This is a genomic window from Muriicola marianensis (genome assembly GCF_014638095.1).
GTDB classification, from domain to species: domain Bacteria; phylum Bacteroidota; class Bacteroidia; order Flavobacteriales; family Flavobacteriaceae; genus Muriicola; species Muriicola marianensis.
The window spans coordinates 1-230,686 of the sequence record NZ_BMFH01000002.1 but is presented as its reverse complement, the minus strand read 5'-3'; the positions used below and the strand labels follow the sequence as shown (position 1 = coordinate 230,686).

208 protein-coding genes, 4 tRNA genes, 1 rRNA gene and 1 other RNA gene (1 of these 214 cut by a window edge) are annotated in these 230,686 nt (G+C 48.1%); 77 read left to right on the top strand and 137 right to left on the bottom strand.

Annotated features, from left to right (window positions below):
* The 14 genes from IEV19_RS13910 to IEV19_RS11915 form a co-directional block, all read right to left on the bottom strand.
* On the bottom strand, window positions 1-324 hold the 5' end (the start) of the coding sequence (locus IEV19_RS13910) for a PKD domain-containing protein (protein ID WP_188370975.1). Its footprint begins 3,090 nt before the window's first position; 324 of the gene's 3,414 nt are visible here — the first part of the coding sequence; its start codon is at window positions 322-324; the stop codon falls past the left edge of the window.
* Between the two features lie 14 nt (window positions 325-338).
* On the bottom strand, window positions 339-1,217 hold the full coding sequence (locus tag IEV19_RS11975) for a glycoside hydrolase family 16 protein (protein ID WP_188370974.1): 879 nt from the start codon (window positions 1,215-1,217) through the stop codon (window positions 339-341).
* A gap of 45 nt (window positions 1,218-1,262) precedes the next feature.
* Window positions 1,263-2,699, bottom strand: a complete 1,437-nt coding sequence (locus IEV19_RS11970) for an Ig-like domain-containing protein (RefSeq protein ID WP_188370973.1) — start codon at window positions 2,697-2,699, stop codon at window positions 1,263-1,265.
* An 11-nt stretch (window positions 2,700-2,710) separates the two neighbouring features.
* Complete coding sequence (locus IEV19_RS11965; protein ID WP_188370972.1) at window positions 2,711-5,887, bottom strand: glycoside hydrolase family 2 TIM barrel-domain containing protein; 3,177 nt, start codon at window positions 5,885-5,887, stop codon at window positions 2,711-2,713.
* A gap of 138 nt (window positions 5,888-6,025) precedes the next feature.
* Window positions 6,026-7,654, bottom strand: a complete 1,629-nt coding sequence (locus IEV19_RS11960) for a glycoside hydrolase family 16 protein (RefSeq protein ID WP_188370971.1) — start codon at window positions 7,652-7,654, stop codon at window positions 6,026-6,028.
* A 24-nt stretch (window positions 7,655-7,678) separates the two neighbouring features.
* On the bottom strand, window positions 7,679-11,323 hold the full coding sequence (locus IEV19_RS11955) for a PKD domain-containing protein (protein ID WP_188370970.1): 3,645 nt from the start codon (window positions 11,321-11,323) through the stop codon (window positions 7,679-7,681).
* Between the two features lie 21 nt (window positions 11,324-11,344).
* Window positions 11,345-12,817: a RagB/SusD family nutrient uptake outer membrane protein gene (locus tag IEV19_RS11950; protein WP_188370969.1), complete on the bottom strand. Its 1,473-nt coding sequence runs from the start codon at window positions 12,815-12,817 to the stop codon at window positions 11,345-11,347.
* A 9-nt stretch (window positions 12,818-12,826) separates the two neighbouring features.
* Window positions 12,827-15,856, bottom strand: a complete 3,030-nt coding sequence (locus IEV19_RS11945) for a SusC/RagA family TonB-linked outer membrane protein (protein WP_188370968.1) — start codon at window positions 15,854-15,856, stop codon at window positions 12,827-12,829.
* 242 nt (window positions 15,857-16,098) lie between these two features.
* A complete protein-coding gene (locus IEV19_RS11940; RefSeq protein ID WP_188370967.1) occupies window positions 16,099-18,993 on the bottom strand; it encodes a helix-turn-helix and ligand-binding sensor domain-containing protein in 2,895 nt (964 codons plus the stop codon).
* On the bottom strand, window positions 18,977-19,252 hold the full coding sequence (locus IEV19_RS11935; protein ID WP_188370966.1) for an ATP-dependent Clp protease adaptor ClpS: 276 nt from the start codon (window positions 19,250-19,252) through the stop codon (window positions 18,977-18,979). Before IEV19_RS11935 ends, IEV19_RS11940 begins: the two co-directional genes overlap by 17 nt.
* A gap of 103 nt (window positions 19,253-19,355) precedes the next feature.
* Window positions 19,356-20,192 (bottom strand): 50S ribosomal protein L11 methyltransferase, encoded by an 837-nt coding sequence (gene prmA, locus IEV19_RS11930; RefSeq protein ID WP_188370965.1) that lies wholly within the window; start codon window positions 20,190-20,192, stop codon window positions 19,356-19,358.
* Between the two features lie 2 nt (window positions 20,193-20,194).
* A complete protein-coding gene (gene tpiA / locus IEV19_RS11925) occupies window positions 20,195-20,947 on the bottom strand; it encodes a triose-phosphate isomerase (RefSeq protein ID WP_188370964.1) in 753 nt (250 codons plus the stop codon).
* Window positions 20,948-20,964: 17 nt separating this feature from the next.
* Window positions 20,965-22,062, bottom strand: a complete 1,098-nt coding sequence (locus tag IEV19_RS11920; protein ID WP_188370963.1) for a BT_3928 family protein — start codon at window positions 22,060-22,062, stop codon at window positions 20,965-20,967.
* A 13-nt stretch (window positions 22,063-22,075) separates the two neighbouring features.
* Window positions 22,076-22,621: a DUF1599 domain-containing protein gene (locus IEV19_RS11915; RefSeq protein WP_188370962.1), complete on the bottom strand. Its 546-nt coding sequence runs from the start codon at window positions 22,619-22,621 to the stop codon at window positions 22,076-22,078.
* A gap of 110 nt (window positions 22,622-22,731) precedes the next feature.
* Here IEV19_RS11915 and folP point away from each other — a divergent pair, with 110 nt between their 5' ends.
* From folP to IEV19_RS11900, 3 genes are read left to right on the top strand one after another with little or no spacing between them, the layout of a single operon-like run.
* Window positions 22,732-23,565: a dihydropteroate synthase gene (gene folP / locus IEV19_RS11910; protein ID WP_188371320.1), complete on the top strand. Its 834-nt coding sequence runs from the start codon at window positions 22,732-22,734 to the stop codon at window positions 23,563-23,565.
* Between the two features lie 43 nt (window positions 23,566-23,608).
* Window positions 23,609-24,394, top strand: coding sequence for a diadenylate cyclase CdaA (cdaA, locus tag IEV19_RS11905; protein WP_188370961.1), 786 nt, complete (start codon window positions 23,609-23,611; stop codon window positions 24,392-24,394).
* A 1-nt stretch (window position 24,395) separates the two neighbouring features.
* Complete coding sequence (locus IEV19_RS11900; RefSeq protein ID WP_188370960.1) at window positions 24,396-25,172, top strand: DUF3667 domain-containing protein; 777 nt, start codon at window positions 24,396-24,398, stop codon at window positions 25,170-25,172.
* A gap of 4 nt (window positions 25,173-25,176) precedes the next feature.
* On the opposite strand, the gene IEV19_RS11895 is transcribed toward IEV19_RS11900, so the two are convergent.
* Together IEV19_RS11895 and truA are read right to left on the bottom strand one after the other, a co-directional pair.
* Window positions 25,177-26,949, bottom strand: a complete 1,773-nt coding sequence (locus IEV19_RS11895; RefSeq protein ID WP_188370959.1) for an ABC transporter ATP-binding protein — start codon at window positions 26,947-26,949, stop codon at window positions 25,177-25,179.
* The gene (truA, locus tag IEV19_RS11890) at window positions 26,942-27,694 is read right to left on the bottom strand and encodes a tRNA pseudouridine(38-40) synthase TruA (protein WP_188370958.1); all 753 of its coding nucleotides are present in this window, start codon (window positions 27,692-27,694) and stop codon (window positions 26,942-26,944) included. Before truA ends, IEV19_RS11895 begins: the two co-directional genes overlap by 8 nt.
* 41 nt (window positions 27,695-27,735) lie before the next feature.
* Here truA and IEV19_RS11885 point away from each other — a divergent pair, with 41 nt between their 5' ends.
* The gene (locus IEV19_RS11885; RefSeq protein ID WP_188370957.1) at window positions 27,736-28,230 is read left to right on the top strand and encodes a metallophosphoesterase family protein; all 495 of its coding nucleotides are present in this window, start codon (window positions 27,736-27,738) and stop codon (window positions 28,228-28,230) included.
* 85 nt (window positions 28,231-28,315) lie between these two features.
* Here the strand turns inward: IEV19_RS11885 and IEV19_RS11880 are convergent, their stop codons facing one another.
* On the bottom strand, window positions 28,316-28,726 hold the full coding sequence (locus IEV19_RS11880) for a DUF4293 domain-containing protein (RefSeq protein ID WP_188370956.1): 411 nt from the start codon (window positions 28,724-28,726) through the stop codon (window positions 28,316-28,318).
* A 189-nt stretch (window positions 28,727-28,915) separates the two neighbouring features.
* Between IEV19_RS11880 and rho the strand changes: the two genes are divergently transcribed.
* The gene (gene rho, locus IEV19_RS11875) at window positions 28,916-30,529 is read left to right on the top strand and encodes a transcription termination factor Rho (protein WP_188370955.1); all 1,614 of its coding nucleotides are present in this window, start codon (window positions 28,916-28,918) and stop codon (window positions 30,527-30,529) included.
* Window positions 30,530-30,657: 128 nt separating this feature from the next.
* Here the strand turns inward: rho and rpsT are convergent, their stop codons facing one another.
* The 4 genes from rpsT to proS form a co-directional block, all read right to left on the bottom strand.
* Window positions 30,658-30,909 carry a 30S ribosomal protein S20 gene (gene rpsT, locus IEV19_RS11870; protein WP_188370954.1) on the bottom strand — a complete coding sequence of 84 codons (252 nt, stop codon included), beginning with the start codon at window positions 30,907-30,909 and terminating at the stop codon, window positions 30,658-30,660.
* Between the two features lie 46 nt (window positions 30,910-30,955).
* A tRNA-Glu gene (locus IEV19_RS11865) sits at window positions 30,956-31,027 on the bottom strand.
* A 43-nt stretch (window positions 31,028-31,070) separates the two neighbouring features.
* A tRNA-Glu gene (locus IEV19_RS11860) sits at window positions 31,071-31,142 on the bottom strand.
* A gap of 81 nt (window positions 31,143-31,223) precedes the next feature.
* Window positions 31,224-32,699 carry a proline--tRNA ligase gene (proS, locus tag IEV19_RS11855; protein ID WP_188370953.1) on the bottom strand — a complete coding sequence of 492 codons (1,476 nt, stop codon included), beginning with the start codon at window positions 32,697-32,699 and terminating at the stop codon, window positions 31,224-31,226.
* A gap of 95 nt (window positions 32,700-32,794) precedes the next feature.
* Between proS and IEV19_RS11850 the strand changes: the two genes are divergently transcribed.
* Together IEV19_RS11850 and IEV19_RS11845 are read left to right on the top strand one after the other, a co-directional pair.
* Entirely contained in the window at window positions 32,795-34,168 is a 1,374-nt protein-coding gene (locus IEV19_RS11850) for a hypothetical protein (RefSeq protein ID WP_188370952.1), read from the top strand.
* Window positions 34,169-34,205: 37 nt separating this feature from the next.
* Complete coding sequence (locus IEV19_RS11845; RefSeq protein ID WP_188370951.1) at window positions 34,206-35,714, top strand: OmpP1/FadL family transporter; 1,509 nt, start codon at window positions 34,206-34,208, stop codon at window positions 35,712-35,714.
* A gap of 44 nt (window positions 35,715-35,758) precedes the next feature.
* Here the strand turns inward: IEV19_RS11845 and IEV19_RS11840 are convergent, their stop codons facing one another.
* Together IEV19_RS11840 and IEV19_RS11835 are read right to left on the bottom strand one after the other, a co-directional pair.
* The gene (locus IEV19_RS11840) at window positions 35,759-37,171 is read right to left on the bottom strand and encodes a T9SS type B sorting domain-containing protein (protein WP_188370950.1); all 1,413 of its coding nucleotides are present in this window, start codon (window positions 37,169-37,171) and stop codon (window positions 35,759-35,761) included.
* A gap of 126 nt (window positions 37,172-37,297) precedes the next feature.
* A complete protein-coding gene (locus tag IEV19_RS11835; protein WP_188370949.1) occupies window positions 37,298-39,103 on the bottom strand; it encodes a T9SS type B sorting domain-containing protein in 1,806 nt (601 codons plus the stop codon).
* A 140-nt stretch (window positions 39,104-39,243) separates the two neighbouring features.
* On the opposite strand from IEV19_RS11835, the gene folE reads away from it, so the two are divergent.
* From folE to IEV19_RS11810, 5 genes are all read left to right on the top strand, one after another.
* The gene (folE, locus tag IEV19_RS11830) at window positions 39,244-39,924 is read left to right on the top strand and encodes a GTP cyclohydrolase I FolE (RefSeq protein WP_188370948.1); all 681 of its coding nucleotides are present in this window, start codon (window positions 39,244-39,246) and stop codon (window positions 39,922-39,924) included.
* Between the two features lie 15 nt (window positions 39,925-39,939).
* Window positions 39,940-41,424 carry a cysteine--tRNA ligase gene (cysS, locus tag IEV19_RS11825; protein WP_188370947.1) on the top strand — a complete coding sequence of 495 codons (1,485 nt, stop codon included), beginning with the start codon at window positions 39,940-39,942 and terminating at the stop codon, window positions 41,422-41,424.
* Complete coding sequence (gene yidD, locus IEV19_RS11820; RefSeq protein WP_188370946.1) at window positions 41,421-41,642, top strand: membrane protein insertion efficiency factor YidD; 222 nt, start codon at window positions 41,421-41,423, stop codon at window positions 41,640-41,642. The genes cysS and yidD overlap by 4 nt, the downstream gene beginning before the upstream one ends.
* Window positions 41,643-41,740: 98 nt before the next feature.
* Window positions 41,741-42,697, top strand: a complete 957-nt coding sequence (lgt, locus tag IEV19_RS11815) for a prolipoprotein diacylglyceryl transferase (protein ID WP_188370945.1) — start codon at window positions 41,741-41,743, stop codon at window positions 42,695-42,697.
* A 12-nt stretch (window positions 42,698-42,709) separates the two neighbouring features.
* Window positions 42,710-43,201 carry a DUF192 domain-containing protein gene (locus IEV19_RS11810; RefSeq protein WP_229732595.1) on the top strand — a complete coding sequence of 164 codons (492 nt, stop codon included), beginning with the start codon at window positions 42,710-42,712 and terminating at the stop codon, window positions 43,199-43,201.
* 104 nt (window positions 43,202-43,305) lie between these two features.
* Here the strand turns inward: IEV19_RS11810 and IEV19_RS11805 are convergent, their stop codons facing one another.
* Window positions 43,306-43,782, bottom strand: a complete 477-nt coding sequence (locus tag IEV19_RS11805; RefSeq protein ID WP_188370943.1) for a hypothetical protein — start codon at window positions 43,780-43,782, stop codon at window positions 43,306-43,308.
* 102 nt (window positions 43,783-43,884) lie between these two features.
* Entirely contained in the window at window positions 43,885-44,961 is a 1,077-nt protein-coding gene (locus IEV19_RS11800) for a lipocalin/fatty acid-binding family protein (RefSeq protein WP_188370942.1), read from the bottom strand.
* A gap of 118 nt (window positions 44,962-45,079) precedes the next feature.
* Here IEV19_RS11800 and IEV19_RS11795 point away from each other — a divergent pair, with 118 nt between their 5' ends.
* The 5 genes from IEV19_RS11795 to IEV19_RS11775 all read left to right on the top strand — a co-directional run bounded on the left by IEV19_RS11795 (window position 45,080) and on the right by IEV19_RS11775 (window position 50,811).
* Window positions 45,080-45,604, top strand: a complete 525-nt coding sequence (locus IEV19_RS11795) for an RNA polymerase sigma factor (RefSeq protein WP_188370941.1) — start codon at window positions 45,080-45,082, stop codon at window positions 45,602-45,604.
* A 47-nt stretch (window positions 45,605-45,651) separates the two neighbouring features.
* Window positions 45,652-46,563 (top strand): FecR family protein, encoded by a 912-nt coding sequence (locus tag IEV19_RS11790; protein WP_188370940.1) that lies wholly within the window; start codon window positions 45,652-45,654, stop codon window positions 46,561-46,563.
* Window positions 46,553-49,060, top strand: a complete 2,508-nt coding sequence (locus tag IEV19_RS11785) for a TonB-dependent receptor (RefSeq protein ID WP_188370939.1) — start codon at window positions 46,553-46,555, stop codon at window positions 49,058-49,060. Before IEV19_RS11790 ends, IEV19_RS11785 begins: the two co-directional genes overlap by 11 nt.
* 91 nt (window positions 49,061-49,151) lie before the next feature.
* Entirely contained in the window at window positions 49,152-50,390 is a 1,239-nt protein-coding gene (locus IEV19_RS11780) for an ATP-binding cassette domain-containing protein (protein WP_188370938.1), read from the top strand.
* Window positions 50,391-50,427: 37 nt separating this feature from the next.
* Window positions 50,428-50,811, top strand: coding sequence for a hypothetical protein (locus tag IEV19_RS11775; RefSeq protein WP_188370937.1), 384 nt, complete (start codon window positions 50,428-50,430; stop codon window positions 50,809-50,811).
* Window positions 50,812-50,840: 29 nt separating this feature from the next.
* Here the strand turns inward: IEV19_RS11775 and secDF are convergent, their stop codons facing one another.
* Window positions 50,841-53,795 carry a protein translocase subunit SecDF gene (secDF, locus tag IEV19_RS11770; protein ID WP_188370936.1) on the bottom strand — a complete coding sequence of 985 codons (2,955 nt, stop codon included), beginning with the start codon at window positions 53,793-53,795 and terminating at the stop codon, window positions 50,841-50,843.
* Between the two features lie 190 nt (window positions 53,796-53,985).
* A complete protein-coding gene (mdh, locus tag IEV19_RS11765; RefSeq protein WP_188370935.1) occupies window positions 53,986-54,912 on the bottom strand; it encodes a malate dehydrogenase in 927 nt (308 codons plus the stop codon).
* Between the two features lie 323 nt (window positions 54,913-55,235).
* Here mdh and IEV19_RS11760 point away from each other — a divergent pair, with 323 nt between their 5' ends.
* Entirely contained in the window at window positions 55,236-55,607 is a 372-nt protein-coding gene (locus IEV19_RS11760) for a hypothetical protein (protein WP_229732594.1), read from the top strand.
* Window positions 55,608-55,689: 82 nt separating this feature from the next.
* Here IEV19_RS11760 and IEV19_RS11755 read toward each other — a convergent pair whose 3' ends face one another.
* Window positions 55,690-56,703 carry a DUF6588 family protein gene (locus IEV19_RS11755; RefSeq protein ID WP_188370934.1) on the bottom strand — a complete coding sequence of 338 codons (1,014 nt, stop codon included), beginning with the start codon at window positions 56,701-56,703 and terminating at the stop codon, window positions 55,690-55,692.
* Window positions 56,704-56,775: 72 nt separating this feature from the next.
* Window positions 56,776-58,713 carry a DNA topoisomerase (ATP-hydrolyzing) subunit B gene (gene gyrB / locus IEV19_RS11750; protein ID WP_188370933.1) on the bottom strand — a complete coding sequence of 646 codons (1,938 nt, stop codon included), beginning with the start codon at window positions 58,711-58,713 and terminating at the stop codon, window positions 56,776-56,778.
* 334 nt (window positions 58,714-59,047) lie between these two features.
* Between gyrB and IEV19_RS11745 the strand changes: the two genes are divergently transcribed.
* Window positions 59,048-60,493 (top strand): SLC13 family permease, encoded by a 1,446-nt coding sequence (locus IEV19_RS11745; RefSeq protein ID WP_188370932.1) that lies wholly within the window; start codon window positions 59,048-59,050, stop codon window positions 60,491-60,493.
* A 77-nt stretch (window positions 60,494-60,570) separates the two neighbouring features.
* Here the strand turns inward: IEV19_RS11745 and asnB are convergent, their stop codons facing one another.
* Entirely contained in the window at window positions 60,571-62,241 is a 1,671-nt protein-coding gene (asnB, locus tag IEV19_RS11740) for an asparagine synthase B (protein ID WP_188370931.1), read from the bottom strand.
* Between the two features lie 239 nt (window positions 62,242-62,480).
* Between asnB and IEV19_RS11735 the strand changes: the two genes are divergently transcribed.
* Window positions 62,481-63,026 carry a DUF2911 domain-containing protein gene (locus IEV19_RS11735; protein ID WP_188370930.1) on the top strand — a complete coding sequence of 182 codons (546 nt, stop codon included), beginning with the start codon at window positions 62,481-62,483 and terminating at the stop codon, window positions 63,024-63,026.
* 54 nt (window positions 63,027-63,080) lie between these two features.
* Here the strand turns inward: IEV19_RS11735 and IEV19_RS11730 are convergent, their stop codons facing one another.
* The 5 genes from IEV19_RS11730 to IEV19_RS11710 all read right to left on the bottom strand — a co-directional run bounded on the left by IEV19_RS11730 (window position 63,081) and on the right by IEV19_RS11710 (window position 71,679).
* Complete coding sequence (locus IEV19_RS11730; protein ID WP_188370929.1) at window positions 63,081-64,703, bottom strand: amidohydrolase; 1,623 nt, start codon at window positions 64,701-64,703, stop codon at window positions 63,081-63,083.
* A 96-nt stretch (window positions 64,704-64,799) separates the two neighbouring features.
* Window positions 64,800-65,561, bottom strand: coding sequence for an NYN domain-containing protein (locus IEV19_RS11725; protein ID WP_188370928.1), 762 nt, complete (start codon window positions 65,559-65,561; stop codon window positions 64,800-64,802).
* Between the two features lie 98 nt (window positions 65,562-65,659).
* The gene (locus tag IEV19_RS11720) at window positions 65,660-66,757 is read right to left on the bottom strand and encodes an OmpA family protein (protein WP_188370927.1); all 1,098 of its coding nucleotides are present in this window, start codon (window positions 66,755-66,757) and stop codon (window positions 65,660-65,662) included.
* 145 nt (window positions 66,758-66,902) lie between these two features.
* Window positions 66,903-68,675: a TonB-dependent receptor domain-containing protein gene (locus IEV19_RS11715; RefSeq protein WP_229732592.1), complete on the bottom strand. Its 1,773-nt coding sequence runs from the start codon at window positions 68,673-68,675 to the stop codon at window positions 66,903-66,905.
* Window positions 68,665-71,679, bottom strand: a complete 3,015-nt coding sequence (locus IEV19_RS11710; RefSeq protein WP_308418538.1) for a tetratricopeptide repeat protein — start codon at window positions 71,677-71,679, stop codon at window positions 68,665-68,667. The genes IEV19_RS11715 and IEV19_RS11710 overlap by 11 nt, the downstream gene beginning before the upstream one ends.
* A gap of 157 nt (window positions 71,680-71,836) precedes the next feature.
* Between IEV19_RS11710 and IEV19_RS11705 the strand changes: the two genes are divergently transcribed.
* The 6 genes from IEV19_RS11705 (at window position 71,837) to ppgK (ending at window position 77,846) form a co-directional block, all read left to right on the top strand.
* Window positions 71,837-72,520 carry a cell division ATP-binding protein FtsE gene (locus IEV19_RS11705; RefSeq protein WP_188370924.1) on the top strand — a complete coding sequence of 228 codons (684 nt, stop codon included), beginning with the start codon at window positions 71,837-71,839 and terminating at the stop codon, window positions 72,518-72,520.
* A 78-nt stretch (window positions 72,521-72,598) separates the two neighbouring features.
* Window positions 72,599-74,260, top strand: coding sequence for an aryl-sulfate sulfotransferase (locus tag IEV19_RS11700; RefSeq protein WP_188370923.1), 1,662 nt, complete (start codon window positions 72,599-72,601; stop codon window positions 74,258-74,260).
* 25 nt (window positions 74,261-74,285) lie between these two features.
* On the top strand, window positions 74,286-74,966 hold the full coding sequence (locus IEV19_RS11695) for a sulfotransferase family protein (protein WP_188370922.1): 681 nt from the start codon (window positions 74,286-74,288) through the stop codon (window positions 74,964-74,966).
* A 37-nt stretch (window positions 74,967-75,003) separates the two neighbouring features.
* Window positions 75,004-76,182 (top strand): MFS transporter, encoded by a 1,179-nt coding sequence (locus IEV19_RS11690; protein WP_188370921.1) that lies wholly within the window; start codon window positions 75,004-75,006, stop codon window positions 76,180-76,182.
* A gap of 15 nt (window positions 76,183-76,197) precedes the next feature.
* Window positions 76,198-77,010: an NUDIX hydrolase gene (locus IEV19_RS11685; RefSeq protein ID WP_229732590.1), complete on the top strand. Its 813-nt coding sequence runs from the start codon at window positions 76,198-76,200 to the stop codon at window positions 77,008-77,010.
* 83 nt (window positions 77,011-77,093) lie between these two features.
* Window positions 77,094-77,846: a polyphosphate--glucose phosphotransferase gene (gene ppgK / locus IEV19_RS11680; RefSeq protein WP_188370920.1), complete on the top strand. Its 753-nt coding sequence runs from the start codon at window positions 77,094-77,096 to the stop codon at window positions 77,844-77,846.
* A 45-nt stretch (window positions 77,847-77,891) separates the two neighbouring features.
* On the opposite strand, the gene typA is transcribed toward ppgK, so the two are convergent.
* A complete protein-coding gene (gene typA / locus IEV19_RS11675) occupies window positions 77,892-79,685 on the bottom strand; it encodes a translational GTPase TypA (RefSeq protein ID WP_188370919.1) in 1,794 nt (597 codons plus the stop codon).
* A 153-nt stretch (window positions 79,686-79,838) separates the two neighbouring features.
* Here typA and kdsA point away from each other — a divergent pair, with 153 nt between their 5' ends.
* Window positions 79,839-80,660, top strand: a complete 822-nt coding sequence (gene kdsA / locus IEV19_RS11670; protein WP_188371317.1) for a 3-deoxy-8-phosphooctulonate synthase — start codon at window positions 79,839-79,841, stop codon at window positions 80,658-80,660.
* Between the two features lie 9 nt (window positions 80,661-80,669).
* Here kdsA and IEV19_RS11665 read toward each other — a convergent pair whose 3' ends face one another.
* Window positions 80,670-81,029 carry a DUF1801 domain-containing protein gene (locus IEV19_RS11665; protein WP_188370918.1) on the bottom strand — a complete coding sequence of 120 codons (360 nt, stop codon included), beginning with the start codon at window positions 81,027-81,029 and terminating at the stop codon, window positions 80,670-80,672.
* Between the two features lie 6 nt (window positions 81,030-81,035).
* Window positions 81,036-81,302, bottom strand: coding sequence for a hypothetical protein (locus IEV19_RS11660; protein ID WP_188370917.1), 267 nt, complete (start codon window positions 81,300-81,302; stop codon window positions 81,036-81,038).
* A 72-nt stretch (window positions 81,303-81,374) separates the two neighbouring features.
* Here IEV19_RS11660 and IEV19_RS11655 point away from each other — a divergent pair, with 72 nt between their 5' ends.
* Window positions 81,375-82,493 carry an Sb-PDE family phosphodiesterase gene (locus IEV19_RS11655; RefSeq protein WP_188370916.1) on the top strand — a complete coding sequence of 373 codons (1,119 nt, stop codon included), beginning with the start codon at window positions 81,375-81,377 and terminating at the stop codon, window positions 82,491-82,493.
* 3 nt (window positions 82,494-82,496) lie between these two features.
* Here the strand turns inward: IEV19_RS11655 and IEV19_RS11650 are convergent, their stop codons facing one another.
* Window positions 82,497-83,702, bottom strand: coding sequence for an NAD(P)-dependent oxidoreductase (locus IEV19_RS11650; RefSeq protein ID WP_188371316.1), 1,206 nt, complete (start codon window positions 83,700-83,702; stop codon window positions 82,497-82,499).
* 109 nt (window positions 83,703-83,811) lie between these two features.
* On the opposite strand from IEV19_RS11650, the gene ssrA reads away from it, so the two are divergent.
* The 5 genes from ssrA to IEV19_RS11625 all read left to right on the top strand — a co-directional run bounded on the left by ssrA (window position 83,812) and on the right by IEV19_RS11625 (window position 87,882).
* Window positions 83,812-84,208, top strand: a transfer-messenger RNA (tmRNA) gene (ssrA, locus tag IEV19_RS11645).
* A gap of 944 nt (window positions 84,209-85,152) precedes the next feature.
* Complete coding sequence (locus IEV19_RS11640; protein ID WP_188370915.1) at window positions 85,153-85,539, top strand: PKD domain-containing protein; 387 nt, start codon at window positions 85,153-85,155, stop codon at window positions 85,537-85,539.
* A 162-nt stretch (window positions 85,540-85,701) separates the two neighbouring features.
* Window positions 85,702-85,923 (top strand): hypothetical protein, encoded by a 222-nt coding sequence (locus IEV19_RS11635; protein WP_188370914.1) that lies wholly within the window; start codon window positions 85,702-85,704, stop codon window positions 85,921-85,923.
* 147 nt (window positions 85,924-86,070) lie between these two features.
* Window positions 86,071-86,400 (top strand): YegP family protein, encoded by a 330-nt coding sequence (locus IEV19_RS11630; RefSeq protein WP_188370913.1) that lies wholly within the window; start codon window positions 86,071-86,073, stop codon window positions 86,398-86,400.
* An 87-nt stretch (window positions 86,401-86,487) separates the two neighbouring features.
* Window positions 86,488-87,882, top strand: a complete 1,395-nt coding sequence (locus IEV19_RS11625) for an exonuclease domain-containing protein (protein ID WP_229732589.1) — start codon at window positions 86,488-86,490, stop codon at window positions 87,880-87,882.
* A 110-nt stretch (window positions 87,883-87,992) separates the two neighbouring features.
* Here IEV19_RS11625 and IEV19_RS11620 read toward each other — a convergent pair whose 3' ends face one another.
* From IEV19_RS11620 to IEV19_RS11580, 9 genes are all read right to left on the bottom strand, one after another.
* On the bottom strand, window positions 87,993-88,175 hold the full coding sequence (locus IEV19_RS11620) for a hypothetical protein (RefSeq protein ID WP_188370912.1): 183 nt from the start codon (window positions 88,173-88,175) through the stop codon (window positions 87,993-87,995).
* 168 nt (window positions 88,176-88,343) lie between these two features.
* Window positions 88,344-88,556, bottom strand: a complete 213-nt coding sequence (locus IEV19_RS11615) for a YgaP family membrane protein (RefSeq protein WP_188370911.1) — start codon at window positions 88,554-88,556, stop codon at window positions 88,344-88,346.
* 152 nt (window positions 88,557-88,708) lie between these two features.
* Entirely contained in the window at window positions 88,709-90,118 is a 1,410-nt protein-coding gene (locus IEV19_RS11610; RefSeq protein WP_188370910.1) for an MBL fold metallo-hydrolase, read from the bottom strand.
* A gap of 48 nt (window positions 90,119-90,166) precedes the next feature.
* Window positions 90,167-91,906: a SulP family inorganic anion transporter gene (locus tag IEV19_RS11605; protein ID WP_188370909.1), complete on the bottom strand. Its 1,740-nt coding sequence runs from the start codon at window positions 91,904-91,906 to the stop codon at window positions 90,167-90,169.
* Between the two features lie 34 nt (window positions 91,907-91,940).
* Window positions 91,941-92,600: a Crp/Fnr family transcriptional regulator gene (locus IEV19_RS11600; RefSeq protein ID WP_188370908.1), complete on the bottom strand. Its 660-nt coding sequence runs from the start codon at window positions 92,598-92,600 to the stop codon at window positions 91,941-91,943.
* The gene (locus IEV19_RS11595; RefSeq protein WP_188370907.1) at window positions 92,597-93,382 is read right to left on the bottom strand and encodes an aldose 1-epimerase; all 786 of its coding nucleotides are present in this window, start codon (window positions 93,380-93,382) and stop codon (window positions 92,597-92,599) included. Before IEV19_RS11595 ends, IEV19_RS11600 begins: the two co-directional genes overlap by 4 nt.
* Window positions 93,383-93,385: 3 nt before the next feature.
* On the bottom strand, window positions 93,386-94,684 hold the full coding sequence (locus IEV19_RS11590; RefSeq protein ID WP_188370906.1) for a M20/M25/M40 family metallo-hydrolase: 1,299 nt from the start codon (window positions 94,682-94,684) through the stop codon (window positions 93,386-93,388).
* A 31-nt stretch (window positions 94,685-94,715) separates the two neighbouring features.
* On the bottom strand, window positions 94,716-95,696 hold the full coding sequence (locus IEV19_RS11585) for a PLP-dependent cysteine synthase family protein (protein ID WP_188370905.1): 981 nt from the start codon (window positions 95,694-95,696) through the stop codon (window positions 94,716-94,718).
* A gap of 78 nt (window positions 95,697-95,774) precedes the next feature.
* Window positions 95,775-97,016 (bottom strand): ABC transporter permease, encoded by a 1,242-nt coding sequence (locus IEV19_RS11580; protein ID WP_188370904.1) that lies wholly within the window; start codon window positions 97,014-97,016, stop codon window positions 95,775-95,777.
* Window positions 97,017-97,124: 108 nt separating this feature from the next.
* Between IEV19_RS11580 and IEV19_RS11575 the strand changes: the two genes are divergently transcribed.
* Window positions 97,125-98,366 carry an exo-beta-N-acetylmuramidase NamZ family protein gene (locus IEV19_RS11575; protein ID WP_188371314.1) on the top strand — a complete coding sequence of 414 codons (1,242 nt, stop codon included), beginning with the start codon at window positions 97,125-97,127 and terminating at the stop codon, window positions 98,364-98,366.
* Here IEV19_RS11575 and IEV19_RS11570 read toward each other — a convergent pair.
* On the bottom strand, window positions 98,357-99,202 hold the full coding sequence (locus tag IEV19_RS11570) for a sterol desaturase family protein (protein WP_188370903.1): 846 nt from the start codon (window positions 99,200-99,202) through the stop codon (window positions 98,357-98,359). The two genes, IEV19_RS11575 and IEV19_RS11570, sit on opposite strands and share 10 nt — an antisense overlap.
* 41 nt (window positions 99,203-99,243) lie before the next feature.
* Window positions 99,244-99,753 carry a YkgJ family cysteine cluster protein gene (locus IEV19_RS11565; RefSeq protein WP_188370902.1) on the bottom strand — a complete coding sequence of 170 codons (510 nt, stop codon included), beginning with the start codon at window positions 99,751-99,753 and terminating at the stop codon, window positions 99,244-99,246.
* Window positions 99,754-99,808: 55 nt separating this feature from the next.
* Here IEV19_RS11565 and IEV19_RS11560 point away from each other — a divergent pair, with 55 nt between their 5' ends.
* Together IEV19_RS11560 and IEV19_RS11555 are read left to right on the top strand one after the other, a co-directional pair.
* Window positions 99,809-100,528, top strand: coding sequence for a class I SAM-dependent methyltransferase (locus tag IEV19_RS11560; protein ID WP_188370901.1), 720 nt, complete (start codon window positions 99,809-99,811; stop codon window positions 100,526-100,528).
* A gap of 82 nt (window positions 100,529-100,610) precedes the next feature.
* Complete coding sequence (locus IEV19_RS11555) at window positions 100,611-101,402, top strand: zinc metalloprotease (protein ID WP_188370900.1); 792 nt, start codon at window positions 100,611-100,613, stop codon at window positions 101,400-101,402.
* Window positions 101,403-101,413: 11 nt separating this feature from the next.
* On the opposite strand, the gene IEV19_RS11550 is transcribed toward IEV19_RS11555, so the two are convergent.
* Complete coding sequence (locus tag IEV19_RS11550; protein ID WP_188370899.1) at window positions 101,414-102,046, bottom strand: 7-carboxy-7-deazaguanine synthase QueE; 633 nt, start codon at window positions 102,044-102,046, stop codon at window positions 101,414-101,416.
* A gap of 57 nt (window positions 102,047-102,103) precedes the next feature.
* On the bottom strand, window positions 102,104-102,556 hold the full coding sequence (locus IEV19_RS11545; RefSeq protein ID WP_188370898.1) for a Rid family detoxifying hydrolase: 453 nt from the start codon (window positions 102,554-102,556) through the stop codon (window positions 102,104-102,106).
* A gap of 58 nt (window positions 102,557-102,614) precedes the next feature.
* Between IEV19_RS11545 and IEV19_RS11540 the strand changes: the two genes are divergently transcribed.
* The 5 genes from IEV19_RS11540 to IEV19_RS11520 all read left to right on the top strand — a co-directional run bounded on the left by IEV19_RS11540 (window position 102,615) and on the right by IEV19_RS11520 (window position 107,180).
* Complete coding sequence (locus IEV19_RS11540; protein ID WP_188370897.1) at window positions 102,615-104,135, top strand: helicase HerA-like domain-containing protein; 1,521 nt, start codon at window positions 102,615-102,617, stop codon at window positions 104,133-104,135.
* Window positions 104,136-104,183: 48 nt separating this feature from the next.
* Complete coding sequence (locus IEV19_RS11535) at window positions 104,184-104,729, top strand: hypothetical protein (protein ID WP_188370896.1); 546 nt, start codon at window positions 104,184-104,186, stop codon at window positions 104,727-104,729.
* Between the two features lie 49 nt (window positions 104,730-104,778).
* Entirely contained in the window at window positions 104,779-105,618 is an 840-nt protein-coding gene (locus IEV19_RS11530) for an alpha/beta fold hydrolase (RefSeq protein ID WP_188370895.1), read from the top strand.
* Window positions 105,619-105,682: 64 nt separating this feature from the next.
* On the top strand, window positions 105,683-106,105 hold the full coding sequence (locus IEV19_RS11525) for a VOC family protein (RefSeq protein WP_188370894.1): 423 nt from the start codon (window positions 105,683-105,685) through the stop codon (window positions 106,103-106,105).
* 112 nt (window positions 106,106-106,217) lie between these two features.
* The gene (locus tag IEV19_RS11520; protein WP_188370893.1) at window positions 106,218-107,180 is read left to right on the top strand and encodes an NmrA/HSCARG family protein; all 963 of its coding nucleotides are present in this window, start codon (window positions 106,218-106,220) and stop codon (window positions 107,178-107,180) included.
* Window positions 107,181-107,184: 4 nt separating this feature from the next.
* On the opposite strand, the gene IEV19_RS11515 is transcribed toward IEV19_RS11520, so the two are convergent.
* From IEV19_RS11515 to IEV19_RS11505, 3 genes are read right to left on the bottom strand one after another with little or no spacing between them, the layout of a single operon-like run.
* Complete coding sequence (locus tag IEV19_RS11515; protein WP_188370892.1) at window positions 107,185-107,397, bottom strand: hypothetical protein; 213 nt, start codon at window positions 107,395-107,397, stop codon at window positions 107,185-107,187.
* Window positions 107,398-107,409: 12 nt separating this feature from the next.
* Window positions 107,410-108,381, bottom strand: coding sequence for an aldo/keto reductase (locus IEV19_RS11510; RefSeq protein WP_188370891.1), 972 nt, complete (start codon window positions 108,379-108,381; stop codon window positions 107,410-107,412).
* A gap of 19 nt (window positions 108,382-108,400) precedes the next feature.
* Window positions 108,401-110,137: an alpha/beta hydrolase-fold protein gene (locus tag IEV19_RS11505; protein WP_188370890.1), complete on the bottom strand. Its 1,737-nt coding sequence runs from the start codon at window positions 110,135-110,137 to the stop codon at window positions 108,401-108,403.
* Window positions 110,138-110,260: 123 nt separating this feature from the next.
* On the opposite strand from IEV19_RS11505, the gene IEV19_RS11500 reads away from it, so the two are divergent.
* Complete coding sequence (locus IEV19_RS11500; protein WP_188370889.1) at window positions 110,261-110,416, top strand: hypothetical protein; 156 nt, start codon at window positions 110,261-110,263, stop codon at window positions 110,414-110,416.
* 47 nt (window positions 110,417-110,463) lie between these two features.
* On the opposite strand, the gene IEV19_RS11495 is transcribed toward IEV19_RS11500, so the two are convergent.
* The 4 genes from IEV19_RS11495 to IEV19_RS11480 form a co-directional block, all read right to left on the bottom strand.
* On the bottom strand, window positions 110,464-112,497 hold the full coding sequence (locus tag IEV19_RS11495) for a M13 family metallopeptidase (protein ID WP_188370888.1): 2,034 nt from the start codon (window positions 112,495-112,497) through the stop codon (window positions 110,464-110,466).
* Window positions 112,498-112,590: 93 nt separating this feature from the next.
* Window positions 112,591-113,475: a bifunctional methylenetetrahydrofolate dehydrogenase/methenyltetrahydrofolate cyclohydrolase FolD gene (folD, locus tag IEV19_RS11490; protein WP_188370887.1), complete on the bottom strand. Its 885-nt coding sequence runs from the start codon at window positions 113,473-113,475 to the stop codon at window positions 112,591-112,593.
* 64 nt (window positions 113,476-113,539) lie between these two features.
* Window positions 113,540-114,871, bottom strand: a complete 1,332-nt coding sequence (ffh, locus tag IEV19_RS11485) for a signal recognition particle protein (protein ID WP_188370886.1) — start codon at window positions 114,869-114,871, stop codon at window positions 113,540-113,542.
* A gap of 140 nt (window positions 114,872-115,011) precedes the next feature.
* Window positions 115,012-116,781 carry a hypothetical protein gene (locus IEV19_RS11480; RefSeq protein ID WP_188370885.1) on the bottom strand — a complete coding sequence of 590 codons (1,770 nt, stop codon included), beginning with the start codon at window positions 116,779-116,781 and terminating at the stop codon, window positions 115,012-115,014.
* A gap of 126 nt (window positions 116,782-116,907) precedes the next feature.
* On the opposite strand from IEV19_RS11480, the gene IEV19_RS11475 reads away from it, so the two are divergent.
* The 3 genes from IEV19_RS11475 (at window position 116,908) to IEV19_RS11465 (ending at window position 120,954) form a co-directional block, all read left to right on the top strand.
* A complete protein-coding gene (locus IEV19_RS11475; RefSeq protein ID WP_188370884.1) occupies window positions 116,908-117,408 on the top strand; it encodes an RNA polymerase sigma factor in 501 nt (166 codons plus the stop codon).
* A gap of 110 nt (window positions 117,409-117,518) precedes the next feature.
* Window positions 117,519-118,427 carry a FecR family protein gene (locus IEV19_RS11470; protein ID WP_188370883.1) on the top strand — a complete coding sequence of 303 codons (909 nt, stop codon included), beginning with the start codon at window positions 117,519-117,521 and terminating at the stop codon, window positions 118,425-118,427.
* Window positions 118,408-120,954: a TonB-dependent receptor gene (locus IEV19_RS11465; RefSeq protein ID WP_188370882.1), complete on the top strand. Its 2,547-nt coding sequence runs from the start codon at window positions 118,408-118,410 to the stop codon at window positions 120,952-120,954. Before IEV19_RS11470 ends, IEV19_RS11465 begins: the two co-directional genes overlap by 20 nt.
* Here IEV19_RS11465 and IEV19_RS11460 read toward each other — a convergent pair.
* Window positions 120,951-121,805, bottom strand: coding sequence for a Brp/Blh family beta-carotene 15,15'-dioxygenase (locus IEV19_RS11460; protein ID WP_188370881.1), 855 nt, complete (start codon window positions 121,803-121,805; stop codon window positions 120,951-120,953). The two genes, IEV19_RS11465 and IEV19_RS11460, sit on opposite strands and share 4 nt — an antisense overlap.
* A 128-nt stretch (window positions 121,806-121,933) precedes the next feature.
* Here IEV19_RS11460 and IEV19_RS11455 point away from each other — a divergent pair, with 128 nt between their 5' ends.
* Window positions 121,934-122,662, top strand: a complete 729-nt coding sequence (locus IEV19_RS11455; RefSeq protein WP_188370880.1) for a bacteriorhodopsin-like — start codon at window positions 121,934-121,936, stop codon at window positions 122,660-122,662.
* Window positions 122,663-122,711: 49 nt separating this feature from the next.
* On the opposite strand, the gene argS is transcribed toward IEV19_RS11455, so the two are convergent.
* Window positions 122,712-124,496, bottom strand: a complete 1,785-nt coding sequence (gene argS, locus IEV19_RS11450) for an arginine--tRNA ligase (protein WP_188370879.1) — start codon at window positions 124,494-124,496, stop codon at window positions 122,712-122,714.
* Between the two features lie 122 nt (window positions 124,497-124,618).
* On the opposite strand from argS, the gene IEV19_RS11445 reads away from it, so the two are divergent.
* Window positions 124,619-125,044 carry a hypothetical protein gene (locus IEV19_RS11445; protein WP_188370878.1) on the top strand — a complete coding sequence of 142 codons (426 nt, stop codon included), beginning with the start codon at window positions 124,619-124,621 and terminating at the stop codon, window positions 125,042-125,044.
* A 3-nt stretch (window positions 125,045-125,047) separates the two neighbouring features.
* Window positions 125,048-126,478, top strand: coding sequence for an SDR family oxidoreductase (locus IEV19_RS11440; RefSeq protein ID WP_188370877.1), 1,431 nt, complete (start codon window positions 125,048-125,050; stop codon window positions 126,476-126,478).
* Between the two features lie 7 nt (window positions 126,479-126,485).
* Here the strand turns inward: IEV19_RS11440 and ctlX are convergent, their stop codons facing one another.
* The 37 genes from ctlX to rpsL form a co-directional block, all read right to left on the bottom strand.
* Window positions 126,486-127,427, bottom strand: a complete 942-nt coding sequence (gene ctlX, locus IEV19_RS11435; RefSeq protein WP_188370876.1) for a citrulline utilization hydrolase CtlX — start codon at window positions 127,425-127,427, stop codon at window positions 126,486-126,488.
* A gap of 87 nt (window positions 127,428-127,514) precedes the next feature.
* Window positions 127,515-128,429: a dimethylarginine dimethylaminohydrolase family protein gene (locus IEV19_RS11430; RefSeq protein WP_188370875.1), complete on the bottom strand. Its 915-nt coding sequence runs from the start codon at window positions 128,427-128,429 to the stop codon at window positions 127,515-127,517.
* Window positions 128,430-128,441: 12 nt separating this feature from the next.
* The gene (locus IEV19_RS11425) at window positions 128,442-129,725 is read right to left on the bottom strand and encodes a citrate synthase (protein WP_188370874.1); all 1,284 of its coding nucleotides are present in this window, start codon (window positions 129,723-129,725) and stop codon (window positions 128,442-128,444) included.
* Window positions 129,726-129,944: 219 nt separating this feature from the next.
* Window positions 129,945-131,237 carry a phosphopyruvate hydratase gene (gene eno / locus IEV19_RS11420; protein WP_188370873.1) on the bottom strand — a complete coding sequence of 431 codons (1,293 nt, stop codon included), beginning with the start codon at window positions 131,235-131,237 and terminating at the stop codon, window positions 129,945-129,947.
* Window positions 131,238-131,338: 101 nt separating this feature from the next.
* Complete coding sequence (carA, locus tag IEV19_RS11415; protein WP_188370872.1) at window positions 131,339-132,466, bottom strand: glutamine-hydrolyzing carbamoyl-phosphate synthase small subunit; 1,128 nt, start codon at window positions 132,464-132,466, stop codon at window positions 131,339-131,341.
* A 90-nt stretch (window positions 132,467-132,556) separates the two neighbouring features.
* Entirely contained in the window at window positions 132,557-133,207 is a 651-nt protein-coding gene (gene rplQ / locus IEV19_RS11410; protein WP_188370871.1) for a 50S ribosomal protein L17, read from the bottom strand.
* A 62-nt stretch (window positions 133,208-133,269) separates the two neighbouring features.
* The gene (locus tag IEV19_RS11405; RefSeq protein WP_188370870.1) at window positions 133,270-134,262 is read right to left on the bottom strand and encodes a DNA-directed RNA polymerase subunit alpha; all 993 of its coding nucleotides are present in this window, start codon (window positions 134,260-134,262) and stop codon (window positions 133,270-133,272) included.
* A 15-nt stretch (window positions 134,263-134,277) separates the two neighbouring features.
* Window positions 134,278-134,883 (bottom strand): 30S ribosomal protein S4, encoded by a 606-nt coding sequence (gene rpsD, locus IEV19_RS11400; RefSeq protein WP_188370869.1) that lies wholly within the window; start codon window positions 134,881-134,883, stop codon window positions 134,278-134,280.
* A 94-nt stretch (window positions 134,884-134,977) separates the two neighbouring features.
* The gene (gene rpsK, locus IEV19_RS11395; RefSeq protein WP_188370868.1) at window positions 134,978-135,382 is read right to left on the bottom strand and encodes a 30S ribosomal protein S11; all 405 of its coding nucleotides are present in this window, start codon (window positions 135,380-135,382) and stop codon (window positions 134,978-134,980) included.
* Window positions 135,383-135,397: 15 nt separating this feature from the next.
* Entirely contained in the window at window positions 135,398-135,772 is a 375-nt protein-coding gene (rpsM, locus tag IEV19_RS11390) for a 30S ribosomal protein S13 (RefSeq protein WP_188370867.1), read from the bottom strand.
* Between the two features lie 2 nt (window positions 135,773-135,774).
* On the bottom strand, window positions 135,775-135,891 hold the full coding sequence (gene ykgO, locus IEV19_RS11385) for a type B 50S ribosomal protein L36 (RefSeq protein WP_010519235.1): 117 nt from the start codon (window positions 135,889-135,891) through the stop codon (window positions 135,775-135,777).
* A gap of 12 nt (window positions 135,892-135,903) precedes the next feature.
* Window positions 135,904-136,119, bottom strand: coding sequence for a translation initiation factor IF-1 (gene infA, locus IEV19_RS11380; protein ID WP_013305172.1), 216 nt, complete (start codon window positions 136,117-136,119; stop codon window positions 135,904-135,906).
* A gap of 3 nt (window positions 136,120-136,122) precedes the next feature.
* Window positions 136,123-137,463, bottom strand: a complete 1,341-nt coding sequence (gene secY, locus IEV19_RS11375; protein WP_188370866.1) for a preprotein translocase subunit SecY — start codon at window positions 137,461-137,463, stop codon at window positions 136,123-136,125.
* A 13-nt stretch (window positions 137,464-137,476) separates the two neighbouring features.
* Window positions 137,477-137,929, bottom strand: a complete 453-nt coding sequence (gene rplO / locus IEV19_RS11370; RefSeq protein ID WP_188370865.1) for a 50S ribosomal protein L15 — start codon at window positions 137,927-137,929, stop codon at window positions 137,477-137,479.
* A gap of 15 nt (window positions 137,930-137,944) precedes the next feature.
* On the bottom strand, window positions 137,945-138,124 hold the full coding sequence (rpmD, locus tag IEV19_RS11365) for a 50S ribosomal protein L30 (protein ID WP_188370864.1): 180 nt from the start codon (window positions 138,122-138,124) through the stop codon (window positions 137,945-137,947).
* Between the two features lie 6 nt (window positions 138,125-138,130).
* Window positions 138,131-138,655, bottom strand: coding sequence for a 30S ribosomal protein S5 (rpsE, locus tag IEV19_RS11360; RefSeq protein ID WP_163692697.1), 525 nt, complete (start codon window positions 138,653-138,655; stop codon window positions 138,131-138,133).
* A gap of 9 nt (window positions 138,656-138,664) precedes the next feature.
* Window positions 138,665-139,021 carry a 50S ribosomal protein L18 gene (gene rplR, locus IEV19_RS11355; RefSeq protein WP_188370863.1) on the bottom strand — a complete coding sequence of 119 codons (357 nt, stop codon included), beginning with the start codon at window positions 139,019-139,021 and terminating at the stop codon, window positions 138,665-138,667.
* Between the two features lie 9 nt (window positions 139,022-139,030).
* The gene (rplF, locus tag IEV19_RS11350; protein ID WP_188370862.1) at window positions 139,031-139,573 is read right to left on the bottom strand and encodes a 50S ribosomal protein L6; all 543 of its coding nucleotides are present in this window, start codon (window positions 139,571-139,573) and stop codon (window positions 139,031-139,033) included.
* Between the two features lie 18 nt (window positions 139,574-139,591).
* Entirely contained in the window at window positions 139,592-139,990 is a 399-nt protein-coding gene (gene rpsH / locus IEV19_RS11345; protein ID WP_188370861.1) for a 30S ribosomal protein S8, read from the bottom strand.
* Between the two features lie 21 nt (window positions 139,991-140,011).
* Window positions 140,012-140,281 carry a 30S ribosomal protein S14 gene (gene rpsN / locus IEV19_RS11340; protein ID WP_188370860.1) on the bottom strand — a complete coding sequence of 90 codons (270 nt, stop codon included), beginning with the start codon at window positions 140,279-140,281 and terminating at the stop codon, window positions 140,012-140,014.
* A 1-nt stretch (window position 140,282) separates the two neighbouring features.
* On the bottom strand, window positions 140,283-140,834 hold the full coding sequence (rplE, locus tag IEV19_RS11335; protein WP_188370859.1) for a 50S ribosomal protein L5: 552 nt from the start codon (window positions 140,832-140,834) through the stop codon (window positions 140,283-140,285).
* Between the two features lie 2 nt (window positions 140,835-140,836).
* Entirely contained in the window at window positions 140,837-141,148 is a 312-nt protein-coding gene (gene rplX / locus IEV19_RS11330; RefSeq protein ID WP_188370858.1) for a 50S ribosomal protein L24, read from the bottom strand.
* Between the two features lie 12 nt (window positions 141,149-141,160).
* On the bottom strand, window positions 141,161-141,529 hold the full coding sequence (gene rplN / locus IEV19_RS11325; RefSeq protein WP_129605547.1) for a 50S ribosomal protein L14: 369 nt from the start codon (window positions 141,527-141,529) through the stop codon (window positions 141,161-141,163).
* 2 nt (window positions 141,530-141,531) lie between these two features.
* Window positions 141,532-141,789: a 30S ribosomal protein S17 gene (gene rpsQ / locus IEV19_RS11320; RefSeq protein ID WP_066424976.1), complete on the bottom strand. Its 258-nt coding sequence runs from the start codon at window positions 141,787-141,789 to the stop codon at window positions 141,532-141,534.
* Between the two features lie 13 nt (window positions 141,790-141,802).
* Window positions 141,803-141,994: a 50S ribosomal protein L29 gene (gene rpmC / locus IEV19_RS11315; protein WP_188370857.1), complete on the bottom strand. Its 192-nt coding sequence runs from the start codon at window positions 141,992-141,994 to the stop codon at window positions 141,803-141,805.
* An 18-nt stretch (window positions 141,995-142,012) separates the two neighbouring features.
* Entirely contained in the window at window positions 142,013-142,435 is a 423-nt protein-coding gene (rplP, locus tag IEV19_RS11310; protein ID WP_188370856.1) for a 50S ribosomal protein L16, read from the bottom strand.
* A gap of 18 nt (window positions 142,436-142,453) precedes the next feature.
* Window positions 142,454-143,164, bottom strand: a complete 711-nt coding sequence (gene rpsC / locus IEV19_RS11305) for a 30S ribosomal protein S3 (RefSeq protein ID WP_188370855.1) — start codon at window positions 143,162-143,164, stop codon at window positions 142,454-142,456.
* Window position 143,165: 1 nt separating this feature from the next.
* Window positions 143,166-143,573, bottom strand: a complete 408-nt coding sequence (gene rplV, locus IEV19_RS11300; protein ID WP_188370854.1) for a 50S ribosomal protein L22 — start codon at window positions 143,571-143,573, stop codon at window positions 143,166-143,168.
* Between the two features lie 7 nt (window positions 143,574-143,580).
* On the bottom strand, window positions 143,581-143,859 hold the full coding sequence (rpsS, locus tag IEV19_RS11295) for a 30S ribosomal protein S19 (protein WP_163692676.1): 279 nt from the start codon (window positions 143,857-143,859) through the stop codon (window positions 143,581-143,583).
* 13 nt (window positions 143,860-143,872) lie between these two features.
* The gene (gene rplB / locus IEV19_RS11290; protein ID WP_188370853.1) at window positions 143,873-144,697 is read right to left on the bottom strand and encodes a 50S ribosomal protein L2; all 825 of its coding nucleotides are present in this window, start codon (window positions 144,695-144,697) and stop codon (window positions 143,873-143,875) included.
* Between the two features lie 9 nt (window positions 144,698-144,706).
* The gene (rplW, locus tag IEV19_RS11285) at window positions 144,707-144,997 is read right to left on the bottom strand and encodes a 50S ribosomal protein L23 (protein ID WP_188370852.1); all 291 of its coding nucleotides are present in this window, start codon (window positions 144,995-144,997) and stop codon (window positions 144,707-144,709) included.
* 6 nt (window positions 144,998-145,003) lie between these two features.
* A complete protein-coding gene (gene rplD / locus IEV19_RS11280) occupies window positions 145,004-145,633 on the bottom strand; it encodes a 50S ribosomal protein L4 (RefSeq protein WP_188370851.1) in 630 nt (209 codons plus the stop codon).
* Entirely contained in the window at window positions 145,633-146,250 is a 618-nt protein-coding gene (gene rplC, locus IEV19_RS11275) for a 50S ribosomal protein L3 (RefSeq protein ID WP_188370850.1), read from the bottom strand. Before rplC ends, rplD begins: the two co-directional genes overlap by 1 nt.
* Window positions 146,251-146,405: 155 nt before the next feature.
* Window positions 146,406-146,711: a 30S ribosomal protein S10 gene (gene rpsJ, locus IEV19_RS11270; protein ID WP_008613600.1), complete on the bottom strand. Its 306-nt coding sequence runs from the start codon at window positions 146,709-146,711 to the stop codon at window positions 146,406-146,408.
* A gap of 10 nt (window positions 146,712-146,721) precedes the next feature.
* Window positions 146,722-148,848 (bottom strand): elongation factor G, encoded by a 2,127-nt coding sequence (fusA, locus tag IEV19_RS11265; protein WP_188370849.1) that lies wholly within the window; start codon window positions 148,846-148,848, stop codon window positions 146,722-146,724.
* Window positions 148,849-148,856: 8 nt separating this feature from the next.
* A complete protein-coding gene (gene rpsG, locus IEV19_RS11260; protein WP_188370848.1) occupies window positions 148,857-149,333 on the bottom strand; it encodes a 30S ribosomal protein S7 in 477 nt (158 codons plus the stop codon).
* A 22-nt stretch (window positions 149,334-149,355) separates the two neighbouring features.
* Window positions 149,356-149,730 (bottom strand): 30S ribosomal protein S12, encoded by a 375-nt coding sequence (rpsL, locus tag IEV19_RS11255; protein WP_013305196.1) that lies wholly within the window; start codon window positions 149,728-149,730, stop codon window positions 149,356-149,358.
* A gap of 518 nt (window positions 149,731-150,248) precedes the next feature.
* Between rpsL and IEV19_RS11250 the strand changes: the two genes are divergently transcribed.
* From IEV19_RS11250 to rlmB, 6 genes are all read left to right on the top strand, one after another.
* On the top strand, window positions 150,249-153,485 hold the full coding sequence (locus IEV19_RS11250) for a SusC/RagA family TonB-linked outer membrane protein (protein ID WP_188370847.1): 3,237 nt from the start codon (window positions 150,249-150,251) through the stop codon (window positions 153,483-153,485).
* A gap of 18 nt (window positions 153,486-153,503) precedes the next feature.
* Entirely contained in the window at window positions 153,504-155,159 is a 1,656-nt protein-coding gene (locus IEV19_RS11245) for a SusD/RagB family nutrient-binding outer membrane lipoprotein (protein ID WP_188370846.1), read from the top strand.
* Between the two features lie 17 nt (window positions 155,160-155,176).
* A complete protein-coding gene (locus IEV19_RS11240) occupies window positions 155,177-156,046 on the top strand; it encodes a hypothetical protein (protein WP_188370845.1) in 870 nt (289 codons plus the stop codon).
* 148 nt (window positions 156,047-156,194) lie between these two features.
* Window positions 156,195-156,950 carry a hypothetical protein gene (locus tag IEV19_RS11235; RefSeq protein WP_188370844.1) on the top strand — a complete coding sequence of 252 codons (756 nt, stop codon included), beginning with the start codon at window positions 156,195-156,197 and terminating at the stop codon, window positions 156,948-156,950.
* Window positions 156,947-157,720, top strand: a complete 774-nt coding sequence (locus IEV19_RS11230) for a hypothetical protein (protein WP_188370843.1) — start codon at window positions 156,947-156,949, stop codon at window positions 157,718-157,720. The genes IEV19_RS11235 and IEV19_RS11230 overlap by 4 nt, the downstream gene beginning before the upstream one ends.
* 68 nt (window positions 157,721-157,788) lie before the next feature.
* On the top strand, window positions 157,789-158,526 hold the full coding sequence (gene rlmB / locus IEV19_RS11225) for a 23S rRNA (guanosine(2251)-2'-O)-methyltransferase RlmB (protein ID WP_188370842.1): 738 nt from the start codon (window positions 157,789-157,791) through the stop codon (window positions 158,524-158,526).
* Here the strand turns inward: rlmB and IEV19_RS11220 are convergent.
* A complete protein-coding gene (locus IEV19_RS11220) occupies window positions 158,523-159,284 on the bottom strand; it encodes a rhomboid family intramembrane serine protease (protein WP_229732585.1) in 762 nt (253 codons plus the stop codon). The genes rlmB and IEV19_RS11220 overlap by 4 nt on opposite strands.
* Before the next feature lie 75 nt (window positions 159,285-159,359).
* Between IEV19_RS11220 and IEV19_RS11215 the strand changes: the two genes are divergently transcribed.
* The gene (locus tag IEV19_RS11215) at window positions 159,360-160,637 is read left to right on the top strand and encodes a replication-associated recombination protein A (protein WP_188370841.1); all 1,278 of its coding nucleotides are present in this window, start codon (window positions 159,360-159,362) and stop codon (window positions 160,635-160,637) included.
* On the opposite strand, the gene IEV19_RS11210 is transcribed toward IEV19_RS11215, so the two are convergent.
* The 6 genes from IEV19_RS11210 to radC form a co-directional block, all read right to left on the bottom strand.
* Window positions 160,634-161,509 (bottom strand): hypothetical protein, encoded by an 876-nt coding sequence (locus IEV19_RS11210; protein ID WP_188370840.1) that lies wholly within the window; start codon window positions 161,507-161,509, stop codon window positions 160,634-160,636. The two genes, IEV19_RS11215 and IEV19_RS11210, sit on opposite strands and share 4 nt — an antisense overlap.
* A 9-nt stretch (window positions 161,510-161,518) precedes the next feature.
* Window positions 161,519-162,964 carry a DUF5723 family protein gene (locus IEV19_RS11205; protein ID WP_188370839.1) on the bottom strand — a complete coding sequence of 482 codons (1,446 nt, stop codon included), beginning with the start codon at window positions 162,962-162,964 and terminating at the stop codon, window positions 161,519-161,521.
* Window positions 162,961-163,506 carry a hypothetical protein gene (locus IEV19_RS11200; RefSeq protein WP_188370838.1) on the bottom strand — a complete coding sequence of 182 codons (546 nt, stop codon included), beginning with the start codon at window positions 163,504-163,506 and terminating at the stop codon, window positions 162,961-162,963. The genes IEV19_RS11205 and IEV19_RS11200 overlap by 4 nt, the downstream gene beginning before the upstream one ends.
* Before the next feature lie 70 nt (window positions 163,507-163,576).
* Complete coding sequence (locus IEV19_RS11195; RefSeq protein ID WP_188370837.1) at window positions 163,577-164,266, bottom strand: YjjG family noncanonical pyrimidine nucleotidase; 690 nt, start codon at window positions 164,264-164,266, stop codon at window positions 163,577-163,579.
* Complete coding sequence (locus IEV19_RS11190; protein ID WP_188370836.1) at window positions 164,259-165,554, bottom strand: polysaccharide deacetylase family protein; 1,296 nt, start codon at window positions 165,552-165,554, stop codon at window positions 164,259-164,261. The genes IEV19_RS11195 and IEV19_RS11190 overlap by 8 nt, the downstream gene beginning before the upstream one ends.
* A 1-nt stretch (window position 165,555) precedes the next feature.
* A complete protein-coding gene (gene radC / locus IEV19_RS11185) occupies window positions 165,556-166,254 on the bottom strand; it encodes a RadC family protein (protein WP_188370835.1) in 699 nt (232 codons plus the stop codon).
* Window positions 166,255-166,316: 62 nt separating this feature from the next.
* Here radC and IEV19_RS11180 point away from each other — a divergent pair, with 62 nt between their 5' ends.
* Complete coding sequence (locus IEV19_RS11180) at window positions 166,317-166,760, top strand: DUF1569 domain-containing protein (protein WP_188370834.1); 444 nt, start codon at window positions 166,317-166,319, stop codon at window positions 166,758-166,760.
* Window positions 166,761-166,785: 25 nt separating this feature from the next.
* Here IEV19_RS11180 and IEV19_RS11175 read toward each other — a convergent pair whose 3' ends face one another.
* Complete coding sequence (locus IEV19_RS11175) at window positions 166,786-168,141, bottom strand: UDP-N-acetylmuramate--L-alanine ligase (protein ID WP_188370833.1); 1,356 nt, start codon at window positions 168,139-168,141, stop codon at window positions 166,786-166,788.
* 102 nt (window positions 168,142-168,243) lie between these two features.
* On the opposite strand from IEV19_RS11175, the gene IEV19_RS11170 reads away from it, so the two are divergent.
* The 3 genes from IEV19_RS11170 to IEV19_RS11160 are packed head-to-tail and all read left to right on the top strand — an operon-like array spanning window position 168,244 to window position 170,198.
* Window positions 168,244-169,077 (top strand): class I SAM-dependent methyltransferase, encoded by an 834-nt coding sequence (locus IEV19_RS11170; RefSeq protein WP_188370832.1) that lies wholly within the window; start codon window positions 168,244-168,246, stop codon window positions 169,075-169,077.
* Between the two features lie 7 nt (window positions 169,078-169,084).
* Window positions 169,085-169,402 (top strand): cupin domain-containing protein, encoded by a 318-nt coding sequence (locus tag IEV19_RS11165; RefSeq protein ID WP_188370831.1) that lies wholly within the window; start codon window positions 169,085-169,087, stop codon window positions 169,400-169,402.
* A 7-nt stretch (window positions 169,403-169,409) separates the two neighbouring features.
* Window positions 169,410-170,198: an SDR family oxidoreductase gene (locus tag IEV19_RS11160; protein WP_188370830.1), complete on the top strand. Its 789-nt coding sequence runs from the start codon at window positions 169,410-169,412 to the stop codon at window positions 170,196-170,198.
* Between the two features lie 21 nt (window positions 170,199-170,219).
* On the opposite strand, the gene IEV19_RS11155 is transcribed toward IEV19_RS11160, so the two are convergent.
* The 3 genes from IEV19_RS11155 to IEV19_RS11145 all read right to left on the bottom strand — a co-directional run bounded on the left by IEV19_RS11155 (window position 170,220) and on the right by IEV19_RS11145 (window position 173,021).
* Window positions 170,220-170,738: a DUF4136 domain-containing protein gene (locus tag IEV19_RS11155; protein WP_188370829.1), complete on the bottom strand. Its 519-nt coding sequence runs from the start codon at window positions 170,736-170,738 to the stop codon at window positions 170,220-170,222.
* A 106-nt stretch (window positions 170,739-170,844) separates the two neighbouring features.
* Window positions 170,845-171,846: a GTPase ObgE gene (gene obgE, locus IEV19_RS11150; protein WP_188370828.1), complete on the bottom strand. Its 1,002-nt coding sequence runs from the start codon at window positions 171,844-171,846 to the stop codon at window positions 170,845-170,847.
* Window positions 171,847-171,911: 65 nt separating this feature from the next.
* A complete protein-coding gene (locus IEV19_RS11145) occupies window positions 171,912-173,021 on the bottom strand; it encodes an adenylate kinase (protein ID WP_188370827.1) in 1,110 nt (369 codons plus the stop codon).
* 115 nt (window positions 173,022-173,136) lie between these two features.
* Here IEV19_RS11145 and IEV19_RS11140 point away from each other — a divergent pair, with 115 nt between their 5' ends.
* The 3 genes from IEV19_RS11140 to IEV19_RS11130 are packed head-to-tail and all read left to right on the top strand — an operon-like array spanning window position 173,137 to window position 176,892.
* Window positions 173,137-174,318: a 5-(carboxyamino)imidazole ribonucleotide synthase gene (locus IEV19_RS11140; RefSeq protein ID WP_188370826.1), complete on the top strand. Its 1,182-nt coding sequence runs from the start codon at window positions 173,137-173,139 to the stop codon at window positions 174,316-174,318.
* Entirely contained in the window at window positions 174,315-174,812 is a 498-nt protein-coding gene (purE, locus tag IEV19_RS11135; protein ID WP_188370825.1) for a 5-(carboxyamino)imidazole ribonucleotide mutase, read from the top strand. Before IEV19_RS11140 ends, purE begins: the two co-directional genes overlap by 4 nt.
* Before the next feature lie 49 nt (window positions 174,813-174,861).
* A complete protein-coding gene (locus tag IEV19_RS11130; RefSeq protein ID WP_188370824.1) occupies window positions 174,862-176,892 on the top strand; it encodes a M3 family metallopeptidase in 2,031 nt (676 codons plus the stop codon).
* Here the strand turns inward: IEV19_RS11130 and IEV19_RS11125 are convergent.
* Window positions 176,889-177,242 carry a rhodanese-like domain-containing protein gene (locus IEV19_RS11125; protein ID WP_188370823.1) on the bottom strand — a complete coding sequence of 118 codons (354 nt, stop codon included), beginning with the start codon at window positions 177,240-177,242 and terminating at the stop codon, window positions 176,889-176,891. The two genes, IEV19_RS11130 and IEV19_RS11125, sit on opposite strands and share 4 nt — an antisense overlap.
* Before the next feature lie 71 nt (window positions 177,243-177,313).
* Here IEV19_RS11125 and IEV19_RS11120 point away from each other — a divergent pair, with 71 nt between their 5' ends.
* Together IEV19_RS11120 and IEV19_RS11115 are read left to right on the top strand one after the other, a co-directional pair.
* Window positions 177,314-177,874, top strand: a complete 561-nt coding sequence (locus IEV19_RS11120; protein WP_188370822.1) for a sigma-70 family RNA polymerase sigma factor — start codon at window positions 177,314-177,316, stop codon at window positions 177,872-177,874.
* Window positions 177,871-178,098, top strand: a complete 228-nt coding sequence (locus IEV19_RS11115) for a hypothetical protein (protein WP_188370821.1) — start codon at window positions 177,871-177,873, stop codon at window positions 178,096-178,098. Before IEV19_RS11120 ends, IEV19_RS11115 begins: the two co-directional genes overlap by 4 nt.
* On the opposite strand, the gene IEV19_RS11110 is transcribed toward IEV19_RS11115, so the two are convergent.
* Entirely contained in the window at window positions 178,095-178,613 is a 519-nt protein-coding gene (locus IEV19_RS11110) for a UbiA prenyltransferase family protein (RefSeq protein ID WP_188370820.1), read from the bottom strand. The genes IEV19_RS11115 and IEV19_RS11110 overlap by 4 nt on opposite strands.
* 445 nt (window positions 178,614-179,058) lie before the next feature.
* Between IEV19_RS11110 and gcvP the strand changes: the two genes are divergently transcribed.
* From gcvP to IEV19_RS11090, 4 genes are all read left to right on the top strand, one after another.
* The gene (gene gcvP / locus IEV19_RS11105; RefSeq protein ID WP_188370819.1) at window positions 179,059-181,911 is read left to right on the top strand and encodes an aminomethyl-transferring glycine dehydrogenase; all 2,853 of its coding nucleotides are present in this window, start codon (window positions 179,059-179,061) and stop codon (window positions 181,909-181,911) included.
* A gap of 154 nt (window positions 181,912-182,065) precedes the next feature.
* Window positions 182,066-183,124, top strand: a complete 1,059-nt coding sequence (locus IEV19_RS11100; protein WP_188370818.1) for a 3-oxoacyl-ACP synthase III family protein — start codon at window positions 182,066-182,068, stop codon at window positions 183,122-183,124.
* Between the two features lie 3 nt (window positions 183,125-183,127).
* A complete protein-coding gene (locus IEV19_RS11095; RefSeq protein WP_188370817.1) occupies window positions 183,128-183,655 on the top strand; it encodes a class I SAM-dependent methyltransferase in 528 nt (175 codons plus the stop codon).
* A 17-nt stretch (window positions 183,656-183,672) separates the two neighbouring features.
* Window positions 183,673-184,542 (top strand): glycosyltransferase family 2 protein, encoded by an 870-nt coding sequence (locus tag IEV19_RS11090; RefSeq protein ID WP_188370816.1) that lies wholly within the window; start codon window positions 183,673-183,675, stop codon window positions 184,540-184,542.
* On the opposite strand, the gene pafA is transcribed toward IEV19_RS11090, so the two are convergent.
* Window positions 184,534-186,192, bottom strand: coding sequence for an alkaline phosphatase PafA (gene pafA, locus IEV19_RS11085; protein WP_188370815.1), 1,659 nt, complete (start codon window positions 186,190-186,192; stop codon window positions 184,534-184,536). The genes IEV19_RS11090 and pafA overlap by 9 nt on opposite strands.
* 109 nt (window positions 186,193-186,301) lie before the next feature.
* Here pafA and IEV19_RS11080 point away from each other — a divergent pair, with 109 nt between their 5' ends.
* Entirely contained in the window at window positions 186,302-187,039 is a 738-nt protein-coding gene (locus IEV19_RS11080; RefSeq protein WP_188370814.1) for an MlaE family ABC transporter permease, read from the top strand.
* Window positions 187,039-187,806, top strand: coding sequence for an ABC transporter ATP-binding protein (locus tag IEV19_RS11075; RefSeq protein WP_188370813.1), 768 nt, complete (start codon window positions 187,039-187,041; stop codon window positions 187,804-187,806). The genes IEV19_RS11080 and IEV19_RS11075 overlap by 1 nt, the downstream gene beginning before the upstream one ends.
* Here IEV19_RS11075 and IEV19_RS11070 read toward each other — a convergent pair.
* The 9 genes from IEV19_RS11070 to porV all read right to left on the bottom strand — a co-directional run bounded on the left by IEV19_RS11070 (window position 187,803) and on the right by porV (window position 197,279).
* On the bottom strand, window positions 187,803-189,257 hold the full coding sequence (locus IEV19_RS11070; protein ID WP_188370812.1) for a DUF389 domain-containing protein: 1,455 nt from the start codon (window positions 189,255-189,257) through the stop codon (window positions 187,803-187,805). The two genes, IEV19_RS11075 and IEV19_RS11070, sit on opposite strands and share 4 nt — an antisense overlap.
* Before the next feature lie 14 nt (window positions 189,258-189,271).
* Window positions 189,272-190,354 carry a mannose-1-phosphate guanylyltransferase gene (locus tag IEV19_RS11065; protein ID WP_188370811.1) on the bottom strand — a complete coding sequence of 361 codons (1,083 nt, stop codon included), beginning with the start codon at window positions 190,352-190,354 and terminating at the stop codon, window positions 189,272-189,274.
* Window positions 190,355-190,361: 7 nt separating this feature from the next.
* On the bottom strand, window positions 190,362-190,958 hold the full coding sequence (locus IEV19_RS11060) for a SprT-like domain-containing protein (RefSeq protein WP_188370810.1): 597 nt from the start codon (window positions 190,956-190,958) through the stop codon (window positions 190,362-190,364).
* A gap of 62 nt (window positions 190,959-191,020) precedes the next feature.
* Window positions 191,021-191,701, bottom strand: coding sequence for an SDR family NAD(P)-dependent oxidoreductase (locus IEV19_RS11055; RefSeq protein ID WP_188370809.1), 681 nt, complete (start codon window positions 191,699-191,701; stop codon window positions 191,021-191,023).
* Window positions 191,701-192,651: a M28 family metallopeptidase gene (locus IEV19_RS11050; protein ID WP_188370808.1), complete on the bottom strand. Its 951-nt coding sequence runs from the start codon at window positions 192,649-192,651 to the stop codon at window positions 191,701-191,703. Before IEV19_RS11050 ends, IEV19_RS11055 begins: the two co-directional genes overlap by 1 nt.
* A gap of 89 nt (window positions 192,652-192,740) precedes the next feature.
* Window positions 192,741-194,390 carry a pyruvate dehydrogenase complex dihydrolipoamide acetyltransferase gene (locus IEV19_RS11045; protein ID WP_188370807.1) on the bottom strand — a complete coding sequence of 550 codons (1,650 nt, stop codon included), beginning with the start codon at window positions 194,388-194,390 and terminating at the stop codon, window positions 192,741-192,743.
* Window positions 194,391-194,396: 6 nt separating this feature from the next.
* A complete protein-coding gene (gene pdhA / locus IEV19_RS11040) occupies window positions 194,397-195,395 on the bottom strand; it encodes a pyruvate dehydrogenase (acetyl-transferring) E1 component subunit alpha (RefSeq protein ID WP_188370806.1) in 999 nt (332 codons plus the stop codon).
* Window positions 195,396-195,570: 175 nt separating this feature from the next.
* Complete coding sequence (cdd, locus tag IEV19_RS11035) at window positions 195,571-196,053, bottom strand: cytidine deaminase (protein WP_188370805.1); 483 nt, start codon at window positions 196,051-196,053, stop codon at window positions 195,571-195,573.
* 80 nt (window positions 196,054-196,133) lie between these two features.
* On the bottom strand, window positions 196,134-197,279 hold the full coding sequence (gene porV / locus IEV19_RS11030; protein ID WP_188370804.1) for a type IX secretion system outer membrane channel protein PorV: 1,146 nt from the start codon (window positions 197,277-197,279) through the stop codon (window positions 196,134-196,136).
* A gap of 574 nt (window positions 197,280-197,853) precedes the next feature.
* Here porV and gldJ point away from each other — a divergent pair.
* The 3 genes from gldJ to IEV19_RS11020 all read left to right on the top strand — a co-directional run bounded on the left by gldJ (window position 197,854) and on the right by IEV19_RS11020 (window position 201,732).
* Window positions 197,854-199,521 (top strand): gliding motility lipoprotein GldJ, encoded by a 1,668-nt coding sequence (gene gldJ / locus IEV19_RS11025; RefSeq protein WP_188370803.1) that lies wholly within the window; start codon window positions 197,854-197,856, stop codon window positions 199,519-199,521.
* A gap of 583 nt (window positions 199,522-200,104) precedes the next feature.
* Window positions 200,105-200,275 (top strand): DUF6747 family protein, encoded by a 171-nt coding sequence (locus IEV19_RS13905; RefSeq protein WP_308418537.1) that lies wholly within the window; start codon window positions 200,105-200,107, stop codon window positions 200,273-200,275.
* Window positions 200,276-200,457: 182 nt separating this feature from the next.
* On the top strand, window positions 200,458-201,732 hold the full coding sequence (locus tag IEV19_RS11020) for a UDP-N-acetylmuramoyl-tripeptide--D-alanyl-D-alanine ligase (RefSeq protein WP_188370802.1): 1,275 nt from the start codon (window positions 200,458-200,460) through the stop codon (window positions 201,730-201,732).
* A gap of 192 nt (window positions 201,733-201,924) precedes the next feature.
* Here the strand turns inward: IEV19_RS11020 and trxA are convergent, their stop codons facing one another.
* From trxA to IEV19_RS10960, 12 genes are all read right to left on the bottom strand, one after another.
* The gene (gene trxA, locus IEV19_RS11015; protein ID WP_188370801.1) at window positions 201,925-202,287 is read right to left on the bottom strand and encodes a thioredoxin; all 363 of its coding nucleotides are present in this window, start codon (window positions 202,285-202,287) and stop codon (window positions 201,925-201,927) included.
* Between the two features lie 588 nt (window positions 202,288-202,875).
* Window positions 202,876-202,950: transfer RNA gene (locus IEV19_RS11010), tRNA-Val, on the bottom strand.
* A 122-nt stretch (window positions 202,951-203,072) separates the two neighbouring features.
* Window positions 203,073-205,235, bottom strand: coding sequence for an outer membrane protein assembly factor BamB family protein (locus IEV19_RS11005; RefSeq protein ID WP_229732583.1), 2,163 nt, complete (start codon window positions 205,233-205,235; stop codon window positions 203,073-203,075).
* A gap of 237 nt (window positions 205,236-205,472) precedes the next feature.
* Window positions 205,473-208,301, bottom strand: a complete 2,829-nt coding sequence (locus IEV19_RS11000; protein WP_188370799.1) for a M16 family metallopeptidase — start codon at window positions 208,299-208,301, stop codon at window positions 205,473-205,475.
* Between the two features lie 319 nt (window positions 208,302-208,620).
* Window positions 208,621-210,456 (bottom strand): pyruvate kinase, encoded by a 1,836-nt coding sequence (locus IEV19_RS10995; protein ID WP_188370798.1) that lies wholly within the window; start codon window positions 210,454-210,456, stop codon window positions 208,621-208,623.
* Window positions 210,457-211,166: 710 nt separating this feature from the next.
* Window positions 211,167-211,241: transfer RNA gene (locus IEV19_RS10990), tRNA-Val, on the bottom strand.
* Between the two features lie 58 nt (window positions 211,242-211,299).
* Window positions 211,300-212,511: a bifunctional folylpolyglutamate synthase/dihydrofolate synthase gene (locus IEV19_RS10985; RefSeq protein ID WP_188370797.1), complete on the bottom strand. Its 1,212-nt coding sequence runs from the start codon at window positions 212,509-212,511 to the stop codon at window positions 211,300-211,302.
* 3 nt (window positions 212,512-212,514) lie between these two features.
* Window positions 212,515-213,411 (bottom strand): energy transducer TonB, encoded by an 897-nt coding sequence (locus IEV19_RS10980; RefSeq protein ID WP_188370796.1) that lies wholly within the window; start codon window positions 213,409-213,411, stop codon window positions 212,515-212,517.
* Window positions 213,411-213,797 (bottom strand): ExbD/TolR family protein, encoded by a 387-nt coding sequence (locus IEV19_RS10975; protein ID WP_188370795.1) that lies wholly within the window; start codon window positions 213,795-213,797, stop codon window positions 213,411-213,413. Before IEV19_RS10975 ends, IEV19_RS10980 begins: the two co-directional genes overlap by 1 nt.
* Before the next feature lie 9 nt (window positions 213,798-213,806).
* Window positions 213,807-214,499 (bottom strand): MotA/TolQ/ExbB proton channel family protein, encoded by a 693-nt coding sequence (locus tag IEV19_RS10970; RefSeq protein WP_188370794.1) that lies wholly within the window; start codon window positions 214,497-214,499, stop codon window positions 213,807-213,809.
* A gap of 50 nt (window positions 214,500-214,549) precedes the next feature.
* Window positions 214,550-215,914 (bottom strand): sodium:proton antiporter NhaD, encoded by a 1,365-nt coding sequence (gene nhaD, locus IEV19_RS10965; RefSeq protein WP_188370793.1) that lies wholly within the window; start codon window positions 215,912-215,914, stop codon window positions 214,550-214,552.
* 12 nt (window positions 215,915-215,926) lie between these two features.
* Window positions 215,927-217,159 carry a Glu/Leu/Phe/Val dehydrogenase dimerization domain-containing protein gene (locus IEV19_RS10960; RefSeq protein WP_188370792.1) on the bottom strand — a complete coding sequence of 411 codons (1,233 nt, stop codon included), beginning with the start codon at window positions 217,157-217,159 and terminating at the stop codon, window positions 215,927-215,929.
* Between the two features lie 291 nt (window positions 217,160-217,450).
* On the opposite strand from IEV19_RS10960, the gene IEV19_RS10955 reads away from it, so the two are divergent.
* From IEV19_RS10955 to IEV19_RS10945, 3 genes are all read left to right on the top strand, one after another.
* Window positions 217,451-218,593 (top strand): acyl-CoA dehydrogenase, encoded by a 1,143-nt coding sequence (locus IEV19_RS10955; protein WP_188370791.1) that lies wholly within the window; start codon window positions 217,451-217,453, stop codon window positions 218,591-218,593.
* 223 nt (window positions 218,594-218,816) lie between these two features.
* Window positions 218,817-223,322: a glutamate synthase large subunit gene (gene gltB / locus IEV19_RS10950; protein ID WP_188370790.1), complete on the top strand. Its 4,506-nt coding sequence runs from the start codon at window positions 218,817-218,819 to the stop codon at window positions 223,320-223,322.
* 9 nt (window positions 223,323-223,331) lie between these two features.
* Entirely contained in the window at window positions 223,332-224,798 is a 1,467-nt protein-coding gene (locus IEV19_RS10945) for a glutamate synthase subunit beta (protein ID WP_188370789.1), read from the top strand.
* 4 nt (window positions 224,799-224,802) lie between these two features.
* Here the strand turns inward: IEV19_RS10945 and IEV19_RS10940 are convergent, their stop codons facing one another.
* The 3 genes from IEV19_RS10940 to IEV19_RS10930 form a co-directional block, all read right to left on the bottom strand.
* Entirely contained in the window at window positions 224,803-226,989 is a 2,187-nt protein-coding gene (locus IEV19_RS10940) for a coiled-coil domain-containing protein (protein ID WP_188370788.1), read from the bottom strand.
* Between the two features lie 77 nt (window positions 226,990-227,066).
* Window positions 227,067-227,693 (bottom strand): response regulator, encoded by a 627-nt coding sequence (locus tag IEV19_RS10935; RefSeq protein WP_188370787.1) that lies wholly within the window; start codon window positions 227,691-227,693, stop codon window positions 227,067-227,069.
* On the bottom strand, window positions 227,690-228,655 hold the full coding sequence (locus IEV19_RS10930) for a sensor histidine kinase (protein ID WP_188370786.1): 966 nt from the start codon (window positions 228,653-228,655) through the stop codon (window positions 227,690-227,692). Before IEV19_RS10930 ends, IEV19_RS10935 begins: the two co-directional genes overlap by 4 nt.
* Window positions 228,656-228,798: 143 nt before the next feature.
* On the opposite strand from IEV19_RS10930, the gene IEV19_RS10925 reads away from it, so the two are divergent.
* The gene (locus tag IEV19_RS10925; RefSeq protein ID WP_188370785.1) at window positions 228,799-230,097 is read left to right on the top strand and encodes an OmpA family protein; all 1,299 of its coding nucleotides are present in this window, start codon (window positions 228,799-228,801) and stop codon (window positions 230,095-230,097) included.
* A gap of 344 nt (window positions 230,098-230,441) precedes the next feature.
* Here IEV19_RS10925 and rrf read toward each other — a convergent pair.
* Window positions 230,442-230,553: ribosomal RNA gene (rrf, locus tag IEV19_RS10920) — 5S ribosomal RNA — on the bottom strand.
* Window positions 230,554-230,686: the final 133 nt, after the last annotated feature.

Below are 230,686 nucleotides of genomic sequence, written 5' to 3'. Positions count from 1 at the left end.
ATTGATGGTGACCGCATCTTCGGAGGTGTCCGAAGCTCCCGCCACATTGGTGGCTTTAAGGGTCACCGTATACGTTCCTGAAGCAGTATAGGCCTTTACAGGGTTGATTTCTGTAGAACTGTCCCCGTCCCCAAAGGTCCATAAATAGGTGTCCGCTTCCTCCGAAATATTGATAAAGGTAACGACGCCGGTTTCTGAATCTATGGTATAGGTAAATGCCGATACCACATCCGGAAAGAGGTTGGTGACATCCTCGCATCCCAAATAAGCTATAGCCATAAAGAATACGGCAATGGCTTTAGCTTTTTTCATTACTTGTTTCATAGTTCTTCTTTTAGTTAGTTTAGTCCGTTATATTCATATACTCTCACATAGTCGACCAGCATGGACTGAGGAAAGACGGTTTCCGAATTCGGAGAACCCACAAAATTCCCTCCTACTGCCAGGTTGATCAGGATATAGAAATCGTTGTCGAACACCCATTCGGAACCTTCAGGAAGGTCTTCAGGGGTGATCTGGTTGTACAATACGTCATCCACGTAATGATTTACGTAGTCTGGTCCCCATTCTATCCCATAGACGTGGAAACCTGTATCCATTCGGTCGTTTTGAAAGACATACTCTTTTGAGATTGCATTCCCGGCAGAATATCCCGGTCCGTGTACACTGCCGATCAGGGTGGTTGGATTTTGCCCACGCATCTCCATGATATCGATCTCTCCTAAACTGGGCCAGATCTCACCCGGGCTGTCCGGAACACCAAGCATCCAGAAGGCTGGCCACATTCCCTGGCCGTAAGGCACGCGGATCCGGGCTTCGAACCGGCCGTAGGTCTGTGAGAATTTACCTTGTGTAATAAGCCTTGCAGAGGTATAGCCGGAGCCCTGGAAGTCCTCTTTCCTCGCCGTGATGATCAACACTCCGTTATTGACAGTTACGTTCTCAGGGCGATCTGTATAGTACTGCAGTTCCTGGTTTCCCCAGCCGTTCATACCAGTACCAATATCGTATCCCCAAATGGAAGAGTCCGGAGCACCGTCTGTATCGAATTCATCCTGCATGGTCAGGGTGGTGAAATTCACCACTGTCTGGGTATCGTCCACTGCGCAGCCCGTATTGAGCAGGAAGAGAGCGATAAGCAGGAAGCCGCTGGAGAGAGCAGGGAAAGTCTCTTTTCTCAAGGTCAGGGTTTCTTTTAATCCTGAATTCTTTTTCATATTAAACTGTTTATTGCTATTCATATTTGCTTGCTTTTTCCCGGTTTATTCGGCGTAGAAATACATATTGTCCACCAGGAGTGTCGAGATGGTCCCATCGGAGATAAAGAAGATCTGCGCCAGGTTATTCCTGCTAGCCAGTCCGGTAAAATCAGAAAGCGGAATATCCAGGCTGATCCACTGCCCGCTTACCAGGGTGCTGCTATCGAAGGTGATCCTTGAACTGGAGTCGTCTCCTCCTCCAAATGCAGCGTTTGCCCCGAAATCACCCAGTTCGACAGCGATGAAGTCTGCCGGATCTATATTTTCATCTATGCGGATATCCACATGGAAGTGGGTCATAGCCGAAGCATTGACCGTAGGATTCTTGAATTCGGTAGCTACGAAATTGAGCTCTGTGTATTCAATTATGTTATCCCCGTTTATATTAATGGCGCCACCCAGCGTAGTTTGGAAGGGTGCAAAGAATCCGTTGTAAAAATCAACAGGCACATTGGTATAGGCGTCACTGAAGATGGAGATCACGGTTGCCGGATCCCTTGTTGGCACTGGGGCAAAATCAAATGATCCTCCTACATCCACCGTCAGGGAGCCCGCAGCTCTAACACCACCGAGAGTAGCTGTGATTTCTGCAGTTCCCGTGCCTACCATGGTGACAACACCCATGCCGTTTACGATAGCTACACCTGTATCCGAAGATTCAAAGGTAAAATAGGACGGAGCGGCCGCAACGGTCTGGTTCTCCCCGGTCTCAAGATTATACGTCTGGGTAAGGCCCGTCAGGTTGATCTGAAAATCCAGAAAGGACCTTTCCATCCTGTCTTCCCCATTGAGTATAGCCGGCCTTGGTTGTGCTACCGTACCGAGCTTTTCAAACTTTAATTCATCGATCCAAAAGGAATAACCATCACCATTGGCATCAGGCCCTTCGGCATACCAAAACATCCCAGTTTCATTGATCAACTTTCCGGGATCAGGAAGGGGTATGACATATTTTTGCCAGCCCGTGCTTACTCTCAGGTTTTCCTTTGTCACCAGGAATTTATCCTGCATATCCCGATACGGACTGTTTCCAAAATCACTTCCGAAGCCTATCTGACTGATCGTCTCCGCTCTTGAAGCTTTTGCCCAGAAAGTCAGGGCATCAAAGTCCGAAAGATCGCGTCCTCCGTAATCCGGGAATATAGCTCCGGCAAAACCCAGGCTGGTTGACGGGTCTCCGAAATTAGGGACGTCGAAACGCATGGAGGCCTCCCCCAGGTATTTTACATCCGTATCCACTGAGAATGCATCGAGCTTGGAACCCCCAAAAGGAAGGTATTCCAGACCTCCGCTGAATCCGTCAATAAAGATCTCTGCTCGTTGCGGAAAGCTGGCGAATTCCACTTCGTCCGAAACTTCCCTTTCACATCCTACTGACCATGACAGAACAAGGCCTGAAAGTATAAGGATACCTATATTTTTAACTCTGATATTTTTCATTGTGCTATTTTTTATCTACCGATGTTGATGTGTACATACGTTCTGATCTCCCATTCGTTTCCTAAGCCAAATCCGACCGGACTGATAATGGGCTCCGCAGCGAACTCCTCAGCCGCATTGGGTGCATACCTGTTGGAGAATTCATTAAGCGACCTCCAGGTGCCGCGAATCCCCACCTGAGTATTCGGAAGGATAAACCAATCTGGTTTTCCGAGGGTAGTTGAGATATCGAGCATCAGCTGTACGGGATAGGTAAGGTTGAAATCCCTGTGGTAATCAAAAGGTCCCCAGTCGTTGATCTTGAACATATGCTGAACCTTAATATTCTTATAGAGCAGACGGATATCCCCACCAACCCGTTCAATCAAACGTTCACTGTCACCATTGGCCTGGGCATTTCCAAAATAGATATTGGCTATCATCCCCAGTTCGGGATTGATCTTGGATACGATCCTCGCATGAGTCTCCCAGAGGTCCTGTGCCGGTACCGAATTCGGGAAGGCAAAGAGGGTCCTGTTGCCAAGGAATCCGATGTGTGCATCCATGGTAGTAGGCAGGTGTTTAAAGACGAAGCCTGCGCTCACGGCGAGCTTGGCGTCCTCAGCCCGGTCGTTGTCCCACTCGTACATCCAAGTGCCCGGAGTCGGGTCCCAGGTGAGGAGGATCTCTCCTGCAACCGTTTCCCGGTTCCAGCGCACTGAGAAGGGGTCGTCCAGGATATTTCTCAGTCTGCCCGGTCCTTGGACGTCGTTGGGCATAGGTCCCACGATGGGTTTTTGCCATAAGAAGTTAGGCGCTATCTGTACATTGCCCACCGTATAGGTGAAACCAGAAAGGAAATTGGTCTGGTTCCCACTTCCCGTATCCTTTAGTTTCCAGCCGGTAAATGTCCTCGTCAGATCGGCACCTCCATTAGCCACCAGGCCCTGAATGGCACCCTGGGCATACCAGTTGAATTTGCCCCCTGTATAAGTGATCTTGGCTTTGCCACCCCAGTTATCCTTGTCGTTTACCTTGTCCGTATATACGATATACTTTGAAGTGGCATCGGGGTTGTTGGGATCGTAGTTGGGGTTGTCTTCTGCAATCTGGAATTCCCTGCCGTTCAAAGGCTGTCCTCCCCAGATTCCTCCAACTTCAAGTTTTACATCTCCGAATTCCCTTCCTATATAGAGCGTAGCCCTTCTGGTTCTGGGCATAGGTACAGCCAGGGAGGAAACAATATTCCCAAACGTATCAATGTCTTCATGGAAGACCCCGGCCACGTCAAATTTGCCGATATGTCTTTCGTATTTCACGAGTACAGCCGGGTTGGCACCCCACCACAATTGAGGTCCGAATGCGGCCTTCAGCCCCTTGATGGCACGCTTCCCGTCAAGTTCAAAACCGCTTATCTCCCCATTATAGATATCGAGGTTGGGCCCGTAGTTCGCCTCGGGATAAAGACCAAAGAAGTCGCCTTCATAGCCCCAGTGATAGTGCCCGGTACGATAAAATCCCCTCAGGTCGAAATTCTTCGCATTCCAGTCGAATGAGGCGTTGTATACGGCCACCCTGTTGACGTCGGACAGGACTACATCACCTTCATCGGTATTTACCTCCACCGGTCTGGCCCTGTTCTCGTAAAAGATTTCGTCTATGGGATTGGTCGCTACCTTTCCGATCACGTTAAAATTAACGTTGGCCCTCATATTGGGGGCAGGTTCTCCCTCGAAGCCTACAAAATAGGACTGCATATGATCAAAACCTGTCTGATCTGGATACGTAGTCGGTTCGTTAGGGTCCGGATTGCTGGGTGTGGTTAGCAGATTCCCTCCTGTATTGAACGTAGTAAAACGGGCTTCGAGCCTGCTTACCCTGAGCATACTGCTCTCCTCTCCTACCAAAGCAGCCTTATCACCCCTGGCCTTGAGTACGGCGTCCATCAGGTCTACGTTCTTGAAATAATTCTGTACAAAATCGAGGGTAACTCCTTCCTCATAAGGGTTGAGCTTATGTACTTCCTTTAGGGCGTAGTAGGCTGCTCTCGGGTACAGGTCGTAAAGGCCACGGGGGTTGGTCTGTCCTTTGGCACAGATCCCGAACCATTCTTCATTCATGTTGTTTTCGCCTTCCTTGTAATCCCTGTCGTATCCGCCATTCGCCCAGGAAGCGTTATTGTCGTGTACATCAGCATTCTTACGGTCATCGAAACCGAATTTCCACCAGCCATCGCTGAATTGGAAGGTAAATCCTCCGATAGAGTTTTCAGCCTTGCCGAGTCCGGCTGCATTTTCATATATATCCTTCCAGTTCCCTACCATATAATATGCCTGGGATTTCTGATCCTCCTGGTTTTCGATGGCGTTAAAGGCATCTGCCCCGAATTCTGTGAACATGATGGGCATGTTTAGTTTCTCTTTTACCACCTGAAAGGCATCCCCGAAAGATATCCCCCTGTACATATTGGTACCATAGATATCCACGTCTTTACACTCCTCGGCGATGATGTCGATAAAAAGTACATCTCCGTTACAAATAGCCACGGGATGAGAGGCGTCCATGGACTTCATCATCTTTGATGCTTCATTCATCAGCCTGTACATGGGCCTGCCACGATTCTCCCCTATAAAGGCGATTCTTCCTTCATCATCTGGAAAGTCCTCAGTCTCAGCCCCCTGCCAGAACAAGCCGTAGTTATTTTCATTTCCCAGAAGATACATAAGGAGTCCGGGGGTATTTTTATAATCCCGAACCAGGGCTTCCACTTCAGACAAAAGGAATTCCTGTGTCTTTGGATCTGCGTAATCTGTAATGGGCGTCCATACCCCATCCAGGGTGAGGCCATACCTTCCGAAGGAGTGGTTGAGCATGGTATAGATACCGTACTTTTCATATATGTATCGGATCCACCGGGCCGGAACACCTGTATATTGGCGAATTACATTTACGTTCATATTCCTAAGGAGAGACATCTCTGTGTCGAGCCCCGCTTTGATCAAGTCATCGGATTGCTCCCAGAAACCTGCGTTAACAGTGTTCGTACCTATAGGAATATAGTCCCAGTTCATCCCATTGATCATGAAATCTTCCCCATTCACGACCAATTTCATTCCGTTTTCATCCTGAACCACGGAGACCTGGTCAGCCTGGGCAAAGAGGCCTGTGGTGAACAAGACCAATAAAACTTTTAGAAAATAATTTTTCATAGTGGTGTTTAGTTTTTGGTAGAATATCTTCCTACTCAGATAATTCATTGATCGTTTATAGCTCTTGCTTTTAGCCCAGAAAAGGGTTAACTCGGTAAGCCAACCCTTTTCTAAGCTTTCCGCTTTACTCAACACTCATTATTGATATACACGGATATAATCTATCTCCATGGTATCAGCGGTGAATGACGGATCTACGGTCCCGCCCAGGGTTCCCCCCATAGCGACATTCATGATAAAGAAGAAATCGTCATTGAAAGGTCTTGAGGGGTCGTTGGTGACCGTGTGATGAACAGGTTCTTCATCGATCCAGAATTTCAGCTCATCGGCCGTCCATTCCACCGTATAAACATGGAATTCCGTGGTTGAAGTGGGAAGGGGGGTTGAATCTGTGATCCCACCTCCTCCGGAATTACCGGGAAAGTGAACGGTGCTCAGTACCGTATTCTTTTCTGCACCAGTCTGTTCCATAATATCTATTTCGCCGCAAGTTGGCCATCCTACGGTCTCAAAATTGGCACCTAGTGCCCAAATGGCTGGCCAGGTACCTGTGGCAGACGGCAATTTCGCCCTTACCTCAACACGGCCGTAGGTGAACTCCCTCAGGTTTTCCGTTTTCACGCGGGCAGAGGTATATCCCCCGGCCCCGTCGTCCCTGGCCGTGATCTTGAGAACACCGTTCTCCACAACTACGTTTTCCGGATCACTGGTGTAGGATTGCAACTCTCCATTACCCCACCCGTTATTTCCGGTCCCTAAGTCATAGGTCCAGTTGGTGGGATCAGGCGCCCCGTCCACGTCGAACTCATCGGCCCAAACCAGGGTCTCGAATTGGGTCCCACTGGCATTGGGATCGTAATCCTCCGGCCTGAACTGGTGATAATAGGCAATCTCTATTGTTTCCAGCAATGGCAGGTGATCCCCTCTGACAAAGAGGAAATCCTCTGTCAATTCAAGGATTTTATATCGCGTAGCTCCCGACCAAAAGGAAAGGGTGCTGTTCTCAACTTCCAGGTACAGGTCCCCGTCCTCCTCGTAGATCAAAAAGCTGGTATCCGTATCCAGAGTCTTAACCGCTGTACTGTTGGGTGAGGTGATATCCCGGCATTCATCGACAAATTGGGAAGGCGTGGCATTAGGGAAGAATACATTCACATCGGCCCAACCCACCAGCGTCTCATCACCTGCTCCCGTCTCCAGCTGATAGCCGTAATTGTCATTGGCGTCATAGGAGAAAGTGAGTACGTCGTCATAGGCACAGGGATTGATACTATTGGGAGGCGCCTGAAAGCCGTTATTCGTTTCGTTAAAGGCGGCATCTGCACCCCAGTGTCCTGTTTCCTCCTTGTTCCAGACCCACCTTTTTGTTCCGTCACCGGCAATCTTCTGAAGGATGTCCTGATCGATCAGGAGTTTGACATCCAAATCTATGGTAATACTCCTAGAGCTGGCCGTACCCCCGGCTCCGAAGGCAACTACGGTAATAAGCTGGGAATACTGTCCGGACTGCGTGTACCTGAAGCTGGCCGGCTCACCGGGGCTCACTACCACGGGCGCTGCATTTTGCTTGAAGATCACATGGATATTCAGGGCATCATCGGCCGTAGCTGTTACCGTTACGTTCCCGGACTGGTCACTGGCCACGTTTGTGGTAATGGTTAAGTTTGAAGGCACAACCACGGCACTCAGGCTGGGTATGTCCTCCTGGCAACCCACCAGAAACGCGAGCAGTAGGAAATAACGCATAATCATTTGCAAAGTCTTCATAATCACTAGATGTGTTTGTTATTCCTAGTTGTGAAAATATACGTTGTCTATATAAAAGTCAAAGGTGCCTGTTGGCAAACCTGAAAAGATCAGTTGCTGGATGGAGTTGGTCGCACTCATACCCCCACTGATAAAGTCGGCCATGGGGATGTCAAGCGAGACCCACTGCCCCTGGGCAATCCCGTCAAAGGCGATCTCTGCTTCTATGGGACTTCCTGTACCCAAATCCACAAGTTTTACCCTGAAGGTAGTGGCATTGGGAGTCCATACGTCTACGTGGAAGAAAGCCATACCGGAGGCATCAACTGCGTCTGGTGCATAGAATTCAACTCCTACGAAGTCTGCATCGATGTACTCCTTGGTGTCATTCCCCTCAACCTGAATATCGGTCAGGGTACTGGTACTCCAGTCCGACCTCCACGAGCTTACGTTCACATCCTGTGTATACACATTGCTGTACAGGTTGATCACATCGGCTTGGGCTTCTGTTGGGTCAGGAGCTGCCGTGGTCGGTGATGTCGGTGGAATTTTATAGAAATACACATTGTCTATGTAAAAGTCGAATGTCCCGGTTGGCAAGCCGGAGAAGATGAGTTGCTGAATGGAATTTGTCGCACTCATTCCCCCACTGATAAAGTCGGCCATGGGTATATCGAGGGAGACCCACTGCCCTTGGGCGATACCGTCAAAGGCAATCTCGGCTTCTATGGGGCTTCCTGTACCCAGATCCACGAGCTTCACCCTGAAGGTGGTCGCGTTCGGGGTCCATACATCTACGTGGAAGAAATCCATGGTAGAAGCATCCACCTGATCGGGGGCATAGAATTCCACTCCCACAAAATCGGCATCGATGTACTCCTTGGTATCGTTACCGGAGATCTGGATATCGGTCAGGGTACTGGTACTCCAGTCAGACCTCCATGAGCTTACGTTCACATCCTGCGTATAGGCGTTACTGTACATGTTGATCACGTCGGCCTGTGCCTGGGTCGGATCAGGTGCAGGTACAGTCGGCGCTGTGGGTGCAGCCACTTCTTTATAGAAATAGACATTATCTATGTAGAAATCAAATTCTCCCGTTGGCAATCCTGAGAAGATGAGCTGCTGAATAGAATTCGTCGAGCTCATTCCTCCACTTATAAAGTCGGCCATTGGGATGTCCAGGGATACCCATTGCCCCTGGGTGATACCATCGAAAGCGATCTCAGCCTCGATGGGACTTCCCGTACCCAGATCCACCAGTTTAACCCTGAAGGTAGTCGCATTGGGCGTCCATACATCCACGTGGAAGAAATCCATTCCGGAGGCATCCACCTGGTCGGGGGCGTAGAATTCCACTCCTACAAAGTCCGCATCGATGTACTCCTTGGTATTGTTTCCAGAGATCTGGATATCGGTCAGCGTACTGGTGCTCCAGTCAGACCTCCAGGAGCTTACGTTCACATCCTGGGTGTAGGAGTCACTGTACATGTTGATCACGTCGGCCTGTGCCTGTGTGGGATCAGGGGCAGGTACAGTCGGCGCTGTGGGTGCAGCAGCCTCCTTGTAGAAATACACATTGTCGATATAGAAATCAAACTCTCCCGTTGGCAATCCGGAGAAGATGAGTTGCTGAATGGAATTTGTCGCACTCATTCCCCCGCTTATAAAGTCCGCCATCGGGATATCCAGTGAGACCCACTGCCCCTGGGCGATGCCGTCAAAGGCGATCTCAGCCTCTATGGGGCTTCCTGTACCCAGGTCCACTAGCTTCACCCTGAAGGTAGTCGCATTGGGCGTCCAAACATCCACGTGGAAGAAATCCATACCGGAAGCATCCACCTGGTCAGGAGCGTAGAATTCAACTCCCACAAAATCCGCATCGATGTACTCCTTGGTATCGTTACCTGAGATCTGGATATCGGTCAGGGTACTGGTACTCCAGTCAGACCTCCAGGAGCTCACGTTCACATCCTGAGTATAAGCGTTGCTGTACATATTGATCACGTCAGCCTGGGCCTGGGTGGGTGTCGGAGCCGGAACGGAAGGAGAAGTTCCCCCGCTTCCACCGGCATCGGCTACCTGCTTGATGTCATCAAAGTAGTATACCGCACCATCACAAGGCTGATCCCTGTCGAAGTATACGATAATACTCTTGAATGTCTTATCGCTATGGGCAGAGAAATCGAACACCAGTTCCTCCCACACACCTACCTGTGAAATGGTCTGTACCACATCCACAGCAGGATCAACGTTAGGGAACGGCTCAAATTCGAGTCTCAGCGTCACTTCGGTCACCTGGGTCTCTGCCAGCACCTTCATGGTAAACACCTTATTGGGAGAGGTGGTCAGGTCAATGGCATTCGCAAGGCCTTTTCCAACCCCGGACCATGTTTGACAGCCGGGTGTTTTGATATAACTCTGTACGTTGCAGCTAGTGTTGATCCCACTTGGGTTCGGGTTGCTGACGATGGAAGAATTGATATCACCAAAAGGTTCAAAGGAATGGGCAAAGTCATTGGTTTGGAAAGTCCAGTTGATATCTCCCATTGCAGGATCGATGTTCTCTTCGGTTTCCGCAGTACAGCTGCCCGTTAGGTCAATATCATCAAGGTAATAGATCGACCCATCGCCTGCCGGTTGGCCTATATCGTCGAAATCAGGGAAGATCACGAATTTGTCATAGGCGTCAGATCCGTTGACGATCCCTGTGAAATCGTAGCTCAGGGTAACCCATTCATTGGCTGTATCCACGGTTTGATCCACAAAGAGTGTGGCTCCGCCTCCGCCTCCTTCTTTTTCGATCTGGAAGCGAATGTTGACACCGGCTTTGGGCGACCACACCTTGAGTGAGAAGCGCTGATTAGAGCTCAGGTCCATATCCTGTGAGAAGATGTGGAATATACCTGAGTACCAGGGAGCTCCGTCAGCCTTGTTGAATTCATAAACCGTTTCTGAGCTGTTTCCGTTGGAGTCCGGATTGGCAATTGGTGCTCCAGTAACACCTCCTGATTCTTCGAAAACGCCTGTCAGGGTCTCGTTAGATTCAAAAGTGATAGGAAAGGCCTCTGCATTCTGCAGATCGACCACGGTGAATACCTGAGAAACCTCTGCAGTAGCAGCCCCTGCTCCACGGGCGACCACACGAATGGTGTAATCTCCGGGCTGGGCGTATACATGAACGGCAGACTCCCCATTCATGATCGTTGTTGGTTCTTCGTTCTCCACGTCCCCAAAATAAATGTCGTAAACAGTAGCATTCTCTGCTGAAGGAGTAACGGTTACCTCTAGCGGGTTAGACTGAACAATATCTACCTGCAGATTGGTTGGAGCAGAAAATGATATGGTCACTATCCTGGACAACTCACTCTTGAGTCCCGTCATACCGACGGCTACGATCCGGAGAGTAAATTCCCCTTCCCCGTAGACATGAGTTACGGTTTCACCTGGGGCTACCTCGGTGGGAGATTCATTCTCCTGGTCTCCGAAATAAATGCGGAACAGGGCAGCTCCGTTAGCCGTAGGGGTTACACTTACCTCCCCGGAGTCGTCATTGGCAATATCGAATACTGCATTGACCTCCGTAGGAGCTGACATCCCTTCAAATACATAGCTGGTTTCCTCTTCCGTACAGGAATGGAAGCCGCTTATCACTAAAAAGAGTACGAGTAGTCTGGATAGAATTTTCATTTGTTCAAAGTTTATTTTTTATTAATAGCCGGGATTCTGATTCCAGCGGTTTCCTGCCAATTCAATTTCTATAGATGGGATGGGAAACAATTCGTGTTTCCCAACTGTAAAGCCGTTGATCGCCTGTGCGGCCCTTCCGGTACGAACCAGGTCAAAGAAATGGTGGCCTTCCCCCACGAGTTCGAGTCGTCTTTCGTCGTAGATCGCATTTCTCAGGGTTGTGCCAGTATCATTGATATCTCCCAGACCGGCTCTGTTTCGGACCCGGTTCAGGTATTGCTGAGCCTGGGTATCATTGCCGGTCCTGTTATGGGCTTCGGCTGCCATCAGCAAGACATCGGCAAAGCGTATGGCCCTGTAGTTATTAGGGTTGGTCAGGTTGGCATCAGGTGTGTTGAGATCGCCCTGGCGAGCAATGTACTTTCGGTTGTAGAATCCGGTATGTTCAAATCCCTCCACGTAGGAAACCTCGGGGTTGGCCGCAGCCCATGCCTCAATATCAAGGATGGCCACATCTCGCCGTGCATCGTTTGCAGTAAAGGCATCATAGACCTCCTGAGTCGGTACGTTGAAACTGAAGCCCGATTCGAAGACAGGACCTGTGTAATTTCGTATTCCGTTAAACCCAACGGCAACGTTTCCTTCGCTACACTGTAAACATCCAAATCCAGCTCCTTCCACATCAGTGTATTGCACTTCAAACACAGATTCTATATTGTTTTCGTTGAAGTTTTCGAACATCGTGCTGTAGTCCGGCAGCAGGTCATAAGGGCCGGTATTGATCACTTCATCCAAAATAGCTGCGGCATCGGTGAACTTTTCCTGATAGAGATATGCCTTGCCCAACAGCGCCTGAGCAGCACCTTTGGTAGCCCTTCCGGTCTCTGCCTGTACAGCCGGTAAATTGGCTGCTGCAAAGATCAGGTCTGATTCAATCAGGCCGTAGATGACTTCCTCCGGCTGGCGCTCCAGTACGTCCTGGTCCCCGAAAAGGATCCTTCTGTCCGGTTCCTGCACGTTAAAAGGCAGGGGGCCAAACCATTTAACCAGTTCAAAATAGTAATAGGCCCTCAGGAACCTCGTTTCAGCAAGGACCACGTCCTTACCAGGGAAATCCGTCTTGTCCTGGAATTCCAGGATGTAGTTCGCGCGGTTCACTCCGGCAAACATCCAGCTCCAGATATCCCTGAGTTGCTGGTTTACAGGGGTATGGGTCATGTCGTCTATTTCCTGTATGCCGGGCACGTCCGTAGCGCTTTCTCCCCCGGCCAGGGTGTTGTTGCTCGCGATCTCTCCTACCATCACGTTGAGGTAGGTCGACTGCAACATATCATAGGCCGCAATAAGGGCTTCCTGATAGTCAGATTCGGAATTGAAAAAGTTCTCAGAGTCCTCATCAAAAGATGGCACGTCGACAAAGTCGTCCCCACAGGAAAGAGCAAGCAATCCTGAAGCCAGCATTATAAGTCCTACTTTTATATATCTCGTTTTCATACCGCTTGATTAAAATTTTAGATTAACCCCTAATAAGTACGTCCTGGGTACCGGATAAAATCCCTGGTCTATCCCGGCTCCAATGGGCGCGCCGGAAGAAGCACTGGGATCATAGCCCCTATATTCCGTCAGGGTAAACAGGTTGTTCCCTGAAATATAGACCCGAAGCTGATCAATACCTACATTATCCACAATCCTGCGTGGGAGGGTGTATCCAATCTGCGCATTTTGCAGACGGACAAATGAGCCGTCCTCCACGAAATAATCGGAGAACAGGATATTGGATGTGGCTCCCGTGGTCACCCTGGGGAATTCGTTGGTGGTTCCCTCCCCGGTCCATCGGTTCAGTGTATAGACAGATCGGTTCACCAGGGGTTGGTTACGTTCGTAATTACGGACGATATCGTTTCCTATAGAGGCGAAGGCGTAGGCTGTGAAATCCCAGTCCTTGTAGTTCAGGGAAATGTTCAGACCCATGGTCACATCGGGTATAGGGTTTCCGATATCGGTACGGTCGTCGTTATCTATGACCCCGTCCCCATTGATATCGACAAACCTCAGGTCGCCGGGGGCGGCATTGGCTTGGGTCGCATGAGCGTCAACCTCAGCCTGGTTCTGGAAGATCCCATCGGTCTGAAGACCAAAGAAATACCCCAGGGGTTTTCCGTTTTCCATACGGGCTGGTGGGTCCTGGCCGACTCCAAATGAGCCACCGGGTATAAATCCAACTCCGTTGTTCACGGAGATAACTTCGTTCTCAAGGAAGGTGGCATTGTAGTTGACCCCGAAAGAAAAGTCCTTGGTAGGATCACTGCCATAGCCAATAACAAATTCGAATCCTTTGTTTTCCACGGTCCCGGCGTTTACGACCGGTGAACCGGAACCGGGAGCTGCTGCCCCAAGTATACCTGAAACAGGAGGTGAAACCAGCAGGTCTTCCGTACGTTTGTTGAAGTAGTCCAGGGTGATATCCACCTTACTATCAAAGAGTCTGAGGTCTGCACCTATATCCAGGGTCTTTTGTTCCTCCCATGCGATCTCAGGGTTGGAGATTCCTCCGGCTGCACGGCCGAAGAGCAACTGTCCGCCCAGTACATAGGCTCCTTCCCCGTTGAGGATGGAACGGAAGCGGTTGCCCCCGATCCGGTCGTTTCCTACAATCCCGTAGCTTCCCCTTAGTTTCACAAAGGAGAAGAGCTTGCTGTCTTGAAGAAAACCTTCCTCTGAGACGATCCAGCCCACAGACCCGGAAGGGAAGTAGCCAAATCGGTTACGCGGCCCGAAATTGGTCGATCCATCCCTTCGGATGATCCCGGAGAGCAGATACTTTCCTTTTATATTGTATTGAAGCCTTGTAAAATAAGAGAGCAACCTGGAATCGAACTTGCCCACTGTGTTGTTCTGTTCATTAAAGTTGATCACATCCGAGGATTGCTCGATAAAGGCATTGCTGAAACTATTGTCAGGTATGTCAAACCCCTGGCTTCCCCCGAACTGGCCTGTGGTCTGGAAAAGGGACATCCCGAGTGTAGCTGTCAGACTATGGTCTTCCCAGAATTCGGCATTGTAATTAATAAAGGTATCCCAGGTGTAATCCCTGAAAATATTCTTTGTATCCACCACAAAATTCCGGTCTACGTTAAACACCTTCCCGGATCCATAAAAAACGGTTGGAGAAAAGAAGCGGCCTGTCACCTCGGCGTAGTTGAATTGCAAACTGCTCTCCAGGGTGAAATTATCGAGGAATGCGTAATTCCCTCCAATCTTTCCACTCAACCGGTGTACATCATTTTCGTTAAAGGTATTTGCGATCTGCGCGAGGGGGTTGATCACCTCGTTTCCGAGTCCCTCTGATAAAGTGAAAACCCCGTTGTCATCCTTGACGGAGAATGTAGGAGCATTGTTCAGGGCATTAAAGAGGACCGATCCCAGGGCATTCTCAGGCAAGGTCTTTCTATTCGTACCCGTATATAAAAGGTTAGCGGTTAATTTAAAATTCTTAAAGAGGTCTGAATTGAAGTTGATCCGACTTGTGAGTCGTCGGAAATTAGCTTTAGGTCCGCCTACGATACCGTTTTGTGTCAGGTAGGAAGATCCAAAGGAGAAGGTAGACTTCTCGCCTCCCCCACTCACGGTAAGGTTGTGGTTAATGATGGGAGCCGTTTCAAAGACCTCGTCCTGCCAGTCAGTCCCTTCGCCCAATCCGAATAGATTGGGATAAGGCGGCACACCTCCACCGGCGGTAAAGGCTTCGTTCACAATAATAGCATATTCAGTGGCGTTCAGGACAGGAATCTTCCTAGATGTTTCCTGGAATCCGCCATAAGCATCATAACTGAACTTCAGGTCTGTGTTCTTTTTCCCTGTCTTTGTGGTGATCAGGATGACCCCGTTTGCAGCCCGCACTCCGTAGATCCCTGCGGTCGCGTCTTTCAGAATGTTGATACTTTCAATATCCCCCGGATTGATCACACTTAGGTCCTCAATCACGTTACCGTCTACAAGGATAAGCGGACGGTTATCCCCGTTCGTAGAGATACCCCGGATCCTGATATTGGATCCACTACCCGGAGAACCTGATTCAGAAGTAATCTGCACTCCTGCCACCTGCCCCTGCAGGGCCTGTTCTATCCGTTGGGGATTTAAATCTTCTATCGTCTCGGCTCCTACTACAGAAACCGCACCGGTGATCTCTTTCTTGGTGGAAGTTCCATAACCCACGACCACTACCTCGTCCAGGGCATTTACGTCTTCCTGCAAGGTGACATTAAGGGGATTGGCATCCCTGACCACAACCTCGGTTGTGATATATCCAAGGTAGGAAAAGACCAGTACGTCACCCACCTGTCGGTTGGTTAGGACAAAGTTTCCATCAAAATCCGTTACAGTTCCAATTGTGGTGTTCTTTACCACCACATTCACCCCTGGAAGTGGACCCCTTTGTGCCGCTTCGTAGACGGTTCCGCTTACGGTGATCCCCTGAGCCAGTACTCCAGAGATGGTGAACAGGGCGAGAACAATTGTTAAAACGTATTTCATCGGTTGAGAATTTTGATCTCGTAAGGTAAGACAAGGCTATTAGTAATTCCTTATAACCTTCCTCAACAAAAAATATACAAGCAGCAATTTTATTACTGTATTTTTCACAATTATTCAGGAAACACCCCTGAAAATAACGACTTTGGCAATGAACTGAGTATTAATATTTCTTTAACAAAAAGGAGTGAAAATACAGATTGTATAGGTAATGTTGAGGTGAAAAATCGGGCTTGTATAGCTGTTTAGAGGGCGATGATGTACTCTGTCAGGTTCGAATCATGTTCGAGATTCATTTTTTTCCGCAATCGGTACCGCTTAATTTCCACACTTCGGGTTGAGATATTCAATAATGGGGCGATCTCCTTAGAGGATAGATTGAGGCGAAGATACGCGCACAATTTGATGTCATTAGGGGAGAGATTCGGGTGTTTGTTCTTGAGTTTCTTAAGGAATTTGTGATCGGCATTGTTAAACGCTTCCAGGAACATTTCCCAGTCATCGTTCTGATCGATACTTTTATCGATGATCTTGACGATTTGATTCACTGATGCGCTCCCCTGTTTTTCTGAGGCAAGCAATTGTTCTTTCACCCTGGTCAAGAGCTCATTTTTCTTTATCAGGCTCATGGTGGAGGCGGCGAGTTCATTGCTCTTGTTCCTGAATTCTTCTTCCAACTGCCGGTTCTTCAGGTTAGCGATCTCTTTTTCATTGCGCATCCGTTGCAGTTCCATCTCCTTTTTATTGACGTCAATGATCTCCTGCTGCCGATTCCTGTAATAGCGCCTGTAAGTCCTATGGATAACAATAGCACCGAACAAAGCGATCAGCAAGTAGCTTACCATAGCCAATCCGGTTGCATACCAGGGCCTGTCGATCACAAAGGAATAAGTTGCCGTATTCGTAGAGATATCATTCCCAACTTTGGCTCGTACCTCGAAAAGGTAAGTCCCGTGAGGCAGGTTGTTAAAAGAAACCTTCTTCTCTTCTGTCCATTCACTCCATTCTTCATACAGTCCTGAAAGCCTGTACTGAAACCTAGGCTTTATCAAGGCCGAATATACCGGGGCGTAAAAATATATCTCCAAGTTGTTCTCCCTGTCGGAATATCTGCCTTCCGTCCCGGGTTCCGAAAGGAAATCAATCCAAGTTCCTCTGGCATATGCCGATACCGCAACTTTTTGAATTCCCACCTCGAATTTACGCTTGGGAAGTCGGTCTGTGTCGAAGGAGATAAATCCATTATTGGACCCGGCGATGTACCTTCCCTCAGCATCCGGACCATAAATATTTTCGTATCCATTGATGTTTCCCCTGTCAGCTGCCATCAAAGGGACAGAACGAATCACCGGACTGGAATTCAAATTGCCGGGAGAGACTTTGCTGATATCCTTTTGTGTGAAGATCCAGAGTTCTTTTCCTTCACGGTCCGAATCCAGTTTCCCGGATACATACCCCCCTTCTTCGAGCACACTGCTCAGGACCGTATCCTTTTTAAATCCCCTGCTTGCGCCGTCTAAACTAAAAACTCCGTCCCTGAAGGCAAAAAGCAACTGATCACGATAGCTGATCAAACCCGAATTTGCTCCCCTGTGAAGGGTATCGGCCTCAAGGTTAGAAACTTCCCGGTAATCGTCGTCTACCTTCATTCTAAACAATCCCTTATACTCGTGATTGACAAAGATCTCCCCTTTGTAAACCTCAAAGAATCGGGATGAATTAGAAAAATTGTCGATCCTGTTCCTCAACTCCCAGGTCCCGTTATTTCCTTCCAGGACATACAGCCCTGTATAATTACCCTGCAAAAGAAGGTCTGTCCTGCCGGGAAGGGCTTTCACCCCCCAGGTCCCTCCTATTCCTACCACCTTTTTCGCCCGGCCTGCCTCGATAGTGTATGTACCGGTGTGATGACCACAAAAAAGTGTATCCCCTATCAGATCCAGGGACCATACCTGGCCTTCAGTTCCAGGCACCAATCGAAAATCCCGGTCTTTTTCGTATTCCAGATAATACAGGCCCTGGTTTGTGCCCATGTAGAGGTATCCGTCCTTTTCGCTGACGGCGTAGACACTGCCAATAAACCCGCTGTTATCCTGGTAGACCCGGTAAGCCGACCTTAGGTTGAGCACACTAAGACCGTTATCGAGACCGAGCCAGAGATTGCCTTCCTGATCTTCGTATAGCGAGAGTACGGTGTTGTTCTGCAATCCCTTCGACTGATCTACCTGATATTGGAACCGCCCTTCCCTGTCGAGCAGAATCAACCCCTCGGAAATAGTACCCAAAGCGAACCCACCACCCCTCAGGGCAATGGCTGAATAGATACTCATTCCGGACAGTTCCCTGTCCATATCCAAACCCCAGGGCTCGATGACCTCTCCCCTTATAGCATAGAATCCATTTTGTCGTGTCAATACCAGGACGTCCCCGTCGAGTTCGAACATGTTTACCACCTCATCTTCCCTGAACACCGGAGTGTTGAATTTAAGAGTGGCTATTCCATTCTCAATACTGAATAGGCCCTCTCCGGGTCTCTGGAAATATACAGTCTGTCCTATAGTAAAGATTCCCGGAAGGGATGAATCCGTTTCTACCCAGTTCAAGGTTTGTTCATCCAGATCGAAGGTATATATGCGGTTGAGCGAATGAAAAACCAATAAGCGGTCGAGCTTCAGAATATTCCAGAATTCTTCATCGGGAAGTATTTTTTCCCTGATGCTGTTGGAGAGGGAGGTATATTCGAGGTGGCCGATTGCATTTCGTTCCCAAAATCCAAACTCTCTGAACCCTCCTGTATAGATCTTCTCATCGAAAACGCGGACAGACCTTACTATGCTTTCATTGGGCAGGGGATAAAGACTCCAGTGTGCGCCATTGAATTCGAGCAGTCCCTGGCTATTGGCAATATACAGGATCTTACCGGCGTCCTGGGCGACATCCCAGTTCTGGTTCTCTCCCCCGTATTGGGCAGGGGTGAAATTCTGCAAAGGCGGGATACCCTGTGCGGTGCAGGTAATACCAAAAGAGATCAATATGATAAGGAGAGTAAGCCTCAACTGGAAAGCTTTAAATACAGCTGTCTGTATAGATCCCTGAGGAATAGAGATCACCGGAATATTCTGTTCAGACCAGTTCTGCACTCAGACCGGCCTGTAGTAATTTAGTGCACCTCGGTTTCAGATCGTCGTATTCTCCTGTCTTGACGGTGCATTTGCCATTGTAGTGAACGATGAGAGAACACTGTTCTGCCTGTTCGGGGGTGTGATCGCAGACACTGATTAGCGTCTCAATAACGTGATCAAAGGTGTTCACATCATCGTTGAAGAGGACGATCTCATGTTGTTTAACCGTTACTTCTTCGAGCAATACCTCTTCTGAGAATTTTTCTTTTTGACCCATAGCCGAGAATTTTTACTAATATAATAATTTTTCGGACTTGCGAATTCGGGGCTAATCGATTGAATCGTCCCGTAGAATCTAGGAGTATTTGAATACGCACAGGTTAACCCAAGAGAAACTTCACGGCTACCCAGGAATTCCTTTCCTTTTTGTTGTCGAGCTTTAATCCGTGTGCATTACAGTGGGCAGTAATACTTTTCAGATCGTTGTCGTAAAATCCACTCAGCAGCAAACACCCTCCAGCTTCCAGGTGATCCACATATACAGGGATATCATCGATCAATACATTCCTGTTGATATTCGCCAGTATCAGGTCGTATTTCTTTTGCGGAATGGCAGAGGAGTCACCCTGATAGACCCTGATCCTTTCCTGCCCGTTTTTCTCAGCATTCTCCAAAGCATTCTCATAACTCCAGGGATCAATGTCAACAGCATCGATCTCTGAGGCCCCCTTCATGGATGCAAGAATAGCCAGCACTGCGGTTCCACACCCCATATCCAGCACGGTTTTTCCTGCCAGGTCCATATCCAGGAGGAATTCCAGCATCATATGCGTGGTTGCATGGTGTCCGGTACCAAAGCTCATCTTGGGTTCGATCAGGATGTCGAACTGCACATCTTTTTGTATGTGGAATGGGGCCCGAACCCGGCACCTTTCATCTATCTCGATGGGCTCGAAGTGGGTCTCCCATCGTTCATTCCAGTTTTCGGGAGGGATTTCCTGCCATCGGTAGGAAACCTCGAAAGCAGGATTTTCAAGCAGGTGCACCTCCTTTAAAAGTTCCTCCCGCCAGTCGGTCTTACGCACGTAGGCTTTTAATCCGTTTTCTGTCTCCTCAAAACTCTCAAAAGGGAGGGCAGACAATTCGGCCAGCAGAATGTCTCTGCCGGGATCGGCAGGATTGACTTTAAAAGTGTATTCAAGATAGGGATAGCTCATTTCTATCGGGCTGCAGCCACAATGGCTGCGAAATCGGCAGCGACCAGAGACGCTCCTCCGATGAGTCCGCCATCCACATCGACTTTGGAAAAGATCTCTTCGGCATTCCCGGGTTTGACGCTCCCTCCGTACAGGATGGTCACCCCCTGGGCAATATCATCGCTATAAGTACGGGCGATCGTCTTGCGGATAAAGGCGTGCATTTCCTGGGCCTGTTCGGGAGAAGCGGTCTCACCGGTACCGATGGCCCATACGGGTTCATAGGCAAGGACGATGTGTTTCCAGGAAGCAGCCTTCAAATGGAAGAGCGCATTCTTCAATTGGCTCTCCACCACCTTAAAATGCTCTCCGCTTTTGCGTTGTTCGAGTTCTTCCCCAAAACAAAAGATGATCCGCATCCCTGCCTTTAAAGCGGCGTCCACTTTTTTTGCCAGGAGGCTGTCGTCCTCACCAAAATAGGCACGTCTCTCGGAATGACCCAGTATGACCGTACTCACCCCTATTGATTTGAGCATGTCTGCCGAGATCTCCCCTGTATAGGCCCCGCTCTCTGCGAAGTGCATATTCTGTGCTGCGACCTGTATAAAAGAGCCCTTGAGTTTACCTGCAGATTCGGCCAGATTCACAAAGGTAGGAGCGATGATCACCTCCGCATCCGATTTTTTTATGGCAGTTTTCAATTCCGAAATAAGTTGGGCTGTCTCCTCCCTGTTCTTATTCATTTTCCAGTTGCCGGCTACTATTTTTCTTCTCATGGTGCTGTTGATTTCATTTAGTTGAAAGTGAGTTCGTCCAGGTCGTTAAAATGGACTTTCTCCCTGATGGTTCCTTTTTCCAGGACCAGGACTCCCGGGTTCGACCTGATTATGGTCTTCAGGGCGGTCTCATCGGTAAAGTAAAATTGGAAGTTCAGTTGAAACTCGTCTATATATCTTTTGCTCAAGGCCTCGTTGGATGCAGATACTCCTATCACCTTGTAGCCCTTATCCAGGGCCCTGTCGGTTATCTCTTTTATGCTGTCGAATGCACCGACGTCACTCTTGGCCAGATCGTATGCCACAACCATGACCAGCCTGGGTACTGCCATGAATTCGGCCGCCCTGTCTTCTCCGTCTTCTTCTATAGTGAAGTCGTGGATAGGAGGCTCATATCCTTTTTGGATCTCTTTCGTCTCCACCCCGATGAATTCTCCATCAACGGTGGGATACTCCCCATTAGTCACTATGGTTTTCTCCGTTCCATTCACGTCGAAGGTCCAGGCGTATTCGAAGATCGCTTTAGGGGCATCAGGAGGAACCACCATGCCATCAGGTATATTGGCTCCAATTTTATAGGGCCTGAAATCCAATGCAGGTAAGTGGTTGATCACCTGGTTCACAAAAAGGCTACAAGCTATTATGGATGCAAGAACCACCGCGAGGGAGATCCTGGTACTGAAGATCGGGACTATGTGTTTTTGACCATAGAGCAGGAGCAGGATAAGGAACAGCAGGACCACATCCTTGCTAAACGATTCCCAGGGGGTTAGCTTAATCGCATCCCCAAAACACCCGCAATCCGTGACCTTGTTAAAATAGGCCGAATAGAAGGTCAGGAAGGTAAAAAATACGATCATCCCCAGTAAACTCCACAGAGTGATGCGCTTCTGATACCCTAGCAGCAGGAGTACACCCAGCACTACTTCCAGAATAACCAGAAAAATGGCCATGGCGAGTGCATATGGAGTAAAAAACGGCAGATCGAGTACGGCCGGACTAAAATACTCTTCGAGTTTAAAGGAGAACCCCACAGGGTCGTTTAGCTTGATCAATCCTGAAAGAATGAACAGGACTCCGACAAAAATTCTTGATAGGGTGATTACGATCTTCACAATATATGCTATATCATGCGGTTTCTTCCTCCAGGTGGATCATGGCAAAGACCGCGTAGTTGATAATATCCTGGTAATTGGCAGCGATGCCTTCACTGACAAGGGTGACCCCCTGATTGTCTTCTATTTGTTTTACCCGGAGCAGTTTTTGCAGGATAAGGTCGGTGAGTGAACTCACCCTCATATCCCTCCAGGCCTCCCCGTAGTCATGGTTCTTGTCTTCCATCAGGCTCTTGGTCTCTTTGGCAAACCGGTCGTACAGTCCGGATGCCTCTGAAGGGGAGAGGTCCGGCTGTTCCACCACCCCTTTTTCAATCTGAATAAGGGCCATGATGGAGTAATTGATGATCCCGATAAACTCTGAACGCTCATCCTCATCAACCTTACGAACCTCCTTCTCCTGCAGGCTGCGTATCCGCTGAGCCTTGATAAAGATCTGATCTGTGAGGGAGGGAAGCCGCAAAATACGCCAGGCACTCCCGTAGTCCTTCATTTTCTTATCGAACAACTCCTTACACCGGGTAATTACCGAGTCGTATTGTTCAGAAGTATGCTGCATATCCTGCTATTTTGCGTACATTTCGATCCCAAAAGCATCGGCTTCAAAGGTCGGTGTTTAATCTAAATCGGCAAAATGAATTCTCGCAGAACACTGCGCGCTTACCTATGATGACCCTGAACTGCAAAGGACAACTGATCGATCTTAACACTCCCAAGGTCATGGGGATCTTAAACCTGACTCCCGATTCATTCTACGACGGCGGGAAGTACAAGGACGAAAAGAGCATTCTCTCACAAACGGAAAAGATGCTTGAGGAGGGTGCAACCTTCGTAGATGCCGGTGCTTACAGCTCGAGGCCGGGGGCAGAGGATATTCCAGTAGAAGAGGAATTACGTCGTATTGTCCCGGTGTTAGAACTCCTGCTGAAGCATTTTCCGGACATCCTGGTCAGCATAGATACCTTCAGGAGCAGGGTTGCGAAAGAAACCCTGAATACGGGTGCGGCTCTGATCAACGACATTTCGGCCGGCCATCTGGATCCGGAAATGATGGAGACGGTCGCAAAGGCACGGGTCCCCTATATCATGATGCACATGAAGGGAAATCCCCGTACGATGAAGGATTTAAATACGTACACTGATCTGATCGAGGATATCCGTTTCTATTTTTCGGAACGATTGGCTGCAGCCAGGGCTCTCGGGATACACGACCTGGTGATCGATCCCGGTTTCGGATTTGCCAAAAATATCGCTCAGAATTACGAATTGCTGAGGCAGCTGTCACTGTTCAATACCTTTGGGATACCTGTCCTGGCCGGCCTGAGCCGCAAGTCCATGATCTACAAGGTGCTCGGAGGAACACCGGCGGAAGCTCTGAATGGCACCACTGCCCTGAATATGGTGGCCCTTCAGGGAGGGGCAAATATCCTCAGGGTTCACGATGTAAAGGAAGCTGAGGAATGTGTGTCCCTGTATCGCAAACTAAGTGATGCCAGCCTGTAGGCTGGAATCCACTATTTTTTCTAATTTTACAAAAACGACCGGATTGGACTTTCTGAATTTTCTGGATTTCAAGATTACAGACTTCCTGGATATCCTTCTTGTCGCCATACTCCTCTACTACATCTATAAGCTGGTTCGCGGCACTGCCGCTGTCAATATTTTCCTTGGGATCGTATTTATCTGGGCTTTCTGGAAGCTCACCCAGTTACTGGGCATGAAGATGATCAGCAGTGTGGTGGGTGGTTTTATGCAGGTTGGATTGATCGCTCTGATCGTGGTCTTCCAGCAGGAGATCCGCAAATTCCTCCTGATGATCGGTTCTACAAATCTCGCCAATAAACGCAATTTTGGGAAGCGCTTCAGTTTTTTAAAACAGGATGGGATCGACCCGGACCTGAGGGTGGGAGTAGTGATTGAAGCCTGTGAGAAAATGTCGAAAAGTCGAACCGGGGCCATCCTGGTCATCGAGCGAAACAATTCCCTGGATTTCATAAAATCCTCGGGCGACAGGATGAATGCGGAGGTCAACCTGCCTATCCTGGAGAGTATCTTTTTCAAGAACAGTCCCCTGCACGACGGCGCTGCCATCATCCGTGGTAACCGCATCATCGCCACCCGGGTGATCCTCCCCCTGTCGCAGGAACGCAATATCCCTCTGAGATTTGGCCTCAGGCACAGAGCGGCTATCGGGATCACTGAAAAGACAGATGCCCTGGCCCTGGTGATCAGTGAAGAGACCGGCAGCATTTCCTACATTAAGAACGGGGAATTTATCATCTATAAAGACTTGCGGGAATTGGAGACCCTTATCAAAAAAGACTTGCTCTAGTATGATTTGCAAAAATTGCGAGAAGCCCCTGACCTCTGAATCCAATTTTTGTTCGTTTTGCGGAGCCAAAGTGATCTTGAATCGCCTGACCTTCAGAAACCTGACCTATGAGATCTCCCAACGCGTTTTTGACTTGGACAACTCATTTTTCCGGACTTTTGCTCAGTTAATTGTCCGGCCAGAGATGGTGATCGATTCTTATATTCAGGGGGTTCGAAGAAGGTTCCTCAACCCCATTAGCCATCTCGGGATCGCTCTGACATTGTCCGGGATCATCATCTTTGTGATGCAGAAGGTCATGACCCCGGAGATGTTCTTTGCCTACGGGCGACAGCTCCCTGAAGAGGTGGCCGGAAAACTTTACAATTCAATTTACGATTACTCTTCCCTGTTTTTTATCCTCTACATCCCGGTATTTGCGGTCGCGGGCTACCTGACCTTCAACCGCAAGGACTATCTGCTTTCGGAATATATCATCGCCTACATCTACATCCTTTCTCAGTGGAGTATCTTCCTTTTTCCGATTTCCCTGATGGTCCTGATTTTTGCGCCTACATCTTATATCGACCTGAGCTTCCCGACTCTTTTCATTATGATCGGGTACAGTGTCTTCGCCATGCAGAGGATTCATCGGTACGCAGCCGCGGCTGCCACACTAAGGGCGATCTTGTTTTTTATCCTGACTGCGATAGGGTATATCGGCATCATCATCCTTTTCTACATCGTCATGTTTATGACGGGTACACTGGAACTACAGGATTTTGCGCCTCAGCAATAGGGGATCAGGCTACGTTTTCCTCCTCTGCAAGGAACTGGGCTTCATAAAGCTTGGAATAGTATCCGTCTGTCTTGAGCAGTTCTTTGTGGGTTCCTATCTCCACGATCCTTCCGGCATCCATGACGATGATCTTGTCTGCTTTTTTAACTGTGGCCAGGCGGTGTGCTATGATGATTGAAGTACGTCCTTCCGTGATCTTGTCCGTGGCTTTCTGGATCAGTTGCTCGGTGTAGGTATCCACGGAAGAGGTGGCTTCGTCCAGCACCAGGATACTGGGGTTGGTGACATAGGCCCTGAGGAAGGCGATCAGTTGGCGCTGACCGCTGGAGAGCATGGTACCCCGTTCTTTCACATTGTACTGGTAGCCCCCCGGCAGGGTGGTAATGAAGTCGTGTACCCCGATGCGCTTTGCGGCCTCCTCAATGGTCTCCGTGGTGATGGAATCATCCTTCAGGGTGATGTTGTTGGCAATGGTATCCGCAAAGAGGAAGACATCTTGCAAGACGATAGCGATGTTCTTTCTCAGGGAGGAGAGGGTGTATGTTCGTATATCGACTCCATCCACACAGATGCTCCCGCTGTTGATCTCGTAAAATCGGTTGAGGAGGTTGATGATGGTCGATTTACCCGCTCCTGTAGACCCAACTATGGCGACGGTCTCCCCTGCTTTTGCCTCAAATGAGATTCCGTGAAGCACTTCTTCGTCTTCCAGGTATCCGAAGCGCACATCTTTAAAACTGATGTCACCGGAAACGGGTTTCTTTTCATAAGTACCGTCATCCTGAATTCTGCTGTCCGTGTCTAGGATCTTGAATACCCTGTTGGCTGCCACCATCCCCATTTGGAGGGTGTTGAACTTATCTGCGATCTGCCGGAGCGGGCGAAAGAGCATTTCAATGTAGAGAATGAAAGCAAAAATAGTTCCGGCAAGGTCGACCTCGATATTGGCGATATTCCGCAGTCCCCCGTACCATACTACCAGTCCGATCGCAATTGAGGTCACGATCTCCGCAACGGGAAAGAAGAAGGAGTTGTACCAGACCGTCTTGAGCCAGGCATCCTGGTGTTTTTTGTTGATCTCCCTGAACTTTTCGCTTTCGATCTTCTCACGGTTGAACAGTTGTACGATCTTCATACCGGTTATGCGTTCCTGCACAAAGGAATTCAGGTTGGAGACCTGGGCCCTCACCTCGATAAAGGCCACTTTCATGGCTTTCTGGAAGAGTCGGGTTGCGTAGAGGATAACCGGCAGGATGGCGAAGACCATAAGGGCCAGCCTCCAGTTCATATAGACCATCATACTGGCCGCTGCCAGCATTTTCAGGAGGTCCGAAACAATGGTAAAAAAACCCTGACTAAAGATCTCCCCTATGCGCTGCATATCGGCTACCGCCCTTGTGACCAGCACCCCTATGGATGAATTGTCAAAATATTTCATCTTGAAACCCAGCATCCTCTTGAAAAGCAGGACGCGGATATCACGGATGACGGATTCTCCCAGCCAGTTGGCGTAGTAGTTGAAAAGCAGCTGGAAGATCACCTGGCCCAGGAGGACGCCCAGCATGGCAAGGGAAAGCCACAGGAGCAGGTCCATATCCTTTAGGCTGATCGCATCATCGATGATGTTCCGAAGGATATAGGGCGTAAGTACGGCAAAGAAGGTCAGCAGTATACCTGCCAGTGCAACCCCGTAAAAGGTGACCCTGTACGGCCTGGTCTGGGCGATCAGGCGTTTAAAGAGACGGTAATCAAAGGCTTTGCCGGTTTCTTTATCCATGAATTTGAAATAGGGATTCCGGGTATGAAATCCTCGTCAAATATAGCCCTTTTGCGGGCACGGAAACCCCGGCTTCACTCCTGTTCCTGCTTTTTATAATATGATTAACATCTTCTACTGCCGATTTACCCAAACCTACATCCAGCAGCGTACCGACGATAGCGCGGACCATATTCCTAAGGAACCTGTCTGCGGTGATCCTGAAAACCAGCCTGTCTTCCTGTTCACTCCAGCTTGCTTCCTTGAGGTGGCAGACATAGGTCTTTACGTCTGTATTCGACTTGGAGAAGCATTCAAAGTCGGTGTGTTTGAGCAATTCGGCACAGGCGAGATTCATTGCCTGTACATCCAGGGGAAGATGGACATAATGTGCCCAGTTGAACAAAAAAGGGTCTTTGCGCTGCACCACCACGTATTCATAGGTGCGCTCCAGGGCATCGAAGCGGGCATGAGCATTGGGAATTACGGGCAGGATTCGCTTTACGGAAATGTCCTCAGGAAGAAAGGAGTTCAGCCTGTGGACCAAGTCTGCGTAATCCGGAGCTTCATCCAGATCGAAATGTGCAAAGAGCTGGCGAGCATGTACCCCGGCATCTGTTCTTCCCGCACCCACGAGCTTTACCTCAGATCTCAACAGGGTAGACATGGCTTCCTCCATGGTCTGCTGGATGCTGATGGCCTTGGGCTGGCGTTGCCATCCATGGTAGGCACTGCCGTCATAGGAAAACTCAATAAAATATCTCAAAGTGAAATTCTATTTTTGTAACGCACAAATATACCCCTAAAATGACCAAAATCTTATTGCTCTCAGACACGCACGGATATTTGGACGAGGCGATCTGCAAGTACGCCCGCCAGGCCGATGAGATCTGGCATGCAGGGGACATAGGCACCATAGAGGTAACAGACCGGCTATCAGCAATCAAGCCCCTGAGGGCCGTTTACGGGAATATAGACAATGCGGTCCTGCAAAGGGAATTTCCTCTCGATGCGCGTTTTACCTGTGAAGGTGTCGACGTGTGGATGACCCATATTGGAGGGTATCCCAACCGGTACAGCCCCAGGATAAAACGCGAAATTGCCGAAAATCCTCCTAAGCTGTTTATCAGCGGCCATTCTCATATCCTGAAGGTGATGTGGGACAAAAAACTGGAATTGCTGCATATGAATCCCGGAGCCTGCGGGAAACAGGGCTTTCACCAGGTTCGGACCATGCTTCGGTTTGTGATTGATGGCAGTGAAATCAAAGATCTCGAGGTAATAGAACTCGGCAAGAGATAAGGGGAGCTGACCAAATTCTTAAAATGCAAAAAACCCCGGTTTGGACACCGGGGTTTCACGCACTAATACTACTAAGATGTTAGGTTTAACGTAAGCGGTCAACAGATTTTACAAGATCCTCATCCTTTTTGATGGCCCTGTTGGCCAGGACCAGTAAAACGATAGAAAAAACAGGAATCAGCATCCCAATACCCTTCTCCGAGACCTGAGCCCCTCCGGATAAGTTTAGCGACCGGTAAACGAAAAATCCCAGTAAAAAAAGATTCACTATCATGTTGAAGCGGTTCAGTACGAACTGGCTTTTTCTGTCCTTGTACTTAAAAATGGCAAGGGCAGCCAAAACTGCTGTCCCGTAAAAGGCCAGCGAAACCGCGATTTCATTCTTTGCAAATACAACCCCGTTATCAGTATCTGTCCACAGCGAAACCCAGAAGGGCAGTACGGCCCCGAGGAGGATGACTCCTATTAAGTAGAGAGTCTGTATGCGCTGGATCATGTACTAAAGGGTTTTTAGCCCTGCAAAAATAAAGGTCTTTTTAAATATTAACCACCAAATATTCAAAATATTTTGTAATTTTGAAGCGTTATCTCAGATAGCACTTACCCACTGGGAATCCATTCCCATGTTAATCCAAGTATCAATACTTCGAATTTTTAGATCTACGTATAACTTATTCAAAACTCAATGTTTGAGATTTCCGATTTAAAGGCAATGAAGCTACCTGAGCTTCAGAGTATTGCCGAAAACCTCAAAGTTCCCAAGTTCAAAACCCTCAAAAAATTAGATCTGGTCTATCAGATCCTCGACCTCCAGGCCAGCAATCCCAAAATGGTGAAAGAAAACGCCGAGATTGTTGAGAGTGCTGCTCCCCAGGAGCGCAAAAGGGAACGCAAACCAAGGCCCAGAAAGACCCGCAATGAAGGCGGTGGTGAGGCACAAGATTCCGGTACGCAACCCCAGAGCAGAGAAAGCAAGGCTCCAGAAAGCTCCGATGAAGCCGGAAAGAAAGACCACCAAAAAAAGGAACATTCTAAAAGAGACCATAAAAAGAAAGAATCTTCCTCCCATTCAGGCAAGTCACAGAATACCAACAAATCACACCACCAGAATAACGGGCAGGATAAGAAGTCCCAGAACTACGACAAGGACCTCAAGAACAAATACAAACAACCTGAATACGAATTCGACAGCATCATCGAGAGTGAAGGCGTCCTGGATATCATGTCAGACGGATATGGTTTCCTGAGATCATCGGACTACAACTACCTCTCTTCACCGGATGATATTTATGTCTCCCAGTCTCAGATCCGCCTGTTCGGACTGAAGACAGGGGATACCGTCCTCGGGAATGTAAGACCTCCAAAAGAAGGTGAGAAATATTTCCCGTTGATCAAGGTTTCCAAGATCAACGGACAGGACCCCCAGGTGGTTAGGGATAGGGTGGCTTTTGAGCACCTCACGCCCCTCTTCCCCAGGGAGAAATTCAAGCTAGCAGAAAGGCAGAGCAATATTTCAACCCGTATTATCGATCTCTTTTCTCCTATCGGAAAGGGACAGAGGGGTATGATCGTTTCCCAGCCCAAGACTGGTAAGACCATGTTGCTGAAGGATATCGCCAACGCCATTGCGGCTAACCATCCCGAGGTATACCAGATCATCCTTCTGATCGATGAGCGACCAGAAGAGGTAACCGATATGCAGCGAAATGTAAGAGGTGAGGTAGTTGCCTCTACTTTCGACAAGGAAGCCACGGAACACGTAAGGGTAGCCAACATCGTCCTGGAGAAGGCCAAGCGCCTGGTAGAATGCGGACACGATGTGGTCATCCTGCTCGATTCCATCACCAGGCTCGCAAGGGCTTACAATACCGTTCAGCCTGCCTCCGGAAAAGTACTCAGTGGGGGTGTGGATGCCAATGCACTGCACAAACCCAAGCGTTTCTTCGGTGCCGCCAGGAATATTGAGAACGGGGGATCATTGACGATCATCGCTACGGCCCTGACTGAGACGGGCTCTAAGATGGACGAGGTGATCTTCGAGGAATTCAAGGGAACCGGTAATATGGAGCTGCAGTTAGACCGCAGGATCAGCAACCGAAGGATCTTCCCTGCCATCGACCTCATCTCTTCTTCTACCAGAAGGGACGATCTGTTGCTGGAAGACAACGTGATCCAGCGTATGTGGATCATGAGGAAGTACCTGGCCGATATGAATCCCATAGAAGCTATGGAATTCATGGAACAGCGTATTAAGCAGACCAAGAACAACGAAGAATTCCTGATGACGATGAGTCAGTAGGTTTTCCTTATAAAATCAAGATCCCGGTGCAGCAATGTCCCGGGATTTTTTTGTTAAATAGAATCTGAAAATAAAGGGAATAAAAAACCCGGCTGCAGGGCCGGGTTTTTACCATTGAGGATATTTTATTAGAGGGTATTCACCATTCTGGTGAGCTTGCTCTTCAGGTTGGCGGCTTTGTTATCGTGGATGATATTTCTCTTCGCCAGTTTATCGATCATACTGACCACAGAAGGCAAAAGGGCATTGGCCTTTTTCTTGTCAGACTCGTTGCGCAATTTCTTGATCGCGTTACGCGTGGTCTTGTGCTGGTACCTGTTGCGCAGGCGCACTGCTTCATTCCTTCTGATTCTCTTTAATGCCGACTTGTGATTTGCCATCTTGTTATAATTAATGTTTTCAGCCGCCTTCCCGGCGGATTCCCAGTAGCCCGTAGGGGAATCGAACCCCTGTTACCAGGATGAAAACCTGGCGTCCTAACCCCTAGACGAACGGGCCAAAATTCAATATATCAACGGCGTGATCCTAATGATCTGCCTTGTAGCCCGTAGGGGAATCGAACCCCTGTTACCAGGATGAAAACCTGGCGTCCTAACCCCTAGACGAACGGGCCATAGGTTTGCGCAATTGCGGATGCAAAAATACAATTATTTTTTACTACCACAACACCCACCGATTATTTTTTGAAGGGCACTTAGTAGGCCTTGGCGAATATCACCCTTTGGGAGGAAGGCTTTCCGGTAACCATACATTTCCCTTCTTCCTTTCCGTCACTAAGCGGGATACAGCGTATGGTGGCCTTGGTCTCCTCCTTGATCCTTTCCTCAGTCTCGGCTGTCCCGTCCCAGTGGGCCAGGAAAAAGCCGCCTTTAGACTCGAGCAGGGTTTTGAATTCATCGTATGAATCCACCCTTGTAATGTGCTCATCCCTGTAATCCAATGCCCTGTTATAGATATTCTCCTGTATCTTTTCCAGTAATTCCTCTATGTGAGTGATCACCTCAGAGGCTTTAACCGTTTCCTTTTCCAGGGTGTCTCTCCGAGCCACTTCAAAGGTTTCATTCTGCAGGTCGCGTTGTCCTATGGCCAGCCTCACCGGCACCCCTTTCAGTTCGTATTCATTAAACTTGAAGCCGGGCTTATGCGTATCCCTGTCATCGTATTTAACGGAGATTCCTTTCGACCTCAATTCTTTTACCAGAGGATCCACTTTTTCCGAAATAGCCTCCAATTGATCCATTCCCTTGTAGATGGGTACGATCACCACCTGAATGGGAGCTAGTTTTGGGGGAAGCACCAGACCATTGTCATCACTGTGGGTCATGATCAGCGCACCCATGAGTCGGGTTGAAACCCCCCATGAGGTCGCCCAAACATAATCCTGCTGTCCTTCCTTGTTGGCAAATTTGACGTCGAATGCTTTGGCGAAATTCTGGCCAAGAAAGTGGGAAGTACCCGCCTGCAGCGCCTTTCCGTCCTGCATGAGGGCCTCGATGCAATACGTTTCAACAGCCCCGGCAAATCGTTCCACTTCGGTCTTGGTCCCTTTGATTACAGGAACCGCCATATGGTTCTCGGCAAAATCGGCATAGATGTCCAATATTTTTTCAGCCTCTTCAATGGCCTCCTGTTCCGTGGCATGGGCCGTATGCCCTTCCTGCCAGAGGAATTCCGCAGTCCTCAAAAAGAGTCGGGTCCGCATTTCCCATCTGACCACATTGGCCCACTGGTTGATCAGCAGGGGCAGGTCTCGGTACGACTGTATCCAGCGCCTGTAGGTATCCCAGATGATCGTTTCTGAAGTAGGCCTTACGATCAGTTCCTCTTCAAGTTTGGCCTCGGGGTCTACTATTATTCCGCTGCCGTCTTCGGCATTCTTTAGCCTGTAATGGGTAACCACGGCACATTCCTTGGCGAAACCTTCCACATGGCTGGCTTCTTTGCTCAGGTAGGATTTCGGTATGAAAATGGGGAAATAGGCATTCTCATGCCCGGTCTCCTTGAACATCTTGTCCAACCCAGCCTGCATTTTTTCCCAGATAGCATACCCGTAGGGTTTGATCACCATACACCCCCTCACACCCGAATTCTCGGCCAGGTCAGCCTTGATCACGAGCTCATTATACCATTTGGAATAATCTTCCTTTCGCGTCGTTAAATTTTTACCCATTTAGTATACTTTGGCACAAAACTTGCAACTTATTTCAAGAATAGTTGGGCAAAACTAACTATTTTTAAAATGTTCAACAATATAAATTTACACCCATGATAGTTTCCTTACCCCTCCTAAAAAACCTGAAAAAAGCCGTCCTGGGCCTACTGGGCATCGGGCTGGTTTCCTGTGGTTCCTATCAGCAGGCATCGTACTACGACAATGACGGAATTTACGGTTCAGGAGTAGAGCAGCGCACCGTGTACAATACGCCGAGAACGGTTGAAAGACCGGCGAGACAGGCGGACGATGGAATTTACGGAGACTACTTCGGCAGGAGAGCAGAGGAAATAGACCAGTATATGGACAGTGAGATCTTCACTGACGTGGATTCTTACTACAGCGGGGTTGAGGAAGACAGCCTTGCCATCATGAGAGACTCAGACTATTTTAATTCTGACGAAACCTATGCCGGTAATCCCGGCTGGGGAGATAACCCTACCAATGTGGTCATCAATATCAATGACAATTGGGGATGGAATCCCATCTGGGCCGATCCTTTCTGGGGATACAGCGGCTGGTACTGGGGTGGCCTTTACAGTCCATGGAGATGGAACAACTGGGGCTGGGGCTGGAACAACTGGGGCTGGAACAACTGGGGTTGGGGCTGGAATCGCTGGAACTGGGGCTGGAATCGCTGGAACTGGGGTTGGGGCTGGAACAACTGGGGTTGGGGCGGTGCCTGGGCCTGGAACGGCTGGGGCTGGAATAACTGGGGCTGGGGCGGATATTACGGATATCCCTATAACAGCCGCTTTGGATACAACAGGTCTCGCAGAGGTTTCTACAATAACAATTCCCTGGCAGCCAATTCCTTCAGGGGCAGGTCTAATCTGAATACACCCCGTGGAAATACCCGATTGAGGGATAGCGGAAGGTCTAACCTGAGTTCCAGGAATGGGGTGAGGAGTTCTTCTACCTACAGAGGAGGTACCACTGCCAGGCGATCGGTCAGTGCCGACGCGATCAGCAGGAACAGGAGTTACCGCACCAGCAGAAGCTCGCGTGTGTCTCCTAATTACAACAGAAGTTCTGCGCAAGGCAGGTACAACGGATATTCTTCATCCAGGAACAATATATACAGAAGAAGCAGCGGGACTACCGCAAGGCCATCTTCTAACAGAAGTTACCGTTCGTCCGGGACCCCCAGATCGTCGGGTTACTCAAGATCCTCATCCGGGATCAGGAGTTCACGCAGCAGCGGTGCTTACAGAAGCTCGAGAAGTTCCGGCAGCAGAAGCTCCGGCAGTTTCAGGAGTTCGGGAAGCAGCAGTCGAAGCTCGGGTAGTTTCAGGAGTTCAGGCGGTAGCAGCCGAAGCTCAGGAAGCATGAGAAGCTCCGGTGGCGGCCGATCTTCCAGCGGTATGCGAAGCGGAGGAGGCAGGTCTTCAGGAGGAAGATCTTCTGGCCGAGGCGGCAGGATGTAAAAATCCCATTTATTTTTCACTCTTAAAATCAGGTACAATGAAAAGATTTCTAACGTTCATTATGGGTTTGTCATGCCTGGCCATATCGGCTCAGAACATCGATGACGTATTGAGATACAGCACAGAAAACCTCCAGGGAACGGCCCGCTTCCAGGGAATGGCCGGTGCATTCGGGGCCCTGGGAGGAGATATGTCTGCCCTTAATATCAATCCCGCAGGTTCCGCTGTTTTCGCCAACAGCCTTTTTACCATAACCGGGGCCAATTACCATCAGAATAACGAATCCACCTACTTTGGTTCACCTGCCACCGAGGTCCGGAATTCGGTCGATATCAGTCAGCTCGGAGGCGTATTCGTCTTTAAGAGCCGTAATCCCAATACCCCCTGGCAAAAGATCTCCCTGGCCCTCAACTACGATATGGCGAGGAATTTTGACAATGAGGTCTTCGTCAATGGAAACGGCAATCAGGGAATCGACAATTACTTTCTGAATTTTGCCCAGGGAGTCCCTTTCGGATCTCTCCTGATACAGGACGGTGAATTTATCGAAGAGGCATATCTCGACATAGGTGCCAACCTCGGATTCAGGGAGCAGCAGGCTTTCCTGGGGTATTACGGTGGAGTGATCGACCCGGTGGATGAAACCGACAACAACAATACTGCATATGTATCCAATGCCGTTTACAATAATGTCGACCAGCAATACTTTAAGCGGACCAACGGGTACAACAGCAAACTCACTGTGAATTTAGCCGGTCAGTACCAACAGAATCTCTTTCTCGGAGCTTCCCTGAACTTCCACGATGTGCTATTCGACCAGTATACAGAATTCACCGAGACGGGATACGATGCCAGCTCCCCTGTCAGCTTTGTCAACTTCGACAACTACCTGCGTACAGAGGGATCAGGTTTTTCCTTCAGCCTGGGGGCCATCGCGGTGATGAACGAAAACGTACGAATAGGTGGTAGTTACCAGTCGCCTACCTGGTACAGACTCCTGGACGATACCTCACAGAGAATCAATTCGGACCTGGCCGACTCAGAGATCGGTTTTATCGATTTCAACGTGGTCAACCTCTTTGACGAGTACAGGATCAAAACTCCGGCCAAGCTTACAGGAAGCCTGGCGATCGTCTTCGGACCCCAGGGCCTGATCAGTTTCGATTACGGATACCAGGATATGGCTGAGGCCGAATTACGCCCTGTATCCGACCCTGCTTTCAGTGATGAGAATACATTTATCGCTTCCCAGCTTGGACAGGTTAACACCTACCGTATCGGAGGGGAATACAGGATCGAGAACCTGAGCCTGCGAGGGGGGTATCGTTTTGAGAGCAGCCCTTATGAAGACGGTGTTACAGTGGGCGATCTTACGGCATTTTCCTTCGGACTCGGATTTAACTTCGGGGGCAGCAGACTCGACCTCGCCTTCAGCCGAGCAGAACAGAGCCGTCAGAACACCCTCTTTGTCACGGGATTCCCTTCCCCTGCCAATGTGACCAATATCAACACCAACGTTCTGGTAGGTTATACGCTTAATTTATGATAGAAGATTTTGAAAAGATAAAGCCGGCAAATGCCGGCTTTTTTTTATCGTACCAGGGAAAAATGTGTCCTCACGGAATTAGCGACAATGATACCCCCTTCATCACGGGAATAATCCAGCCTGAACCAGTAATCGGAGGAAGGCATGGGCCTCCCGTTAAAGGTGCCGTCCCATCCAATGGTTGTCTCATCTAACTGCTTGAGCAGTTTCCCATAGCGGTCGAAGATAAATACCACCGGGTCTGTAAGCGTCTCTATCCCGAGTATGTTCCAGGCGTCGTGTATCCCGTCTCCGTTCGGGGTAAAGAACTTGGGATATCCCACCACCAGAAAAGGAATGGGATCCGTAAAGCCACAGCCGTTCTTGTCATTGATGATCACCGTATTCTCTCCCGGGGGTACATCGAAGAAGATGGCAGAATCCTGGAATTCACCCCCGTTGATGGCGTATTCGTAGCTTCCGTCACCGTCTACCACGATCTCTATGTTGTTGCTGTCAGAGAGATCGTCCAGAATGATAACTTCCTGGAGGACAGGGGTTCCGTAAAAGGTGATCAGTATATCATCCGTAATGGTCGTTGCGAGGTTCGTGATGATCTCCACAAAATAACGACCGGAATTGGGACTGGTGACCGTGTAAGTCGTCTCTGCAGGTCCGGAAGCAAGTACCTGGTCGATCACTCCGTCATCCTCATAGTCTACACTCCAGGTCACATTGGCAATATCAGGACCAGCAGGAGAATTCAGGGCAGACAGCACGATATCGGGGTCTCCTTCACAGGCTACGATGTCTAGGCCGAGGAACTCGTCCCTCAGGGTACAGTCCAGGGCTGTGTTCTGGTCCTGGTCCACTGAGTACCCCGTAAAGGTTAGCTGGAAAGGTTCGGGGTCTCCATCGAAATTTGTGTTGAAATTATTGATGAGCAGGTAATAGATCTCCCCTTCTTCCACGATAAGCCATTCGTCATAAGTATTCTGGCTTCCCGTGAGGGGTGGGGCACCTTCCTGTCCATTTTCAGGGTTCACTCCCACACCTGTGAAATTGGTGTCATTCACCTCGTAATTACAGCGGATGGGTTGAGCAGTACCGTTGCTAATACTGGCACAGTCCACATCCGGGCCGTAAAGGGCAAAGTCCCATTCTGCGGTGACCGTGCCGCTGGTTCCCGGCAACGCTTCTATGTCGAATCCGATCTGACCCCGGGTCCCGGCTCTGAACACGTACCAGGAAGTATTGTTTTCAATATTGGCCGAACTGACACTGCCTTTCTCCAGGCATCCGCTTTGCCTGATCACATCGGGATCGAAATCATCGATGTCCCCTGCCCCATCGGCAAAAGAGTTGATGGGCGCATCGGCACAGACCGGGATAGCACTGCGACAATCAGGGGAATTCTGGGCGAACAAGCCAACAGACCAAAAACAAAGCAGAAATACACCACAAACTAACGTACGCATAGAATTGAGGGCTAGGGAACAATGTTCGAACAGTATGTATAACTAGATGGGGGTGGATTTAGTATACTTTCAACCCACTTTTTGGCGGTAAATCGATGAACGGTTTACCCAGATAAAAAGGCAGGGTCAACGCCTCAGGGAGAAGTGATTGTTCACGTATTTGGCCTCTACCCGCTGCTCGTTCTCATCGAGGAAGGAGACCTTGAACCAGTAGTCTGAAGAGGGAACGGGTATCCCGTTATAGGTTCCATCCCACCCGAGGTAATCCTCCTCCATCACAAACAACAACTTCCCGAACCTGTCGAAGATCTGTACTACGGGTTCCCGTAGGGTCTCAATACCTACGATCTGCCAGTAGTCATTTGCCCCATCCCCATTCGGGGTGAAGAAAGTGGAAAAGCCCACCACAATGATGGTTTCCGTTACGGTCCCACACCCATTGAGGTCATTGATTGTTACGGTGTGCATCCCCGGGCTCACTTCCCGGAATACAGGCGACGCCTGGAAAGGTCCTTCGTCTAGCCTATACTCAAAATCGCCCTCCACCCCGTTGACGATCTCAACGGTGTTAGCCGTCTGCAAGTCATCAATTAATACCTCGGAGATCAGCGGCGGATCGGAAACGGTTACTGTCACAGTTCTACTCGCAGCACAGGCGAGTCCGCCCGTTGTATTCGTGACGGTAAGGGTATAATCCCCTGGCTGGGTTACGCTGATACTGGGCGTGGTCTCCCCACTGTCCCATTGATAGGTATACTGGGCATTGGGATAGAGTTCTCCAATGAGCTCACCTGATGTATCCTCGCAAATAAAAACCTGATCATCGAAGTTCAGGTCAGGCGTCACCAAACCTTCCAGTGTAAATTGCTCAGTGGCGTCATAACACCTCGGATTGTCAAGGCTGGATACCCTGACATAAATCGTTTCTGTCCCTGATGTGATGGTATAATTCTTAGGCAGGACATTGGTCCCGCTGTCAGCATCGGCCTGGGAGGAGTGATAGCTGACGGAATGTGTAGCCGGGTCCTGGGCACCCAGGGCTTCGGAGTCTTTCTGTTCCAGGTCGAAAGTTCCGTTCTCAACGCATACCGTCTCATCTGCCAAAGGATTTGTCACCGGGGCTATTGAAAAGGCGACCTGTACCTCACTGATGATGTTGGGTGGTGCGGGCATTTCTACCTGTACCCGGTACATGGCCGATGAATTTACAGTTAGCGTAGGAGCGGTTTCCCCTGGGATCACCTGATATCCCATCCCTGTGTCGGTATACCAGGTATACGAAAGGGCATTGGTAGTGGTGGCGTCCAGGATGATCGTTTCATTGTCACAGGCAGCTATGGGTGCACCCAGGAGATTATCGATGATAGAGCAATCCAGAGCATCGTTGGGGTTGGTCTCGAAGATCTGACCTGAGAATTGTATGGAGAAGCCGGAGTTGTTGTTGCTGAAATTATTGATCAGCAGGTAGTAATCCTCTCCCGGTTCTACCTGTATCCACTCCTCGTATTGTACGTTAGCCGTGTTTCCTGTCGGGTCTTCACCCACTCCCATGTAGGCATCCTCATCACTGTTGTCAAAGAAATTACAGCGGACGGGATCGCCCAGTGAATCGCAATCAGAAGCCCGGTACAGGGCAAAATCCCAGTCCTCTGAAGTATCAAAACCGATATTGAATCCCAGCTGGCCGGAAGCCCCGGTCCTGAATCGGTACCAGGCCGAATTAGACTCGATATACCCCGTGATCGTGGGTTCCAGGCAACCGCTTTCAGGGGCATTGTCAAAATCGTCAACACCATAGCCCTGGGTCCCGCCATTTACCGGGGTATTGTTGCAGATGGGGATGGCATTAAGGCAGTCCTCTGCCACCTGAGCACGGACCACATTCAGGGAAAAAAGTAAGAATATCACAAGAAAACCGAGTGGAATTCTCATAAACAGGCCTTGTTTTACATGTAAAACTTAAAAATAGTTGACCCCTTACCTTAACACTAATTTATGTTGTGTAAGGGCCATAATCCCGCGTAAAGTGCCATATTATGTATATCTTTGCCCTTTGAAAAAGACTTGACTTCATGAAATTCAAACGTTCGCTGGAAGACCATTTTGAAGGGGTTGGAGAGGACCATTTTTCCTCATCCGAAGAAACACCGATGAGGCCGGACGCCTTTGTCCTTTCAGACCAGGAGAAAATTGAGCGCATTGAGCAGAGTGTGAGAGACGTTATGCTTACCCTTGGGCTAGACCTGGATGACGACAGCCTGAAAGGCACTCCAAAGCGGGTTGCCAAGATGTATGTGGAAGAGATATTTAGCGGACTCCACCCGGACAGGAAGCCCAAGTCCTCTACTTTCAAGAACAAGTACAAGTACGGGGAAATGCTGGTGGAGAAGAATATTACGGTCTATTCTACCTGCGAACACCATATGTTGCCCATCGTAGGTAAGGCACATATTGCCTATATCTCGGCCGGGACCGTGGTTGGCCTGTCCAAAATGAACCGGATCGTGGACTATTTTGCAAAAAGGCCACAGGTGCAGGAGCGGATGAACATACAGATCGTACGCGAACTACAAAAAGTGCTGGGTACAAAAGACGTGGCCTGTGTGATTGACGCCAAACACCTCTGTGTAAATTCCCGGGGCATACGGGATGTAGACAGCAGTACCGTAACAGCAGAGTACGGTGGCCGATTCAAGGAAGAGGCTATACGCAAGGAGTTTTTGGAATACATAAACATGGATACCACCTTTTAATCCTCGAGGATCCCAATGGCGCTTTATCGAGATCAGCAACTGAAAATATACAATTCACTTACCGGCCAAAAAGAGGTCTTCAAGCCCATCAATGAAGGCCATGTAGGCATGTATGTCTGCGGCCCGACAGTCTACAGCAATGTGCATCTCGGCAACTGCCGCACCTTTATGTCCTTCGACATGATCTTCCGCTATCTGAAACACCTGGAATACAAGGTGAGATATGTGCGTAATATTACAGATGCAGGGCATCTGGAAGATGACGACGCGGGAGAAGGAGAAGACAAGATCGCCAAGAAGGCACGGCTGGAGCAGATAGAACCCATGGAGGTCGTTCAGCGCTATACGGTCGATTTTCACAATATCCTGCAGAAATTCAACCTCTTGCCTCCCAGTATCGAGCCTACGGCTACAGGCCACATTATTGAGCAGATCGAGATCATCAAAGAGATCCTGGAAAAGGGATTTGCTTACGAGACCAACGGATCTGTGTATTTCGACGTCCTTACCTTCAACAAAAGCCATGAATACGGGAAGCTGAGCGGTCGCAAACTGGAGGACATGATCAGCAATACCAGGGAGCTGACAGCCCAGGACGAAAAGCGCAACCCACAGGATTTCGCCCTCTGGAAAAAAGCAGAACCACAGCATATTATGAGGTGGCCCTCTCCCTGGGGTGACGGGTTTCCGGGCTGGCACCTGGAATGCACAGCCATGAGCACAAAGTATTTGGGAGAAACCTTCGACATTCACGGAGGGGGAATGGATCTGAAATTCCCTCACCACGAATGCGAGATCGCCCAGTCTGAAGCATCGACGGGACAGTCCCCGGTGAGATACTGGCTGCATGCCAATATGCTGACCATGAATGGGAAGAAAATGTCAAAATCTACGGGAAATAACATCCTGCCCAATGAGATCTTCTCAGGGGAAAACGACCAGCTGAGCAAGCCCTTCTCCCCTGCTGTGGTGAGGTTCTTTATGATGCAGGCCCACTACACCAGCATCCTCGATCTGAGCGACGAAGCCCTCCTGGCCTCTGAGAAAGGCTATCAGCGGCTCATGGATGCTATCGGCCTCATGGACAGCCTGGTAACCGGCAAGACCTCTGATCTCAACATACAGGACTGGAGAAAACGGTGCTATGACGCCATGAATGACGACTTCAACTCACCTGTCCTAATCGCAGTGCTTTTCGAAGGAGTTAAATACATCAACCAACTCAGGGAAGGCAAAGCAAGCCTTACGGAAGAAGACCTGAATGTGTTGAAGAAAACGATGAATGATTTTGTCTTTGATATCCTCGGACTGGAATCTCAGGCCCAGGACAGTGCAATTTCGGAAAAACTCAGCGGGGTGGTTTCCCTTCTGATCCAGATGAGGAACGAGGCCAGGGCCAGCAAGGATTTTGCCACCTCAGACAAGATCAGGGATGAGCTCTCTGCCATGGGTATTCAGCTTATGGACGGGAAGGAAGGCACTACCTTCAGCATCTCATGAAAAAGATCCTCATCGCTCCCTTTATCTTCCTGGTGAGAGGATACCAGTTACTGATATCACCTTACCTGCCCTCAAGTTGCCGATACACGCCGACATGCTCACAATACACGCTTGAGGCCCTCAGGAAACACGGTCTTTTCAAAGGAGGTTGGCTATCTGTAAAGCGTATTTTCAGTTGCCATCCCTGGGGAGGCAGTGGCTATGACCCTGTGCCCTAGACTGCTGAGATCAAAGGTGGTATTGAATTCTCAGAGAAGCCTTCTAAATCCTTTCCCTCTCTGGGTATTTGTGTATCTTAGGACCCTAAAATGACTTCATGAATTTTTTAGGTTTTATATGGAATCCGGCTGATACGCTGTTCAGGATCGGCTTCCTGCAGATCAAGTACTACAATCTGTTGTGGATCATCGCTTTTGCCCTTGGGTGGTTCATCATGAAACGCATTTACCTCAACGAAAAGAAAACGGTACAGGAACTGGATTCCCTCTTTATCTATACCGTGATCGCTACCATGCTGGGTGCCCGGCTCGGCCATGTGTTCTTCTATGACTGGCCCTATTACTCCCAGCACCTGGTTGAGATACTCCTCCCGATCCGCGAACGTGCCGGTGGCAGTCTGTTTGGGATTATCAGCGGGTATGAGTTCACCGGTTTTACCGGCCTTGCAAGTCACGGAGCCGCCATCGGTATAATTATCGGCATGTATCTCTATGTTCGAAAACACAAGGGCTTTAAAATGCTTTGGGTCCTGGACCGTGTCGTGATCCCTGTATCCATAGGGGCATTTTGCGTCAGGCTGGGGAACTTTTTCAACTCTGAGATCAATGGAAAGATCGTGGATAAATCCTTCCTTTTCGCCACGAAATTCGTGAGGGACAGTGACGACATGCCGGCATCCAATGCCCTGCGCATCACCAAGGAAAAAACGGCAGATGCCGCATACAAGGCTCTGGAGAACAACCCCCAGTTTTCAGAATATCTGGAGGCCATTCCCTACAGACATCCAGCCCAGCTCTACGAGGGGATCAGCTATATTTTTGTCTTTCTCCTCCTGTATTACCTCTATTGGAAGACCGATAAGAAGCATCGTCCGGGGTATTTGTTCGGTCTTTTCCTGGTCCTGTTGTGGACAATCCGGTTCTTTGTGGAATTCGTGAAGAAAAGTCAGGGTGGTTTTGAAGAATCACTCGGACTCCTGTCTACAGGCCAGTGGCTCAGCCTGCCATTTATCCTGATAGGATTTTATTTTATGTTCAAACCTTCAAAAGCATAAAGCTTGCTTAGATTGAAAGTCGCATACTGGTCCTATTTGCTCATCTTTTGTGGTCTTATCCTGGCGACAGCGTGCAAGGACGAACCCAGGAAAGTCGTCACCACAGCCCCCATCACCTTTACAAAAGAAGGTTCCCTTAGCCTATTTAAGGGAGAGACGGATTCCCTGATAACCCGACTCGACATCGAGATCGCTGAAGGAGAATACGAGACCCAGACCGGGCTCATGTACCGGGAAAGCATGGAACAAGGACAGGGAATGCTCTTTGTATTCCCCGAAGAGGCTTACCACAGTTTCTATATGAAGAATACCAGATTTCCGTTAGACATCATCTATATAGACCGGGACTCCGTTGTCGCCAGCATTATAAAGGATGCCCAACCGCTACAGGAGGAAAGCCTGCCATCCACCCAGCCGGTCATGTTTGTCCTGGAAGTGAATGCCGGCCTGAGTGAAGCCTGGGGCCTGCAGGAAGGCGACCGGATACAGTTTACCAGAGAATAGACCTAAAACAAAAAAACTGCCCTTTGCAGGGCAGTTTACAACAGAGAACAATCTTTCCCATAGCACGGGAGATCGGGTTGGGGATCCCGACCCCATATTTTGGATCAGTTCTTTACGAAGATCAGGGTATCCGTGCTTCCGTCTCCTCCACTGATATCGATCAGTTCTATTCTGGTAGATGACCGTGAGACAATGTCCCAGTCGTCTGTCAATTCCTCGAATGCCGGAGGGGCCGAGAAAAAGATATTGAAATCGACATCGTCCATGCTGTCGTAGTCATCGTCATCAGAACTGTCGTCAACGGTCACTGACCAGGTTCCGGTTACCATACTGCTCCCATTGTCTGCAACCAAACTTCCATCTGTATTGAAGGAAAACGTATAACCGCTATAATCGCTGGTCTCATCAGTGCCGGAATCAATGTAACTGCTGACTACCCATGTCCCGGATACAGCCAGGTCAGTGACCGCCTGGGCTACCACAGCAGGGTCCTGCATTTCTTCATCTGTATTGTCTGAAGAGCACTGGGTAAGGAAGAAAGTAAGAGCTGGGAGGGCTAGGGTTAAAAGGATCTTTTTCATGATTTAAAATCTTTATGTAGTTAATTGAAGGTGTTTAAAAAAAAGGGAGATCCAGGCCCTGTGGGGCAATAGAAGGACCTGGACACTCCCTAAAATCATAGGTTAAGGGGCACAGTTACTTCTGAATTCCAGTTCATCATCATTCGCCATTCTCAGGTCGACCTCAAATTCATCCTCATACTGCTCCAATTCGTGCAATGTCCAGTCGGCATTGAAATCACTGAGATCTGGAATATTGATACTCACGGTGATAAAGTTCCCGGACCCACTGCTTTCCCAGGTACCTGTAAAAGTTTCTGTACCGGAATCGGCAGTGACATTACCTTCGGCGTCAAAACTAAAGGTGTATCCCACATACTGATCTGTGAGGTCCATGTCATTTCTCTCCAGGTCTTTTACATACCAGCCGTCGCAACCGGTAATGAAATCAGCCAGGCCTTCAGTGGTACAATTGTCACAGTCGTCATCATTGTAGTCGTAGTCGTCATCTTCGTCACAGTCGTCCTCGGCCTCATCAATAACATCCTCCAGCTGGTCGAGATTAGATACAGAGATCTCAGTACCGTCTGAGAGGATCAGAGTAATGGGGAACTGTACATTTACGATGAGATCCTCATCCAGTTCATCGATAAAGAAATAGAGTTCCTGGTCGCTGTTGATCGTGATGGTATCGACCAGTTCATTGTTGGTATCGAATACGGACACGGTGATAGGATATTCGATATCGATACACTCGATGTCGTCATCGTATTCATTTTCCCCCGAACACTCATCGGCATAGGTCTCAAACTCATCCAGGGAATTGATCGTGATCTCACTGAAATCACTCAGGACAATAACAATGGGAAATTCGATCTCTATGGTGTCTTCATCGTCATCGAACTCATCCAGGATATCCTCCACCGTATCGAGGTCTTCTTCTGAATTTACGGTGAGTTCCATTCCATTGACAACTACAGTAAAAGGAAAAGCCAGAGAAAAGCAATTGGCCTGATCGATTATATTATCGTCAGAACCATCATTCATAGCAGTTCTCTGCATGAGATTGGCTACGGTGGAATTCGCCAGTAGCGCCTGTCCCTGAGGACCTTCGATCAGAACTGATTCTTCTTTCCGGCAGGAGGTGAACACCATTGCGGCGACCAGAATCAGCGAGAATAACTTTACAATTGAATTCATAGCATAATAAGATTTAAATTAAACTGTTTACTCTTAAAACAACTAAGTCCTTATTTCTCCTGAAAAATTTTTGAGAAATTTTAATTTTTATCTTTAACGCTGTCTTACTGAATTTGTTTTGACCCGGGAATTACACGAGAACGTCTGCAAGGATGATACCTTTAAAAGGTTGCATGAACTATATGCCGCCGAACTCCACAACTACCTGTATTACAAATACGGTGAGACCTGCAACCCGGACGACAAGACGCAGGATGCCTTCATTACACTTTGGGAGAACTGTAAGAAAGTGGCCTTCTCCAAGGCACGGGCATTTTTATATAAGGTAGCGAACAACAATGTGCTGAACGATATTAAACACCACAAAGTGGTACTGCGGTATCGCTCGGAAAAACCGGCCGACATCACCAGGGAAGATCCTGAATTTCTGATGCAGAAAGAAGAATACTTCAGGAAGTACCAGCAGGTACTGGCCAAACTTACCGAAGAGCAGCGAGTCGCCTTCCTCCTCAATAAGGTGGAGGGAAAGAAACACGAAGAGATCGCAGAGCTGTTGGGAGTAACCAGAAAGGTCGTGGAGTACCGGATTTACTCGGCATTTGGCATTCTGAAGGAAGAACTGGAAAATTTTCGAATAAAATAATCAGGAATTTCGGATACTGAGTTGTTATATAGGTAAGATCGAGCATCATGGAAGATAAATCCTTGTTGGAAAAATGGCTGAACGATAGCCTCACCGAAGCTGAAAGGGAGACTTTTCAGCAGGAAGAGGCCTATCCTTTTTACGAGCGGTTGATCGCTGATGCTTCGCATTTCAAAGCCTCTCAATTTTCAGAACTATCAGATTTCGAAACCCTCCAAAAGAAGATAAGGACAAGGGAGGTACCGGTCAGAAAGCTGCATCCTACAACCTGGCTCCTCAGGATCGCCAGTGTATTCGTAATAGGGTTCGCCCTGTATTATTTCATTTTATTTCCCTCTGAAGTGAAGGTGGAAACACTCGCGGCCCAAAAGACAACTATAGAGTTACCAGATGAATCACAGGTGGTACTCAACGCCCTGAGTGCGGTTACCTATAACCGAAGGAACTGGGAGGATAACCGAACCCTTGAACTAAAAGGAGAGGCCTTTTTTGATGTGGCCAAAGGATCGAGATTCGATGTGGTCACCCCCCGGGGGACCGTTTCTGTGCTAGGTACGGAATTCAATGTGAAACAGCGTGCGTCTGCCTTTGAGGTGATCTGCTATGAAGGACATGTCAGGGTTGTTTCCGGAACCCAGACAGAGGAATTACGCGCAGGTGAGAGCCTCAGCTTTCTCGATGGCAAAATGACCCGGGGCAGCACCTCTCTAAGTGGGCCCCAATGGAAAGATAATATCAGTGATTTCAGGGAGGTTCCTTTTTCTGAGGTGGTCGCTGAACTCGAAAGGCAGTACAATGTTGAGGTGATTCTCGAAGGTGTATCCGCAAATACACGGTTTACAGGTGGGTTTGTCCATGACGATCTGGAAAACGCCCTGCGTTCCATCACTGAACCCCTGGGCCTGTCATACGACCTCACACAAGAAAACAAGGTGATTCTGAAAACCCGTGAAAAGTAGCCGATTCTTACTTCTTTTTATCATTCTTTGCCTTGGATTTTCCAGCTATTCACAACGAGAACAAGACCCCCTGCCCCTGAAGCAAATCCTGGAGCAGGTTTCGCTTTCTACAGGTTACCGCTTCAACTATGCCTCCGAGGTCGTGGAAGGTTTGCAGCTTATCCCCCCCAAAGAAGAATGGAGTATAGAACAGATCCTGGATTATTTGTCTGAGGAAAGCGGACTCATATTCAACCTGCTACCTGACAATTTTATTTCGATAAAATCCGGAGCCCGACTGTTCTGCGGATATCTCAGGGATCGTAATTCGGGTGACCCTCTCCCTTTTGCTACTGTACAGAGCGCTGTGGGATCAACCATAACTGATGAAAACGGGTATTTTGAAATAGAACTTGGAAGTGCTCAAGGCCTGGTTTCGATTCGCTTTATGGGATACCGGAATCTGGAACAGGAATTCACAAAGAATGAACCGGGCAATTGTGAGGAGATCTTTATGATACCTCAGCAAGTACAACTCGCCGAGATCGTTCTCTATGACTACCTGATCCGTGGGATCGACCAGCTCGATGACGGTTCTTACCAGATCGATTTCGATAGGTTCACCATTCTCCCCGGCCTTATAGAAACAGATGTCCTTCAGGCTGTGCAGGCATTCCCCGGGATTCAAAGCGTCAGTGAAACGGTCTCAGATATCAACATCAGGGGAGGGACTAACGACCAGAACCTGATTTTATGGGACGGGATCAAGATGTATCAGTCGGGTCATTTCTTTGGATTGATCTCCATGTTTAACCCCATGATCACCCAGAACGTCTCCCTTCGGAAGAATGGAACCCCTGCACGTTATACGGATGGGGTCTCGGGCACCATCGATATGGAGACCGATGACAGGATCAATGAAACGTTTTCCGGTTCCCTGGGAGTGAACTTTATCGATGTCAGCGGATTAGTGGACACACCTCTCGGGGCCACGTCCTCCATCCAGGTAGCGGCCCGTAAAGCGATCAACGATTTTGTGGTGAGTCCCACCTATACCGAATACTTCAACAGGATCTCCCAGGATACGGAAGTGGAGAATAATGCCGGAAATGTGATCAATTCTGACCAGAGCTTCGATTTCTATGACACTTCGCTTCGATGGCTGTGGAAGGGATCTGACAAGGACCTGCTGCGGTTTAATTTTATCGTGGCCAGAAACGACCTGGTATTCAATGAAAATGCCAATGTGAATAATACCCCTATCTCGCGTGAAAGCAGCCTCGCACAGGGAACAGTCGCAGGCGGACTCCGATACGAGCGGCGTTGGAATGACAGGATCAGTACGGATCTCGAGATCTACAATACCGATTACAACCTCAGGGCAATCAATGTGAATATCGCCAATGATCAGCGTTTCCTACAGGAGAACAAGGTCTCTGAAACAGCGGCCCGACTGAATTTATCCATGCGCGTGAAGGAGCAATGGCAGTGGAATTCGGGGTATCAGTTTACGGAAACAAAGGTCACCAACCTGGATGATGTGGACGATCCCGTCTTTAGGCGACTCGATGGGGATGTGCTACGAGTCCACAGCGGGTATACTTCCCTGGGTTATTTTTCAGGCGACCGGGATACCCGTGCGAATATGGGGATTCGGTTGAATTACCTCGATAAATTCAACAGACTGATCTGGGAACCCCGTCTGAGTTTCAACCAGCGTATTTCAGATGGGTTCAACCTGGAGATCCTGGGCGAGTTCAAGCATCAGAACACTTCCCAGGTGATCAACTTCCAGAATGATTTTCTGGGGATTGAGAAACGCCGTTGGCAACTGGCTGATGAACAGGAGATCCCGGTGATCACAAGTAAACAGGGTTCAGTCGGTCTGAGTTTTAACCGTTCCGGCTGGTTGATCAATACCGTGGGCTTTTACAAGGATGTAGATGGGGTCACTACCCAAAGTCAGGGATTCCAGAATCAGTATGAATTCGAAAAAGCCATAGGCAGCTACAGGGCTCATGGCATGGACGTCCTTGTGCGCAAACAATTACGTGACCTCAGTGCCTGGCTGAGTTATTCCCTCCTGCAATCCGACTATACCTTTGAGACCTTGCCGGAACGAACGTTTCCCAACAACTATGACATTACACATGCACTGACCCTCGGGATGAGCTATGAGGCTGACCATCTGAGAATGGCTGCAGGGTGGAACTGGAGGACAGGGAAACCCACAACCCTGCCCGACCAGAATCAACCCGTGCTGAACAATGCGGTCAATTTTCTTCCCAGTAATTCTGATCGGTTTTCGGATTATATGCGCTTAGATTTCTCAGCTCTGTACCTGTTCTCCCTGACATCCGGCACCAATGCCCAGGTGGGCGTATCTGTCTGGAATGTACTGGACAGAGACAATACCCTGAGCCGGTTTTACCGGGTGGGCAATCCGGGAGAAGCGAGGGATTTTACTCAGAATTCCCTCGGTATCACCCCCAATGCCGTACTGAGAGTAAATTTTTAAGCGTTCCCGGGCGCACTCCCAATTTACATTCTCCCGAAGGACTATCTTTGCCCAGACATCAGGGTTCTTTCCTGTGATAAAATAACCTGTTTTGATACCTCATTGGGCCATTTTTACAGACAATTCAACTCCTGTTGCGCCTCTGGTCGACAGGCTCCTCAACGGACCTCTGCCTGAGGGTTTTGAGTCACTGGAAGGTAAAAGTGGTGCGCTATTCTCTATATCGGAGATCCTGCGGTGGATGGAGGAAGAATTGAGGCACGACCTGAAAGTACTGACCCGCGATCGGGAACAAAGTCTTCAGTCCATGTCGAGCGGCGAGCGTAAAAAAGCCCTGTTTGCCTATATTTTGGAACAGGAACCGGATTATCTCATCCTGGACAATCCCTTCGACAACCTGGACCGATCTTTCCGGGAAGAACTGCGGAAAAAGATAGCGGGACTTTCGTCTGAGGTATCTGTGATCCAGATTCTAAGTCGTAGATCAGACCTACTTCCTTTTATCGATAAACATTTCTTTTGGAAGGGAGAAAATCTTATCGGGATGAGAAAACACGGCACTTCCGGAGAAACGGCCCAAGAGATGGAGCCCTTCCCGGAAGCCCTTCCCCCTCCCCCCGATACTATCACTTACGCAGACCAATACCTGGTTGAACTCAGGGATGTATCTGTTTCATTCCTTGATAAAAAGGTTCTCCATCAGATCTCCTGGAAGATCGCACCCGGCGATTTCTGGGAATTGAGAGGGCCCAATGGGAGCGGGAAGACCACCTTGCTTTCCCTGATCACAGGGGACAGTCCTAAAGCGTTCGGGCAGGAGATCTACCTGTTCGGGCATCGAAAAGGAAGTGGGGAAAGCGTATGGGACATCAAGCAACACATCGGGTATATAACCCCGGCCCTCACAGACCGCTTCCGGGGCTACCATACCCTTGAGCAGATGCTGATCTCCGGACTGGTAGATTCCATCGGTCTGTATACCCTTCCCACAGAAAAACAAAGAGAACTTGCCGGATCATGGCTGAAAGTTCTGGGACTTCAAGATCGGAAAGACACATACTTCCACGACCTGAGCAAGGGGCAGCAACGGCTTATTATGTGTGCCCGGGCCATGATCAAACACCCGCTATTACTCATCCTGGATGAGCCCACAGCCGACCTGGACGACCACTCAGCCAGACTGGTCGTACACCTGGTCAACAAACTCGGAAGAGAAAGCCATTCTGCCGTGCTTTTTGTCTCCCACAATGAAGAACCGGGACTCAACCCAGGGGCGGTCTTTCAACTTAAACCGACAGAAAAAGGCTCTGAGGGTATCATTTTGACCTAAGTCCTTATTTTCATATTTTGACAAAAAATTGCACAAAATGCCATATACCTTAGAGCACAGGGTGCATCCGGAATATCTCGAAGTGCACATAAAAGGTGAGATCGTTCCGGGAAAAGAGTTTAAAGAGGCCCAAGAACGATGGAGTACAATCGCCGACCTTTGCAAGACTACCACCCGGAATTTTATTTTGGCCTTTATCGACCTCAAAGGTCAACATCCAACAAGTTCCAAATTCAATCTGGTGAATGCTGCCACCAACATGGGATGGCTCCCTGATTACAAACTTTCTGTCGTGGTCAAGAATGAAGAACAATTCAACCACCTTTCTTTTACAGAAACGGTTATGAATAACCTGGGATATGAGATGAAACTCTTCCTGAAGCGAAAGGAAGCCAAGAAATGGCTATTTGCCGGAAAATAAAAAAACCGCTCTAAGAGCGGTTTTTCTTTTTATCGGTTCCTCTTGGAAATCTTTTCCTTTAAGGTATCGAACATCACAGGCGTTGCGATAAACAGGGATGAATAGGTACCTACGATAATCCCCACGATCATGGCGAACATAAATCCTCTCAGGGTCTCTCCCCCAAAGATAAAGATGGCCAGTAGCACCACGAGGGTGGTGAGTGAGGTGTTCAGCGTTCGGCTCAACGTGCTGTTCAAAGCTTCATTGATGTTTATCCCGGCATTAAATCCTTTTTCGGTGACGATCTCACGTATCCTGTCAAACACAACAACCGTATCGTTCAGAGAGTATCCGATCACCGTCAGGATGGCCGCAATAAAGGCCTGGTCGATCTCCATACTAAAGGGCATATAAGCACTGAAGAAGGAGAAGACACCCAGCACTATGAGAACGTCGTGGAAGACCGCGGCGACTGCACCCAGGGAGAACTGCCATTTCCTGAATCGAAGCAGGATGTAAAGGAAGACCACCGCCAGGGAGCCCAGTACAGCCCATACGGCATTCTTCTTGATATCATCTGCAATGGTCGGACCTACCTTACGGTATTTCATCACTCCAATATCCTCATTAGTTCCACCGGGCACAAAATCCTCATAGGTGGCTCCATCCGGAAGATATTTTTGGAGGGTATTGTAGAGTATGCCAAGGATCTCATCATCGACCTCCGTTCCCTGAGCATCTACCTTGTATTTCGTAGTGACCATGATCTGGTTAGCATCTCCAAATGTCTTTGCACTGGCACTTCCCAGGACTGCAGTCAGGTCATTGGTGATCTCAGAAGGGTTTACCGGATCGATAAAACGGATCTGGTAATTACGGCCTCCCACGAAATCTACCCCCTGGTCGAGCCCCTTAGTGAACAGAGACGCTACTCCGGCAGTCACAATGATAGCTGATATCACATAGGCGATCTTACGCTTGCTTAGGAAGTTGATATTGACATTCTGGAAGAGGTTCTTGGTGATGACCGTGGAAAAGGTCAGGGACCTTCCCTTACCGGAAATATACCAGTCGACCAGCAATCTGGTAACAAAGATCGCGGTAAAAAGGGAGGTCAGAATACCGATGATCAGGGTAGTTGCAAAACCTTTGATAGGACCTGATCCGAAAACGAGGAGGATCAATGCCGTAAGTCCGGTAGTGATATTCGCATCCAGGATGGAAGACAGGGCGTTGTTGAAACCGTCATTGATGGCCTGTCCCTTGCCTTTACCCTTGTGAACTTCTTCTTTGATCCTTTCAAAGATCAGTACGTTCGCATCCACTGACATACCGATCGTCAGGACGATACCCGCGATCCCGGGGAGGGTGAGTACCGCGCCCAGACTTGCCAGGACACCAAAGATCAGAACAATGTTAAAGACCAGGGCGATATCAGAGAAGATACCGGCCTTGCCGTAGTAGAAGAACATCCAGATCAGGACAAAGACCATGGCGATCACAAAGGAGGTGAAACCGCTGTCTATGGCTTCCTGTCCCAGGGACGGTCCTACGACAAAAGAGTCGATGATCTCCGCAGAAGCCGGCAGTTTACCGGCCCTCAATACGTTGGCTATGTCCTTGGTCTCATTGACGGTAAAGGTTCCCGTGATCTCGGAACTACCCCCTGAGATCCCCCCTACCTGGGAAACACCGGGAGCCGTGTATACTTTGTTGTCAAGGACGATGGCGATCCCTGTGTTGTTAAGGTTGGCCTCATTGGTGAGTTTTTCCCATTCCTTGGCGCCTCTGACGTTCATGTCCATCCCCACAGCAGGGCGATTGAACTGGTCGAACTGATCGCGGGCGTCACTAACTACGTCCCCGCTGATCCTTGGCACTCCTTCCCTGTTGGATTTAAGGGCGTAAAGAGCAGCTACTTCTGAATTCTGGGATGGGCGTTCCCAAAGGAATTTGGTGAATTGGACTTCTGCAGGAAGCAGCCTCCTGATCTCGGGCATGCGCAGCCAGGAGCCTATCTCTGCCGTGTCCTTGATGGCCGCGATTCCTATTGCAAATCCGGGTCCGTTGAGTTGTAATTTTTCAAAGAGTGGGTTGCGCTCCGCTGTCAGGTCGAGCGAATCCTGTGCCACATCAGAGAGCAGGGTGTCGATCTCTGAGGCTTCTTTTACCTGCTCTTCCCCCGTGTCCTCAACCAGGGTTTTGAGTTGTTCGTTAGCCTGGATAAAAAAGTTGATCAGGGGTTGGTTGCCTGGCTCGTAGGTCTCCCAAAATTCAAGCTGGGCGGTGCTGGAGAGCAGGTCCTGAGCCCTGGCTATGTCTCTGGCACCCGGAAGTTCAACCAGAATTCGACCGGAAGTACCTTCCCTCTGAATATTGGGCTGGGTGACTCCAAAGCCGTCTATACGTTCTCTGAGTACCTCAAATGCTGATACGATCGACTCGTCAATCTTCCTCCTGATGATAGGTTTGACCTGGTCGTCAGTCATCTGGAAGTTGATCTCATCGCTCAGAGCTTTGTTGGCAAAGATGTCTGGAGAAGCCAGTTTGGTATCCCCTTTGATATTGTCAAAAGCTTCAAAGAAGAGGTTGAGATAGGTATCATCACTGTTCTTGGAGGCCTGGTCTGCATCGGCCAGAGCCTTGTTGAACACGGGGTTCCTGGTGTTGTCTGCCAGACCTTTCAGGATGTCTTTTACGGAGATCTGGAGGGTTACATTGATCCCCCCCTTCAGGTCGAGACCTTTGTTGAGTTCTTTCTTTTTCGCTTCGTTATACGTGGTATACCCCAAAACGGTATTGTCCCCTATGGAATCGAGATACCTGGCTTCCAGAGCCTCCCGCTCGGCAACGTAATTATCTTCTGTCGATGGGATTCTCGCGGTGGCATAGGTTTCTGCCTCATTCTCGAGTCTGCTGGTAATGAAGGTGTAGGAGAGTTGGTAAATACTCACCAGTCCGAACAAAAAAGCAAAAAGCTTTATCAGGCCTTTATTCTGCATCTGATTTTTTAATTAGTTGATGGATTCCGTAAATAGCGTGCAAATATATCATTTCCAAGAGGAACTGACAATTTATTTCACGGTTTTATAGGTCGATATAGGACCCTGAAAAATGACCCTGTACACCCGCTCAGTAAAAGTAAAAAAGCGCTCCTCAGGAACGCTTTTTTTTGAATTTTATCAGGATATATCAGACCTGCAGCAAGCCGTTTGTCTTCCTTACCCCTTCTGCACTTTCTTGCATTTTAGCCTTTTCTGCCTTGTCTAGATCGATCTCAACGATCTTCACTATCCCGTTCCTTCCCAGAATCACAGGAACTCCTATACATATATCATTCAGGTCGTATTCTCCATCGAGGAGTACAGAGCAGGGAAACATCTTTTTCAGGTCGCAGGCGATGGCCTGTACTAAAGCCGAAACGGCAGCACCGGGGGCATACCAGGCGCTGGTGCCGAGAAGCTTGGTCAGGGTAGCTCCGCCCACCTTCGTATCCTCCACTACCTGTGAAAGTCGGTCTGCAGAAAGGAATTCCGACACTTTTACACTGTTTCGGGTAGCGTGTCTGGCCAGAGGTACCATCCCTGTATCGCTGTGACCACCTATCACCATTCCGTCCACATCAGAGATCGGAGCACCAAGGGCTTCTGCCAGCCTGTATTTGAATCGCGCACTATCCAGGGCACCTCCCATTCCGATGATGCGTTCCTTAGGCAAATCCGTGACCTGATGTACCAGGTACGTCATCGTATCCATAGGGTTGCTCACCACGATCAGGATGACATCAGGGGAGTGTTTGATCAAATTGGTAGCGACATCTTTAACAATTCCTGCATTGATCCCGATGAGTTCTTCCCGCGTCATCCCCGGTTTCCTTGGAATCCCTGAGGTGATTACCGCTATATCGCTGTTTGCCGTTTTGGAGTAATCCCCGGTCGTTCCCGAGATCTTGGTATCAAAACCATTGAGGGAAGCGGTTTGCATCAGATCCATGGCTTTTCCTTCGGCATACCCTTCCTTGATATCCAGGAGGACAACTTCCGATGCAAAATCCTTGATAGCGATGTACTCTGCGCAACTGGCCCCGACAGCACCGGCACCTACTATTGTAACTTTCATATGAATGTGTTTTTTGTGGTGTTAAACGATCTTGGAGACGTTGGTCTGCAGGGAGATGGATCCTTTTAAATCCGAGCCTTCTCAAAGACCTAAACGCGCCGCAAAAATAGCAATTTATACGGTAATTACGGGTCCTGAACGGTGGAAACTTTTAAGAAAAAAGAGCGGGAAAAGAGTTGAAAGTCAAGAAGACAGACAGGGCGTCAGAGTGACGTTCATCGAATTTTTCCATATCAGACATGCCGTTCATCGAAAAATAGTAATAGAGTCGGATCTAGAGGCGTTACAAATCAGTAACAGATCCCAAATCTAAAACCTACATTTTGAAAAAGCTCTTTTCCCTATTGGCATTAGTCACTATTATTTCGGTGAGCAATTGTACCGAGATCCCTGAAAACAACGATCCCATCATCGGGATTTGGTCCAGGGTAGATTTTGTCACAGACCAGGAAGCCGGAAGATATACCAGCAAGCAGGAATGGATATTTAATGATGTATACCTGGGACGCTACCATGCTTATGAAGGCAGCCAGTTAGAAGTAAAAACGGATTTCAGCTGGACGGAGGACAACGGTGTGTACACCATCTCCTACCCCGGCACTAATATGCCCGAACAAAGAGTAAGCATGAAGACTTCAGAAGAAGGAACCGTACTTGAAGATATTCAAGGTAATATCCTCGCGCTGAGAGAATAAGAGATCCCCTGACTTTTTTCTATATAGTAAAACAGCCTTCCATTGGGAAGGCTGTTTTCATTTCTTTTGAAAGTAACACCTTTTACCTGAATCCAAAACTCAGCCCAAAGGAGAAGTTATTAAACTCTGCCAGGGTATAATCGGCGTGAAGCCTGAAAAAGCCCAATTTGAGTTTTGTACCCACATTGGCAGTAACCCCACTGGCATCCTTGTTCAGGGTGAAGGGGTCGGTGATCGATTGTTGAAAAGGTCCGGATTGTACATCGTAGGTACCGAGGATGGCCGTTTCCGACTTTCCGCTCAGATATCCCAGGCTACCGTAAAAATTGATGATCGGCAGCTTGGTAGAGACTACCGCCTGGAAGACCCAGGTATTGATCTTCGCATCGATGCGCTGGTCTGAACCTGCAATGATATTGGTATCAGTAAAATCGTATGTCCCGTTTATATGGGTGTATCCGATCACTCCGGAAATAGCGATTGGCAGGATCTTATCTGCGGGAAGGTGTTTGGTAAATTCGTGTTGTATACCTACTCCGTAGAGACTGATCGCGACATCATCTGTATCTATCTTGGGCAGGAAACGGGCTTTGAGCTCCGTGCCCTTGATCAGGCCAACACTACCCTGGATATATCCGGATGGGATAAAATTGATGTCTTCGGCTGCAAGACCCGAAGGGAGTTCAAATTCCTCCCTGGCCGTGACACCCGGTGCAACCTCATCTTCCACGAATACCCTGACGCCCTGAATATCTCCCAGGGCGGTGGATACGGTCTTGGATGTACTCCCGTCCACAAACTGGAGGTTCTGGTAATCCGCAGTATTCAACACAAAGGTCTTTTTGTCTTCCTTGTTCTTGAATCCGGTTAAATTTCCGATGACGGAAATCTCAAATCCACCCAGGGGTTTGGCATCCCCTGTGTTGAACCATGAACCCGCGATACTGTAAATAGCTCCTTCGGAGACCGGAGCCAGGTAATCATTCATAAAGGTCTCTGCGTCCTCTACCCCGGCCGCGAAGAGGTCGTTGACATTGGATTGTGCCTGAGTAGCCAGTACACAGAATCCCATCATAGCAAACAATAGATTTTTCATATCGATGTAATTTTGCTTAAAACTAAAAAACTCGCCCTGTGGAGGCGAGTTTTTGTTGTGTAATGCCTTTTTTTATGCATCAATGTTGGCATAGACCGCATTTTTCTCGATAAACTCCCTCCTTGGAGGCACCTCATCGCCCATCAGCATGGAGAAGATTCGGTCTGATTCGGTCGCATTGTCAATGGTAACCTGCCTCAGAGTCCTGAATTCCGGATTCATGGTAGTCTCCCACAGCTGTTCTGCGTTCATTTCCCCAAGACCCTTGTACCGCTGTATGCTGACCCCTCCTTTGTAACTCTCTGCGATTGCATCCCGTTCCTTGTCATTCCAGGCATAACTCTTCTTATTGCCTTTTTTGACCAGGTAAAGCGGTGGGGTGGCGATATATACGTGGCCGGCCTCTATCAATTCGCGCATGTAGCGGAAAAAGAAGGTCAGGATCAGCGTCTCGATGTGACTCCCGTCCACATCCGCATCACACATGATGATTACCTTGTGGTACCTGAGTTTGTCCAGATTGAGCGCCTTGCTGTCTTCCTCTGTTCCGATCGTAACACCTAAAGCGGTATAGATATTCTTGATCTCCTCATTCTCGAAGACCTTGTGCTGCATGGCCTTTTCCACGTTCAGGATCTTACCCCTGAGTGGCAGGATGGCCTGGAAGTTCCGATCCCTGCCCTGTTTGGCAGTACCTCCCGCCGAATCACCCTCAACCAGGAACACCTCGCATTTGGTGGGATCCTGTTCCGAACAATCTGAGAGTTTCCCTGGAAGTCCTCCGCCGGACATCACATTCTTTCGCTGAACGAGTTCCCTTGCCTTGGACGCAGCATGCCTCGCCTGGGCGGCCAGGATCACCTTCTGTACGATGATCTTGGCATCGTCCGGATGTTCCTCCAGATAATTGGTCAGCATCTCGGAAACGGCCTGACTCACCGCCGCGGAAACCTCCCGGTTCCCAAGCTTGGTCTTGGTCTGTCCCTCGAATTGAGGTTCTGCTACTTTTACTGAGACAATAGCCGTAAGACCTTCCCTGAAATCATCCCCCTGGATCTCGAATTTGAGTTTGTCCAGCATCCCGGAAGCATCGGCGTATTTCTTAAGGGTAGTGGTCAATCCCCTGCGAAAACCGGAAAGGTGGGTTCCCCCTTCATGGGTATTGATATTGTTGACGTACGAATGCAGGTTTTCTGTGTATCCCGTATTGTAGACCATGGCAACTTCCACGGGGATGTCGTTCTTCTCCCCTTCCATGGAAATGATATTCTGGATCAGTGCCTCCCGGTTCCCGTCCAGAAATCGGATGAATTCCTTCAGTCCTTCCTCCGAATGGAAGACATCAGATACAAATTCACCGTCCTTTTCCTTCTGACGGCGATCCGTGATGGTAATAGTAATACCCTTATTGAGGTATGCCAGCTCACGCATCCTGTTCGCCAGGGTTTCATAGCTGAATTCTATGGTCTGTGAAAAAATCTGCTCGTCCGGGTGAAAGGTGACCTCTGTACCCCTTTCCTGGGTAGTACCTGTACTCTTCACGGGATAAAGTGCCCTTCCCCTTTCGTATTCCTGTTCCCAGATCTTTCCTTCCCGGAATACAGTGGCCTTCAGGGAATTGGACAGGGCATTTACCACAGAGACCCCGACGCCGTGAAGACCCCCGGAGACCTTGTAGGAATCCTTGTCGAATTTACCTCCGGCACCGATCTTGGTCATGACCACTTCCAAAGCAGACACCCCCTCTTTTTTGTGGAGGTCTACAGGTATTCCCCTACCGTTATCCCTAACCGAGATCGAATTATCTTCATTGATGACGACACTGATCGTATCGCAGTGGCCGCCCATGGCCTCGTCTATGGAGTTATCGACAACCTCGTATACCAAATGATGCAGCCCTCTTACTCCGACGTCCCCGATATACATAGACGGACGCATCCTCACGTGTTCTATCCCCTCCAGGGCCTGAATACTGTCGGCTGAATAGTTGCTTTTCTTCTCTTCGCTCATAAAATTGATTAAGGTTTTACTTCCAGACCGGATCCTTTCATGACCCGTATCTACCAAACGCAAAAAAACAATCCTGAAAGGTTCAAAATCCGGTGGATTTATCCGCTTAGAAACCTCTGGGATTGCCTGCGATTCAACAATCTCACAAATATAAGGAAAACCCCGTGGAATATAGGGATGAGGGCCAAATGAAGCAGTGAAGTTATCAACAATTTAACAACAATTTTGCCCCTGATTCGCTCTGAAGGACAGATTTGAGAATACACATGACAAATATTAGGTTTTCTTCCTTTTTTCCGGAGTAGTTTTGTACTGCAATCCAAACGTATTTATCATGAGTGATTCCCGGGGTGTGTCTCTTAAGCTGATGTCCCACATTCAAAAGGTCGTGGATGTCCAAAGCAAGGTCATTTACTTCCTCCTATGTATTATTCTTTCTTTCCTCCTGACCTATGCTATGTATGAACCCGGGCTCGACCAGGCGCAGGTTTACGTGCTCTTCCTTCTTTTCCTGGCCATTGGCCTGTGGGTCACTGAAGCCATTCCTCCCTTTGCGGTAGGACTGATGGTCTTTGGTTTCCTGATCTTTGCGATGAACAGCCACTATTCTCAGGTCGATCCCGACAACGTCAGGGAACATTACATCGGTTACATCAATTCGTGGTCGAGCAGTGTTATCTGGCTGATGCTCGGCGGATTTTTTATCGCCGAAGCCATGAGTAAGACCCGACTGGACAAGGTAGTGTTCGACCTCAGCATTTCCCGAATGGGCACCTCGCCCAGACGGGTGTTGCTTGGCCTCATGCTCACTACCGCCCTGTTTTCCATGATTATGTCCAACACCGCCACTACGGCTATGATGATCGCCTCAGTACTCCCTTTTCTCAATACCCTGGAAAAGGAGGACCCCTTGTCAAAGGCTCTTCTCATCGGCATCGCCGGAGCCGCGACCATTGGCGGGATGGGAACCCTGATCGGTTCTCCCCCCAACGCCATTGCTGTTGAGGCCCTCAACAATCACGGGATCGATATAGGCTTCCTGGAATGGATGATGATCGGGTTCCCGATCTCCCTCTTGCTGACCGTCATGTTCTGGTACCTCCTTTCCAGAAAATATCTGGACGAGAAAAGAAAATTCGTGATAGAAACCGAAAAGACCACGGCGCCCGCAGATGATGAATTCAATAAATTTGAGAGGATCAAGAAACGTATCGTTCTGGGTGTGCTGGCCCTCACCCTCCTGCTCTGGCTTACGGAAAAACTACACGGTATCCCTGCTTCTGTCGTATCCCTCCTTCCGATCATCCTGTTGACCATGAGCGGTATCGTAAACGCAGACGACGTAAGAAAACTGCCCTGGGATACACTCATGCTGGTCGCCGGCGGACTGGCACTGGGGTTGGCGATCAAAGAGACCGGGCTGGCTTCGCACTATGTCGAAAAGATCGCGGGTTACGAGTTGAATTTTGTCGTCCTGGTACTCCTCTTCGGCTTTCTGACCGTCATCCTGTCTAATGTGATGAGTAATACCGCCACAGCGACCGTCCTCATCCCCCTGGGGATCATCCTCACCTATCAAAACCCTATTGTATTACCCCTGGTGATCGGATTATGTGCCTCCACAGCTCTTTTTCTGCCCATTTCGACTCCCCCTAACGCCATCGCATACAGCACCGGGAAACTGGAGCAAAAGGACTTCAGGTTTGGCGGACTGGTCCTGGGAGTTTTAGGACCACTGTTTATTGCCGGGATCGTCTTGCTGATTTTTGTGTTTCTTTAGACCTTCTACCATTAAAAAAGCACCCATCCGGGTGCTTTCTGCGTATAATCAAAACCTGAATCGGTTGTCGATTCCTATTACTTAACATAAGCATCTGCGTGCACCCTGGCTACCGCCCGGCCTGAGGGGTCATTCATATTCTTAAACGCCTCATCCCACTCCAGGGCGATCTGCGTGCTGCAGGCAACTGAAGCTTCCTGGGGCACACTGAGGGCGGCCGCGTCAGAGGGAAAATGGGATTCAAAGATCGACCTGTAATAGAATTCCTCCTTGGAGGTCGGGGTTTGAATAGGAAACCGGAACTTGGCATTGGCCAGTTGTTCATCGCTCACTTCCGCTGCCACCATTTCCTTCAGGGTGTCGATCCAGCTATATCCTACCCCGTCCGAAAACTGCTCCTTCTGCCTCCAGGCTACGCTCTCAGGCAAATAAGACTCGAAGGCCTTTCTCACTACCCATTTCTCCATGCGTTCCCCGTTGATCATCTTGTCCTGGGGATTTATGCTCATAGCCACGTCAATAAATTCCTTGTCGAGGAAGGGCACCCGTCCCTCAATTCCCCAGGCTGCGAGCGACTTGTTGGCTCTCAGGCAGTCGTACATGTGGAGTTTTTTCAGTTTCCTCACTGTCTCCTCATGGAATTCCCGGGCATTGGGGGCCTTGTGAAAGTACAGATATCCCCCAAAAAGTTCATCAGCCCCTTCTCCTGACAGCACCATCTTGATCCCCATAGACTTGATCACCCTCGCCATGAGGTACATGGGCGTAGAAGCCCGGATGGTCGTGATGTCATAGGTCTCCAGGTTGTAGATCACGTCCTTGATGGCATCGAGGCCCTCCTGTATGGTGAATTTGATCTCGTGGTGGACCGTCCCGATGTGTTCAGCCACCTTCCGGGCTGCAGCAAGGTCCGGCGATCCCTCAAGGCCAACGGAAAAGGAGTGCAGTTGTGGCCACCAGGCTTCGGTGGTGTCATCAGACTCTATACGTTTCTGGGCAAATTTCTTGGCAATAGCCGATGTCACAGAAGAATCGAGTCCGCCTGACAGCAACACCCCATAAGGTACATCAGACATCAGCTGTCTGTGAACCGCCGCCTCGAGGGCCTCCCGGATCGCTTCAATACTCGTCTTATTATCCTTTACTGCTTCGTATTCCATCCAGTCGCGCACGTACCATCGTTTTAACTCCCCGTCCGAACTGTGGAGGTAATGTCCTGGAGGGAAGAGTTCGATCTTGGTACAGGTCCCTTCCAGGGCCTTCAGCTCTGAAGCGACGTAAAACGTGCCGTTCTTATCCCAACCCATATACAAGGGAATGATCCCCATATGATCCCTTGCCACAAAATACTCGTCCTTTTCTGTATCGTAGATCGCAAATCCAAAGATCCCGTTCATCTCATCGAGAAAAGCAGGGCCCTTTTTTTGGTATAAGGCCAAAATGACCTCACAATCTGATTCGGTTCTGAACTGGTACTTCCCTGTGAATTGTTTTCGCAGTTCCCTGTGGTTATAAATTTCACCGTTAGCGGCCAGGATCAAGGTGCCGTCCTGACTTATCAGTGGCTGTTTCCCGGAGGCCGGATCCACAATAGCGAGCCTTTCATGGGCCAGGATGGCCTTATCATCGGAATAGATCCCGCTCCAGTCGGGTCCCCTGTGCCTCACCTTTTTTGACATCTCCAATAACTGCGGCCTCAACACTTCTGAACTTTCCTTCAGCTCAAAGGCACATACAATTCCACACATACTTCGTTATATTTCTGATTTGAGAGGCAAAGATGAAGATATACTTTTAAATAGAAAACACTTTATTAATTTCAATTTCATACTGTTACTTTTTTCGTAATATATTGCATTAATTGATATGATTAACTCTGATTTCGATTATTCCCTTAGTAAAATGTAAGAAGTTCAAATTTTAACGACTCTTTATAAAAATCAGAAAGGCTTAGCCATTAGCTTTGATAGAACTAAAAATCGAACTTATGAAAAATGTACTTACACTTACTTTATTGATTTGCGCGATCGCCTTTACCGGTGACGTGATTGCACAGGATTTCAGCGGAATGGACAAAAGTCCGATGGATATGGCCTCCTACCCATCTGACTACAAGATCTCTGACAAGGCGGTCCGGGTGATCTACAGCAGACCCCAGCTTAAGGGAAGGGCTGTGGCCGACCTTGCTCCGGCAGGGAAGGTATGGAGAACAGGGGCGAATGAAGCCGCTGAGATCACTTTTTACAAGGGCGCTACCATAGGTGGTAAAAAGATCGATGCCGGTACGTATTCTCTCTTTACCATCCCAGGTGAGGGTAAATGGACCGTTATACTCAACAAGAATCTGAACCAGTGGGGTTCTTATTTCTACCAGGACTCAAGCGATGTAGTAAGAGTTCAGGCCAAGGCATCTGAAGGAGACGATTCTTTGGAGGCTTTTTCCATGACCTTTAAGGAAGTGGATGGCGGAGTTCACCTGGTTATGGGATGGGGAACCGACAGAGTAGCTGTTCCTATCACCTTTGTGATGTAATCCTTATAATCTGAAAAAAGAAAGCCGAAGCAGTTGCTTCGGCTTTTTCTTTTGCTATTTTTTTCGCTCCCCGCCAATAAAGACCTGTTCAGCCTTCAGGTCCGGAACCTCTTTCAGGGGAACCATCATGATATCCCCGCTCAGGATCACAAAATCTGCCATCTTTCCCGCTTCAAGGCTGCCTTTTTCATCCTCCTCAAAGTTGGAGTAAGCCGCCCAGATAGTCATCCCCTTCAGGGTTTCTTCCCGGCTAAGCGCATCCTTCATCTGGAACCCTCCCTCGGGATAACCCTCAAGGTCCTGTCTGCCCACAGAGGCGTAAAAGGTGAGGAAAGGACTTACCCTTTCTACCGGGAAATCCGTACCAAGGGCAACCATCCCTGCCTTGTCAAGTAAGGTTTTAAAAGCGTAAGCACCTTGTACCCGTTCCTCGCCCAGCCTGTCCTCTGCCCAGTACATATCACTGGTGGCGTGAGTCGGCTGTACCGAGGGGATGATCCCTTCCTTGAAATAATCAAAATCCGGAGCAGAGATCACCTGTGCGTGCTCGATCTTCCATCTCCTGTCCTGCTTTCCTTCCAGGGCTTTCTTGTATGCCCGTAACACAGCGATGTTTGCAGAGTCCCCAATGGCATGAGTATTCATCTGGTAATCGGAGTCCGCAAGGCGCATAGCCAGGTCCTCGATCTCTTCAACCGGGGTGACCATGGCACCAAAATGCCCGGGCTGGTCAGAATAGGGCTCCCTCAGGGCTGCTCCGCGCGAACCCAAAGCGCCGTCCCCGTAAACCTTTACAGACCGCACATGAAGCCTGTCTGTTTTGACGATCCCCTTGGGCAGGAAATGGTCCAGATTCTCCGGGGAGTTGCTGACCATGGCATATACCCTCATCGAAAGGTCGCCTGCCTGATGCAGACTGTCTATAAGTTCAATGGTCCCCCGCATCAACCCTGCATCATTTACAGTGGTAAGCCCGTAGTCTATACAAAGTGCTTCTGCATCCTTCAAAGCCTTGATGTCCATTTCCCTGGTGGGAGGAGGGACGATCGCATCGATCATATACATGGGATTGTCTACCAGGACCCCGGTGATCTTGCCGTCCTTTTTAATGATCTCGCCACCGGAAACCTGTGTTTCCGCTGTAATTCCCGCCAGATCCAAAGCCTTCTGATTGACCAGGTACGCATGCCCGTCTACGCGTTCCAGCGCCACAGGAGTATCAGGGAAAAGCCTGTCGAGCTCCTCCTTGGTCGGAAATTCCTTGACTTCCCAGTCGTTCTGGTCCCATCCCCTTCCCTGTATGAAGTTGGTGGGGTTCTCCTCGCTGAACTGCCTGACACGCTCCAGGACCTCCTCATAACTTGTCGTTCCCACCAGGTCTACTTTCAACTGGTTCAGGCCCAGGCCGTAGAAATGACAATGTGCATCTATGAGTCCCGGGATCACGGTTTTACCACCGGCGTCCACCACTTCCTTTCCTTCGTATTTCCCACTGATGAATTCTGAGGTACCCACATCCAGGATCATCCCATCTTTTACTGCCAGTGCTTCTGCTTTGTCGAAGGTCTCATTGACAGTGTAAATGTTTGCATTGACGACCAGCAGGTCTGCCGGCTCTTTGGAGGTCTGACATGAGGTGAAAATCACCAGCCAGGTCAGGAGAAGTAACTTTTTCATATTTGCAATTGTTCCGGGTATGGAGACCCGATTTTTCACAGGCTTCCAAAAATAGTGAATTTGGCCCATACAAAACACAAGCAGAAATTAAAGGACTTATCGGCGTGAACCTTTGCCCTTTTTCTCCTTGATCTTCACGTAGATTAGCTTTTTGCGGCCTTTGGCATCTTCCCTTCTTTCGATATCAAATTCACCCATGGCACTGATCAGGGGTGTGAGTTTCTGGTAGCCGTAGTTCCGGGAATCAAAGTTGGGCTGTTTCTTCTGAAGGAGGCTGCCCACATCCCCGAGAAACGCCCAGCCGTCGTCATCAGCCACGTCATCTACGGTGTCTGTGATCAGGTTGATATCCTTTCTGGTGATCTTATCTACTCCACTCTTTTTGCCGGCTTTGCTGCCTTCGGTTTCCGCCGAGGCTTCTTCTGATTGCTTTTTTAAGATCTCGATATAAATGAACTTATCACAGGCTACTATGAACGGATCGGGGGTTTTCTTCTCTCCTATCCCAAACACCATCATCCCCGCTTCCCGCAAGCGTGTGGCCAGGCGTGTAAAATCGCTGTCGCTGCTCACCAGACAGAACCCGTTGACCTTTCCGGAATACAAAATATCCATCGCGTCTATGATCATAGCAGAATCAGTAGCATTCTTTCCGGCTGTATACCCATACTGCTGTACGGGCGTGATAGCATTCTCCAACAGTACATTCTTCCATTTCCCAAGGCGTGGATTCGTCCAGTCGCCATAGATCCTCTTGATGGTAGGATTGCCGTATTTGGCGATCTCCTCCATCATTTCCTTTACGTAGGCCGATGGGATATTATCCCCGTCTATCAATACTGCTAAATTAAGGTCCATCTTCTCTTTTTTTGCAAAGTACGGTGTTTCCGGCACATTTTGGGATGGGATTTCAGATCAAATCTGTTGGAGTAACCTTTCGGGGCACTGCAGGGGTATCATTCCATCCGGGTCAGGATAAACTCCACCCGCCTGTTTTGCTGTCTTCCGGCAGCGGTAGAATTATCTGCAATCGGAAGATCCCCTCCGTGTCCTTTCCAGGATATGCGGTCCTTTGGCAGGCCGAGACCCGTAAAATATTCCACAACAGCCCTGCAGCGGTTACCTGAAAGTTGCATATTGTAGTCCGGCAAGCCCACACTGTCGGTATGTCCGTGGATCACAATGTGTAAACTGGGGTCTTTCATAAGAAAGTCGAAGGTCTCCTTAAGGTATTCCCTGGCGGAATCCAGGAGACGGTATTCGTCAAAATCGAATAGCACATGCTGAAAAAGATGGGGTGTATTCAGAGTCGGGGTTTCCTTTTCTGATATATTCCCGGCGATGGAACTCCCGTGATCAGGTGAAAGGAGAGACACCATGTCTATGTAGTAATAAGCGCCCTGTTTTGCATCCTTTTTAATCAGGAATTTGCGGGTACGCGCATTGTTCTTGAAATTCCCCAGGGTCATATACCGTTCTCCTCCCTTAGCCGTATAGGTGGTGGTCACCAGCATCCATTCCTTTTTGTCATTGGCAAAGTGTGAATATCCGATCTCCACATAAGTAAAGGGGTTGTCGGGGTTTGAATAGAGATGTCGCTTAGACAAGTCCTTCTGTATCTCAAAATGCAAAGGATTCTCTGAGAAAACCACTCCGAAAGCGTTTATCGCGAAATCGGACCGCTCTGCCAGACTCACAAAGAAACTCAGTTCATAGGTCACCCCTTCCACGAGAGGGGAAACCAACTCGGCCTGTATGTATTCCCTGTAGTCATTAGGGGCGTACAGGTAGAACCCGGCATAACCCTGGCCAAAATCAGCCAGTTGGGTGCCGTTAAAGTTCTTTGGGGTTCCCATGGCCTCACTACACCCGTGGAAATAATCCGTAGAACCCAGTGTGGGGGCTGTCCAGCTGACCACGTCTGTATTAAAGTTTCCGAGTTTACCGGGACATTCCCTGTGTTCTTCGAAGCTTGGGTTTAAGACCAGGTTCTGGGCAGCCGCAGACCCGGACACCACGAGAAACAAACCCAGATATGGAAAGAATCCTTTCATCGGCAGGTATTCTACCCATAAAAGTAAGGATTGTCCGGATTACAGGCACCTAATCCCTCCGTGATGACCGTTAACATCGACAAAAGGCGACTGAACTAGCCCAATCCTGACCTATATAACCCTGAAGAACAACTATGGCTGTCTTTTAAAAGTCGAATTTGTAGGTAAGGCCACCCAATACCTGTAAGCTCTGCACTCTGAAGTTGGCCCATCGCTGGTAGTCATTATTCGCGAGGTTGCTCGCCCTGGCATAAACAGACAATTGATCACTGAAACGATAGCCCAGATGGGCATTTGCATCAAAATAGCTGTCGAGCGTCAGGATGGTCGACGGAAAATCAGCAGGTTGGGTGTTCGGCACGGCCTGTGAAAAGAGATCTTCACGTTCCCCCACATAGAAAAGGGATGCCCCTGCAAACCATTGGTCATCGATCTGAACATCCATGAACAGGGATCCTTCCACGTTGGGCAGGTTCCAGGCAGGATTATCCGTCTCCGTATCGTAATCCCTTACCGAGGCATTGACTCCAAGGGAAAAATTCCGGCTGATGTCGAGATTGAGCTCCCCAAAAATGCTGAGTGTCTTTACGTCATCGTAAAACAACTCGAAGGAATTTCCGTAGGTATAGCCTTTCTCGTCATTCCTGAAATCATTTTGAGGATTGAGCTTATAGAGGGGTTTCCTGTTCTCTGCCAGGTAGGACCCCCTGACATTATAGCTCAGGGTAGGTAAAAGCTGACCCTCGAAACCGATCCTCGCATCGTACTGCTGATCTGTGGGTTGAATGGTAAGCGTAGGTGATACAAAGGGATTCTCTTCAGAGAAATCCGCATAGGAATTCTGCCGTAATTCACCGCTCACACTACCGTACACGATCACCAGTTCGTCCAGTAATTCGTAAGTGGCTGTTACTTGTGGATAGATATAGAAATTGCTCTCGCTGTTCTCCATGTCCGTACCGTAAACGAGACGGGCCCCGAGCCTCAGACTGAGCTGGTCCTGTTCGATCAGGATGGAAGGACTGATCCCTGCCTGAAGTAGAGCGTAGTTGATCCCGCCGGTATTGGTAGTACTGTTCACGCTGGCATTGGCAAACTCTCCCCCTACATAGTCCAGGTGAATCCCCAGGGAAAAGGAATCCTGGCTTAAAGGGAAATCCAGACCCGTTGAAAGGTTGGCCCTGTTCTCCCCTGAGGAAACGGCATCCCAGAATCGCTTTACCATGAATTCACCGCTTCCCAACAAGGATTCGCTCTGTTCGAGACGGCCCCCGAGCTCAGCGCTGTAATATTGCTGCTGCTCGTCTATCCCTGCGATGGTCGCCTCGTCAAAGACGCCTTCTGGGATCCCGTACCAGTTGTAAAGACGGTGGCTGCCCCCCGCCGAGATTCCCCAACTGCCGTTTCGCCCTTTTCCGGAATAAGAGGCCGTCAGTGCGGTATTGTAGAAATCGGTATCCAAAGGCGTGAAATCGAGGTCGCCCCTTGACGAAAAATGATTGAGGCCTATATCTATCCGCTGGTTTCCCCTGTCAATATCCCTGCTGGTATAAAAGTCCAGAAGGGCATTGTTGAAATTACCAAGGCCGAAGGAAAGAGATGAATTGTACAGTTTTTCCGGGGCTGATTTTTGTACGGCAGCTGCCTTACCCTTGGCGGGAACAAAAGTTGAGGCCACAGGAACGGAAAAGATACTGTACTGGATCTGCTTTTTGGAGAGGATGATAGAATCGTTCAACACAGGTACGGATCTGATCTTAAAGGCGTCCGATATGGTTGGGGAATACGATTTGACCACCGTAACGGTCTCCGTTCCCAAATCTCTGTCCTGGGCATAGGTTCCCAGGAATACACAGATCGATATACTTAAGGCTAAAAAATTTCTGGCCATATTGCTCATGCGTTTATCAATTCTCATCAGGGTTCACGGAGGCATTCTTCTCGGCTTCACGTGCCTTGATAGTGCTCAATTCGTTCTTTGCGCTGGACTGGATCTCGGGAAACTGGGAGAAGTTTTCGATCACACTTTCCAAAATATAGGTCGCCTGGAAGGCATCGCCCAAAGCGTAGAAATTTTGGGCCATGACGATCAAGCCCTTCCCTCCCCACTCTTTGTAGATGGAGTATTCGCGGGCGAGTTTTTGCACGGCCGTGTTACTGGCCTCAAGGTCGCCTCGTTTTTGTTTGAAATAAGCGTCGTGATAAAGGGCCTCTGCAGCCAGGATCCCGGTTGCGATCTTTATTACCCTCCCGTAGGCTTCCTCGGCCTTGGTCTCATCTCCTGTCCTCATCGCCGACCTGGCGATCATGACCTGGGCATCACTCCTGATCCGGTCGTCGATCCCATCTGCCGCCAATACCTTGTCTGCATATTGGAGCGTTTTCTGATAGTCCTGCTGCGCGTAGTATAACCTCATAAGGTTCTGACGTGCATAGGTACGGTTCTGCGGAATGTCTGCGGAGGTCTCGAGCTGCCCGAGGTACTTCATGGCCATGGCATTATCCTCCTTGGCCAGCAGCAATTCGCAGGTCCTGGCCAAAGCCTGTTCCTTGTATTCGCTCCCTCCCCTGTCTGCCACATAACGGTAATGAGGCAGGGCTTTCTCTCCTTCGCCCCTGGAGAAGTACAGCTGGGCCAGTTTGAAACGCGCATCGACGATATGACGCCCAGAAGGGAACTCCCTGATATAATTCTCAAATCCCCTGATGGCGGCGTCGGTGCGATTTTCCAGGTTCTGTTGTTCAGCTGACTCGTAGGTGGCGTTGTCCAGTTCGGAATCGGACACTTCCACAAAATCCAGGTTTTTGACCCAGGCCGCATATTCGTTCACCCGCCCCATGTCCATATAGACCAGTTTTGCGGTGTTTACGGCCTGTGAAGCTTCCTCAGACCCGGGGTATTTACTGATCACCGCCCTGAATTGCTTCAGAGCTTCCTCATTCCTGTTGGCGTTGTAGTGTACCAGTCCCTGTCTCAGCATGGCCTCAGGCACCAGCTTGCTTCCCCCATAGGTCTCAACAAGCTCGGCATAAGCCCTGAGCCCTTCCTGTTCCCGGTTCTCCCGAACGTATGTATTGCCCAGTTCGAAGAGAACATCGTCGTTGAGGGTGGAGGAGGGATATCGGGATCTGAAGTCATTCAATTCTGAGATTTTGGTATCGTTCCGGCCCATAAAACCATAACTGATCGATTTTTGGAAGGCCGCGTAGTCCTGTTCCTGTCCGTTGGCAGAAATATAGCGCGAATACGCCCTTATCGCCGGATCGTATTCCCGGTTCACAAAATAGCAGTCACCCAGTCTGACCACAGCGTCCTGCCCCTTCGGATCCCCTGCGTTCCGGTTCTCGAAATTCCGGAAATACGGGATGGCAGAATTGTAGTCCTTAAGCTTAAAATAGGTATAGGCCAGGTTGTAATCCAACTCCTTATATTCAGGAGTATTGGCAGCAGCCCCGCTTTGCTGAAACTGAATAAAATCAACCAGTGCCTGGTCAAATCGATTTAACAGGTACTCCGCTTCTGCTTTCCAGTATCGGGCCCTGGCGGTAAAAATCGCATCGGCATCACCGCGGACAGCCCTGTCGAGTACATCAACAGCCTCGGCGTAATCCCCTTCCGTAAAGAGTTCCATCCCGCGATAAAAAGCGACTTTCTGATAAGTCGATTTATTGGCGTAATTCCTGTTCTCATCCAAGAGTTCTAAAGCGCCCTTAAAATTCCTGGAGGTCAGATAAGAATCGACCAGCAGATCCTGAATCTCATTGCTGTACTCATCCTTTGGATACTGCTGCAGATAGGTCAGCAGGACATCGGTCACAGGTTCATAAGCATTCCCTATCTCGTAGCTCAACCTGGCGTAATTGAGGAGCGCATCTTTCCGGATCTCCCCGGAGAAATCCATCTGGGATGCATTTCGGAAGGCGTTGAGCGCCTCTTGTTTCTTATCCAGTTTGAGGTAACACTCGGCCAGGTGATAATAGGCGTTCTGGGCCACGGGATCCTTACCCCCTATGATCTTGTTGAATTGGAGGATGGCATTGGCGTAGTCTTCCTGCTGGTAATAGCAATATCCCAGCTGGTAAAAATCCGTATTGTTCCATTTACCCTGTTTCCCCCGGTAGGACTCAAGATGAGGAATGGCCTCTGCGTATTGTTTGAGATTGAAATAACTCTCCCCTATGATCTTGTGGAGTTCTGATACTTCCTGCCGGTCTGATACCGGGAGTTGTTTCTCAGCAAGAGCGATGGCCTCCTCAAAATTCCCGAGCTTAAAATTCAGGTCGGCCTGAAAATAAGAGAGTTTTTCATCCAGCAGTTCCTGGTCCGTGATCTGGTCGAACTGCCGGCTTGCCCCCTCGTAGTCGTCCTGTTGATAGGCGATAAAACCGAGGTAATACTTCGCCTGTGGGCCGTATTTTTCAGAAGTCAACACCCGGTTGAAATAATTCTTGGCCTCCGCAGGCTTTTTGGCCGCATACAGAGAATAGCCCAAATTGAAATGAAAACGGTCCTTATCCTTAAATGGAACGACCCCGGGCTCTACTTTCTGGTACCATTTGAGGGCGTAAGGGTATTTCCCATTCTCAAAATAATAATCCGCCACATCCAGGAAGGCGGCATCTCTTTTGGTAGAGGTTGGATAGTTCTCCACAAAGTCCTCCATAAGTCTGTCTGCCCCTACTTGATTAAGCCTTACGGCAGCGTTAGCTGCATAATAAGCACTATTGGCCGCAGTAGTTTCGTTTTCCGTTGTGGAAGCTACCCTTTCAAATAAGGTCTGTGCTGCCTGGTACTGGCGGTTGTTGTAGAGTTCCAGAGCCTCCCGGAACATCCTGTCTTCATCTGTATAGATTCCTGATTCCTGGGCGTGGATAGTGAGCAGCAGCCCAAGGGCCACCAGGGTTATGGCAGTCTTTTTCATTCGCATAGTGTTCTAGAGCTCTTGAGAATTACCGTGTTTGACATAGTAACGGCAAATAACCGACGGCAGTATAATCTGATCAAAGAAAAAGTTTTTTGGAGCGTCCTCCCCTATTATCCTATAGAACTTATTACTTTTATATCAACATAAGAAGCCGATGGAAGAACCCGTTTTGACCCTTAAAGAAGTGGCCGTATACCAGAAAGAAAATCTGGTCCTTAAGGATATCAACCTCGAGGTGATGAATGGGGAATTTGTGTACCTCATCGGGAAGACAGGAAGCGGGAAGAGCAGTTTTATGAAGACCCTTTACGCAGACCTGCCCCTGAAACAAGGCCATGGACGCGTGGTAGGGTTCAACCTGAAAACGATGGAGGAAAAGGACATCCCTTACCTGAGGAGAAAACTCGGGGTGGTTTTTCAGGATTTTAAACTGCTGCCCGACCGTAATATCCAAAAGAACCTGCTCTTTGTACTGAAGGCTACAGGCTGGAAAGATCCCGTACTGATGAACGCACGGATTGAGGAAGTACTGGAAAAGGTCGGGATGAAAACCAAAGGGTTCAAATTCCCACACGAGCTGTCGGGAGGAGAGCAACAAAGGGTGGCCATAGCCAGGGCCTTGCTGAACGATCCTGAACTCATCCTCGCGGATGAGCCTACGGGTAACCTCGATCCGCAGACCAGTGTGGAAGTGATGAAGGTCCTCCAGGAGATCAACAAGACAGGGCGCACCATACTGATGGCGACCCACGACTACGCTCTTATCCTGAAATACCCTTCCAAGACCCTCAAATGCGATGGCTCCAAAGTATTTGAAGTGGTGCAGAAAGCAGTCTGACCCCTATTCCCTCCCACTTATTTTTATCGGGATATAGGAAAAAAGCGTATCTTTCCTTACTGACCAACCTAAACCATTATGAGAACAAATTTTTACGCTTGTTCGCTACTCCTCCTTACCCTATTATCCTGTAAATCCGAAGCTCCACCGAAGACAGATGTGGCCGCTCTGGAGGTTCGGGAATGGAAACCGGAGGACGTACGCAGTATGTCAGGGGCACTAGCCGATCGCGGCCTGATCTACGATTCCGAAGAAGACACGGAAGGCTATGTCCTGTATGAACCCCCTACCAGTACGTACACTTTCCTGGTAGACAAGAATGGAGAAGTGGTCCACCAATGGCAATCAGACCTCAATTCCATGAATTCCTACCTCCAGCCCAACGGTCATCTCATCCGAATGGAAAGGGATGAGGATTTTACAACCTTTGCTGCCGGGGGCCAATCCGGGAGGATCAAAGAATACGACTGGGATGGTAATCTCATCTGGGATTTTTCATATCACAGTGAAACCTATCTCACCCACCACGATATCGAGATCCTGCCCAACGGGAATATCCTGGCCATCTCTTATGACGCCCTGAGTGAGGAGGAAACTCTAAACGCCGGCATGGACCCCAAACATATTCCCAAAGCGGGGATATGGCTGGATAAGATCATCGAGATAGAACCGACCCGACCCCAGGGTGGTAATATTGTCTGGGAATGGCGGATGCAGGACCACCTGATCCAGGATTTTGATCCTGAAAAAAAGAATTACGGGGTGGTTTCTGATCATCCCAGGAAAATCAATATCAACATTCAAAGCGATGAAGTGGGATCTCCAATGACCCAGGAACGGCTCGATCAGATGAAACAAATGGGTTTCCTGACTTCTAATGCCACTGTAGACAATCGGGGTTCCGATATCGTCCATACAAATGCCGTTTCCTATAACCCTGATCTGGATCAGATCGTTATCAGTGTTCCCGGGTACGGGGAGATCTTTGTGATCGATCACAGTACCACAACCGAGGAGGCAAGGGGGGATTCCGGGGGTCGATGGGGCCACGGAGGGGACCTCCTCTATCGATGGGGAAATCCGGCCAATTACGGAAAAGGCGCGGAAGAGGACCAGCAGCTATACGGGCAACACGACAGTAAATGGATTCCCGAAGGATATCCCGGAGCGGGCAATCTCATGGTATACAACAACGATATTCCCCATCCCGATAACAAACTCCCAAACATGTGGGCATCTCTGGCGGGTAAGACCGATCCTGAAATGAATGTGGCTGTTGGGGATGTAGGCAATTATTCTGCGGTCCACGAATGGTCTATTCCATCGGAAGAAACAGGCGTTTATGAACCAGGGGAGGAAGGGGTATTCGGACCCGCAGAACCCGACTGGACTTATACGGCTCCGGATCTTTATTCTATGTACTCTGCCTTTATCTCGGGAGCCCACCGGCTCAGGAACGGACATACGTTTATCACCCAGGGAATGCAGGGAAGGCTCATAGAAATCGATGAAAACGGCAAGCTGGTTTGGGAATACTGGACCCCTTACAAGTTCGATTACACCCTGCCGGACGGCTCCCCAGCCCAACCTACTGGACCTTTTATCTTCGGTCTGTTCAGGGCTACCCTGTATCCCCAGGATCATCCGGCATTTACCGGAAAAACTTTATCCCCCCTGGACCCGCAACCAGAACCCTTTGTTCTGGAAATGCCTCCGGCTACGGATGAACCAGCACAATAACATTAACCGATAAAAACCAACAGATATGTCAATTAAAATAATAGGAGCAGGATTCCCGAGAACCGGGACAACCACACTGAAAAGATCCCTTGAAATGCTCGGATTCAAAAGGGTTTACCATATGAAAGAACTCCTGGTAAATCCGCATAATTTGCATTACTGGAAAACCCTTTCGGAAACAGGGGACACGGATTGGGAGGGCTTGTATGATGGGTATGATGCCACGGTCGACTTTCCCGGATATCCCTGGTACAAGGAGCATATGAATCGCTACCCGGATGCCCGGGTCATTCTCACGGTAAGGGATTTCGAGGACTGGTACCGAAGTGTGGACAGTACTGTATTCCGGGCCGGACCCCAGACACCGGGGGAGAAACTCAAGATGATGGGCAAACTCCTCTTCAGCAGCCGGGCCAGGAATGTGGTTCAGTGTATAAAATTCTTTAAGAAGACCTTTTTTGCCGGGGAGATGAGCGGTCAGTTCGAAGACAAGGCACACGCTAAAAAAGTATGGGAAAACCACCTTGCGGAGGTAAAGCGATATGTCCCAAAAGATAAATTACTGGTCTATGATGTCAGGGACGGATGGGCCCCGCTCTGCGACTTCCTGGGAGTTGAAGCCCCTAAAGAGGAACTGCCTCACCTCAACAAAAAGGAAAACTTTAAGGCAATGCTGCCCAAACTGATGAAAGGTGAAATGGCCTGAGGCCGCTTCCCTTTCTTAAACTAAGGAATTCCCCTATATGAACTCCCAATCCTGGCAGGTCAAGGCCACATTGCTGCTGGTGAGCAGCCTCACTATCATGTCGATGATCACCATCTCGGCTTCCCTGCCCGATATGACGCGTTCCTTCTCTGACATCCCAAACAGTGAAGGGTTAGTGAAGTTATCATTATCCTTTCCGGGCCTGTTCATAGCCCTGAGTGCTATCGTTGCCGGTATCATAATCGACCGGACGGGCCGGCTCAAATTATTGGGTATTGCCCTTGTCCTGTATGCCCTTGGAGGAACTTCGGGATACTGGCTCAACAATCTTTATGGGATCCTGGCCGGAAGGGCCCTTCTCGGGATCTCGGTAGGTATTTCCATGACGATCGTCACCACCCTCGTGGCCGATTATTACCAGGGAAAGTCGAGGCAGCAGTTTGCCGGATTGCAGATCGCCGTTATGTCGCTTGCTGGAATCCTCTTTATAACCCTTGGCGGCTTCCTGGCCGATATAGGGTGGAGAGTGCCTTTCCTGCTCTATTTCTTTTCCCTCCTGATCCTGCCTGCAGCCTACCTGCACCTTAAGGAACCAAAGCGGGAACGTGAAACATCCGATTCTGTCAGAGGTATACGCTCCCCCCGAATAATCTGGCTCATCTTTGCCAATGTGATGCTGATGTGGATCATCTTCTTTATCATCCCGGTTCAGATCCCGTTTTACCTCAAGGAGATCGGGGTGGAAAAGAACGCCATGATCGGGGTCGCTATCGCAGCGAGCACCTTGTTCTCTGCGGTCTCTTCCTTCTCCTACAGCCGGATAAGAGACATACTGGGTTTCAGGCAGATCTTCGCCCTGGGGTATTTTCTCATGGCCCTCGCCTTTGTCTCTATCGCCTTCGGGAATTCTTATGGCATGGTGCTCCTCGGGATGTTACTGGCAGGCCTCGGGATGGGACTTATGATCCCTAATGCCAATCTCTGGGTCATGCACCTGGCACCTCAGGAGATACGGGGTAAAGAGATCGGCAGGCTGACCACTTTTTGGTTCCTGGGACAGTTCCTTTCTCCCCTAGTCCTCCTGCCCTTCTTGAATTTTCTTACCCTGTCCCGCCTGTTTCATATCCTGGCAATGGTCCTGTTCGGCCTCACTATTATCTTTGTGATATGGTACTGGCTAGCCCCAAAGCCTTATGTCCCTGAAGAATCCAAATAACAAAGGACCCCTTCTTTGATACGCAAGAAAAAACAAGAAGCCCCGGATAAAAAGATGCACCCTCTCATTGGGGTATTGCTCTTTTTGATCTCCCTGATCCTGTTGGTCATCACAGGCCCCCTGGGTTTTCTCTATGGACTATTCCACAGTTTGTTCAAGAGGGGACTTACCGGAGTGGGCGAGTATTTGTTAAAGATCGCCATCTCTGTTGACCAACTCGGCAATGTGCTTATGCAGCACCTCCTCAACCTGCTTTGGATCCGGAAGGGTGGCTATCCGTTCGGCAACCGGGATGAGACCATCTCGAGTGCCCTTGGGCGGAATAAAAAACTGGGGATGCTCACAGGATTCGGAAAGTTTATCGATGGCTTCCTCGATATGATCGACCCGAACCACTCCCTTAACTCTATCGACTATTATGTTGAGCCTTCCCGTAACCTGATAGACAAACTCGGATGGGTCTATGTGGTTGATAAAAAGGTTCTCTGCGTGAGGAGCAGGAACAAAGACCTTTTCTATATCCCGGGAGGAAAGAGGGATAAAGGAGAATCCGACCTGATGGCATTAAGCCGGGAGATAGGCGAAGAATTACAGGTCACCCTGAAACCCGAAAGTTTCCGTTTCCTGGGTTCTTTTGAGGCCCAGGCCGATGAGAAACCTCCCGGTGTAATGGTGCGCATTCGGTGCTACGAGTCTGAATTCAAGGGAGAATTAAAACCCGCTTCGGAGATCGAAGAGATGAAATGGCTGGGTATTGGCAACAAAGATCAGGTCTCAGCTGCAGGCAGGCTGGTATTCGACTACCTAAAGCAGGAAGACCGGATATAAAGCCTTTATACTATCATCTTCTTAATTTTGTTACTTTTACGGCCGACTAACCAGGCGAGATTCGCTCACATATTATAGTTTACATGATAGTTTTGGGAATAGACATCGGAGGATCGGGTATGAAAGGTGCCCTTGTGGATTCTGTAACAGGAGAAATGCTGACTGAGCGATACCGTATCCCCACACCTGCCTCCCGAAAACCCAAACCCATGGCCAAGGTGGTCCGGCAGATCGTAGAGCATTTCAACTATGAAGGACCTATAGGGTGTGGCTTCCCCACTACCCTCAGACACGGGGTCTGCAAGTCGAAGGGAAACCTTCACAAAAAGTGGGTAGGTGTCAATGTCAAAGAATTATTCAGTGAAGCCACGGGCCTTCCTGTCACAGTGATCAATGATGCAGACGCAGCCGGTTATGCCACCATGAACTACGGGGTGGGAAAAGGCAAGAACGGGTTTGTGGTCATGATCACCATCGGTACCGGACTCGGCAGTGGTGCTTTCTGGGACGGGGAACTCGTCCCGAACTTTGAACTGGGACAAATCCCGTACAAGGAATTCGATAAGATAGAAACCTGGGCTGCCGCCTCCGCCAAGGAGAAAGAAGACCTCAGCTATGAGGAATGGGGAAAGCGATTCAATATCTTTCTGCAATATGTAGAGATCCTGGTCTCTCCGGATCTGATTATCCTGGGAGGGGGCACTTCCAAGGACTTTGATGAATACAAGGATTTTATCACTATCGAGACCCCGGTAATCCCTGCCGGACTTCAAAATCACGCCGGGATCATCGGTGCGGCCGCAGCAGCGGTTCACCATCCTATCACCCTCGATTGATCGTATATCACATATAAAAAAAAGCGCCGGTTGGCGCTTTTTCTTTTACTTGTTCCGCTTGCGGTCCACCTCTTTCAGGTGGATCTTCCTCAAGCGAATGTGCTTTGGGGTCACTTCCACGTACTCGTCCTTCTGAATGTACTCAAGGGCCTCTTCCAGAGAGAATTTGATGGCGGGTACAATCCTGGCCTTCTCATCCGCTCCTGCAGACCGGACATTGGAGAGTTTTTTAGTCTTGGTGACATTGATGGTCATGTCGTCTCCCCTAGAATTCTCACCGATCACCTGCCCTTCGTAAATATCTTCTCCCGGATCGATAAAGAAACGGCCTCTCTCCTGTAGTTTGTCGATAGAATAAGGGATGGCCTTGCCGTTCTCCATGGAGACCAATGAGCCATTTTGCCTTTGGGGGATATCCCCCTTCATCGGTTGGTATTCCAAAAAGCGGTGTGCCATGATAGCTTCCCCGGCTGTAGCGGTGAGGAGTTGATTCCTCAACCCTATGATCCCACGGGAAGGTATCTGGAATTCACAGATCATCCTGTCACCCTTGGATTCCATCCCTATCATTTCCCCTTTGCGGATGGCCACCATTTCCACGGCCTTTCCGGAAACTTCCTCCGGAAGATCGATGGTAAGATGTTCCACGGGCTCGCATTTAACCCCGTTTATCTCCTTGATGATTACCTGTGGCTGTCCGATCTGTACCTCGTAACCCTCCCGTCTCATGGTCTCGATCAGAACTGAGAGGTGTAATACCCCCCGGCCGAAAACCATGAATCTATCCGCACTGTCGGTTTCTTCCACGCGCAAAGCGAGGTTTTTTTCCAGCTCTTTTTCCAGGCGCTCCTTGATGTGCCTTGAGGTCACGTATTTACCATCCTGTCCGAAGAATGGACTGTCATTGATAGTGAACAGCATGCTCATGGTGGGCTCATCTATGGCGATGGTCTTCAAGGCCTGAGGAGCCTCGAAATCTGCGATGGTATCCCCGATCTCAAAGCCTTCCAATCCGACCACGGCACAAATATCCCCTGTAGCCACCTGAGCCACCTTGATCCTGCCCAGGCCCTCGAAGGTGTAGAGTTCCTTGATCTTCGACTTCACCTGTGCGCCATTGCGCTTGACCAAAGTGATCTGTTGTCCTTCTTTCAGGCTCCCTCTCTGCAATCTACCGATGGCTATCCTGCCGGTGAAGGAAGAATAGTCGAGAGAAGTGATCAGCATCTGGGTATTTCCCTGCTCCGGCTTGAATTCAGGAATATTTTCCAGGACCATTTCCAACAAAGGTTCTATGGACTGGGTGGGCTTCTTCCAGTCGGCACTCATCCAGTTGTGCTTTGCGGAGCCGTAGACTACCGGGAAATCCAGCTGCCATTCTTCTGCCCCCAGTTCAAACATCAGGTCGAATACTTTTTCATGCACCTCTTCAGGAGTACAGTTCTCCTTATCGACCTTGTTTATGACCACACAGGGTTTGAGCCCAAGGCTCAGAGCTTTTTGCAGGACAAAACGGGTCTGTGGCATTGGCCCCTCAAAGGCGTCTACCAGCAGCAATACTCCATCTGCCATGTTCAGCACCCTTTCAACCTCTCCGCCAAAATCGGCGTGGCCGGGGGTATCAATGATATTGATCTTGGTCCCCTTGTACGTGACGGACACATTCTTGGAGACAATGGTGATCCCCCTTTCCCTTTCAAGGTCGTTGTTGTCGAGGATCAGGTCTCCTGTCTTCTCATTCTCGCGGAAAAGCTGGCAAAAATGGAGGATCTTGTCTACCAGGGTCGTCTTTCCGTGGTCTACGTGGGCGATGATGGCAATATTCTTGGTCACAGACATCTTCTTGTTTTGAGCGCGCAAAGATACTGCTATTTTCGGGTTGAGATAACAAAGTTGTGTTTTTTTTAGCAGGCTGATTTTGAGCGGTTTCCGAAAGGAATACCTCGTCTGAAAAATGGACTCAAATTCCTACCTTTGCGCAAAATAGTTCTCATGGATTTCACCCGGATTCCTCAACTCAGACATACGGACAGCAAACAATTCTTCCTTCTCTCCGGCCCTTGTGCCATTGAAGGGGAAGATATGGCCCTGCGGATCGCAGAGCAAATTGTTCAAGTGACCGACAGGCTCAGGATCCCCTATGTTTTCAAAGGGAGTTTCAAGAAGGCGAACCGCAGTCGGGTGGATTCCTTTACGGGGATCGGGGATGAAAAGGCCCTGAAGATCCTGAGAAAGGTCTCTGAAACTTTTAAAGTGCCTACCATCACGGACATCCATGAGGTTTCGGACGCAGAAAAGGCGGCAGAATACGTGGATATCCTTCAAATTCCGGCTTTCCTGGTCCGCCAGACCGACCTGGTCATCGCTGCTGCCCAGACTGGGAAGACCGTGAACCTCAAAAAAGGCCAGTTTATGAGTCCGGAAAGCATGAAACACGCCGTGGCCAAGGTCACAGATTCGGGAAATGAGCAGGTGATCATCACAGACCGTGGCACCATGTTCGGGTATCAGGATATGATCGTAGATTTCAGGGGAGTTCCGACCATGAAGCAGTACGCTCCCGTGGTGCTGGATGTCACCCATTCCCTGCAGCAGCCGAATCAGTCGTCCGGCGTCACAGGAGGCAGGCCTGCCCTTATCAGCACTATGGCCCGGGCCGGGATCGCAGCCGGGGTGGACGGGCTCTTTATGGAGACACATTTTGATCCCGCCAACGCCAAAAGCGACGGGGCCAATATGCTGCCCCTGGACAGGCTCGAAAAACTACTGACCGATCTGACCAAGCTCAGGGCTACGATCAACAGCCTGGATTAATCCCTGCTTTTAATTGTAAAATTTCCTGTCCCTGACCGAGTAGGCATCCTTCAGGACATCGGTTAGTACCTGGTCATCGATGGCCTCCAGGGAACGATATCGCAGGGATTTCATCACCTTTCTTCCTTCGGTGACCATGTGCTCTGTATGCACAGTCAGGTAAGCAGCCTTGAAAAACCCGATATCGACGTAGTCTTTAGACCGGTTGAGATAACAAAAGGGCTTACCCTCCAGATAGAAAAAGGGAATCCGCCATTTGTATTTCATTTCTGCTTCAGGAATGGCTTGTTCAACTACTGTTTGCAAGTGCAGTAACATTGAACGGAACGGTTCCGGCTGGTTCAAAATGTACTCGGAAGCAGGATTCATTATACATCAGGTGCAACAAGCCCCGTTGATCTCCCTTTCAAAGTCACTTTCGATCTTGCGGGAAAATCGGACAGGAGTTTGCGGTGATATCGTGATATTCTTCGATATCAGATCCACGTCAAAATGAAAACAGGAAAAATCACCATCGCATTCCTTTTCCAGTCTGGCCATCAAAAACTTTGTTATTTTAGGACGTAACTGGTACTCCAGTTCTATGCAGTATCTCCGGATGCCTTCATCCAGCTCATTGGAAAGGATCCAATTGAATTTCACGTGGATTCTGATTTTTAAGAACTTGAAATATATTAATTTCCAGCAATAAGTATTCAACACTGAATAAAAAACATGCGATACACTACAATTCTGTTAAGCGCGATCTTCCTCCACACCATTTTTTCTCAGGCCCAGGATCACAGCCATGCCCATGGCCATGCGTTGATGTATCCCGACATTCCGGGTTACGTCACCATTAAAGCCGACCTGCACCAGCACACTGTTTTTTCCGACGGGGAAGTCTGGCCCTCGATCAGGGTCATGGAAGCCTTGCGCGAAAATCTGGACGCCATCTCCCTTACGGAACACCTGGAATACCAGCCCCATAAGGAGGACATCCCTCACCCTGATAGAAACCGGTCTTATGTGTTGGCAATGCAGGAAGCTGAGAACCACGGGCTGATGATCATTCACGGTTCCGAGATCACCAGGGATTCTCCAATCGGGCATAGTAATGCCCTGTTTATAAGTGATGCCAACACTCTTCTGGATGAAGATCCCAAGGTCCCCTTCAGCGAGGCCAAAAAACAGGGAGCTTTTATTTTTTGGAACCATCCGGCATGGTACAGACAGAGCCCCAGCGGAAATCCCATCATTAGCGAATTTCAACTGGAACGCATAAAAGCAGGTGAACTACATGGGATTGAGGTCATCAATGAATACGATTATGCCGAAGAATCCCTGGCCATAGCCATGGAGCACAACCTAACCATCATGGGAACCTCCGATATTCACGGTCTCATCGATTGGCAATACCTGGAAAAAGGAGGCCATCGTCCTATCACTTTGGTCTTTGCCAGGGAGAAAAGTCCGGAGAGCATGAAAGAGGCGCTTTTTTCCGGTAAAACGGTTGCCGTTTACAATTCCCTTTTTGTAGGAAAGCCTGAATTCCTCATTCCGCTTTTACATGCCTGTGTACAAGTCAACTCCGCAAACTATATTCCGAACACGGATATCTTAAAAGTGGAACTGGAGAATGTCTCCAGCAGCGACCTCCTGTTCGAAAATAAAATGGAATACACGTTCTACAGCAAGCCGCCGGTATTTGAGATACCGGCTAAGAAGAAAGCAATCCTGCAGATCAAGACCCTTGAAAGAAAAGAAATAATCATGCTCAGGTTAAACGCTTTGGGGGCTTATACAGCGCCCGGGGTCCATCCTGAGGTACAATGGGAACTGAAGCCGGAATAGGCCTTATTCCTTCCCGTCTACATAGTCCTGCAGGTAAGCGTATCTCTCGGTGAGTCTGCCATTCGATGTCATCCTGGCCCTTTCCAGTATACCGTCCTTATCTCCGTTAAAGAATGATGGGATCACGTGGTCTACAAAGGTCTGCCCAAATCCTTCACTCGCATCCCTTGGCAATTCTGCAGGCAGGTTGTCCACAGCCATCACAGCGATCGCATCCGGATTCCGGTAATCCGTTTCTGCCTCTTTAGCGGGGTCATACCCGTAGATGGGATCGGCTATGGTAGAGGCCCTCAGGGTGGAGGCCACAGGGCCGTCAATATCACAGCTGACATCGGCCACCGTGCTTATCTTGAAATCAGGCCGTTTCGCATCCTCCCTGGTAAAAAGGTAGGGGGCGCCATCTCCGTAAAAATGACCGGCAATGTAGAGATCAGAGACCCTGGCGAATCGCATAAAGGTAGATTCGTATGCTTCAGGGTGGTCAAAGAAATCCTGCATCGGCAATTGCTGCCCGTCCTTCCGCCGGTTGTAATCCAGGACATCGATCTGGCAAAAGACCGGAACATCGAAATTCTTCTCCAGGTAATCTGTTATGGACACCTCATTGAGTCCCATTCCATCCAGGATCTCCTTTGCGCCGTTCCCAACCCTGCCTTTCCCTGTAAGCAGGATCCTGGCAGGGGGCATGTCTACCTTTTTCAGTTCATTGATCAGGGCCTTTTTGTCTTTCAGAGTCTCCGCCTTGGGGAGCTCAAAAGAACCGCTTTTAAATCCGAAGGCGCGTATCCCGTTGTAGGCCCCCACGATCCCTGCGTAACGTCCGAATGCTACAAGTCGGATTCCTTTTGAATTTGTGATCACCTCATGGTCGTATAATTCGATGTTCTTTTCCAGGATAGCCCGAAGCAATTTGCGGTTATAGGGTTGTTTTTTGATCGTATGGGAGAAGAAAAAATATTTCTTATCCGGTACCAGGGCTTCAACAGGTACCTCCTTTACTCCTATGAGCACATCGCAGTCGGCAATCGAATCTGAGACGCGAATTCCGGAATCCCTGTATTCCTGATCGGTAAAAACGCGAATGGGGGAGGATTCTACCGTGATTTCAGCCTCGGGAAAGGATTTCAGGACATTGTGGCAGGCTCCGGGGGACAGCACAACCCTTTTATCAGGTGGGTTTTTTCGCTCCCTGATGATTCCGAAATGTATCATAGGATTTGGTATGGAATTTGCTCAAAATTACACGGATTTCAGTCGGGGCGCAAACTTTTTGGTATCTTTGCAATCCTTCTGGAAACAGGACGTTCTTAAACTTATTGGGGCCGACTGGTTTTGACAGCGAGACCAATGGCATTGTAAGCATGTCGAGCGCTGGGATACAGCTCGTAAATCTCATATTTCACACTTTTAAATGGCGAATCTAATTACGCTCTTGCCGCTTAATCTGAATTATAGTAGGATATAGCCTCGTCCCTGCAAGGCAGGGAAGCGAGATGTCCCGGGATAGCCCTTGTTGATGGCGATCCATACCGGGGCACCATAAAAATCAACATAGGATCTCCGTAGCTTCGGCGGAGGTTCAAAAACAAAGAAGCTAAGTACAGGGTAGGCGGTTCCTGGTCAGCCTTGTATCGAAAATCGAACAGGTCCTAAACATGTAGAAAGCAGTGGTATTGCTTGTTTGGACGGGAGTTCGATTCTCCCCGGCTCCACGATCACTCACAAACCCCGCCTTGAGGCGGGGTTTTTCGTTTCCTGAGGCCGTACAGAGCTCGCTCTGTAAAGGACGCAGGGAACGAAAGACCGCTTTGCCAAAGGCAAAGCTGGGTTTGTAGTTGCAGGACGGGAGCTCAGGAGAACACCGAGCGCAGAGAGGTAATCTCCCATTTTATAAGATGTTGAAAAATTAGATGCGGAAAAAGACAATAACCGCTTTGCCTCTGGCAAAGCCGGGTTTGTAATTGCAGGACCGGAGCTCAGGAGAACACCGAGCGCAGAGAGGTAATCTCCCATTTTATAAGAATGTTGAAAAATTAAATGCGGAAAAAGACAATAACCGCTTTGCCTCTGGCTAAGCCGGGTTTGTACCTGCCTGCCGACAGGCAGGTTTGCAGGACGGGAGCTCAGGAGAACACCGCAGGTAATCTCCCCAAATACCAACAATCTCAAACTTGAGAAAACGCCAAGCTCGCTTAAGCGTTTTATATGCGACAAGCTGCCCATTGCACAAGCAATGGGTATTTTATTTGCAATATCGAAGACCCGGAGAATAGGGCGCAAAGCGCGGTAATCTCCCATTCAATTCAGATAAGCTTTACATACAAACTGCAAAAGGGCAAAGCCGGGTTTGTATCTGCCTGAAGGCAGGCAGGTTTGCAGGACGGGAACTCAGGAAAACACCGATCCCAATAGCTATCGGGATTATCGTGATGGGTAATCCCCCCAACAATTCGAGTAAACTTTTTAATCTCGTTGCGAATAGAAAATTGTCCACTTGACTATTTCTAAAAACCTCAGGATACTCAATGCACAGGCAAAGGATAGAGCACTATATACGTCTCTCTGACATATGCCCGAAATTTCTGATCCGGACAGTGGATTAGGCTTTTTAATCGATCATTTCTGGAAATTACTATTTTTAGGTCCAAATTTGATCCGTATGAAATACACCAGGATTTTAGTCTTGATCACTGTACTCTTACTGCATGTTCAGTGTTCCAATGATGAAGACAATTCCATGCCCGAACCCAGCAGTCCGCCCATTGCGGAATTCGATGCCCTGGCCACCACGATCCGGGCCGGTACACGGGTGCAATTCGTGAATGGGTCCGCCAATGCCACTTCGTACCAGTGGTCCTTCCCCGGGGGTACGCCTGACAGCAGTACGGAAGTGGAACCCTTTATCCAATATTTGAATCCCGGCACCTATGACGTGACCCTCATCGCGATCAACAGCGAAGGAAATGATACGCTGACCCGGGAGAATTTTATTACTGTGGTCGACCCTAATTCTTTACAGGGTATGGACCAGGGAACTGCGAACTGAATCCCTCCGTAACAGTACGACCTTTAGAGTACTACACTCTTATATAGTCCATGGCGTCTTTGCTTTTCCTTAAGGAAATAATAGGAAAAGTTTATGAGATTAGGGTGGTGCCACCATTTAAATCTTTCCTATCTTTTCCGTTATAATAAGATTTGCTGAATTATGGATTTACTAAAAAGAGCAGAGACATTTGAGAACATGAAAATGAGCCATATGTCTACCAGTGACAGAGTACAGGCATCCAGGGATGCCAAAGAATTGATCCTGGCATTAAACGAGATCTACAAGAAGACAAGGGAACCTGAACTCATGGATCTTATGAAAAGGCTTACCGAGAAAAAACAGAAGATAGAAAAAAGGTTAAAAGGTTCTCCTGTGATTTGATACCCCTCTAAATCACAGGTCGGTAATTTTAGCCGGAAAACTGATAAAACAACAATAATCCACAGTAAAATGTGGATTATTTTTTATCTCCTTGCCAAAAAAAATGGTATTTAATAGTAAATTTGAAAAAATTCAAACTACTTCAAAATGGGCAAATTCGAAATTAAAAAAGACAAATCAGGGCAATTCAGATTTAATCTAAAAGCAGGTAACGGTCAGGTCATCCTTTCCAGTGAAGCCTACAAGACCAAAGCCGCCTGTGAAAATGGAATTGAATCCGTCCGAAAAAATTCCAAAAACGACGGAATGTTTGAACGTAAGGTTGCTAAAAATGGCAAGCCTTATTTCAGCCTCAAGGCCACCAACGGTCAGGAAATTGGCGCCAGCCAGATGTATGCCTCTACCTCTTCTATGGCCAATGGGATAGCTTCCGTTAAAAAGAACGCCCCTTCCGCTAAAGTGGTAGACAATTCTTAATTAGTTCCTGAGGAACATCTGTTATTTTATGAAATCAGACAAAGGGCAACTGCAGTTGCCCTTTTTTTGCGTTTACACTACCTTTAATTGGAATTTTCGTTAGGGGTGTATTGCATAGTCGACATAGAGACCACGGGGAACGGTATCAAAGGAAATAAGATCACAGAGATCTCAATTTTTAAATTTTCAGAGGGTCGGATCATTGATGAATTCACCTCTCTCGTCAATCCCGGGTGCGAAATACCTTCTTTTATAACCGGACTTACCGGTATTGACAATGATACGGTGCGCGACTCCCCCCCGTTAAGAGATATAGCCGATGACATCCTGAGGATCACAGAGGGTTGTATCTTTGTTGCCCATAGCGTGAATTTCGACTACCACGTTATCAAGAACGAGTTTCAGGAACTTGGGATTACATTCACCAGAAAGAAATTATGTACGGTCCGCCTTGCAAGGACCGTGTACCCGGGATTCAGATCGTACAGCCTTGGCAAATTGTGTACATCCCTGAACATTCCGCTGGAAGACAGGCACAGGGCAAGGGGTGATGCCAGGGCCACCGTCATTCTCTTCAAACGGATCCTGGCTACTCCTGGAATCGATATCACCCTGAAGAAATTCCTCAATGCCAGATCCCAGGAAGCTACCCTCCCCCCTTCTCTTCCCCGGACTCAATACGAAAGGCTGCCTCAGAAACCGGGGGTCTATTATTTCAAAAATTCCAAAGGCGAGATCATCTATACCGGCAAAGCAAAAAATATAAAGAAGAGGGTGCTGGGCCACTTCTACGACCGGAGTGAGAAAGAGGTACGCATGTGCCGGGCGACCCAAAAAATAGAGTTCGACCTATCCGGAAATGAACTGGTCGCTCTCCTAATGGAGAACCAGGCCATCAAAAAACATTTTCCCGTGTACAACCAGGCACAAAAGAGAAAGGTACAGGGGATAGCGATCTTTTCCTATGAAGACCGGGAAGGCATACTGCACCTGGCCATTACCAGAGCAGGTGGTGTTCCCAATCCTATAGCCATCCTGTATTCCCTGACAGAGAGCCGTGAATTTCTGGAAAAACTCTGTGCCCGATTTGAGCTCTGTCCTAAATACTGCCATCTTCAGGAAGGGGTGGCACGTTGCAACCATTTCAGGTTGGGCCCCTGTTCGGGGATCTGCCGGGGGGAAGAGCGCATTGAAGAATACAATGCCAAGGTAAGGCAAGCGATCTCATCACTTGCAGATGAAAGGGAGAATTTTATCATAAAGGAGAAAGGGAGAAATCCCGATGAAGATGCCCTTGTGGTGGTAAGGGATGGCCTTTACTACGGGTATGGCTTTGTCCCTAAAGAAACACCTGTGTCCTCTATAGAGGATATACTGGCATTTGTAACACCTCAGAAGGAGACGCTGGAAGACCGCAGGCTCATTAGCTCATACGTGCTCAGGAACAGTGGAAACCTGATGGAAATAGGGCAGGCAAAATAGCCAGAGCTCTTATTGCTTCTTATTGAGTTCCTTGTACATCCGTATCACAAAAACCATCCAGATCACAAAGATCAGGCCGACAAAGAGAGAATATGCCAGTATAAAATCCATCACTTCCTGTATTTGAAATAGTTCATGAATCCTAAGATGGTAGGCGCCCAGAAAGCGATGAAGATGGCGTCGAGCTTGTGGCCCGTAAGGTACATGTATTCAGAAACGACAATGATGGAAAGTACGACCAGGAGCAGTATCACATTGATGACCCCTACACTGCGAATGAAATTTTTAAGCATTGTCCGTTGTTCTCTTGACTAAATTAAAAAAATCCCCTTTATGAAATGGGGATTTTGAAATAATTTGGTGATACAGGAATAATTATTCCTGATACGTATGATACAGACGGCTAATGCATACATGCCATCGAAATTCCAAGTATATGGGAATTATAAATACAACGTGTACTAACCTCGCTTGTTTACCGGGCAGGTGTTTAAACCGAACAGGCCGTAAAGCGGACAAAAACCTACAAGGCTGGTAAGGAGAAAGATAGCTGTGATGGTCAGAAGTATATATGAATACATGCCTTCAACTACATCGTAATACACCAAAGCCGCAGCTACCAGTGCAATCACAACCCGAATGACCTTGTCAAGTGCTCCCATATTTTTTTTCATGTGTTCTCAATTTCAGGTTAGGTAATATATAAGCCGGGCTATCAGGTAAATGATGCCTAAACAAAGGATACAGACCCCGATAAACTTGGTCAGTTTAGTCCATTTCACCCTGCAATACTACATCTATTCCCAGTTCCGTCCTATGATATCTGTCATAAAGTGGTAGGGCAGACGTAATCACTCACTTCCAGGCCTGCTTGCTTGATCGCATCGAATCCGCCGCCGACATCAACCAGGTTGTGAATACCCCTGCTCTTGAGGATAGAGGCAGCGATCACGGAACGGTACCCTCCGGCACAGTGCATATAGAAAGGTTGATCATCCGGAAATTCCGCCAGATGCTCATTGAGGGTATCCAGGGGTGTATTTTCAGCTCCGACCAGGTGCTCCGACTTATATTCGGATTCCTTCCTGACATCGAAGACAGGGGTAGACTTTTCTGAGAGCTCCTTTTTCAGTTCTGCAGCGGGCTTGGATTTGATACTGTCGATCTCTTTCCCTGCCTTTTTCCAGGAGTCGAATCCTCCTTCCAGGTAACCCAGGGTGTTGTCAAAGCCCACCCTTGAAAGCCTGGTTACAGCTTCTTCTTCTTTCCCGTCCGGTGTAACCAACAGAATACTTTGGGTAACATCTGCTATCAGGGCACCCACCCAGGGAGCGAAATCCCCGTTGAGCCCGATAAAGATCGACCTTGGGATGTGTCCTTTGACGAATTCCTGCTGCGTCCGTACATCGAGAACGATAGCTTCGGATTCATTGGCCAGAGCCTCAAAATCATCAGGGTTCAAGGCTGTTTTGCCTCTTTTTAGCACTACCCCAATATCTTCATATCCCTCCTTGTTCATCTTCACATTCAAAGGGAAGTATTTTGGGGGTGGCAAAAGACCTTCTGTTACTTCATCTATGAATTCCTCCCGGGTCATATCAGCGCGAAGGGCATAATTCATCTTCTTCTGATTCCCCAGGGTATCCACGGTCTCTTTCATCATATTTTTACCGCAGGCAGATCCGGCCCCATGAGCTGGATATACCGTAATATCATCGGGCAGGGGCATGATCTTTTCTCTCAGGCTGTCGTACAGCATCCCAGCTAGCTCTTCCTGGGTAAGATGAGCCGCCTTTTGCGCCAGATCAGGCCTTCCGACGTCTCCCAGGAAAAGGGTATCGCCTGAAAAAATTGCTATATCCTTCCCTTTGGCATCCCTGAGCAGATAGGTAGTACTCTCCATGGTATGACCTGGCGTATGCAGGACCTTGATAGTGAGGTCTCCTATCTTAAATTCTTCCCCATCCTTGGCGATATAGGCCTCAAAGGAAGGATCGGCCTTCGGCCCGTAAATAATGGGCGCCCCTGTTTCCTTAGACAGGGTGATATGTCCACTGACAAAGTCGGCATGAAAATGCGTTTCAAAAACGTATTTAATCTTCGCATTATCCTTAGCTGCCCTTTTTATGTAAGGAGAGATCTCCCTCAGAGGGTCGATTATAGCTGCTTCCCCTTTGCTTTCTATGTAGTAGGCACCTTGTGCCAGGCATCCTGTATAAATCTGTTCTATGGTCATCGTTTCAATACTTAATTCACTGCAAAAATAAGGGATAATCGCCTAGCTTCAGTAACTCTGGTTACCAAGCGGGTTGCGCTGAAGGGCTACTTTATCCTTTACTCCGTCCTTTACTGATGGATGGTCAAAGAATTCGACCGCCTCTCTAGTTTCCACAAAAAGGCACGCCTTGGGTAGTAGATCCATGATTCCACTAGTGAATAGAATATCCCTGGTAGGACCTATGGCTCCGGCGATAAAAAAGTGCACCCCTTTTCCATAGAGGTTTTCTATAAGTTTCTTCAAGGCCATGGCGGCAGAGGAGTCTATGTAATTGATTGCCTCCGCATTCAGGATCACTGCTTTCAGGGCAGGTCCTTTCTCCTCAATAAGCTCCGTTAGATGTGTTTTAAAGAAATTGGCATTTCCAAAATAAAGCTGGGCGTCGAACCGTACTATCAGAAGGTCGGGTCTGACTATGGCATCAGATGCAAATCGGTTCACGTTCCTGTAATATGGGGTCCCCCGAATGTTCCCCAATACGGCAACATGAGGATTTGAGGTGCGGTAAACCATCAGTAACAAGGAGATCAGGACTCCGGTCAGAATTCCCTCCATGATCCCGACGAAAAGCGTCAGAATAAAAGTTGTGACCAGGACCAGGAACTCGTCCTTCCTGTACTGCCATAAAATTTTGGCATAATTGGCGTCTACAAGCCCGTACACTGACACCATGATAATACTGGCCAGAACGGCATTAGGGAGGTAATAAAAAAGTGGTGTGAGAAAGAGCAAAGTAAGCAATACCGTTCCTGCTGTGAAAAGCGTAGCCAAATTGGTTTTGGGCTTTGCCTCGTAATAAATAGCAGACCTCGAAAAACTGGAGGTAATAGGATAGGACTGAAAAAGGGACCCTGCCATATTGGAAAGGCCCAGGGCGACCAATTCCTTATTTGCCTTCAGGCCATCCCCATTCATCTTATCCTCCACCCCTTTACCTATGGTGATGGTCTCCAGGTATCCCACCAGCGCAAGAGTAAGGGCAATGGGCCACAGATCTGTCAGCACACTCCACTTTATCTCAGGAAAAGTGGCAGAAGGCAAACCCTTTGGCACCTCGCCGACGATCCCTACACCATACTGAACCAACTGCAGGAAGTAAACGGCCAAAATCCCCAGAACCACTACCATCAGAATATACGGCAGCTTCCTGTTCCACTTTTTCAGTACTACCATAAGCAGAATCCCAACTATCCCAATACTCAGGTCGATGGGATTGATCTCGTCCACGTGCTGAAATGCATTCCACAAGATCAGGTGCAACTGGCTGCTACCCTCCATTTCTATACCCAGCAGGTATTTAAGCTGACTGAACATGATGATCAATGCAGCGGCCGAGGTAAAACCACTGATCACAGGTTTTGACAGGAAATTGACCAGAAATCCCATTCTGAAAACCCCGAGTAAGAACTGAATTCCCCCTACCAGAAAGGCCAGGGCGATGGCCATAGCTATGTAATTGTCAGGACCCACGGAGGCGATTGCCCCAAGTCCTGCCGCAACAAGCAAGGAATCCATGGCCACCGGACCTACCCCAAGGGCCCGGGAAGTACCGAAAAACATATAGACCACCAGGGGAACCATGGAAGCGTAGAGACCGTATACCGCAGGCAACCCGGCAATCAGGGCATAGGCAAGTCCCTGAGGGATCAGCACAATGGCTACCGTAACCCCCGCTATAAGGTCGTGCGGAAGGAAAGACCACCTGTACTTTTTGATCCAGTCTAAAAACGGTAGTATTTTATTCATTTTATGGTGGTGTACAGGAACATGGGGTCGTATCCTATAAGCTATTTACCTTGATCTGACTGCGTTGGAGATCGATCTTCCCTTCCCTTTCCATTTTCTTCAGCAAACGGGATACCACCACCCTGGATGTGTGCAGATCAGCTGCTATCTCCTGGTGGGTGGCATGGATTACATCGTCGTGATTCACCATGGCTTTGTCCCTGAGATATTTCAGCAAGCGTTCATCCATATTCATAAAGGCCAGGGTGTCTACGGTTTCCAGGAGTTCCTGCATCCTGTTGTGGTAGCTGTCGAGGATGAAAGCCCTCCAGCTCCTGTACTTTCCCATCCAATCCTCCATTTTAGCAACCGGGATCATCAACAACTCTACATCCGACTCCGCTACGGCGCGAATGTTGCTCCGGCCCTGTTTTACACAGCAGGAAAGCGTCATGGCACAGGTGTCTCCCTTTTCTATAAAATACAGAAGGAGGTCCTCCCCCTGCTCGTCCTCACTCATGATCTTTATTGCACCGCTGAATATCAAGGGCATAAAAGTGATCTCATCTCCTATGTCCATCAGATAATCACCCTGATTTACCTTCTGGAATTTCCCGGCTTCATGTATCTCTTTAATGAGTTCGTCCTCAAACAAGTATCCATAGAGCTCTTTTAGTTCCTCAAATTTCAATTCTCTGTTGTTCTGGTCGATCATGACTTGATATTAGGTATAAGTGAAACCTCAAATGTTGCCTCAGGCTGATCCAGGTACCTGAATCCTTCATGCAGGGCGGTCTGTTCAACCGCGTAGGGGTAAAAGGTCACAGGCTCCACACAGATCATATTGGAGGTCGGAGACCACAACATAAAATTACCAAAACCACGGGTACTTACGCCAATGCTTTTTTCGTCTTCCAGCACCAAATCCTCCGTTTCGGGAATCTCCAGCGCCCTGTCACCAGCTGCCATCACCTCCGCAAGACTAGTTGATTTACCGCCGCCGACCACCCGGGCATCGGGCGATCTCAACCGGAAGGCTGGATGGTATCCCAGCATATAAGGCATGTCCCTCTCCCCACTTACGGCAAAAGTGATCTTTAATCCCTCATTCCCTAAGTGGAATTTCTTTTCAAACCGAAAACTGAACGGCCATATTAATTTCGGGGCCCTCGACCTTTTGGGGTATTTCGAATTGGAGACCAGGGTACCTGCCTTGTACTCCTTTGTATAAACTGCCCTTTGCTTCTCCTGAACTTCCAACACATAAGGAAGTTCCCGTAAATGGCCATGCTGGTCAAGTACGGCATTGCCTTTTGGGACTTGCACCCGGTATTCTGCACCAGCCGTTGGGCCGATGACCGGGAACATCTCAGTATCAGTATTCCCCCAACCGGGTTCCCCCTTCTGATGCATGAATTCATAGCCCTTGACCTTATAACTGGTGAGTTCCCCCTCATGGATGGTTACGCTCTGATCGAGATGCTCCAGGGTGACCATAGCCTATTGATTGATGAGTCTGTAGATCAGGATAGCCGATCTTTTCGTAAGGGCTTCTATGGTATTGAGATTCACAGTCTCTTCAGGGGTGTGTGCCCCGGAACCCATCGTCCCCAGACCGTCGAGACAATCCACGTAATCAGCTACAAAGGAAGTGTCTGCAGCACCCCTCCTGCCAGGATCATACGCCAGGACTTCTCCTTGTCCGAGGTCTTTACTTACCTCATTGAGAATTTCTAGCAACCTCATATTCCCTTCCGTGGGTGGCATGGCGGGGTAACTATCGGTGAATGAGATCTCTGCCGAGGTATTGGGCAAGTTGTCAGCCACAATGGCTCTCATTTTTTCCCTTGCATTTTCCTTTTGCTCTTCTGATATAAACCTCAACCCCCCTTTGACATAGGCGGTTTGGGCGACGACGTTGGTTTTTCCAAACACCTCGCCGGAACTCTTCAAGGGATCGTATTCCGAAAAAGTTCCACCCATTAGGACGCCGGGGTTAAAGGTCAGATATTCTTCTCCTTTTACTTCCTCGTAAAAGGCGTTCAGAATTCGCGATATCTCAAAAATGGCCCCGGCTCCTGTCCTTTCGCTGAACACCCCGGAGGAATGGGCCCTCTTCCCCTTCACCTCTACTTCCCAGCCGGAAGCTCCTCGCCTTGCTACCGTGGCATAATTGAATCCTGTCGATGTTTCATATCCCAGGGCAATATCGCTCCGTTTTGCAGCATCGATGAGGTCCTTTCGGCTTACTTCCAGGGGTTTGCCGGTGCTCTCCTCATCCCCTGTAAAGGCGACAATGATCTGTGCATCATTCAATAGCCCCTGTTCGTACAAGGCTTTTAAGGCATAGAGAATGATCACATCTCCCCCTTTCATATCGTTCCCGCCGGGGGCGTGAGCTGTGCTGTCATTGACCATTTCGAACTGCTGGAACGGACTGTTCTCTTCAAATACAGTATCCAGATGGCCGATCAACAGCAGGCGTTTACCTTTGGCTCCCTCTTTTTCTGCAAACAGGTGTCCCGCCCTGTTCATCTCAGGGGGCATATCTATCCAGCGGGTTCCAAATCCTATTTCCTCAAAGGCATTTCCAAAGACGGTTCCCACTTCCCGGACCCCTTTTGCGTTGAGTGTCCCACTGTTGATATTGACCACTTGCTCCAGGAAATCAATTGCCTCAGCATTGTTCTTTTCAACGGCGGCCAGGATCTTTTTTTCAGTACGGGATAGCTTCTGGGAATAGGCGGGGAGGGTGATGGCAAAAACCATCACAATAAGGAGAATCTGTTTAAATTTCATGGTATTTCTTTGGGGACAAAAGATAGGGAAACTATTCAAGAAAGCCTTGTTTTTTCATCCATTCATCATTGAAGATCTTCCCGACATAGCGGCTACCATGGTCGTGGAACAGGACGACTACCACATCGTCTTTTCCAAAGTGCTCTTTGAGCTGCAGGACTCCTTTGATCGCCGCTCCCGCAGAATTACCGAGAAACATCCCCTCTTCCCTGGCGAGTCGGCGGGTATATACGGCTGCGTCCTTATCGGTTACCTTGGTAAAGCCGTCAATGATATCGAAGTCGACATTCTTCGGCAAAATATCCTCACCTATCCCTTCAGTGATATAAGGGTAGATCTCATTCTCATCAAATATTCCCGTTTCATGGTATTTCTTGAATACACTGCCATAGGTATCCACGCCCCAGATCTTGATGTCGGGATTCTTTGACTTCAGGTACCTGCCTACACCTGATATAGTCCCCCCTGTTCCCACGCCCACTACGAAATGGGTGACCTTTCCGTCTGTCTGTTCCCAGATCTCAGGTCCTGTAGTAAGGAAATGGGCCTTGGTATTGGAAAGGTTGTCGTACTGGTTCACATACCAGGAATTCGGGATCTCCTCTGAAAGGCGACGGGCGGTGGAATAATAACTCCTTGGATCGTCAGGGGCGACGTCCGTGGGGCACACATAGACTTCGCTACCCATCCCCCTGAGGATGTCGATCTTCTCCTTGGATTGTTTATCGGAGATCACACAGATCATCTTGTATCCTCTCACGGCAGCTACCAGGGCCAGACCCATCCCTGTATTCCCTGAAGTCCCTTCGATGATCGTACCCCCGGGCTTCAGTTTTCCCTGAGCTTCAGCGTCATCAATCATCTGGACCGCCATCCGGTCCTTGACCGAATTTCCAGGATTAAACGTCTCGTATTTAGCTAACACAAGACAGGGTAAATCCCTGGTCAGCACATTCATTTTCACAAGGGGTGTACTCCCAATGGTCCCCAGAATATTATCAGCGTAATCCATAGATTGCAAAGATAGGAGTTCCTCAATTCTGCCTCCAGCAGGAAATCGATTTTGATAGCATTTTAACAAGTGACCCTGTCAATCGAATGTGATGGCTTTAACCGGACTGATCCTGGTGATAATATGGGAAGGGATGAGCATCATCAGCATACAGAGCAACATCACCCCGATATTTAAAATAAGTACCATGGGCAGGTCTATATAGACCGGAATGTAATCGATGTAATACTCTTGGGGATTTGGAAACCTGAAATAACGATAGGTATCCTGAAACCAGATAAGCCCGAGACCCAGGAGGTTCCCCCAGAAAAGTCCAATGAGGATGAGGTATGCAGCGTTGTACAGGAAGACCTTTCGTATACTCCAGTTATCAGCTCCCAGGGCCTTCAGGATCCCTATCATAGGTGTTCGTTCCAGGATCAAGACCAACAGGGCAGTTATCATGTTGATCCCTCCCACAATAATCATAATGCCAATAATTATGGCAATATTAAAATCGAACAGGCCTATCCACTCAAAGATCTTGTAATACTTATTCTCAATGGTCTGGGTGTCGAGGGTGCTCAGGGTCTGCCCATAGATCTGTGCGCTCTTTTCTCCTATCTCATCAAAATCGTCGAGGAACACCTCAAAGTTGCCTACCTCATTCTCCCCCCATTGATTCATTCGCTGGATATGCCGAATATCTACCAGGATATAGGTGCCGTCAAACTCCTCGAAACCGCTGTCGTAGATCCCGGTGATAGTGAACCGGCGCTGGTTGGGCACCTTAGAAGGATCCTCCTCTTTGAGGAAAAAAGTGTAAAATGTATCTCCCAAATCTATCTGCAACCGGGAGGCCATCAGCCGGGACATTAGAACTTCCGTATTCAGTTCCCCTGAATATGCTGGGATGTTCCCCCTGACAAGAAATTCCTTAAAGGCCGTCCAGTCATAGTCGGGCCCCACCCCCTTGGCGATGATCCCTTCAAAGGTATCCTCCGTCCTGATGATCCCAGCTTTTGTCGCCACCGCCTGGACATGGCTGACGCCTTCCACGATTTTGAAATCGGGATAAAATTCCTGTTCGAGGGAGACCGGAATTACGGATACCTCCGAATTGTTATTGTCGTAGTTATATATCTGTATATGGCCGTTAAAAGCAGCGATCTTTTCCCGGATCTTGTATTTGAGTCCGACCCCCGTGGCGAGTGCGATCAGCATCATCAAAATCCCCAGGGCGATAGCCGCGATGGCTATTTTTATTATTGGGGCGGAAATGCTAATTTTATGCTGCTTTCCCTTGATGAGGCGCTTGGCGATAAACAGTTCTAAATTCAACCGATGTTCTCTTTTCTCCCCCAAAAATACAGTTTTCAGCTGTTAGTCAGCGTTGTTATCCCTTCAGGATTAAAGGAAAATGCCTTAAGGGTACCTTTCAGACTGGCCATGCCTTTTCTGTGCTTGTTATTAATTCCTGTTATCCTCTGTTGCGGGCGCAAAGGAACTACATCGGAAAGGCCAGCAGTATTCGCTGATTCCTCTCAACAGGAGTTGGCCGATACAAATCTCAGGATCGCCGCCAACCGTACCGAGGCCTATTTCCCATTGCTAAAGGGAAAGAAGGTCGGACTCGTTGCGAACCAGACCAGTGTTATTTTCAGTGATGCAAGGGAGACAGGGATAGAGACGAACTATACCCATCTGGCTGATTCTCTGCTCTCAGCGGGGATCGACCTGGTCAAGGTCTTTGCACCTGAGCACGGTTTCAGGGGTACGGCCGATGCCGGAGAAGAAGTAGAAGACGGAGTCGACAGGCGAAGCGGCCTGCCGGTCATTTCGCTCTACGGACAGAATCGCAAACCGTCCAAAACACATTTAGAAGGTCTGGACCTGGTAGTCTTTGACATACAAGATGTGGGGGTGAGATTTTATACTTACATCGCTACGCTTCAGCTTGTTATGGAAGCCTGTGCAGAAACAGGCATCCCTGTGATGGTACTCGACCGTCCCAATCCCAATGCCCAATATGTGGATGGCCCTACCATGGAACCCCACCTGACTGGATTTCTGGGATTAAACCTTATTCCCCTTGTTTACGGGATGACCATAGGGGAATACGCGACCATGGTCAATGGGGAAGGGTGGATGGATAATGAAATCAAAGCCGATCTGACGGTGATCCCTATGGAGAACTATCGGCATGACGCCACATACAGTCTACCCATCAAACCCTCTCCTAACCTGCCCAATGACAAGGCCGTGAACCTCTATCCCAGCCTTGGATTGTTTGAGGGTACCAACATCAATGCCGGGAGGGGTACAGACGGGCAGTTTCAACGGTACGGGGCGCCTTTCCTCAACAAAGAAGTGTTCACTTTCCGGTATACACCTGAACCCAATCCGGGGGCAAAAAATCCCAAACATCTGGGGGAGGTTTGTTACGGGCAAGACCTGAGTACTGAACCTGAACTGAGAAAAGTATCGTTGGAATACATCCTCAAAGCCTACCGGAATTGCGATCGGAAAGACCTCTTTTTCAATACCTCCGGTTTTAGTAAGCACGCCGGCACCGAAAAACTTCAAAAACAGATAGAAGCCGGTCTAAGTGAGGAAGAGATACGAATGACCTGGAAAACCGACCTGGATGCTTTCCAAAAGATCAGGAGTAAATACCTGCTCTATCCCTGACCGAATTGACTGCCGTCCGTGGGTTTGCGGTATTTGTGGAATGGTTGTTTCAACAGTCCGCCAATGGAGCCGTTCTCCACTCTGTCGGGGAAGGTATCTACCCCATAAACGATGGATTCCCGGTCTAGTTCCATATACGTTCCGAAGAGGCGATCCCAAATAGAGAAAATGTTACCATAATTGGAATCCGTATAGGGAAGCACATAGTGGTGATGCACCTTGTGCATATCAGGGGAGACCAGGATGTAACTGATAGCCTTGTCGACCTTCCTTGGCAGGCGTATATTGGCATGTCCGAATTGCGTAGCCACCAGGGATAGGGATTGATACAGCATAACGATCCCAATAGGTGTCCCGACCAATAACACGCCCAAAAGGGTAAAACTGAAGCGGATCAGGCTTTCAAGAGGGTGGTGTCTGTTGGCAGTTGTGGTATCCACCTCATGATCCGTGTGGTGTACCAGGTGGATCATCCACAGGGGTTTCACCTTATGTTCCACATAGTGGGCAAGATAGGCCCCGAAGAAATCGAGGAGCAACACCCCGAGGATCACATAGGCCCAGAGAGGCATCTCCGGCAACCAGTTGATGATCCCAAAATCATTGGCAGCCACCCAGTCGCTGGTTTTTAACAACAGGAAGGCCAGCGCAAAGTTGATCACAATGGTCGTGAGGGTGAAAAAAAAGTTCGGGACGGCATGCCTCCACTTTTTGTATCGGAAGCGAAACAAGGGAACGGCCCCTTCTAGAAGCCAGAAAAATGTGATCCCCAAAACCAGCAGCAGGCTGCGATGGGAGGATGGGATGGTCTCAAAATACTGGATCAAACTTTCCATGGTTGTAAAAATAATTAAATCATCAACAAGAATCCAATGAGCTAAACCCTGATCCTCTTCTTCATTTCCTCAACAATATTAAATGCAGCGGGGCAGATATAGGTGTTTTTTACGGTCAGTTTCCCGAGTTGCTCAAATTTGCGGCGGTCTGTGTGGGGGTACTCCCGGCAGGCTTTAGGTCGGACCTCATAAATACTGCAGTAATTGTCTGTTCCCAAAAACGGACAGGGTAATTCCTGCAACACACTGTCGCCATCCTCATCTGTCCGAAGATAGGTCTCTTCAAATTTAGCGGCCTTCATCCTGAAGTGTTTGGAGATCCTGTCGATATCGGCCCGGGTGAAAAGCGGACCCGTGGTTTTGCAGCAATTAGCACAACTGAGGCAATCCGTACGCTGAAATTCGGCATGGTGAAGCTCCTGCATGGTCGCATCCAGGTCTTTTGGGGGCTTCTTTTTAAGTCGCCTAAAAAACCTTCGGTTTTCATTTTCCCTCTCCCGCGCTTTCTGCGGCAGTTGTTCTAACATTATCTGCTCGTGCCCTTTCTGCATGCTATCATTTTTACCACTGCTGCAAATATCCCATTTTTGCGTTAAAATTAGGTTGATGAGCACAGATGTGTTTGGTATGGCGATCCGGGATTACTATTTTTCAGGGGACAGGGAGGGCGAGATCCGCACCTATTCTTCTCTGGGAGAAGAAGACGCATTTCCCATTGCCTACCTGTTCAGGGAATACAATACTATGCCTGTTTTAGAACAGAAGGCGCTGGATCTCTGCAGGGGACGTGTCCTGGATATAGGCTGTGGGGCAGGTAGTCACAGCCTGTATCTCCAGGGGAAGGGAATCGAGGTAGTTTCCCTGGATGTTTCCCCCGGTGCGGTTGAAGTATGTCGGGCCATGGGGCTGACAGGGGTGGTAGAAGCCGATTTCTGGAGTTATGAAGGAAAGAAGTTCGACACCCTGTTGTTGCTTATGAACGGGATCGGGATCTCAGGTCGGGTAGGGCGTCTTCCCGAGTTTTTCGAAAAGGCCAGAGCACTGCTGAAGCCTTCTGGGCAGGTTCTGTTCGATTCCAGCGATATCATCTACATGTTCGACAAGGATGAGGATGGGGAATACGAATTCCCATCGCCCGAAACCTATTACGGGGAGGTGGAATTTGAAGTAGCATACAGGGGCGCAAGAAGTGAGCCTTTTCCGTGGTTGTATATCGATGCCGTGGTTATGGAAAGAGCAGCTGCAGACCACGGTTTTGCTTTCGAACTTGTAAGGAAAGGGGATCATTACGACTATTTGGGTAAATTGACCCTTTTGGGATACTAGCAGGGTCTATTTTCCGTTCTACGTAGGGTATTGACGCTCTCACTTGTTATAGAATTACAGAAAAATGATGGGTATGATATTTATGAAGCGATTTTTTTTGCTGATGGCGGGGATCTTTATCCTGGCCTCTTGTTCCAAGGATACCGACAATGGAAGTACACCGGATCCGATAGACCGGTCTGCAAACTTGCTTGCCACCGGAGATTCAGCCAACGACATTCTTTCGAACGACACCTATGACCGTTTGCTGATCGAGATCGGGTACGTTACGGGATTCAGGCCCAGTGCAGAGGCCATGAACAACTTCCAGGCCTTTTTACAGCAACTGACCTTTAAACAGGATATCGAAATACAATATCTGGAACTCCCAAGTCCAGGTAAAAACGAACTCAGTTTGCAGGAAATAGCCGACCTGGAATTCGACAACAGGACGGCCTACAATGAAGGCAGTACTCTGGCCATTTACATTTATTTTTCGGATGCACCATCGGATACAGACGATCCACAGGAAGGAACCGTAACCCTGGGTGCCGTTTACAGGAATACATCTATGGTCATCTACGAAGCCACGGTCAGGGATATCGCTCTGAAAAGCAGTCAGGTTACCATAGAAGATGTTGAGACGGCTACTCTAAACCATGAATTTGGTCACCTTCTTGGGCTTGTCGATTTGGGAACCCCTCCGGTAAATGCTCATGAGGACCCCAATGCAGAGCACCATTGTGATATCGACGGTTGCCTGATGCGGGCTGAGATAGAATTCGGCAGCGGGTTGCTCGGAGCGATGAATAAGCGCATGCTGGCCGGAAAAGGTGCCGTACCGGGCCTCGACTCGGAGTGCATAACAGATCTGCAGGCTAACGGCGGCCGCTAAACGCCTGTTTTTCAGGGAATATTCAGGTATTTGTGGGTTTGGAGTGATACCTTCCATTTGGGATTGGCCATGACGTAATCCACGATATAGGGCGTGACCTTTTCCCGCACACTCCATTCGGGTTGAAGATACAGTATACAGTCAGGGCCCACCTTGGAAGCGTGTTCTTCAGCAAATCGCAGATCGTCCCTGTTGTAAACGATCACTTTCAGCTCATCGGCCTTCTTGTGAATATCTCCTACCGGTGCTTTATTCTTTTTGGGAGACAAACAGATCCAGTCCCAAGTGCCCGTTAGCGGATAGGCCCCGGAGGTCTCAATATGGATCTTCAGATTCTTTTCTTTGAGGAGTTTGGTGAGCGGATCCATATCCCAGGTAAGGGGTTCTCCCCCAGTCACCACGATCGTATCGGAATATTTTGCTGCATTTTCGGCTATGTCTTCTATCGCTGTGGGAGGATGAATAGCGGCATTCCAGCTCTCCTTTACATCGCACCAGTGGCATCCGACATCGCACCCGCCTATCCTGATAAAATAAGCGGCTGTACCTTTGTGATATCCCTCCCCCTGGATGGTGTAAAATTCCTCCATTAAGGGGAGCATGACCCCCTGGTCTACCAACTCCATGATCTCTTTGACTTCCATGGCGCAAAGATACATCTAAGTTGTCGAGAAATCGAACAAAGGGGATGGAGTATCTGGCTAATTCCTGACAGCGATCACGTCGATCTCCACTCTGGCGTCTCTCGCCAGTCCGGATGCCGCAAAGGTCGTACGTGCCGGTTTCTTCACGAAGTAAGTGGAATAAACCTCGTTAAATGCAGCGAAATCCTCCATGGTACTCAGGATCACGGTACATTTCACCACATGATCCAGCTCAAGTCCGTGCTGAGCCAGCACTTCTTTGATATTTTCTATGGCCCGCGTGGTTTCAGCCTGTATCCCTCCCTCTACCATAGTACGCGTGCTGTGGTCCATGCCGATCTGTCCAGCCAGAAAAAAGAGGTTCCCGGCCTCCACCGCATCACTGAAAGGAGCGGTTTGCTTTTTGGGCTCGTGCGACGGGTGAAAAATGATGCCTGGATTGTCCTGTGCCAGTATGGATGAAGACAAAGTCAAGGTCAGATAAGCGGAAAGCAACAGCAGGATTTTCATGATTTCACTTTTTTAATGTTGCCTAAAATTACCCTATTTTTATCGAAAATTAAGATCGATGGGTAGGAAGGAAGATTTCTTTGCACATATAGAGGAAGGCTACAAGACCAAAGGGGATTTTATCGCCATGGGAGCAGCTATGCTAGACGGGGAGGCCGTCACCAACGCCCTGGTGAAGATCCCATTAAAAACACTCAACCGCCATGGCCTGATCGCCGGTGCTACCGGGACCGGGAAAACCAAAACCCTTCAGGTGCTGGCTGAGAATCTGTCAGACAAAGGCATACCCGTTCTGCTCATGGACCTGAAAGGGGATCTGAGCGGGCTGGCACAACCCAGTCCGGGGCATCCCAAAATAGACGAGAGGCACCAAAAGATTGGTTTTCCCTTCACCGCTAAGAAATTTCCCGTCGAGATCCTTTCCCTATCCGAACAGGACGGGGTGAAGCTGAGGGCAACCGTATCCGAGTTCGGCCCTGTGCTGCTGTCCCGTATCCTCGATCTGTCTGACACCCAGGAAGGGATCGTAGCCGTGATCTTCAAGTACTGCGATGACCACAAACTCCCCCTGCTGGACCTGAAGGATTTCAAGAAGGTCCTGCAGTACGCCACGGGAGAAGGCAAGAAGGAATTCGAGGAAAGCTACGGCCGCATTGCCACCAGTTCCACGGGGGCTATCCTCAGGAAGGTGATCGAACTGGAACAGCAGGGAGCCGACCTGTTCTTCGGGGAGAAGTCTTTCGATGTAAATGACCTTACCCGGATAGACGAAGAAGGGCGGGGAATGATCAGTATCATCAGGCTTACCGATATACAGGACAGGCCCAAACTATTCTCCACCTTTATGCTCAGCCTCCTGGCAGAGGTCTATGCCACCTTTCCCGAGCAAGGAGACAGTGACCGGCCCGAACTGATCCTCTTTATTGATGAAGCCCACCTAATCTTCAAGGAGGCGTCCAAGGCTTTGCTGGACCAGATCGAAAGTATAGTCAAGCTGATACGTTCAAAAGGTATAGGTTTGTACTTCGTGACCCAGAATCCCACGGACGTTCCTGACGCCGTCCTGGCACAGTTGGGTCTTAAAGTGCAGCACGCTCTCCGGGCTTTTACGGCCAAGGACAGGAAGGCAATCAAACTTACAGCCGAGAATTATCCTATTTCGGAATACTATGACACCAAGGAAGTGCTGACCTCCCTGGGAATAGGAGAAGCACTGATCAGTGCTTTGGATGAGAAGGGTAGACCCACCCCTCTGGCCGCCACCCTGTTAAGGGCGCCAATGAGTCGCATGGACGTGCTCACCGCCAAAGAGCTGGAAGAGGTGATCGATAATTCCCGCTTGATCCCGAAATACAACGAGACCATAGACCGTGAGAGTGCCTATGAGATCCTGAATGAAAAGATCGAAAAAGCGGAAGCCAAGGCCAAGAAAGACGAAGAAGAGGAAAAGGCCACTTCCCGCACCACCTCATCCCGTTCCCGCAGGAGCAGTTCTCGCCAAAATCCGGTGGTTAAGGTGCTGACCAGTGCCACCTTTATTCGCGGGGTCCTCGGAATTCTCAGAAAGGCCATGAAATAGAGCCGGGCAAATATGCGAATGTCCCATTTTTTTAATCAGTAATTTTTTATGAAGCATTTTTTTATATGTGGTTTGATCATCATCCTGGGCGGTAGCTGCAAAAAGGAGATCGATCCCAGATTCAGTATTTCGGGTGAAGGGGTTGGACCTATTTCGAAGTCGACCACCCTGGAGGAACTGAACACCCTGTTTGCTGCAGATTCCATCGTGAAGCCGGACAATGCAACCCAGGGAAATACTACCTCAGAGGTCATCAGGATATACGAGAAAGGCGGGAAACACCTGCTCAGCGTGAGTCCGACTACTGACAGTATCCCTGGGATCGCCAATATCAGGATCCTCGATCCCCGATATGTGACCCCGGAAGGCGTACATGTTCAAAGTACCTTCAAGGACATCCGGGAAAAGCTGAATGTCAGGAAGGTAGTCACTTCCCTCAACAACGTGGTGGTCCTGCTGAAGGACAGCGACCTGTATTTCACGATCAGCAAGGAGGAATTACCCGCCGAACTCCGTTTTGTGAATACGGACATCGACATGATACAGATCCCGGACAAGGCCAGGATCAAGTATATGATGGTAGGATGGAATTAGGTAGTAAAACAGGTGATCCCGCAAGGGTTATCCCAGGAATTGCTTCGTCTTGAAAAGATTTTTTCAAAGGCTCCTGCCCCTTGCCATCGGAAAATATTTTAACCTGCTGGTGCTTTTTGCTCCCGAAAAGGTAGCCCATAAAGCATATCTCCTGTTCTGCACCCCGAGAAGAGGCAAGGTACTACCCATTCAAAGTGATTTTCTGGCCGATGCAGCCTATGAACGCATCACCGTAGAGGATATGGAGATCCAGACCTACCGATGGGAGGGGAAAGGCAGGAAGGTGCTGTTGCTTCACGGGTGGGAAAGCAATACCTTTCGTTGGAGGAACCTCATCGGATTTCTGAAAGAGGCCGGATATGAGATCTTAGCTTTCGACGGCCCGGCACATGGGCATTCCACCGGAAAGATAATGAATGTGATCCGCTACACGGCATGCACGAGGGCCGTAGTGGAAGCCTATCAACCCGACTATATCATCGGCCATTCCATGGGCGGACTCACCGCTGTCTATCATCAATACCTGCATCCGGAGAACTCCCTGAAGAAGATAGTGACGATCGGGTCTCCCTCGGATCTGGAGGACCTAATGCTACAATACAAGAGGATACTGAGATTCAACGATGCCGTGTTCCGGGCCCTCGACAGGTATTTGAAAAGGAAATTCGGGTTTGGGATCCGTGAATTTTCGACAGCGATTTACGCGAAAGACCTCAACATCGAGGGGCTGCTCATCCACGATGAACTTGACACTATAGCCCCATTCAGGGCTTCTGAAAAGGTACATAAGAACTGGAAAGGCAGCAGGCTGATCAAGACTAAAGGTTACGGTCATTCTATGCACCAGGACTTTGTAAGCGAGCAGGTGATGGATTTCCTGAATACCTAGAAATGGCTTACTTTTAACATTCCAATATCAGTATTGACGAACTCAAACGAACAGATCTTATTGTATGTCGACAATCACTCCCTTTCACGTGGCTATTCCCGTCCATAACCTGGATGAGTGCCGTACTTTTTATCGCGATGTTCTCAATTGCTCCGAAGGGCGAAGCAGCGACCACTGGGTCGATTTCAACTTCTTCGGACATCAGCTGGTGATACACTACAAACCTAAATCGGAAGAGGATCTGCATACCAATCCGGTTGACGGCAAGAATGTACCGGTGCCTCACTATGGGGTGGTCCTGCCGTGGGACACCTTCCAGGATTTCTCGAAGGACCTGAAAGCCAAGGGCATTGATTTTATCATCGAACCTTACATCCGCTTTCAGGGGGAGGTCGGGGAACAGGCGACCATGTTCTTCCTGGACCCGGCGGGGAATGCCCTCGAGTTCAAGGCCTTCAAGGACATGGGGCAGTTATTCGCCAAGTAAAATCCGAGGGATAAGTTTCTGGTAATGAGATAATCATCCTTGTTCAGACAAGGATACATCTCTTCTTTTTTCGTATCTTAATAGGGTATGATCAACCACTAATATACCCATCATGAAATCCAAAAAAATCATTGCCGTTGTGGGCGCCACAGGTGCCCAGGGGGGTGGTGTCGTCCATGCCGTCCTCAATGATCCCTCAGGTGAATTCGCCGTCAGGGCGATTACCCGTGATGCAAATTCAGATAAAGCGAAAGCACTTTCCCAGAAAGGAGCCGAAGTCGTAGAGGCCGATGTATCAGATAAAGCCAGCCTTGTCAAAGCATTTAAAGGGGCTTATGGAGCCTTTTGCGTGACCTTCTTCTGGGAACATCTCTCTCCTGAAAAAGAATTGCAACACGCCCAAAACATGGCCGAAGCTGCAGCTGAGGCAAAAATCTCCCACATAGTGTGGTCTACCCTTGAGGACACCCGAAAATTAGTCCCCCTGAGTGACGACAGAATGCCCACCCTCATGGGTAAGTACAAGGTGCCGCACTTCGATGCAAAAGGCGTTGCCAATGCGTACTTTGAACGCGGTGGCATTCCCTATACCTTATTGCTGACCTCCTTCTTCTGGGATAATTTTATTTATTTCGGGGCTGAGCCACAGAGAGGACCCGACGGGGTACTGGCCATCACCTTCCCCCTGGCCGATGCTAAAATGCCCGGTATTGCCGTTGAGGACATAGGGAAGTGTGTTCATGGTATCTTCAAGGCAGGCAAAACCTACCAGGGAAAGACTGTTGGAATTGCCGGAGAGCACCTGACAGGCAAAGAAATGGCAGATACCTTCACCCGGGTCATGGGCAAAACCGTGAAGTACAATGCAGTAACCCCCGAGATGTACCGTTCCTTTGGATTTCCCGGAGCCGATGATCTTGCGAATATGTATCAATTCAAGGTCGACTTTGAGTCTGATTTCTGTAAAGCAAGGGATCCGAAGGAAGCCAGAAAGCTCAATCCGGACCTGCTAAACTTTGAGAACTGGCTGAAGAAAAACAAGGAGAAGATCCCGGTCCAAACAGAAACGGCATAAGCCACTATGTTCTGGTTTCTCCATTTTCAGGACCTTTACGGGATTTGAAACGATTCCATATCCAGAGAAAAATGGCGTAGACAAGGCCAAAGACCAGTCCGTCTCGTAATTCCCGGACCAGCACCTCCTTAGTGATCTCTTTTTCGAGGATCAATGAGATCAGGACATAAAGGATGGCTGCTATGCCTACCTGAGCGATAAATCTTTTGCGTTCCATATTCCGTTAGGTTTATTGAGACCAGGAAGTTGGGACCCGATCCCAGCGATGGGCGCGCAGGGCGGTATACAGAGTTTCATCCAGTCCTCTCCCGTCACTGGTGCCGATATTGGATCGTACGTGTTCCCCTTTTCTCATACCCGGGATCACCGTGTCTACCTGGTCGTTCATCAGGATAAATCGGAGCGCCATCTCTGCCATGGTCATGTCCTGGGGCACCAGGGGCCTGAGCCGGTCTGCCCTTTCCGCACTCGGGATCAGGTTTTCAGGCACGAAATAGGTACCCCTCCAGTCGCCTTTGGGGAAGACTGTGTCTTTCGTGATGTTGCCGGTGAGCGTGCCCTCGTCAAAAGGGACCCTCGCGATCACTCCAATATCCATCTCATCGCATAGTGGAAACAACTCATCTTCCGGGGCCTGGTCGAAGATGTTGTAGATCACCTGAACCGTATCTATCAGTCCGGTCTTCAGAGCTCTGATCCCGTTCTCCGGCTCCCAGCGGTTCATGCTGATCCCCATGGCTGCTACCTTACCTGCTGTCTTCAGCTCTTCCACGGCACGCTGCCACTCTTCCCGTTCTGCCCAGGTATCATCCCAGGTATGGAACTGCATGAGGTCTATCTGTTCTACATCCAGGTTCTTCAGGGTGCGATGGGTGTAATCCATGACGTGGTCCGTGGGATAGGAATCCTCAAAGGTGTACTCAGGACGGGCGGGCCATTTAAAATTCTTCGGGGGGATCTTACTTGCTGTATAGAGTTTTTTCCCGGGGTGTCTTTTCAGGAGTTCTCCCAAAAGCCTTTCGCTATGCCCTTCTCCATAGCCCCAGGCCGTATCGAAGAAATTAAGGCCCAACTCTACGGCCAGGTCCAGTGACCGGGCTGATAGCCGGTCGTCCGATTCCTTCCAGGAACCCATCCCCCACATGCCATACCCAATCTCACTTACCTCCCAGTTTGTCCTGCCAAATCTCCTGTATTCCATATTGTTCGTTTTTTCGAGTTTATTTATACCGCCAGCTGGTCAGATCTGCTCCTGCGGGGGCCGATTTCCAGATCCTGTCCATGATCTTAGGCACATACATGCTGTTGTACCTCAGCCTGGAGATGTGGTTGGGCAGCTCCGGATCCCCATTCCAGCAGTGTTCTGCCCTGTCTCCGTATGCCACTTCCCCTTCGTAATAGGGATCTGTAGTGCTTTCCAGGAAATCCTCCATAAGGTAGACGGCATTGTTGAGGTAGTAATTGTCCATGTCCCCGCAGTAGATGTGGATCTTTCCCCTGAGTTTTTCCCCCAGCTTATCCCAGTCGCGTTCCAGGATATACCTCAGGTCGAAGTTCTCCTTCCAGTATTCGGCCACTTCATGGTCTATTTCACCCGTCATCTTATCCCAGATGCGTTTGGGATATCCATCTTCCCCCTGGGGAGAATAGGTAGCCTCCCAGATATCCCATTGCTGGCCGGAGCGCGACTTGTCGCCCAGGACGAGTTCCATATGGTTGTTGCCTCGGACGGTACCCTGAATCTGCCCCAGGTAATCCCTGTGTGCAGGCACTTCCAGGTCCACAAAATCGCTTTTGTAGTAATAGGCATTCTCATCCTCGTAGATATTGGTGAGGCAGTACGCCCTGAAATCGATTGGGTCGGGACAGGCAGCGAAACAGCCGTTGTACTCGTCCGGGTATTTTACTTGTACCGCCAGGGCTTCCCAACCCCCGGTAGATCCCCCATAAAGAAAACGCGACCAGCCTTCACCTAACCCCCTGAACTGAGACTCGATAAAGGGGATCAATTCATAGGTTATGGCGTCTCCATAAGGGCCCTGACTGGCAGAGTTCACCGCGTAGGAGTCGTCGTAATAAGGGGTAGGATGCTGTATCTCGATGATCAGAAACCTGGGGAAATCAGGGTCGATCCACCGTTGATAGAAATCGTAAGCCTCCTGCTGCTGTATGATGTTGTAACCTTCCACGTCGAATCTTGCCGAATAATCCGGTTCCAGTCCGGGGTCGGGAGGCGTAGTCCTGAATCCACCGAAATCATCCGGAAAATGCCCGTGAAAGATCATCAGGGGGTATCGGGCCTCGGGATGTTCCTTAAACCCCTTGGGCAGCAGGACATGTGCTCCGAGATACATATCCCGTCCCCAGAACTCCGAAAGCCTTTCAGACCGAATCCTGATGTGCTTGATCCACTCTGTATCCTCCGGTTCTTCAATAGGCGGGATCTTCTGATCCATGACTACTTTAAAGGAACCGATACCGTCATTCCCCACAGTGATCTTCACAGGAGTGCTGTACAGATTTCCGGGAGACCGGTTCCATTGCTGTCCTTCCCCGTTGTCCATAGGGAGTTTTACAGTCTGTCCTGTTGAGAGATTAAAGGTCTCATAGACATGAAGCAGGGTCTGTACCCAGTATTCTCCCGGAGGGACTTCCGATAGGTCCGGGATGGGATATCCGAAGGCTTCTGCATCAAATTTCACGGATTCTCCCGGCTTCATCCCTTCGATATTCATCCCAAAGATCAGCTGGGTTCCCGGGCCATCATTGATCTGAAAGCGGGGTTCGGCCTTGTTATCCCTGGCAAGCATAAGAAGCAAACGGCCATCGAGGGTATCCTCAGATAAAGAATCAGCAAAGGCAATCGAAATCTCTGCGTTCGGCCCTGAGGAATCAGACCTTTTGCAGGATAGACTGAGCAGGATCAAACAGCCCAGTACGAATAGGGTATTTTTCATTTTATCGATAAATTTTCGATAAAAGGTACCGTTTTTTGGGAATGTCAGCAATACCAAAGGGCCTTTTTGACCGTTTTATATAATCAGTAACTCGGTAATCGACACCTACTAAATTATTGAGCTATGAAACGTCCCTATGTGCTTTATTTTCTGCTTGTGATCATCTCTATCATCTTCACCTGGAGCTGCACCAACGACGAGGGTGACAACGATCTGGACATCCTCACCCCTAATGATACCACCCAGGCGGTTTATAAAACCACAGAGATCCCCAAATAAAAAGCCCCCCTGGCTGGGAGGCTCTCTTTCAATATATTTTGTTCTTCTTACCAGATCTTGACCCGTTTCTCCGGGGCGAGATACAGGCTATCACTTTCTTTCACATCAAAGGCCGAATAAAATTCCGGTACATTCCGCACCACTCCGTTCACCCTGAAGTCTGCGGGTGAATGTGGGTCTGTGCTGATCTGAACGCGCAGGGCTTCATCCCTGGCCTTGTTCCTCCAGGACTGAGCATAGCCGATAAACACGCGCTGCTCGCCTGTATATCCATCCATCACAGGTGCTTCAGCCCCATTTAGTGACATTTTATAGGCTTTCAGGGCGATACTCAGTCCGCCCAGGTCACCAATATTCTCTCCCAGGGTGAATTCGCCGTTGATATTGAGCCCGGGCAGAACCTCAAACTGGTTGTACTGCTCTACCAGGGCTCCTGTCCTTTTCTTGAACTCCTCTTTATCAGTATCGGTCCACCAGTTACGCATGGCCCCATCTCCGTCAAAGGTGCTGCCCATATCGTCAAAGCCATGGCCTATCTCGTGCCCGATCACGGCACCTATGGATCCATAATTTACCGCATCTTCAGCATTCAGGTCGAAGAAGGGAGGCTGCAGTATGGCTGCCGGGAAGACGATCTCGTTCAGGGTAGGGTTGTAATAGGCATTGACGGTCTGAGGTGTCATACCCCATTCTTCCCTGTCTATGGGTTGCCCCAGCTTGGCTAGCTCCCGGTTGTACTCGTACAGCTGAGAACGCTGCATATTGCCGTAGAGATCATCTTCTTTGATCTCAAAATCGTATTCCTTCCATTTGTTAGGGTACCCGATCTTGGGAGTGAACTTGCTGAGTTTATCAAGGGCCTCTTTCTTGGTATCATCACTCATCCAGTCGAGTTCTTTAATACTCGCCTCATAGGCCTTGAGCAGGTTTTCAACTAGTTTCTCCATTCTTTCCTTGGCCTCCGGGGGGAAGTGTTTTTTGACATATACCTTGCCCACGACCTCACCAAGGGTGCCGTTCACCGCAGAAACACCCCGTCTCCAAAGCGGGCGCTGTTCCTTGGTCCCCCTGAGCTCTGCGCTGTAGAATTCCCAGTTCTGCCGGTCCATGGCCTCGTTCAGCCTTGAGGCATTGGCATCGATGACCCCCCATTTCAGGTAAGTCTTCCAGGTATCCAGGGGGGTTGAAGTGATAATGCCGTCCAATGCCTTGGTATAATCGAGCATGAGTACGCCCAGTTTTTCCTGTTGGGCCAGTCCGGCTTCACTCAGGAAAGCCGTCCAGTTAAACTGAGGCATGATATTACCCAGGGTATCTACCGGAAACATATTGTAGAGGGAAACCAGGTCCCTTGTCTTTTCCTTTTCCATGTGTTCTTCTGCCAGGGCGGTCTCCAGGTTCATGACGGTACTGGCTGATTCTTTCCCATTGGGGAGTCCGGCCAGGTCGAACATTTTTTCTATGTGTTCAACGTATTTGGCGCGGATCTCCTGAGACCTCTCATCGTCCTTGAGATAGTATTCCCTGTCCGGAAGTCCCAGGCCGGATTGCCAGGTGTAGACTGTGTAGATTGTCGGATCCTTAAAATCCTGGTAAATGAACAGTCCCAGCGGTACGTTGATTCCCATTTTGTTCGCATAGGCAAAATAGGTTGCCAGGTCGTCGTAATTAGCCAGGGCGTCGATCTTTTCGAATACAGGCTTCAAAGGGGCTACCCCGATCTCGTTCCTCTTGTCAAAGTTTACGTAGGAGGTATAAAGATCCCCGACCTTTTGCTCATCTGATCCCTCTGCAAAATCCCCCTCAGAAGATTCCTCTATGATCTTCTTCACGTTTTCTTCAGACTCTTCATAGACGATATAGCCGACGCCGTAACTCGATTTGTCGTCAGGAATGGGAGTGTTCTTCACCCAGGTCCCGTTGACGAAGGCCGTGAAATTATCGCCGGGATTCACCGTCGTATCCATATACTGGGTCAGGATACCAGAGGTAAGTTCTTTTTCTTCTTTCTTTTCGGATGTGCAGGAGACCACGGCCAGGGCAGTAAAAGCGATCAGGCCATAGACAGTCTTTTTGATCATAATACAGTGTTTTAGTTCGTTACCATTTGACTCTCAAAGGGCAGAAATGTTACAATTTTGAGTCAAATTCAGACGTAAAAAGATGTGACCCTATCAGGCCTTTGCCCTGTGGCGTTCCCTGGCAAGCAGCGTATTCTTTAACAGCATAGCTATGGTCATGGGACCCACTCCCCCGGGAACAGGAGTTATATAGGAAGCTTTTTCCTTTACCTTATCGAAATCCACATCTCCGGTGATATAATATCCCTTTTCTTTGGTTTCATCCTCCACGCGGGTGATCCCGACATCGATGATCACGGCACCGGGCTTGACCATATCTGCTTTTAGGAAATGGGGTACCCCCAGGGCTGAGACCACGATATCGGCCTGGAGGGTAAGTTCTGCAATATTTTTCGTTCTGCTGTGGCAAAGGGTGACGGTGGCATTGGCAGCCTTCCCCTTCTGGCTCATGAGTATGCTGATGGGCCTTCCCACGATATGGCTTCGTCCGATGATCACGGCGTGTTTGCCTTCGGTCTCCACCTCGTAACGCCTGAGCAGCTCCATAATTCCGTAGGGAGTGGCGGAGATAAAGGTCTCCATATCGAGGGCCATCTTCCCGAAATTGGTGGGGTGAAAACCATCTACATCCTTGTCGGGATGCACGGCCATCAGGACCTTTTGTTCATCTATGTGCTTGGGTAGCGGAAGCTGTACGATGTACCCGTCTATCTCAGGGTCCTCATTCAGGTCGCTGACAAGCTGCAGTAATTCTTCTTCCGTGGTCTCTTCGGGCAGGTGCTTCAGGGTGGATTCGAAACCGATCCGCTTGCAGGATCTTACCTTGCTGCCGACATAAGTAAGGCTGGCCCCGTCATTACCCACCAGGACGGCTGCAAGATGAGGTACTTTTTCACCCCTTTGTTTCATTTCGGAGACCTCTAAGGCTATCTCATCCTTGATCTGATTTGAGATCTTTTTGCCGTCTAGAATGACCATATTATTTGTTTTCGAATTTATTGACTATCCAGAGAAACCCGGAATACTATGGGATTTTATAGGTCTATCCCCTCAGGCCACCCATCATCTGCATCATCTTTTTGCTGCCTCCGCCCTGCATCATCTTCATCATTTTGCCCATCTGGTTGAACTGCTTCAGCAGCTGGTTCACCTCCTGTACGTTGCGTCCGCTGCCTTTTGCGATACGTTTTTTCCTGCTGGCATCGAGTATGGACGGATTGGACCGTTCTTCCGGGGTCATGGAATGGATGATAGCCTCCACATGTTTAAAGGCATCATCGTCAATATCAAGACCTTTCAGAGCCTTTCCGGCACCGGGAATCATCCCCATCAGGTCCTTCATGCTTCCCATCTTCTTGATCTGCTGGATCTGTTTGAGGAAGTCGTCGAAACCAAAAGTGTTCTTCGCGATCTTCTTCTGTATCTTCCTGGCCTCTTCCTCATCGAATTGCTCCTGTGCCCTTTCCACCAGTGAGATAACGTCTCCCATCCCAAGGATACGATCCGCCATCCTGTCCGGATGGAATACGTCCAGGGCATCCATTTTTTCACCCGTACCAATGAACTTGATGGGTTTGTTGACTACGGACCTGATCGAGATCGCTGCCCCACCCCGTGTATCTCCATCGAGTTTAGTGAGGATAACCCCATCAAAGTTGAGAACATCGTTGAAGGATTTGGCCGTATTGACTGCATCCTGCCCCGTCATCGCATCCACTACGAAAAGGGTCTCCTGTGGTTGTACGGCATCCCTGATCTGGGAGATCTCGGTCATCATGCGTTCATCAACAGCGAGCCTACCCGCGGTATCTATGATGACCACGTTCTGGCCATTGGCCTTGGCATGGGCGATCCCCGCCTTGGCAAGTGCAACCGGATCGGAATTTTCCTTATCTGAAAAAACGGGTACACCAATCTGCTCCCCTACCACGTGCAACTGGTCTATAGCCGCAGGCCTGTAGACGTCGCAAGCCACCAGCAGAGGGTACTTGTTCTTCTTGGTCTTGAGGTAATGTGCCAGCTTTCCGGAGAACGTGGTTTTTCCGGATCCCTGTAATCCCGACATCAGGATCACGGAAGGATTCCCGGACAGGTCGATACCCGCAGCATCTCCGCCCATAAGCTCAGTAAGCTCGTCCTTGACGATCTTCACCATCAACTGACCGGGCTGGAGGGTGGTCAGCACGTTCTGGCCCAGGGCTTTGTCCCTGACCTTATTCGTAAATTCCTTGGCTATCTTGAAGTTGACATCCGCATCGAGCAACGCCCTTCTCACTTCCTTGGTGGTCTCAGCCACATTGATCTCAGTGATCTGCCCATGCCCTTTCAGGACATGCAGGGCCTTATCCAGTTTCTCGCTTAAATTGTCGAACATATCTGCTTTACCTTTAGAGGAATGCAAATTTAACAATTGGAACGGGATCAGAGAAGTTCCCTACCCTAAAATCCAAAGAAAAAGGGCCGCTTCCCGGAGGAGCAGCCCTTTTATCAACACATGGGGCAAAAAAGGTGTGCTTATGGTTTTTCAAAAACAAGCACGTCATAACTTGCATTGGTATCGCTATAGCTCTTCAGCTCGATCCTGTTGCTGGTCATAGACACAAAGTCCCAGTCGTCAGTCAGGTCGGCGAGTTCCCCTTCTATCCCTGCATTCAGGTAAACCTTGAGTTTACCGTCGCTGTTGCGCAGAACTCTCCAGATACCGGGCTGAGTCGTTCCGGTCTGTCCGAGCGTAATGCTCATCACATGCTCTGCTCCGAAGACAAAGGTATAGGGCATGAAATTCTGGGTTTGATCCACCTCACCTTCACTGTAATGGGCTACCATCCATTCACCGCCCATCATCACATTTCGGATCTCCAGTACATCACCGTCAACATTTGCAGGATCGTCATCGCACACCCTCTGTACTATAAGCTCATAGGCAGTGCCTTCTATATTGAATTTCAACCTGTCGTTCCTGAGGTCGCTCAACAACCATTCGAAGTTCAGCGAAGGCTCATTTCCGAATTCAAGGGCCAGTACCAGCCTGCCCTGGGCGTTGGTCGTGATCACCCACGATCCCTCTGAGACGTTGATCCCGTTGCTTAAGGTTACCACACCTTCAGCCATGAACTTGAACTCATATCCAATCAGTCGTTCGATCTCATCACCATTGAGGAGTACTTTCTTGATCACCCACGCACATTCCCTAAGAATCTCACGTAGCGTGTTCGGATCGTCATTAAAGACATCGCAAACAGATTTCAGGATGATCTTGTTGCCTCCTTCGGCGTACAATTTGATCTTTCCGGGCTCTATTTCGTATACGAACCACTCCAGGTTAAAGTCGACCAGGAAATCGAACTCCAGGTTCAACAGGACTCCACGGTCGGTGATGCGGGTACTCCAGAACCCGTTCAACACATTTCCGGCGCGATCCTTGACCGTAACAGCTCCATCCTCCGTAAAGTTCATCAGGTACTCGAAGTACTGATCGGTCTGACTGATGGCATCTCTTTGTACTTCCCTGACCAGCCATGGGCATTCTGTAATGAGATTATTGAACCTCTCCAGGGTGAAATCGTCGTCATTGTAGTCATTGTCATCATCCTCGTCGCAAGCATCCTTGGCATTCTCAATGGCAGCTGCCAACTCGGCATTACTGTTCACAACCACCTCTGTACCGTCATACAATTTGAGGGTCACCGGGAAATCGATGCTGATCAGGTCATTCTCATCAAGACCTTTGAAGAACAGTCTCAATTCTTCGTCGTTATTCACGGTAACGCTTCCGGTCTGCTGCTCATTGATGTCAAAAGTGAACAGGGTGATCGGATATACGAAATCTATACATTCGATATCGTCATCAGCACCTCCTTCAAGACATTCCTCTGCAAGGGCCATTAGTTCCTCCCTGTTGTTGATCGTGATCTTAGTGTAATCACTAAATGTGATCGTAACAGGGAAAATGATTTCCAACACATCCACGTCGGTGTCGATGGCATCAAAGATCTCTTCAATGACCTGGAGGTCTTCACGGGAATCGATCGTGATCTCAATTCCGTTCACCTCAACGGTATAGGGAAAATCCAGTGCAAAACAGCTGGCGCCGTCCACGATATTGTCAAAGGACCCGTCATTGGCAGAGGTCCTCTCAATCAACCGTGCCGTTGAGGAACTGGCCATAATGGTCTGTTGCTCATCCGGCCCGGGAAGTTCCTCAAACTCATCCTGGCAGGATGTCACCATCAGTGTCGCCATAAACAGCAGGGAGAACACTGAATACTTGAATACATTTTTCATAACGATTTGGATTTTTTTGTTGTTCGTACAGAGATAAAACAGATCTGAAAGGAAAAACCCTACCCTGTTTTTAATTTTTTTTAAAATATCTTTGAATGACACCGATCAATAACGCAACAACACCTTATGGATAATGTTTGTGAAGAACAGGTTTTTAATACCATCTTCAAGTCCAATTCTAAAACGATCTTTAATTACATATATTATAAATACGGCAACGAGGAGAAAGCCTATGATGCTGTGCAAGAGGCTTTTGTGAAGCTGTGGGAGAATTGTGCCAAGGTAGCCCCGGATAAGGCCAAGGCATTTGTCTACAAAGTGGCCAATAATCTATACCTCAATGTATTGAAGGCGGAGAAGGTGAGACTGAATTACGCTTCGAACGTCAGGATCAGTCCCAATCCCGAATCCCCGGACTACCTGATGGAAGAGAAAGAGTTCAAAGAAAAACTGGACAGGGCCCTGGACAGCCTGCCGGAGAATCAGAGAACGGTATTTCTGCTGAACAGGATAGACGGGAAAAAATATGCGGAGATCGCAGAGATGGAAGGGGTAAGTGTCAAGGCGATCGAAAAGCGGATGCACCTGGCCCTGAAAACCCTTAGGGAACAGATCGATGGAATCTAAATTGTTACATGCGCTCACCCCGGGTTTTACGGGGAGTGAGAAAAAAAGTATCGACCAACGGTAGGGTTTTTGTTTTGTGAAATGTTATATAGGAGTAAAGTTTAGAAATCATGCAGGAAAATTACCTGGCCAAATGGCTTAATAACGAACTCAGCGAAGAGGAGCTGGCTGCCTTCAGGAAAACTGAAGAGTACGCCTCCTATGAGAAGATCGCCAGGGCTTCCAAAGGCCTTACGCCTCCCGCGTTTGATATGGACAGGGCCCTTGCTGATTTAAAATCGAGAAAACCACAGGAGACTAAAGTGGTCAGGATGCGTCCGACCCGTTACCTGATGCAGATCGCAGCCGCAGTAACCGTGCTGATCGCAGCTTCTATCTTTTACATTGCCACCCTCGATGAGACCTTTACCGCCGAATACGCTCAGCGCACGGAGGTCATTCTGCCCGATGCCTCGGAGGTGATCCTCAATGCAGGTTCTGAGCTGTCCTACAGCGAGAGAAATTGGGAGAATAAACGGCAACTCAACCTTGATGGGGAAGCCTTTTTTAAGGTGGCCAAAGGAGAAAAGTTTACCGTGAATACGGAAGCAGGTGCCGTGAGTGTACTGGGGACCCAATTCAACGTAAAGAGCAGAAAAGGCTTTTTTGAAGTGACCTGCTATGAGGGTCTCGTCAGTGTTGAATACAGCAGATCACAGAAAAAACTCCCCGCAGGAAGTTCATTTCTGGTCATTAACGGAAGGATCACAGATACCCAGGCTCCGATGACCACTGAACCGTCGTGGGTCAACAATGAGAGTAGTTTCAGGAGTATCCCCCTGTCCTTCGTCCTGAAGGAGTTTGAACGGCAGTTCAAAATAAAGGTGGAGACCAGGAACGTAGACCTCGATGAACTTTTTACAGGTACTTTCAGCAACACAGATATGAATTTGGCGTTACAGAGTATAAGTACTCCTTCTCAAATAAGCTTTACCTTAGAGGGGAACAAAGTACTCTTTTATGGAGATAACGCGCCTTAAGAGTTTCCTTTTTTGTTTATCCGTCCTTTTCTTAGTCCATACTTCAGGTCTGGGCCAGGATAACAACAGGGTAGATCTGATCGCATACCTGTTAAGGCTGGAGCAGGAATTCAATGTTAAATTTTCTTATGTGGATGAGGACCTGATGGATATTCAGGTCAGTCCGCCCGCAGTATCAGAACTGACCCTGATCCTCGATGCGATCCGGGAAGAGACCCAGTTGAGGATCGAGAAACTCTCCGACAGGTACTACAGCATCGTGCAGCGCTCTACGGTAGACGTTTGCGGCTATGTATATGACAATTTCGGGGCGAATACCATTCCCGGGGCCTCTGTCGAGGTTTTGGGGGGCAGTGTGGCTATCGTCACGGATATGGATGGAAAATTCACCCTGACCAATCTTCCGCGGGATGCCACCCTGCGTATTCGATTCCTGGGATTCAAGCCACGCTTTGTGACGGCATCAGACCTGGCAGGCAACGACTGCCCGTCACTGCTAATGGCCGTTAGTTATCAGGAGTTGCAGGAGGTAGTAGTGTATCAGTTCCTGACCACCGGGCTCTCGAGGGAAACCGATGGCAGCATCCTCCTGAGCACAGATGATTTCGGGATTCTTCCCGGTTTGTCTGAGCCCGATATCCTGCAGACCGTTCAGGCCCTGCCGGGAATCAAAAGTATAGATGAGACCGTGTCTGATATCAATATCCGTGGTGGGACCAACGACCAGAACCTCATCCTGTGGGATGGGATCAAAATGTACCAGTCGGGGCATTTCTTTGGTCTCATTTCTGCCTTTAACCCCTATCTGACCGAAAAGGTAACCGTCATCAAGAACGGTACCAGTGCCCAGTATGGCGACGGGGTCAGCGGGATCATCAGCATGGAGACCCGTGATGAGATACAGGATCGGATTTCAGGGGGAGGAGGATTTAACCTGATCAGCGGGGACGTTTATGGGCATATTCCGCTTTCTGAACGACTCGCTATTCAGATCTCCGGCCGCAGATCTGTAACTGATTTCCTCAACACTCCTACTTACAATCAGTTTTTTGACAGGGCTTTTCAGGATACGGAAGTTAAAGGAGGCGGGGGCGCCGATGAAGCCATAGAACGGGAAGAGAATTTCTATTTCTACGACTTTACAGGCAAACTGCTGTACGATATCAATGAGGATCACAAACTGAGGGTCAGCGCGATCTATATCAACAACAACCTCGACTATCTGGAAAGCAACCGGGACACGGGACGGTCTGACCAGAGTTTGCTGGACCAAACCAATTTTTCCTTTGGCGGCCGGCTGGCAAGCAGGTGGACAGATCGATTTTCAAGTCAGGTCATCACCTACTACACCCGCTATAACCTCGATGCCCAGAACGTAACGGGTAACGGAGAGCAATCCCTTTTCCAGAACAACCAGGTTTTGGAGTCCTCTTTTAAACTCAATACGAAATTCGACTTCACAGAAGAACTAAGCAGCCGAAATGGCTATCAGTTCACCGAGGTGGGGATCACGAATTTCACGAATGTAAGTCAGCCTCCTTTCCTGAGCAACGTCAAGGGAGTAGTTAGGTCGCACGCCTTGTTCAGCGAGATCCAGTACGGGTCTGAAGACGGCAAATTCGACTTCCTGGGTGGCGCACGGCTCAACTACCTGGTGAACCTTGACACTTTTGAGGAAGTGATCCTGGAACCCCGGCTCAATATGAGCTATATGCTCCTGCCCGATTTCAGGTTCGAAATCCAGGGGGAATTCAAAAACCAGGTGACCAATCAGATCATCGACCTGGAACAGAATTTCCTCGGCATCGAAAAAAGGCGATGGATCCTGTCAGATGAGGACACCTTGCCTATCACAAAGAGCAAACAGGGCTCCCTGGGATTCAATTACGACAAGAATCGCTGGTTCCTGAGCCTGGAAGGATTCTACAAGGAAGTTACAGGGATCAGTACTTCAACCCAGGGATTTCAGAACGAAGACCAGTTCAATGGGGAAATCGGCAGCTATACCATCAGGGGAGGTGAATTCCTGGTCAACTACAAGAACAACAGCTTCAGTAGCTGGTTGAGCTACGCCTACAACAAGAATACCTACTTCTTTGAGGATATCACTCCATCAGAATTCCCGAATAACCTCGATATCACCCATACGGCTACCCTGGCCGCAACCTACAACTACAGGGACCTAAAATTGGGCTTTGGCCTGAATTACCGGACGGGCAAACCCTTTACCAAACCCCAGGAGGGTCCCAACATCATTGATATCTCGGTTTTCCCAAACCGGATCAATTACGAGAGTCCGAACAGCAGCAGACTACCTGATTATCTCAGGGCAGATACATCCCTCATCTATTCTTTCGATCTCAGCAAGGGGGTCAGGGCCACAGCAGGTGCCTCTGTCCTCAATATCTTCGGAAAGAGAAATGTCCTGAATACCTATTATCGTCTCAACGACCAGAATGAGGTCGAAACCGTGGAGAGTATTTCCCTGGGGCTTACGCCCAATGCGAGCTTCAGGGTCAGTTTTTAAGAACGGTTCAGCCGATTCATAACGATCACATGCGGAAATGTGATAGCAGCCAGGAAGTAGATCAAGATAGAGAGGAACAAGCCCTGCTTATCGTGAAACAGATAATAAAGGCCTGCGAGTCCGATCATAGAAAAGATCCAGTATATAAAAGAAGTGCGGAAGTAAGACAATAGGGAAGCCTTAGAAATCTTTCCGTACAGGAACCTTGTCTGGTCCATCAGGGAAGGGATGCTGTGCCAGATCACAAAGTAGATACTGAAGGCCCATATGAGGGAAGCGGTTTTAAAGACGATAAAGAAAACAAGCAGAAAGAACAGTTCCTTGATCATATTCACTTTGATCTTTCTTTTCCACAACCACCAGAAATAGATCAGCATAAAGATACCGAAGGAAGAGGCGAGGGTGTAGAGGTAGTGATCTGCCTGCAGGTTAATGCCCGTAATCTCATAAATGATGGGGGTGACGGCATCGGCCTGGCAATAAAAAAGCAGGAAGAAGATCACCATGCCATAGCAGGTATAGAAAACATACGCCAAAAGTGATCTTTCTGTGTATTGGGCCCAGTGCTGCTCCCCGAAATGGTAACTGCTCGCCAGCACAAAAAAACCCAATGCCAATACCGGAAAAAAGGAAAAAAAGGCTACCGTGAGGGCAATGACGGTAACATAACTTATCAGGGCCCGGAGAAAAAAATTTTTTTTGGAACTCCCGGAAGTTTGCTGAATCAGTTTTAAATCGTTCGAGCCGTGAAATATCCCGAATGTAAAGATGAGGAAATAAGACAAAAAGGCTTCGGCCTGAACATCGAAATATACAGAAAGCCAAAGGGAAAAAAAGGTGGCAACAATCATAAAACTGCTAAAAGTGTTAATATTTTGTTGTTTTTTTTCCAAATCCATAAAATTTCGTGGTCAAATTTATGAAATTATGTTCAACTTTTCATATGTTTGCTTAAACAAAATTAACTAATTCTATTTCTATGGAAAATTTTTTATCATCAATTTCACTGGTCTCCAGGTTGGCGACCGATGATTATGTAGGGTTTACCTTCTTCGTGGGCTGTATGGCCATGATGGCGGCCTCTGCATTTTTCTTCCTGTCGATGAACAGCTTCGACAAGAAGTGGAGAACTTCAATCCTGGTTTCAGGATTAATTACGTTTATCGCAGCAGTACACTACTGGTACATGAGGGATTACTGGGCAGGATTCGCTGAGTCTCCTACTTTTTTCCGTTATGTAGACTGGGTGCTGACTGTACCGCTGATGTGTGTTGAATTCTTCCTGATCCTCAAGGTAGCAGGAGCTAAGAAATCCCTGATGTGGAGGTTGATCTTCGCTTCAGTGATCATGCTCGTAACCGGATACTTCGGAGAAGCCGTCTATAGAGACAGCGCTGCTTTCTGGGGTCTGATCTCCGGTATCGCTTACTTCTGGATCGTTTATGAGATCTGGTTCGGAGAAGCCAAGAAACTGGCTGTTGCTGCCGGTGGATCTGTACTGAACGCTCACAAAACGCTCTGCTGGTTCGTTTTGGTTGGATGGGCGATCTATCCTATCGGTTACATGGCTGGAACTCCCGGATGGTATGAAGGGATCTTTACCGGCCTCAATATGGATGTGATCTACAACATTGGTGACGCCGTTAACAAGATCGGCTTTGGACTCGTGATCTACGGACTTGCTGTAGCTCAGAGTTCTGAAAAATAATTTTCCTGAGAACAAATATTTATAAAGGCCGCTTTCGAGCGGCCTTTTTTTACATCCTTTCAGGAACCTGTATCCCCAATAAATCAAAGCCGGAGCGTATCACCTCCCCAACTACGGCAGAAAGATTCACCCTGAAATCCCTGATCTGTTCGTCTGCTTCCCCCAGGATGGTAACCTGCTGGTAGAAAGAATTGAACTCCTTGACCAGGTCGTAGGTGTAATTAGCGACCAGGGCCGGACTGAATTGTTCGGCTGCCTCTTGAACGATCGCCGGGAATAAGAGTAATTGCTTGATGAGCTCCCTTTCTTTAAGGTGTAGTCGTATCCTATACTTCGTTGAAATTTTATCGAAATTTTCTTTATCAAAATCGGCCTTTCGCAGGATCGATTGTATCCTGGCGTAGGTATACTGAATAAAGGGACCTGTATTCCCCTGAAAATCGACGGATTCCTCCGGATTAAACAGGATGCGTTTCCTGGGGTCTACCTTCAGGATAAAGTATTTAAGAGCTCCCAGGCCGATGATGTGGTAGAGTTCCTTTTTCTCTTCCTCCGAATACCCATCGAGTTTGCCGAGTTCTTTGGAAATCTCTTCCGCAGTATGCGCCATATCCTCTACCAGGTCATCCGCATCCACCACCGTCCCTTCCCGGCTTTTCATCTTGCCTTCGGGCAGGTCTACCATCCCATAACTCAGGTGGTAAAGGTGTTCTGCCCAGCTGAATCCGAGTTTTTTCAGGATGAGGAACAATACCTTAAAATGGTAGTCCTGTTCATTTCCCACGGTATATACCATCCCGTCGATATCGGGAAAGTCCTTTACCCGCTGAATGGCCGTACCAATATCCTGGGTCATATACACAGCGGTACCGTCCGCCCTTAAAACGATCTTTTCATCCAGGCCGTCTTCCGTCAGGTCGATCCACACACTCCCATCCTCTTTCCTGTAGAATACGCCTTTCTCAAGTCCATCCTCCACCACCTCTTTTCCGAGCAGGTAGGTATCACTTTCGTAATAGAGTTTATCAAAATCAACGCCAAGGCGGGAATAGGTTTCTTCAAATCCTGTATAAACCCATGAATTCATCGTCTTCCACAGGCTGACCACCTCCTCGTCTCCCGCCTCCCATCTCCGTAGCATCTCCTGGGCTTCCAAAAGGATAGGCGCCTGTTGTTCTGCATCTTCCCTACTCCTTCCCTCTGCCATCAACTGTTCGACCTCCTTTTTATAAGCCTTATCAAAAGCCACGTAGTAGTTCCCTACCAGTTTATCACCCTTTAATCCAGTAGATTCCGGGGTTTCTCCTTTTCCATATCGCTTCCAGGCGAGCATGCTCTTACAGATATGGATGCCCCGGTCATTGATGATCTGGGTTTTATAGACCTTCTTCCCCGAGGCTTTGAGGATCTCCGACACAGAGTACCCCAGCAGGTTATTCCTGATATGGCCCAGGTGTAGAGGTTTGTTGGTATTGGGGGAGGAATATTCGACCATTACGGCCCCCTGACCTTCTCCTTTTACTCTTCCGTAATCCTCAGCAGTTTGTATATCCTGAAATGATCCCAGATAGTATTCATCAGAAAGGGTGAGGTTCAGGAATCCCTTGATAACATTGAATCGGTCTACCTCGGGTAATGCCTCGCTCAGGAACTCCCCTAAGGCCTGACCGATTTTCTCGGGATTGCCTTTTACATATCTCAGCATGGGAAATATCACCACGGTAATATCTCCTTCAAAATCTTTCCTCGTAGGCTGTAATTCTACTGCAGGGAGTTCCACTCCAAAGAGGGTGTTTACAGCTTCTTTTGTCTTTGAGATCAATTGGTGTTCCATGGGCCGGGACTAACCTTCTTTAAAGTTGCAAAACTACATATTTTTTAAGCTTTTATAATCCTGTTAATAAGGATTCCACAAGGATTTCGGTAACTTTAGGGCGCTATTGAAAAAGAAAGAGAATGTTAGTCAACGTATCCTACAACAACAAGGAAATCACGCAAAAGATCGATGAGGAGGTCGGGAAGCCTTTTCCGCTCAGGGAAAGGTGGGCCATGGGAGGGATCGGTTCCCCAAAATTATTTATCACAGCTTCGAGTGTGGAGATCCGAAATCTCCTGATCCTGGACAATAACCTGGACAGCTGCAATGTTGAGCTCAGGCCGAAAGGGATTATCGTCAGGTTTCGCTCCCTCTTGGAGACCTTTGCCCTGGTCATCCCGTATTACAAACTCACCCTCTACAAAGGGGACATGGCGGTATACTCCATCTACAGGGACCATCATTTCATCAAAGTGCGTTCAGATACCAAGGCGGTGCAGAAGTTCTTTAAAAAACTGATGGGCCTCAAGGCAGACAATACACCAACTCAAATTGACGACCTCTGATCCATGAAGATCCTCCTGACAGGCGCGAATGGTTATATCGGGATGCGGTTGCTCCCCAGGCTCCTGGAGCTGGGCCATGACGTAGTGTGCGCCGTTCGCGACCAAAAAAGGCTTTCAGTAGATGAGGAGACCCTGAAGAAAATTGAGGTACTGGAGATCGATTTCCTGAGCGAGGTAAAAGAAGGCCTGGTTCCCAAAGACATTGATGCTGCCTACTACCTCATCCACTCCATGAGTTCATCTACGGAAGACTTCGACGAGAAGGAAGCCCTGTCAGCAGAAAACTTTAACCGCTATCTCGCACATACCAGGGTACAACAGGTGATCTACCTCAGCGGTATTGTCAATGAGGAGAAGCTTTCTAAACACCTGGAATCCAGAAAGAATGTTGAGGACATTCTCTATCAGGGATCCTATCACCTGACGGTCCTTAGGGCCGGAATCATAGTGGGTTCCGGAAGTTCGTCCTTTGAGATCATTAGAGACCTTTGTGAAAAGCTCCCTGTAATGATCACCCCAAAATGGGTATTGACCAGAACACAGCCCATCGGCATCAGGGATGTGATCAATTTTCTCACCGGAGTATTGGGCAGGGAGGACACTTACGATCAGTCGTTTGACATAGGGGGCAAGGACATCCTCACCTACAAGGAGATGCTTCAACAATACGCCAAGGCCCGCGGATTCAAGAACTGGATCTACACGGTCCCGGTGATGACACCTAAACTCTCCTCCTACTGGTTGTATTTTGTGACCTCCACTTCATACAAGCTCGCCGTCAACCTGGTCGACAGTATGAAGATGGAAGTAGTGGCCAGGGACAACCGCCTGCAGGAACTGCTCGGCCTGGAGACCCACACCTATCTGGAGGCCATCGACATGGCCTTTAAGAAAATCGAACAAAACCTGGTAGTCAGTAGCTGGAAGGACAGTATGGTCAGCGGACGCTTCCAAAAAAACCTGGAAAAGTACATCCAGGTTCCGAAATACGGTGTCTTAAAAGACGAAAAGAAGATGAAGGTTGACGATCCCGACGCCGTCCTGAAGAATATCTGGCGCATTGGGGGTGAACAGGGATGGTATTACGGCAATTGGCTGTGGAAGATACGGGGCTTTATCGATAAGCTAACCGGGGGAGTCGGGTTGAGAAGGGGGCGCACTCACCCTGACAAGATCTATCCGGGCGATTCCCTTGATTTCTGGCGTGTACTCCTGGCCGATAAAAAGGGAAAGCGCCTGTTGCTCTTTGCCGAAATGCGACTTCCCGGCGAGGCGTGGTTAGAATTCAGGATAGACAAGGATTCAGTGCTGCATCAAACAGCAACTTTCAGGCCTAAAGGACTCAGGGGAAGGCTTTATTGGTATACCATCCTTCCATTTCATTACTTTATTTTCGGGGGAATGATCCGGAATATTGCCCGGGCCAGGACCTGAATCAGACCTAAGACAGCACTTCAGCTCTCGGAAGAAATACCTCCGCCATCATGCAGCGGGCACTGCCTCCTCCGCAGGTCTCTATCGTATCAAGCGGACTGTGGATGATCTCGCAGTGACGGTGGATCGCCTTGAGTTGTTCCTCATCGAGACTGTTGTAAGCCGCAGAACTCATCACCAGGTATCTTTTTTCTCCTGAACCAATGACCTGCAGCATATTCCCGGCAAAATGCTGTTCCTGCACCTCAGAGATCGCGATGATCTCCTTCCCGTCACCTTTGAGGTGGTCTACCACATTCTTGCGCTCCTTCTTGTCGTCTATGGCGTCGAGACAAATCACCGCAAAGGTCTCCGCGATACACATCATCACATTGGTATGATAGATAGGCAGGCGCTGTCCGTCTACAGACTGGTAGGCCGTAAAGATCACAGGGGTGCACTCCATATCCTCACAAAATTCAATAAAGAGGCCTTCATCCGCCCTGGGCGAGAGGGCACAATACGCCTTCTGGTGCTCCCTGTCCATAATAATGCTACCCGTCCCTTCAAGGAACAGTCCATCCTCCTCTGCAGCGGTGTAATCAATCACTGTGCGTATCTCAAAACCTTTCTCTTCCAGAATATCGAGTACATCTTCCCTCCTTTCCCTTCTCCTGTTCTCTGCGAACATGGGATATAAACCTACCGATCCGTTGGCGTGAAAAGAGATCCAGTTATTGGGAAAGATAGAATCCGGGGTGTCCCTTTCGTATAAATCGTCCACCACGATCACCTCGACACCATGCGATCTTAAGACAGACACAAAGTCGTCGAACTCCTTTTGTGCCCTGAGATTGATGGTCTGGTTCTTAATGTCAAGATCCTCCTGGAAATAATTATTTACCGCCGTTTCCTCGTTCATCCGGAAGCGTACTGGCCTGACCATAAGGATGGTGTTAGTGATCTGCATAAGGGAGCTTATTACAGGTCAAAGTTAATCCTTTAGACGGTTATAATATTGGGAATTTGATAAGAAATTTGACCCCCCTACACCGAGCTATTCCCTGACCAGAGGCAGGGTACTGCACCTCAGAAGCCCTTCCTGCTTGCCAATTTCCGCATAGGGAACCTCCTCTACCGTAAATCCCTTTTCACGCAGCCAGGTGTTGAGCCGGGTAAAAGATCGTTCGGAAACGATCACCTCGGGTGAGATCGAAAACACGTTGCTGAACATCTGATACATTTCCTCACTGCTGATCTCAAAGACGTTATCCGGACCGAAGTAATTCAGGAGCCACCGGTATTCCTCTTCAACCAAAAAGCCATTTTTATGCAGGATGGCCTTATCCTTACCGATAGGCTGAAAGCAGCAGTCCAGATGAAGAGCGTTCTGCTTTGGATCGGTATTGGATTTTCTAAGATCGAAGGATTTGACAACCTTGTGCGGGAATTGTTCCTGCAGATAAGCCACAGCAGCCGTGTTGGTTCTTGCGGTTATGTAACTGGCGTAATCTTCTCCACGGTATGTCCCAACAAAGATATACTCCTTCCAGGGCATCACATCTCCTCCTTCTACATGTACATCGGGAGGAGGGACGAGAATTTTTTCAGGATCGATCACGTCCAGGACATGCAGGATGGCTTCAAATTCCTTTTCCCTCTCGGGCAGAATATTGGCCTTGATAAGTTTGTCTTCAATGACAAATGCGATATCCCTCGAAAAGATCTGATTGCAATCCTTTAAGACCTCGGGCCTGAAGACCTGCACCCCGTGTTTCTTAAGGACATCGTCAAAAGCATCCATCTCACTGATCATGTCTTCTTCCCTGGGGTAAGTCCCCGCCAGGATGTGTTCCAGAGATTTAGGATCATAGGCATCTTCCGCCTTGGGAACAGGACCGGAACTCTCAGCCCTGCCCAAAACAACAGCCTTTAAGGATGAGGTTTCATCACGTACATTGAGTCGTAACATGCAGGGGGTGTTCTAGCGCTTGTTCAGGGGCACGAATGGTCGCTGATTTTCTCCTATGTAGACCTGTCTTGGCCTTCCTATGGGTTCACCCCTCAAACGCATTTCACGCCATTGCGCGATCCATCCGGGCAGTCTTCCCATAGCGAACATTACGGTAAACATCTCTGTAGGGATCCCAAGGGCCCGGTAGATGATTCCTGAATAGAAGTCGACATTGGGATACAATTTGCGATCGACGAAGTAGGGATCTTCCAGGGCTACTTTTTCCAGCCCTTTGGCGATGGAGAGGATGGGGTCCTCTATACCCAGATCTCCCAGCACCTCATCGGCTGCTCTTTTGATGATCTTTGCACGGGGGTCGAAGTTCTTGTACACTCTGTGACCAAAGCCCATGAGCCTGAAAGGGTCATTCTTGTCCTTGGCCTTGTTCATGTATTTTTGAGTATCTCCTCCATCGGCTGCTATAGCTTCCAGCATTTCCAGAACGGCCTGGTTGGCACCTCCGTGAAGGGGGCCCCACAAGGCTGAGATTCCGGCAGAGAGAGATACGAAAAGTCCGGCGTGGGAAGAACCTGTGATCCTTACGGTTGAGGTGGAACAGTTTTGTTCGTGATCGGCGTGGAGGATCAGTAATTGGTCCAGGGCATCGATGACGATCTTATTCTTTACGTATTCTTTGTTGGGCCTTTTGAACATCATTTTGTGGAGGTTCTCCACGTATCCCAGGTTATCATCCCCATAATCCAGAGGCAGGCCCTTTTGTTTGCGCATGGTCCAGGCCACCAGCACTGGGAATTTGGCCATGATACGTATGATAGCGTGATACATGTCCTTTTCAGAGGTAATGTTAACTGAAGAAGGGTTGAATGCGATCAGCGCACTGGTAAGGGAGGACAGAACTCCCATCGGATGAGCTGATTTAGGGAAGGCATCAAGGATCTTCTTCATTTCTTCATCCACGTGGGATTCGTGTTTGATGTCCTCGTGGAATTTATGCAGCTGTTCCTTGTTTGGCAACTCACCAAATATCAGCAAATAGGCTACTTCCAGAAAATCAGCCTTCTCTGCCAATTCCTCGATATTGTACCCCCTGTATCTCAGTATGCCTTTTTCTCCGTCCAGATAGGTGATAGCACTTTCGCAGGAACCGGTATTCTTGTAGCCGGGGTCCAGGGTGATCATACCCGTAGTAGACCTCAGTTTTTTAATATCAATAGCCAGTTCTTTTTCGGTACCTTCCACCACAGGGAATTCAAATTTTTTCCCTTGGTATTCTAGCGTTGCTTTATCTTTCATGGAGTTGATTTTGGTAATGTTTAGACAGGGCTATAAAGATAGGAAAAAGGCGACTTCTTAACAATGATTGAGAAGAGCATTCTGCCGAGATTTAAGGGAATTTTATCACTCCTGATCCCGTTCACGGTTTTGAGATCACCATCTCCAGTTTACGGTTTTCCATAAACATAAAAAAGCCCTTCGGAATTCCGAAGGGCTTTTATAGATGACATGATCATCTCAATGTCCTACTTTGAAGGCATTTTTACCCGGGTAATAGGCAACTTCCCCGAGTTCCTCTTCTATCCTGAGTAACTGGTTGTATTTGGCCATTCGGTCCGACCTGGAAGCAGATCCTGTTTTGATCTGCCCGGTGTTCAATGCCACGGCAAGGTCGGCTATGGTATTGTCCTCCGTTTCTCCCGACCTGTGTGACATCACACTGGTATATCCGGCATTCTTGGCCATATTTACGGCTGCAATAGTTTCGGTAAGGGTACCTATCTGGTTAACCTTGATCAGGATGGAATTGGCTATTCCCTCTTGGATACCCCTTGACAGGCGGGTAACGTTGGTAACGAACAGGTCGTCCCCCACCAGCTGTACCTTATCCCCGATCAGATCAGACAGGATCTTCCAGCCTTTCCAGTCGTTCTCATCCATCCCATCCTCTATGGAGATGATGGGATACTTCTCGCAAAGCGATGCCAGGTATTTGGCCTGTTCCTCAGAGGTACGCACAGCACCTTTGTCTCCTTCGAATTTGGTATAGTCGTATTTTCCGTTTACGTAGAATTCGGCCGCAGCGCAATCCAGGGCTACCATAACCTCATCCCCAAAGCTGTATCCGGCGTTCTTTACAGCCATACTTATTGTGTCGAGAGCATCCTCGGTTCCTTTGAGGGTAGGGGCAAATCCGCCCTCGTCTCCAACGGCCGTACTGAGGCCGCGATCGTGAAGCACTTTCTTGAGGTGGTGGAAAATTTCCGTACCCATTTGTATGGCATGGGAGAAACTCTTCGCCTTTACCGGCATCACCATAAATTCCTGGAAGGCGATGGGCGCATCTGAATGCGAGCCCCCATTGATGATATTCATCATGGGTACCGGCAGGGTATTCGCGCTTACCCCTCCCACGTAACGATAGAGGGATATACCCATTTCATCTGCTGCCGCCTTGGCTACCGCGAGGGAAACGCCCAGGATGGCATTGGCTCCCAGCTTGGATTTGTTCGGGGTACCGTCTAGCTCTATCATGGTCTTGTCTATAAGGTTCTGGTCGAACACCATCATCCCCCTGATCTTTTCGGCGATCACGTTGTTTACGTTCTCTACGGCCTTCATGACCCCTTTTCCCATATAAGGTTTTCCTCCGTCCCTCAGTTCCACAGCTTCGTGTTCTCCGGTGGAGGCACCTGAGGGGACTGCCGCCCTTCCCATGACCCCGTTCTGGGTAATGACATCTACTTCTACTGTTGGATTGCCCCTGGAATCGAAGATCTGACGGGCGTGTACATCGAGGATTATACTCATAATATTGTGATTTTTCTGGTTGATTTACAATGTGTCAAAGATACAAAAGGACACGGGAACTGACTGTGTTTCCCTTAACAATACAAAATGGGATTTGTGCCTCAGACCGACACATTGATATCCGCATGCGCCCTGATCAACTCGAAAAACTGGTCGAACAGATAAGTGGCATCATGTGGACCCGGACTTGCTTCGGGATGGTACTGTACTGAGAATACATTCTTGTTCTTCATCCGTATCCCGGCCACGGTGTTGTCATTGAGATGCACATGAGTGATCTCCAGATCGGGATTGGCTTCAGTCTCTTCCCTGTTGATCGCAAAACCGTGGTTTTGTGAGGTGATCTCACCTTTCCCAGTCTTGAGGTTGATCACCGGGTGGTTGATACCCCTGTGACCATTGAACATCTTATAGGTAGACACCCCGTTAGCTAGCGCAATGATCTGATGCCCCAGGCAGATTCCAAAAAGTGGTTTGTCCTGGGCTATGATCTGTTTGGCGGTCTCGATCACACCCTTGAGCGGTTCAGGGTCTCCAGGGCCGTTTGAGATGAAGTATCCATGTGGATTCCACGCCTCCAGCTCGGAGAAAGGTGTGTCGTAAGGGAAGACCTTGACATAGGCGTCCCTGGCTGCCAGGTTTCTGAGGATGTTCTTCTTGATTCCTATATCCAGGGCAGCGATCCTGAAGGTCGCATTCTCATCCCCATAGAAATAGGGTTTTTTGGTAGAGACCTTGGAAGAGAGTTCCAGGCCTTCCATGCTCGGCACCTTTTTAAGTTCTTCCTTCAGTGCATCAATCTCATCAACCCGGGTGGAGATCACGGCATTCATAGCCCCGTGGTCCCTGATATAGCTTACGAGGGCACGCGTATCTACATCCGAAATGGCCAGAAGGTTATTATTCCTGAGGAATTCAAGCAGGCTACTGTCCGCATCCGGGCGGGAGTATTCATAGCTGAAGTTTTTGCAGATAAGACCGGCGATCTTTACCGAATCGGATTCCACCTCGTCTGCATTGGCCCCGTAGTTCCCGATATGTGCGTTGGTCATGACCATCAATTGCCCGAAATAGGACGGATCCGTGAAGATCTCCTGGTACCCTGTCATCCCCGTGTTAAAACAAACCTCTCCAAAAGCCGTTCCTTCGGTATTTCCCACGGATTTCCCGTAGAATATGGTGCCATCGGCAAGTAAGATCAGTGCTTTCTTCTTGGATTGATACTTCATTGAACTGTTTTTTAAGTTTCACAAATAAAAAGAAAAAAAGGACAGGCTTTTAGGCCTATCCTTTTCAATTTTCCAGACGTTGTAAACATCTTATGCTTTGGAGTCATCTGATTTAGTTTCTTCAGAATCCTTTTTTTCTGCCTTCTCAGGGGCTTCAGCTTTAGGCTTCTCAGTTTTAGCTTCAGCCTTCGCTTCTGCCTTAGGCTCAGCTTTCGCTTCCATTTTGGCTTCAGGAGCTTTTGCTTCAGCCACTTCTGCATCCTTGGCTGTCTCAGCCACTTCAGCTGCAGGCTGGGACTTCTTAGAACCCCTGCTCCTTCTGGTAGATTTCTTCTTCTTGGCTTTACCCGCGTTGTAGACCTCGTTGAAGTCGACAAGCTCGATCATGGCCATATCGGCGTTATCGCCCAGACGGTTACCCAGTTTGATGATTCGGGTATATCCTCCCGGCCGGTCTCCCACCTTTTCCGCCACCGTGCTGAACAGCTCAGATACCGCGTATTTGTCGCGGAGATTCTTGAAAACTATACGCCTGTTGTGCGTACCTTTTTCCAGCGACTGATTGTTCTCTGCCTTGGATTTGGTGATCAGTGGCTCTATGAACTGCTTCAGGGCCTTCGCTTTGGCCACTGTGGTGTTTATCCTTTTGTGCTCAATCAGGGAACAGGCCATATTGGCCAGCATAGCCGACCTGTGGGCTGTTTTCCTGCTCAAGTGATTGACTTTCTTACCGTGTCTCATGGTTTCGTTCTATATGATCTTCCTCCCTATGCCTCTATGGTCAATGGGTACAGAAGCGGATATTAATCTTTATCTAGTTTGTATTTTGAAAGGTCCATCCCAAAATTAAGACCTTTGTTGATCACGAGTTCTTCCAGCTCAGTCAGGGATTTTTTACCAAAATTCCTGAACTTCATCAGATCGTTCTTGTTGAAGGATACCAGGTCCCCCAGGGTATCTACCTCTGCTGCTTTCAGACAATTCAAGGCCCGTACTGACAGATCCATGTCTACCAGCTTGGTCTTGAGCAATTGCCTCATGTGCAGAGATTCCTCATCATACGTCTCTGTCTGGGCGATCTCATCAGCCTCCAGGGTGATGCGCTCATCAGAGAACAGCATGAAGTGGTGGATCAGTACCTTGGCAGCTTCTGTGAGGGCCTCTTTTGGGTGGATAGATCCGTCGGTAACGATTTCAAAGACCAGTTTTTCATAATCGGTCTTCTGCTCAACCCTGAAGTTCTCAATGCTGTATTTAACGTTTTTCACCGGGGTGAAGATAGAATCGACCGCAATGCTACCGATAGGCGCATTGGATTTCTTGTTCTCTTCAGCGGGAACATATCCCCTGCCCTTTTCGATGATCAACTCCATGTTGATGCTTACCTTGGGATCCATATTGCAGATAACCAGCTCAGGGTTCAACACCTGAAAACCGGAAATAAATTTCTGAAAGTCCCCTGCAGTAAGTTGCTCTTTTCCGCTTACGGAAACAGAAACAGTCTCTTCATTCACATCGTCGATCTGCCTCTTGAACCGAACCTGCTTTAAATTGAGGATGATTTCGGTTACATCTTCTACCACCCCTTCGATCACAGAAAATTCGTGTTCAACCTTATCTATCCTCACTGAGGTAATGGCGAATCCTTCCAAAGAGGAAAGCAGTACCCTTCTGAGTGCGTTCCCGACAGTCAATCCATAACCAGGTTCCAAAGGGCGAAATTCGAACTTCCCTTCGAAATCTGAAGAATCGATCATTATAACTTTATCGGGTTTCTGAAAATTAAATAATGCCATAGTCAGGTATGTGGTTTATTTAGAGTATAACTCAACGATTAATTGTTCTTTGATGTTCTCCGGGATCTGAATCCTCTCGGGAACTGAAACAAAGGTTCCTTCCTTCTTCTCAGAGTTCCAAGTGATCCACTCATATACACTGCTGTTGGCTGAGAGGGAATCCTGAATAGTCTGAAGGGATTTGGATTTTTCCCTTACGCCGACTACATCCCCGGCGTTCAGGGAATATGAGGGAATGTTCACAACATCTCCGTTTACGGTAATATGTCTGTGGGAGACCAATTGTCTCGCACCCCTTCTGGAAGGAGCGATCCCCATCCTGTAGACAACATTGTCCAAACGGGATTCGCACAATTGCAGGAGCACCTCACCGGTAACCCCCTTGCTTCGGTTCGCCCTCGCAAAAAGATTGCGGAACTGGCGTTCCAGGATTCCATAGGTGTATTTGGCCTTTTGCTTTTCCATCAACTGGATTGCGTATTCCGATTTCTTACCTCGGCGCCTGTTGTTCCCGTGCTGTCCTGGTGGATAATTCTTCTTTTCGAACGATTTGTCATCGCCGAAGATCGCTTCTCCGAATTTACGGGCGATCTTTGATTTTGGTCCTGTGTATCTTGCCATCTTCTTTTAAATTAAAAGTGTGATTATGAATTAAGGCTTATCCTTCGATAATCGTAACTACACTTTTGTGAGAAATATATTTAGGAAATAATGATTAAACTCTTCTTCTTTTGGGCGGCCTGCAACCATTGTGAGGCATTGGAGTCACGTCTATGATCTCGGTGACCTCAATCCCGGAGTTGTGCAGGGATCGAATAGCGGATTCCCTTCCGTTACCGGGTCCTTTCACATACACCTTTACCTTCCTGAGACCTGCCTCATGAGCTGTTTTTGCACATTCCTCGGCTGCGACCTGAGCCGCGTAGGGAGTGTTCTTTTTGGAACCCCTGAATCCCATTTTCCCGGCCGAAGCCCAGGATATCACGTCTCCTTTTTTATTGGTCAGGGAGATGATGATATTGTTGAAGGAAGCGGTGATATGAGCCTCGCCGGTCGATTCAACGATAACCTTGCGCTTCTTGGTCGATTTTGCAGCTGTCTTTGTACCTGTCTTTGCCATCTTAATGCCGTATTATTACTTAGTAGCCTTCTTCTTGTTAGCCACAGTTTTTCTCTTTCCTTTACGGGTCCTGGAGTTGTTCTTGGTTCTCTGACCGCGCAATGGGAGTCCTGATCTGTGACGGATCCCTCGGTAGCAACCAATATCCATGAGCCTTTTGATGTTGAGCTGATTCTCTGAACGCAGCTCCCCTTCGATCTTGTAAGAAGAAACCGCTTCCCGGATCCTACCGATCTCATCGTCATTCCAGTCAGACACCTTGGTATCGGCATTTACCTCAGCCTTGTCAAGGATCTCCTGAGCCCTGCTCTTACCAATTCCGAAGATGTAGGTGAGGGCTATTACACCTCTTTTTTGTTTTGGGATATCTACCCCTGCAATTCTTGCCATAATTACCCTTGTCTTTGTTTGAATCTGGGATTCTTCTTATTGATTACGTACAATCTGCCTTTTCTGCGAACAATCTTGCAGTCGGCACTTCTTTTCTTTATCGATGCTCTTACTTTCATGTCTCGAGTTTCTTAATATCTATATGTAATTCTAGCCTTGGTAAGGTCGTATGGACTCATCTCCAGTTTAACCTTGTCCCCGGGCAAAAGCTTGATATAATGCATGCGCATTTTCCCCGAGATATGAGCAGTGACTACGTGCCCGTTCTCGAGTTCTACCCGGAACATCGCGTTAGACAATGCCTCTATGATACTTCCGTCCTGCTCTATTGCTGCTTGTTTGGCCATATCCTATGCTACTTTTCTGTTCTTTCCGGTTTTCATGAGTCCATCGTAATGACGGTTTAACAGGTATGCATTCACCTGCTGTACTGTATCGATGGCCACACCCACCATGATCAACAGGGAGGTGCCTCCGTAGAAGAGTGCCCATCCCGACTGGATGTCGATCAGTTTTACCACAATGGCCGGCAGAACCGCAATTATGGCGAGGAAGATCGACCCCGGCAGGGTGATCAGCGACATGATCTTATCCAGAAAACTACCTGTTTCCTTACCTGGTCTGATACCGGGGATGAAACCACCACTTCGTTTCAGGTCGTCGGCCATCTTGTTGGTCGGGACCGTGATAGCCGTATAGAAATAGGTAAAAATGATGATCAGCAAGGCAAAGAGGATGTTATAGGCCAGTCCAAAGATATCCTGGAACTGTACTTCCATCCATTGTCCCACAGCAGTATCGTTAAAGGTACGTCCGAGCAATCCCGGAGCGAACATGATCGCCTGGGCAAAGATGATCGGCATCACCCCTGAAGCATTCAGTTTCAGAGGAATGTACTGCCTGCTGCCCATTATATTCTTTTCATACCCTCCAGAGGCTGATCTTCTGGCGTACTGCACCGGGATCTTCCTAGTGGCCATCACCAGCAGAACACACGCCAGGATCACCACAAACCAGAGAATTACTTCAACCAGGATCAGCATGGGTCCTCCATTGCCATCGAGCCTTGTGACAGCTTCCTGTACAAATGACTGAGGCATGGTTGCAATGATCCCGATCATGATCAGGAGGGATATACCATTTCCGATCCCCTTATCGGTGATCTTTTCACCCAGCCACATGGCGAAGACACATCCTGTTACGAGGATGATCACAGAAGGAACGATAAAGTTCAGTCCTTTCCCCAGCAAGAAGGCACTGTCAGGAACCCCCAGGGCTCCCAGACTGTACAGGTATGCAGGTGCCTGAACGATACAGATCCCGATGGTCAGCCATCGCGTGATCTGATTCTTTGTCTTACGTCCGCTTTCCCCTTCCTTGTCGAGTTTCTGAAGGTAGGGAACGGCTATCCCCATGAGTTGCACCACGATGGATGCAGATATATAGGGCATGATCCCCAGGGCAAATACAGAGGCATTCGCAAATGCACCTCCTGTGAAGGCATTCAGAATACCCAGGATACCCTGTTCGGTATTTGAGGACAAGGCCGCCAATTGTGAGGTATCAATACCGGGAAGTACCACCTGAGCACCAAAACGGTAGACAAGCAAAAGGCTGAGGGTCATCAAGACTCTTTTCCTCAGCTCTTCTATCTTCCAGATATTTGATATGATCTCAAAAAATTTCTTCATAGGGCCCGTTCTCTTATAACGTTATTGCTTCGCCTCCGGCGGCTTCTATCGCTTTTTTGGCGCTTCCGGTGAATTTGTGGACAGTGACCTTCAGGCCTGCCTTCAGTTCTCCTCCGCCCAGGATCTTGACCAGGTCATTCTTTCCGGCAAGTCCGTTCTCGATCAGGTCTTCGAGGGTTACGGTCTTCTTTACCGCCCCGTTATCGACCAGCTCCTGAAGAGAACTCAGGTTGATCCCCCTGTAAGAAACGCGGTTGACGTTGTTGAACCCGAATTTGGGCACACGTCTTTGCAGCGGCATCTGTCCACCTTCAAAACCTATCTTTTTGGAGTACCCGGAACGCGATTTGGCTCCTTTGTGACCCCTGGTGGCCGTTCCTCCTTTACCGGATCCCTGACCCCTTCCTATGATCTTTCCATCCTTGTGAACGGAACCTTCAGCTGGTTTTAAATTGCTTAAATTCATTTCAACACGCTTTTCTTAAGCTTCTTCCGTAGAAACCAAATGTTTAACTTTATTGATCATCCCCAGGATGTTCGGGGTGTCATCGTGGATGACCTCCTGTCCCAATTTCCTGAGTCCGAGGGCCTCGAGGGTCCTCTTTTGATTCTGAGGTCTTTTAATGCTGCTCTTGACCTGTGTAACTTTTATCTTTCCCATCGTTCCTTATCCTTTAAAAACTTTTTCAAGGGCAATTCCGCGCTGTGCAGCAACGGTCCTTGCATCCCTCAGTTGAAGCAGAGCGTCAAAGGTAGCCTTCACTACGTTGTGAGGGTTACTGGATCCCTGAGACTTGGACAATACATCCTGTACTCCTACAGATTCGAGTACCGCACGTACGGCACCTCCTGCAATCACTCCTGTACCGTGAGAGGCAGGCTGAATGTATACTCTGGCCCCACCGTATTTCCCTTTTTGCTCATGGGGTAAGGTACCCTTGCTCAGCGGAATTCGGACGAGGTTTTTCTTGGCGTCCTCAATAGCCTTGGCAATTGCAGTAGCCACTTCCTTGGACTTGCCCAGGCCGTGTCCGACCACACCTTTTTCATCTCCAACAACCACAATGGCAGAGAAACCGAATGCCCGGCCTCCTTTGGTTACCTTGGTTACACGTTGAACGCCCACCAGTCTGTCTTTTAGTTCAAGACCTCCCGGTTTTACTGTTTCTACATTCTTGTATTTACCGTACATAGTAATCTCTTAAAATTTTAATCCGCCTTCTCTGGCACCTTCTGCCAATGATTTTACACGTCCGTGGTACAAATTACCTCCACGGTCAAAAGCAACCGTTTCAATTCCGGCCTTCAATGCCTTTTCTGCAACAGCCTTGCCTACCAGGGCAGCGATCTCTGTCTTGGTACCTTTAGCCTTGCTCAGCTCCTTATCTCTGGAGGAAGCTGACACGAGAGTCTTACCTTCGTTGTCGTCAATGACCTGGGCGTAGATCTCCTTATTGCTCCTGTACACGGACAGTCTTGGCCTTTCAGCTGTACCAAAAGAAATCTTTCTGATTCTCTTTCGGATTCGGTCCCGTCTTTCAGTCTTTGATAATGCCATGATCTTTTCTTATGCTGATTTACCTGCTTTTCTTCTCAATTGCTCACCGACGAACTTGATTCCTTTCCCTTTGTAAGGTTCAGGCTTGCGGAAAGAGCGGATCTTTGCTGCAACCTGGCCGATCAACTGCTTATCATGCGATGTCAGTTTGATGGTAGGATTCTTCCCCTTCTCAGAGGTGGTCTCTACCTTGATCTCGGGTGCAAGATCAATGATGATGTTATGGGAAAATCCAAGCGCGAGGTCCAGTTTCTGTCCCTGGTTGCTGGCCCTGTATCCAACTCCCACCAATTCCAGCTCCTTGGTCCAGCCTTTAGAGACTCCCTTCACCATATTGTAAACGAGCGCCCTGTAAAGGCCGTGCTTTGCCTTGTCTTGGCCGGAATCTGAAGGTCTGGTGATCCATACCTGTCCGTCTTCCACCTTGATGTCGACAGAGGAGAATTCCTGTGTGAGTTCACCCAGTTTTCCTTTGACGGTAATGATATTGTCCCTTACCTCTACAGTGGTTCCTTCTGGGATCGCTATCGGATTGTTACCTATTCTAGACATTTCTAATACTTTTTCTTTTTAATATACGTAGCAAAGTACTTCTCCACCTACATTCTCAGCCTTTGCCTGCTTGCTGGTCATCACCCCGTGAGAGGTAGAGACTATAGCAATTCCCAGTCCGTTGAGAACCCTGGGAAGTTCTTCGTGGCCCGCATACTTGCGCAGACCCGGCTTACTGATTCGCTGGATCTTCTTGATCACAGGCTCTTTGGTCTGTTTGTCGTATTTCAGGGCGATCTTGATGGTCCCCTGAACCTTGTCCTCCTCGAATTTATAGCTCAGGATATACCCCTGATCGAAAAGGATCTTGGTGATTTCCTTCTTCAGGTTGGAAGCCGGTATTTCTACTACCCTGTGACCCGCCCTGCTGGCGTTTCTAATTCGTGTCAGATAATCGGAGATAGGATCTGTAAACATGTTCTTTCCTTTTTTGTAGTATTACCAACTTGCTTTTTTAACACCCGGAATCAACCCTTTGTTGGCCATTTCCCTGAACATAACTCTGGAGAGTCCGAAGGTCCTCATATAACCCCTTGGTCTTCCGGTGAGCTTGCAGCGATTGTGCATGCGCACAGGAGAAGCGTTCTTCGGCAGTTTTTGCAATGCCTCGTAATCACCGGCCTCCTTCAGTGCTTTTCTTTTTTCTGCGTATTTCGCTACCATTTTTGCCCTTTTACGTTCGCGGGCTTTCATTGATTCTTTAGCCATACTAATTCTTTTTAAAAGGCAGACCCAATTCTGCCAGGAGGGATTGTGCTTCTTTATCTGTTTCAGCGCTGGTCACAAATGTGATGTCCATTCCATTGATCCTGTTGATCTTGTCTATATTGATCTCAGGAAAAATGATCTGTTCGGTGATCCCGAGGTTGTAATTCCCACGACCGTCAAAGCCGGTAGCCCTGATCCCCTGGAAATCCCTTACCCTGGGGAGGGCAGTGGTTACGAGCCTGTCGAGGAATTCGTACATCTTCTCGCCTCTGAGGGTCACCTTGGCCCCGATGGGCATTCCCTTCCTGAGTTTAAAAGATGCCACGTCCTTCTTGGAAATGGTCGAAACTGCTCTCTGACCTGTAATCGCAGTGAGTTCTTCCACAGCGTGGTCAATCAGCTTCTTATCCGCTACAGCGGCACCAACACCACGGCTCACCACGATCTTCTTCAGTTTCGGAACCTGCATGATATTGTCATACCCAAATTCCTCTTTCAGGGATGCGATCACCCGCTCTTGGTATTCTTTCTTTAATCTTGGAACGTAAGCCATAACTATATTACCTCGTTAGATTTCTTTGAAACCCGCACTTTCTTTCCATCCTCAAACTCAAAACCAACCCTGGTGGTCTCCCCCGACTTCTTGTCGATCAGGGAAAGGTTAGAGATATGAATAGGTGCTTCCTTTTTTACGATTCCCCCTTGAGGGTTCTTGGCACTGGGCTTTTCGTGCTTGGACACCATATTGATTTCCTCCACGATCGCCTTGTTCTTCACGCGGTCTACAGACAGGACCTTGCCTTCGGAACCTTTGTGGTCTCCAGCAATCACCCGTACTGTATCTCCTGTTTTTATCTTTAACTTCATCCTATTGTATGATTATAGCACCTCAGGAGCTAATGAAACAATCTTCATGAACTGTTTGTCCCTGAGCTCTCTGGCTACCGGACCAAAAACCCTGGTACCTCTCATTTCCCCCGTGGGGTTCAGCAGTACGCAGGCGTTGTCGTCAAACCTGATGTAAGAGCCGTCTGGACGTCTTACTTCCTTTTTGGTTCTCACCACCACGGCTGTTGATACAGCACCTTTCTTAATAGTTCCATTGGGGGTAGCCTCTTTAACAGAAACTACGATCTTGTCCCCTACGGAAGCATATCTTCTTTTGGTACCACCCAGTACACGGATGGTCAACACCTCTTTAGCTCCGGTGTTGTCTGCCACTTTAAGTCTAGATTCTTGCTGTAACATAATTATTTAGCTCTTTCAAGGATTTCTACCAATCTCCAGCACTTGGTCTTACTCAAAGGTCTTGTCTCCATGATCTTTACTGTATCTCCAATATTGCAATCATTGGTTTCATCGTGTGCAACATATTTCTTTGTCCGCAAAACGAACTTACCGTACATAGGGTGCTTTACCCGCTTTACTTCGGAAACCACGATGGATTTCTCCATTTTGTTGCTGGTTACAACGCCTACTCTCTCTTTTCTTAAATTTCTTTTTTCCATAAAGCAGAACCCGTTATTGGTTTTCCCTTTTTGTTAATTCTGTAGCCAGTCTGGCCACGGTCCTTTTGACCTGTCTCAGCTGGAGTGGATTTTCCAGGGGTGTCACGGCATGGGCCATCTTCAGGTCGGCATGCTTCTTTTTGAGGTCCGCCATCTTATCCTTCAAATCCTCTACCGACAATTCTTTGATTTCTGATTGTTTCATGATCTCTTTGCGTTGATTTTAGGCGGCTTCGTAATCCCTAGCCACAACGAATTTTGTTTTTACCGGTAATTTCTGAGCAGCCAGCCTGAGAGCTTCCTGGGCTACGTCCATAGGAACACCCGCTACTTCAAACATGATCCTGCCCGGTTTTACTACGGCCACAAAGTATTCCGGAGCTCCTTTTCCTTTACCCATACGTACCTCAAGAGGTTTTTTAGTGATGGGTTTGTCCGGGAATATCTTGATCCACAACTGGCCCTGTCTCTTCATATATCGGGTGGCAGCGACACGGGCTGCTTCGATCTGACGCGAAGTGATAAAGGCAGAATCCATTGATTTGATCCCGAACATCCCGTTAGAGAGCTGATGCCCCCTTCCGGAATTCCCTTTCATACGGCCCTTCTGCGCTTTGCGAAACTTTGTCCTTTTCGGCTGTAACATGTCTTCCTTCTTTTCGTATTATTTTCTTCTGCGTTTCTTTCCGGAATCCGACTTGTCTTTTCCGGATCCCTTGGACATTCCCACGAGAGGAGAAAGGTCTCTTTTTCCATAAACCTCACCTTTCATGATCCAAACTTTGATTCCGAGTCGGCCATACGTCGTATGAGCCTCGTCCATGGCGTAATCGATGTCTGCCCTGAAGGTAGACAATGGGATTCGGCCTTCCTTATAGGATTCCGAACGCGCCATTTCGGCCCCGTTCAAACGCCCTGAGATCATCACCTTAATACCCTCTGCATTCATTCTCATCGCGGCGGCAATAGCCATTTTAATGGCACGCCTGTAGGAGATCCTGTTTTCGATCTGGCGGGCGATGCTTGCCGCAACGAGGTTCGCATCCACCTCAGGCCTTTTGATCTCGAAAATATTGATCTGCACCTCCTTATCGGTGATCTTTTTGAGCTCTTCTTTCAGCTTGTCAACTTCCTGACCTCCCTTACCGATAATGATACCGGGCCTTGCGGTGGTAATGGTCACTGTGATGAGTTTCAGGGTCCTTTCGATAATCACCCTGGAAACACTGGCCTTGGCCAAACGGGCGTGCACATACTTACGGATCTTGTCGTCCTCAGCTAGTTTGTCCCCGTAATCGTTACCTCCGTACCAGTTGGATTCCCATCCTCTGATGATCCCCAGGCGATTTCCTATTGGATTTGTCTTTTGTCCCATACTAAGCTTCTGTATTATTGTTTGCCCCTACCACCAGAGTGACATGGTTTGAACGTTTTCTTATCCTGTGAGCCCTTCCCTGAGGTGCCGGTCTGAGTCGTTTCAGCATCCTTCCGGAATCAACCCGGATCTCTTTCACGATTAATTCAGCTTCCTCAATATTGGCATCTTCGTTTTTTGCCTGCCAGTTGGCTATGGCAGAAAGCAACAGTTTTTCAAGCCTGCGGGAGGCTTCCTTCGGATTGAACCGGAGGATGGCAAGTGCCTTTTCCACCTCAGCTCCCCTCACCAGGTCAGCGACCAGGCGCATTTTGCGGGGTGAGGTAGGACAGTTATTCAGCTTTGCGAAGGCCAGCTCTTTCTTCTCTGCCTTGATTCTTTCGGCCATTTGTTTTTTTCGAACTCCCATAGCTTACTTACTTTTTACCTTTGTTTTTAGCTCCGGCATGACCTCGGAAAGACCTCGTTGGTGAGAATTCTCCCAATTTGTGCCCTACCATGTTCTCAGTGACATAAACAGGAACGAATTGCTTTCCGTTGTGAACCGCGATGGTCTGCCCAACGAAATCCGGGGTGATCATAGAAGCCCTTGACCAGGTCTTGATCACGGTCTTCTTGCCTGAGTCTACATTCTGCCTGACTTTCTTCTCCAGGCTGAGGTGAACGTAGGGTCCTTTTTTTAGTGAACGTGCCATTTCTTTCTACTTTTTATTTCTTTCTACGTTCTATGATATATCTGTTGGTATCCTTGGTCCTGGATCGCGTCCTGTACCCTTTGGCCGGAATACCTTTCTTGGATCTCGGGTGTCCTCCGGATGCCCTTCCTTCACCACCTCCCATGGGGTGGTCAACAGGGTTCATCGCAACAGGTCTTGTCCTCGGCCTCCTGCCTAACCAGCGGCTGCGTCCGGCCTTACCGGATACGATCAGCTGGTGGTCAGAGTTGGAAACAGCACCGATGGTCGCCAGGCAATTGCCCAACACCATCCTGGTTTCACCTGATGGCAACTTGATAGTTACATACTTGCCTTCCTTGGCCATCAATTGCGCAAATGTTCCGGCACTTCTGGCCATCACCGCTCCCTGTCCGGGTCGCAATTCGATGCAGGAAAGGATAGTTCCCAAAGGAATCTCATTCATAGGCATGGCATTGCCGACCTCAGGAGATGCTCCTGTTCCGGAAATTACCTTCTGGCCTACTTCTAAACCGTTCTGAGCTATGATATAGCTTTTTTCACCGTCCTTATACTCGATAAGAGCAATAAAAGCGGTTCTGTTGGGATCGTACTGAATGGATTTCACCTCGGCTTCAACACCGTGCTTCATCCTCTTGAAATCAACCAGACGATACCTTCTTTTATGACCCCCGCCTCGGTGGCGCATGGTCATCTTTCCATGACTGTTTCTACCTCCCGACTTTTTTAACGGAGCAAGCAAGCTTTTCTCCGGCTTATCAGCAGTAAGGGCGTCATTTCCGTTTACTACTTTAAATCGCTGCCCGGGAGTGATCGGTTTTAATTTTCTAACTGACATTTGGTGTCTTTATAGATTACTGTAAAAATCAATGACATCACCTTCAGCAACATCGACAATAGCTTTTTTGTAAGCATTTGTCTTTCCCTGCTGAATCCCTGTCTTTGTATATTTAGTCTTGCGGGTCGGGCCGTAATTCATGGTCCTAACCTTCTTTACGGACACTCCGTAAGTGCCTTCAACAGCATCTTTGATCTGCAATTTGTTGGCCCCGGGTTCTACGATGAAACCATAGCGGTTGTGCAACTCGCTATCTGCTGTCATCTTCTCCGTAATGATGGGTTTTATTAACACGCTCATGATTTCCTATTTATTTAAGTTGGCCTCGATTCCTTCTAACGAACCCTCAAGCAACACAATATTATTGGCGTTCAATATTTTGTAAGTACTTAATTCTGAGTTAGTTACCACCTCTGATCCTTCCAAATTGCGCGACGACAAATATACGTTATTATTTGTATCGCCCAAGACAAAGAGGGACTTTTTATTTTCCAGGCCAAGACCCTTGAGTACGTTGATAAAATCCTTGGTTTTCGGTGTCTCGAAATTGAAGTCCTCAACTACCATAATTGCGTTCTCCTGCTGCTTGATGCTCAGGGCCGATTTTCTGGCCAGACGCTTCAGGTTTTTGTTTAGCTTCAGAGAATAATCTTTTGGCCTTGGACCAAAGATCCTTCCCCCTCCCCTGAAAATAGGAGATTTGATACTTCCTGCACGTGCAGTTCCGGTACCTTTTTGCTTTTTGATCTTGCGGGTACTACCGGAGATCTCAGCCCTTTCCTTGGACTTGTGGGTACCTTGTCTCTGATGTGCCCTGTACTGCTTCACGTCGAGATAAATGGCGTGGGTGTTGGGCTCTATCTTGAATACAGCGTCAGAAAGGTCTGCCTTTCTCCCTGTTTCCTTACCGTTGATATCTAAAACTGCTACTTTCATTATTTCTCTATCGTTAAGTAAGCGTTTTTATGACCTGGAACACATCCCTTAAGGACGATCAGGTTCTTTTCCGGTACGACCTTAAGTACCCTCAGGTTCTGAACGGTCACCTTCTCACCACCCATTCTGCCGGCCATCTTCATTCCTTTGAAGACCCTGGCAGGATAGGAGGCCGCACCGATGGATCCCGGTGCTCTCAGTCGGTTGTGTTGCCCGTGAGTAGCCTGTCCGACACCGCCGAAACCATGCCTTTTGACAACTCCCTGGAAACCTTTACCTTTTGATGTTGCGGTGACATCCACAAACTCTCCTTCCACAAAAAGATCCACCCCAAGGGTATCTCCCAATTTGTGTTCTCCTTCAAAATGACGGAATTCGACGACCTTTTTCTTGGGAGAAGCACCTGCTTTTTTGAAGTGGCCCTTTTCGGACTTCTTCGCACGTTTTTCTGCCTTGTCATCGAAACCGAGCTGAAGGGCATTATACCCGTCTACCTCTTCGGTTCTGACTTGGGTAACTACGCATGGCCCCGCCTCGATAACGGTACAGGGAATGTTTTTCCCGTTCTCGTCAAAGATGCTGGTCATGCCTACTTTTTTTCCTATTAACCCAGACATACTATTAATTATTAATTGTTTAAATGTTTCTAATCTTTCTGACAAAAAAACAGGGCCAAAAATAATTCGACCCCGAATATATTTTTGTTTCCGTTTTTCCTTTGCTTACCGCTCCGGACATGTCGGGGAAAGCGTTTGCCTTCCCTATTATTTTATCACACCTTGATCTCCACTTCCACACCACTGGGTAGCTCCAACTTCATCAGAGCATCAATGGTCTTGGAGGAAGAACTGTAAATATCCAGAAGCCTTTTATAAGAGCTCAATTGGAACTGTTCTCTCGACTTCTTATTCACGTGAGGTGAACGCAATACGGTAAAGATCTTCTTGTGGGTGGGCAGCGGAATTGGTCCGGTCACCACAGCCCCGGTAGTCTTTACGGTCTTTACAATCTTCTCGGCAGATTTGTCTACCAGGTTGTAATCGTATGATTTTAATTTTATTCTGATCTTCTGACTCATCTCCTTGAAATTAAGCGGTTACCCCTTTGGTTGCTTTTATTACCTCTTCTGCGATATTGGCAGGTGTTTCGGCATAGTGCGAGAACTCCATGGTGCTGGTAGCCCTTCCTGAAGACAAAGTCCTCAGCGCGGTCACATAACCAAACATTTCTGAGAGTGGCACTTCGGCTTTAATCACCTTGGAACCGGAACGGTCAGACATGTTGTTCACCTGTCCGCGACGACGGTTAAGGTCACCTACGATATCCCCCATGTTCTCTTCGGGGGTAAGCACTTCCAGCTTCATAATTGGCTCCATAAGCACGGCACGTGCAGCCTTGGCAGCTGTCTTGTACCCCAGCTTGGCCGCCAGTTCGAAAGAGAGGGAATCCGAATCCACAGGGTGGAAGGATCCATCCTTGAGGACGATCTTCATGCTGTCCATTTCGAAACCGGCCAGAGGTCCGTTCTTCATAGCTTCTCTGAAGCCTTTCTCCACTGAAGGGATGTATTCTTTTGGGATGTTACCTCCCTTGATCTCATTGACGAATTCCAATCCGGCCTTCTCCTGAGTAGAAGGTTCCATGGTAAAGACGATATCTGCGAACTTACCACGTCCACCGGTTTGTTTCTTATATACTTCGCGGTGATCTGCAGCCCTGGTGATAGCTTCTTTGTATTCCACCTGAGGCTGACCCTGGTTCACCTCTACCTTAAACTCCCTTCTCAGTCGGTCTACGATAATATCGAGGTGCAACTCTCCCATTCCGGAGATGATGGTCTGCCCTGAGGCCTCATCGGTCTTCACCTGGAAAGTAGGATCCTCTTCTGCCAGTTTGGAGAGGGCCATACCGAGTTTATCGACATCGGCCTTAGTCTTTGGCTCCACAGCAATACCGATCACAGGATCGGGGAAGTTCATACTTTCGAGTACGATCGGGTGCTTCTCATCAGAGAGGGTATCCCCTGTCTTGATATCCTTAAAACCTACAGCAGCTCCAATGTCTCCGGCAGAGATAGATTCTACTGCGTTCTGCTTGTTGGAGTGCATCTGGTAGATCCTGGAGATCCTTTCCTTGTTCCCTGAACGGTTGTTCAGCACGTATGATCCAGCGTCCAGTTTACCTGAATACGCCCTGAAGAAAGCAAGACGACCAACAAAAGGATCGGTTGCAATCTTAAAGGCAAGAGCTGAAAACGGCTCTTTAACATCGGGTTTCCTGGCCACCTCTGCTCCGGTATCGGGGTTGATCCCCACGATAGCATCCTTATCCAGAGGAGAAGGAAGATAACGGCAAACGGCGTCCAGCAGGAACTGTACTCCTTTATTTTTAAATGATGAACCACAGATCATCGGGATGATGCTCATGTCCATCACCGCAGCCCTGAGGGCGGCGTGTATTTCGTCTTCCGTGATGGAATTCTCGTCCTCAAAGAACTTCTCCATCAGGTTTTCATCGTATTCTGCTACAGCTTCGATAAGGGCAGCACGGTATTCCTTAACCTCATCCTCCATGTCGGCAGGGATGTCGATCACGTCAAAAGTAGATCCGAAGTTATCCTCATGCCACACGATGGCCCGGTTCTTTACCAGGTCAACTATCCCTTTGAAATCTGCTTCGTCCCCAATAGGCAATACAATCGGAACAGCGTTGGACTTCAGCATGTCCTTGACCTGCTGGCATACGGCCAGGAAGTTAGATCCCTGCCTGTCCATTTTGTTCACGAATCCCATCCTGGGAACTTTGTAATTGTCTGCAAGCCTCCAGTTAGTTTCAGACTGAGGCTCTACCCCGTCTACAGCACTGAAAAGGAAAACCAGTCCGTCCAGAACCCGGAGGGAACGGTTCACCTCCACGGTAAAGTCAACGTGCCCGGGGGTATCAATAATATTAAAGTGGTAGGGCTTTGTCTCATCGATGATCTGCCCGTTCTTCATCGGGAAATTCCAGGTACAGGTCGTAGCGGCGGAGGTAATAGTGATCCCGCGCTCCTGCTCCTGCTCCATCCAGTCCATGGTAGCCGCACCATCATGCACCTCTCCGATCTTGTGGCTCACCCCCGTATAGAACAGAATTCGTTCTGTCGTGGTGGTTTTACCAGCATCGATGTGAGCTGCAATACCTATATTTCTTGTAAATTTTAAATCTCTTCCCATGTTAATTTTTAGAATCTGAAGTGAGAGAATGCTTTGTTGGCCTCTGCCATCTTATGAGTATCAACCCGCTTTTTTACCGCAGCACCTTCTTCCTTGGCAGCTGCCAGGATCTCTGCGGCCAGTTTCTGGGCCATGGATTTTTCATTTCTCTTCCTGGAGAAATTGATCAGCCACTTCATGGCAGTGGAGATCTTTCGATCCGGCCTGATCTGCATAGGGATCTGGAAGGTGGCTCCACCTACCCTGCGGCTCCTCACTTCAACGTGAGGCATTACATTGGAGAGGGCGTCTTTCCACAAGTCCAGTCCGGTTTTCTCCTCATCGGTCTTCTTTTGTTCTACGATATCGATGGCATCGTAGAAAACTTTAAAGGCCACTGATTTCTTTCCGTCCCACATCATCATGTTGACAAATCGGGTCACCAGCTGGTCATTAAACCGAGGATCCGGTAAGAGTGGTCTTTTCTTTGCCTGTCTTTTTCTCATTGCTTCTTCTTAAAAGTGTTGCTTACTTTTTGGGTCTTTTGGCGCCGTACTTAGATCGTCTCTGAGTCCTGCCGGCTACACCCGCAGTATCCAAAGCCCCTCTCACGATGTGATATCTAACACCTGGCAAATCCTTCACCCTTCCGCCTCTAACCAATACTATCGAGTGCTCTTGGAGGTTGTGTCCTTCTCCGGGAATGTAAGCGTTCACTTCCTTCCCGTTGGTCAGCCTTACCCTGGCCACTTTCCTCATGGCAGAGTTAGGTTTCTTAGGAGTGGTGGTATATACACGCGTGCAAACACCCCTCCTCTGAGGACACGAATCCAAAGCAGCCGATTTACTCTTCTTGGTAATTGTGGCCCTTCCTTTTCGTACTAATTGTGAAATTGTTGGCATATAAATATTTATGTAAAAAAATCTACCCTCTTTTAAGGGTCGGCAAATGTAGTAATTATTACACATAATTCAAATCGTTGCGCGGTAATTTTATAAGAATTTAGAAATGGGATGATGGGAGGCCTGGAAAGGATGAAATTTTACCCTAGATGTATACCCTATATATATACCTCTTATTTTGCTAAATATGGTGTATTCTGAAGATCGTTAAACACTCTTATATCCGACCGAGCACTTAAGCTTTAATTTCGAACACATCCCGTCCCATTTTTACAGTACAGAAAAGACCATAAAAAATAGCAAGAGCGCAACCTCTCCAATTCTTGCACATCTCATAGAAGCAGCATCCGAATTTTAATAATATTCAAATCAGGACCCAGATTAATTGAGAAATGTCTGAAATCCAAGGAGGTCGTTAGTGTAAAGGCGATTTACGTCTTAAATTTTTATTAAAATAAGTTTGGATTATTAACACAGAATTAAGATTTTCGCACTTACCTAATTCAAATAATTTTAAAATGAGAACAAATCTAAATGGAATCTTGACGCTGTTATTGGCGTTTGTTGTGCATTTGACATTTGCGCAGGAGAAGACGATTTCCGGTACGGTTACGGACCAGGACGGACTTCCACTTCCAGGGGTGAACATCGTCGTTGAAGGGACCACTACCGGTACCCAGACTGATTTCGACGGTAACTATTCTATCCGTGGTAGCGCTGGTCAAACGCTTCTTTTTACCTACATCGGGCAGCGAGATGTTCGGGTCACCATTGGGGCCAGTAACACTATCAACGTGCAGATGCAGGAAGATGCGCAGGCACTGGAGGAAGTGGTCGTAACGGCACAAGGTATCAAAAAGGAGAAGCAAGCCCTGGGGTATGCAGTATCCGAAGTGGGTGATGAATTGCTGGAGCAACGCGCCGAAGGTGACGTTGGTCGTATCCTTACAGGTAAAGCCTCCGGGGTCAATATCCAGCAGCAAAGTGGTCTTTCCGGATCGGGAACCAGTATCATCATCAGGGGTCTGAGTACTTTCAGCGGCAGTAACCAGCCGCTTTTCATCGTTGACGGTGTTCCTTTCAACAGTGACACCAACGCCCAGTCGCAGAACGGTGGAGGTAACAGCTTCGTGGATGGAAACAACGGTTCCAGTAGGTTCCTGGATTTGGATCCAAACAACATAGAAAGCGTAAACGTACTGAAAGGTCTTGCGGCAGCCACCCTCTATGGTACAGCCGGTCGTAACGGGGTGATCCTGATCACCACCAAGAACGGTGCTGTAAGCACAGGGCAAGCCAAGAAGACTGAAGTAACGGTGAGCAGCTCGATCTTTATCAACGAGATCGCCTCCATGCCCGACTATCAGGATGAATTCGGAAACGGATTCGACCAAGCCTTCGGTTGGTTCTTCAGTAACTGGGGACCTAGCTTTGACAGGGACGGTGTAGCCGGATGGGGAACTCAGGCAGCTATTGATGATGCCGGAACACTTGCTCACCCTTATTCCACATCAACCTCTGCCATCAGGGCTGCATTCCCTGAGTTCGCAGGAGCCAGGTATCCCTGGAAGCCTTATGACAGTGTAGAGAAATTCTTTAAGCAGGGGATCGTACAGACCAACTCTGTAAACGTGAACGGAGCTTCCGATGACGGTAGCATGAGCTACAACATGAACTTCGGTCACCTTGACGACCAGGGATTCACTCCTGGAAACAATCTTAGGAGGTACACCGTAGGTCTCGGTGGTAGAGCTGTTCTTACAAACAAGATCACAGCCTCCGGTACCCTGAACTATACCAACACTAACTTCCAGTCTCCACCGGTAGCGGCGAGTACAGGTAACAGTGTCTTTGGTACAGGTTCTTCGGTTTTTGCCAACGTATTTTATACTCCAAGGAGTGTGGATATCCAGGGACTGCCTTTTGAAAGCCCTGTTGACGGTTCCAGTGTATACTACCGTCAGAACAACAGTATCCAGCACCCGCTTTGGACGGTTAAGAACTCTAAGACAGAGCAGGATACCAAAAGGGCTTTCGGTAACATGGCCCTGGTCTATGACATCAATGACAACCTGAACCTGACGTATCGTTTTGGTCTGGACGTCTACAGTGAAAACAACATTACTTCTCAGAACAAGGGAGGTATCGGAGGAAGCGTTGCCACTCAAAGTGGTATCCTCCAGACATGGAACAACACCAATACTCTTTTTGACCACAACTTCATCCTCACCGGACAATACGAGGTCTCAGAAAAAGTTGGTGTGAGTTTCAACCTCGGTGCCACTACCCGTAGCGAGCGATTCGACCAGAATGGTGTGGCCAGTTCAGGACAGCAGGTATTTGGAGTATTGAGGCACTTTAACTTCGCCCTCTTCCAACCCATCCAGTTCCTGCAAGAACGTAACATCGCTGGTGTTTACGGTCAGTTCGACATCGATTACGATCGTATGGTGTATCTAACCCTGGCCGGTAGGAATGACTGGGTATCTAACCTGTCTCAGGACAACCGTTCTATCTTCTACCCATCTGCCAGCTTGTCTTTGATCCCGACGAAATTTATTCCCGGGCTTCAGAGCGAAAACGGTGTAAACTACATGAAGCTGAGGGCCGGGTACGGTACTTCTGCTAACTTCCCAACAGGGTATCCTGTAGCTTCCACCCTGGTTCTCGACACACAGAACTTCCAGGATGGAGACGGAAACAATACAGTAACCAACGTGAGTGCCAACCTTTTGGGTAACCCTAATCTGAAGCCCGAGCTTCTACAAGAGCTTGAGTTTGGTATGGAAGCCCGATTCTTCGGCAGCAGGCTTACCCTGGATGCTTCTTACTACGACAGGATCACAGAAGACCTGATCATCGATCGTCCTCTTGACCCGTCTACTGGTTTCACCACCACGCAGACCAACGTAGGGGAGATCAAGTCCTGGGGAGCTGAGGTAGACGCAACCCTGGATATCTTCAGGTCAGACGAGCCAGGAGGCTTGAACTGGAGCCTGAACTCTAACTGGTTCTTCAACGAATCTGAGGTAACTGACCTCGGTTTGGATACCGATATCGTGGTTTATGCCGGATTTACCAACCTGGGTAATGCTGCCCGAGTAGGAGATCCTCTTGGAATCATGGTAGGTACCAGGATACAGCGTGATGACGCCGGTAACTTCGTAGTAAATGACGCCGGAGATTATATTGAAGAGCAGGGTCTTTTCGAAATTGGAGATCCAAACCCAGACTGGGTACTGAACATTGGAAACAGCTTCAGCTATAAGAACTTCAACTTTAACTTCCTGTTCAACTATACTCACGGAGGAGACATCTATTCAAGGACAACCTCTGTACTGATCGGAAGGGGTTTGACCACAGACGTGGTAGATCGTCTGAACACCTTCATCTTACCCGGTGTAACTTCAACAGGTGCACCAAATACAGTTCAGATCAACAACTCTACGTTCTATTTCAACAACGTGCTGTTCGGTCCGGATGAACTCGGTGTATTCGACGCCTCTACGGTAAGATTACAGGAGGTTTCCCTGGGATACTCTGTTCCAGCTAAGTTCCTAGATAAGACGCCATTTGGCTCCCTGAGCTTTACTCTGTCAGGTTTCAACCTCTGGTATGAAGCGATCAATATCCCCAAAGGGACAAACTTTGATCCAAACGTAGCCGGTATCGGTATCGGTAACGGTAGAGGGTTTGACTACCTGAACGGGCCCAGCTCAAGAAGGTATGGACTTAGTGTAAAAGCCTCATTCTAATTAAAATAAAAATTGATCATGAAAAACATATTTAAATATCTAAGTATTGGGTTGATCGGTGGCGTCCTGTTCACAGGATGTGAGACCACCAATCTGGACCTTACGGAGAACCCCAATGCCCTGACCCCTTCACAGGCGGATGTGGATTTCTACCTCAACGAAGTGCAGGTAAAATTCGCCCGCGTGGTTGAATCCCTGGGGGAAACAGGTGCGGAGGTAACCCGAATTGAATGGATGGGTAGCCGGAACTACCAGAACGCTTATTCCCCTGCCGGATTCGACGGCAACTGGGAAGATGCCTATCAGGAAGTTATCAAGAACGCCAGGGACCTTACCCCATTGGCTGAAGAAGCAGGCCTGACCCATCATATTGCAATCGCGCAGTTTATTGAGGCTTACACCATTACACTTTTAGTGGATTACTTCGGTGATGTGCCCTATTCAGAGGCAATTGGGGGGGCTGATAACCTGAACCCTAGTACAGACAGCGGTGCAGATATCTATACTGCTGCCTTGGCCCTGACAAATGCGGCAATCGCCAACTTTAATTCCACTGCCCTCGCAGATCCGGACATCGATTTCTACTACGATGGAGATTGGGATGCCTGGGTAAAAGCGGCCAATACCCTAAAACTGAGATTACATCTCAACCTGGGACAAACAGGTGCTTTTAACAGCATTATTTCCAGTGGGAACTTTATCTCCTCTACGGATGATGATTTCCAGTTCCAGTGGGGATCGAACCAGGTACAGCCTGATACCAGGCACCCTAACTACGCTCAGAACTATACAGTTACCGGTGGTGGGGACTATGCCTCCATCTGGATGATGAACCTGATGGATACGACAGATGATCCACGGATCAGGTACTACTACTACCGTCAGAATGATGGTACACCGAATGCATTGGATATCAATGGAGTTTATGTTCCGCCAAACGAGGAAACGCTCGACTGCTCACTGCAGTCTACCCCTCCCCCGCAATATGCGGCAGGTGGATTCCCATTCTGTTCTCTGGACAACGGGTACTGGGGAAGGAACCACGGAAACGATGCAGGTATCCCACCGGATGGTCTGTTGAGGACTGCTGTAGGTGTATACCCACAAGCCGGTCAGTTTGACGACAACAGCTTTGGTGAGACCAGCCTCGGAACCGGAGGTGGTGGAGCAGGTATCACACCTATGCTGCTTGCTTCCTGGGTGGATTTCTGGAGAGCTGAGCTCGCTATGAACAGCAGCCCAGCCGCTGGTAAACCATTCATCCTGGCAGGTATAGCCAAGTCGATTGCCAAGGTACAGACCTTCGCTTCACTGGACGCCACTGCTGATCTCTCCTTTGAGCCATCTGCATCTGATGTATCTGATTTCATAGATTTCATAGATTCAGAATTCGATGCAGCTGATAATGAAGGTAAATGGAACATCATGGCAGAGCAATTCTTTATCGCTCTGAAAGGAAATGGCCACGACGCGTATAACTTCTACAGAAGAAAAGGATATCCAACGGATCTGGAGCCTAACCTGGAACAGAACCCCGGAGCTTTTATCAGAAGTTTCTTTTATCCGGCGAATGCCGCTAACACCAACTCCAATCTGAATCAGAAGAGCGGTGTTACGGATCAGGTATTCTGGGATACGAATCCCGCTTCACCAACATTCCCTGTGGCTAACTAATTTTAAAAAAAATTACGATGAAAAAAATAAGTGTATTTCTTTTAGCATTGTCCACAACCTTCTTTATCTCCTGTGAGACGGACGATAAGGTAGTGGACCAGGTAATCGACAATTTTACCGTCGGGGCCGTCCTCAGGACAAGGGCCCAGGCTGGTAATCCGTACAACGCCTTTGTTCCCGGATCCGTATGGACCGTGACTATTGAAGAACAGGACGAGGAATTTGGAGGTTTATTGGAATCCGTAGACCTGTATATTTCCTTTACGGATAATCAGGACGACCCAACCGACACCAGTGTTCCAGAACAACTTCTTGCAAGTTTTGCAGCCAGTGAATTCGGAACCAGTTCAAGGGGACTTCCTGAACTGACCTATTCAACAACACTTCAGGAGTCTGCCACGGCCGTAGGAATCGGCACTGGGTATTCCGGTGGTGACGTGTTCTCCTACAGGTTTGTGGTTAATTTGACAGATGGAAGGTCCTTTACCAATACAGATGCGAATAACGGAGTTTTGGGTGGATCTTATTTCTCCTCTCCTTACAAGTACGACATTACTGTCGCTTGTATTCCAGTAGGCCCTGTACCAGGAGATTTCGTACTGGATATGCAGGATTCCTTCGGGGACGGATGGAACGGAGCTTCTATCAGGGTAACCGTTGATGGTGTAGCCACAGATTACACCATTACTGCAGCTCAGGGTGCTTCCAACTCCGAGACTATCACGATTCCAGCAGGTGCTTCTACCTGGTCCTGGGAATACGTTTCAGGCGACTGGGATTCTGAGGTGACTTATCAGCTATATGCGCCTAACGGTAAATTGGCTTATTCTGACGGACCTAATCCTGTCATTGGAGAAATAACGGATCTGTTTAGTATATGTCCGTAAGGTTTTAAATTTGAAATCATCTTAAAAGGCTGTCCATTACGGGCAGCCTTTTTTGTATTCTCGTATTTCCCCAGCTAGCTTTACCAAATCTCAAAAATTCTTTTACCTTTACCGCCAACTTATTGATAAACAAACACCCTGCATTAGAATGAAATACTTTTTACTGGCCGTTGTATTCCTGTCTTCTATCTCCGTTTCTCTAGGGCAAGTCTCAGGTCAAATCGCCGGTGGTGCCGGTGGTGCCTTTGGAATAGGTGGAAGAGCCACTACAGATCCCTTCCTTGCCACACGTCTGGCAAAATTGCATAAGAAGAATACCATTGAAGGTGAAATCCTGGGTTCGCCCTATCTCAATGAGGAATTTATCAAGAGCAAAGTGTATTACGGGGAAGAATATATTGGCGACTACTATATCCGGTACAATGCCCTAAACAGCGAGATCGAGATCAAAGAAACCGCATATCCAGAGGAAGAAGCAAAAAGACTCCTGGCTGATGACCAGTTACGTATAAAATACGGTCTCAGGGAACTCAGGTTTACTACCTATATCAACAAGAAGGGAGAAACAAAAAATGGCTACCTCTCGATCATTGAAAAAGGAAAGAATTTTACCCTCTATCACCGCCTGGCAGTAAAATTCAGCGAAGGCAAAGCTGCGGTTAATTCCATGGTGATGCCGATCCCCAGCAGATATGCTCAATTCACTGAATACTATTATCAGCAGGAGGGTGTCAATCGAATAGACCAGCTCAATCAGAAGAAAGCTGCCGTATTGAAAATCCTCGACAAAGAAGACAGGGATGTCGTGAATACATTCCTCAAAGATCAGAAGATCAACCTGGATGATGAAGAAGATCTGATCCGTACCTTTGAATTTATCAACACAATAGATACCTCCTCATGAAAAAGGTGGCAGGATTGCTTGTAATCCTTGCATTCTGTTCTCTGCAAGCACAACAGGCCGGAGTTGGAGCTCCTCAGGTGGCTGCGGTGGAAAACGACCCGTTTGCCAATTACCATCAGCGGTGGAACCCCATGATGGAAAAGCTTTTTCAACTCGTGCGAGATGATGATGGTATCGTCAGGCATTTTGTGGGGGCCGAGGTAGGCACACCCTATGAGAGTGAATCCTTCGAAAAGGGCCAGGTCTGGTACAAGGACGAAAATCTGGGGGAATTTTACTACCGTTACAATATTTTCTCCCGGGAAATAGAATTGAAAAGAACCTTATTGCCCGAAGAAAAACACCAGGCCCTGATCCGTGATCCCAAGGTGGCCTTGATACTTCCTAACAGGAACAAAGAATATCGATACCTCTCATTTATTACAGATAAAGGCTCGAAGAATGATGATTACCTTGTCCGGGTTTACAAAGGATCGTCTTATACACTATTTAAACATCAAGAGTCGAAGTTTACAGAAGCCAAACCGGCCGCCAATTCCATGGTGGGTCCCACACCCAGTAAATTCAGTAACTTCACCTCCTATTTTTTGCGTTTCAGGGATGAGCCGATCCGGGAGATCTCCCAAAAGAAGAACAAATTCCTGAAAGAGATCGATGACCGTTGGAGTAGCGACTTAAAAGCGTATTTGAAGGAAGAAAATATAGACCTGTCTGATGAGACCATGCTGATAAAAGCCGTTTCATATCTGGATACTTTGGCAGAGAATTAATGTTGCCACGGCTGTTTTCCATAGCTTGAATTTCTTTTACTGTAATGACATACTAATTCCCTTTATCCATGTCTAAAACTACCCAGATCTACGGAATCAGAGCCGTAATTGAAGCCATCAGGGCCGGGGAACCGGTAGACAAGGTCTATATACAAAAAGGGCTTAAGGGGACACTGATAAAGGAATTGGAGGATCTGCTGAGGAAATCGGGAATTCCGGCTTCCTATGTTCCTCTGCAGAAGATCAACAAGCTTACACAAAATAATCATCAGGGAGTGGTAGCGGCCATTTCACCTGTAGCTTTCCTCACCCTGGAGGAACTTACTGAAAAGGTATTCACCCATAAGGAATCACCCCTGTTTCTATTACTCGACGGAATTTCAGACGTGCGAAACTTCGGGGCTATTATCAGGACAGCCGAGTGCACAGGAGTAGATGGGATCATTGTACCTAAAAAAGGATCGGCGCCCATCACAGGTGATACGGTTAAAACCTCTGCCGGTGCTGTTTTCAGGGTACCCATCGCTAAAACCGATCACATAAAAGATGCGCTCTTTTTCCTGAAGGCCTCCGGAGTTACTGTAGTAGCTGCCACAGAGAAAACCAACAATCTGCTCTATGAGGTGGATCTCAAAGGATCTGCGGCGATCATTATGGGGGCTGAGGACAGTGGCATTTCCCCTTCCATACTCAAAGAAGCCGACTTCCTGGCTAAACTGCCCATGCTGGGTGAGATCGGATCTTTGAACGTCTCCGTAGCCTGCGGGGCATTCCTCTATGAGGCAGTTCGGCAGCGAACGCTCTAGTCTACATCATTTCCAGGTTCACGCCTATTCTTACGGTATGTATATGTGATCCTGACTTGCGGTTCCTCTTCCTCCGGAAGTTTTTCGATAAAATTTCCCTCCTCGTCAAAGTGTTTTAGGAATTCGTCTTCTTCCTCGTTGTAATCCTCCCGCTCCCAGGCGTATTTGGGGACGGCAGGCACCCTGACCTTTAAGAAAAGTGCGGCAAAAAGTCCGACCAGAAATCCTCCGAGGTGGCCTTCCCAGGAAATCCCCTCTTCCACCGGAAAGATATACCACAACATACTTCCGTAGATAAAGGAAACCACCAAAGAAACGGCTACGAGCCTATAGTGTTTCGTAAAAATGCCCTTAAAGAAAATAAAACTGGCCAGGAGATAGATGAGTCCACTCGCCCCGATGTGAAAGGCAGGGCGACCTATCAGCCAGGTCACCAGCCCGGTGAGCATCAGTCCCCAGAATAGAAGTTTAAAGGCGATAGAACGATAGAAGTACATGAGCGTGCCCAGCAGGATAACCAACGGGATGCTGTTGTTGTAGAGGTGTTCCACAGAAGAATGCAGGAATGGACTCAGGACAACACCCCTAAGGCCCGAAAGTGTTCTCGGGTAGATGCCGTAATCGTTCCAGTTGATGCGGAATTGCAGTTCGAGCCAAAATACCGTCCATATCAGAAGTACAGCTACCATAGGGACGATCAACACGCTGTCGGTGAACCTGAAATTTGTCTCTTGCTTGTCTACTCCCATTTCGCTCATTGTCATACAAATTTAGAGCCATTTTCGGAATTACAATCACCCGCCCTTCCGGAGAAATAACGTACTTTTAACTCCATGAATGAACCCCTGGCAGAGCGGGTCAGACCCAGGACCCTGGAAGACTATATCAGCCAAAATCATCTGGTTGGAGAGAAGGGATCCCTCAGGAACCAGATCCTGAAAGGCACCATTCCCTCCCTTATCCTATGGGGTCCGCCGGGCACCGGTAAAACAACTCTGGCACACATTATCGCACAGGAGAGCAAAAGGCCTTTTTATACCCTGAGCGCCATCAGCAGTGGGGTCAAAGACGTGCGCGAAGTAATTGAGAAGGCCAAATCTGCCGGCAACCTGTTCACCACCCGCAATCCCATCTTGTTCATAGACGAGATCCACCGATTCAGCAAGGCACAACAAGACTCTCTCCTTGGCGCTGTGGAAAAGGGTTGGATCACCCTGATAGGTGCCACCACCGAAAATCCCAGCTTTGAAGTCATCCCTGCATTGTTGTCACGCTGCCAGGTCTACATCCTCAATCCATTTGGGAAGGAGGACCTTGAGGTCCTGCTAAAGAGGGCAATGACCGAGGATGCGATTTTGAAGGAAAAGACCATCGACCTGAAAGAGACCGAAGCCCTGCTGCGCCTTTCGGGAGGAGATGGGAGGAAATTGCTGAACATCTTTGAGCTCCTGGTGACTTCAGAAGACTCAGATAAAGTTGTGATAACGGATGAACTCGTCATGTCGAAAGTTCAACAGAACACTGTGCTGTATGACAAAACCGGGGAGCAGCATTACGATATCATTTCGGCCTTTATCAAATCTATACGGGGCAGTGACCCTCAGGCAGCTGTTTATTGGCTCGCCAGGATGATAGAAGGGGGAGAAGATGTGAAATTTATTGCCAGGCGCCTGCTTATCCTGGCCTCAGAGGATATCGGCCTTGCCAACCCCACTGCCCTGGTAATCGCCAACAGCACTTTCCAGGCCGTGACCACCATAGGCTACCCTGAGGCTCGTATCCTCCTGAGTGAATGCGCCATTTACCTGGCGACCAGTCCCAAGAGCAACTCCAGCTATACAGCGATAAAAAACGCACAAATGGCCGTAAAGGAACACGGAGATCTTCCGGTTCCGCTTGAGCTTAGAAATGCCCCCACCAAACTCATGAAGGATCTGGGATATGGGGAGGAGTACAAGTATGCCCATGATTACGAGCACAATTTTGTACAGGCAGATTTCCTGCCTGATACCCTGACGGGTTCTGTCTTCTATTCTCCCGGCAATAACAACAGAGAAAAAGCCATAAAAGACTTTCTAAGCAGTCGATGGAAAGATAAATACAAGTATTAGAACTTGATCTGCAATTCTTCCTGTAGGCGGTCGGCCCCCCGGTAGAATTCAAATATCCACCTTCCGTCCTTGAGGTAAAGGATCCCATTTTGACCTTTCCTTTCGGCCAGATATACGTTAGGCAAAGAAGTTTCCCTTAGGTAGAACTGTATGCTCGGGGCTGTATCCACCAGCTGATATCCCGTTTCTGTTTTTTGGGCGTACAATGGGGCCGAAAGGGGGAACGCCAGCTCTTCTTCCTGGGCCACTGCCTCATCCAGGGTCACCGCTTCCGTAGTTTCTTCTGGCATTGGAAGCAATAAAGTCTCTTCTTTATCCCCTGCTTCAGGCTGTATCACTTCGGTTTCCTCTTCTGCCGGTTCTAACGAAGAAGGCATCTCTGAGGCCGGAGGCAAACTCTTTACGTCATCCCCGAATTTCAATACAGTGGGTGCCGTATCAACAGGTTCCCGGTAGGAATACTGAAACCCCTTCAAAGATGAGAAAGCCTCCTGTAGTGCCTCACGATAGGCCTCCACGTACTGCTTGAGTTTACTGGAACCCAACCGGGTCCTGAATTGTTCGTTTCCTTCGCAATCCTTAAAGACCACAGACACCTTTGTAGTGAACATGGTCGACTGATTATCCAGGGAGGTGAATAAAGCCGTACAGCGATTTGTGTTTACCTCTTCAGGAACCGCGTTATCATAAAACACATTCAACCCTTTTTCTGTCAGATGATACTTCACAAGCGTACTGGTCTGATATTGGTTTTCACCCCGGAATCCCTCAAATTGGGTGGGTACGATCACATACTTGTAGTTGTTGAGAACGGATTGGGAAAAAGCGGTTAGCCCCAGCAGGAGGAAAATGACGAATACACTATTTTTCATGGTTAAAGCCTATCTGTTGGCTCCCCAAGATAGGATATTTAATCCTATCTGAAAAGACGCGTAATGGCTGTCTGCCAGGTTTTGGTATCCCAGGAGGTTATTGGCCAGGACATAGAAATTTACAGGTCCGGCCTGTATGTTCATCCCCAGCCCCAAATTGGTCATGGAGAACTTATCCACGGTGTACGTTCCCTTCAGGCTCAGGATATTCCCAAACCTCCTTAAATAGAATGCCGTGAGGGCAGCCTGAGGTCCCCTGGGCCTGCTGACGGCATGGAGCTGCAAGCCTGTCGCATTCCTGTAGGGAGTACGCACATCGGCGTCCGTCACCCCTATATCACAGTCACAATCAATTTCACCACCGACAGGTTCTCCGAAATTATAACGGATAGAACCGTATAGCTGTGTGGGCCTGAAAGTGATATAACTGGAATTGTTATCCTCAAAAGGCAACTGGGCTTCGATCTCGTCCACCAGGTCCTGCCAAAAATCGGAATTGGCATCATCAAAGGCATCGGGGAGTATGGCCTCTACCCCTTCAGTCGTGGCTCTTCCCTGCAGAGTATATGCCTTTACATCCCCGGAATGATAGACAAATCCAAGGTCGAGCAGGCTTCCGGTAATCACGGTTTGGGAGTTGAGTTGATAGGTAAAGCCCAAGTCTATGCCCAATCCGAGATCGCCTCCGAATAAGGCCCTTTTAGAGATGACCCCTCCAACAGATCCGCTTGACTCATCATCGAGGATAGCCCGAATCTCTTCAAGCCCTGAGGTCCTCAACTGCATATCTGCATCCAGGGTATGGGAGAGGAGATTGTTCTGTCCTTCCTCTGTTACAAAATATCCCGAATTGGTTGAAGAATGAAAATCATAGATCCCTGAATACAATTTGGCGCGGGCCCCGACGGTAAGGTTGCGATCCATCACCTTATTGATCCCAAAATGGAAAACGGTCAGGCCTTCTCCTCTTGTTTTCAGATGACCCAGGTCAAACCGTCTGCCAAGCTGATCGGCATTTCCGTCAAAAGCCAGATAGGCCAGGTCCTGGGGCCAGTAGAGGATGGTATTCGACTCAAAATAGACCCCAAAGGAATAAAAGATATCGGGATTTTTCCCACTCCTGAACCCACCGTGAAGGAGGTCTACCTGTACAGTGGCTCCGAATTCATCCCTTTTCGTCATCCCGTCAAGGGCGCGGGTGCGCACTTTTTGGTTAAAGTCGACCCCATCATTGGCAAAGAGGTCATGCACAGTGATACCACTGCTGCCGGCCTGAGCGTAAATTCCTGAAGCAAGCGGAACACCGGCATACCAGGAATAAGTGGTCTCAATTCCCGGATTTAACAGGATCGCCTGGGGAATTTCCGTGAAATCATAGAGCAATTCCCTGTTTTGGGCAAAAAGGAAACCGCTGCCAAGGAAGATGGCTGTAATAAATAGTTTCCATTTCCTCATTTCAAACGCAGTCTGAATTTACCGCTAGACCTGAAGATGATCATAGGGTCCGGTAAGCTGGAAACGCTATTGTTGTCCCCTAAATTTCTGGCATTCACCCGAACCTGGGAAGTATTCCTGATGATGTCCAGACTTCGACCTGTAGGTGTGCCATAGGCGGTTTCTCTCCTGAGGACGGCCGTTGGAGCCGGATCCAGGGAAAAGAATTCGGTATCCAGCACATTTCCTGCATCATCCAGGTATTCAAAAAGGATCTCCAGGGGTTTGCTGGTCGTATTCTCCAGCTCATAGGTGATCACCCCGTCCAGTACATTGTCTGCGAAGAACTGCTCACTAAAGGCATCGAAATTAAAGGTCTGGATATACCAAACGGCCCCGGGAGCACCGTTGATCACACTTTCAGGGCTTTCCACGTACAGGATACTCGCCTCTACCGTAGGAATGATATCCAGGTCATTGAACTGATCGAAGTTTTGTTCTTCCACACATGAGGAAGTAATGCTCAGAAACAGGAATAGTAAGAGATATTGAATTTTCTTCATCTCGAGCGCTTCTTGAAGGGGCCGGAAAGGCCGAAAAGACGGAACTTCCCCCCCATTACCCTATATAACTTTATAAATACGATTTTATTTCACCCAGATCGTGAATGATCGACCCGTATTCGTGAGGAGGTTCGTTATGAACATTGAGATGAATCGTGTGAAAACCTACGGCCCTGGCGCCGAGAATGTCTGCTTCCAGGTTATCGCCCACCATGATCGCATGCTGAGGCTGTACTCCGGTGCGCTCCAGGGCCAGGTGAAAAATCCATGGATCCGGTTTTTTTACTCCGGCCATCTCCGAATTGATAACCTGATCAAAATAAGAAGCAATCCCGGAATTCATCAACTTTTTGGCCTGTATCTCCTCAAAGCCGTTGGTTATAATGTGTAGGCGATAGGTTGGACTTAAATACTCAAGGACTTCCCTGGTGTTGGGCACCAGGTGATCATGGGAGGAAAGGTGTTCTATATAGGAATTCGACAGACTGTGTATCACTTCATCTTCCACCCGGTACCGGACGGAGTCGAAGACAGTCCTCAGCCTTCTGTACCGGAGGTCTTCTTTCTCTATCTTACCTTCGCGATATAATTTCCAAAAAGCCAGATTGGCGGGGACGTATTCTGCCAAAAAGGTATCCAGGTCCAGGCCTATCCCGTGATCTGCGAATATTTTCCTGAAGGTAAGCGCTGAATTCTTATCAAAATCCCATAGGGTATGATCCAGGTCAAAAAACACATCCGTTACCAGATCCCTATACATAATACCTTTCAATCATTTTAGCGTACAACTGCAGCCAATTGATCTTTCCTTCCGAACCGAGCAGTTCGTTGGAAAAGACTGTGATAAAATGGCCGCCGACCTCCCTGACCACGCCGTGCAGCTGATCCAGTTTCTCGAAGATCTCCTCCTCAGAAGTATACTTGAGAAGGGCGTAATCGTGTACGGCGAAGGGATGTATCTTAATGGGTTGCTGCACCTCCTGGGGAATATCGTAAAAGTAGAAGGAAGTACAGGTCCCGGCCTTAAATCCCATCTCGTGCGTATACCCCATGGAGTAATCGTCAGTGAATTCGGCAGCTGCCAGATTTCTGTAGGTTTCGGGAACATCGACCCTGTTGTAACGGAGCCTGACAAAATTCACCGGTCTGTTGATCACATTGGAGAGGTTTTCCTTTTCTTCTTTAAGCAGGTCCATATTGGTAAATGAGCTATAGGAAGCTGCCAGGGCCACGGCATCGTAATCAGCTACGGATTTAATCAGGTATTTAAATCGATTGTTTTCCGTGGAGATATTCTTGTCATACCGGGAATACTGGGCAAACTGGAAAAAGAAAATAGCAGGGAGTTTGTGTTTCTTATGGATCCCGATAAGTTCCTCGAAATTGTCATAAGGATCCCTCCTGAGATTCAACAATACCGCCAGCCTCTGGGAGACCCTTCTGAACCTGAGCGAAAACAGGTCCAGCAACATTCCGATCCCGCTCCTGAAAAAACCCCTGTGTGCAAAACTATGTGACACGGGAACATCGATCACAGAGGTATTACGCACAGGTTTGGTAGCCGCGGTTAGGGAGGGAAACCGTTCCTTCAGAATGGCGAGCATCTTTTGAGCCCAGAGATCAACCACCGGAAGTTTAAGGAAATCCTGTTCATAGGCCAGGCTCTCCTTAAGGGGAAAACGCCCTACGAGATCCTTCACATGGGGAAAGTATTCCTCATACCGCGAAAGGAGGTAAAAGCTGGCTGCAAATATGTCGAATGGTAAATTACTGCGTTCCCCGGTAGGGAAAAAACAGGGCAGATCATCCCACTTTCCTATAGACAGGTTCATATTGCGCACCCCCTGTTCAAACAAAAGAGAATGGCTCCTGACAAAGAATTCGTTCTGGAGGGGTTGTTTTGTATAGGTAATTTTCGGTCCTGTATGCCTGATGAAATCCTCAACCTTGGTCGTAAAGCCAACATCTATCTGCAGCATACGGGAAAATACCTGCTTCATGATATAGGTAAACCTGGGGGTAATCTTATGGGTGTAGATCAGCAACATGTCATATAAGATGTTGGTCCGCAAAACTGAAAAAGGTCTTATCCGTGACGATTAGATGATCGAGGACCTTAATATCCAGCACCTCAGCGGCAACCTTTAATTTCCTGGTGATCGCCTTATCGGCCTCACTGGGCTTGAGGGCTCCGGAGGGATGATTGTGAGCTAAAATGATGGCTACAGCACCCAGTTCCAGGGCCTCCCTGAGCACAAGTCGGACATCTACCAGGGTCCCGGTGATCCCCCCTTTGCTCAATTGAGATTTGTGGATCACCCTGTTGGCATTGTTCAGGTAGAGAATCCAAAATTCCTCGTGCTGTAGTTCAGACAGAACGGGTTCCAGTACCGCAAAGGCATCTGCGCTTCCCGAAATATGGCTGAGATCATTTGTGGCTTCTTCCCTTCTCCTTCGGCTGATCTCCATGGCTGCAGCGATGGTCACTGCCTTTGCCTCTCCTATCCCTCTGTATTTCATAAGTTTTGACACAGACATCCTGCCGAGCTGAGTAAGACTGTCATCAGCTCCTTTCAGAATTTTTTTAGCCAGGTTAAGAGCTGAATCTTCACTGTTTCCGGATCCTATCAGGATGGCGAGCAGTTCAGCATCGGTGAGGCCACCTCTCCCCCTGATCATTAATTTTCTTCTGGGTTTATCATTTTCTGCCCAGGTTTTAATGGAGAAAGACACCGGGTTTTTTTCCATGGTTAAAGATAAACAACTAATATTGTTAATGTAGTTTTTGGACTGCAATTAAAAAGCAAACCATGAAATCATTATTCGACCAGGATGCCTACGAGGAAATTGAGAGAAGGGTGGGTGAACTGAATTCTAATCATAAAGGGCAGTGGGGAAAGATGACCGTAGGCCAAATGGTTTGGCATTGCCAGGTTCCCCTTGCACTGGCTATAAAAAACAAGGCTACCCGCAAGAAAGGCAACCTTTTTATTCGTCTGTTCTTTAAAAAGTCGCTTTACAACGACACTCCCTGGCGTAAAAACCTGCCCACTTCCCCATTTGCCAAAGCGAATGAACCCAAGGATTTTACGGTGGAACGCTACAAATTACTGGACCTTATTGCCCAATTCCACAATCTTAAAAGCAGGGATACCTGGAACCCCCACCCTATCTTCGGTAAACTCACACACGAGCAATGGGGAAAACTGAACTACAAGCACCTGGATCACCACCTGAGGCAATTTGGGGTGTAATTTCTACTGGGGAGGCCAACAGGAATTATCCCAGGTGATCGATAAAGGCCCTGAGATCCAACCCTCCATAATTTCCCGAACTCATAAACAGGAAAACCCCATTATTTTTGTTTAGTTCATAAAGGAAGGTTTTGAACTGTCCGGGATCTGTAAAGACCTCCAGTTTCTCATTCTGGAAGGCATCCTGGATCTGGGATGCAGACAAAGGAGAGAGCTTTTTGATGGCCACAGATTCCGGGGAATAAAACACCGCTGCAATATCGGCTGCATCCAATGTGCCCCTGTATTGCGAAAGGAAGGCCTCATTCAGGCTGCTGTAGGTGTGTAATTCCAAACAGGCTACGAGCCTTTTATCTGGATATTGCTCCCTGACGGCCATAGTCGTGGCTGCAACCTTGCTGGGGGAGTGTGCGAAATCCTTAAAGGCCACGGAAGAACTGGTTTCCCCAATCTTTTCAAGCCTCTTGGAAGCCCCGGTAAACGTGCTGATAGCCTGGTAGAAATCATCCTCATCTATCCCCATTTGCTGGCAGATCCACTTGGCACCGGCTAGGTTGCTGAGATTATGCCGGCCAAAGACCTCTACAGGCATAGGGCCTTCCCCTGTTTCGAGGAAAGTCTGCCCATTTTCTATGTTATATTCCGGGGTACGGTATGGAAACTTCCTGATCTGGTTCGGAGTCTTCTCAACTACCTCCACTACTGCTGTATCTTCTTCGTTGTACGTAATACTTCCTCCCTGAACAATTCCATCTACAAAGATCTGGAACTGTTCGCGGTAATTCTCGTAAGTAGGAAATACATTCATATGGTCCCAGGCGATCCCGCTGAGAAGGGCGATGTTGGGTTGGTATAAGTGGAATTTGGGACGCCGATCTATGGGGGAAGAAAGATATTCGTCACCTTCCAGCACTATAAAATCATTTTCCTCCGTAAGGTGGACCATCCTGTTGAACCCCTCCAATTGGGCCCCTACCATATAATCTACTTCCCTGTCGTGATATTTGAGCACATGGAGTATCATGGAGGTAATGGTTGTCTTACCATGGCTGCCCCCTATGACCACCCTGGTCTTATGCCTGGATTGTTCATAGAGGAATTCGGGGTAAGAATAGATTTTGAGACCCAATTGCTGGGCTCTCAGCAATTCCGGATTGTCTTCCCTGGCATGCATACCCAGGATGACCGCATCCATATCAGTGCTTAACTTCTCAGGAAACCATCCGAATTCTGACGGCAGAAGACCCTGCTCCCTCAACCTGGTTTTGGAGGGTTCGTAGATCACATCATCGCTACCGGTGATTACATACCCTTTATCGTGTAAAGCCAGGGCCAAGTTATGCATGGCACTTCCGCCGATGGCTATAAAATGAATCCGCATAGTTCCGTCTATTTCTGAACAAAGATAGCCTTTGAAAAGTGCTTCCCAAACCCTTGAGGCATCCTTATTCTCACTATCTTAGAAACTAGTTATGTCATTGTTTTGGAGCAAAAGATCAACATACATGAAACGGCATTTGTTACGGCTGCTTTCAGGGCTGCTGACAGCGACCTGAGCAGGGACACCTTTGCCCATCTATGGGCAAACGATATCACGGAACGGCATGCGAACCGGTATAAGCAGGCCGTGTCTCTCCATGAAGGCCTGGCGCATTGTCTGAGGAACCGATATTTTCTGGACACGATTCAGTACCTTTTTGAATCAGGGAAGATCGATGCTTTGCTGAATTTTGGTTGTGGCTTCAGCATGTATCCATATCTCCTCGATCCCTCCCTTTTATTTCTTGAGATCGATACCGAAAATGTAATATCTTATAAACAAGATCGAACCAATGACTGGCAAAAACAGGGTATCCTGCCTCAAAGGAATATCCGGTATATAGAGGCGGATTTTAACCGCCCGAGCCTGGAGGATCTATACCAGCAAATCCTTCCTCTGATCAGGGGTCGGAAGTGCTTTATCCTTCTGGAAGGGGTGCTATTCTTCCTCGGGCATGATGATACGACAAGACTTTTCGATCTTTTCCCCCGATTGCAGTCAAATGACGGGTATGTGGGAAGTGTATCTTTTACCCCTGCCCTTGAGAAAAAAGCGGTCTTTCAAAAACTGATCGACTTCGTGGAGGGGAATCTCCAAAAGAATCAGCAATTCAACTACCAGACCCTTCCGCACGAATTTTACCGTACCTTGCAAACGTATACATTGGAAGATCATCAGGATACGATGAGCCTCTCCGATAGATATTTACCCGCCATCCAACTGCCGGCGGATGAAGTGCTCAATGAACATATGTACCTGCTGAGAACGAAAATTTAAATTGACCATGAAAATACAGCTTGAAGAGGTTCAGCCCAGAGAGATCATGCCCGGATACAGGGGAAGGCTTGTCCACGGAGAACACATGACCCTGGCATATTGGGATGTGGATGAAGGGGCAGAAGTACCCGAACATTCACACGTACACGAACAGATCATGCACGTCCTGCAAGGCAGTTTTGAATTTACCGTTGGGGGAGCCAAACAGGTCTACCAGGCAGGCGAACTGGTCGTAATACCACCCCATATTCCACATAGCGGGAAGGCTCTGACCGCATGCCGACTCATGGACGTATTCAGTCCGGTTAGAGAAGAATACAAATAATGCGACCATGAACATCAATCTTCAAGGCAGGAAAGCATTGGTTGGGGGAAGCAGCAGAGGCATAGGCCTGGCCATCGCGCAGCAACTGGCAGAGAGCGGGGCCAGTGTCACCCTTATGGCCAGGAGCGAAGACAAACTCAAACAAATAACCAAATCCCTGCACGCCACCTACCCTTCCCAAAAGCATCAATACCTGGTTGTCGACTTTACTGACTTCTCCAGGTATTCAGAGGTGATCAAAAGGTATTTTTCTAAGAATACGGTCGATATTCTTGTCAATAATACCCAGGGACCCAAGGCAGGTACCCCTCTCGAAAAATCAGTTGAGGATTATCAGGAGGCCTTTGATGTCCTGTTTAAATCGGTTGTCTTTACCACCCAGCTGGCCATAGGGCGGATGAGATCCCAACAATGGGGCAGGATCATCAACGTGGCATCGGTTTCGGTTAAGGAACCCCTGTCCTACCTGGTGCTTTCAAACAGTATCCGGGCCGCGGTGGTAGCCTGGGCAAAAAGTCTGGCCACAGAGGTGGGACCAGACGGGGTTACCGTAAACAGTATTCTGACCGGCTATTTCGATACAGAACGACTCGGGGAACTCAATCAGAAAAAGGCCGAACAACAGCAGATCAAACCCGAAGAAGTAAGAAGCCATATGACCGGCCAGGTTCCCCTGAGAAGACTTGGAATACCAAAGGAATACGGGTTCCTTGCTGCCTTCCTCGCTTCAGATAAAGCTGGGTATATCACAGGGAGCAATATCCCCATTGATGGGGGTCTGCTGAGATCACTTTGACGAGAAAAAAAAGTATTCGACTTACTTTCTGGGGGGATATTTCGCCATCGCCTTTACCACGATTTCCCTCATCTGTCTTTCTCTTTCCAGAGGCGTTGCATTTTCCCTGAAATTACCCGAACAGACCGCTTGCCAAAAGAGGGCGTCACGCTGACTGTCGATAAAATCGAAAAGCACCTCTCTTTCTAATTCTGTCCGGCCTACAGGCAATCCAATGGAAACACCACCGCCTACATTGCGGCCACCACCTCCGAGTCCGACCCCGACCGTGCTGTTTCTCGGCAGACGCAACTCACGGGATTCGATATTGATTAGAAAATCAGGTTCCTCTGAAGATGAGAAGCCTTTTAAGAGCATGACAGAGTCCAGGGAAGACAATAAACGCCGGGTATCGAGTTCACTGAGCCCGGTCTGCATGTCCGGATAGTAATTATAGGTCCGGTAAGAGGAGAAATCTGTACCGGGGTCATAGTCGTAATCCACTCTGAGGCTGGAGCAGCCGAGCAGCAGCAGGTAAAGTATCCATAGCCAGTTTCTCATAGCGCGTCAATTTGGGGCATAACCTTATGGAATACATCCATACCGGTTATGGGTAATTACCCTCTAATTTACGGAAAATTAACCTCCTGGCTAAAGGGAGAGGATTTCAATCGTTGAGAAGAGCCCAGAGTTTGTCCTTGAGTTCCTGCAGACCGTACTGAGAGACAGAAGAAATGAAAAGGAAAGGAACATCTCCCAGGTCTTTCCCGACTTCTCTGCCCATCTCTTCCCTCAGCTCTGCATCCAGCATGTCGGATTTTGAAATGGCAACCAGCCTATCTTTATCGAGCAACTCCGGATTATACTCCTTCAACTCATTCAGCAGTATTTCGTATTCCCTTGAAACGTCGATACTGTCTGCAGGGATGAGGAAGAGGAGGGTGGCATTTCGTTCTATATGCCTGAGGAAATAATGGCCCAGACCTTTCCCTTCGGCAGCGCCCTCTATGATCCCGGGAATATCGGCCATCACAAAACTCTTGAAATCACGGTACTGTACGATCCCCAGGTTGGGTTTCAGCGTGGTGAAGGGATAATCTGCAATCTTGGGTTTGGCAGATGTCAGGACGGACAACAAGGTGGATTTACCGGCATTCGGGAAACCTACCAGGCCGACGTCGGCCAGAACTTTAAGTTCAAGTGTCAGGTCGGATTCCGAGCCGGGAATACCGGGTTGGGCGTATCTCGGGGTCTGATTGGTGGCACTTTTAAAATGCCAGTTCCCTCGTCCTCCGAGTCCGCCTTCCAGGACGATCTCTTCCTGCCCGTGCTCAGTGATCTCCACCAGTACTTTTCCGGAAGCGGTTTCTTTAACAACGGTTCCTAGGGGAACTTCAAGGTAGACATTGGCACCGTCTGCACCCGTACTGCGGTTCTTACTGCCGTGCTCCCCGTGACCGGCCTTGAAATGGCGCTGAAATTTGTAGTGGAGTAAGGTCCAGAGGCTTTCGTTCCCCTTCACGATGACATGGCCACCCCGTCCTCCATCTCCCCCATCGGGGCCGCCTTTAGGAACGTACTTTTCCCGTCGGAGATGGGCAGAGCCCTTTCCCCCGTTTCCGGAAGAAACGTGCACTTTCACGTAATCCACAAAATTACCTTCAGTCATTTGGCGGTTTTAATTGTCCCAACAGAGAAAATATATGTTTCTACGAGGGAAGGGGAAAGACCCTTTTAACAGAGTTTTTCTATCACAGAGGAGAGTCGGCCTGTGATTTCCTCAATTTTCCCAATGCCATTCACACTATGGAATTTCCCCTGGGCCTTGTAATATTCACGAAGAGGCGCTGTCTTTTCATTGTACTCCTCGAAACGGTTCCTGATCTTGGCCTCATCCTGATCGTCAGTACGGCCGCTTACCTTTCCCCTTTCCAAGAGTCGTGTGATCAGGACCTCGTCATCGGCCTCCAACGCAATGGTGGCATCGATCTTCATGTCCCGGGAATCAAGGAAATTATCCAATGCTTCCGCCTGTGCGGTGGTTCGCGGAAATCCGTCAAAGATGAAGCCGCTGGCTTCAGGGTTCTTTTCCACCTCATCCTTCAGCATATCGATGGTCACCTCATCCGGGACCAGGTCACCCTTGTCCATGTAAGACTTGGCAAGTTGACCTAACTTAGTGTTATTCTTGATGTTATAGCGAAAAACATCCCCTGTGGAAATGTGCTTGAGGTTGTACTTTTCTTTGAGGAAACCCGCTTGCGTTCCTTTTCCGGCTCCGGGTTTTCCAAATAATACAAGGTTAATCATATGTGCTTTATTGATTTGATAGACGTCCCTGAGGTTTCGTCCCTGTTCCATATAGTCAAGGCCATAACCCACGATAAACCGATCAGGAATCTCCATTCCAAAATAGTCGATGGAATACTCCCCGTTATAGACTTCTGATTTATAGAAAAGGCTGGCGATCCTGAAGTTCTTTACGTTCGTGTTGGAAAAGATATGAACCAGTTCCTGAAGCGTCCTGCCGGTATCGATAATGTCTTCCAGGATGATCACACTCCGGCCTTCAATATTGTCGGGAGCGTCCAGGAGGGTTTCTACGATCCCCGTGGAGGTCAGCCCTCTGTAGGAACTCAATTTAACAAAAGAGACTTCGCAGGGATGTGGATAGTGCTTGAGAAAATCGGAGACAAACATAAAAGACCCGTTGAGCACTCCCACGAAGATCGGGACTTCGTCCTTGTAATCGGCCGCGATCTCACCGGCTATGCGTTTGACAGCGTCGAGGATCTCCTTTTCGGTCAGGTAAAGTTCAAAATTTTTGTCGTGGATCTTTATCACAACCTGCGGATACGTGTTAAGAGGGCAAAGATAACACTTTGCATCCTCTTTTTCAGGACACTTCTCCCGGTTTATAAGATTAAGATGTATTTTTGTCAAAACCTCTTCGACCTACATGTCAGACCGCAAAAAGACTGCATATTTCTCCTCAGACTTTACCTTGGGAATTTTAGGTGGTGGCCAGTTGGGAAAGATGCTGCTCTACGAGACCCGAAAATGGGATATTGCCACCAAAGTGATGGACCCTTCAAAGGATGCTCCCTCCAGGCTAGCCTGTAACAAATTCGTGCAGGGCGACCTTATGGACTTTGATTCTGTTTACGAATTCGGGAAGGACGTCGACGTACTCACCATAGAGATAGAGAATGTCAATATTGACGCACTGGAAGCCCTACAAAAAACTGGGGTCAAAGTATATCCAACGCCCCGGGAGCTCAGGCTGATCCAAAACAAGGCCACTCAGAAATTGTTCTATGTAGATCACGGGATCCCGACAGCACCTTTCTCCAGATTTGCCTATACCAGTGAAATCAGGGACAGCCTGGATCACGGAGGGATTCAACTTCCCTTTGTCTGGAAAAGTGCACAGTTCGGGTATGACGGACAAGGGGTCAAGATAGTACGCGACAGGTCTGACCTCAAAGACCTTCCCAATGTGGAATGCCTGACGGAAACCCTTATTCCCTTTAAGACCGAACTGGCCGTGATCGTTGCCCGAAGCAGAAATGGGACTTCTGTAAATTACCCGGTGGTGGAAATGGAGTTCCATCCGGAGGCAAACCAGGTTGAATATGTGCTTTGTCCCGCAAGGATCAGTGAGAAAGTGGCCAAAAAAGCCATTGCTACTGCACTTAAGGTTTCTGATTCCCTGGAACACGTCGGCCTTCTGGCTGTGGAGATGTTCCAGACCCAGGAAGATGAAGTACTTGTAAATGAAGTGGCTCCAAGGCCCCACAATAGTGGGCATTACAGTATTGAAGCCAGTTTTACCAACCAGTTTGAACAGCATCTCAGGTGTATCCTGGGTCTGCCTTTGGGCAATACGGATAGCAAGGTCGCCGGAGTGATGGTGAACCTGGTAGGTGCCGAGGGCCATCAGGGAGAGGTAGAATACGAGAATATAGAAGAGATCCTCGGCATGAGGGGAGTAACACCTCATATCTATGGAAAATCCGTAACCCGGCCCTTCCGGAAGATGGGACACGTGACCATAGTAAATGAAGATATGGAACAGGCCCGGAAAATTGCCGGGGAAGTAAAAAGAACGATCAACGTAATCAGTAAAACCAAGTCATGAGCAAGGTAGCCATAGTTATGGGCAGTACAAGTGACCTTCCGATTATGCAGGAAGCAGTGGATGTCTTAAAAGGATTCGATATTGAAGTGATGGTAGATATCGTTTCTGCACACCGCACCCCGGAAAAACTTTTTGAGTTCGGGAAAACAGCTCATACCCAGGGGTTCCAGGTGATCATAGCCGGGGCCGGAGGAGCTGCACATCTGCCGGGAATGCTGGCTTCCCTCTCCCCATTGCCTGTTATAGGCGTACCCATAAAAAGCCGGAATTCCATAGACGGATGGGATTCTGTCCTGTCTATCCTGCAGATGCCGGGGGGCGTTCCTGTAGCAACTGTTGCCCTTGACGGCGCAAAAAATGCCGGTATTCTGGCCGCACAGATCATAGGAAGTCAGGATTCCTGTGTCCTGGATAAGATAGTTCTCTTCAAAGAAGGCCTGAAGGATAAGGTGATCAAAGGGGCTGAGGAGGTCCGCAAAGGGAAGTCGACTTAATATCTCCCTTGCGCAGGAATTTAAAAAAACAGAAAAATCTAATTTTTGCATGAAGAACATATTGCTGGAGCCCTTTGACCTGGCTCCCTTTCGTTCCATTGAGAATGAGCATTTTAAACCCGCTTTTGAAAAAGCCCTGGAGGCAGCCCGTCTTGAGATCGATGAGATCACCGGATCTGAGGAAACTCCCACTTTTGAAAACACGGTGGAAGCCCTGGAATTTGCCGGTGCCCACCTCGACAGACTCTCCAGCCTCTTCTTCAACCTGAATTCTGCTGAGACCAGTGAGGAGATCCAGGCCCTGGCTCAGGAGATTTCGCCTTTGCTTACCGAATTCAGCAATGACATCGCCCTGAATGAGGCCTTGTTCAAAAGGGTGGAACAGGTCTATGAGGGTATGGATCAGCTCGACCTGAATGCTGAGCAGCAGATGCTGCTTGAAAAAAAATACAAATATTTCAGTCGAAACGGGGCTCATCTTTCCAGTGATAAGAAGAGTCGTCTTAGAGACATCGATAAGGAACTGGCCAGACTCAAACTAACCTTCGGGGAGCATGTCCTGGCAGAGACCAATCGCTATGAGATGCACCTCACAAAAGAAGAAGAGGTGGAGGGATTGCCTGAGGATGCGCTGGAGACAGCCGCCCAATTGGCTGCCTCTAAAGGAAAAGAAGGGTGGATCATTACACTGGATTACCCGAGTTATATCCCCTTTATGACCTATGCGAAGAACAGGAAGCTCAGGAAACGACTATCCATAGCCTTCGGAAGCAAGGGTTTCCACAAGGACGAACTGGACAACCAGGAACTGGTACTCCGGATCGCTGCCTTGCGCCATGAAAGGGCGAGGCTGCTGGGGTACGACTCACATGCGCATTTTGTCCTGGAAGAACGCATGGCAGAAACCCCGACCAGGGTAATGGAATTCCTGGAAGAGTTAAAGGATAAAGCAAAACCCGCTGCCCTCAGGGAATTTGAGATGCTTCAGTCTTTTGCAAGAGAAGAGGATGAGATCGATCAACTACAGAAATGGGACGGCAGCTATTATACCGAGAAGCTGAAACAAAAACTCTTCGATCTCGATGACGAGAAATTAAAACCCTATTTCAAACTTGAAAATGTGATCGCCGGAGTCTTCAGGATCGCAGGGGAACTTTACGGGCTTAGTTTTGAGGAAGTGAAGGATATAGATACCTATCACGAGGACGTAAAGACCTATAGGGTCAAGGATGAGCAAGGCGACCTGGTCTCGGTATTCTATGCCGACTTCCATCCCAGACCGGGAAAGCGAGGGGGAGCCTGGATGACGTCTTATAAACCGCAGTACAAGAGAGAGGGACGCAATGAAAGGCCACATATTTCGATCGTCTGCAACTTTACCAAACCGACGAAATCCAAACCCTCCCTCCTGACCTTCAACGAGGTCACCACCTTGTTTCACGAATTCGGACATGCACTTCATGGGATGCTGGCCAATACCACCTACCCAAGCCTGTCGGGCACTTCGGTTTATTGGGATTTTGTGGAACTGCCGAGTCAGATCATGGAGAACTGGTGTTTTGAAAAGGAAGCCCTGGAATACTTTGCCCACCATTTCGAGACCGGTGAATTGCTACCCATGGAAATGATCAAGCGGATCAAGGAATCCTCAAATTTTATGGAAGGGATGGCCACCTTAAGACAGCTGAGCTTTGGTTTTCTGGATATGGCGTGGCATGCCCATGACCCTTCAGGGATTGAGGAGGTGAAAGCCTTCGAAATTGAGGCTTTTGCAGATACCCAACTCTATAGCGATACACCGGAAACCTGCATGAGCACGGCTTTTTCCCATATTTTTCAGGGAGGTTATTCGGCCGGGTATTACAGCTACAAATGGGCTGAGGTGCTCGATGCGGATGCTTTCGCCTATTTTAAAGAACAAGGCATTTTTAACAGGGAGATCGCAAAAAAATTCAAGGATTGTATCCTGAGCAAAGGTGGAACGACCAAACCTATGGATCTCTATAAAGCATTCAGGGGGAGTGAACCCAGCCTGGATCCCTTGCTGGAACGAGCGGGATTGCTGAAAAAAACGGCCTAGTCCGATGTGCCTGTCAAAGCTCCATATCCACCCGTAAGGTCAATGGTGCGATAACCCAGTGAATCCAAGACAGAAGCAGCCATAGCGCTCCGACCGCCTTTCTGACAATACACATAGATGGTATTCCCTTTTGGGAGGTCAGAAACCTGCTCGGCGAAATCCTCGTCGTACCAATTGATATTGATCGCATTCTCGAGATGACCAGCATCGAACTCCTCGGGGGTCCGCACGTCTATGAGGGTATATTTCGTCAATCCCTGTTGATCGAATTCAGTGATGGACATCTTTCCGGAATCCCTGCATCCCGCTAATGAAATGAGGAGAATAAGTGTGATTAATGGTTTTTTCATGGCCTTGACATTTCAATCAAATGTATCGTATTTGTTTGAAATCCTTTACTTTTACGAGGTATAAAATCGCTATGAAACCCGTACAATTAATCCCTGAAAAATGGGTAGACCGATATGCCGACTACCTCTACAACTACGCCATTTCAAGGGTTAACCATGAGGATACCGCCAAGGACCTGATTCAGGAAACTTTTATAGCTGGATTGCATTCTGCAGAGAATTTCAAAGGTCAGGCCTCAGAACGCACCTGGCTGGTCGCTATTTTGAAAAGAAAGATCATAGACCACTACAGGAAGATCAATTCCAAAAAAGGGAAGGCTGAGGTTAAAAGGAATTACAGCGCTGCCTCTGACAGCGAGGGAGACTGGCTTGAAGAGCAGGTCGCAGACCCCTACAGCATCCGTGAAAATGACATCATTGAGAATGAAGAATTGGGCATGGCCTTGCAGGCATGTATCGACGGACTCCCCGAAAAACAGAAGAAAGTTTTCGTGATGAAAACCATCAGCGGAATTTCCACAGAAGATATTTGTAAAGAACTCAAAATAAATCCGTCTAATCTTTGGGTAATCATCCATCGGGCGAGAACAGCCCTGATGGGGTGCCTGAATAAAAACTGGTTCGAATCATGATCTCATGTGATGAAGCCGCCTTGATTTGCAACAAATCTCAATACGAGGAGGCCAGTTTACTGGAAAAATTTAAACTGAAGCTGCATATCCTCTTCTGCAGCACTTGCAGTTCTTTCTCTAAACGCAACAAACAATTATCCCAGATGTTTGGCAAGACAGAACTGCACGTACTAAGTGATTCCAGTAAAAAGCAGTTAAAGCAGGAGATCCGCGAAAGACTTTAAACCAGGGCCTGAATTCCCCACAGACCCAGTACCCAGAAAACAGGAAAGGCCTCTACCCAAAAGGAAGCAAAATAACGGGATTGTTTTTTAGGCAGGAAGATCAAAAGTCCCGCAAGACTGAGGACTATCATTGTCTTTCCCAGGATTTCCTCTACCGAAAGCTCATCCACCAGAAAAGTCGACAAGTAGAAAATCACACAGGCCCAAAGCCCGAGTCGCCTTGTCTTCGCAGGACCGAGACGTTGAGGGATCGTGAGCATATCCATAGGATCCGTGCTCAGATCGCGAATTTCGAAAGGTACCATCAACACCAGGATCAGGAGAAATCTTTGTACAAATTCCACCCAGACGTCCCATGACTGCATGGAGGCCACTTCCACCACCGGCAACAGCACTGTCGTTCCGGTCCATACAAGGCCAATGATCAATATCTTGACAAGACCCCTGTGCCTGAGGTTTTTTCCCTCCGGCAGGATGGGCAGGGTGTAAATGGCCGTAAGAATAGAAAGGACCATTAGGGTTACTATCGTCTGCCACCGTAGGGTTGTGACGAAGTAGAGAGACACCACCAAAGAAATTAGACTGGTTATCAGGTAAATTGCCTGCATGTTGAGAAGGCCGTAAAATCTATTTCTTTTTCTGCTTACCTGTTTGATGAAATTATAGGTGGGGATTGTGCTAAAAAAAACTAAAAAAAACAGGGAATTATCAATGGGAATGTTTAAGAAGTGGCAGGTGAGATAAAGCAACGCAAGGACAGCCAAGGCCACGTGAATACTGGCTTTTACATAATACTCGAAAATCTTTTTCAATACGCGCATTAAACAAAAATAGCCAAACCCTGTTCTATGCGTTTCCTCTGGTAAAAAACTTTGGATACACCCGGCATTTTACTGCCTGTAAAAAGGGAATAATTACCTAATTTTGTGCTCCTTTTAGAAATAACTTTACGCTTCGTCAATGAACACAGATTCTTTTGCTTTAAGACACATCGGGATCAGGGAGGAAGACCTCTCTGGGATGTTAAAGACTATTGGGGTAGACAGTTTAGATGAACTTATCTATCAGACCATCCCTGATGATATACGTTTGAAAGAAGGCCTTCAGTTGGATGCTCCCATGACCGAGCAGGAGTTCCTGACTCATATCCATGAACTGTCACGCCTGAACGAAGTGTATAAATCATACATCGGACTTGGTTATCACGAGAGCATCACTCCCTCGGTAATCAAGCGGAACATCCTGGAAAACCCTGGTTGGTATACCGCCTATACGCCCTATCAGGCAGAGATCGCCCAGGGTCGGTTAGAAGCATTACTGAATTACCAAACCATGGTCTGCGACCTCACAGGAATGGAACTGGCCAATGCTTCACTCCTGGATGAAAGTACGGCTGCAGCCGAAGCTATGACCATGCTCTACGATATCAGATCCAGGGACCAGAAAAAAAATGGCTGTGTCAGGTTTTTTGTCTCAGAAGAAGTCCTGCCGCAGACCCTTTCCCTTTTGCAGACAAGGGCTAATCCCCTGGGGATAGAATTGGTTGTCGGGGATCACAGGAATGTTGAACTCAACCAGGATTTCTTTGGAGTACTCCTCCAATACCCCGGTAAATACGGTCAGGTTTTCGATTACGCAGGGTTTGTTGCCAATGCCAAAAGCCAGGATATAAAAGTGGCGGTAGCGGCAGATATTTTAAGCCTCGTCCTGCTGACCCCTCCCGGAGAGTTCGGGGCTGACGTCGTTGTAGGAACCACCCAGCGTTTTGGTATCCCTCTGGGCTATGGAGGTCCTCACGCAGCTTATTTTGCCACCAGGGATGAATTCAAAAGAAACATCCCGGGAAGGATCATCGGGGTGACCCGTGACACTGACGGAGCGAGAGCCCTGCGCATGGCTCTGCAGACCAGGGAACAGCATATCAAAAGGGACAAGGCTACATCAAATATTTGCACAGCTCAGGTCCTGTTGGCCGTGATGGCCGGTGCCTACGCGGTCTACCATGGGCCTAAAGGGCTGAAATACATAGCTGATAAAGTACATAACAACACCCTATTCCTGGCGGATGGCCTCGAGAAGATGGGTATTTATCAATTGAATTCCGCATTCTTTGACACCCTTCTGGTGAAAGCAGATGCAGCCAAAGTCAAAGCAGTAGCAGAGAAAAGGAAGGTCAATTTCCACTATGTGGATGAAGGCACTGTTTCTATCTCCTTAAATGAAGCGACTACCCGGAAACGTGCTTTGGAGATCCTGTCCATTTTTTCCGAAGCCCTCGGGAAAGAAACGCCGAAAGACGATAAGCTAGGTAGAGGCACTTCCATACCTGAGGCGCTGATGAGAACTTCAGAATTCCTCACCCACGAAGTTTTCAATTCCTATCATTCGGAGACCCAGCTCATGCGCTATCTCAAAAGGCTGGAACGCAAAGACCTGGCCCTGAATCACTCCATGATCTCATTGGGATCCTGCACGATGAAACTCAACGCAGCCACCGAAATGTTGCCCCTGAGCATGCCGGAATGGGGAAACATTCATCCTTTTGTACCCGTGGAACAGGCAAAAGGATACCATAAAGTACTCGAAGACCTTGCTGACGACCTGACCACCATCACTGGATTTGCTGCCACCTCCCTCCAGCCCAATTCCGGTGCACAGGGAGAATACGCCGGCCTGATGACCATCAGGGCCTACCATGAATCAAGGGGGGATACAAATCGAAATATCTGTATTATCCCGGCCTCTGCACACGGAACCAACCCTGCATCTGCCGTGATGGCCGGTATGCAGGTGGTAGTCACCAAGACAGACGAAAAGGGAAATATAGACCTGGCAGACCTGGAGGAGAAAGTGCTAAAACACTCCGAAAACCTGGCTGCGCTCATGGTTACCTACCCCTCAACCCACGGAGTGTTTGAATCGTCTATTCGGAAGATCACACGCCTAATTCACGAACACGGCGGACAAGTCTATATGGATGGTGCCAATATGAATGCTCAGGTAGGGCTTACCAACCCGGCTATCATCGGGGCCGATGTATGCCACCTTAACCTGCACAAGACCTTTGCCATCCCTCACGGAGGAGGAGGTCCCGGCGTTGGTCCTATCTGCGTGGCTGCACAACTGGCCCCATTCCTTCCCGGGAACCCGGTCATCCCCACAGGGGGCAAAAATGCCATTACAGCCATTAGTGCAGCTCCATGGGGCAGTGCGCTGGCCTGTCTTATCTCCTACGGGTATATCAAAATGCTAGGGGCAGACGGACTGCAGAAGGCCACCGAGATCGCCATCCTCAATGCCAACTATATCAAAGAACGCCTCGAAGGAAAATACCAGGTTTTGTACACGGGCGAGATGGGCAGAGCGGCTCACGAAATGATCATAGATTGTCGTCCGTTTAAACTAAAGAACATTGAAGTAACCGATATTGCCAAGCGATTGATGGATTACGGGTTTCACGCCCCTACAGTCTCTTTCCCCGTGGCAGGTACGATGATGATCGAACCAACCGAAAGCGAAGGATTGTCAGAACTGGACAGGTTCTGTGATGCCATGATCTCCATCAGGGAAGAAATTGACGCAATTGGTGAGGGGAATGATCAGAATGTACTAAAAAATGCTCCTCATACTATGGAAATGGTAACCTCAGACCACTGGTCTTTCCCGTATACGCGACAACAGGCCGCCTATCCTTTGCCTTATGTAAAGGAGAATAAGTTCTGGCCGAGTATCCGGAGGGTGGATGAAGCCTATGGAGATCGTAATCTCATCTGTACATGTGCCCCTATTGAAGCATATGCCGATTCAGAATAACTGACTAAATATCAAAGTATTAGATATAGCTATAGGGTGAATTTGCCTTGAATTACCAATCGGGGCATGCTTGAACATCGTATTTCAGGGTTGAGGTATTTTTATATGGCGATAGTTTTGGCTAGATTACCACAATAAATAAACACCTAGATTCATGAGTATTGCCATTACAGGTACCGGCTGCTATATCCCGGAAGTCCTGGTCCCTAACGAGGCTTTTGAAAGCAAGCACTTTCTAAACAGCGACGGTTCTTCCTTTCCTCAATCCAACACAGTTATTATTGAGAAATTCAAGGCCATTACCGGCATACGTGAAAGACGTTATGCCAAGAATGAATTCAACGCTTCGGACCTGGCCTTCCTGGCATCAAAAAATGCTTTGGAAGATGCCGGCATCAGCGGAGAGGACCTGGATTATATCATTTTTGCGCATAATTTTGGGGATGTCCCTTTTGGATCCTCCCATGGTAATACCCTGCCCAGCCTGGCTACAAGGGTCAAGAACGATCTCCAGATCAGGAATCCGAAATGTGTGGCCTATGATTTGTTATTTGGTTGTCCCGGATGGGTAGAAGGGATGATACAGGCCTATGCTTTTATCAAAAGCGGGATGGCAAAGCGTTGCCTGGTGATAGGTGCCGAGACATTGTCCAGAGTGGTAGATCCTCACGACAGGGACTCCATGATCTATTCGGACGGGGCGGGAGCCTGTATCGTTGAAGAAAAAGAAGGTCAGGGAGAGATCCTGGCTCACAATTCGGCCACGTACGCCAATGAAGAGGCCTATTACCTGTTCCACGGTGCTTCTTACCACCATGAAATCCCTGATGATCTCAAATACATCAAGATGTACGGTCGGAAGATCTACGAATTCGCAATAACTTATGTCCCCGGGGCCATGAAGGAATGCCTGGATAAAAGCGGAGTTTCCATAGACGATGTCAAAAAGATCTTTATCCATCAGGCCAATGAAAAAATGGATGAAGCCATCGTAAAGCGCTTCTACCAACTATACGACAGGGAAATGCCGGCAGGGGTCATGCCCATGAACATACATGAACTGGGTAACAGCTCCGTAGCGACGATCCCTACGCTCTACGATATGGTGAGAAAGGGAAAAATGGAAAATCATCAGGTGAGCAAAGGGGATGTTGTTATCTTTGCGAGTGTCGGCGCCGGGATGAATATCAATGCCGTCGTATACAGATATTAGGGCATGTACGAGAGCCATTATCCAAAAAAAAGATACCAGAAAACACTTTCCTTCTTACAAAAGCACATTCCGAAAAACGAGTCTATCCTGGACCTCGGAGTGGAGAATCCCTTCACTCAGATCATGAGGGAGCAGGGATATACGGTAAGCAATACAGGAGGGGAAGATCTGGACCTCGACCTCTCTGCTATACGTACTTCGGATGCCCCTGTCGTCACCGCCTTCGAAATTTTCGAACACCTCCTGGCGCCCTTTAACGCCTTAAAGGAGATCCGGGCTCAGAAATTGGTGGCCAGCATTCCTTTGAAGCTATGGTTTTCTCCGGCCTACAGAAGTAAGACCGATGAGAGGGACAGGCATTTTCACGAGTTTGAAGCCTGGCAATTCGACTGGCTTCTGGAGAAAACCGGATGGAAGATCATCGATTCCCAGAAATGGACTCATCCCGTGAGAAAGATAGGATTTAGACCCATTTTGAGGTATTTTACCCCGAGGTATTACATCGTATACGCCGAACGATCAAACCCGTAAATCCTATTCCCCAGCGCATGGCACAGCTACCTGGTACAGCCTATTATATTGTAATCCCTGCCCACAATGAGGACCGTTTTCTCGCAGATGCTCTTGAAAGTGTGGTCCACCAAACGATAAGGCCGAAAAAAGTAGTGGTTGTCGATGATCATTCCACCGATGGAACTGCGGATATCATCAAGACCTATGCTGAGAAGTATCCGTATATACAGGGGGTGAAAAAACAGTCTTCGGACGAACATCTTCCGGGAAGTAAGGTGGTGGCAGCTTTTAATGCGGGCCTGGCTATACTGGATGAAGATTTTGATTTTCTCGTCAAGCTCGATGCCGACATTCTGCTTCCCCCGGATTATTTTGAAAAAATCGCCGCGATTTTCAGATCTTCTGAAAAAACAGGGATAGCCGGGGGGTTTGCCTATGAACAGGACAGAAACGGACAATGGGTCCTGAATCATCCTATGGACAAAGACCACGTACGCGGGGCTTTTAAGGCGTATTCCAAAAAGTGTTTTGATACCATGGGCGGACTTCGGGAGGCTATGGGCTGGGATACCGTAGACGAACTGCTTGCGCGTTTTCACGGGTTCGAAGTGAGGACGGATGAGACGCTGAAGGTTAAACACCGCAGACCCATAGGTGATGCCTACAATGCCAAGGCAAGGAGGTCGCAGGGCAGGGCCATGTACCTCATGAGATACGGCCTGCTGATCTCCTGTATCGCCTCATTTAAAATGGCCTGGAAAAATCGAAAAATAAGGATCATCAGGGACAACCTCAGCGGCTACCGGGAAGCAAAAAAGAAGGAACAACCTTTTATCGTTACCCCGGAAGAAGGAAAATTCATCAGGAATCTGCGCTGGAAACGGATTTTAGGAAAACTAATCTAGAATCGCTTTTATAGGCTTTCCCGTGGTCCCATTTGGAAAGGCTGTTCCCAACAGGGCTGATATGGTTGGCGCTATATCCGGGATCTCCGTACGCTCCGTGGTGCTTCCATGCGTAATACCTTTTCCGAAAAATAACAGGGGTACATGGGTGTCATAAATAAAGGGCGAACCGTGCGTGGATCCTGTTTTTGGGTAATAGACCACAGCCGGATCCAGAACAAGCAGTACATCCCCTGATCGCTTCTGGTTATAGCCATTTTGAATGATGTAAGGTATACCCCGGCTGTACTCGTTCGTCTCCATCTGATAGCCGGTAAACACCCTGCTGATCCCCTCGTAGCTCAACAATTCCTGTGCAATTTTGTATTGCACATCCTCCAGTTCCAGGTCGAGACTGCGGATCACATCGTGATCCAAAAAGAACTGGGCATTACTGTAATTCCTGACCAGTTTCGCATCGCCATAGTTATAGGACATGAATTCCCTGAATTTGGCAGACATCGACTGAGAATCCATATAACCTGCAGGGAGTTTCTGATCCTGAAGATAGGCAGGCACATCTACTGCCCCGTGGTCTGAGGAAAGGAATACCACATATTCCCCTTTGCCGACTTTCTGATCCAGTTGTTTAAACAGTCTTGCCAGGTCCTCATCGAGACGGAGATAGGTGTCCTGAATTTCCTTGGAATTGACCCCGAATTGATGACCGACATAATCTGTGCTGGAGTAGCTGATCGCCAGGAAATCAGGGATCGCATCCTTGCCCAAATCTTCCCCTTCGAGGGCCGCCAGGGCAAAATCCGTGGTGATACTGTTGCCGTAAGCGGTGTTCCTGAGAAGGTCGAACTGACCATTGCTCTCCCATAGTTTTGGCAGGTCGTGCGGGAACACAGGGGCAGATTCCCCTGAGAATGCCCCCTCATAAGGATTGTTATCGGGTCCGCTCTCCAGGTATACATTTATGTTCTTTAAAGTATTCCATGTCTTCTTGTATTTCTCCACGGCGTCTGATGCATTGAAATCCATGACCCACTTGGGGAGTTCATCCATATAGTACGAACTACTGATCCAGTTGCCATCCAGGCCTCCATTGTACCAGTAAGCCGCATTGGCCATGTGTCCTCCTGGCAGTACAGCTCCTCTGTCCTTAAGGGCCAGGGCGATCACCTTACCCCTTTTTTGAGTAAACAGCCGGAGTTCGTCCGTCATAGTAGAGACCGTCATCCAGTGGGGCGACATCTTGCCGGTTCCGGCCGTCGTGCCCACAGAGGTATATCTCTCATCCGACGCGCAGTACACTACCTGCCCGGATTCTTTATCATACCAGTTATTCCCTATGATCCCATGGACAGATGGAGTAGTTCCGGTATAAATTGAGGCGTGGCCAGGCCCCGTTGATGTCGGAGCATAGTTGTAATGGTTGTTCTTGCAGTTGAATCCTTCACTGACCATCCTTTTAAAACCCCCATCGCCGTAGTGTTCCCAGAACCGGGTCAGGTAGTCGTATCGCATCTGGTCGACCACGATCCCGACGATGAGTTTAGGCGTTGTTTTAATCGGTTTTGTCTGTGAGTCCTGAGCTGTCCCTGAAACAGGTAAAAGTCCTGTCATCATGACGGAAAGCAGCCAGGGGAAGAAGTATTTTTTCATATAAAAAGGCATGTCTTCAAAAATAACTAATTAAACCCTATTAATCTTAAATGAGGTTTATTACAAGGTTAATATTGTTATTTTTACAGCAAGAAGCATACCACTGCTTATGAATTATGTATCCTCTATAGGAAGCTATTCCATAATGGTCCGCGAGGTTTTCAAGAAGCCAACCAAATGGCCTATAATGAAGTCCCTCATCTTAAAGGAAATCGATGAATTGATCTATGGCTCCATGGGGATCATCATTTTCATTTCCTTCTTTATCGGAGGGGTTGTAGCTATTCAGACCGCCCTGAACATCAGCAACCCGTTGATACCGAGAAACCTGATCGGATTTGCCACCAGGCAGTCTGTCATCCTGGAGTTTGCCCCTACATTCACCTCCATTATTATGGCAGGGAAGGTAGGCTCGTATATCACCTCGAGCATAGGGACCATGCGTGTTACAGAGCAAATAGACGCCCTTGAGGTCATGGGTGTCAATTCTCTTAATTACCTGGTTTTCCCAAAGATCATCGCTATGTTCCTCTACCCATTTGTGGTGGCCATCGCCATGTACATAGGAATCCTGGGCGGATGGATCGCAGGTGTTTTCGGAGGATTCAGTTCCAGTGCTGATTTTGTGGAAGGTCTGCAGCTCGACTTTATACCCTTTCACGTTACTTACTCCTTTATCAAGTCTGTGGTTTTTGCCTTTGTCATCGCCACGGTGCCATCATTTCACGGCTACTATATGAAGGGAGGCGCCCTTGAAGTGGGCAAAGCGAGCACTACTGCCTTTGTCTGGACCAGTGTGGTGATCATTATCCTCAATTATATCCTCACTCAACTCCTGTTAGGCTGATGATCGAAGTAGAGAACTTACATAAATCGTTTGGGGACCATCATATACTGAAGGGGATTACTACCACCTTTGAAAAAGGAAAAACCAACCTGGTCATAGGCCAGAGCGGATCTGGTAAGACCGTCTTTCTCAAATGCCTTCTTGGCCTTTTCACTCCCGAACAGGGAAAGATCATTTACGATGGTCGGGTTTATTCGGAGCTGGAGCCCCGGGAGCAACGAGACCTCAGGCAGGAAATGGGTATGGTATTTCAGGGCAGTGCGCTCTTCGATTCCATGACCGTTGAGGGCAATGTGATGTTCCCTCTAGATATGTTTACAAAGCAGAGCCAATCCGAGATGCTGGACAGGGTGAATTTTGTCCTCAAAAGGGTTAACCTGGTCAATTCTAATCACAAGTACCCCTCCGAACTCTCAGGAGGAATGAAGAAACGCGTAGCTATCGCCAGGGCCATCGTCATGAACCCCAAATATCTTTTCTGCGATGAACCCAATTCCGGTCTTGATCCGAAAACAGCCATCCTGATCGACAACCTGATCCAGGAGATCACAGAGGAGTATGACATCACCACGGTGATCAACAGCCATGACATGAATTCGGTCATGGAGATAGGAGAAAAGATCATTTTCCTGAAGGACGGTCACAAGGAATGGGAAGGTTCCAACAAGGAGATCTTCAAGACAGATAATGAAGCCGTTACCAACTTTGTCTATTCCTCGGAACTCTTTAAAAAGGTAAGGCAGATGTACCTGGAAGAGCGGAATTAATCCTGCCAGGCCTTTACCTCCACTTTGGGATCCTTGAGCCGTACTTTAAGCCAGTCATTCAACTTTTTAGACTCGGCGCTGGTCTGTTCTGACCGTGCACTTTCTTTCCATTTGACCTCAAATACGGGAATTGTATCCATAGATTTAAAATCCGTCCTGATCACATAGGAGAAGGACAATTTTTCCAGATTGTCGTAATTGGTCCTGGCTTCGGCACTGATATCATTAAAGGGGATTTGTTTCTTGGCGTAACTGCTGAGTTCGGACAATTCCTGTTCCAGGAGTCTGATTCGTTCATCCTTCGTCAACAATTCGGCTTTTTTAGCTTCGTACAACTCGTTGACATAATTGAATTTCTGTTCTGAGTCGTCCTGCCCACCCTGCAGTATCTTCAATTCCGTGTTCTCGAGTTTGGAATAGGCCTGCATCTGGTTTCTCCACGTAGCGATGACATTCTCCGGAATAGACTCATCCCCCATCGTCACTAGTTCTATGGTCGACACCCCATCCGGATTGTATTTAATTTCTGTCAGGTTTTCCATATACCTTCCCCTGTCATTGAACTGGTATATGCCGATCGTATTATGGATAAGATCATTGGCCTGATTCACAAACCTGGATTCCTGAAAGACGTTGTAAAAGGTGATCCCTGCCGGGATCATGACCAGGAGGGCCACTAGAGAAGCTACCCTTCCGATAAAGCGCCTCCTGGCAGAATTGGCATATCTCACCATGGGAAAACGCAGGAGCTTTAAAACAAGAAAGGTCGCTAAGCCAATAAAAATAGTATTGATAATAAAGAGGTACATGGCTCCTGCCGCAAAGGAAAAGTTTCCAATGGCGAGGCCAAATCCCACAGTGCAAAGGGGTGGCATCAGAGCCGTTGCGATGGCTACACCGAAGATCACGCTTGCTACCGTCCCTTTTTTTGCGCGTGCAATCACCAGGGCTAGCCCACCGAAAAATGCGATCAATACGTCTCTGATGTCCGGCTTGGTTCGCGCCAGCAATTCTGAGGATTCATCCCTAAGGGGAAAGAATTCAAAGAAAAGATAGGCCGTAAGGACACTGAGAACCACCATGACCGTGAAATTCCGCAATGCTCTTCTCAAGGTGTCGATATCATTCACCGCCAGGGAGAGACCGATGCCCAGGATCGGACCCATCAGCGGACTGATAAGCATGGCTCCGATAACCACTGCCGTAGAATTGGCATTTAAGCCCACGGACGCAATAAAGATAGAACAGACCAGGATCCATGCAGTATGCCCTTTAAAGGGGATGTCGGCTATGATCGCTTCCTTAGTGCTGTCCTTATCCGTATTCTTCCGTATGTCCAGCAATTCTGAAAGGAATTTCCGGGTTGATCCCAGAAGCCCCCTGAATTCCTGTTTTACATCCTCAACACCGTCCAGGTCGCGATTCTGTCCCGGATTCCTGCCTGTTTCCATAGTACTTTTTACACTTAAACGTATCCTTCTCCAAAAGTAGCTTTTGTTTTTGAAACTATCGCTTTAATATCTTGTTCCTTTGCCTTGGGAACGATCATAAGTACGTTTTCCTGGTCTACAATAATATAGTCCTCCAAACCTTCGATTACGGCCAGTTTTCCTTCGGGCAGCCGAACCATATTTCCGCTGGCTTCCGTTTCCAGCATTTGGCCGTTGACCAGCGCATTGCCTTTAGGGTCCTTGTCAAGTTTGTCGTAGAGAGAACCCCAGGTTCCCAGATCATTCCAATCGAACGAAGCTGGCAGGACATAGATCGCATCCGACTGCTCGAGGATGGCATAGTCAATGGAGATATTTTCGGCCTGGGGATAGTGCTCTTGAATGAAGTCGGCTTCCTTCTCCGTATTGAAGCTATCCAGGCCTTTGGAAAACATTTCATATTGGCCCGGTTGATATTTTTCAAAAGCACTGACGATGGTCTGGGCACTCCACATGAATATGCCCGCATTCCAGAGAAAATTACCCTGTGCGAGGAAGGATTTTGCAGTCTCATAATCAGGTTTTTCCCTGAATTGACTTACCCTCTTATGTTCTTTTCCCGATGTCTTATCGTATTCGATATAACCGAATCCCGTATTCGGAAAAGAGGGTTTGATCCCTAAAGTACAAAGCACTTCCCCTTCCTGACAGACCTGGAAACAATGTTGTACGTCTCTTGCGAATGCATCTTCATCCTCTATCCAGTGATCACTGGGTGCTACCACCATGAGTGCATCAGGGTTCATCTTCCTGATCTTGAGGGCTGCGTAGAGAATACACGGGGCTGTATTTCGCATGGCGGGCTCCAGAACAACCTGCTGCTGTCTGATCATAGGGAGTTGTTCCAGGACCAGATCGTTATAACGTTCATTGGTAAGGATGAGGATATTCTCTGTGGGGATAAATTTGTTCAATCTTTTAAATGTCCTTTGAATCAGGGTGTCTCCGGTCCCCAGCATATCGTGGAACTGTTTGGGATTCTGTGTCGTACTCACAGGCCAGAATCTCGAACCTACCCCTCCTGCCATCAAAACAGCATAGTAATTTTTGTTTTTCATCTTACTTTTATTTTACGACTTCAACTTCAGCGTTTGGCTGGAATAAATACAGCCTTCCCGAGCCTATTTCAACGCATTGAAAACGCTTCACCTTGCGCTGACCCTTCTTAAAGGTACGGCCATTTTTTAAACGAAAAACCGTTCCCTGCGGGAGTTCCATCAGAATGGATTGATCCGATGGCGGATCAAATTGTTTCAAAGCTATGGCTAAGTGAGCATCTGTGCTGCTGCTGGCCTTTGGATTTCTGAAATGTTTCGCCAGGAAGGGCAAAAGTGACGACGGAAAGATCTCGGGTCTTAAGAAGGGAAGCATAAGGTGCTGAAAGGTGTGCTTCCATTCCCTGCCATGGGGCTTGATGCGCCTGCCATAGGTTTCAAAGGCTACCAGATGAGCTATCTCGTGTATCAGGGTTATGAGAAATCTATACGGGTTTGGGGTAGCATTCACCGTGATCTGATGCGACCCATCGGGGAGCAAGCGGTAATCTCCGTGCCTGGTCATCCTTTCATTCACTACCTTGAGGTGTACCCGGTGGGTGCGGATCAGATCAAAACACGGGATTACGGCCGAAGGTGGCAAGTATCTTTCCAAAACGCTGTTCATCGAAAACAAAAATAAAGGTTCTGGCAGAAGGAATTGCGTTGCTACAGAAAAAGAGGCTTGTTTCAGGGAGTAGAACTGGAAACCTGCAGGACTTTTCCGTTGTAGAGGTGCTGACCTGTAAGGGAAAAATCCATGATGTATTGCGCCATTTGCAAGGCTGTTACCGGTGCCTTATATCCGGGAAAGGCCTCTTCGAGCATTTCGGTTTGCACCGCACCCAGGGCCAGCACATTGAAAGAAGGACCACTTTCCTTGTATTCCTCCGCGAGCAACTCAGAAAGAGTGATCACTGCTCCTTTACTGGAACTGTAGGCCGCAAGACCGGGAAATTTGGCGCTTCCCTGTACACCGCCCATGGAACTGATGGTTACCACGTGCCCGTCTGACCCCATAAAGGGAAGCACGACCCTGGTTAGAGCTGCTACTCCAAAAACATTCACCTGATATACCGAGATAAATTCATCTGGTGAAGTTTCCGAAAATGGCTTATTGATGAGCATCCCAGCATTGTGGATAAGGACATCAACTCCGTCCCACTGCCCTTCCAAGAAATGCCTGACGGTATCCAGGGATGACTCTTTAGAAATATCGAAGGGGAAGCAATGAATCTTTTTGTGATCAAGGGCTTTGATAGGTTTGTCGTTCCGGGACAGGGCGAGTACCTGATGACCCGCGTCTGCAAAAAGTTTGGCGAGTTCGTAGCCAATACCCCTGCTGCAACCGGTAATGATGACATTTGCCATTAGTTGAGTTTTATTTCCCTCTCTTTCGAATTCGCGATTCCCTCTACCGCCGGGATCATCTTGTTGACTACCGTGGCCATATGACCAAAGTCCATCAACTCAGCCTCATCCCCAACCTGGTGATAATGGTCGAAGTTGGTAAAATCAAAGGTACAGAAGGTATGGGAAGGGATGTTGAATTCCTCGAAAAAAGGGTAATTATCAGAACGTTTAAAGAGGTTGTAACCCTCTGCGGTAGGTAAAAACCCTACTACATTCTCCCCCGCGTGTGTATTGGCTACACTGGCGATATTCGATTTGTTATAACCTGTTACATAGACCAGGTAATCCTTGTCGCGCATAGCTACTCCGGTCATTTCAAAGTTGAGGACGGCATAGAGGTCTACTCCTTCTTCCTTCATTTTCCTCGCCAGGTGTTCAGAACCTTTGAGACCTTTTTCCTCGGCACTGAACAGGGCAAATACCAGGGTTCTTTTATTGGTTTTGGCCTTCCCGAAATACCTGGCAAGTTCCAGAACCGTAGAGGTCCCGCTAGCGTTGTCATTGGCTCCATTGGCGATGGAATCTCCCTCTTTGGCTCTTACAATACCGATATGGTCATAATGCGCCCCGATCAGCACCAGTTCGTCTCTCAGGCTTGGGTCATTCCCCCTCAGCATCCCAACCAGATTATAGGCAGCAGGTTCAAAATTGACCAGCGTATCCTGAAACGATGAGTAATAAGGTTTCAGGCCAAAGCTCTCCAAGGTTGCAGCGATATATGAAGCTCCCTGCTCAATGCCATCTGTCCCGGCCTCCCTTCCTTTGAGGTCATCAGATGCCAGGAAGTTCATGTGGGCGCCAATGGTTGAGGCAGATGAGAAATTCCCCACATCTATGGCCGTGTTCTTTGAAGATCGGCATCCGGTAAGGAACAAAACCACAACCAGAATTGCCAAAATATTTTTCATCGACTTACAAGGTCTTGATCAAAACAAAAAAGCATTCAGAAATGAATTGAATGCTTTTTCATGTTTGTTGATTACAGTCATCTTCGAGTTTACGCCAGCATGGTTACCGGGTTCTCAATGTAGTCTCTCAGGGTTTGCAGGAATTGAGCTCCTGTGGCACCGTCTACAGTCCTGTGATCGCAGGCGAGAGTAAGTTTCATGGTGTTTCCTATCGCGATCTGGCCATCCCTTACAACCGGTTTCTCAACAATGGCTCCTACGGATAAAATAGCGCTGTTGGGCTGGTTGATAATGGAAGTGAACTCAAGGATCCCAAACATTCCCAAATTGGATACGGTAAATGTACTGCCTTCCATCTCGGCAGGGGTCAATTTCTTGTTCCTCGCTCTTCCTGCCAGGTCTTTGACAGCACCTCCAATCTGAGTCAGGCTCATCTGATCCGCAAATTTCAGTACAGGCACTACGAGTCCGTCTTCAACCGCCACGGCTACTCCTACATGAATGTGCTTGTTATAGCGCGTGGTATCACCGTTCCAGGTTGTATTAACCTGAGGGTGTTTTCTCAATGCCAGGGCACAGGCTTTCACGACCAGGTCGTTGAAAGATACCTTGGTGTCGGGCAAACTATTGATGTGTTCCCTTGATTTGGCCGCATTTGTCATGTCTACCTCGATAGTCAGGTAGTAATGAGGTGCCGTGAATTTGGATTCGCTCAGTCTCTTGGCGATCACTTTCCTCATCTGGGAATTCTTCACCTCTTCCGATCCTTCCTCCCCTGTGGGCAATAAGACGGGTTTTGCGGGTGCCGCTGCCTCTGACGCCTGGGCGGCAACAGGTGCAGGTTTGGCCTGAGCTGGTGTATAATTTTCTATATCTCTCTTGACGATACGACCCTGGTCACCGGTTCCTTTAACCGTATTGAGGTCGATCCCTTTGTCTTCAGCCATTTTTCTGGCCAGAGGGGATACAAAGATCCTCTCTCCATCATTGGTGACAACGGGTGCGGGTGCACTTTCAGCCGGCTGCTGGTCGGTTCCTGAAGAAGTCTCTTCCTCCTGTTCCCCTGCAGCCTCTGCAGTCTCCTGATCTTTTTGATTGAGCACGGCTTCCACATCTGTCCCGGCTGGGCCGATGACAGCCAGCACTTCATCTACCGGAGCAGATTCTCCTTCCTGAATTCCTATATAAAGTAACGTTCCTGAGTAGAAGGATTCGAATTCCATGGTAGCCTTATCGGTTTCGATCTCGGCCAGAATATCTCCCTCCTCTACGTCATCGCCCACTTTCTTTAACCAGGTAGCGACTGTACCTTCTTCCATGGTATCGCTCAACCTGGGCATTTTTACGATCTCCACACCTTTTGGGATCTCTGTGGATGTACTTTTTTCCGTCTTCTTCTCAGCGGTTTTGGATTCCTCCTTTGGCACCTCTTTATCTTCCGCCGGTGAATCAGACTCCACCTTAGCTGAGCTTCCGTCTATCAGGGCAGAAATATCCTCCCCCTTTTTTCCGATGATCGCCAGCAGTGAATCAACAGGGGCTCCTTCACCCTCAGGAATGCCTATGTGAAGCAGGGTGCCTTCATGGAAGGATTCAAATTCCATGGTAGCTTTATCCGTTTCGATTTCGGCGAGAATATCCCCTTCATTAACTTGATCTCCAACCTTTTTTAGCCATTTGGCCACGGTACCTTCTTCCATGGTATCACTAAGCCTGGGCATATTTATGATCTCTGCCATTTCTCTTTAAATTTTGTGTTCGACAAACGGGTAATTCTCCTGCTCGTAAACCACATCGTAAAGCTGCTGAGGCGGCGGGTAGTCCGATTCCTCAGCAAATTTTTCACACTCTTTGACCAGTTTCTTCACCCTGTCATCTATCACCTTGATCTCTTCGTCAGTGGCGTATTTCTTTTCCTTGATGACATTGAGCACCTGGGTGATGGGGTCGATTTTCTTGTACTCCTCCACCTCTTCCTTGGTACGGTAATGCTGGGCGTCAGACATGGAATGCCCCCTGTACCTGTAAGTCTTCATTTCCAGGAAGGTAGGTCCGCCCCCGCTTCTCGCGCGCTCAATCGCCTTGTGCATTTCCTCAGCCACCGTCACGGGGTCCATACCATCCACAGGGCCGCAGGGCATTTCATAACCAAGGCCGAGTTTCCAGATCTCCGTAGAATGAGAGGTCCGCGCCACGGAAGTTCCCATGGCATATCCGTTGTTTTCACAGATGAAGACCACCGGCAATTGCCAGAGCATGGCCAGGTTGAAGGACTCGTGCAGACTTCCCTGTCTCACCGCTCCGTCACCCATATAACAAAGTGTTACGGAGTCTCGCTTGAAGTATTTATCGGCAAAAGCCAAACCTGCCCCCAGGGGGATCTGACCTCCGACGATCCCGTGTCCGCCATAAAATCTGTGTTCTTTGGAAAAAATGTGCATAGAGCCACCCATACCTTTTGAAGTACCGGTGACCTTCCCGTATAACTCTGCCATCACTTTCCTGGGATCCACACCCATCCCAATGGGCTGAACGTGATTCCTGTAAGCGGTGATCATCCTGTCCTTGGTAAGGTCCATGGCGTGCAGTGCACCTGCCAGGACCGCTTCCTGTCCATTGTACAAGTGAAGAAATCCACGCACTTTTTGCTGGATGTAGACTGCGGCGAGCTTGTCTTCGAACTTACGCCAAAACAACATATCCTCATACCACTTCAGGTAGACTTCCTTGGTAATTTTTTTCATTGAAAATGAAATTTATTCGATTGTCTTAACCCCGCCGGATGTTCCCGCAACAGGTATTTTAAAGAAAGTCAAAAATACACATAATTATAATAGAGAAAAAGATTTAGGGAAAAAGCTTATCACCCCATTGCGACTGCAATTAAGCACTCTCAAGCCTGTTTTTCTCAGCGGAAGTTCAAAGGTATTCATTTCCAAACGCCAAGGGCAAAAGACCTTGAATGGAAGGGCATTTATACACTTCTCCGGATGCTCCCATAAGTAAAAGCTCGATAGGCTTTTTCTGGTTGTTCTCGTATTCAAAAATGGACTGACGGCAATTTCCGCAAGGTGCTGCAGGTTTGGCCAGGGGGTTTCTTTCTGATCCGGCTGCTATGGCGATCTTCTGAATAGCCAGTCCCGGATATATAGCCCCGGCCTGGAAGACAGCTACTCTTTCCGCACAAAGCCCTGAGGGATAGGACGCATTCTCCTGGTTGTTCCCCACAACTATCTCTCCGTTTTCCATAAGAACGGCGGCTCCCACTTTGAATTTGGAGTAAGGTGCGTAGGCATCTTCACGAGCTTGCCGCGCACGACTTAACAAGGCAGCATCCTCGGAAGAAAGTTCCTTCTCAGAATCATAAACCGTAAATTCAAGGGATAGGGTTTCTTTTTTCATGACCTAAAGATACAATTCCCTGATTCCTTCGCATAAAAAAACCTGCCGGGCAGCAGGTTTTATATTGTTCCGGTAAAGGTCTAGTTATTGATGAATTCCTCTCCCAGGTTAAAGGTAAGAGAAAAACGCAGGGTATTCTCCAGGGGGTTCCTTACCTGGGAAGAAGAGAAGAGGTAGGACAGGTCTATCTGGGCTGCCTTAAAGATAAATCCGGCACCGAGGGAAAAGAACTTCCTCGATCCTTTATCCTCACTTTCATTAAAATAGCCGGCCCGAACCATAAAAGATTGTTGAAAGGCGTACTCGGCACCCAGTGCCCAGGTCACCTCTTTCAGTTCTTCACTAAAGCCATCAGGGGCATCCCCGAATGACTCGAATACTCCTTTGAGGAAACCGATCTGCTGGTACTGGTCGTTGTCTTCCGAATCCACATCCCCATCATTGTCGAAATCCCTTGGGGTTGGGACGAGTAATTTGTTGAATTCCGCAGTGATCCCAAGAACATTGTCCTGATCGAAGATAAAATCGAACCCTCCCCCAAATCTAAGGTTGGTGGGCAGGAAATTTTCCTGTCCTCCCTCATCGTACTGGATCTTACCCCCGAGGTTAGACAGGTTAAAACCTGCCCTCCATCGACCGTTATAATTGTTATAGGCAATTTCATCAGACCGGAAATACCCGGCGACATCTACCGCGAAGGAACTCGCAGCCTGCGAATCCACGTTGCTGATCTCGGGCAGTCTGAGATTCGAGCGGATAAACCTACCGGCTACTGCCATGGAGAATTTATCACTGAGCTTCAGGGAATAGGAACCGTCTAAAGCCAGTTCATTAGGCTTGGCCAGCGTTCCCGGATCATTGGCGAATTGCCTGAGTTCGATTTCTCCCAGGGTAAAATAACGAAGGGAGAAGGCAAAGGCGCTTCGCTCATTTATCTTGTTATAGAAACTTCCGTTGAGCAGGGAAATATCCGTGATGATACTTTCCAGATATGGCGTATAGCTCACACCTATGCCCATTTTCCTTTCTGCAAATGCAAACTTTGCCGGGTTCCATTGTTGTGAGAACGCATCCACTGAAGTGGCTACTCCCATATCGCCCATTCCCGCCGCACGAGCATCCGCGGCAATGGTCAGAAAGGGCACCGCGGTGGTGATTACTCTATCCTCCTGGGCCAGGCCCTTACTCACAAAAACCAGCAACAAAATGCCTACTAATTTTCTCATATTTCTCTCTTAATCGATCTTTTTAAACCCTGTCGAATTCTAATACTGTGGGGCCCTTATCGCGAAATCTCGAATTCTTTTGAGTTCTCTTACAGTCCCCTGAGAAGTTGGGTTCCCATGTTTTGTACATGTGGTTAACGGTCAATTTAAAAATATCTTGTACAGTCTAAGGCATTATTTTACTTCAATCCCTTTGTAAAAAGGTGTGTTTTATCGATGGGGTCAGAGATTCCGGGGCAGGGAATCCCCCTCTGCAGAAATTAACACCCCTGACCGTAAAGAAAAGGAAAAACCCATAATATAATGTTATTTGTTCCGTTATCAATTTGTATTACCGGCCCGAAACTCTATGGGCAAAGGCCTTGAAGAAATTTTCTGCCTGTAAAATATTATAGGTAAATCGTCGTTCTAGTAGCCGGAAATACCATGAAATCAAGTAAACCCGTCAATCCTGTTTAACGGAAAGACAAAACCTAAGGAAGTCCTATAAGGATCAGGTTTCGCAAAGAGAATTGAGAATCGGAACAGTCTTCTCTGCCGGAATCTGAAGAATTATTAAATCAAAGATCAACAGATGAAAAAACAATTTATCAAAGTTGTACTCTCTTGCACCGTGCTCGTGGCAGGTTTTACAGCCACCAGCTGTAAAAAGTCCTCCAGTTCCAAAAACGTATCCAGGGCTACTGGATGGAAGATCAATGCTAAAGAAGGAGGCTTTCAATACAATTCGGATTTTAAGGAGCAGGAAACATCTCCCGGTCTGGTATTCATTGAAGGAGGTACCTTTATTAAGGGTAAGGTCCAGGACGATGTGATGCACGACTGGAATAATACTCCTACTCAACAGCACGTACAATCCTTTTATATGGATGAGACTGAGGTGACCAACGTGATGTACCTGGAGTACCTGGATTATCTCAAAAGCGTCTATCCGCCGGAAAATCCAAAATATGCCAATATTTATAAGGGGGCTCTTCCGGATACTCTAGTGTGGAGAAACCGACTTGGCTTCAATGAGACCATGACGAACAATTACCTCCGCCACCCCGCCTATGCCGAATATCCTGTAGTAGGCGTAAACTGGGTTCAGGCCACTCAATTTGCCGAGTGGAGGACAGACCGGGTCAATGAGGCCGTGCTGGAGCGGGAAGGGTATCTGGCAAAGGACGCCAAATATCAGGCTGTGACCGGTGAGATCGCGGGTACCTTTAGTACAGAAGCTTACCTCAACCGACCAGAATCTGTTTATAACGGACAGATCGATTCCCTTCAGGGAAATAAGCAAAAAGATTCAGTGTCTGTATTCGCCAAACGAAGCAGCGGGATCATTACCCCGGAATACAGACTTCCGACTGAGACCGAATGGGAATATGCAGCTCAGGCCTTACAGGGCACAAGGGAATACAATAATTACCGGGGGAGAAAGAAGTATCCCTGGGAAGGAGAATACACAAGGAACGGACAAAGAGTTGGTCGAGGCGATCAGCTGGCGAACTTCAAACAAGGTAAAGGAGACTACGGCGGGATCGCCGGATGGTCCGATGACGGTGCCGATATCACAGCCGAGGTGAAATCGTATAAACCCAATGATCTTGGACTGTACGATATGGCCGGAAACGTGGCGGAGTGGGTTGCCGATGTGTACAGACCCATCGTGGATGATGAGATCAGCGACTTCAACTACTATAGAGGAAACATCTACACGAAGACGGCTATTGGAGATGATGGCAAAGTGGAAATTCTGAGAGACAGTATCGTTTACGACACCCTGCCTAACGGAAAAGTAGTAGCCGTAAACCTTCCCGGAGAGATCCTGATGGTTCCGGTTGACGAAAATGAGACTTACCTGAGGACCAATTTCTCAGATAGCGATAACCGCGCCTACCGGGATGGTGATCCTGGCTCTTCCAGATTCTTTGATCGCTTCAGCGACGAAGAGGACGAAGAAAATCAGCGCAAGATGTACGATTCCCCTAAACATGAGGTAAAGAGAGACTCTCTTGGTAATATTGTGAGAGGTTATGATACCAGCAACAACAGGACTACCCTGATCAATGACGAAGTGAGGGTTTACAAAGGAGGGTCATGGAGAGACAGGGCTTATTGGCTGGATCCTGCCCAGAGGAGATTCCTGCCCCAGTATATGGCCACAGATTATATCGGATTCCGATGCGCCATGTCTAGAGTTGGTTCTAAATCGAAGTCCAAGAACAAAACAGTTCGCGGTAAAAAAGTGAAATAATTCTTCCGATTATATATTAGGACTTAAGCCCCGGCAAATTAGCCGGGGCTTTTTATTTTCTCCTTTTATGCGCCGCCTTGTTTATCATTTATATTCAAAGAAAACTGGGTATAAATTGAGGCGAGCCATATTTTATGAAACCATGTAGCGAATCTCCCAGGCCTTTTGGAATGCATGGAAAGAATACATATTAGCTCACAGCCTGCAGCCCGAAATCTAAAACTGATCATAACTATACCTCAACCCTTTGAGTCAGCTTTAATTATCCGGGGAGGGTAATTCTCTGCTTAGGGGTGCCCAAATATTACTGAGATTTACACTGTAAAAATTGTCTGAATTTTACTATTAAGCATTCGATAAATAGATCTATTCTTAGGTTTAAAACCTATTTCAAATTATATTTTTTGTATTTCATATACTAATTTTTGTGTATTTCACCGTGTTTTTGTGCGTTTTATCGATTTATAATACTTTTTTGTAAGAATTCCCTTTCTAGTACCGGTCGGATGAAAATATGAAGTTCAATCCCATCCGCTCAAACAGATAAAAAAACTAAAAAGTAAGAACCCAAATCTTAGAAGTTATGAAAAGTGTTATGTTAATGAAGGAACTTTATTTGGAGGCATTTAAGAATATTGGCAGCCAGTTCGCCAAGTCGTATCTGAAAGTACTTTCCTGGTTATTTATGGCGAGTTATATTATTGTAGTTTTTGCATTCATATTTAGGGCATCCACAGGTTTTGCATTTGATTAGGGATCTTTGCAAGGGATGTTAAATAGCGCCCGGGGGAAATTAAGGGCGCTATTTTTTCTTTTTTTAAAACCATGAGGAGTAGTTTACTTATCATTTTAGACATAGATTTTGATTAGGTTTAGCAGTAATAAGTAATGTCCCCGCCCCGATGTAAAAGTCGGGGCTTTTTTTATCTTTAGCCCATGACTAAAGAGGCTCTATACCACATTTACAAGAAGCACCCTAACATCAGTACAGACAGCCGGAAAATAGAAAAGGACGGAATCTTCTTTGCCCTTAAAGGACCCAATTTTAACGGCAACGCATTTGCCCGGCAGGCCTTGGAAAAAGGGGCTGCCTTTGCCGTGATCGATGAGGAAGAATACAAGCTGGACGATCGGTTTATCCTGGTAGAGGATGTGCTCCGGGCTCTACAGCAACTGGGCACATATCACCGACTTCAATCCAGGGCAACTGTGATCGCCCTGACCGGCAGTAACGGAAAGACCACAACGAAGGAACTTATCTACGCTGTACTCTCCCAGAAATACAAAACTATAGCTACATCCGGAAACCTTAACAACCACATCGGGGTACCCTTATCTTTACTCAGCATTGAGGAGGACACAGAAATAGCGGTAATCGAGATGGGGGCCAACCACCAGAAAGAGATCGAATTCCTGAGCGGACTGGCCTTACCCGATCACGGCTATATAACCAACTTCGGCAAAGCCCACCTGGAAGGATTCGGCGGCGTGGAAGGAGTGATCAAAGGCAAGAGCGAGCTATACCAAAACCTGATGACGCGAAAAGCTCATATCTTTTGGAACGCCGATGACCCTATCCAGGATGAAAAACTTCGGGATTATCCCAATAAGACAGGATTCAGCCAGAGTACTGCCTCCGACCAACAGATCGTATTCCTTGGAGCTTCTCCCCTGGTAAAATTGAAAATTGAAGACACAGAAATTCATACAAACCTTCCCGGGAAGTACAACTTCCCCAATGCGGCAATCGCTGTGTTGATGGGAATTCATTTCCACGTCCCACTGTACCTCATAAAAAAGGGTATAGAAACCTACCTTCCTGAGAATAACCGCTCACAGATCCTGAATCGAAATGGACTTAGGATATACCTGGATGCCTACAATGCCAATCCCTCTAGCATGAAGGTAGCCCTGGAGGCTTTTCAATTGGCTCCGGGAGATCACAAGACTATTATCCTTGGGGATATGTTCGAATTGGGTGAAAGTGCTGCCGAAGAGCATCAGGCCATTGCAGATATCACCCGGGAGCTACCTCTAGAAAATCGATATTTTGTAGGAGAAAACTTTTTTTTGGCCTCGGTAAAAGGAGAAAAATTTAAAACCTTTGAGGATCTTTCTGCCCATTTGAAACAACACCCACTTACAAAAGGAAGCGTCCTGATCAAGGGGTCACGGGGTATGGCCTTGGAGCGGGTGTTAGAGTTGATCTAAGCCAATCTAAATTCACTAGTCGCTCTCGTTATTAACAAGGTCACCGCTTGCATCGATGGGGACCGCATTATTAATTTCCCGGAAGAACCGGGCTACCATAGGTGCTTACCGGAAAACAACGAAATTCCTCACCCAACCGTTTAAAAGGCTCCCTTTACGCCGGCCATACCCAGATAAAAGTAATCTAAGGTTCTATGACACCGGACTCAACAATTCCTTTTGAATCACCTCCTTAAGCACGTGTTTGGGCAATGCTCCCGCTTGCATCATCGGCTGTTTTTCCATGGGGATAAAGAGCATGCTTGGAATACTGCGTATCTGGAAAACGGCGGAGAGTTCCCGTTCCACCTCCGTATCCACCTTGTAGATAACCATCTCCGGATGTTCTTCACTGAGTTCTTCCAGGATGGGGGCCACCATCTTGCAGGGACCACACCAGTCGGCATAGAAGTCAATGATAGCGGGTTTGTCACCCTTGTAGTTCCAACTTTTTTCCTTGGTATAGTCGAATATTTCTTCCTTGAATTGCTCGGCAGTGAGCTTTATTGTTGCCATATGTATAGTCTTTTATTTTAAACCAGACAAAGGTACCGCGGTCATAGCTGCCGTCCTGTAACCTGGGTTACTCAATACAAGAGGCGACTGAGAATGGGATATGGATCAGACTAATGAATCTTCCGCGAATCTCTCCCGATGAAAGTGGGATAGAAAATCCTGCGTCAGCGGCGCAGTTATTTTTGCATTTCCCGCTAAGCTCTTTGGATTATCTCAATTCTTGCGATGATCCAAACTCAATCCACGGCTGCAATTAGAAAATCCACATCCCGCCGGGAGCAGGATGTGATGTTTTTATCCCCTCCTTAATTGGATTACTCGATTCTCTCGTGATCCAAAATCAATCCACGGCTGCAATTAGAAAATCCACATCCCGCCGGGAGCGGGATGTGATGTTTTTATCCCCTCCTTAATTGGATTACTCGATTCTCTCGTGATCCAAAATCAATCCACGGCTGCAATTAGAAAATCCACATCCCGCCGGGAGCGGGATGTGATGTTTTTATCCCCTCTAGTCGCTCAAATAAATTTGGCAACTTCCGGGGATAAAAAAATCCACGCAGTACCGCATGGATTTTCTGAGTGATGTGGAGTGTATTGGATTCGAACCAACGACCCCTGCCCTGTCAAGGCAGTGCTCTAAACCAGCTGAGCTAACACTCCGTGAATGGAAAGAACCTGTCTTTCTAACGGGGGTGCAATATCGGAATTTTTTAGGGAATAGAGATGTTCCATCCACAATATTTGAGGTCAATTTTTGACCAGAAAAATCCTTGATTTGAGATTCAGGGCAGGGCGAAGGCCACGTACTCATCCCCGGAAATACTGCCGATCTTACCTCCCCCGCAGGCGACGACCACATACTGCTTGCCATTAACAGAATACACGCTTGGAGTGGCGTATCCGGGTGCCGGCAGGTCTGCAGCCCAGACCTCCTCCCCTGTCTTCTTGTCAAAGGCCCTGATCTTTGAGTCCTTGGTAGCGGCAATAAAAATGAGTCCGCCCTTGGTAACCACAGGTCCGCCGTAATTCTCGGTTCCGGTTTTAGGGTGTCCCAGGGCCGTCAGTTCCGGATATTCGCCCAATGGAACTTTCCACAACAATTTTCCTGAATTGAGATCGACGGCATTAAGCGTTCCCCATGGAGGTGTGATGCCCGGGTACCCTTGATCATCCAGAAAACGTGTATATCCTGCCATTTGGTAGGGCACTTCATCCAAAAGACTTCCTCCTGATGAAACACCGGATGTCGCCGGTTCTTTTGCCATCTCAACAGGGGTTTCCAACTCGAATTCTCCTTCCCTTAAAAACGTGACCAGGGCGTCCTGTTCATGATCCGGGATCTGTTGAAAAGCCGGCATCATATTGATCCCGTTCTTGAGAATATTCACGATTTCACTCTCGCTGTACTTGTTACCGACCTGCTCAAGGGAAGGAAAAGAGGTCCCGTTTCCTTTCAGATCCAGGCCATGGCAGGCGAAACAATACTTGTTGTATAAGCTCCTTCCCGGCGAAGAGGATCCGGATATTATATCATTCCCAGGAACATCTACCATGATCATAGCCCAGGGCAGTTCACTACTATTGACATACAGGACCTGGGTTTCGGGGTCTACCGAAGCTCCTCCCCATTCCCCTCCCCCGTCGAATCCGGGGAAGATCCAGCTGCCTTCTTTACTCGGGGGATGAAACATCTCTCTGTACTTGATCTGTTTGTATCGCCTCAGCATTTCATCATGGGTTTCAGGGGTCAGGTTTGTGACGTCCTCCTCCCTGAAATCCTGCCTGGCGAAAGGTTCCGGCAGTGTTGGAACAGGTTGCGTTGCCCAGGGTTTTTCCCCGGGCAGGGCATTCTGAGATACAGCCTTCTCCTCGATCGGGAATACAGGTTCTCCGCTAACCCTGTCAAAGAGAAATACATACCCGTGCTTGGTGATCTGGGCCACTGCATCCAGGTCCTTTCCCTCCTTTCTGAGTGTTACCAGGTTGGGATTGGCGGCCAGGTCCCGGTCCCACAGATCGTGATGTACCGTCTGATAGTGCCAGATATATTTTCCGGTCTTGGCGTCGAGGGCAACCAAGGAATTGGCAAAGAGATTCTCGCCTTCCCGAATACCTCCATAGAAATCCCCGGAAACAGATCCTGTTGGGATATAGACGATCCCCCTCTTTTCATCCAGTGACATGCCAGCCCAACTGTTCGCTCCCCCTAACTTCTTATAAGCTTCCTTATCAGGCCAGGATTCGTATCCGACTTCCCCCGGATGGGGAATGGTGTGAAAGATCCATTCGCGTTTTCCGGTGATCACGTTATAGGCCCGAACATGGCCCGGGGCCCCATCGGCGGATTCGGCCACACGGGAACCCAGGATGATCAGATCTTTGTAGATGATACCCGGGGATGTATTGGCAATAAACGGATTGAAAGTGCCGGGATCCCTGTCCAGGTCCTGACTCAGATCGATATACCCCTCCTTGCCAAATGCGCGGATGGGCCGGCCGGTGATGGTTGAAATGGCATAAACGCGAGCTCCGACATTATAAAATAATCGGCTCTCATTCTCCTGGTCCCCTTCCCAGTACACCACTCCCCTGTTGACCTTATAGAAACGATAGGGGTCCTGGGCGAGCGCGCTGTCTTCCTCAGCCGGGTCGAACACCCACAGGGGTTCCCCGGTGGCGGCATTGAGGGCCAGTAGTTTCAGCCGCGGGGAAGAACCGTATAATACACCGTCTATTACAATCGGATTACACTGATTCTGGGAGCGGTTCAGCGTGTCCCTGTCTCCCGAACTGTAACGCCAGGCTACCTCCAGTTCGCTGACATTGTTAAGGTTGATTTCCTCCAGGGAAGAATACCTACTGCCGTCTTTAGTGCCTGCGTAATTTTCCCAGGAGGAATAGTCAACGACAGGTTGATCGGATTGATTTCTTTCGCAACCTGTCAAGAATTGACATATAAAATAAAGCGGTATCGAAAATCTCAATAATTGGAGCAGACTAATTGACCTGTTTGATTGCAAAGCGTTAATTCTGTTTGGGGTTAGCGTTCACTGAAGGTAAGAAAAAGAAAACCACAAAATACTCCATATTTAAGTGGAAAAATGCAGAACCGGCAAATGCCGGTTCTGATTACTGAATAGGTTGACAGTTTTATGATTAAGGAAATATAGAGGACATTCCATCTATTCTTTTTCAGGCATCAATATCCCCAGGAAATAGTTTTCATCCAGATATTTCCGAGCCACCTGCTGAATATCTTCTGAAGTGAGGGTAGCAAGCTTTCCCTCCAGATTCATCATCAATCCAAGATCCCGCTCTTCCTGATCTGCCCTGACCATATTTGTGAGCCAGTATCGGTTTGTCTTAAGGTCTTCTTTTTGCTTGACTAAGTAGGTCTCCTTGATCTTACCCATATCCTCGGGAGACACACCATCCTTCTTTATTTTTTCGATCTCGTCCAGGGCTGCTGCGATCAATTTTTCGGTATTCTCCGGTCCACATGGGAATGAAATACTGAAAGTAAGTAAGGGATAAGTGATCTTGGTCAGGTTCCCATTAGCTCCCACGCCGTATACTCCTCCTTCTTCTTCCCGAAGTTTTTCAATTAATTTGATAGTAAGCAGCTCTCCCAGTGCATCTACCGCCATGGCAGTCTCACGATCGTAGGGAATCTCTTCCTCCCATTGAATGCTGACATAGCTTTTGGGATCACTTCCTCTTTCAATGACATGTTTTTGGTACATGTCTTTTCGTCGGAAGGCCGTGGGAATATATTTTTCATTGCTATTCTTTCCGGGGAGAGAAGCCAGGTAGGTTGAGGCGTATTCCTTTAAAGCCGACTCATCAATATTACCGACAAAGTAAAAGTGGAAATCCCCGGCGTCGTCAAAGCGTTCCAGATATTTTTGGTACGCCAGGTCATAGTCTGCAGCGTCCATTTTCTCTACAGTTGGAAACCCTGTGTACCTGGGATTCCCCTCATTCCTAATTTTGCTGATCTGATCCTGGAAATAAAACTGTGGATTGGCCATGAGATTTCCTAGAAAACTCTTTTGCTTTGCCATGTGAGATTGGAATGCCTCCTCATCTTTGTTGAGGGAAGTAAAATACAGATGGACCATCTGAAAGAGGGTTTCCAAATCCTTTGGGGCCGCAGACCCGTCAAAATTTTCACTAAAACTGCTGATAAAAGGCCTCACCCTCACAATCTTACCACTCATGAATTTAGACATGTCATTGAGTGATAATCCTCCTATCCCTGCTTCCGTCAGGCCGCCATTGGCAAAAGAGGTGGCCTGGAGTTCTTCGTCACTGTAAAGGCTTGTACCCCCGGGGCTGAATGCCCTAAAGAGGATCTCGTCATTCTTGAAATCCGTTTTCTTATAGGTCAATTTGGCTCCGTTGCTGAGGGTCAGCGTAGTAATTTCCAAATCGGGATCGTATTCTGAAGATGTTATAGTGCCTGCAGCCGGCATGGACTCCATCAAGTCGTTTCTCACTTCGCTGTCTTTATATGGCTTGATCTCTGCAGTCTTGATCTCATCGAGCAATGTGCGTACCTGTTCCTCTGTCACCTGCTCGAGCCCTTCTTTTTCCGGGCCGGTCAGCACGATCACCCGGTTGTCATCGTGAATAAAGCCGTTGATAAGGGCACTAATTTCCTCAAGGCGGATCCCCGGTAAAAGATCTTTTGTGGTGTTGAATTCCCAGGCGATACCCGGGATAGGCGACTCCTCCAGGTAATGATCCACATATTCGCCAATCAAGCGATTGCTTTCCATTTTATCTCTGTCGTTGAACTGCTTTTCCAGTCGGGCTAACAAGCTCTTTTTGGCACGATCGAATTCACCTTCCTGAAAGCCGTATCGTTTCACCCTTTCATTTTCTTCTAGGATAGCCTTCAGTGCCACCATCTGACCGTCAGGACTTGTTTGGGCAAATGACTGGTATGCGTTTTTCGTCCTGGCAAAAGTGCCCCCGTAATAAGAGAATCCAAAAACAAAAGGGGGATTAGGACTGTTCCTCAACTCGTCAAGGCGATTGTTGATCAGGGTAGAGAAAAGGTTTTTTACCAGCCTGTCTCTGTAATCACTGACCGTCTTCACCTGAGGTGCTTCAAACGGATCCTTGTACATTACCTGAACGCTGGTAAAGGCAGCTTCTTTATCAGACGCGATGGCAATAAGGGTCTCTTCGTGATTGGGCAATTGATAGGATTCACGTTTCTGAGGATTCTTTGCCTTGGAGATCTTTGAAAAATGTGTTTTGATCTTTTCCTCCAGGGTTTTCACATCCAGATCGCCTACGGCTATTACTGCCATCAGATCAGGCCTGTACCAGGTCCTGAAATAATCGCGCACATCCTCATAGGTAAAATTCTCCAGATTTTCTTTGGTGCCTATTGGCAGTCGTTCTGCGTATTTGGATCCATACATGATCTTAGGCAGGGTAATTTTCTGCATACGCTGGTCAGCGCCCAAACGCAGGCGTAATTCCTCGAGGACCACACCCCGTTCACCATCTATGGCTTCTTCTGACAATGTCGTATTATGGGCCCAATCCTCCAGTATCTGAAAGCCCTTTTCCAACTTTTCAGGATCATCACTGGGAATAGGAAGAATATATACCGTTTCATCAAAACTCGTATAAGCATTGAGGTCTGCTCCGAACTTAACCCCAATACTCTGCAAATAGCTTACAAGGTCATTCTTTTCAAAATTTTTAGTACCGTTAAAATTCATGTGTTCCATGAAGTGGGCGAGGCCCAGCTGGCGGTCTGTCTCCATTATAGATCCTGCATTGACTACTAGTCGCAATTCAACCTTGTCTTCCGGCTTTCCATTGTTTCGGATATAGTATGTTAACCCATTGGGAAGGGTGCCGATTATTACGTCAGGATCTACAGGGATGTCCCCTTCCGGGATCGCAGTGCTTTGTATGCCATCACCCTGAGCAGTAATAGTCATAAGGCCCAAAAAGGCAATAAAAACAAATGCAGTAATCTTTTTCATCTGTGTGATTTAATGTTAAAAATTAAATATAAAAGAAAATGAGAAAAAATAAGAATGTAAGTATATTCTTACCTGATTTTTTTGTCGAGGTTAAACTCCCGGTATGATGTACCGGCTTCATATTGAACATTGAATGCAGTATTTCGGTTTGTTTTAGAAGGCTGGATGTAAATATCTTTGATAACCCGGTAGGTAAAAAAATGGCAAAGACCATGATTCACATTTAATTTTTCCTATTATGATCAAAATCTTTATCCGATCGAAGGTCAATACCTCAATACCACAGCATACTTGTACTAAAATCCTGGATTACTCAGGGTCAGGTAGCCTTAACGATTGGAGGCCAAAGCTGGACATATTTATCCTGATAGTGTTCCATATCCTTGTAAACGACATCTAACATCTCGATAGCCTGGAGTATATAGGGTCCTTTGTTGAGCATTACGCAGTCTGCCCTTTGAGCCATGGCGGCATCCGTCATTTCCGCTCTGGAAGGAACACCTTGTTTTGCAAGGTTTTCCAAAACCTGTGTAGCCCAAATATCCGGGATATGGGCCGCCCTGCACAGCATAAGTATTTCCCGCTGAATTCGGCCGATATTATTCCAGCCGCATTCCACCGCCAAATCCCCCCTGGCGATCATTACACCTATCGGATAAGTCTTCATGGCTTCCAGAATGATCTTGGCAAGATTATTAAATCCTTTTTGAGTTTCTATTTTCAGAATGACCCCAAATCCTTCAGGAGCATTTAACTTATTTAACTCCATCATCAGCTCCCTGACATCACGTTTTCGGTTTACAAAGGAAACATTGACCGCATCTGCATGCTTCACTACAAAGGCCAGGTCCTTTTTGTCCCTGGTCGTCAAACCTTTTATATCCAGTTCACTTCCAGGAAAATTGATCCCTTTGTCGGCTCTGAGTTTACTGCCTTGTTTTCTGGCCTTTACTATTTGAATGATCAATTCATCCGGGGTGGCTTCGAGGACAACGCCTGCAATCCTTCCATCATCAAAAAACACAGGTTCTCCTTGCTTCACTTGTTCAAAGACTTCTTCCAAGGTGCAGGAAAGATGGGATGGACTTATCACATTACCTTTTTTATCCTTCACAGCAGGTTCTCCAGGGATCGCTTCTTTGTGCAGACGCAACAAATCACCGGTATTTAAAATAAGGAAAGGTTCCGTTTCAGGTAATTCACCCACGGGGAAAGGAGTTGCTGTAAGTTCCGCATTTCTATATATTTTCATCCCTGTTTCCAGGTAACATGTTTTGTCACATAAGACCACACAACCTTCTCCTGTCTTCTTCAGAACCGTAAATTCCCTTTTCTTGTTCCTACTGTCATTGAAGAACAACTTGTCACCCTTTTTTAGATTTTCTATTCCGCTGACGGGCACAGGAAGATGCGGATATTTTGATTTTGGATGAGCCTTTGGGCTCATCCAGACCTTACTTTCCTTGATCACCTTTCCACGAATATCCTTCGGTGGGCGCAATTTAATGATCTGAGACCCCCCGAGGAGTGGACCTGTGCGGACCTTGGGCCCTCCAAGGTCCATCGTGATCTTACATTTATTATCCAACAATACAGAAGCCTTCCTGACATTTTTGATCATCAGATCCCATTCCTCCTCAGTGTTATGCGCACAATTAATTCTTGCACAGTTCATACCACTCGCAATCATATCCCTGGCCATCCTATAATCATATGCTACTTCTGTGGGAAGTGTCACCATGATCCTGGTGCGTCTGCCTTTTGAACGACTACCCAGTAGTGATCTTGCGTTAGTCTTGACCAGCCGGTTGCTTTTTTTGAAGGTCAGACCAGCCTTGTGAGCCTGTATGGGTTCGTTGTTTAAAAATGCTTCCAGAATAGCCTTACTCGCCAATAAGCTCGCCATGACATGACCTTCCGGCTTGTCTAAGCGAGAAAGGCCTAAATCGGCAAGTTTTTTCTGGATAGGACGAAGATCCTCTTTTCGTAAAGCCCGGTAATGAACAAGGTTAACAGCACTTTTTGCAAAATTTGGATGGACAGCAGAAATCTCAGCCGAGTATTTGATCTCGTATTCTTTAAGCCTGTATATAATCCCGGAAATCTCCTGAATCAACCACTTTATTCTCTCTGTTTTCTTGTTTGTAAATGCCATGATTTAAATCCTGAGATCGGGGTAGTCCTATAAATTTACTATTTATTTTGGAGAAGATTCGGGTCAATTTAAAGGTTCACAATCGTCAGGATTAAGGTCACTGTAGATTTCATTTAAGCCCAGATAGTAGTCAGTTTCTCCGGCAAGTGAACCAGATCGGCCCCACTTCGACTCTTGTTTTTAAGGCTGGATTATCCCGCATAGCGGAATGTTCCATCGGGACTATCAGAATAGAATTTGGAATTTGTACAATGGATTACGGCAGAGCCGTGATCCATTGTGCGCGATGTTGCAAATGGACAACCCATTGCGCAGAAGCGCAATGAAGGTTTTTTATTTCAAGCTATGCGATTTAAAGATGCTGGATTATCCCACATAGCGGGATGGTACATCGGGACTATCAGAATGGAATTTGGAATTTGTACAATGGATTACGGCAGAGCCGTGATCCATTGTGCGCGATGTTGCAAATGGACAACCCATTGCGCAGAAGCGCAATGAAGGATTTTTTATTTCAAGCTATGCGATTTAAAGATGCTGGATTATCCCACATAGCGGGATGTTCCATCGGGAGACCACGGCTGCAAATACAAAACCTACAGGCCGCTAACGCAGCCTGTTTTATTTCATTTCTTTGGTCGCTCAAGCAAGCTTGGCGCCCTTTGAAATGAAAAAACCCACTCCAATTGGAGTGGGTTTTGTGCTTGATGTGGGCCCTACTGGATTCGAACCAGTGACCCCCTGCTTGTAAGGCAGGTGCTCTGAACCAACTGAGCTAAGAGCCCCAAAGGGAGTGCAAATATAGGATAGTTTTTTGTTACCCAAAACAAAAAAAAGAAAAAATCACACCACTTCAGCCACCGTAAAATTACTGCCTCCCACAAAGATGAGATCGTCCTTTCCCGCTCTTTCCTTAGCCGTTTCAAGTGCTTTATTTACCGAGGTTAAAACCTCACCTTTTAAACCGAATTCCACAGCTTTTTTAGCCAGGGTCTCAGCAGATAAACCCCTTGGAATATCAGGTTTACAGAACAGGTAATTTGCGTTCTTAGGAAACAGCGGAAGGATATGGTCCAGATTTTTTTCCTGCACAAAACCGAGCACAAACCAAAGGGATCCGTATTGCTCTTTTAAAAGCTGTTCCAGCACCAGGGTCAACCCCTCACTATTATGAGCCGTATCTGCTATGACCTTCGGACTTTCGGCAAGGACCTGCCATCGCCCCAGTAGTCCGGTATTCTCTACAACTTTCTTCAATCCACGACGGATATGTTCTTCTGAAATCGCAAAATCCTTTAAGGCCTTTATCACGGCCAAGACCCCTTTGATATTCCTGTACTGGTATGACCCCAGAAGGGAGGTAGGATAGGTTTCGGAGATCACATCTTCGGCAAAGATTATAGGTGCCCTCTGCTGTTGGGACACAGCAGTGAATACTTCCCAGGTCACATATTGTCTTTCGCTGACTACCACAGGAGTGTAGGGTTTGATAATTCCTGCTTTTTCATAGGCGATTTTTTCCAAGGTATCCCCCAGCAGGTCGGTGTGGTCCATGCCGATGTTGGTGATCAGAGAAACTTCAGGATTTATAATGTTTGTAGAATCCAGTCGACCACCCAGGCCAACCTCAATCACCGCAATGTCGACAGACTCCTTTGAGAAGTAATCAAATGCCATTGCCACCGTCATCTCGAAAAAAGACATATGCTTTTTCTGGATATAGGGCTTGTTCCTGTCGATGAATTCCAAGACCTCCTCTTCCGGGATCTGTTGTCCATTGATCCTGATGCGCTCTCTGAAATCCCTGAGGTGGGGAGAGGTGTACAGACCGGTCTTATAACCGGCCTCCTGGAGTATGGAAGCCAGCATATGGCTGGAGGACCCTTTGCCGTTGGTCCCTGCTACATGTATGCTCTTAAATTTCAGATGTGGATCGCCCAGATGGGTTGAGAATTCCTGAATCCCCTGCAGTTTACCATTGTAAGCCGACGCTCCTTTTTGCTGGTACATGGGAAGCTGGGCGAACATCCAATCCAAGGTTTCCCTATAAGTCATGTATTATTCCCCTAATTTAAAGTTGACGACGACAAAGCCGATCTGCCTTAGTGGGGCTTTCGGATCAGGATTCCAACGATGGAGAAGTGCCGTTTTTCTGGCAGGATCAATAAGGCAAGGATGATTGTTGGTAGTTCCCCTCACGCCCGGACTAGCTTCGATTACCCTTCCATTCTGGTCCACCACGATCCTGACCACCACTGTACCCTCTTCGTTGCAATTCTGTTCTTCCTTGCCCCTGCTGGCCAGAGACCTGCCTTTAAGTCCGTAGCCCCCTGTACCGCTTCCCGATCCGGGACTGCCGTAGTAACTGTTCGCGTAGGGGTCACCGTCTGGCCGGCCCTTATCCCCGGGCAGGGCGTCATCGCCTTCGTTGCCCTGGGCTGTACCGTCGGCATTATTGATCCCGCCCATGAGGGCGTCCAGCTTTCTTTTCTTGGCTTCCTCTTCCTGTCTCGCTTTCTCGATTGCAGCCTGCCTTTCACGCTCGGCTCTTTCTGCCTCTTCCTTTATTTTTCTGGCTGCTTCCTCAGCTTTGCGCTTAGCCTCATTCTCTTTCTGGATCCTGATGGCTTCCTCCCTTTCCTGGGTAAGCAGGTTTTCCGCCTCCTTGTTCGGGGATGCTTCTTCAGGTGTTTCCTCAACTTCCTCAGGTTCGGCTGCAGTTTTTTCAGTTTCCACCGGTTGAGGGGTTTCCTCCTGTTTGGGTCTGAGCAATTCCTGGGGCTGTTCTCTGCCGGAACCGTATTCCATACTTCCAAAGTTTACGGTGATCCCATTTTCAATGGGCGGGTCCATATAGGTAAGGCCGATATAAAAAAGCAATAGGACCAGGGCGCTCAGCAAAAAGACCGTGAGCGAGAATGATTTCTTCTTGTGTCTCGTATCCAGCAACGACATCAGTTAGGTCGCACTGCCAGGATCACCTTGTAATTATTCCTGTTGGCAATATCCATGACGTTAACGGCCTCTTTTATGGCCACGCTTTCCTCTGCCCTGAGAATAATTGTGGGGTTATCTTTCCCTTCCAGTGCTTTTTTTAATTCAATTTCGATATAGGCTCCGTTTATCTGCTGATTGTTCACAAAATACTCCAGGTCCCTGTTTATGGAAACGGAGACGTTCTGGGTGTTGGTCGACTTCCCTCTGGCCTTGGGCAATAAAAGGTCCAGGGCATTGGGGGAGTTGGCTGTCAGCATAAAGAAGATCAGCAGCAGAAAAACGATGTCCGTCATGGAGGACATACTGAATTCCGGACTGATCTTATTTCCTCTCTTCAGTTTCATAGGTCCGACTTATACGGGTTCATTAAGAAGGTCGAGGAATTCCACCGCATGGGCTTCCATCTTATGGATGACCTTGTCCGTCCTGTTCACCAGGTGGTTATAACCCACATAGGCGATGATTCCCACTACCAATCCTGCTACGGTAGTGGTCATGGCAGTATAAATCCCGGAAGCGAGGGCACCCATTTCGGCCTGTCCTCCGCTGCTAGCCATCTGGTGAAAGGCCAGGATCATCCCGATCACCGTACCCAGGAATCCGATCATGGGAGCGGCACCTGCAACTGTGGCGAGGATATTTACATTTTTTTCCAGTTTGTAGACCTCGAGTGTTCCCGCATTTTCTATGGCTGCGTTGATATCATCCAGAGGTTTTCCGATTCTGGAAACCCCTTTTTCAGTCAAACGGGCAACCGGGGAATCGGTCTGGGCGCACAGGATCTTTGCCGCGTCCAGTTTACCATTCATGACGTGATCCCGTATCTGGTTCATAAAATTCTTGTCGATAGTAGATGCGGCCTTGATTGCCAGTAACCGCTCAAAGTAAATGTACAGGGCCACGGCCAGCATGGCGAAAAGTACGGAGATGATCACGATGCTTCCCGTTCCCCCACTGAGGATCAAATCGATAACAGAAAGTGTCTTTTCTTCGGATATTACCTCTCCAACCTGGGCTTCATTAGCCAGATCTTGAAATAGAATCATATAAGTTCCCTTAATTAATTTGCCCCTATAACGGAGTTCTGTCTATTTAATTATGCGTTCAACACTAAATTTCTGATAAGCATAAATGTACCGGCTCCTGCCAGGAACCCGACCAGGGCCAGCCAGGCGATCTTGCGGAGATACCAGAAGAAATCGATCTTCTCCATTCCCATGGCTACAACACCGGCAGCAGAACCGATGATGAGCATACTTCCACCGGTCCCGGCAGAGTAGGCGATAAAATGCCAGACAGGATCATCAATAGGAACTGAAAACATACCAATACTCGCAGCTACCAGGGGAACATTGTCGATGATGGCCGAACCAACTCCCAGAATAATTATCACAAGATCTGAAACCGTGCCTGCCACGGCCTCAGTTCCCAACATGGGCATATACTGGTCCAGGGATTCTGCGAATTCGAAAAGCATCCCGAGAGACTCAAGGGCAGCCACTGCCAACAGGATTCCCAGGAAGAACAGAATACTGGGTAATTCGATCTTAGAAAGGGAAGTATGTACAGGACTGTGATGGTCGTGTTTTTCTTCATCAAAATCCACTGTGGAAATACTGAATTTTGCATTGCTGTAGATCTCGGCAAAAGTAGCTACTATAGCCAGTGACAGCATCATTCCCACATAAGGAGGCAGATGCGTGATCGTCTTGAAAAAAGGCACGAACACTATAGAGCCCAGCCCGAGGTACAACATGGTAGCTCCATAGGGAGATTTTGGGATCTCTTTCTCTTCCAGGTCCATATCCAATTCCCCTTGGAAGACCTTGTATCGAAGTGCAAAAAGAACAGGCACCACCATACACATTACAGAAGGGATAAAGACGTGTTCGATCAACTGCCATGCAGACACCTTATTGGCGATCCAGAGCATTGTGGTGGTTACATCCCCGATGGGAGACCAGGCACCCCCGGCATTAGCAGCGATCACGATCATACCGGCAAACCAGAGTCGGATCTCTCTGTCCTTGATCACTTTTTGTAAAATAGTGACCAGTACGATAGTAGCTGTAAGGTTGTCTATGATAGCGGAAAGGATAAAGGCAAGTATGGAAAAAAGCCATAATAACTTGGATTTTTTCTTGGTGCGGATATAGCCTTTTATGGTTGCGAAACCATCGAAATAATCAATGATCTCCACGATCGTCATTGCCCCCAGAAGGAATACCAGGATCTCGGCGGTTTTTCCCAGGTGGTGGAGCAGCATCTCGTCCAGATGGGAAGGCTCCAACTCTTTTAGTTCCGTATTGACCTCAAAAACAGGCATATGGGTCAGGGCGATCAATGCCCATAGAATTGCCATCATCGCCAGGGCCGGGATCAGCTTATCAATTTTCAGGTTATGCTCCAGGGTTATGGCCAGGTAACCGGCCAAAAAGACAATGATGATAATGGTTTCCATACTGGTTAGATTTTACAAGAGTTGTTTAAGTGCTATTTCAAATGCCGTTTTGCTTAAGTTGGTCTTGTTGTGATTTTGCTTAAAGATATTCAAAATTGCCTTTCTGATCACATCAGAGGTATCCTTAAATATCAATTCGTCTTCCATCGCAACCCTACCCTCCATGAAAAAGGCGAAAACACGGGCCATGCCACAATTGGAAATAAAATCGGGGATCAGGCTCACCTTTTCATCTGTATATTCCATGATGGGACCGAAAAAGATCTCTTTATCTGCAAAGGGAACATTGGCCCCGCAGGAGATCACTTCCAAACCGCTGTCGATCATCTGGGTAATCTGTTCCTGGGTGATCAGACGGGAGGCAGCACAGGGTGCAAAGATCTCTGTTTGCAGGCTCCAGATCCGCTCATTCATTTCCGAGAACGGGATCATTCTGTCGGCATCGGCGATCAAAGTATTTCCCTTTTTATGCAGGAAGAAGGATTTGATTTCGTCGAAAGAGAATCCGTCCTCTTTGATGACCCCTCCAACACGATCAATAATACCCACGACTCGGGCTCCCATTTGAGCCAGGTAAAAAGCAGCAGCAGCTCCAACGTTTCCAAATCCCTGTACAATTGCCTTTTTACCGATTACGGATCCCCCGTAGATATCGTAATAATGCCGGACTGCCTCAGCGACCCCAAATCCTGTGATCATATCGGCTACCGTGTATTTCTTGCTGATGTCCGGGGAGTATGCCGGACTTTCCAGCACCTTGATAACCCCCAGTCTCAGCTGGCCTATTCGATTTATCTTATCAGCTTCTGTTGGTTTAAAGTGTCCGTTGAATACCCCTTCCTGAGGATGCCAGACACCCGCGTCTTCAGTAATAGGGATCACCTCGTGAATTTCATCCACGTTAAGATCACCTCCCGTGCCGTAATAACTTTTAAGTAAAGGAGAGACTGCCCTGTACCAGCGTTCCAATACACCGCGCTTCCTGGGGTCGTTCGGGTTAAAATTGATCCCGGATTTGGCTCCGCCTATCGGGGGTCCGGAAACGGTGAATTTAACCTCCATGGTCTTTGCCAGAGAAAGGACTTCATTCATGTCCAGGCCCTCTCTCATGCGCGTTCCGCCACCTGCGGCTCCCCCGCGAAGAGAATTGATCACTGCCCAGCCTTCGGCCTCAGTTTCAGGGTCTTTCCAATTAAAAACGATTTCCGGTGCTTTATCCTCGTACTGCTTTAAAAGGTCTTTCATTAAAATCAGGATTAGATTATGAGTTCGTTTACTTGAGAATGGAATGGTCCCAGAAATGGGACAGACTGCAGGAAAAGCTAGTGTTGTCTCATAATTTCAGTGCAAATCAATCGTTTTAAATCCCTTGGAACAAATATAAAAATATTGGGCGGGTATAAAAGGAATTCGTAATCAACGAATGATAAACGAAAAAAGGTGATTATGATATTCTCAAATCGATGAGATAATCATTGAATAATATCCAATGAAGCCGTATCTTTGGGAGCCTTTTTTAACAATACTATAAACACCATGGATTTTACACTTACTGAAGAGCAACTGATGATCCAACAGGCTGCACGGGATTTCGCCCAGCAGGAATTACTCCCGGGAGTAATAGAAAGGGATGAAGAACAGAAATTCCCTGCCGATCAGGTTAAAATGATGGGCGAACTTGGGTTTTTGGGGATGATGGTCGACCCGAATTACGGAGGCAGCGGTCTCGATACGCTCTCGTATGTCCTGGTCATGGAAGAATTGTCGAAGGTGGATGCGTCTGCTTCCGTCATTGTTTCCGTAAATAACTCCCTGGTTTGCTGGGGCCTTGAGACCTACGGAACAGAGGAACAAAAACAGAAATACCTGACAAGGCTGGCCACCGGCGAAATTATTGGAGCCTTCTGCCTTTCTGAACCAGAAGCCGGCAGTGATGCCACCTCCCAGAAGACCACCGCTATTGACAAAGGGGATCATTACCTGCTTAACGGAACCAAGAACTGGATCACTAACGGAGGTACGGCAGATGTGTACCTGGTGATGGCACAAACCGATGCTGCGAAAAAACACAAAGGCATCAATGCCCTTATCGTGGAAAAGGGAATGGAGGGATTCGAGATCGGCCCTAAGGAAAATAAGTTGGGCATCCGAGGGAGCGATACACACTCCCTGAATTTCAACGACGTAAAAGTCCCAAAGGAGAATCGCATTGGCGAGGATGGTTTTGGTTTTAAGTTCGCCATGAAGACCCTGGCAGGAGGAAGGATAGGGATTGCAGCTCAGGCCCTTGGTATTGCCGCGGGGGCTTACGAATTGGCCAGAAAATATTCTAAAGAGAGGAAGGCTTTTGGTACGGAGATCATGAATCATCAGGCCATTGCCTTTAAGCTGGCAGATATGCACACACAAATCGATGCTGCCCGAATGCTGGTGTACAAAGCCGCGGTAGACAAGGACCAGAACAGGAATTACGACCTGTCCGGTGCCATGGCCAAACTTTACGCTTCACAGGTGGCAATGGACACGACGGTTGAGGCCGTACAGATCCACGGGGGTAACGGGTTTGTGAAGGACTATCACGTGGAAAGACTGATGAGAGACGCCAAGATCACTCAGATCTATGAAGGAACTTCTGAGATACAAAAGATCGTCATCTCCAGAAGCATACTAAAGGACTGATTTTCCTGAAAAGACTATTTTAACTTTTATCAAAAAAGACCCGTTTTCAGGGTCTTTTTTGTTTGGGTCCCATTATCAAAATGGCATTGAAACACGGGTATAAATTTCATTTTGTTTTTATTTTAAGAATAAATTGAAAACGCTGCATTTTTTCTATCATATTCAGCTAAACAAAAGATGATCCGCAGTGTATTTGATATTTTTGTTCAAATACACTAAAGTAATGTTGAAGAAGCAAGGATTGTATTTACCCGAGTTCGAGCATGACAATTGCGGAGCAGGATTCATATGTAGCTTGAAAGGGAAGAAGTCGAATGAGATCATCCACAAGGCGCTGGAGATCCTTGATAAACTGGAGCACAGAGGTGCAGTTAGTGCCGACGGGAAGACCGGAGACGGTGCAGGGATCCTGATCGATATACCACATCAGTATTTTACGGAGGTATGTTCTTTTGATTTACCCGAAGCTGGGGAATACGCGGCTGGGAATGTCTTCCTGCCCAAAAAGGAGAACCAGCGGAATTATTGCATGCAGGTCCTCGAAGAAGAGATCGCCAGACAGGGCCTCCGTTTACTGGGATGGAGGGACGTGCCTGTAAACAAGGGCGTGCCAGGTCGGATGGCTTCAGAGACAGAGCCTTATGTGAAGCAGCTCTTTGTGGGCAAAGAGAAAGAGGAAGAGGATATCGAAACCTTCAACCGGAAGCTGTTCATCGCCAGAAAGGTTACGGAACACAGGATCATCGATTCGAAACTTTCGGAAAGCAAGTTTTTCTATGTTCCCAGCCTGTCTACTAAAATTATCATCTTCAAGGGGTTGTTGATGCCCCAGGATATTAAATTGTATTACAAAGACCTGATGGACCCCCGAGTTGTGACTCGTTTGGCGCTGGTGCATCAGAGGTTCTCCACGAATACTTTCCCCACCTGGGATCTGGCACAGCCTTTCCGGTACATGTGCCACAATGGGGAGATCAATACGCTTAGAGGCAACGTCACCCGTATGAGATCTAGAGAAGCTCTGATGGAAAGTCCGCTTTTCGGGCCGGAGATTAAAAAAATACTCCCTATCATCTTGCCGGGTAAATCAGATTCTGCTACCATGGACATGGTGGTAGAACTTCTGTTGATGACAGGCAGATCCTTGCCGGAGGTGATGATGATGCTGGTGCCCGAGGCCTGGGAGAAAAATACTGAGATGTCGGATACCAAAAAGGCATTCTATGAATACAATTCATGCCTGATGGAACCCTGGGATGGCCCGGCTTCTATCCCTTTCACGGATGGGAACTACATTGGGGCACTTCTCGACCGGAACGGGCTTCGACCTTCCCGATATTCGGTCACCAAGGATGGGTATGTAATCATGTCTTCTGAAACAGGAGTACTGGAGATCGCCCCTGAAAATATAGAGAAACACGGTCGACTGGAACCCGGGAGGATGTTCCTGGTCAATATGGAGGAGGGACGAATCGTGAATGATACCGAGATCAAAGAGGAAATAGCAAAAAAGCACCCCTACAGGAAGTGGCTTAATGACAATCTGGTCCACCTGAGAGACATCCCCTACAATGACTGCCCCCTTTTCCTGGGGGAAGAGACCGTGGAAAAAAGGAAGGCCATTTTCGGATATACGCTTGAAGATATCAATACGATTATTCTGCCCATGGGTAAGAACGCAAAAGAACCTATCGGATCTATGGGTTCTGACACACCCATTGCCGTTCTTTCAGAGAGACCGCAGCTGATATACAATTACTTCAAACAATTATTTGCCCAGGTAACCAACCCGCCCCTGGACGGGATCAGGGAAGAACTGATCACAGATATCAGCCTTACCCTGGGAACAGACAGGAATATTTTTGAGATCACCGAGCTCCATTGCCGTAAACTTAAGATCCAGAATCCTGTGATCTCCAAGGAAGACCTCGATAAGATAAAAAACTATGATGCCAGCCCGGATTACAAGGTGGTGTCTATCCCTATGCTCTATGAGGTGGATAAGGGCCACAATGGTCTCGAGGATGCACTGGAGTCCTTGCTGACCCAGGCCTCTAAAGCGATCGATGAAGGGGCCAATATCATCATCCTTTCAGACAGGTTTGTGAGCCAGCAAAAAGCACCAATTCCGGCTCTTCTGGCTTGTTCTTACGTCAACAGCGGACTGCAGCGTTTAGGGAAAAGGTCCAAACTCAGTATCATCATAGAATCTGCTGAACCGAGGGAGGTACACCATTTCGCCCTTCTTTTTGGATTTGGGGCCAGTGCCATCAACCCCTATCTGGTCAACGAGATCATCGGGGAACAGATCGAGGAAAATGACATTACAGAATACACCTTTGATGAAGCAATCAAGAATTACAACAAGGCCATAGGGAAAGGTATCGTAAAAGTGATGAACAAGATCGGTATTTCTACTCTGAATTCGTACCGGGGTTCCCAGCTGTTTGAATGTATTGGACTGAATACCAAGGTGGTGGAAAAGTATTTTCCGAATACCCCTACCAGGATTCAGGGGATCGGCCTCTACCAGATCGAGAAAGAGATCTCTAAAAGACATAAAAAAGCATTTGCCCAAACACACGTGGCCGCCAACCTGGACCTCGAGATCGGAGGGGAATACAGATGGAGGCGGGATGGAGAAAAACACATGTTCAATCCGCTGTCCATTGCAAAACTCCAGAAGTCGGTCCGAAACAACGAACCCGAGACATATAAGGAGTTTGCCGAGATTGTCAATGAACAGTCCAAAGACCTTATGACCCTCAGGGGGTTGTTCGAGTTTACCAATTTTGATCCTATTCCCCTGGAGGAGGTAGAACCCTGGACCAATATTGTGAAGCGTTTTAAGACCGGGGCCATGTCATACGGTTCCATAAGCAAGGAGGCCCATGAGAATCTGGCAGTGGCCATGAACCGGATCGGAGGGAAGAGCAATTCAGGCGAAGGAGGAGAAGATGCCGAACGATTTTATAAAAATCAGACGGGAGACTGGAAGAACAGTGCCATTAAACAAGTGGCTTCGGGTCGTTTTGGGGTTACCTCTAATTACCTGACCAATGCTCAGGAGATACAGATCAAAATGGCCCAGGGTGCCAAGCCGGGTGAAGGTGGGCAATTACCCGGTCCAAAGGTAAACCCTTTCATCGCCAAGACAAGGAATTCCACGCCCTATGTGGGACTCATCTCACCTCCCCCACACCACGACATTTATTCCATAGAAGACCTGTCTCAGTTGATCTACGACCTAAAGGCTGCCAACCGGAAGGCACGGATCAATGTGAAGCTCGTGTCTGAAGTAGGAGTAGGAACGGTGGCAGCCGGTGTTGCCAAGGCCAAGGCCGATGTGATCCTAATTTCAGGGTTTGACGGAGGAACAGGTGCCTCGCCCCTGACCTCCCTGAAGCACGCAGGACTACCCTGGGAACTGGGAATAGCCGAAGCACAGCAAACCCTGGTCATGAACGACCTCAGAAACCGCGTAGTACTGGAGTGCGATGGGCAATTGAAAACGGGAAGGGATGTGGCCGTAGCCTGTTTGTTGGGAGCTGAAGAGTTTGGATTTGCGACAGCACCCCTGGTAGCTTCAGGGTGCATCATGATGAGGGTCTGCCATCTGAACACCTGTCCTGTGGGTATTGCCACCCAAAATCCTGAGCTGAGGAAGAAATTCGAGGGAAAACCGGAACACGTAGTCAATTACATGTATTTCGTAGCCCAGGAACTTAGAGAAATCATGGCTAAACTGGGCTTCAGGACCATCAACGAAATGGTTGGACAGGTACAGAAACTCAATAGAAATAAGGCTATAGACCACTATAAGGCCAATGGTCTGGATCTCACGCCCATCCTTCATACCATTGATGTCCCCAAGGGTACCAAACTGTACAATACCACCAAACAGGAACACAGTGTAAAAGATTCTATTGAGTTTGATATTATCTCACAGGCGCACCCGGCATTGTTCAGAAAAGAGAAGACCAGCCTGGAATTCACTATTCACAATACAGACCGGGCCATTGGAGCTATTATCAGTAATGAGATTTCTAAAATATACGGAGCTGAAGGACTGCCTGAGAATACTCTGAAACTAAATTTTACAGGGTCAGCAGGACAAAGTTTTGGTGCCTTCGCCACGAAGGGACTGACCATGGTGGTCAATGGCAATACAAATGATTATCTGGGCAAAGGGCTGTCTGGTGCGAGACTTGTTATCAAGATCCCGGAAAAATCTACCCTAAAACCTGAGGAAAATATTATCACCGGTAACGTAACCCTTTACGGTGCAACATCAGGAGAGGCTTATATCAACGGCAAGGCGGGGGAGAGATTCTGTGTTCGGAATTCCGGAGCCACTGCCGTGGTAGAAGGTATCGGTGACCATGGGTGTGAATATATGACCGGCGGAGTGGCTGTTATCCTCGGGGAGGTCGGAAGGAATTTCGGAGCCGGGATGAGCGGAGGAATCGCTTTTGTATTAGATGAGAACAAAACCTTTGACAAACGCTGTAACAAAGAAGCGCTCAACCTTCTGGCAGTGGAAGAAGAGAAGGACATACAGCAATTGAAGGGCCTGATAGAGAATCATTACAACGCGACTTTGAGTCCGCTTGCCCAGCGGATCCTTGAGAATTGGGAACATTACCTCCCTAAGTTTATCAAGGTTTTCCCGGAAGAATACAGGCAGGCCTTATTGAGGTTGGAAGAAGAAAAGCTACAAATTACTTAGAGAGAAGGAATGGGAAAGATCACGGGATTTTTAGAGTACAAAAGGAAGACAGAGCCCTATAAACCGGTAGAAAAGAGGATCAAGAATTTTAAGGAATTCACGGTTCCGCTCAAGGAAAAAGAACTCAGGGACCAGGGGGCACGCTGCATGGATTGCGGGATCCCTTTTTGCCACAGTGGTTGTCCATTGGGTAATCTTATTCCGGATTTTAATGATGCCGTTTATCGCGGTAAGTGGGAAAAGGCAGCACAGATCCTTCACGCCACCAACAATTTTCCGGAATTCACCGGCAGGCTTTGTCCTGCACCTTGTGAAGAGGCTTGTGTACTGGGCATCAATGAAGATCCTGTTTCCATTGAAAATATTGAGAAGAACATTGCTGAAACCGCCTTTGAAAAGGGGTGGATCAAGGCAATCCCACCTGAAACGAGGACTGGTAAAAAAATTGCCGTTATTGGTTCCGGTCCGGCCGGACTGGCCGCTGCCCAGCAGCTCAACAGGGCAGGGCATTGGGTAACGGTCTATGAGAGAGATGAAAAACCCGGAGGACTATTGAGGTACGGCATCCCGGATTTCAAGATGGAAAAGCACGTGATCGACAGACGTCTTAAAGTATTGGAAGAAGAGGGGATCGTTTTCAAGTGTGGAGTTCACATCGGCATTGATGTGCCCGCTAACAAATTAAAAAAGGATTATGATGCCATTGTGCTTTGCGGGGGAGCTACAGTGCGCAGGAAGCTCCCGATAGAAGGATCTGACCTGAACGGGGTGGTACAGGCCATGGATTTTCTGGCTCAGAATAACCGAAGGGTAGCAGGGAAAAAGAAGTTTGAGGAAGAGATCATTGCGACAGACAAGCACGTGATAGTGATCGGTGGGGGCGATACGGGTTCTGACTGTATTGGAACTTCTTTCAGGCAGGGAGCAAAAACGGTAACCAATTTTGAGATCCTGAGCAAACCTTCAGAGAGCAGACCCCAGGATCAGCCCTGGCCGTTCTGGCCTATGCGCCTTCGGACCAGTTCATCCCATAAGGAAGGGGCCGAAAGGGTTTTCAGTATCTCCACCAAGAAATTTATTGGTGATGAAGACGGAAATCTCAAAGGACTGATCACATCCGAAGTGGAATGGATCAAGGGACCTGGAGGGCGGACAGTTTTGAAGGAAATAGAGGGGACGGAAAAGGAATGGGAATGCGATCTGGCATTACTGGCCCTCGGTTTTACCGGCTCAGAAATGACTCTTGCAGAACAATTGGGGCTCGAAGCAGATACGAGAACGAACATCAAAGCTTCTGTAAAGGATTTCAAGACCAATGTACCCGGAGTGTTTGTTGCCGGCGACCAGAGGAGAGGTCAATCCTTAATTGTGTGGGCTATATCTGAGGGAAGGCAAGCGGCATACCATGTGGATACATATCTTATGGGAAGGTCTGATCTGCCTTTAAAAGGAGAGGGAGATCTGCCAAGAGTGTAATAGATTACTGAAAAGGATCATGCACAACTTGGATGTGAATTTTTCCCACTGTTAACCTGGAGTATTCATCTATCTCATGCTTTGTGTCCTGTGTGGCATTGATAATTTCAGATGATCTATTACGGGCATCGAACGTAAAAACGGTTTTGGTATTGGCAGACAACTTATTGATATCCTTTCTGTAGTTATCCTGTTTTTGCTTTGTTTCATATTGCATTCTAAGCTTTTCTCGCGTAGAAATCCCGCTACCCGCTGATTGAATTGCCGTAACCGAAGTAATGATCTCTGCGGCAAGCTCCATTCCTTTCTCCAATTGTTCCTCCATTTCTACGATATTGACAAAAATATGATTGGCCATGGGTAGCATCTCAGATGTGTATGATTTATTTAAATTCCCCAATGGCATATTTACCTCTTCGCTGAAGAGCGGCATAAAATAAACTGAATCTCGCGATCTGCCAGTACAGAAATCCAATTTGAATTCAGGGAAATTCATGAGGTATTTATTCGGTCCGGTATAGGAAAAAGTTATCAACCGGTCTTCCTCGTCCAGTATCGTTTTAGCTCCTGATTTTACTTCTATAGGAATGGCTACCTCTTTTTCAGTTGTACTGGTGAAATCTACTTTATGTTTTACCAGGCTATAGGTACAACCGTCCGTAATTAGCATGGTATAGACCTTCTCAGGGGTTAGCAGGCTCCCTGTTGCCTTTAATTCCAGGTTCCCTTCATCATCTGTTTGTTCGTATTCGAATTGAAGGTTGACCTTCAGGGCGAACCTATTATAGGCCACAGCCTTATCAAAATTTTTACCTAAACCATAAACTCCAACAGGAGGTGATTCATCTCCTAATAGTCGTTTTTGCCTTTCTAATGAAATATGGCGGGGGATATTTAATACGAAGTCGTGATTTTTGAGCTGGATTTGTTCATTCAAGTATTGCGTATAGATGCTATCAAGATTAGACATTAAGCTAGAATAATCAACTATTGACCCCTCATTTGAGCCTAATAATTGCTTTTTCCTCTCATATCCTAAAACATAGATCAGCACGGTATTAAATCTTGTTATTTGGTTGCCATACCGTTGCATTAAAGTCTGTAGTTTTTTTCTTTCTCTTTGGTCTAATGAATCCAAAAAATTGATGCTCTGTGGAGATATTTTGTGATCTTCACTGCCTAGTAAAGCATATTGACGTTCCATGCCCAAGATCAGGTTTCTAATTTCTTCCTCCTGACCTATGAATTTTTTATGCCATTCATCTTTTGCCTTGCGTTCTTTTTTTATTAACTCGGGATCACAAGCCCCGCAAACACTCAAATCATCCTCAGGAGGAGCGGGAAAATCCTCAACAGGAGGGAGAGCTTTAAATAGACGTCGGGCCTTAGCCATGGTCTCCTCATAATCCAGCAGATTCTGAAAATCTTTAGCATTGCTGATAGTTGACCCAATCCCACCGGTTTCAGACTCTGCCTGGGCATATTTGCCATCCGTTTTGGCTGAAAGTTCAGGAAGTTCAATTACATTTTTTACTAAAGCGCTATATTCTTCATTCAGGTCTTCATACCGCGATAGTGTTTTTTCTAATTCAGGATAGTACAAAAACCCATTCTCCATCCGGGCGAATTTCTCTATTAATTCCTCCTCCCTTTCCATAGCCTTTTCTAATTCCCTTATCATAGGCTCAAAGGGATCTGTTTTCTTATCTGGCTGAGCCACGACACGATTCTGAGATTTTTGGAACTGTACTACCATGGATTTGTTCGTAATCAACGTGCTATCGTTTATTTTTTTTCCACGGTACCACAACAACCTGTCAGTATCTTCTCCGGGTTTTGGAGTTGTAGGTTGCCTACTTAGAATAATTCTTTCAATAGGTGATTGATTCACCGAATTCTGTGTAGAAGCTAATTTATGGACAGTTGGAGTTGGGTTTGGGGAGTTTCCCGCCATCTTTTCAAATGACTCAACTATTTTTTTAAGGGATGCCAGTTCTTTTTGTAGCTGGGGCACTTCGTCCGGATTATTGATTTTGGCCTCAGCAATTTCCTGTTCAAGTTCCCTGATGTCCTGTTTTAGTTCATTTATTTCCTGTCGCATATCAGGGTGTTGTTCGCTTTCCTGCCCAAGAACGACAGACTTTACAGAAGTGATTACGAACAAGACCAGCAACCAAAAACCGAATTTCATGGTCAGAGGAATTTCTAGTTAACCGACCAAATGTAATGTGTATACACATTAAATTTTTCCCCTTTTTATGGGATATACTAAGAATCGAGTAGAAGGAGGTTCTTCTGAAAGGCAATCTTGATCATTTCGGCGCTATTGCGTGCTCCGATCTTTAGCAATAAATGCTTTCTGTGAGTATCTACCGTTGAGCTTCCCAGGAAAAGTCTATCAGCTATCTCGGAGTTGGTAAGTCCTTCAGCAATCAGAACAAGGATTTCTTTTTCCCGTTTGGTTAAAATAATCTCCCTATCCTCTGGATGACGCAATAGCCCTGAAACATCAGCATCAAGATAAATTTGTCCGCGCATGACCATTTCTATGGCCTTGAGGATTTCCTTTTTGTCAGCACTTTTGAGTATGTAACCATCTGCACCACTTTCCAGCATCTTTTTCACGAAACTCTGCTGGTTGAAGGTGCTGAGTCCTATAACCTTTGTCCCAGGATATTTAAGCTTGACCTCTTTGCAAAGTTCAAAACCACTCTTATCCGGCAAGTTTATATCCATAAGTATGATATCAGGCCTCTTGCTAAGCAGTTCTGCCATACAGAACGCGGCATTTCTCGCTGAACCCATGAACTCCAGAGAATTTTCGGATTGCAGCAGGGCTCTAATCCCTTCTACTACCATAAAATGATCATCAACTATAAAATACCTATACTTCATATTCGGACTGATATATGAACAGACGTCCCTTTCCCAGGTGAGGTTTGTAAATCAAGCTCACCCCTTAACAGATTTATGCGGTTACTGATACTATTCCAACCAATGCCCTTTGACCGATCCGTTAATTCAGGATTAAATCCAATGCCGTCATCTTCCACCGTTATATTTAATTTACCTGCACTGAAAATCAATTGAACGATAACTTTCTTTGCTTTCGCATGTTTTATGGCATTGTGGACGAGTTCTTGAATTATCCTGTAAATCGCCAGGGATTCTGATTGTTCAAGCTCCATTTCTTCCAGCCCTATTGACTGATAACTAATAATCAGATCTTCACGCTGATCTGCCTCTGAGCAGAAGTCCCTAAGAGCCGTGTCCAGACCAAATTTGATCAATGTCGCTGGCATCATGTTATGAGCAATACGCCTGACCTCGGCAAGGGCATTGTCTAACATGTACATCCCTTTGCTATATGCCTCCATATTGATTTTTGAATCATCACGGGACGGCAATATGTTTTGATAGGAAAATTTTATCCCGGACAAAAGAGAACCGAGACCATCATGGAGTTCCGAAGCTACTCTTGCACGCTCTCTTTCCTCACCATTTAGGGCAGCTTCTATGGTCAATAGCCTGGATTCCAGTTCCATACGGTCAAGTTTCTTTTGACGCAATGTGAGTTTATGCTGAAAATTCCTGTATAGAAGCACTCCTATCACGATTATTAAAAGAAGGGCAATAGCCAGAATAAGAGCTAACACATTCCGATTCCTAAGCTTACGATCCTGGATATCGGATATTTCCCTTATTTCTTGTTCTTTTTCTTTAAGGGTTTCATTTCCGGTCTGAGGTTCAAAAAGCAAAATATCTATAGTGGAGTAAAAAGGCAAAGTGAGGTTGCATCCGCGAATTTCGCATAATGACCCAAAGCTTATAATCATGAATACCAGAAGTACTTTCATAAGCTTATATATCTATTCTAAGTTACGCAAAGTTTTCACTGGGAAGCCCGATTATTACTCAAATTAAAATACCCTTTTTACGGGATAAAGATTTCATAATCAACATATACATTTACCGGAATTTATAGGAACACCTTATAGTTATGAGAACAATTACTGGAGTATTAGTGACCGTGGTATTTATTTCGTTTTCCATGCAGTTGGATGCACAGATCTTAAAGAAAATGAAGGATAAAGTAGTCAACAAAGTGGAGAAAGGGGTAGAAAAGAAGCTAGAGAACAAACCCACACCCCAGGAACAAAATGATGGAAATCCCGAAAATACTACCGAACAAGGGATACCAGACAATGAGTTTCCTGATCATAAGCCGGAAAATGTATCGGTAAATGAAACCACTTCTTACAAATCAAAATTCGATTTTATTCCAGGAGATCAATTGGTCATTTGGGAAGATTTTAGTCAGGATGCCATTGGCGATTTCCCCGCACTCTGGTTCACTAATGGATCAGGAGAGGTCGTCAATATTGAGGGTTTTGAAGGTAAATGGCTGATGCTTAAAGACAATTCTAATTATTTTTTGGATAGAATATTAGGATTGCCTGAAAATTACACAATCCAATTCGATCTAATTTGTTCAATCCCATTTGAATGGAGCAGTGCTTCATTAAACCTGCACCTGCTCGATGTCATCGACATTAATCGTTATAGGGAAGGACGCAATGGTGGTGAAATGTCTGAAAGTAATTTCAGAAACGGATCTTTTAAATTTGATATACATCCAGGATTGAATGATGCCAGTACAAAAGCTTACGGGCACTATAATGGATTTACTCAGCAAGGTAATCTGGATTTTGGCAAATCATTTGTCCCGGCTAAAGGAAAAAATAAGGTTACTATATCTATTTGGAGGCAAAAGGAAAGAATTAGATTCTATCTCAATGAGAATAAGATCTTAGATCTGCCAAAAGTTCTTCCCAGTGGATTTAGGACTACAGTAGTACAGTGGAGTGTTTCTAATTTGTACAGTAGCAATTACTTTTTAGGCAACATTCGTATGGCGTCCGGAGCACCTGATACGAGGAACAAACTTCTAACTGAAGGCAAATTAGTAACCAACGGTATCTATTTTGGAGTAAATTCTGATCAGATCAAACCAGAATCCTACGGGGTACTTAAGGACATTTCGATAGTATTAAAGGATAGCAATGCCAAAGTCATCATTGTCGGACATACGGATAGTGATGGGGATGAAAGTTCCAATCTGGACCTCTCCCGTAGACGTGCGGAGGCTGTTAAACAAGCCTTGTCCAAGGACTTCGGGGTTAATTCATCCATGATGGAAGTAGACGGCAAGGGTGAATCCGAACCTATTGAAGCCAATAATACCACAATGGGCAAAGCCAAGAACCGTCGCGTAGAGTTTATCAAAACGGGGTTGTAACCAGGTAAAATTTCCCTGCTTTTCATTTTCCGGCTGACAGAGTATCTTTCAACCAAGGGGGAATAAGGACGTATGTCCCCCGGGGGTAAGACTATGTAAGGGTGCTAGTTTCAATACTCTTGGGTTCTTACTCTCAAGATCTCAATAAGCTTTGGTCCAGAGGCAGTTTGCCAGAATACTTTTCTGCTTTTGTATTTCGGGATGAGAAGTTATTTTGTAATCAAGGGGGAATAAGGACGTATGTCCCCCGGGGGTAGGATGTAATATGGACTTGGGACCTTACCTTTGACTCACTTGAGGTAACTCCAAAAAAAATCCCCCACATTGCTGTGAGGGATTCTTAAAAAAGGCGGCGACCTACTCTTCCACCTGGTGTGGCAGTACCATCGGCGCTGACGGGCTTAACTTCCCTGTTCGGAATGGTAAGGGGTGGACCCCGTCGCCATGGCCACCTGAGCCTTGTTGTGAAGGGTGAATCTCACCTGCTTCACGGTATATCTTAACATAAAGGGACAGGGTTTGCAAAGAGACGAATTTTTATCTTCTAAAGAGTCTTCAGGTGTGCAGTACACACTTGTCTTAGAGCGCA

Coding starts and splice junctions, on each gene's coding strand:
- pafA (WP_188370815.1), bottom strand. CDS start 186,192: ATGAAAAAATACTTCTTCCCCTGGCTGCTTTCCGTCATGATGACAGGA.
- rplC (WP_188370850.1), bottom strand. CDS start 146,250: ATGTCTGGGTTAATAGGAAAAAAAGTAGGCATGACCAGCATCTTTGAC.
- yidD (WP_188370946.1), top strand. CDS start 41,421: ATGAAAAAGATCCTCATCGCTCCCTTTATCTTCCTGGTGAGAGGATAC.
- IEV19_RS11695 (WP_188370922.1), top strand. CDS start 74,286: ATGTCAATTAAAATAATAGGAGCAGGATTCCCGAGAACCGGGACAACC.
- ppgK (WP_188370920.1), top strand. CDS start 77,094: ATGATAGTTTTGGGAATAGACATCGGAGGATCGGGTATGAAAGGTGCC.
- IEV19_RS11230 (WP_188370843.1), top strand. CDS start 156,947: ATGAAAAAGGTGGCAGGATTGCTTGTAATCCTTGCATTCTGTTCTCTG.
- rpmD (WP_188370864.1), bottom strand. CDS start 138,124: ATGGGAAAGATAAAAGTTACACAGGTCAAGAGCAGCATTAAAAGACCT.
- IEV19_RS11755 (WP_188370934.1), bottom strand. CDS start 56,703: ATGAAAAATCTATTGTTTGCTATGATGGGATTCTGTGTACTGGCTACT.
- secDF (WP_188370936.1), bottom strand. CDS start 53,795: ATGCAGAATAAAGGCCTGATAAAGCTTTTTGCTTTTTTGTTCGGACTG.
- IEV19_RS11525 (WP_188370894.1), top strand. CDS start 105,683: ATGTCGACAATCACTCCCTTTCACGTGGCTATTCCCGTCCATAACCTG.
- IEV19_RS11915 (WP_188370962.1), bottom strand. CDS start 22,621: ATGCAGCATACTTCTGAACAATACGACTCGGTAATTACCCGGTGTAAG.
- rpsG (WP_188370848.1), bottom strand. CDS start 149,333: ATGAGAAAAAGACAGGCAAAGAAAAGACCACTCTTACCGGATCCTCGG.
- IEV19_RS11545 (WP_188370898.1), bottom strand. CDS start 102,556: ATGAAAATCCTGCTGTTGCTTTCCGCTTATCTGACCTTGACTTTGTCT.
- IEV19_RS11570 (WP_188370903.1), bottom strand. CDS start 99,202: ATGGAAAGTTTGATCCAGTATTTTGAGACCATCCCATCCTCCCATCGC.
- IEV19_RS11965 (WP_188370972.1), bottom strand. CDS start 5,887: ATGAAAAATTATTTTCTAAAAGTTTTATTGGTCTTGTTCACCACAGGC.
- IEV19_RS11560 (WP_188370901.1), top strand. CDS start 99,809: ATGAGCACAGATGTGTTTGGTATGGCGATCCGGGATTACTATTTTTCA.
- IEV19_RS11895 (WP_188370959.1), bottom strand. CDS start 26,949: ATGGATAAAGAAACCGGCAAAGCCTTTGATTACCGTCTCTTTAAACGC.
- IEV19_RS11845 (WP_188370951.1), top strand. CDS start 34,206: ATGAAAAGATTTCTAACGTTCATTATGGGTTTGTCATGCCTGGCCATA.
- IEV19_RS11195 (WP_188370837.1), bottom strand. CDS start 164,266: ATGTATAGGGATCTGGTAACGGATGTGTTTTTTGACCTGGATCATACC.
- IEV19_RS10930 (WP_188370786.1), bottom strand. CDS start 228,655: ATGAAAGTACTTCTGGTATTCATGATTATAAGCTTTGGGTCATTATGC.
- argS (WP_188370879.1), bottom strand. CDS start 124,496: ATGGAACACCAATTGATCTCAAAGACAAAAGAAGCTGTAAACACCCTC.
- secY (WP_188370866.1), bottom strand. CDS start 137,463: ATGAAGAAATTTTTTGAGATCATATCAAATATCTGGAAGATAGAAGAG.
- IEV19_RS11975 (WP_188370974.1), bottom strand. CDS start 1,217: ATGAAAAAGAATTCAGGATTAAAAGAAACCCTGACCTTGAGAAAAGAG.
- IEV19_RS11480 (WP_188370885.1), bottom strand. CDS start 116,781: ATGAAAAATGTATTCAAGTATTCAGTGTTCTCCCTGCTGTTTATGGCG.
- IEV19_RS11835 (WP_188370949.1), bottom strand. CDS start 39,103: ATGAGAATTCCACTCGGTTTTCTTGTGATATTCTTACTTTTTTCCCTG.
- IEV19_RS11045 (WP_188370807.1), bottom strand. CDS start 194,390: ATGGCAGAGATCATAAATATGCCCAGGCTTAGTGATACCATGGAAGAA.
- IEV19_RS11710 (WP_308418538.1), bottom strand. CDS start 71,679: ATGAAAAAGACTGCCATAACCCTGGTGGCCCTTGGGCTGCTGCTCACT.
- IEV19_RS11100 (WP_188370818.1), top strand. CDS start 182,066: ATGAGTATTGCCATTACAGGTACCGGCTGCTATATCCCGGAAGTCCTG.
- rplP (WP_188370856.1), bottom strand. CDS start 142,435: ATGTTACAGCCGAAAAGGACAAAGTTTCGCAAAGCGCAGAAGGGCCGT.
- rpsL (WP_013305196.1), bottom strand. CDS start 149,730: ATGCCAACAATTTCACAATTAGTACGAAAAGGAAGGGCCACAATTACC.
- fusA (WP_188370849.1), bottom strand. CDS start 148,848: ATGGGAAGAGATTTAAAATTTACAAGAAATATAGGTATTGCAGCTCAC.
- IEV19_RS11960 (WP_188370971.1), bottom strand. CDS start 7,654: ATGAAGACTTTGCAAATGATTATGCGTTATTTCCTACTGCTCGCGTTT.
- IEV19_RS11705 (WP_188370924.1), top strand. CDS start 71,837: ATGGAAGAACCCGTTTTGACCCTTAAAGAAGTGGCCGTATACCAGAAA.
- IEV19_RS13905 (WP_308418537.1), top strand. CDS start 200,105: ATGAAAAGTGTTATGTTAATGAAGGAACTTTATTTGGAGGCATTTAAG.
- IEV19_RS10940 (WP_188370788.1), bottom strand. CDS start 226,989: ATGAAATTCGGTTTTTGGTTGCTGGTCTTGTTCGTAATCACTTCTGTA.
- IEV19_RS11110 (WP_188370820.1), bottom strand. CDS start 178,613: ATGGTCCTTTCTATTCTTACGGCCATTTACACCCTGCCCATCCTGCCG.
- IEV19_RS11020 (WP_188370802.1), top strand. CDS start 200,458: ATGACTAAAGAGGCTCTATACCACATTTACAAGAAGCACCCTAACATC.
- IEV19_RS10955 (WP_188370791.1), top strand. CDS start 217,451: ATGGATTTTACACTTACTGAAGAGCAACTGATGATCCAACAGGCTGCA.
- proS (WP_188370953.1), bottom strand. CDS start 32,699: ATGGGTAAAAATTTAACGACGCGAAAGGAAGATTATTCCAAATGGTAT.
- lgt (WP_188370945.1), top strand. CDS start 41,741: ATGAATTTTTTAGGTTTTATATGGAATCCGGCTGATACGCTGTTCAGG.
- IEV19_RS11430 (WP_188370875.1), bottom strand. CDS start 128,429: ATGTTACGACTCAATGTACGTGATGAAACCTCATCCTTAAAGGCTGTT.
- IEV19_RS11495 (WP_188370888.1), bottom strand. CDS start 112,497: ATGATCAAAAAGACTGTCTATGGCCTGATCGCTTTTACTGCCCTGGCC.
- asnB (WP_188370931.1), bottom strand. CDS start 62,241: ATGTGTGGAATTGTATGTGCCTTTGAGCTGAAGGAAAGTTCAGAAGTG.
- rpsJ (WP_008613600.1), bottom strand. CDS start 146,711: ATGAGTCAGAAGATCAGAATAAAATTAAAATCATACGATTACAACCTG.
- IEV19_RS11585 (WP_188370905.1), bottom strand. CDS start 95,696: ATGGATTACGCTGATAATATTCTGGGGACCATTGGGAGTACACCCCTT.
- IEV19_RS10975 (WP_188370795.1), bottom strand. CDS start 213,797: ATGAAACTGAAGAGAGGAAATAAGATCAGTCCGGAATTCAGTATGTCC.
- IEV19_RS11510 (WP_188370891.1), bottom strand. CDS start 108,381: ATGGAATACAGGAGATTTGGCAGGACAAACTGGGAGGTAAGTGAGATT.
- IEV19_RS11955 (WP_188370970.1), bottom strand. CDS start 11,323: ATGAAAATTCTATCCAGACTACTCGTACTCTTTTTAGTGATAAGCGGC.
- rpsQ (WP_066424976.1), bottom strand. CDS start 141,789: ATGGAAAAAAGAAATTTAAGAAAAGAGAGAGTAGGCGTTGTAACCAGC.
- carA (WP_188370872.1), bottom strand. CDS start 132,466: ATGAAGTATCAATCCAAGAAGAAAGCACTGATCTTACTTGCCGATGGC.
- IEV19_RS11165 (WP_188370831.1), top strand. CDS start 169,085: ATGAAAATACAGCTTGAAGAGGTTCAGCCCAGAGAGATCATGCCCGGA.
- rpsC (WP_188370855.1), bottom strand. CDS start 143,164: ATGGGACAAAAGACAAATCCAATAGGAAATCGCCTGGGGATCATCAGA.
- obgE (WP_188370828.1), bottom strand. CDS start 171,846: ATGACTGAAGGTAATTTTGTGGATTACGTGAAAGTGCACGTTTCTTCC.
- folP (WP_188371320.1), top strand. CDS start 22,732: ATGACCCTGAACTGCAAAGGACAACTGATCGATCTTAACACTCCCAAG.
- IEV19_RS11140 (WP_188370826.1), top strand. CDS start 173,137: ATGTCAGACCGCAAAAAGACTGCATATTTCTCCTCAGACTTTACCTTG.
- ctlX (WP_188370876.1), bottom strand. CDS start 127,427: ATGCAGATCACTAACACCATCCTTATGGTCAGGCCAGTACGCTTCCGG.
- gltB (WP_188370790.1), top strand. CDS start 218,817: ATGTTGAAGAAGCAAGGATTGTATTTACCCGAGTTCGAGCATGACAAT.
- IEV19_RS11555 (WP_188370900.1), top strand. CDS start 100,611: ATGAAGCGATTTTTTTTGCTGATGGCGGGGATCTTTATCCTGGCCTCT.
- IEV19_RS11850 (WP_188370952.1), top strand. CDS start 32,795: ATGATAGTTTCCTTACCCCTCCTAAAAAACCTGAAAAAAGCCGTCCTG.
- IEV19_RS11665 (WP_188370918.1), bottom strand. CDS start 81,029: ATGAATCCTGCTTCCGAGTACATTTTGAACCAGCCGGAACCGTTCCGT.
- cysS (WP_188370947.1), top strand. CDS start 39,940: ATGGCGCTTTATCGAGATCAGCAACTGAAAATATACAATTCACTTACC.
- rplB (WP_188370853.1), bottom strand. CDS start 144,697: ATGTCAGTTAGAAAATTAAAACCGATCACTCCCGGGCAGCGATTTAAA.
- IEV19_RS11055 (WP_188370809.1), bottom strand. CDS start 191,701: ATGGCAAATGTCATCATTACCGGTTGCAGCAGGGGTATTGGCTACGAA.
- IEV19_RS11445 (WP_188370878.1), top strand. CDS start 124,619: ATGTTAGTCAACGTATCCTACAACAACAAGGAAATCACGCAAAAGATC.
- infA (WP_013305172.1), bottom strand. CDS start 136,119: ATGGCCAAACAAGCAGCAATAGAGCAGGACGGAAGTATCATAGAGGCA.
- IEV19_RS11690 (WP_188370921.1), top strand. CDS start 75,004: ATGAACTCCCAATCCTGGCAGGTCAAGGCCACATTGCTGCTGGTGAGC.
- ykgO (WP_010519235.1), bottom strand. CDS start 135,891: ATGAAAGTAAGAGCATCGATAAAGAAAAGAAGTGCCGACTGCAAGATT.
- mdh (WP_188370935.1), bottom strand. CDS start 54,912: ATGAAAGTTACAATAGTAGGTGCCGGTGCTGTCGGGGCCAGTTGCGCA.
- IEV19_RS11900 (WP_188370960.1), top strand. CDS start 24,396: ATGATTTGCAAAAATTGCGAGAAGCCCCTGACCTCTGAATCCAATTTT.
- IEV19_RS11540 (WP_188370897.1), top strand. CDS start 102,615: ATGGGTAGGAAGGAAGATTTCTTTGCACATATAGAGGAAGGCTACAAG.
- IEV19_RS11515 (WP_188370892.1), bottom strand. CDS start 107,397: ATGGAACGCAAAAGATTTATCGCTCAGGTAGGCATAGCAGCCATCCTT.
- IEV19_RS10985 (WP_188370797.1), bottom strand. CDS start 212,511: ATGACTTATAGGGAAACCTTGGATTGGATGTTCGCCCAGCTTCCCATG.
- IEV19_RS11605 (WP_188370909.1), bottom strand. CDS start 91,906: ATGAATAAAATACTACCGTTTTTAGACTGGATCAAAAAGTACAGGTGG.
- porV (WP_188370804.1), bottom strand. CDS start 197,279: ATGAGAAAATTAGTAGGCATTTTGTTGCTGGTTTTTGTGAGTAAGGGC.
- purE (WP_188370825.1), top strand. CDS start 174,315: ATGAGCAAGGTAGCCATAGTTATGGGCAGTACAAGTGACCTTCCGATT.
- IEV19_RS11125 (WP_188370823.1), bottom strand. CDS start 177,242: ATGAAAAAACCATTAATCACACTTATTCTCCTCATTTCATTAGCGGGA.
- IEV19_RS11500 (WP_188370889.1), top strand. CDS start 110,261: ATGAAACGTCCCTATGTGCTTTATTTTCTGCTTGTGATCATCTCTATC.
- IEV19_RS11970 (WP_188370973.1), bottom strand. CDS start 2,699: ATGAAAAATATCAGAGTTAAAAATATAGGTATCCTTATACTTTCAGGC.
- IEV19_RS11595 (WP_188370907.1), bottom strand. CDS start 93,382: ATGGTCACCCTGGAGCATCTCGATCAGAGCGTAACCATCCATGAGGGG.
- IEV19_RS11475 (WP_188370884.1), top strand. CDS start 116,908: ATGGATAATGTTTGTGAAGAACAGGTTTTTAATACCATCTTCAAGTCC.
- rplX (WP_188370858.1), bottom strand. CDS start 141,148: ATGAAGTTAAAGATAAAAACAGGAGATACAGTACGGGTGATTGCTGGA.
- IEV19_RS11060 (WP_188370810.1), bottom strand. CDS start 190,958: ATGAACAGCGTTTTGGAAAGATACTTGCCACCTTCGGCCGTAATCCCG.
- IEV19_RS11775 (WP_188370937.1), top strand. CDS start 50,428: ATGCCATATACCTTAGAGCACAGGGTGCATCCGGAATATCTCGAAGTG.
- IEV19_RS11000 (WP_188370799.1), bottom strand. CDS start 208,301: ATGAAAAAGATTACTGCATTTGTTTTTATTGCCTTTTTGGGCCTTATG.
- IEV19_RS11115 (WP_188370821.1), top strand. CDS start 177,871: ATGATCTCATGTGATGAAGCCGCCTTGATTTGCAACAAATCTCAATAC.
- rplF (WP_188370862.1), bottom strand. CDS start 139,573: ATGTCTAGAATAGGTAACAATCCGATAGCGATCCCAGAAGGAACCACT.
- IEV19_RS11200 (WP_188370838.1), bottom strand. CDS start 163,506: ATGAAGAAAATTCAATATCTCTTACTATTCCTGTTTCTGAGCATTACT.
- IEV19_RS11240 (WP_188370845.1), top strand. CDS start 155,177: ATGAAAAAAATAAGTGTATTTCTTTTAGCATTGTCCACAACCTTCTTT.
- IEV19_RS11455 (WP_188370880.1), top strand. CDS start 121,934: ATGGAAAATTTTTTATCATCAATTTCACTGGTCTCCAGGTTGGCGACC.
- IEV19_RS11160 (WP_188370830.1), top strand. CDS start 169,410: ATGAACATCAATCTTCAAGGCAGGAAAGCATTGGTTGGGGGAAGCAGC.
- IEV19_RS11215 (WP_188370841.1), top strand. CDS start 159,360: ATGAATGAACCCCTGGCAGAGCGGGTCAGACCCAGGACCCTGGAAGAC.
- IEV19_RS11250 (WP_188370847.1), top strand. CDS start 150,249: ATGAGAACAAATCTAAATGGAATCTTGACGCTGTTATTGGCGTTTGTT.
- IEV19_RS11180 (WP_188370834.1), top strand. CDS start 166,317: ATGAAATCATTATTCGACCAGGATGCCTACGAGGAAATTGAGAGAAGG.
- nhaD (WP_188370793.1), bottom strand. CDS start 215,914: ATGGAAACCATTATCATCATTGTCTTTTTGGCCGGTTACCTGGCCATA.
- IEV19_RS11175 (WP_188370833.1), bottom strand. CDS start 168,141: ATGCGGATTCATTTTATAGCCATCGGCGGAAGTGCCATGCATAACTTG.
- IEV19_RS11730 (WP_188370929.1), bottom strand. CDS start 64,703: ATGAAAAAGTTACTTCTCCTGACCTGGCTGGTGATTTTCACCTCATGT.
- IEV19_RS10995 (WP_188370798.1), bottom strand. CDS start 210,456: ATGGCATTTACAAACAAGAAAACAGAGAGAATAAAGTGGTTGATTCAG.
- IEV19_RS11655 (WP_188370916.1), top strand. CDS start 81,375: ATGCGATACACTACAATTCTGTTAAGCGCGATCTTCCTCCACACCATT.
- IEV19_RS11235 (WP_188370844.1), top strand. CDS start 156,195: ATGAAATACTTTTTACTGGCCGTTGTATTCCTGTCTTCTATCTCCGTT.
- IEV19_RS11590 (WP_188370906.1), bottom strand. CDS start 94,684: ATGAAATTTAAACAGATTCTCCTTATTGTGATGGTTTTTGCCATCACC.
- rpsN (WP_188370860.1), bottom strand. CDS start 140,281: ATGGCTAAAGAATCAATGAAAGCCCGCGAACGTAAAAGGGCAAAAATG.
- IEV19_RS11090 (WP_188370816.1), top strand. CDS start 183,673: ATGGCACAGCTACCTGGTACAGCCTATTATATTGTAATCCCTGCCCAC.
- gcvP (WP_188370819.1), top strand. CDS start 179,059: ATGAACACAGATTCTTTTGCTTTAAGACACATCGGGATCAGGGAGGAA.
- IEV19_RS11050 (WP_188370808.1), bottom strand. CDS start 192,651: ATGAAAAATATTTTGGCAATTCTGGTTGTGGTTTTGTTCCTTACCGGA.
- IEV19_RS11245 (WP_188370846.1), top strand. CDS start 153,504: ATGAAAAACATATTTAAATATCTAAGTATTGGGTTGATCGGTGGCGTC.
- IEV19_RS11405 (WP_188370870.1), bottom strand. CDS start 134,262: ATGGCATTATTTAATTTTCAGAAACCCGATAAAGTTATAATGATCGAT.
- IEV19_RS11190 (WP_188370836.1), bottom strand. CDS start 165,554: ATGTTGCTGATCTACACCCATAAGATTACCCCCAGGTTTACCTATATC.
- tpiA (WP_188370964.1), bottom strand. CDS start 20,947: ATGAGAAGAAAAATAGTAGCCGGCAACTGGAAAATGAATAAGAACAGG.
- IEV19_RS11425 (WP_188370874.1), bottom strand. CDS start 129,725: ATGAAAGATAAAGCAACGCTAGAATACCAAGGGAAAAAATTTGAATTC.
- folE (WP_188370948.1), top strand. CDS start 39,244: ATGAAATTCAAACGTTCGCTGGAAGACCATTTTGAAGGGGTTGGAGAG.
- rplR (WP_188370863.1), bottom strand. CDS start 139,021: ATGGCATTATCAAAGACTGAAAGACGGGACCGAATCCGAAAGAGAATC.
- kdsA (WP_188371317.1), top strand. CDS start 79,839: ATGGATTTCACCCGGATTCCTCAACTCAGACATACGGACAGCAAACAA.
- folD (WP_188370887.1), bottom strand. CDS start 113,475: ATGGTCATTCTAGACGGCAAAAAGATCTCAAATCAGATCAAGGATGAG.
- IEV19_RS11735 (WP_188370930.1), top strand. CDS start 62,481: ATGAAAAATGTACTTACACTTACTTTATTGATTTGCGCGATCGCCTTT.
- IEV19_RS11550 (WP_188370899.1), bottom strand. CDS start 102,046: ATGGAAGTCAAAGAGATCATGGAGTTGGTAGACCAGGGGGTCATGCTC.
- rpsE (WP_163692697.1), bottom strand. CDS start 138,655: ATGTACGGTAAATACAAGAATGTAGAAACAGTAAAACCGGGAGGTCTT.
- IEV19_RS11805 (WP_188370943.1), bottom strand. CDS start 43,782: ATGAAAAAGATCCTTTTAACCCTAGCCCTCCCAGCTCTTACTTTCTTC.
- rplV (WP_188370854.1), bottom strand. CDS start 143,573: ATGGGAGTTCGAAAAAAACAAATGGCCGAAAGAATCAAGGCAGAGAAG.
- IEV19_RS11440 (WP_188370877.1), top strand. CDS start 125,048: ATGAAGATCCTCCTGACAGGCGCGAATGGTTATATCGGGATGCGGTTG.
- prmA (WP_188370965.1), bottom strand. CDS start 20,192: ATGAGCTATCCCTATCTTGAATACACTTTTAAAGTCAATCCTGCCGAT.
- radC (WP_188370835.1), bottom strand. CDS start 166,254: ATGGAAAAAAACCCGGTGTCTTTCTCCATTAAAACCTGGGCAGAAAAT.
- IEV19_RS11460 (WP_188370881.1), bottom strand. CDS start 121,805: ATGATTGTTGCCACCTTTTTTTCCCTTTGGCTTTCTGTATATTTCGAT.
- rpsK (WP_188370868.1), bottom strand. CDS start 135,382: ATGGCAAAGACAGGTACAAAGACAGCTGCAAAATCGACCAAGAAGCGC.
- IEV19_RS11935 (WP_188370966.1), bottom strand. CDS start 19,252: ATGGGTCAAAAAGAAAAATTCTCAGAAGAGGTATTGCTCGAAGAAGTA.
- IEV19_RS10970 (WP_188370794.1), bottom strand. CDS start 214,499: ATGATTCTATTTCAAGATCTGGCTAATGAAGCCCAGGTTGGAGAGGTA.
- IEV19_RS11720 (WP_188370927.1), bottom strand. CDS start 66,757: ATGAAAGGATTCTTTCCATATCTGGGTTTGTTTCTCGTGGTGTCCGGG.
- rpsH (WP_188370861.1), bottom strand. CDS start 139,990: ATGTTTACAGATCCTATCTCCGATTATCTGACACGAATTAGAAACGCC.
- IEV19_RS11075 (WP_188370813.1), top strand. CDS start 187,039: ATGATCGAAGTAGAGAACTTACATAAATCGTTTGGGGACCATCATATA.
- pdhA (WP_188370806.1), bottom strand. CDS start 195,395: ATGAAAAAAATTACCAAGGAAGTCTACCTGAAGTGGTATGAGGATATG.
- IEV19_RS11745 (WP_188370932.1), top strand. CDS start 59,048: ATGAGTGATTCCCGGGGTGTGTCTCTTAAGCTGATGTCCCACATTCAA.
- rlmB (WP_188370842.1), top strand. CDS start 157,789: ATGTCTAAAACTACCCAGATCTACGGAATCAGAGCCGTAATTGAAGCC.
- eno (WP_188370873.1), bottom strand. CDS start 131,237: ATGAGTATAATCCTCGATGTACACGCCCGTCAGATCTTCGATTCCAGG.
- IEV19_RS11945 (WP_188370968.1), bottom strand. CDS start 15,856: ATGAAATACGTTTTAACAATTGTTCTCGCCCTGTTCACCATCTCTGGA.
- IEV19_RS11575 (WP_188371314.1), top strand. CDS start 97,125: ATGCCTTTTCTGTGCTTGTTATTAATTCCTGTTATCCTCTGTTGCGGG.
- IEV19_RS10980 (WP_188370796.1), bottom strand. CDS start 213,411: ATGTCGTTGCTGGATACGAGACACAAGAAGAAATCATTCTCGCTCACG.
- IEV19_RS11520 (WP_188370893.1), top strand. CDS start 106,218: ATGAAATCCAAAAAAATCATTGCCGTTGTGGGCGCCACAGGTGCCCAG.
- rplW (WP_188370852.1), bottom strand. CDS start 144,997: ATGAGCGTGTTAATAAAACCCATCATTACGGAGAAGATGACAGCAGAT.
- IEV19_RS11635 (WP_188370914.1), top strand. CDS start 85,702: ATGGATTTACTAAAAAGAGCAGAGACATTTGAGAACATGAAAATGAGC.
- IEV19_RS11885 (WP_188370957.1), top strand. CDS start 27,736: ATGACCAAAATCTTATTGCTCTCAGACACGCACGGATATTTGGACGAG.
- cdd (WP_188370805.1), bottom strand. CDS start 196,053: ATGAAAAAAGAAACCCTATCCCTTGAATTTACGGTTTATGATTCTGAG.
- IEV19_RS11130 (WP_188370824.1), top strand. CDS start 174,862: ATGAAGAACATATTGCTGGAGCCCTTTGACCTGGCTCCCTTTCGTTCC.
- IEV19_RS11700 (WP_188370923.1), top strand. CDS start 72,599: ATGAGAACAAATTTTTACGCTTGTTCGCTACTCCTCCTTACCCTATTA.
- IEV19_RS11630 (WP_188370913.1), top strand. CDS start 86,071: ATGGGCAAATTCGAAATTAAAAAAGACAAATCAGGGCAATTCAGATTT.
- rplQ (WP_188370871.1), bottom strand. CDS start 133,207: ATGAGACACGGTAAGAAAGTCAATCACTTGAGCAGGAAAACAGCCCAC.
- IEV19_RS10925 (WP_188370785.1), top strand. CDS start 228,799: ATGAGAACAATTACTGGAGTATTAGTGACCGTGGTATTTATTTCGTTT.
- IEV19_RS11095 (WP_188370817.1), top strand. CDS start 183,128: ATGTACGAGAGCCATTATCCAAAAAAAAGATACCAGAAAACACTTTCC.
- rplO (WP_188370865.1), bottom strand. CDS start 137,929: ATGAATTTAAGCAATTTAAAACCAGCTGAAGGTTCCGTTCACAAGGAT.
- rpsM (WP_188370867.1), bottom strand. CDS start 135,772: ATGGCAAGAATTGCAGGGGTAGATATCCCAAAACAAAAAAGAGGTGTA.
- IEV19_RS11840 (WP_188370950.1), bottom strand. CDS start 37,171: ATGCGTACGTTAGTTTGTGGTGTATTTCTGCTTTGTTTTTGGTCTGTT.
- IEV19_RS11535 (WP_188370896.1), top strand. CDS start 104,184: ATGAAGCATTTTTTTATATGTGGTTTGATCATCATCCTGGGCGGTAGC.
- IEV19_RS11600 (WP_188370908.1), bottom strand. CDS start 92,600: ATGATCGACCAGAACAACAGAGAATTGAAATTTGAGGAACTAAAAGAG.
- IEV19_RS11505 (WP_188370890.1), bottom strand. CDS start 110,137: ATGAAAAATACCCTATTCGTACTGGGCTGTTTGATCCTGCTCAGTCTA.
- IEV19_RS11070 (WP_188370812.1), bottom strand. CDS start 189,257: ATGGAAACAGGCAGGAATCCGGGACAGAATCGCGACCTGGACGGTGTT.
- IEV19_RS11790 (WP_188370940.1), top strand. CDS start 45,652: ATGGAAGATAAATCCTTGTTGGAAAAATGGCTGAACGATAGCCTCACC.
- rho (WP_188370955.1), top strand. CDS start 28,916: ATGTTTGAGATTTCCGATTTAAAGGCAATGAAGCTACCTGAGCTTCAG.
- IEV19_RS10935 (WP_188370787.1), bottom strand. CDS start 227,693: ATGAAGTATAGGTATTTTATAGTTGATGATCATTTTATGGTAGTAGAA.
- IEV19_RS11620 (WP_188370912.1), bottom strand. CDS start 88,175: ATGCTTAAAAATTTCATTCGCAGTGTAGGGGTCATCAATGTGATACTG.
- IEV19_RS10945 (WP_188370789.1), top strand. CDS start 223,332: ATGGGAAAGATCACGGGATTTTTAGAGTACAAAAGGAAGACAGAGCCC.
- rplD (WP_188370851.1), bottom strand. CDS start 145,633: ATGAAAGTAGCAGTTTTAGATATCAACGGTAAGGAAACAGGGAGAAAG.
- IEV19_RS11880 (WP_188370956.1), bottom strand. CDS start 28,726: ATGATCCAGCGCATACAGACTCTCTACTTAATAGGAGTCATCCTCCTC.
- ffh (WP_188370886.1), bottom strand. CDS start 114,871: ATGTTCGACAATTTAAGCGAGAAACTGGATAAGGCCCTGCATGTCCTG.
- IEV19_RS11565 (WP_188370902.1), bottom strand. CDS start 99,753: ATGCAGAAAGGGCACGAGCAGATAATGTTAGAACAACTGCCGCAGAAA.
- IEV19_RS11220 (WP_229732585.1), bottom strand. CDS start 159,284: ATGAGCGAAATGGGAGTAGACAAGCAAGAGACAAATTTCAGGTTCACC.
- rpmC (WP_188370857.1), bottom strand. CDS start 141,994: ATGAAACAATCAGAAATCAAAGAATTGTCGGTAGAGGATTTGAAGGAT.
- trxA (WP_188370801.1), bottom strand. CDS start 202,287: ATGGCAACAATAAAGCTCACTGCCGAGCAATTCAAGGAAGAAATATTC.
- IEV19_RS11205 (WP_188370839.1), bottom strand. CDS start 162,964: ATGAGGAAATGGAAACTATTTATTACAGCCATCTTCCTTGGCAGCGGT.
- rplE (WP_188370859.1), bottom strand. CDS start 140,834: ATGGCTTACGTTCCAAGATTAAAGAAAGAATACCAAGAGCGGGTGATC.
- rpsS (WP_163692676.1), bottom strand. CDS start 143,859: ATGGCACGTTCACTAAAAAAAGGACCCTACGTTCACCTCAGCCTGGAG.
- IEV19_RS11465 (WP_188370882.1), top strand. CDS start 118,408: ATGGAGATAACGCGCCTTAAGAGTTTCCTTTTTTGTTTATCCGTCCTT.
- IEV19_RS11725 (WP_188370928.1), bottom strand. CDS start 65,561: ATGGACCTTAATTTAGCAGTATTGATAGACGGGGATAATATCCCATCG.
- IEV19_RS11210 (WP_188370840.1), bottom strand. CDS start 161,509: ATGAAAAATAGTGTATTCGTCATTTTCCTCCTGCTGGGGCTAACCGCT.
- rpsD (WP_188370869.1), bottom strand. CDS start 134,883: ATGGCAAGATACACAGGACCAAAATCAAAGATCGCCCGTAAATTCGGA.
- IEV19_RS11080 (WP_188370814.1), top strand. CDS start 186,302: ATGAATTATGTATCCTCTATAGGAAGCTATTCCATAATGGTCCGCGAG.
- typA (WP_188370919.1), bottom strand. CDS start 79,685: ATGTCTGTGACCAAGAATATTGCCATCATCGCCCACGTAGACCACGGA.
- IEV19_RS11065 (WP_188370811.1), bottom strand. CDS start 190,354: ATGAAAAACAAAAATTACTATGCTGTTTTGATGGCAGGAGGGGTAGGT.
- IEV19_RS11120 (WP_188370822.1), top strand. CDS start 177,314: ATGAAACCCGTACAATTAATCCCTGAAAAATGGGTAGACCGATATGCC.
- IEV19_RS11615 (WP_188370911.1), bottom strand. CDS start 88,556: ATGAAAAAAAATATGGGAGCACTTGACAAGGTCATTCGGGTTGTGATT.
- IEV19_RS11470 (WP_188370883.1), top strand. CDS start 117,519: ATGCAGGAAAATTACCTGGCCAAATGGCTTAATAACGAACTCAGCGAA.
- IEV19_RS11640 (WP_188370915.1), top strand. CDS start 85,153: ATGAAATACACCAGGATTTTAGTCTTGATCACTGTACTCTTACTGCAT.
- gldJ (WP_188370803.1), top strand. CDS start 197,854: ATGAAAAAACAATTTATCAAAGTTGTACTCTCTTGCACCGTGCTCGTG.
- rplN (WP_129605547.1), bottom strand. CDS start 141,529: ATGTTACAGCAAGAATCTAGACTTAAAGTGGCAGACAACACCGGAGCT.
- IEV19_RS11715 (WP_229732592.1), bottom strand. CDS start 68,675: ATGAGAATTGATAAACGCATGAGCAATATGGCCAGAAATTTTTTAGCC.
- IEV19_RS11610 (WP_188370910.1), bottom strand. CDS start 90,118: ATGACCATAGAACAGATTTATACAGGATGCCTGGCACAAGGTGCCTAC.
- rpsT (WP_188370954.1), bottom strand. CDS start 30,909: ATGGCAAATCACAAGTCGGCATTAAAGAGAATCAGAAGGAATGAAGCA.
- IEV19_RS11800 (WP_188370942.1), bottom strand. CDS start 44,961: ATGAATTCAATTGTAAAGTTATTCTCGCTGATTCTGGTCGCCGCAATG.
- IEV19_RS11155 (WP_188370829.1), bottom strand. CDS start 170,738: ATGAGAAACTGGCTATGGATACTTTACCTGCTGCTGCTCGGCTGCTCC.
- IEV19_RS11950 (WP_188370969.1), bottom strand. CDS start 12,817: ATGAAAACGAGATATATAAAAGTAGGACTTATAATGCTGGCTTCAGGA.
- gyrB (WP_188370933.1), bottom strand. CDS start 58,713: ATGAGCGAAGAGAAGAAAAGCAACTATTCAGCCGACAGTATTCAGGCC.
- IEV19_RS10960 (WP_188370792.1), bottom strand. CDS start 217,159: ATGAAAGACCTTTTAAAGCAGTACGAGGATAAAGCACCGGAAATCGTT.